Annotated in this window: 178 protein-coding genes, 2 pseudogenes, 1 CRISPR repeat array and 2 riboswitches (1 of these 183 cut by a window edge); of the genes and pseudogenes, 99 read left to right on the top strand and 81 right to left on the bottom strand. The window is 48.9% G+C overall.

The window, feature by feature from the left end; genetic code table 11:
* A protein-coding gene (locus G451_RS0108520) for a catalase (protein WP_027183922.1) crosses the window boundary here: on the bottom strand, window positions 1-1,479 show its 5' portion. Its footprint begins 33 nt before the window's first position; 1,479 of the gene's 1,512 nt are visible here — the first part of the coding sequence; its start codon is at window positions 1,477-1,479; its stop codon lies beyond the left edge, outside the window.
* 265 nt (window positions 1,480-1,744) lie between these two features.
* On the bottom strand, window positions 1,745-2,188 hold the full coding sequence (locus tag G451_RS0108515; protein WP_027183921.1) for a Fur family transcriptional regulator: 444 nt from the start codon (window positions 2,186-2,188) through the stop codon (window positions 1,745-1,747).
* A gap of 165 nt (window positions 2,189-2,353) precedes the next feature.
* On the opposite strand from G451_RS0108515, the gene G451_RS0108510 reads away from it, so the two are divergent.
* Entirely contained in the window at window positions 2,354-3,088 is a 735-nt protein-coding gene (locus G451_RS0108510; protein WP_027183920.1) for a class I SAM-dependent methyltransferase, read from the top strand.
* Between the two features lie 52 nt (window positions 3,089-3,140).
* Complete coding sequence (locus tag G451_RS0108505) at window positions 3,141-4,826, top strand: glutamine--tRNA ligase/YqeY domain fusion protein (RefSeq protein WP_027183919.1); 1,686 nt, start codon at window positions 3,141-3,143, stop codon at window positions 4,824-4,826.
* A 168-nt stretch (window positions 4,827-4,994) separates the two neighbouring features.
* On the opposite strand, the gene G451_RS0108500 is transcribed toward G451_RS0108505, so the two are convergent.
* From G451_RS0108500 to G451_RS0108490, 3 genes are all read right to left on the bottom strand, one after another.
* Complete coding sequence (locus G451_RS0108500; protein WP_027183918.1) at window positions 4,995-5,408, bottom strand: hypothetical protein; 414 nt, start codon at window positions 5,406-5,408, stop codon at window positions 4,995-4,997.
* Between the two features lie 83 nt (window positions 5,409-5,491).
* Window positions 5,492-6,094 (bottom strand): DUF445 domain-containing protein, encoded by a 603-nt coding sequence (locus tag G451_RS0108495; RefSeq protein ID WP_245587792.1) that lies wholly within the window; start codon window positions 6,092-6,094, stop codon window positions 5,492-5,494.
* 95 nt (window positions 6,095-6,189) lie between these two features.
* On the bottom strand, window positions 6,190-6,960 hold the full coding sequence (locus tag G451_RS0108490; RefSeq protein ID WP_027183916.1) for a DUF362 domain-containing protein: 771 nt from the start codon (window positions 6,958-6,960) through the stop codon (window positions 6,190-6,192).
* Window positions 6,961-7,241: 281 nt separating this feature from the next.
* Here G451_RS0108490 and G451_RS0108485 point away from each other — a divergent pair, with 281 nt between their 5' ends.
* Entirely contained in the window at window positions 7,242-8,426 is a 1,185-nt protein-coding gene (locus tag G451_RS0108485; RefSeq protein ID WP_027183915.1) for a glycosyltransferase family 9 protein, read from the top strand.
* Window positions 8,423-9,826, top strand: a complete 1,404-nt coding sequence (locus tag G451_RS0108480; protein ID WP_027183914.1) for a B12-binding domain-containing radical SAM protein — start codon at window positions 8,423-8,425, stop codon at window positions 9,824-9,826. Before G451_RS0108485 ends, G451_RS0108480 begins: the two co-directional genes overlap by 4 nt.
* Window positions 9,827-9,859: 33 nt before the next feature.
* Here the strand turns inward: G451_RS0108480 and G451_RS0108475 are convergent, their stop codons facing one another.
* Window positions 9,860-12,868, bottom strand: a complete 3,009-nt coding sequence (locus G451_RS0108475; RefSeq protein WP_027183913.1) for a DUF294 nucleotidyltransferase-like domain-containing protein — start codon at window positions 12,866-12,868, stop codon at window positions 9,860-9,862.
* Between the two features lie 518 nt (window positions 12,869-13,386).
* On the opposite strand from G451_RS0108475, the gene G451_RS0108470 reads away from it, so the two are divergent.
* The 4 genes from G451_RS0108470 (at window position 13,387) to G451_RS0108455 (ending at window position 17,677) form a co-directional block, all read left to right on the top strand.
* Entirely contained in the window at window positions 13,387-14,232 is an 846-nt protein-coding gene (locus G451_RS0108470) for a metallophosphoesterase family protein (protein WP_027183912.1), read from the top strand.
* A 71-nt stretch (window positions 14,233-14,303) separates the two neighbouring features.
* Window positions 14,304-14,996 carry a sodium/substrate symporter small subunit gene (locus G451_RS0108465; RefSeq protein ID WP_027183911.1) on the top strand — a complete coding sequence of 231 codons (693 nt, stop codon included), beginning with the start codon at window positions 14,304-14,306 and terminating at the stop codon, window positions 14,994-14,996.
* Between the two features lie 9 nt (window positions 14,997-15,005).
* Entirely contained in the window at window positions 15,006-16,691 is a 1,686-nt protein-coding gene (locus tag G451_RS0108460; RefSeq protein WP_051261300.1) for a VC_2705 family sodium/solute symporter, read from the top strand.
* Window positions 16,692-16,903: 212 nt separating this feature from the next.
* Window positions 16,904-17,677 carry a hypothetical protein gene (locus tag G451_RS0108455; RefSeq protein WP_027183909.1) on the top strand — a complete coding sequence of 258 codons (774 nt, stop codon included), beginning with the start codon at window positions 16,904-16,906 and terminating at the stop codon, window positions 17,675-17,677.
* Window positions 17,678-17,876: 199 nt separating this feature from the next.
* Here G451_RS0108455 and G451_RS0108450 read toward each other — a convergent pair whose 3' ends face one another.
* Window positions 17,877-18,758, bottom strand: a complete 882-nt coding sequence (locus G451_RS0108450) for a hypothetical protein (protein WP_027183908.1) — start codon at window positions 18,756-18,758, stop codon at window positions 17,877-17,879.
* Between the two features lie 169 nt (window positions 18,759-18,927).
* A pseudogene (locus tag G451_RS33615) lies at window positions 18,928-19,843 on the bottom strand (IS1595 family transposase).
* A gap of 536 nt (window positions 19,844-20,379) precedes the next feature.
* Between G451_RS33615 and G451_RS0108430 the strand changes: the two are divergent.
* Window positions 20,380-21,153, top strand: a complete 774-nt coding sequence (locus tag G451_RS0108430; RefSeq protein WP_027183905.1) for a DUF4198 domain-containing protein — start codon at window positions 20,380-20,382, stop codon at window positions 21,151-21,153.
* Window positions 21,154-22,178: 1,025 nt separating this feature from the next.
* Here G451_RS0108430 and G451_RS0108420 read toward each other — a convergent pair.
* From G451_RS0108420 to G451_RS0108400, 5 genes are all read right to left on the bottom strand, one after another.
* Window positions 22,179-22,898: an ABC transporter ATP-binding protein gene (locus G451_RS0108420; protein ID WP_027183904.1), complete on the bottom strand. Its 720-nt coding sequence runs from the start codon at window positions 22,896-22,898 to the stop codon at window positions 22,179-22,181.
* 5 nt (window positions 22,899-22,903) lie between these two features.
* Window positions 22,904-24,130, bottom strand: a complete 1,227-nt coding sequence (gene livM, locus G451_RS0108415; protein WP_027183903.1) for a high-affinity branched-chain amino acid ABC transporter permease LivM — start codon at window positions 24,128-24,130, stop codon at window positions 22,904-22,906.
* The gene (locus G451_RS0108410; protein ID WP_027183902.1) at window positions 24,114-25,031 is read right to left on the bottom strand and encodes a branched-chain amino acid ABC transporter permease; all 918 of its coding nucleotides are present in this window, start codon (window positions 25,029-25,031) and stop codon (window positions 24,114-24,116) included. Before G451_RS0108410 ends, livM begins: the two co-directional genes overlap by 17 nt.
* 184 nt (window positions 25,032-25,215) lie before the next feature.
* Entirely contained in the window at window positions 25,216-26,328 is a 1,113-nt protein-coding gene (locus G451_RS0108405) for a branched-chain amino acid ABC transporter substrate-binding protein (protein ID WP_425387486.1), read from the bottom strand.
* A 145-nt stretch (window positions 26,329-26,473) separates the two neighbouring features.
* The gene (locus G451_RS0108400) at window positions 26,474-27,253 is read right to left on the bottom strand and encodes an ABC transporter ATP-binding protein (protein WP_027183900.1); all 780 of its coding nucleotides are present in this window, start codon (window positions 27,251-27,253) and stop codon (window positions 26,474-26,476) included.
* Window positions 27,254-27,482: 229 nt separating this feature from the next.
* On the opposite strand from G451_RS0108400, the gene G451_RS0108390 reads away from it, so the two are divergent.
* A complete protein-coding gene (locus G451_RS0108390) occupies window positions 27,483-28,025 on the top strand; it encodes a hypothetical protein (RefSeq protein WP_027183899.1) in 543 nt (180 codons plus the stop codon).
* Between the two features lie 90 nt (window positions 28,026-28,115).
* The gene (locus G451_RS0108385; RefSeq protein ID WP_027183898.1) at window positions 28,116-28,391 is read left to right on the top strand and encodes a hypothetical protein; all 276 of its coding nucleotides are present in this window, start codon (window positions 28,116-28,118) and stop codon (window positions 28,389-28,391) included.
* 92 nt (window positions 28,392-28,483) lie between these two features.
* Here the strand turns inward: G451_RS0108385 and G451_RS0108380 are convergent, their stop codons facing one another.
* The 3 genes from G451_RS0108380 to G451_RS0108370 form a co-directional block, all read right to left on the bottom strand.
* Window positions 28,484-29,431 (bottom strand): lysophospholipid acyltransferase family protein, encoded by a 948-nt coding sequence (locus G451_RS0108380; RefSeq protein ID WP_027183897.1) that lies wholly within the window; start codon window positions 29,429-29,431, stop codon window positions 28,484-28,486.
* A gap of 93 nt (window positions 29,432-29,524) precedes the next feature.
* Window positions 29,525-31,135, bottom strand: a complete 1,611-nt coding sequence (locus G451_RS0108375) for an alkaline phosphatase family protein (RefSeq protein WP_027183896.1) — start codon at window positions 31,133-31,135, stop codon at window positions 29,525-29,527.
* A 205-nt stretch (window positions 31,136-31,340) separates the two neighbouring features.
* Window positions 31,341-32,216 carry a hypothetical protein gene (locus G451_RS0108370; protein WP_156921557.1) on the bottom strand — a complete coding sequence of 292 codons (876 nt, stop codon included), beginning with the start codon at window positions 32,214-32,216 and terminating at the stop codon, window positions 31,341-31,343.
* Between the two features lie 456 nt (window positions 32,217-32,672).
* Between G451_RS0108370 and G451_RS0108360 the strand changes: the two genes are divergently transcribed.
* Window positions 32,673-33,692 carry a glycosyltransferase gene (locus tag G451_RS0108360; RefSeq protein ID WP_027183893.1) on the top strand — a complete coding sequence of 340 codons (1,020 nt, stop codon included), beginning with the start codon at window positions 32,673-32,675 and terminating at the stop codon, window positions 33,690-33,692.
* A 32-nt stretch (window positions 33,693-33,724) separates the two neighbouring features.
* Here G451_RS0108360 and G451_RS28410 read toward each other — a convergent pair whose 3' ends face one another.
* The 7 genes from G451_RS28410 to G451_RS0108325 form a co-directional block, all read right to left on the bottom strand.
* On the bottom strand, window positions 33,725-35,869 hold the full coding sequence (locus G451_RS28410) for a hybrid sensor histidine kinase/response regulator (protein WP_034641360.1): 2,145 nt from the start codon (window positions 35,867-35,869) through the stop codon (window positions 33,725-33,727).
* Window positions 35,866-37,761: a tetratricopeptide repeat protein gene (locus G451_RS0108350; protein ID WP_084448456.1), complete on the bottom strand. Its 1,896-nt coding sequence runs from the start codon at window positions 37,759-37,761 to the stop codon at window positions 35,866-35,868. The genes G451_RS28410 and G451_RS0108350 overlap by 4 nt, the downstream gene beginning before the upstream one ends.
* Before the next feature lie 85 nt (window positions 37,762-37,846).
* Window positions 37,847-38,794, bottom strand: coding sequence for a type II secretion system F family protein (locus tag G451_RS0108345; protein WP_034641359.1), 948 nt, complete (start codon window positions 38,792-38,794; stop codon window positions 37,847-37,849).
* 4 nt (window positions 38,795-38,798) lie between these two features.
* Window positions 38,799-39,779: a type II secretion system F family protein gene (locus G451_RS0108340; protein WP_051261299.1), complete on the bottom strand. Its 981-nt coding sequence runs from the start codon at window positions 39,777-39,779 to the stop codon at window positions 38,799-38,801.
* Between the two features lie 12 nt (window positions 39,780-39,791).
* On the bottom strand, window positions 39,792-41,192 hold the full coding sequence (locus G451_RS28405; protein WP_051261298.1) for a TadA family conjugal transfer-associated ATPase: 1,401 nt from the start codon (window positions 41,190-41,192) through the stop codon (window positions 39,792-39,794).
* A 146-nt stretch (window positions 41,193-41,338) separates the two neighbouring features.
* Window positions 41,339-42,511, bottom strand: coding sequence for a CpaE/TadZ family protein (locus G451_RS0108330; RefSeq protein ID WP_027183889.1), 1,173 nt, complete (start codon window positions 42,509-42,511; stop codon window positions 41,339-41,341).
* A gap of 20 nt (window positions 42,512-42,531) precedes the next feature.
* Window positions 42,532-42,945, bottom strand: a complete 414-nt coding sequence (locus G451_RS0108325) for a hypothetical protein (protein WP_027183888.1) — start codon at window positions 42,943-42,945, stop codon at window positions 42,532-42,534.
* Between the two features lie 411 nt (window positions 42,946-43,356).
* Between G451_RS0108325 and G451_RS0108320 the strand changes: the two genes are divergently transcribed.
* Together G451_RS0108320 and G451_RS28400 are read left to right on the top strand one after the other, a co-directional pair.
* Window positions 43,357-43,869 (top strand): hypothetical protein, encoded by a 513-nt coding sequence (locus tag G451_RS0108320; protein ID WP_156921556.1) that lies wholly within the window; start codon window positions 43,357-43,359, stop codon window positions 43,867-43,869.
* Window positions 43,870-43,944: 75 nt separating this feature from the next.
* Entirely contained in the window at window positions 43,945-45,189 is a 1,245-nt protein-coding gene (locus tag G451_RS28400) for an AAA family ATPase (protein ID WP_051261297.1), read from the top strand.
* On the opposite strand, the gene G451_RS0108310 is transcribed toward G451_RS28400, so the two are convergent.
* Window positions 45,146-46,195, bottom strand: a complete 1,050-nt coding sequence (locus G451_RS0108310) for a BMP family ABC transporter substrate-binding protein (RefSeq protein ID WP_027183886.1) — start codon at window positions 46,193-46,195, stop codon at window positions 45,146-45,148. The two genes, G451_RS28400 and G451_RS0108310, sit on opposite strands and share 44 nt — an antisense overlap.
* A 1,553-nt stretch (window positions 46,196-47,748) precedes the next feature.
* A riboswitch (cobalamin riboswitch) is annotated at window positions 47,749-47,939 on the top strand.
* Between the two features lie 226 nt (window positions 47,940-48,165).
* On the opposite strand from G451_RS0108310, the gene G451_RS0108295 reads away from it, so the two are divergent.
* The 10 genes from G451_RS0108295 to G451_RS34070 all read left to right on the top strand — a co-directional run bounded on the left by G451_RS0108295 (window position 48,166) and on the right by G451_RS34070 (window position 58,444).
* Window positions 48,166-49,203 carry a FecCD family ABC transporter permease gene (locus G451_RS0108295; protein ID WP_051261296.1) on the top strand — a complete coding sequence of 346 codons (1,038 nt, stop codon included), beginning with the start codon at window positions 48,166-48,168 and terminating at the stop codon, window positions 49,201-49,203.
* Complete coding sequence (locus G451_RS28390; RefSeq protein WP_051261295.1) at window positions 49,200-50,030, top strand: ABC transporter ATP-binding protein; 831 nt, start codon at window positions 49,200-49,202, stop codon at window positions 50,028-50,030. Before G451_RS0108295 ends, G451_RS28390 begins: the two co-directional genes overlap by 4 nt.
* On the top strand, window positions 49,993-50,865 hold the full coding sequence (locus G451_RS0108285; RefSeq protein ID WP_027183883.1) for an ABC transporter substrate-binding protein: 873 nt from the start codon (window positions 49,993-49,995) through the stop codon (window positions 50,863-50,865). The genes G451_RS28390 and G451_RS0108285 overlap by 38 nt, the downstream gene beginning before the upstream one ends.
* Window positions 50,862-51,575, top strand: coding sequence for a precorrin-2 C(20)-methyltransferase (cobI, locus tag G451_RS0108280; RefSeq protein ID WP_027183882.1), 714 nt, complete (start codon window positions 50,862-50,864; stop codon window positions 51,573-51,575). Before G451_RS0108285 ends, cobI begins: the two co-directional genes overlap by 4 nt.
* 65 nt (window positions 51,576-51,640) lie before the next feature.
* A complete protein-coding gene (gene relB, locus G451_RS0108275; RefSeq protein WP_027183881.1) occupies window positions 51,641-51,868 on the top strand; it encodes a type II toxin-antitoxin system RelB family antitoxin in 228 nt (75 codons plus the stop codon).
* A complete protein-coding gene (locus G451_RS0108270; protein ID WP_027183880.1) occupies window positions 51,852-52,124 on the top strand; it encodes a type II toxin-antitoxin system RelE family toxin in 273 nt (90 codons plus the stop codon). The genes relB and G451_RS0108270 overlap by 17 nt, the downstream gene beginning before the upstream one ends.
* A 403-nt stretch (window positions 52,125-52,527) precedes the next feature.
* Window positions 52,528-53,229, top strand: coding sequence for a class I SAM-dependent methyltransferase (locus tag G451_RS32515; protein ID WP_027183879.1), 702 nt, complete (start codon window positions 52,528-52,530; stop codon window positions 53,227-53,229).
* A gap of 130 nt (window positions 53,230-53,359) precedes the next feature.
* Window positions 53,360-54,595 (top strand): glycosyltransferase family 4 protein, encoded by a 1,236-nt coding sequence (locus G451_RS0108260; RefSeq protein ID WP_034641355.1) that lies wholly within the window; start codon window positions 53,360-53,362, stop codon window positions 54,593-54,595.
* Window positions 54,596-54,990: 395 nt separating this feature from the next.
* Window positions 54,991-56,901: an asparagine synthase (glutamine-hydrolyzing) gene (gene asnB, locus G451_RS0108255; RefSeq protein WP_027183877.1), complete on the top strand. Its 1,911-nt coding sequence runs from the start codon at window positions 54,991-54,993 to the stop codon at window positions 56,899-56,901.
* A 408-nt stretch (window positions 56,902-57,309) separates the two neighbouring features.
* A CRISPR array of direct repeats spans window positions 57,310-58,258; the repeat unit is 32 nt; unit sequence GTCGCACCCCACGCGGGTGCGTGGATTGAAAC.
* A gap of 6 nt (window positions 58,259-58,264) precedes the next feature.
* Entirely contained in the window at window positions 58,265-58,444 is a 180-nt protein-coding gene (locus G451_RS34070; protein ID WP_027183876.1) for a hypothetical protein, read from the top strand.
* Between the two features lie 85 nt (window positions 58,445-58,529).
* Here G451_RS34070 and G451_RS32510 read toward each other — a convergent pair whose 3' ends face one another.
* Window positions 58,530-59,432, bottom strand: coding sequence for an energy transducer TonB (locus G451_RS32510; RefSeq protein ID WP_169727847.1), 903 nt, complete (start codon window positions 59,430-59,432; stop codon window positions 58,530-58,532).
* 92 nt (window positions 59,433-59,524) lie between these two features.
* Window positions 59,525-59,729: riboswitch (cobalamin riboswitch) on the top strand.
* 111 nt (window positions 59,730-59,840) lie between these two features.
* Between G451_RS32510 and G451_RS0108235 the strand changes: the two genes are divergently transcribed.
* The 7 genes and pseudogenes from G451_RS0108235 to G451_RS32495 form a co-directional block, all read left to right on the top strand.
* Window positions 59,841-61,841, top strand: a complete 2,001-nt coding sequence (locus G451_RS0108235) for a TonB-dependent receptor plug domain-containing protein (RefSeq protein ID WP_027183874.1) — start codon at window positions 59,841-59,843, stop codon at window positions 61,839-61,841.
* Window positions 61,825-62,541 (top strand): adenosylcobinamide amidohydrolase, encoded by a 717-nt coding sequence (locus tag G451_RS32505; RefSeq protein WP_169727846.1) that lies wholly within the window; start codon window positions 61,825-61,827, stop codon window positions 62,539-62,541. Before G451_RS0108235 ends, G451_RS32505 begins: the two co-directional genes overlap by 17 nt.
* Window positions 62,542-62,544: 3 nt before the next feature.
* Window positions 62,545-63,453, top strand: a complete 909-nt coding sequence (locus G451_RS0108225; RefSeq protein ID WP_051261293.1) for an ABC transporter substrate-binding protein — start codon at window positions 62,545-62,547, stop codon at window positions 63,451-63,453.
* A 44-nt stretch (window positions 63,454-63,497) separates the two neighbouring features.
* Complete coding sequence (locus tag G451_RS0108220; protein WP_156921555.1) at window positions 63,498-64,460, top strand: FecCD family ABC transporter permease; 963 nt, start codon at window positions 63,498-63,500, stop codon at window positions 64,458-64,460.
* Complete coding sequence (locus G451_RS28370) at window positions 64,457-65,251, top strand: ABC transporter ATP-binding protein (RefSeq protein ID WP_034641350.1); 795 nt, start codon at window positions 64,457-64,459, stop codon at window positions 65,249-65,251. The genes G451_RS0108220 and G451_RS28370 overlap by 4 nt, the downstream gene beginning before the upstream one ends.
* Before the next feature lie 414 nt (window positions 65,252-65,665).
* Window positions 65,666-66,031: a hypothetical protein gene (locus tag G451_RS34550; RefSeq protein WP_169727845.1), complete on the top strand. Its 366-nt coding sequence runs from the start codon at window positions 65,666-65,668 to the stop codon at window positions 66,029-66,031.
* A pseudogene (locus G451_RS32495) lies at window positions 65,998-66,204 on the top strand (transposase); the annotation flags it as partial. The gene G451_RS34550 and the pseudogene G451_RS32495, both read left to right, overlap by 34 nt.
* A 724-nt stretch (window positions 66,205-66,928) precedes the next feature.
* On the opposite strand, the gene G451_RS0108195 reads toward G451_RS32495, so the two are convergent.
* The gene (locus tag G451_RS0108195; RefSeq protein ID WP_027183867.1) at window positions 66,929-67,609 is read right to left on the bottom strand and encodes a DUF1295 domain-containing protein; all 681 of its coding nucleotides are present in this window, start codon (window positions 67,607-67,609) and stop codon (window positions 66,929-66,931) included.
* A gap of 91 nt (window positions 67,610-67,700) precedes the next feature.
* On the bottom strand, window positions 67,701-68,009 hold the full coding sequence (locus G451_RS0108190; protein WP_281171554.1) for a DUF2269 family protein: 309 nt from the start codon (window positions 68,007-68,009) through the stop codon (window positions 67,701-67,703).
* Window positions 68,010-68,279: 270 nt separating this feature from the next.
* Between G451_RS0108190 and G451_RS0108185 the strand changes: the two genes are divergently transcribed.
* On the top strand, window positions 68,280-68,756 hold the full coding sequence (locus G451_RS0108185; protein WP_027183865.1) for a TetR/AcrR family transcriptional regulator: 477 nt from the start codon (window positions 68,280-68,282) through the stop codon (window positions 68,754-68,756).
* Window positions 68,757-69,092: 336 nt separating this feature from the next.
* Here G451_RS0108185 and pyk read toward each other — a convergent pair whose 3' ends face one another.
* Window positions 69,093-70,514, bottom strand: coding sequence for a pyruvate kinase (pyk, locus tag G451_RS0108180; protein WP_027183864.1), 1,422 nt, complete (start codon window positions 70,512-70,514; stop codon window positions 69,093-69,095).
* A 185-nt stretch (window positions 70,515-70,699) separates the two neighbouring features.
* Here pyk and G451_RS0108175 point away from each other — a divergent pair, with 185 nt between their 5' ends.
* From G451_RS0108175 to G451_RS0108145, 6 genes are all read left to right on the top strand, one after another.
* Window positions 70,700-71,866 carry a pyridoxal-phosphate-dependent aminotransferase family protein gene (locus G451_RS0108175; RefSeq protein WP_027183863.1) on the top strand — a complete coding sequence of 389 codons (1,167 nt, stop codon included), beginning with the start codon at window positions 70,700-70,702 and terminating at the stop codon, window positions 71,864-71,866.
* Between the two features lie 145 nt (window positions 71,867-72,011).
* A complete protein-coding gene (locus G451_RS0108170; RefSeq protein ID WP_084448450.1) occupies window positions 72,012-72,347 on the top strand; it encodes a DUF1844 domain-containing protein in 336 nt (111 codons plus the stop codon).
* A 19-nt stretch (window positions 72,348-72,366) separates the two neighbouring features.
* Window positions 72,367-73,419, top strand: a complete 1,053-nt coding sequence (gene argC, locus G451_RS0108165; protein WP_027183861.1) for an N-acetyl-gamma-glutamyl-phosphate reductase — start codon at window positions 72,367-72,369, stop codon at window positions 73,417-73,419.
* A gap of 248 nt (window positions 73,420-73,667) precedes the next feature.
* The gene (locus G451_RS0108160; RefSeq protein ID WP_027183860.1) at window positions 73,668-73,913 is read left to right on the top strand and encodes a hypothetical protein; all 246 of its coding nucleotides are present in this window, start codon (window positions 73,668-73,670) and stop codon (window positions 73,911-73,913) included.
* Window positions 73,914-74,246: 333 nt separating this feature from the next.
* Entirely contained in the window at window positions 74,247-77,444 is a 3,198-nt protein-coding gene (locus G451_RS32490; protein ID WP_051261291.1) for a PAS domain S-box protein, read from the top strand.
* Window positions 77,445-77,464: 20 nt separating this feature from the next.
* Window positions 77,465-78,664 carry a response regulator gene (locus G451_RS0108145; RefSeq protein WP_027183859.1) on the top strand — a complete coding sequence of 400 codons (1,200 nt, stop codon included), beginning with the start codon at window positions 77,465-77,467 and terminating at the stop codon, window positions 78,662-78,664.
* A 24-nt stretch (window positions 78,665-78,688) separates the two neighbouring features.
* Here G451_RS0108145 and G451_RS0108140 read toward each other — a convergent pair whose 3' ends face one another.
* The 3 genes from G451_RS0108140 to G451_RS0108130 form a co-directional block, all read right to left on the bottom strand.
* Window positions 78,689-80,935: a spermidine synthase gene (locus G451_RS0108140; RefSeq protein ID WP_027183858.1), complete on the bottom strand. Its 2,247-nt coding sequence runs from the start codon at window positions 80,933-80,935 to the stop codon at window positions 78,689-78,691.
* Between the two features lie 29 nt (window positions 80,936-80,964).
* Complete coding sequence (locus G451_RS32485; protein WP_051261290.1) at window positions 80,965-82,161, bottom strand: PAS domain-containing sensor histidine kinase; 1,197 nt, start codon at window positions 82,159-82,161, stop codon at window positions 80,965-80,967.
* Window positions 82,162-82,233: 72 nt separating this feature from the next.
* Window positions 82,234-83,340, bottom strand: a complete 1,107-nt coding sequence (locus tag G451_RS0108130) for a homocitrate synthase/isopropylmalate synthase family protein (RefSeq protein WP_027183857.1) — start codon at window positions 83,338-83,340, stop codon at window positions 82,234-82,236.
* 314 nt (window positions 83,341-83,654) lie between these two features.
* Here G451_RS0108130 and nifH point away from each other — a divergent pair, with 314 nt between their 5' ends.
* The 6 genes from nifH (at window position 83,655) to G451_RS0108100 (ending at window position 88,843) form a co-directional block, all read left to right on the top strand.
* A complete protein-coding gene (gene nifH, locus G451_RS0108125; protein ID WP_027183856.1) occupies window positions 83,655-84,479 on the top strand; it encodes a nitrogenase iron protein in 825 nt (274 codons plus the stop codon).
* 48 nt (window positions 84,480-84,527) lie between these two features.
* Window positions 84,528-84,875 carry a P-II family nitrogen regulator gene (locus G451_RS0108120; protein ID WP_027183855.1) on the top strand — a complete coding sequence of 116 codons (348 nt, stop codon included), beginning with the start codon at window positions 84,528-84,530 and terminating at the stop codon, window positions 84,873-84,875.
* 2 nt (window positions 84,876-84,877) lie between these two features.
* Window positions 84,878-85,255 carry a P-II family nitrogen regulator gene (locus G451_RS0108115; RefSeq protein ID WP_027183854.1) on the top strand — a complete coding sequence of 126 codons (378 nt, stop codon included), beginning with the start codon at window positions 84,878-84,880 and terminating at the stop codon, window positions 85,253-85,255.
* 98 nt (window positions 85,256-85,353) lie between these two features.
* The gene (gene nifD / locus G451_RS0108110; protein ID WP_051261289.1) at window positions 85,354-86,991 is read left to right on the top strand and encodes a nitrogenase molybdenum-iron protein alpha chain; all 1,638 of its coding nucleotides are present in this window, start codon (window positions 85,354-85,356) and stop codon (window positions 86,989-86,991) included.
* A gap of 30 nt (window positions 86,992-87,021) precedes the next feature.
* Window positions 87,022-88,404, top strand: coding sequence for a nitrogenase molybdenum-iron protein subunit beta (gene nifK / locus G451_RS0108105; protein WP_027183852.1), 1,383 nt, complete (start codon window positions 87,022-87,024; stop codon window positions 88,402-88,404).
* Between the two features lie 136 nt (window positions 88,405-88,540).
* Window positions 88,541-88,843 carry a (2Fe-2S) ferredoxin domain-containing protein gene (locus G451_RS0108100; protein WP_027183851.1) on the top strand — a complete coding sequence of 101 codons (303 nt, stop codon included), beginning with the start codon at window positions 88,541-88,543 and terminating at the stop codon, window positions 88,841-88,843.
* Window positions 88,844-88,943: 100 nt separating this feature from the next.
* Here G451_RS0108100 and G451_RS32480 read toward each other — a convergent pair whose 3' ends face one another.
* A complete protein-coding gene (locus G451_RS32480) occupies window positions 88,944-92,675 on the bottom strand; it encodes an ABC transporter substrate-binding protein (RefSeq protein WP_051261288.1) in 3,732 nt (1,243 codons plus the stop codon).
* Between the two features lie 272 nt (window positions 92,676-92,947).
* On the opposite strand from G451_RS32480, the gene G451_RS0108090 reads away from it, so the two are divergent.
* The 4 genes from G451_RS0108090 to G451_RS32475 are packed head-to-tail and all read left to right on the top strand — an operon-like array spanning window position 92,948 to window position 94,955.
* Window positions 92,948-93,508 carry an RNA polymerase sigma factor gene (locus tag G451_RS0108090; protein ID WP_027183850.1) on the top strand — a complete coding sequence of 187 codons (561 nt, stop codon included), beginning with the start codon at window positions 92,948-92,950 and terminating at the stop codon, window positions 93,506-93,508.
* Complete coding sequence (locus G451_RS0108085) at window positions 93,505-93,858, top strand: hypothetical protein (protein WP_027183849.1); 354 nt, start codon at window positions 93,505-93,507, stop codon at window positions 93,856-93,858. The genes G451_RS0108090 and G451_RS0108085 overlap by 4 nt, the downstream gene beginning before the upstream one ends.
* Window positions 93,806-94,102 carry a hypothetical protein gene (locus tag G451_RS0108080; RefSeq protein ID WP_156921554.1) on the top strand — a complete coding sequence of 99 codons (297 nt, stop codon included), beginning with the start codon at window positions 93,806-93,808 and terminating at the stop codon, window positions 94,100-94,102. Before G451_RS0108085 ends, G451_RS0108080 begins: the two co-directional genes overlap by 53 nt.
* Window positions 94,086-94,955 (top strand): DUF3106 domain-containing protein, encoded by an 870-nt coding sequence (locus tag G451_RS32475; protein WP_051261287.1) that lies wholly within the window; start codon window positions 94,086-94,088, stop codon window positions 94,953-94,955. Before G451_RS0108080 ends, G451_RS32475 begins: the two co-directional genes overlap by 17 nt.
* A 10-nt stretch (window positions 94,956-94,965) precedes the next feature.
* Here G451_RS32475 and G451_RS0108070 read toward each other — a convergent pair whose 3' ends face one another.
* From G451_RS0108070 to G451_RS0108050, 4 genes are all read right to left on the bottom strand, one after another.
* Window positions 94,966-97,896, bottom strand: a complete 2,931-nt coding sequence (locus G451_RS0108070) for a hybrid sensor histidine kinase/response regulator (protein WP_027183847.1) — start codon at window positions 97,894-97,896, stop codon at window positions 94,966-94,968.
* 2 nt (window positions 97,897-97,898) lie between these two features.
* Window positions 97,899-100,694, bottom strand: a complete 2,796-nt coding sequence (locus G451_RS0108065) for a PAS domain-containing hybrid sensor histidine kinase/response regulator (protein WP_169727843.1) — start codon at window positions 100,692-100,694, stop codon at window positions 97,899-97,901.
* 386 nt (window positions 100,695-101,080) lie between these two features.
* Window positions 101,081-101,989: a hypothetical protein gene (locus G451_RS0108060; RefSeq protein ID WP_027183845.1), complete on the bottom strand. Its 909-nt coding sequence runs from the start codon at window positions 101,987-101,989 to the stop codon at window positions 101,081-101,083.
* A gap of 479 nt (window positions 101,990-102,468) precedes the next feature.
* Window positions 102,469-102,885 carry a hypothetical protein gene (locus tag G451_RS0108050; RefSeq protein ID WP_027183843.1) on the bottom strand — a complete coding sequence of 139 codons (417 nt, stop codon included), beginning with the start codon at window positions 102,883-102,885 and terminating at the stop codon, window positions 102,469-102,471.
* Window positions 102,886-103,098: 213 nt separating this feature from the next.
* Between G451_RS0108050 and G451_RS0108040 the strand changes: the two genes are divergently transcribed.
* From G451_RS0108040 to nhaA, 7 genes are all read left to right on the top strand, one after another.
* On the top strand, window positions 103,099-104,133 hold the full coding sequence (locus tag G451_RS0108040; RefSeq protein WP_027183842.1) for an ABC transporter substrate-binding protein: 1,035 nt from the start codon (window positions 103,099-103,101) through the stop codon (window positions 104,131-104,133).
* Window positions 104,134-104,891: 758 nt separating this feature from the next.
* Window positions 104,892-106,259, top strand: a complete 1,368-nt coding sequence (locus tag G451_RS32470; RefSeq protein ID WP_051261286.1) for a diguanylate cyclase — start codon at window positions 104,892-104,894, stop codon at window positions 106,257-106,259.
* A 177-nt stretch (window positions 106,260-106,436) separates the two neighbouring features.
* A complete protein-coding gene (locus G451_RS28335; protein ID WP_169727842.1) occupies window positions 106,437-107,528 on the top strand; it encodes an EAL and HDOD domain-containing protein in 1,092 nt (363 codons plus the stop codon).
* Window positions 107,529-107,711: 183 nt separating this feature from the next.
* Window positions 107,712-110,405, top strand: a complete 2,694-nt coding sequence (locus G451_RS32465) for a type VI secretion system Vgr family protein (protein ID WP_027183841.1) — start codon at window positions 107,712-107,714, stop codon at window positions 110,403-110,405.
* 18 nt (window positions 110,406-110,423) lie between these two features.
* The gene (locus G451_RS0108020) at window positions 110,424-113,108 is read left to right on the top strand and encodes a DUF2169 family type VI secretion system accessory protein (protein ID WP_027183840.1); all 2,685 of its coding nucleotides are present in this window, start codon (window positions 110,424-110,426) and stop codon (window positions 113,106-113,108) included.
* A 1-nt stretch (window position 113,109) separates the two neighbouring features.
* A complete protein-coding gene (locus G451_RS0108015) occupies window positions 113,110-114,165 on the top strand; it encodes a pentapeptide repeat-containing protein (RefSeq protein ID WP_027183839.1) in 1,056 nt (351 codons plus the stop codon).
* A 48-nt stretch (window positions 114,166-114,213) separates the two neighbouring features.
* On the top strand, window positions 114,214-115,545 hold the full coding sequence (nhaA, locus tag G451_RS0108010; RefSeq protein WP_051261285.1) for a Na+/H+ antiporter NhaA: 1,332 nt from the start codon (window positions 114,214-114,216) through the stop codon (window positions 115,543-115,545).
* Between the two features lie 73 nt (window positions 115,546-115,618).
* On the opposite strand, the gene G451_RS0108005 is transcribed toward nhaA, so the two are convergent.
* From G451_RS0108005 to G451_RS0107995, 3 genes are all read right to left on the bottom strand, one after another.
* Window positions 115,619-116,587, bottom strand: a complete 969-nt coding sequence (locus G451_RS0108005) for an SH3 domain-containing protein (RefSeq protein WP_027183837.1) — start codon at window positions 116,585-116,587, stop codon at window positions 115,619-115,621.
* An 80-nt stretch (window positions 116,588-116,667) separates the two neighbouring features.
* On the bottom strand, window positions 116,668-119,085 hold the full coding sequence (locus G451_RS28325) for a GGDEF domain-containing protein (protein ID WP_051261284.1): 2,418 nt from the start codon (window positions 119,083-119,085) through the stop codon (window positions 116,668-116,670).
* Window positions 119,086-119,266: 181 nt separating this feature from the next.
* Complete coding sequence (locus tag G451_RS0107995; RefSeq protein WP_027183836.1) at window positions 119,267-121,111, bottom strand: ATP-binding protein; 1,845 nt, start codon at window positions 121,109-121,111, stop codon at window positions 119,267-119,269.
* A gap of 669 nt (window positions 121,112-121,780) precedes the next feature.
* Between G451_RS0107995 and G451_RS0107990 the strand changes: the two genes are divergently transcribed.
* Window positions 121,781-123,733 carry a sensor domain-containing diguanylate cyclase gene (locus G451_RS0107990; protein ID WP_027183835.1) on the top strand — a complete coding sequence of 651 codons (1,953 nt, stop codon included), beginning with the start codon at window positions 121,781-121,783 and terminating at the stop codon, window positions 123,731-123,733.
* Between the two features lie 94 nt (window positions 123,734-123,827).
* On the opposite strand, the gene G451_RS0107985 is transcribed toward G451_RS0107990, so the two are convergent.
* The 5 genes from G451_RS0107985 to G451_RS28310 form a co-directional block, all read right to left on the bottom strand.
* The gene (locus tag G451_RS0107985) at window positions 123,828-125,630 is read right to left on the bottom strand and encodes a cation:proton antiporter (RefSeq protein WP_169727841.1); all 1,803 of its coding nucleotides are present in this window, start codon (window positions 125,628-125,630) and stop codon (window positions 123,828-123,830) included.
* 957 nt (window positions 125,631-126,587) lie between these two features.
* Window positions 126,588-127,148, bottom strand: a complete 561-nt coding sequence (locus tag G451_RS0107975) for an HDIG domain-containing metalloprotein (protein ID WP_027183833.1) — start codon at window positions 127,146-127,148, stop codon at window positions 126,588-126,590.
* Window positions 127,149-127,150: 2 nt separating this feature from the next.
* The gene (locus G451_RS28320; RefSeq protein WP_051261283.1) at window positions 127,151-128,071 is read right to left on the bottom strand and encodes a cation diffusion facilitator family transporter; all 921 of its coding nucleotides are present in this window, start codon (window positions 128,069-128,071) and stop codon (window positions 127,151-127,153) included.
* A gap of 73 nt (window positions 128,072-128,144) precedes the next feature.
* Complete coding sequence (locus G451_RS32460; RefSeq protein ID WP_051261282.1) at window positions 128,145-130,424, bottom strand: PocR ligand-binding domain-containing protein; 2,280 nt, start codon at window positions 130,422-130,424, stop codon at window positions 128,145-128,147.
* Between the two features lie 379 nt (window positions 130,425-130,803).
* Window positions 130,804-133,752, bottom strand: a complete 2,949-nt coding sequence (locus G451_RS28310; protein ID WP_034641344.1) for a DEAD/DEAH box helicase — start codon at window positions 133,750-133,752, stop codon at window positions 130,804-130,806.
* Between the two features lie 370 nt (window positions 133,753-134,122).
* On the opposite strand from G451_RS28310, the gene G451_RS0107950 reads away from it, so the two are divergent.
* On the top strand, window positions 134,123-135,394 hold the full coding sequence (locus G451_RS0107950) for a hypothetical protein (protein WP_027183832.1): 1,272 nt from the start codon (window positions 134,123-134,125) through the stop codon (window positions 135,392-135,394).
* A gap of 104 nt (window positions 135,395-135,498) precedes the next feature.
* Here the strand turns inward: G451_RS0107950 and gyrA are convergent, their stop codons facing one another.
* The 6 genes from gyrA to G451_RS28300 form a co-directional block, all read right to left on the bottom strand.
* On the bottom strand, window positions 135,499-137,931 hold the full coding sequence (gene gyrA, locus G451_RS0107945) for a DNA gyrase subunit A (protein ID WP_027183831.1): 2,433 nt from the start codon (window positions 137,929-137,931) through the stop codon (window positions 135,499-135,501).
* Between the two features lie 99 nt (window positions 137,932-138,030).
* Window positions 138,031-140,424, bottom strand: coding sequence for a DNA topoisomerase (ATP-hydrolyzing) subunit B (gene gyrB, locus G451_RS0107940; RefSeq protein WP_027183830.1), 2,394 nt, complete (start codon window positions 140,422-140,424; stop codon window positions 138,031-138,033).
* Window positions 140,425-141,585 carry a DNA polymerase III subunit beta gene (gene dnaN, locus G451_RS0107935; RefSeq protein ID WP_027183829.1) on the bottom strand — a complete coding sequence of 387 codons (1,161 nt, stop codon included), beginning with the start codon at window positions 141,583-141,585 and terminating at the stop codon, window positions 140,425-140,427.
* 276 nt (window positions 141,586-141,861) lie between these two features.
* The gene (locus tag G451_RS0107930) at window positions 141,862-143,133 is read right to left on the bottom strand and encodes a TRAP transporter large permease (RefSeq protein WP_027183828.1); all 1,272 of its coding nucleotides are present in this window, start codon (window positions 143,131-143,133) and stop codon (window positions 141,862-141,864) included.
* Window positions 143,130-143,687, bottom strand: a complete 558-nt coding sequence (locus G451_RS28305; protein ID WP_051261281.1) for a TRAP transporter small permease — start codon at window positions 143,685-143,687, stop codon at window positions 143,130-143,132. Before G451_RS28305 ends, G451_RS0107930 begins: the two co-directional genes overlap by 4 nt.
* Before the next feature lie 7 nt (window positions 143,688-143,694).
* Complete coding sequence (locus G451_RS28300; RefSeq protein ID WP_034641342.1) at window positions 143,695-144,699, bottom strand: TRAP transporter substrate-binding protein; 1,005 nt, start codon at window positions 144,697-144,699, stop codon at window positions 143,695-143,697.
* Window positions 144,700-145,060: 361 nt separating this feature from the next.
* On the opposite strand from G451_RS28300, the gene G451_RS0107915 reads away from it, so the two are divergent.
* A complete protein-coding gene (locus tag G451_RS0107915; protein WP_027183827.1) occupies window positions 145,061-146,620 on the top strand; it encodes a DUF2235 domain-containing protein in 1,560 nt (519 codons plus the stop codon).
* 279 nt (window positions 146,621-146,899) lie between these two features.
* Here the strand turns inward: G451_RS0107915 and G451_RS0107910 are convergent, their stop codons facing one another.
* Window positions 146,900-147,226 carry a hypothetical protein gene (locus tag G451_RS0107910; RefSeq protein WP_027183826.1) on the bottom strand — a complete coding sequence of 109 codons (327 nt, stop codon included), beginning with the start codon at window positions 147,224-147,226 and terminating at the stop codon, window positions 146,900-146,902.
* Window positions 147,227-147,508: 282 nt separating this feature from the next.
* Here G451_RS0107910 and asnB (G451_RS0107905) point away from each other — a divergent pair, with 282 nt between their 5' ends.
* Genes asnB (G451_RS0107905) through G451_RS0107895 form a run of 3 tightly spaced genes read left to right on the top strand, consistent with a single transcriptional unit; the run spans window position 147,509 to window position 151,058 of the window.
* Window positions 147,509-149,413, top strand: a complete 1,905-nt coding sequence (gene asnB, locus G451_RS0107905) for an asparagine synthase (glutamine-hydrolyzing) (protein WP_027183825.1) — start codon at window positions 147,509-147,511, stop codon at window positions 149,411-149,413.
* A 17-nt stretch (window positions 149,414-149,430) separates the two neighbouring features.
* Window positions 149,431-150,486, top strand: coding sequence for a threonine aldolase family protein (locus tag G451_RS0107900; protein WP_027183824.1), 1,056 nt, complete (start codon window positions 149,431-149,433; stop codon window positions 150,484-150,486).
* 23 nt (window positions 150,487-150,509) lie between these two features.
* On the top strand, window positions 150,510-151,058 hold the full coding sequence (locus G451_RS0107895) for a type III secretion system chaperone family protein (protein WP_027183823.1): 549 nt from the start codon (window positions 150,510-150,512) through the stop codon (window positions 151,056-151,058).
* A 201-nt stretch (window positions 151,059-151,259) separates the two neighbouring features.
* On the opposite strand, the gene G451_RS0107890 is transcribed toward G451_RS0107895, so the two are convergent.
* The 8 genes from G451_RS0107890 to G451_RS0107855 all read right to left on the bottom strand — a co-directional run bounded on the left by G451_RS0107890 (window position 151,260) and on the right by G451_RS0107855 (window position 160,728).
* Complete coding sequence (locus G451_RS0107890) at window positions 151,260-151,625, bottom strand: response regulator (protein ID WP_027183822.1); 366 nt, start codon at window positions 151,623-151,625, stop codon at window positions 151,260-151,262.
* 99 nt (window positions 151,626-151,724) lie between these two features.
* On the bottom strand, window positions 151,725-154,334 hold the full coding sequence (locus G451_RS28295) for a PAS domain-containing hybrid sensor histidine kinase/response regulator (RefSeq protein ID WP_051261280.1): 2,610 nt from the start codon (window positions 154,332-154,334) through the stop codon (window positions 151,725-151,727).
* 89 nt (window positions 154,335-154,423) lie between these two features.
* A complete protein-coding gene (locus G451_RS0107880) occupies window positions 154,424-155,650 on the bottom strand; it encodes a YuxH family protein (RefSeq protein ID WP_156921553.1) in 1,227 nt (408 codons plus the stop codon).
* 10 nt (window positions 155,651-155,660) lie between these two features.
* Window positions 155,661-157,331, bottom strand: a complete 1,671-nt coding sequence (locus G451_RS0107875) for a PAS domain-containing protein (protein ID WP_027183820.1) — start codon at window positions 157,329-157,331, stop codon at window positions 155,661-155,663.
* 196 nt (window positions 157,332-157,527) lie between these two features.
* Window positions 157,528-159,474 (bottom strand): molybdopterin-containing oxidoreductase family protein, encoded by a 1,947-nt coding sequence (locus G451_RS0107870; protein WP_027183819.1) that lies wholly within the window; start codon window positions 159,472-159,474, stop codon window positions 157,528-157,530.
* The gene (locus G451_RS0107865) at window positions 159,471-159,881 is read right to left on the bottom strand and encodes a VOC family protein (RefSeq protein WP_034641340.1); all 411 of its coding nucleotides are present in this window, start codon (window positions 159,879-159,881) and stop codon (window positions 159,471-159,473) included. Before G451_RS0107865 ends, G451_RS0107870 begins: the two co-directional genes overlap by 4 nt.
* Window positions 159,882-159,923: 42 nt before the next feature.
* Window positions 159,924-160,301 (bottom strand): fluoride efflux transporter CrcB, encoded by a 378-nt coding sequence (crcB, locus tag G451_RS0107860; protein WP_027183817.1) that lies wholly within the window; start codon window positions 160,299-160,301, stop codon window positions 159,924-159,926.
* Window positions 160,302-160,434: 133 nt separating this feature from the next.
* Window positions 160,435-160,728, bottom strand: coding sequence for a hypothetical protein (locus G451_RS0107855; protein ID WP_027183816.1), 294 nt, complete (start codon window positions 160,726-160,728; stop codon window positions 160,435-160,437).
* Between the two features lie 226 nt (window positions 160,729-160,954).
* On the opposite strand from G451_RS0107855, the gene G451_RS0107850 reads away from it, so the two are divergent.
* Window positions 160,955-161,272, top strand: a complete 318-nt coding sequence (locus tag G451_RS0107850; protein WP_027183815.1) for a hypothetical protein — start codon at window positions 160,955-160,957, stop codon at window positions 161,270-161,272.
* A gap of 66 nt (window positions 161,273-161,338) precedes the next feature.
* Here the strand turns inward: G451_RS0107850 and G451_RS0107845 are convergent, their stop codons facing one another.
* Complete coding sequence (locus G451_RS0107845) at window positions 161,339-162,319, bottom strand: DMT family transporter (RefSeq protein ID WP_084448445.1); 981 nt, start codon at window positions 162,317-162,319, stop codon at window positions 161,339-161,341.
* Between the two features lie 365 nt (window positions 162,320-162,684).
* Here G451_RS0107845 and G451_RS0107835 point away from each other — a divergent pair, with 365 nt between their 5' ends.
* Window positions 162,685-164,787 (top strand): response regulator, encoded by a 2,103-nt coding sequence (locus G451_RS0107835; RefSeq protein ID WP_027183812.1) that lies wholly within the window; start codon window positions 162,685-162,687, stop codon window positions 164,785-164,787.
* A gap of 45 nt (window positions 164,788-164,832) precedes the next feature.
* Complete coding sequence (locus tag G451_RS0107830; protein ID WP_027183811.1) at window positions 164,833-166,014, top strand: HD domain-containing phosphohydrolase; 1,182 nt, start codon at window positions 164,833-164,835, stop codon at window positions 166,012-166,014.
* Window positions 166,015-166,066: 52 nt separating this feature from the next.
* Here the strand turns inward: G451_RS0107830 and G451_RS32455 are convergent, their stop codons facing one another.
* Window positions 166,067-167,497 carry a PAS domain-containing sensor histidine kinase gene (locus G451_RS32455; RefSeq protein WP_051261279.1) on the bottom strand — a complete coding sequence of 477 codons (1,431 nt, stop codon included), beginning with the start codon at window positions 167,495-167,497 and terminating at the stop codon, window positions 166,067-166,069.
* Window positions 167,498-167,894: 397 nt separating this feature from the next.
* Here G451_RS32455 and G451_RS0107820 point away from each other — a divergent pair, with 397 nt between their 5' ends.
* Entirely contained in the window at window positions 167,895-169,634 is a 1,740-nt protein-coding gene (locus tag G451_RS0107820; protein ID WP_027183810.1) for a phosphoenolpyruvate carboxykinase (ATP), read from the top strand.
* Between the two features lie 50 nt (window positions 169,635-169,684).
* Here the strand turns inward: G451_RS0107820 and G451_RS32450 are convergent, their stop codons facing one another.
* Entirely contained in the window at window positions 169,685-172,348 is a 2,664-nt protein-coding gene (locus tag G451_RS32450) for a diguanylate cyclase (RefSeq protein WP_027183809.1), read from the bottom strand.
* A gap of 191 nt (window positions 172,349-172,539) precedes the next feature.
* Window positions 172,540-173,220 carry a Mut7-C ubiquitin/RNAse domain-containing protein gene (locus G451_RS28280; RefSeq protein WP_245587791.1) on the bottom strand — a complete coding sequence of 227 codons (681 nt, stop codon included), beginning with the start codon at window positions 173,218-173,220 and terminating at the stop codon, window positions 172,540-172,542.
* A gap of 335 nt (window positions 173,221-173,555) precedes the next feature.
* Between G451_RS28280 and G451_RS0107805 the strand changes: the two genes are divergently transcribed.
* From G451_RS0107805 to G451_RS0107765, 8 genes are all read left to right on the top strand, one after another.
* The gene (locus G451_RS0107805; protein ID WP_027183808.1) at window positions 173,556-174,089 is read left to right on the top strand and encodes a hypothetical protein; all 534 of its coding nucleotides are present in this window, start codon (window positions 173,556-173,558) and stop codon (window positions 174,087-174,089) included.
* Between the two features lie 10 nt (window positions 174,090-174,099).
* Window positions 174,100-175,323 (top strand): bifunctional phosphopantothenoylcysteine decarboxylase/phosphopantothenate--cysteine ligase CoaBC, encoded by a 1,224-nt coding sequence (gene coaBC, locus G451_RS0107800; RefSeq protein ID WP_027183807.1) that lies wholly within the window; start codon window positions 174,100-174,102, stop codon window positions 175,321-175,323.
* Window positions 175,305-176,141, top strand: a complete 837-nt coding sequence (locus G451_RS0107795) for a hypothetical protein (RefSeq protein WP_027183806.1) — start codon at window positions 175,305-175,307, stop codon at window positions 176,139-176,141. Before coaBC ends, G451_RS0107795 begins: the two co-directional genes overlap by 19 nt.
* Window positions 176,142-176,213: 72 nt before the next feature.
* Window positions 176,214-177,644, top strand: coding sequence for an NfeD family protein (locus G451_RS28275; protein WP_245587790.1), 1,431 nt, complete (start codon window positions 176,214-176,216; stop codon window positions 177,642-177,644).
* A gap of 25 nt (window positions 177,645-177,669) precedes the next feature.
* Window positions 177,670-178,428 carry a slipin family protein gene (locus G451_RS0107785; RefSeq protein ID WP_034641337.1) on the top strand — a complete coding sequence of 253 codons (759 nt, stop codon included), beginning with the start codon at window positions 177,670-177,672 and terminating at the stop codon, window positions 178,426-178,428.
* A 219-nt stretch (window positions 178,429-178,647) separates the two neighbouring features.
* Complete coding sequence (locus tag G451_RS0107775; RefSeq protein ID WP_027183803.1) at window positions 178,648-179,655, top strand: NAD-dependent epimerase; 1,008 nt, start codon at window positions 178,648-178,650, stop codon at window positions 179,653-179,655.
* A 215-nt stretch (window positions 179,656-179,870) separates the two neighbouring features.
* Window positions 179,871-180,161, top strand: coding sequence for a GAK system XXXCH domain-containing protein (locus tag G451_RS0107770; protein WP_027183802.1), 291 nt, complete (start codon window positions 179,871-179,873; stop codon window positions 180,159-180,161).
* Window positions 180,162-180,407: 246 nt separating this feature from the next.
* Entirely contained in the window at window positions 180,408-181,202 is a 795-nt protein-coding gene (locus tag G451_RS0107765) for a ParA family protein (protein ID WP_027183801.1), read from the top strand.
* Between the two features lie 130 nt (window positions 181,203-181,332).
* Here the strand turns inward: G451_RS0107765 and G451_RS0107760 are convergent, their stop codons facing one another.
* Window positions 181,333-181,761 (bottom strand): hypothetical protein, encoded by a 429-nt coding sequence (locus tag G451_RS0107760; RefSeq protein WP_027183800.1) that lies wholly within the window; start codon window positions 181,759-181,761, stop codon window positions 181,333-181,335.
* 156 nt (window positions 181,762-181,917) lie between these two features.
* Here G451_RS0107760 and G451_RS28270 point away from each other — a divergent pair, with 156 nt between their 5' ends.
* The 10 genes from G451_RS28270 (at window position 181,918) to G451_RS0107710 (ending at window position 194,076) form a co-directional block, all read left to right on the top strand.
* Window positions 181,918-183,120: a ParB/RepB/Spo0J family partition protein gene (locus G451_RS28270; RefSeq protein WP_084448442.1), complete on the top strand. Its 1,203-nt coding sequence runs from the start codon at window positions 181,918-181,920 to the stop codon at window positions 183,118-183,120.
* 32 nt (window positions 183,121-183,152) lie between these two features.
* On the top strand, window positions 183,153-184,202 hold the full coding sequence (gene rfaE1 / locus G451_RS28265) for a D-glycero-beta-D-manno-heptose-7-phosphate kinase (protein ID WP_051261278.1): 1,050 nt from the start codon (window positions 183,153-183,155) through the stop codon (window positions 184,200-184,202).
* A 28-nt stretch (window positions 184,203-184,230) separates the two neighbouring features.
* Window positions 184,231-184,560: an STAS domain-containing protein gene (locus G451_RS0107745; RefSeq protein ID WP_027183799.1), complete on the top strand. Its 330-nt coding sequence runs from the start codon at window positions 184,231-184,233 to the stop codon at window positions 184,558-184,560.
* A gap of 3 nt (window positions 184,561-184,563) precedes the next feature.
* Window positions 184,564-185,331 (top strand): ABC transporter permease, encoded by a 768-nt coding sequence (locus tag G451_RS0107740; protein ID WP_027183798.1) that lies wholly within the window; start codon window positions 184,564-184,566, stop codon window positions 185,329-185,331.
* Between the two features lie 71 nt (window positions 185,332-185,402).
* Window positions 185,403-186,200: an ABC transporter ATP-binding protein gene (locus G451_RS0107735; protein ID WP_051261277.1), complete on the top strand. Its 798-nt coding sequence runs from the start codon at window positions 185,403-185,405 to the stop codon at window positions 186,198-186,200.
* Window positions 186,201-186,309: 109 nt separating this feature from the next.
* Window positions 186,310-187,206 carry an MlaD family protein gene (locus G451_RS0107730; protein ID WP_027183796.1) on the top strand — a complete coding sequence of 299 codons (897 nt, stop codon included), beginning with the start codon at window positions 186,310-186,312 and terminating at the stop codon, window positions 187,204-187,206.
* Between the two features lie 22 nt (window positions 187,207-187,228).
* Window positions 187,229-187,834: an ABC-type transport auxiliary lipoprotein family protein gene (locus tag G451_RS0107725; protein WP_027183795.1), complete on the top strand. Its 606-nt coding sequence runs from the start codon at window positions 187,229-187,231 to the stop codon at window positions 187,832-187,834.
* Window positions 187,835-188,130: 296 nt separating this feature from the next.
* The gene (locus G451_RS0107720; RefSeq protein ID WP_027183794.1) at window positions 188,131-188,514 is read left to right on the top strand and encodes a DnaJ family domain-containing protein; all 384 of its coding nucleotides are present in this window, start codon (window positions 188,131-188,133) and stop codon (window positions 188,512-188,514) included.
* Between the two features lie 223 nt (window positions 188,515-188,737).
* Window positions 188,738-192,436 (top strand): PAS domain S-box protein, encoded by a 3,699-nt coding sequence (locus tag G451_RS32445; protein WP_051261276.1) that lies wholly within the window; start codon window positions 188,738-188,740, stop codon window positions 192,434-192,436.
* A 179-nt stretch (window positions 192,437-192,615) separates the two neighbouring features.
* Entirely contained in the window at window positions 192,616-194,076 is a 1,461-nt protein-coding gene (locus G451_RS0107710; RefSeq protein WP_169727840.1) for a hypothetical protein, read from the top strand.
* Here G451_RS0107710 and G451_RS0107705 read toward each other — a convergent pair whose 3' ends face one another.
* The gene (locus G451_RS0107705; protein ID WP_156921551.1) at window positions 194,077-194,460 is read right to left on the bottom strand and encodes a hypothetical protein; all 384 of its coding nucleotides are present in this window, start codon (window positions 194,458-194,460) and stop codon (window positions 194,077-194,079) included.
* A gap of 150 nt (window positions 194,461-194,610) precedes the next feature.
* Here G451_RS0107705 and G451_RS0107700 point away from each other — a divergent pair, with 150 nt between their 5' ends.
* The 15 genes from G451_RS0107700 to fliQ all read left to right on the top strand — a co-directional run bounded on the left by G451_RS0107700 (window position 194,611) and on the right by fliQ (window position 211,139).
* On the top strand, window positions 194,611-195,129 hold the full coding sequence (locus G451_RS0107700; RefSeq protein ID WP_027183791.1) for a chemotaxis protein CheW: 519 nt from the start codon (window positions 194,611-194,613) through the stop codon (window positions 195,127-195,129).
* Window positions 195,126-196,604, top strand: a complete 1,479-nt coding sequence (locus tag G451_RS0107695; RefSeq protein ID WP_027183790.1) for a CheR family methyltransferase — start codon at window positions 195,126-195,128, stop codon at window positions 196,602-196,604. Before G451_RS0107700 ends, G451_RS0107695 begins: the two co-directional genes overlap by 4 nt.
* Before the next feature lie 18 nt (window positions 196,605-196,622).
* On the top strand, window positions 196,623-197,177 hold the full coding sequence (locus G451_RS0107690; protein WP_027183789.1) for a chemotaxis protein CheW: 555 nt from the start codon (window positions 196,623-196,625) through the stop codon (window positions 197,175-197,177).
* A gap of 151 nt (window positions 197,178-197,328) precedes the next feature.
* The gene (locus tag G451_RS0107685) at window positions 197,329-199,080 is read left to right on the top strand and encodes a methyl-accepting chemotaxis protein (RefSeq protein WP_034641334.1); all 1,752 of its coding nucleotides are present in this window, start codon (window positions 197,329-197,331) and stop codon (window positions 199,078-199,080) included.
* 12 nt (window positions 199,081-199,092) lie between these two features.
* Entirely contained in the window at window positions 199,093-201,516 is a 2,424-nt protein-coding gene (locus tag G451_RS0107680; protein WP_027183787.1) for a hybrid sensor histidine kinase/response regulator, read from the top strand.
* Between the two features lie 49 nt (window positions 201,517-201,565).
* Entirely contained in the window at window positions 201,566-202,597 is a 1,032-nt protein-coding gene (gene cheB, locus G451_RS0107675; RefSeq protein WP_027183786.1) for a chemotaxis-specific protein-glutamate methyltransferase CheB, read from the top strand.
* A gap of 22 nt (window positions 202,598-202,619) precedes the next feature.
* On the top strand, window positions 202,620-205,418 hold the full coding sequence (locus tag G451_RS32440) for a response regulator (protein WP_051261275.1): 2,799 nt from the start codon (window positions 202,620-202,622) through the stop codon (window positions 205,416-205,418).
* Between the two features lie 141 nt (window positions 205,419-205,559).
* On the top strand, window positions 205,560-205,934 hold the full coding sequence (locus G451_RS0107665; protein WP_027183785.1) for a CBS domain-containing protein: 375 nt from the start codon (window positions 205,560-205,562) through the stop codon (window positions 205,932-205,934).
* A 205-nt stretch (window positions 205,935-206,139) separates the two neighbouring features.
* A complete protein-coding gene (gene era / locus G451_RS0107660; protein ID WP_027183784.1) occupies window positions 206,140-207,063 on the top strand; it encodes a GTPase Era in 924 nt (307 codons plus the stop codon).
* A gap of 441 nt (window positions 207,064-207,504) precedes the next feature.
* Complete coding sequence (locus tag G451_RS0107650; protein ID WP_027183782.1) at window positions 207,505-208,197, top strand: YggS family pyridoxal phosphate-dependent enzyme; 693 nt, start codon at window positions 207,505-207,507, stop codon at window positions 208,195-208,197.
* A gap of 57 nt (window positions 208,198-208,254) precedes the next feature.
* A complete protein-coding gene (locus G451_RS0107645; RefSeq protein WP_027183781.1) occupies window positions 208,255-208,752 on the top strand; it encodes a flagellar basal body-associated FliL family protein in 498 nt (165 codons plus the stop codon).
* Between the two features lie 173 nt (window positions 208,753-208,925).
* Window positions 208,926-209,525, top strand: a complete 600-nt coding sequence (gene fliN, locus G451_RS0107640; RefSeq protein WP_027183780.1) for a flagellar motor switch protein FliN — start codon at window positions 208,926-208,928, stop codon at window positions 209,523-209,525.
* Window positions 209,518-209,901 (top strand): flagellar biosynthetic protein FliO, encoded by a 384-nt coding sequence (gene fliO / locus G451_RS0107635; protein WP_051261274.1) that lies wholly within the window; start codon window positions 209,518-209,520, stop codon window positions 209,899-209,901. Before fliN ends, fliO begins: the two co-directional genes overlap by 8 nt.
* Entirely contained in the window at window positions 209,837-210,676 is an 840-nt protein-coding gene (gene fliP, locus G451_RS0107630) for a flagellar type III secretion system pore protein FliP (protein ID WP_084448440.1), read from the top strand. The genes fliO and fliP overlap by 65 nt, the downstream gene beginning before the upstream one ends.
* 193 nt (window positions 210,677-210,869) lie before the next feature.
* A complete protein-coding gene (fliQ, locus tag G451_RS0107620) occupies window positions 210,870-211,139 on the top strand; it encodes a flagellar biosynthesis protein FliQ (protein ID WP_027183776.1) in 270 nt (89 codons plus the stop codon).
* Between the two features lie 2 nt (window positions 211,140-211,141).
* Here fliQ and G451_RS0107615 read toward each other — a convergent pair whose 3' ends face one another.
* The 9 genes from G451_RS0107615 to G451_RS0107570 form a co-directional block, all read right to left on the bottom strand.
* Window positions 211,142-212,536, bottom strand: a complete 1,395-nt coding sequence (locus G451_RS0107615) for an MATE family efflux transporter (protein ID WP_027183775.1) — start codon at window positions 212,534-212,536, stop codon at window positions 211,142-211,144.
* Between the two features lie 157 nt (window positions 212,537-212,693).
* Window positions 212,694-213,503, bottom strand: coding sequence for a sugar phosphate isomerase/epimerase family protein (locus G451_RS28250; RefSeq protein ID WP_034641330.1), 810 nt, complete (start codon window positions 213,501-213,503; stop codon window positions 212,694-212,696).
* Between the two features lie 269 nt (window positions 213,504-213,772).
* The gene (locus G451_RS28245; protein WP_051261273.1) at window positions 213,773-215,611 is read right to left on the bottom strand and encodes a M99 family carboxypeptidase catalytic domain-containing protein; all 1,839 of its coding nucleotides are present in this window, start codon (window positions 215,609-215,611) and stop codon (window positions 213,773-213,775) included.
* Complete coding sequence (locus G451_RS32435) at window positions 215,577-216,185, bottom strand: hypothetical protein (RefSeq protein ID WP_156921550.1); 609 nt, start codon at window positions 216,183-216,185, stop codon at window positions 215,577-215,579. The genes G451_RS28245 and G451_RS32435 overlap by 35 nt, the downstream gene beginning before the upstream one ends.
* Before the next feature lie 171 nt (window positions 216,186-216,356).
* Window positions 216,357-218,090: a L,D-transpeptidase Cds6 family protein gene (locus tag G451_RS32430; protein WP_051261271.1), complete on the bottom strand. Its 1,734-nt coding sequence runs from the start codon at window positions 218,088-218,090 to the stop codon at window positions 216,357-216,359.
* Window positions 218,091-218,126: 36 nt separating this feature from the next.
* Complete coding sequence (gene pyrE / locus G451_RS0107590) at window positions 218,127-218,678, bottom strand: orotate phosphoribosyltransferase (RefSeq protein WP_034641327.1); 552 nt, start codon at window positions 218,676-218,678, stop codon at window positions 218,127-218,129.
* Window positions 218,679-218,740: 62 nt separating this feature from the next.
* The gene (gene purB, locus G451_RS0107585; RefSeq protein ID WP_027183773.1) at window positions 218,741-220,051 is read right to left on the bottom strand and encodes an adenylosuccinate lyase; all 1,311 of its coding nucleotides are present in this window, start codon (window positions 220,049-220,051) and stop codon (window positions 218,741-218,743) included.
* A 118-nt stretch (window positions 220,052-220,169) separates the two neighbouring features.
* Entirely contained in the window at window positions 220,170-220,502 is a 333-nt protein-coding gene (locus G451_RS0107580; protein WP_027183772.1) for an FmdB family zinc ribbon protein, read from the bottom strand.
* Between the two features lie 437 nt (window positions 220,503-220,939).
* Window positions 220,940-222,112 (bottom strand): homocysteine biosynthesis protein, encoded by a 1,173-nt coding sequence (locus G451_RS0107570; protein WP_027183771.1) that lies wholly within the window; start codon window positions 222,110-222,112, stop codon window positions 220,940-220,942.
* Between the two features lie 222 nt (window positions 222,113-222,334).
* Between G451_RS0107570 and G451_RS0107565 the strand changes: the two genes are divergently transcribed.
* Window positions 222,335-223,642, top strand: a complete 1,308-nt coding sequence (locus G451_RS0107565; protein WP_169727839.1) for a helix-turn-helix domain-containing protein — start codon at window positions 222,335-222,337, stop codon at window positions 223,640-223,642.
* Window positions 223,643-223,763: 121 nt separating this feature from the next.
* On the opposite strand, the gene G451_RS0107560 is transcribed toward G451_RS0107565, so the two are convergent.
* The 7 genes from G451_RS0107560 to G451_RS0107535 form a co-directional block, all read right to left on the bottom strand.
* Window positions 223,764-225,185, bottom strand: coding sequence for a B12-binding domain-containing radical SAM protein (locus tag G451_RS0107560; protein ID WP_027183769.1), 1,422 nt, complete (start codon window positions 225,183-225,185; stop codon window positions 223,764-223,766).
* Between the two features lie 132 nt (window positions 225,186-225,317).
* The gene (locus G451_RS0107555) at window positions 225,318-226,223 is read right to left on the bottom strand and encodes a glycosyltransferase family 2 protein (protein ID WP_027183768.1); all 906 of its coding nucleotides are present in this window, start codon (window positions 226,221-226,223) and stop codon (window positions 225,318-225,320) included.
* A 115-nt stretch (window positions 226,224-226,338) separates the two neighbouring features.
* Window positions 226,339-226,707 carry a WbqC family protein gene (locus G451_RS0107550; RefSeq protein WP_027183767.1) on the bottom strand — a complete coding sequence of 123 codons (369 nt, stop codon included), beginning with the start codon at window positions 226,705-226,707 and terminating at the stop codon, window positions 226,339-226,341.
* Entirely contained in the window at window positions 226,698-226,895 is a 198-nt protein-coding gene (locus tag G451_RS33605) for a WbqC family protein (protein WP_084448439.1), read from the bottom strand. The genes G451_RS0107550 and G451_RS33605 overlap by 10 nt, the downstream gene beginning before the upstream one ends.
* Window positions 226,888-227,874, bottom strand: a complete 987-nt coding sequence (locus G451_RS0107545) for a hypothetical protein (protein ID WP_027183766.1) — start codon at window positions 227,872-227,874, stop codon at window positions 226,888-226,890. The genes G451_RS33605 and G451_RS0107545 overlap by 8 nt, the downstream gene beginning before the upstream one ends.
* Window positions 227,874-228,539, bottom strand: coding sequence for an acetyltransferase (locus G451_RS28230; protein ID WP_034641367.1), 666 nt, complete (start codon window positions 228,537-228,539; stop codon window positions 227,874-227,876). Before G451_RS28230 ends, G451_RS0107545 begins: the two co-directional genes overlap by 1 nt.
* A gap of 275 nt (window positions 228,540-228,814) precedes the next feature.
* Window positions 228,815-229,531 carry a class I SAM-dependent methyltransferase gene (locus tag G451_RS0107535; RefSeq protein WP_027183765.1) on the bottom strand — a complete coding sequence of 239 codons (717 nt, stop codon included), beginning with the start codon at window positions 229,529-229,531 and terminating at the stop codon, window positions 228,815-228,817.
* Between the last annotated feature and the right edge of the window lie 1,155 nt (window positions 229,532-230,686).

Raw genomic sequence — 230,686 nt, 5'->3', positions numbered from 1 at the left:
TGTCATCGCGGCCAGCTTTTCAATATCGGCAACATCAAGACCAAGTCCCTTGGCAACGGCGGTACCATAATCCGGGTGCGCCTTATAGAAAATGGCGCATTGACGACGTTGAATCCGCTTTTGCGCATTACCGAGATGCCCAACAATATTGGATACGAGATTGGCGCGATCCTGATCGGTCATGACTTTGGAGAACAAATCCCCTGCTTGAACAAAGTCGTCATTCGGGAAGCTGAATTCAAATCGACCGGCTTCGCCGTCCAGCATGAAATGCGGTTCATTGGCGTCGGCGTTTGGGTCTGGCCCTTCAAAAGAATTCGGCCAATAATTCGGACCGCTACCGCCGCCGTCATCTACACGCATCGCACCGTCACGCTGATAGTTGCGTACGGGTGCATTTTGGGACTGGTTCACCGGAATAAGATGATAGTTCGGTCCAAGGCGATGAATATGCGTGTCACGATAGGAGAACAACCGTGCCTGCAGCATCTTGTCCGGCGATGCTGCAATACCGGGAACAAGCATACTCGGACAAAATGCAGCCTGTTCGACCTCGGCAAAATAATTCACCGGGTTGCGGTTAAGAACCATTTTCCCCACCGTGATGGACGGCACTTCGGAATGGGGCCATACCTTGGTAATATCGAAGATATCCCATTTGAAGTCTTTAGCCTGCTCAGGAGTGAGAATCTGCATTTCCAAGGTCCAGGACGGATACTCACCGCGTTCAATAGCCTCGTAGAGGTCACGCGTAGCATGATCCGGATCCTTGCTGCACATGGCATCGGCTTCGGGACCAGTCAGATTCTTAATGCCTTGGTCGGTCTTGAAATGATACTGCACCCAAACATATTCACCCTTCTCATTGTACCATTTGTACGTGTGGCTGGAATACCCGTTCATATGACGATAGGTCGCCGGGGTGCCGCGGTCGGAAAACAGAATGGTCACCTGATGAATGGACTCCGGTGTCAACGACAGGAAATCCCAAAACATATCGGCATCTTTGCAGTTCGTCGCCGGATTCCGTTTTTGTGTGTGAATGAAATCCGGGAACTTCAAGGGGTCGCGAATAAAGAAGACCGGCGTGTTATTGCCTACCATATCGTAGTTGCCGTCTTCGGTGTAAAACTTCACGGCAAAACCGCGCGGATCGCGTGCCGCGTCAGCGGAGCCCTTTTCTCCACCGACGGTGGAAAACCGCGCAAACACATCGGTTTTCTTACCCACTTCGGATAAGAATTTTGCTTTGCTGTATTGCGTCACATCGGCTGTCACTTCAAAATACCCGTACGCACCGGCACCTTTGGCGTGGACAACCCGTTCGGGAATGCGTTCACGTTCAAAATGAACAAGTTTTTCAAAGAGGTGCATGTCCTGCATTAAAACGGGGCCACGAGGCCCTGCAGTCATGGAGTTAAGGTCATTGCCGACGGGAGCGCCAAACGCGCTCGTCATCGTAGTTTTCTTCTTTGACATGGCTAGACTCCTTGTGTTTGAGTTCCAGCCGGCCGAGTGAGGGGCGTCCCGAGACGTGTTAGCGCGCGAGCTCCGGGGCGTTTCCTCCGGCTCTAAGCGACCGGCTTTCCTATTCTTGAACTTCATGCCTTTGGACTCTTCCTGTACCACCTCCTTTCGCTTTTGTTCAATATGTTTTCAGCTTTTTACACCGTTTTTTGAAAACATTTCTCTTTGGATAATCATTCTCCAAAGAGAACAAGATTCCTTCTTATGACAAAAAAAATTACGACCGGCAAGCCGGACATACACCGTAAAAATCAAGACGCTGTGTTGTTATGAAAAAACCAGTTTGTTTGGCAACTTGCGCATTCAGCCCTTCGACATCAACATCTTCGAAGTCCATAATGGCTCCGCATTTAAGGCAGATGACATGAGGATGAGGATATGGTTTGGCTCCATCGTAGCGGTTGTCTTGGTCACTGAAGCCAAGTTCCAAGATTTCTCCTTCGTCTTTCAAAAGTTGAATCGTTTTGTAGACCGTGGCCAAACTCGTCATGGGAAAATCTTTGAGTATGGCCTGATGCACGTGCTCAGCCGAAGGATGTCCTTCACTAACAGCAAGAACTCGTAATATAGCCATGCGTTGTGGGGTCAGACGACGTCCATGCGCAGCAAGGCGATCGAGAATGTGTCGTAATCGTTGTTCTGCAACATCTTCAAGCGGCATGCGTGCGTTATCCTGGTCTTCTCAATTAATAAACGGAATCCTATACATAATGACTATCCCAAACTTGATGAAATTGGTCAAGTTTGAAGAACTTGTTGATGATGCAACATGATGGCTTCTCATTTTGTCGCTGAAGCGTTACCATCCGTCGCACAGGAGGAACCCATGGCAGACGTCAGCGAACATTACAAATCGGTCCTGGCAGCCCATTATAGTTGGATGATGGGCGGATTGGAAATGGGTATACGCCACAACGAAGCATTTTTTCGTCAACACGGTTTAACGGGTCCGGTCGGTTCAAGAGCCGTGGATCTGGGGTGTGGCTCGGGATTTCAAGCTTTAGCCCTTGCATGCCTTGGTTACAATGTCATCGGCGTAGACACCTCGGAAACGTTGCTCGAAGAAATGCAGGCCCATGCCAGGCATCTGACCGTCACGGCCAAGCAGCATGATTTGACCCGATTTCGCGAAGTGTGTCCAGATCCGGCCTCGCTCATTGTGTGTATGGGCGATACGTTGACGCATTTACCGACTTTGGAGAGCGTCGACACGTTATTTGCCGATATTATGAAAACGCTGGAACCGCATGGTCGCATGGTGCTCACGTTTCGAAATCAAAAAGAGCCGTTGACCGGCCTTGACCGTATCATCCCTGTCCGTTCAGACGCATCAACGCTGTTCACCTGCTTTCTCGAATATGAAGCAGAGCGCATTCGGGTGACCGATGTCATCTATACACGCGAAGATCAGGCCTGGGCAATACACAAAGGATTTTATTACAAGCTGCGCCTTGATCTCGACCTGGTGACCGATAAAGCCACTTCTGCCGGTTTTGAAATTACGGAAAAAAGCGTAACCAACGGTCTCGTTTGCATCATTGCAACCAAGCCCAGCCGTTGACGCGGATGGACGGCAAGGCTAGTGTCTCCATCATTTTTTCGAGGGGATTGCCATGACAACTGAAAATACATCTGCTCCGAATTTTATTCGCACCATCATCGAAGCCGACATCGCCGCCGGCAAGAACGACGGCCGCGTGGGAACCCGATTCCCACCTGAACCAAACGGCTATCTCCATATTGGCCACGCCAAATCTATTTGCCTCAATTTCGGCCTGGCCCGTGACTTCGGCGGAACGTGCAACCTCCGTTTCGACGATACCAACCCCACCAAGGAAGAAGTCGAGTACGTCGATTCCATTCAGGAAGATGTTCGATGGATGGGCTTTGATTGGGGAGAAAACCGGTTCTACGCATCCAACTACTTCGAACGACTTCATGCATTGGCCGTCCGTCTCATTGAAGAGGGTAAAGCCTATGTGGATAGTCTGAGCGCCGAAGAAATTCGTCAGTACCGTGGTACGCTGACCGAGCCAGGAAAAAACAGCCCGTATCGTGACCGCTCCGTGGAAGAAAATCTTGATCTCTTCACGCGTATGAAAAATGGAGAGTTCGAAGACGGCACCCATGTGTTGCGAGCCAAAATCGATATGACAGCCCCCAATATGGTTATGCGTGACCCCACGTTGTACCGCATCCGGAAGGCCCATCACCACAAGACAGGCGATACCTGGTGTATTTATCCTATGTATGACTACACCCATTGCCTGTCTGACGCGTTCGAATGCATTACGCATTCCATCTGCACTTTGGAGTTCGAAAACAACCGAGAACTCTACGACTGGGTGCTCGACCAGTTCCCAGACCTTCCCTGTCGTCCCCGGCAGTATGAGTTCGCGCGCCTCAATCTGAGCTATACTGTGTTGTCCAAACGCAAGCTCATTCAGCTTGTAGAAGAAAAGCTCGTATCCGGCTGGACCGATCCGCGGATGCCGACATTGAGTGGATTTCGACGCCGAGGCTACACGCCGGAAGCGATCCGCGACTTTTGTGAACGCATCGGTGTCGCCCGCGCCGACAACATGGTTGATATCGCCCTGCTCGAACACTGTCTTCGTGAAGACCTGAATAACCGGGCTCCACGCGTTATGGCCGTGCAGGATCCGGTCAAAGTCGTGGTGATGAACTATCCCGAAGGCGAAGTTGAATGGATAGACTTCCCGTATCACCCGGAAGATGAATCCATGGGATCGCGCCAGGTACCATTCTCGCGTGAATTCTACATTGAGCGCGCTGATTTTATGGAAAATCCGCCTAAAAAGTACTTCCGCCTGTCTCCAGGCAAAGAAGTACGGTTACGTTATGCCTATTACATCACCTGCGTGGATGTCATCAAAGACAGTGATGGCACCGTGACGGAGATCCATGTGGAATACGATCCGAAAACCAAAGGCGGCTGGTCCGAAGACGGTCGTAAGGTCAAAGGAACATTGCACTGGGTGTCGGCACAACACGCCATCGATGCCGAAGTACGGCTCTATGACCGATTGTTCACCAAAGAAAATCCCAACGACATGGAAGAGGGCAAGACCTTCAAGGATGCGCTCAATCCCGATTCGTTGACCGTCATCACTGCCAAAGTCGAACCGAGCCTGAAAACGGCAGAGGTTGGGACACATTGGCAATTTGAACGACTTGGATACTACTGTATCGATCCCGACAGCACCCCGGAAAAACCGGTATTCAACCGTGCTGTCGGCCTGCGTGATAGCTGGGCCAAAAAGGCAAAGAAAGGTTAAACGCAAGCATCGCTTCAACACCAAAGCAGCCGGCAATCGTGGACACGATTGCCGGCTGCTTTGGTGTTAGGATACCAGTTCGATGATTTGTTCAATATTCTCTTTTCACAGCCAAGAAAAAAGCGACCTCAAAGGTCGCTTCTTATTCGAAAAAAAGAACGTTCTCGTTTACTTCACTTTACTGCGTGCATCCTTGAGAATCTTATTCACATTCTTGCCCGAGGCTTTCAAAACAGAAATACGGAAGACATCGTCCAATGGAATGCTGGAGTTGTTTTTGTCTTTGTAAATCGCGTCCATGTTTTGCACAAGCTCATGGGGCGGAACAGCAAAATAGGCGGAAAAACATTGCTGAAATTTTTTCGAGGTTTCGGCAGTCAATTTCCCGGTCTGCCCCATAGCGGCATCGCCACACACGATGCGAACACCGGTGGCCACACCCGCGATGTACGACTTCTTTTCTTCAGCATTAAATTTGTTCCACACCCCGGCAAAATTCTTGGATTGGCATATCCCTGCTGTTGGCAGTAAAACAACAACGCACACTAATATTGCCAAAGCGGACAGGCTGCGTATTTTCATCGTTTGACTCCTCGTGGTTTTACCGGTCGCAAAACGCTTCCCGGAATTTGTCCTCATACGGAACATCACTCACTACCGTCAACTCAGCCCACCAACATTAAAAACAATGCCTGAAAAAGTCCGATGGCAAAACCGAGAACGCCACCAACAATTTCAATAAATTTGAATTCTTTCTGCATGATGGAGAACAAAATCGTTTCCAACTTGTCCGTAGAGAATTGTTCCACTTTTTCCCGGACAAGAGCCTTCACATCAAACCGATTTTCCAAATCGTGTGAGGCTTGCTCAAGAATTTCCGGAATGAGTTTTTCCAACTCGGGAATAAGTTTGGTTTTAATCTTGGCAAGCATTTCCTCATTGAGAAACATTGACGCCATAGGAATTGCTTTGACAAGATTCTCTCGCAACATCCGGTCAAGATACTCGCCAACAATGCCGTCGAACTGCTTGGCAACCTCGGGATCGCGGAGCAATTCCGTAACATCGGCAGCGCTGACAAGCTCATTCTCGACAAGATCACCGAGCTTTTCCGCCAACGCCGCTTGTCGTTTGGGAAAAATCCCTTGGACGACAAACGGTCCGATTTTCGTCGCAACCTTTGGATGAAACAACATTTTCACCGCGAGATAGTTGGTAAACCATCCAATGGCGGCGCATAAAACAGGGGAAAACAAAAAAAGCCACATACGCATATCTCCTCATCGATGAAGTCCGAGGGCTGTATAGCCCGCTGTAAAAAAGTCCGCAATCCCCACTGTCTGTGCGAAACGGGCCTTGGCTTTCAAAGCGTTGGTTGGATGTGGGAAATATGATCGGCGCGGAGTCCCAAGAGTTCAGCGGCGCGAATATCCACAGCTGAGGCATCTGTTCCGGCGAGTATTGCATTGGGCGAGGGATCACACCGTCGGCCACCAAGGTGATAGTCAGCAAGGCCAATCGAGGCATCAAGGACACTCAAATGCGGCGTCACATACTGGTTTAAATCACGAATGGACTGCTGCATATTGCCATGAAAGATCGCTTTTTTCCATACCCCGTGGACACCGGCATAATGCTTTGGAGGCGCGAATCCGAGCATATTCTTAAGCGTCCCTGTTATTTCGGCCAAAGAATGAGCTTTCAGCACAGGAAGTGAGAGAATAAAATGGGTAAACGCAACCCGAGGTAAATGCATTTGGGGAAAGACCGGACAATCGGGTATGATTCTCGTCTCAAGCTCCGCTTCATTCAGATCGACAAGCTCTACCCCCAACTTTCGGGCAAGCGTGTCATACCCCAGCGCGGCAAAGACCTCAGACGTATTTTTATATGCATCGCCACATCCTTCAGCGATAATGATCTCAGCCTGTGGAGCATGCTTCTGAACATAGCGGACCACGGCTTCGGTATGTGCCGGATGTGTTGTCACGGGGTGAGGCGAGTCATTGACGAGATTGGGTTTAACCAGCACATAACGCTGTCGTGCCAGTGTTGTGGCCGCATCAACAGCATCAAGTGCTTCGGGAACAGATGTTTCGTAGTCGCGAAATGGAATTTCAATGCATGGTTTCATGACTCCGAAAAATAGGATTGAAAAATGACCTTGGCAAGCGTCATCCATCCAGGAATTGTTGTCGAGAGCGCGCTCGATCTCATCAAAATGCACAAAAGCATGTCAAGAAGATCAGCATCAAACTATGTTCCGCCATCTTCAATGGAATCCCAACAGTTATTTCTATTGAAAATATTTTTGTTCGACTTCACAGCGTGTTTTCAGCTATTCAGCCCGCTGACCTTGCTTGATGTCGTAAAATCCAGCACATTGCGGGCAAAGGAGTACTATAAGGAGTGTCTGTGTATAAATTTGTTCGCCCTCGCACTCGGGCTCTTATGTTTTGTATCGATCTCGTAGGCTGTATTCTTTGGGGCGTATGGCGCCTGATTCAACCGTGGACGTGGTTTGCTGATCGTTCCGTCCCTGACAGTCCAAAACGTATTCTCCTCATCCGCGCCGACTATATTGGAGACGTTTTACTCATTACCCACACATTGCCTGCAATTCGCGCACGCTTCCCTCATGCCGAGATAACCTGTCTTGTTTCGCCGGGTGGTGCTGCATTTATAGAAACCAATCCTCATGTCGACCGCGTGCTTACCTACAGCCCTCCGTGGTTTTTCAAAAAGAAACGACGCGATGCCATTCGCGAATATTGGAATATCTTCACTACGCTTCGTCGACTTCGGTTCGACCTGGCCGCGGATTTCCGCGGAGACCTCCGCAATATTGCTCTGTTCATGGTTGCGCCGGGTATCCCTCGCCGGGTCAGCTTTGCTGCATCCGGTGGTTATTATTTGCTGACAACCATTGTTCCCTTTGCCCATGGATTGCGCGAAGCCGCCTATCATACGCAGGTCGCTCAAGCCCTTGGCGCACAGGTTCCGGATGATGCCGTTCCCGAAGTCTATCCAACCACGGCCGACGAGACGGCCGCACAGGCATTTCTCGACCGGCACGGCCTTGATACGTCCGCGCCCTGCGTGGTTATTCATCCCGGAGCACGGAAAGCCGTCCGATTGTGGCCAGCCGAACGGTATGCCGCCGTTGCTCGTGCCCTTATCGAACGCGCCGGTGCGCGTATCATCCTTATCGGTGCACCGGCCGAACGGCCACTCATCGACGCGGTCAACGCCCACCTGGACAATCAAGCGACAATTGCAACGGGTGAAATCAACACCTTGCGCGAACTCGCCGTTCTGTTCAAAGCTTGCCAGCTCTATATTGGGGTCAGCTCCGGCCCTTCACACCTCGCCGGCGCCGTCGGGCTCGATTCGGTTCTGCTCTTCGGCCCGGAAACTCCCGCTCAATGGGAGCCTCTTGGGAATCGCCATACCATTCTTCAACATCGTTTTCCGTGTTGTCCATGTACGCAAACCGATTGTCCGCATCTCCCGCATCATTGTATCGACGCCATTACCGTTGACGAAGTCGTCACCGCCGCGCTGTCGTTTCTCGATCAACCGCAACAGGGTCGCTCATGAAAATTCTGCTTCTTCAATCACCGCTTGGTGTGGATAGCCGAGATTGTTACCCGGTCTATCCCCTTGGTATTGCCTATATCGCCACGGCACTGGCCGCATCCGGACATGATGTCCAGGCGATGGACCCCAATGTTTTGTCCGATCCGTATGCCGACATCGCGTCGCGCATCGATACGTTTGCGCCTGATATCATCGGTTTATCGCTCCGCAACATCGACAACCAGGCCCGCTTGCACCTCTATTATTTTTACAAACATTTCAAAGAAATGGCGACATTTCTAACAGAGCGGAAGAAAGACGCATTGCTTGTTGCGGGAGGCGCCGGATTTTCCATGTTCGGCAAACGCATCATGGAACAAAATCCGGGTATCGATTTGGGATTACATCTGGAAGCCGAAGAGAGCTTCCCGGAAGTCTTGACAAATCTCGGGCGCCCGCAGGATGTGAAAGGCGTCTATTACCGAGAAAACGGAGGCGTACACTTTTCAGGTGATCGTCCCATGCCCGATTTCGGCGCACTTCCCATCCCGCGCCGCGACTTCCTCGACATGACGCCCTATCTCGGGTTTGAACAAACCATCGGTGTTCAGACCAAACGCGGATGCCGGTTGCGGTGCGCCTACTGCAATTATCCCTTTCTCAACGGGCGCCAGTGGCGTCTGCGCACCCCTGAGCACATCTGTGACGAATTGGAATATCTCAAACGTGATTTCAACGTTAAAACCATCGTCTTTGCAGACTCCGTGGTCAATGTGCCATACGACTATTCTACAGCCATCCTCGAAGAAATGGTCCGGCGCGACATCGGTATGAAATGGAGTGCCTATACGCACATTAAAGGGATAACCAAAGAGTATCTTCAGCTCATGAAGCGATCAGGATGCACTGGCGTCTGTTATTCACCCGACGGTATTTCCGAAGCTGCGCTCAAAGGATTGCAAAAAGACATTACTCCGGCGGATATCGAAAACGCCTATAATCTCGCCGTAAATGAACCCACGCTGGCGGATATGGATTTTACGTTCTGTTTCTTCATTAATCCTCCTGGTGAAACACTCGCGGGATTACTCCAAACGATTGCATTCTATTTTAAGGCCAAGAAAACACTCCGCAAACGAGGTGGCGGAGCATTTATGAATTGGCTGCGGATCGAACCACATACCGCACTCTACGATTTAGCACTCCGTGAAGGTGTCATCACCCCACAGACCGATATGCTGCCCGAGCATACCGAGGGATTGCGCGACTCCATCTACGTCAACCCGGCAACGCAAAAATACGATCTGTTGCCCATAGCCATTTTAAAAGCAGTGCCGTTGGCGAAAGCCATTGTGAAAAAGGTGCTCGGCAAAAAAGATGCTCCAACGTGTCCTGTAGATACGACTCCAACACAACATTGAGGAGAAGTGAACACGCTACTTTCAATTGCGCCGTTACATCAATCCCGTGAAGTCGAGACCCAGCTTTTTTTGTAATGCACCGACTTGACGAAAGATTTCTTTGAGCATGGTTCGCTCCAGGTTCGTCAACACGGCCGGGTCGATAAAGTTGTTCGGCGTCAGCCCCTGACGCATGGCTCGTGCCTGGTGCGTCAAGCGTAGCCCCATGAGTGTCGTGTATGCGTCTGCGATTTCGTTATAATCTTGTGTGTTGAGCGCGCCGGCTTCATGAATCCCTTTGAGCCGTTGCATAGTGTTGGCACTTCGGATTCTGTGTTTGAGCGCATAAATTCGAGCAAAATCGACAATCGGCGTCATGGCTTTTTTGATGTTGAACGCATTGGCATGTTCTCCCGTCGATTCCCGCAAAAACTGTCCGAAGAACCCCAATGGCGGACGTGTCAGCAAACAGTTTTTTGCAAGCAGATTGAAAAAAACCGCTTTCCCGTCAAGCATGCTGTCGAGATGCGTTGAAAATGCCTCAATCAATCGCGCGTCACCGTAGGTTGCGCGGAAATCAAAAAAGATCTTCGTTCGCAACAGAGCTTCGGGGTCAGCATCATATACCCATGCAGAAAATTGTTTTTTCCATGAGGAAAGCGGCCCCCGCCATTGCGCATTTTTCGCCATGATACCGCCTGTACACAACGCATATCCCGCGTCGTGCAAATCGTCACACACCATCCCCCCCAGCGACTCAAAATAGGCTGCCGCTTCGGATGGAACGCTATCCTCCCAGACCAATGCGTTGTCCTGGTCGGTTTTCAGAGTTTGTTCAAGACGCCCCTGGCTTCCCATGGAAAAGAAGCAAAAATTTCCCGGCGGAGGACCTAAACGTTGTACTGCCAGTTCCGTAAGTTTGTGCGCAACGGCATCAGACACTGTTGCAAAAATGCGTGAGGCAAGGCGAGGGTCAGCACCATTCTCCACCATGGTTTGGACAAGAAGAGGCAAGGCGGCTCTGGCCTGAACCACATCATCCACCGTATCGGCATGACGCAATCGCCACAGAAGCATGGAAACCGAATCGGTTTGTTTAGAAAGGAGTTCTCCAGCCTCAACGATACGCGGCGCCTGATCGTCATCGGAAACGGTCTGTGTCACCACGAGGTGATGGACTGCGTTGTTACGCAGAGCAACAAGTGCTTCTGCCGCCATGGCGGTCGGAGCAATTTCGAGGACAGGTGTATTCATGATACGCGAAAGCGAGACACTCGGCTCCCAATCGACAGCCGCACCTTGTATGGCAATATCGCGTTCGGTGACAATACCTTCAATGCCGCCAGCTGTTCCCACAAGCACGGCACTGGCGCGAGAGTCTTCCATTGCCTTGGCAGCGTGTTGCATGGAGGCATTCGGCGAGAGCAGTGGCGCCGGCCGCGCCAGGCTTGCAATGGGTTGCGTCAGATATTCTCCTGCCGATTGAAGTTCAGCCACAAGCTGCTTCATCGCGGTTTCCGCTTGTACTTTTCTCGTCACATCCTGAAGAATACCATCAATATACATGGGGAAACCACGGGCGTCCCTCACCACCGTGGCCATAAGATTCACAATGCGTTCACGAGATCGAGTCGATGACGCCTCACCAGCGACATCAAGTTGTGGTGTTTTGACGCGCATTTCAACAGTATCGCCTTGGGACAGAATGCTATTCACAATGGACCCAGTCCGCACGACTGGAACCAAGAGACTGTCCATTTCCAAAGCAATCACATCATCAGCATTTTCCAAACCAAGGAGACGAGCGGCTTCATCGTTCGCTTCGAGAAAACGACCTTTACGTCCAGCGGATGCACGAAAAACTCCGACAGCGGCAACTCCAGCCAAGAAATCAAACCGCCGTCGCCCAGCTTCAAACCGTTCGGCAAGTTCCTTGTGTTGTCGCATATCTTTCACAATCACAGACACACCGCTGACGCCCTCCGGCGTTTCCATGCGAGAACAGATCAAGGCTGCGTCAACGGGAGAACCGTCTTTTGCGACAAGCACCGCCTCAAATTGTCCGGGGGTATCAAAGCCTGCGACAAAATCATTAAAGTAAGAAAAACCTAAATTGATATCATCGGTTTCATCGTCACTCTCCACGTCGTTTGATTCGTCGGGTGCGGCGTGGGCGAAGAGTTGATCGAATTCCAATGCAGACAATTCGTGAAGGGAATATCCGAGAAGACGTTGAAGCGTCTGGTTGGCATAACTGATGTGCTGACGCCCCAGCTTGTCGCTGAAGACAAGCATGACGCCCTCGGTGGTGGACTCCAGAAGTGTTTTGTAGCGTTCGCGTGACTGTTTCAATCCCAAAGCAAAATGCTCACGCTGTCTGGCGATACGGAGTGAGCGCACCGTGATAAACGCGAGAATGGCCACGATAACCACCGTGATGCCCAAACAAATAAGCGCTAAACGCCGTGTCAGCCCCCGTACCTCGTCGCGTACATCATCGACATAAACCCCTGTCCCAATCACCCAATCCCATGGTTTGAACAATTCTACGTACGACAACTTGGGCGTAACGCGCGAGGCATCGTCTTTCCATTGCCACAGATAATCAGCATACCCTCGACCTTGATCCAGAGCTTTTCGCGTCATGTCCACAAAAAGCCGATTGCCGTTCCCATCAGTGAATTGTTTGAGGTCCTGGCCTTCCAGGTTGGGCAAGTAGGGGTGCATGATCATGCGCGGAGAAGAATCGGTAATCCAAAAATAATCTTTGCCTTCAGGGCCATAGCGCAGATGACGCACAGCTTCCCGCGCCTGTGCCATGGCTTCTCCCGTGTGCAATTCTCCGCGCGTCACTTTTTTCGCATATTCTGCCACGAGACTGACGACTGTTTGCGTCAGCTCGCTGATCAAACCGCGTCGCTCTTCCATGAGGGCATCTTCAAGCTGCGGCATAACAACAAAAAATAAAACGCCAGCCAATAGATTCGCCGCAATGAGCGCAGGGAGAATAATCTCGACAAACACAAGGCGAATGGGTTTTTCCGATCGACGAATTCGAGACACGATCCAACCTCCCTGTCTTCACCATTGCAATATGAGCGTGTGTGTAGTCGTTTGCGACACTTGCTTGCTGTATCATGCCAAATCATGCTTTTGAGGCAAATAGGTCACGCTTTGCCCCTGACGATGTTTTTGCCGCTCTTTCCCCCGAGCAAATCATTAAGCGAATGTCACAACGTATTCGTCAAAATAGAGCTCTTTGCCACGTTCATCGCAAAACACCATGGTATTACTGTATTATTTATTGATTGGTCAATCAAGTTAAAGTTGTATTTCGTAATTTTCATACAATGAGATCAACATCAAATGTAGTAAAAAACATTTAACTTGCAAAAATGAAAGTCGAAATGTACATATTGAGAACTGGTCATTATTATAAACCAGATTGATGCAAATTTAAACCGCATTGCTCTATTCAGAAAAATAAATGACCGTGAATACATGCATCATGATATACTATATGCATATATTCCTACTTTTAGGTCTTTTTTCAAGAAAAAACGGAGCAAGGGAGACGCGTTGTGCATGCAGTGCCAACCGTAAATCCTGGCATGACGCTTTTGTTGGGAGATGTTCACGGTGATTTTGATATTGTCAATCGGCACATATACCACGCAAAAAAATCAGGAATTTGCGTCAAACAAGTTGTTCAATTTGGGGATCTTGGGGCGTCACACCATGCATTTTTAACGTACTTTAAACGCCGTTCACAACAGTTTGCAATTCCTTTTTTCTTTATTGACGGAAACCATGAAGATTTTTTCTTTCTTGGATCTATCAACAGACGTTTCGGTGAATACGTGACGTATCTCGAACGAGGCAGTGTTCATCAATTTGGATGGTACAATGCATTGTGCCTTGGTGGGTCTGCTTATATGGATCCCATCAATACTCCCCCAGCGGCTGTTATTCAGCGTGCGGATATAGATCGAAGTCTCGCGCACGATCCCGACACTATCGATATTATTTTTAGTCATGACAGTCCCCAAGAAGCGGGGGTGTCCGGTCGCAAGGAATTCAAACAGTACGGCCAAACCGGTTTTTCACGAGGGGGCGAACTTCTTGAACGCTATCGCCCCAAACTCTGGGTGTTTGCCCATCATCATCAGTATTATGAATGTATGGTTGGTGATACCCGGTTCGTTGGTCTCGATCTCGCCGCCCGGGGATATGTCCTGCTCGGGGCGGGGTATTATATCAAACGTGTGCGCCACATTGCCGGCGCGCTTCCAGATCGAGATGCTATCTATTGTGATCGTCCCGGCCGCTCGCATCCCCTGGAAGGAGCGCTCGCAGAGCATGTCGCGCGCAAACTTTCCCAGTGGGCAGCTCGGGCACTTCCCCGCCGGCGGAAAGATGAAGGTTAAGTCGTGTCCCTTCACCGTAAACCAGGTCGTACAACCGTATTGCGGCCGCAACAACTGGGGGATTGTTTCACATGTCTGGAAGCTACGAAGTCAACCTCTTCAAGCCATTGCCAGGATATCCGACTGTCAATTCACGGATTATTCTGTCGTTGGTTGCCATTTGGGCCATTGCCGTGTTCGGTTTTCACATTCTTCTTCGTGTCATAGAAAAGCCCGTCCCTGAAGACGTCTATATCGGCTATTCATCCGCTTGGCCTGACTATACAGCCGGCAACGCCAGTCCGGAACAACGCCAAGCTCTGGCGGCAGCTTATCTGACCGTGTTCGGGAAATATGTAGAGATGCGCGCTGATCCAACATTGCGCGCCGCAATGACCCAACTCGTCTGGGAGAGCCTCCCCGAAGACCAGCGTAACGGACTCAATGCAGCTATTGAAACCATGACAACCAGCCGCACTGGTGGCGAAGAAATTGCTCAAGTGCTTGGTATCACCAATCCACTCCTGATACGGGTCATCCCGTTTTCGATGGCCACATTCGAGACCGATGCCCCAACAGCCGACCTTACATCTATTCCGGCGGTCATGGACAAATACCTTATCCATTATCGCTCCGTATTGACCGACACGAGTTTCTTGGGGTTCCCGTTTCACTACTTCTACACCGCCGTTTTTCTCCTCGTGCTCTTTGTGCTCATGTGTCTGTTCTATTGTGTGGTGATTGAAAAAGTGAACGAAAAATACGGCATTGAAGCCGACGAGTAGGGGGATTTCATGAAACGCTTCAATTTATTGCTGTGCTCTTTGCTTGTCTGCCTGTTCAGCGTCCCTGGTCTGGCACAGGCAGCATCCAACGCCTTGCAGCTCGAAGGCGGATTTAAACTCGGTCCGGCCATTTTGATGATTATCATCATTTGCCTCTTCATTGCCGTCGGACTCATGAACCGAGCAAGTGACACCTCCGACTATTATGCGGCTGGCCGCTCCATTTCCCGCGTTGGTTCAGGCATGGCCATTGCTTCCAACTGGATGAGCGCAGCGTCCTTCCTCGGTATGGCTGCCATTATGTATGGATCGGGCTATGACGGATTGGCATACGTTGTGGGATGGACCGGAGGCTACGTCTTACTTCTTGTCCTCATGGCGTCCCAAATCAGGCGATTCGGTAAATATACAGCGCCGGACTTTATCGGCGACCGTTATTATTCCACCACATTACGGGCATCAACGGCTATCCTCGGTATCTTTGTATCGTTCTGTTATTGCGTGGGGCAGTTCGGCGGTATCGGACTGATGTTCAAATGGATTTTGGGCGTCGATTATAACTGGGCCGTCATCATTGGCTCCAGTGTCGTCCTCATCTATACGCTCATTTCCGGAATGCTCGGCGTCACCAAAAACATGCAGATTCAATATGTCATCATTATCATCAGCTTCATCATTCCCGAAGTCATTCTGACCTACAAGTTTGATTACTTCTGGCTCGTTCCCCAAATTGGGTATGGACAAGTCGTGACGGATATTGTCAACGGCATCCCCGTCGGAGACATGGCCAATGTCTTCAACCAACCATACGCTATACTGCCCAGTCCGGAGTTTGCCATGCCATGGGATCCCTCCACGGGTAAAACCTTCTTTCAGTGGATGGCGCTGACCTTCTCGCTCATGGTAGGAACGGCCGGCTTGCCGCACGTCATTTCCCGATTCTATGTCGTGCCCAAAGCCAATGATGCGCGCTGGTCTGTGGTTTGGGGATTGTTTTTCATCTGCTTGTTATATTGGAGTGCGCCGCTGTATTCCGCATTCGGGAAAGTCTTTTCTTCAGCTCCCGGTCTTGGCAAACTGTCCAAGGATGCTATCGTCGTCTATACGGCACAACTTGGCGACGTGAATCCGCTCGTCGTCGGATTCCTGGCTGCAGGCGCTGTTTCAGCGGGTTTTTCCACGGTCTCTGGGCTTCTGGTTGCCGGAGCCTCTGCCTTCTCGCATGACCTCTATCATAAGGTCATCAACCCTCAAGCGTCGGCTGCTACGCAAATGCTGATGGCACGTATCGGTACCATCCTCATGGCCGTCGGCGTTGCGCTTGTTGCCATGCTCAAGCTCGGCCTCATCGCTCAGCTCGTGGCCGTCGCGTTCTCATTGGCGGGTTGCACCATCTTCCCACTCTTCTTTCTCGGTATCTGGTGGAGCCGATCCAACCGAGAAGGCGCCATGGCCGGTCTGGCGACGGGTGTTATCATCTCGCTTATCGCCATTACCTACTTTGTCGCCGACAAATTCGGGGCCAATCTCCCCATGGGTGATTTCATCGGCTATTGGCTCAATCCTTGGTATTTTGCTTGGATCGGTGCGCCCCTGGCGATTCTCGTCAATGTGCTCGTATCCAAAATGTTCAAAGATACTCCTGACGACATCAAACGGTTCCTGGCCGTTCAGGTGCACGGAGCACGAGGCTAGCAATTCGGGGAGGAGCGCCGCAACGCTCCTCCCTTCCTCAAACTTGCTTTGCGAAATGGCACAAAAGACGTATGTTCTCTCTGCAATTGTACAGATGAATAATGTCTCTCATAGCCTGTAAGACGTTTCGTACACCGCCGGAGACATCGCGCAGTGCAACACAACACTCCTGCGCTCGACCACCACATATTCACCGATAATGGATTTTCTACATGTCTCTTTTCACAATGACGAAAGGTACAAAGCGGCTTCTTTTTGCTATGTTGGCCGTCAGCGTGCTCTATATTGGTGGAATGGCCTTATATTACGATTATCAAAACAGTGCCGCCGATCCACGGGTTGCTTCTGCCCGTATCGATATGAAGAACTATCAAACAAACCTGTCTGAAAAGAACTGGTCCGGGGCACTGGATGCGCTCGACAGTGCGGAAGCCATCTATGCGAACGTCCCGGCGTATCAGAAGAGCTTTGAACGTGGGGTACTCGAAAATGATAAAGCCGCCGTGTATTTGCTGACGATGGAAAATCATTTGCTCACAATGGAGACACCCGAACTCGACGACAAAGGTCGTTGGCTCTTGGAACAAGCAGAGTTCCACGCGCAAAACGCAAAGAAAATCTATACCAAATGGCTGAAAAACTTTGGGACGGTCTCAGGAACAACGCTCCGAACCGATCTGGAACCCTATTTTACCGACAACGATTTTCCCAACGCCGACGCAGAACGTATACGGGAGCGCCGCCTTCAAGAGCTTATCGATGCGCAAACAGAGACGCCTCGACGCCTCTCCGTCACCCTGACCAACCTCGGCATCATCGCACGCTATAACGGAAACGGCGCCCAGGCCGCGTCACTCTACCAAGAGGCACTTGAATACTGGCCAGACAATGAAACTGCGAAAGCAAACCTGGCTCGACTTCGCGGAGAAGATCACGAAGGACGCTCGGCGCTGGAAAAGTTGTTTCCGCCGAAACGATTGCAGTAAGGAACCAATCAAAGCGTAGGTAAACAACCAATTAACAATCCACTTGATGCCGTCAAACATCAGCCAATGCCTTTAGATGACTTGCCCCGTTGTTCGTAGAGCGACTAACACAACCTCGCTAATCTTCTTAATGATTCTTCTTCTTGCTCTTTGTTCCTCGGCTTGCCGAGTCATTACTTTGAGGTTTTGTTAGTTGCTCTTAGTATACGTTAATATCAAAGCGTACCTCCTCTTGTGAGGATTTCTTTATTCTCAGCCAGTCTTCAACAGAAATCGGTTTTTTTGGAGTAATCGAGAGAGAAATTGTCGCCGGATTATTGATAAACTTCCTCACCTGCGCAAGAGCTTCACTCCTCACCTCATCAGACATATTGAAAAATATACTTCCCTCCTTGGACGTGTCTATGAGGTTGAATATATCATCTCTAACTTTTTCTTCTGAAATGCCTTTTGCTATTGCCTGATACTCGACATATTTATTAAATGCAGAGTCGTCCCTGTACGAAAGTACACTACTATATACAAGAAAATGATTATATTCTTTCAATGCGTTATGACTATCGTTCCCCATGTCGACATTTCCTAGATGTAAACTATAACTCAATGCCCCGATATCATCGGCCCCAAGACTCAACCGCTCGATAACTAAATCTTTTTCTTTCTTATTATATGTATACGAGAGGTCAATATACAACTTTATTGGATGGGAGTAACCAAGTTCTTGTATTTGGGCAGCAATACTTCCCGGTTTACTGTTGTTAAGGCGAAGGCCAGCTAAGTGCATATCCATATGAGATGGGAAGTCTGAAGTTGTATCAATATCATAGATGACGAGATTCTTCACATAAAGCGTAGAATTATTCTTTAAATAGCGAATTTCGAGGTTTTTAAATGTCATTTTCGACGAAAGCAAAGAATATGATGCTGTTTCATAATTAATATCGACATAATTTGCCATTTTTCCAAATAAATAATTCATCTGCTTTTCAATCTGAAAGCCCATGAAAATTTGTATACAGAGAAAAATAATGACTCCGATAAGCAGAATACCAGACGGTATCCAAATTTTTTTGCCGTACATTGTTTCATCCTTTGATAAATGAAAAATAGTTTATTATTTACTCTGAACGTTTTACTGAGTGAATAAGCTGCTATGGGATATAGGATTCACATGAAATTGAAAACTTTAAAAGTGCAGAACGATTCTTATTTATGAAATTCCATGCAGAAAGAATGGTGTGCAAATGAGGCTATGCCATTAGCTCCGAAAGTCCCACCGGCTTTACTTTGGAGCAGGCCATAAGCAAGCGATCAAATCCTTGGTCACGCCACCAACGTCGATTGAGCTGGTAACAGTATTCATTCAGGTATTTTTGCAAGTGTTTCTTTTGCACACCGTGTTATGTTCCGAGAATAAACGCTTTTGCATTGGAAACAACGATGTTGATCCACTTCAAAAAGGCAAAATTGGATTCTTCATTTACGGGTATACAACTTCTGAAATGTGTTCATGACCAATCTTCTGCGCAACTTTATACGCAGGGAAGTCGTCAGTTTCGATGATTTGCGAATGAGCGATATTGTTTTTCAAAGAGTCTTGATGGTTTCACTATCAACATGACTGACCACGTTCATTTTCGCAAATGTAAAAACATCATTCTTGATCGCAGCCATAACAAGAACAGGACCTTAGAAGTTCCACGGCCTCGTTTATCGCCACCTTTACTGAGGCCTCCTTTAAAATAAACATCGTCAACTTGGATAAGACCTGCAAGCTGGTAGTGCGAATCACGAGCAGCCATGGCCAAGCGAATTCTATGCAGCATTCCCCAAGCTGTTTTATATGTAACACCAACTTTATACGAAATATCGAGGGCAGAAATACCACGTTTATCTGGTGCATAAGGAAGATCGTCCAGAACCATTTGAGGAGCGGCGTCCTTGTCTTATGCATTACAGTCCCTGCTGTGAGTGACGCTCGATATTTACATTTTTTACATTGGAATAATGCACGCTTGGGGAGATCATAAAACTGAGTATGTCCGCATTTCGGGCATTCAAACCATGAGGCCAACGAAATGAATATAACTTTTGCTCACAGGCAGCATCGTCTGGATATCTTTTTTGAAAATCAAAGAAACTCATGCTTTCATGCTGTTTGGGCATAACAGGTCTCCACTTCGAAGATTATTTAATAAAGCCCCCTCTTCGGACCTAAAGGAATAGCCACATTTTAAAATATAAATATCTTTATCTATGATTGAGGGAGGGAAGAGAAAGGGCATGGCTTCGTGTGTTCCAAAACGCGATATCCGTGTTTTGAGTAGCGATAAAGTTTTATTACAAGAGTTTATTTGAATCTATTATATTGTTTTGTAAGGGAAAAAATAAAAAATGATCACATCTTTCTTGTAATAATCTTGACAAAAATTTCGTTTGTTGGGAGTAGTGTCGCCTATAACTTGATAATGAATTTCATAATCAAGTTGTTTGGGCTTCTGATCTTTGTTGCGCAACGAAGATGAAAAAGTGGCAATGCTTCCCGCTGAAAAAAGACGATTTGGAAAGTGGGAAGAGCAGATTGAAAATCTGCTGATTTTCGGACGCAGTATTGTGTAAATGGTCTTTCTTTTGAGGGTATTATGAATAAAAGGGAGTCTGTGACAGAAACTCAACGCCTCAGGATACGAAAGGAGAAGAATGTGGCTCGGACGATAGCGACTGCATTTGTATTGTGTTTGACTTTGGGAGTGTCCTCCGCCTTTGCACATGATTTTTGGGTCAATGCTGAAACTGCAAAGGATCAAGTCATCAAAGTTGATATAGGATATGGTCATGATTTTCCCAATCCGGAATCCATTCCGGAAAAGCGAGTGCATCTTTTTGAAGCTCCTACTTTCGTAACTCCGGCAGGAGAAGTTGCTCTTAAACAATCCGGGGAAAATTATGCCTATCAGGGGATGTTTGACGCGAAACCGGGAAGTTATCTGGCGCTAGGTACATATCGTCCCACGTTTTGGTCCAAAGGCCCTCGTGGTTGGGCCATGGAAGATCGTACACAAATGAAAGACGCTGAATTGTGCGAGCATGTCAGTATGTATGCAAAGAATATTCTGAATGTTGGCGATAGTTCGGAGAATACTTTCATTGGAAAGCCCGTGGGACAAGGCTTGGAAATTATTCCGTTGGTCAACCCGGCTACGGTGAAACCCGGTGGAAAATTTCCCATTCAAATTTTGGTAAATGGGAAGCCTGCTAAAACCGTTGAAGTGACGGCAACATTTGGAGGATTTTCAGATAAAGAAAGCAAGGCATTTTATGGACATACCGGTCTTGATGGAAAAATCGACATTATTCCCCTCAAAGCAGGGTATTGGATGGTAGAAGCGGAATATAAGGAGAAATACAAGGATGAGTCGGTTTGCGACGACACCTATCTTTTATCGACCTTGACATTTTCAATTTCTGAAAAATAGTTTCAACGGGTTGTACGTAGCGATAGAGAGTTGAGAGACATTCGTTTCGACTGCGTGTCATAAAAAGGCCCCGTGTACGCCAATTACACGGGGCCAACATGCGGGAGTGCGCGTGAGAGCTCGGTTTATGGAGATGGATGATCCGCAATCAATGAATCAACCTTGCTCACTATGAAAAGCAATGTCGTGAGAGATATTGGCAATATGCCGGGGGGCTATGCCCTTAACTTCATACAAAGCAGAGAAGGCGCAAACGTCAGTTCGCCATTTCAACTTTTTGCCATATCAAGATGCGATGCTATGTATACTCATACTATCTTTCAGACTCTTCTCACACTCCATCCAGTACTATCAGCCTACTGCAACAGTTTTCTATATAAAGTATTTTCTTGATTTGTACTCTTGAAACCACCTCTCCACAAAGTAATCCTTCATGAACTCTACAAAATAGAAACAAAAAATCAGGATTTTCCCGATTGTTTCAACAATAAAATACGCTATATTGTTTAACAATTCTTATAATTATTGTAATCGAGATTATCCATATGTCTGAGATTCTTTTTTCCGCCCTGGCTGCTCTTTTCTCCCTTATTGTTATCTTTTTCTCCATTACTCGGCATCGACGTCTCTTCAATATAGTCAATAACTTTGATTTTTTGGCAAAGAAAAATGACGAATGCGCCCGATACAACACATTAAGACAGTAACACTCTCTACATGACGTGCAATTTAAGCACAAAACACCAACAGCATATGTTTCGAATCATCATGCACGTCGCATAGGATCCATTTTACGACACAAACTCCAAACTATAATTTCCTTTACAAATTCATTTAGACCTATCGGATAAATGTACACCAATATCAAAAACAACAAACGCCCCAAAGCGATGAGCCATGGGGCGTTTGTTGTTAATATAAGAGCTGTGTTTAACTATGCATCATACTTATTAGAACACTTTAGATCGGCGTTGCACTCATACGTCTCTGTTGCTTTTTCTTTCTGCCCCTGAGACAAAATGTGACTAATCCCCAAGATATGCTTTACGAATTTCAGGGTTAGCAAGCAGAGATTTTGCGTCATCTTCGAGCATAACAGAGCCGGTTTCGAGGACGTAACCTCGATTGGAAAGCTGCAAGGCGATGTTGGCGTTTTGTTCCACGAGAAGGATGGTCACACCGCTTTCACGGTTAATAGTCCGAATAATTTTGAAAATATGCTGACAAATCAACGGCGCGAGACCAAGGGAAGGTTCATCGAGTAAAAGCACTTTCGGCCGGCCCATGAGTGCGCGGCCAATGGCAAGCATTTGCTGTTCTCCACCGGAAAGGGTACCGCCGGGTTGCTTGCGGCGTTCTTTGAGTTTGGGGAACAGGTGGTAGACCATCTCCATATCTTGCTTGATAGCGGCCTGATCTTTACGGAAGAACGCACCCATATCGAGATTTTCCGTCACCGACAGGCGAGGGAAAATTCGTCGTCCTTCGGGAACCTGGCAGAGCCCTTGTGATGGAAGTAGATCCGCATTTGTCGATGTAATCGATTTTCCCTGGTAACGAACATCGCCGGATGAAACTTTGACGATGCCGCAAATCGCCATCAGCGTCGTACTCTTTCCGGCGCCATTGGCACCAATGATACTGACTATCTCACCTTGGCGAACCGTGAGAGAAATGCCCCTAAGCGCCTGAATCCGGCCATAATGGGCCGTAACATTATCGAGTTCGAGAATGATTTCGCTCACAGGGCTTACTCCTCTTCTTCGCTACGTTTACCCATACGCTTGGCTGGAATGAGACCAGCCGGACGGATGAGCATCATGAGTGTCATGGCGCCGCCGAAGGCAAGCATGCGGTACAGTTCAAAATCACGGAAGAGTTCCGGAAGAGCAATGAGCGCCAACGCGCCAAGAATAATACCGGGAATAGATCCCATTCCGCCGAGCACAACCATGGCCAAAACAAGTGCCGATTCAAGAAACGTGAATGATTCCGGCGAGACAAACCGCATCCGGGCCGCGAAAAAGGCACCCGCCAGTCCACCAAAAACCGCCCCCATCGCATAGGCCAACAGCTTGAAGCGAAACGTATCGACGCCCATGAGTTCGGCTGCGGTTTCATCCTCACGGATGGCCTCCCAGGCCCGTCCCACACGAGAAAAGTTGAGTCGATGAACGGCAATAATCGTGAACACGGCCAACCCAAGCACGATATAATATACCATCCCGAGCTTTTTCATGTAGAGATGTTCGAAGGTAAATGATCCATCGACAATCTCAGGCAAGTAAATACCCGGTGCCTTAATCCCGAGAATCCCGTTGGGGCCATTGGTCAGGCTCATCCAGTTGTTGAGAATAATACGGATGATTTCGCCGAACCCAAGCGTCACAATGGCGAGGTAGTCACCGCGCATGCGCAGGGTGGGATAGCCGATGATGCAACCAGCCATCGCCGCAAAAATGGCGGCCAACGGCAGACAAAGCCAGAAGGACAAGCCGTAGTGAATCGACATCAGCGCGTAGGTATAGGCGCCGACTCCATAAAATGCGATGTAACCTAAATCGAGAAGGCCGGCCAAACCGACAACGATATTGAGCCCAAGCCCGAGACAGACATAAATCAGAACGTTGACCATAACGTCCTGCGCGTAGCGTCCCGTATAAAAAGGGTAGGCGATCGCCAGAGCGAGAAGCGGCAAAAAAATCATCCACTTCGGCGTCCGTGAATAGGTCGCGTTCAGGTTCTCGCGTACAGATTCGATGGGACCATGAAGAAAGCGAAAAGCGCCCATTGTTTTGAGCGTAAAGAGCACCATGCAGATGGTTCCGACCACTGCCACACGAATCCACACAGGAAAGGCGGCCGTGAAATCAAGGGTACCGTCGGCTTTAATGCCGAGAAGCGGCCAGAGCAGCACATAGAACCAGACCAGGGCCAGACCAAAAAAAATCCAATGTTTTTTAGACGCGTGTGTCATCGACATTCTCTCCCATGATACCGGTGGGCATGAAGTACAAAACCAGAATGAGGATGATGAACGCGAACACATCCTTGTATTCCCCACCATAGGGGATGTACGCGGCAGCGAGAATTTCGACCATACCGATGATGAGTCCGCCGATCATGGCTCCGGTCATGTTGCCGATACCACCGAGAACAGCAGCGGCAAAAGCCTTGATGCCGGGAACAAACCCCATATCGTAGCGTACCGACCCGTAATACAGTCCGACCATGATACCGGCAGCAGCGGCTAGAGCCGCGCCAATAGCAAAGGTGGTGGCGATAACCCGGTTGGAGTTGATGCCGACCAACGCGGACATGACCTTATCCTGAGCGGTCGCACGCATGGCTTTGCCGATACGGGTTTTGAATACGAGAAGATTGAGTCCGATGAGCAAAGAGGTTGTCAGGGTCAGAATAAGAATCTGCATCAGACTGATATGGACGTTCCCAAAATCAATACCGCCCTGTGTGAACCCGGTGGGGTAGGCTTTGTCGTAAACGCCTTGGGTGAGCATGAGACCGTTTTGCAGAAAAATAGACATGCCGAGCGCAGACAGCAGAACGGCCAAGCGTGAACTTCCTCGTAAAGGACGGTAGGCGATACGTTCCACAGCAATGGCAAGAATGGCGCAGTACCCCATGGAGAGGACCAGGGCGATGCCAAGGCCAAGCCAGGGATGCGTTTCCATAAGGCCATGGGACGCGAGATAACTCAATAAAATGACGCCCATATAGCCGCCGGCCGCAAAAATTTCACCGTGAGCGAAGTTGATGAGCTGAATAATGCCGTACACCATGGTGTAGCCAAGAGCTACCAGGGCGTACACCCCGCCGAGGGTGAGGCCGTTTACAAATTGTTGCAGAAAATAATCCATGCTGTACTCGAGTGGTGAGACGTGAAAGAAGTCTGGGAGTCAGACGATAATCCGGGCCTGTCCTCACGCCGACTTTCGTCGTATGTTCGGCTCGAAGAACCGATCGCATGGTGGCCCGTTGCCGGCGTGAAACGGCCGAGAGGAAATTCCCCCCGGCCGGAACAGACAACGTAACGTTCGGAAGCTAGAACAATTTCTTGGTGGTAGGATCCCAGAAATTGACGAACTTGCCGTCTTTCACAACCTGAATGACGTAGTTGGAACCTGAATCACCATTTTCCATGAACTTGATGTTCTTGGAAGCGCCAGCAGTATCCATCTTCATGATTTCCGCTTTCACCTTCGCCGGATCAGTCGAATCGGCGGCTTTGATGGCCGAAAGCAAGGTCATGGCGGCGTCATACGCATAGGCGGAATAGGCACCGGGCTTGCCGTATTTGGAGTAGGCTTCGAGGAAGGTCTTGTAAGCGGGCTTTTCCGTATCGATAAAACCAAATGTCAGGTATGCACCTTCAGCAGCGTCTTTGGCGATTTCCATCAACTGCGGGTGGTAGACAGCATCCTGGGCAACGATAGCGGCATCAACACCAATACGCTTGGCCTGAATGAGCATGAGTGCGCCGGACGAAGAGTTCTGCAGGCTCATGTACAGCACATCGGGGTTGAGGTCTTTGATTTTGGTGAGAACGGCCGAGAAATCTTTATCACCCTGGTTGACGTGGTCATGACCAAGGACTTTCAAGCCGGAGTCAGGAGCGAGCTTTTCAACATTGTCGGCCAAGCCCTGTGAATAGGTGGTCTTGTCGTCGACGATGAAGACGGTCTTCGCTTTGAGGTAATCTTTCATAAAGGCAACGGCGACAACGCTCTGGTCGTCGTCACGGCCGCACATGCGGAACATGTACGGAAGGCCGCGTTCGGTGACTTTTTCGTTGGTCGAAGCCGGCGTGATCATCGGAATGTCTTCTTCGGCCAGAACTTCAGAAGCGGGGATGGTGGAGCTAGAGCAATACGCGCCGATAACACCGACAACACCTTCGTTGATCAGCTTGTTGGCAGAGGCAACGGCCTGTTTGGGGTCACACGCCGTATCCTGGGCCAATAATTCGATCTTGTCGTAGCCGGGAATGCCGCCCTGCTTTTCAATAACGCTGATCGCTGCACGCGCGCCATTGGCAATATCGTTGCCGTCAGCGGCGTAGGAGCCAGTCAGCGGGCTCATGGAGCCAATTTTCAACGTTTTGGCCATGCCCATCGAGGCAAAAGCCAAACTCAAGGCCAACACGGCCGTTACCATACGAAACATGCTTTTTCTCATATCAGCCTCCGTATTGAGTTACTTCCGCTGACAGCTCGCCAGCGGGAAATGTATGATCAGATCAATAAAGAAGAACCGGCTCATATTCCGGTCCATAAGATAGAAACATGTGAAACCGCTCTGCTCAGACGACAAGCGTCTCGTCGAGGTCTTGCCCGAGGTATGCTTGAATCACTTTAGGATCGCACTGCACTTCTTCGGGACGGCCCTGACAAATGAGCTCACCATGGTCGAGGACGACAACGCGGTCACTGATATTCATGACCACACTCATGTCATGCTCGACAAGCAGAACATTGACACCGGTTTCAGCAATGCGCCGAATGGTTTGCATCAACTCTTTGCTTTCAGACGGATTGAGCCCGGCTGCGGGTTCATCGAGTAGTAACGTTTTCGGTTCAGAGCCAAGTGCTCGTGCAATTTCCAAACGACGCTGCAACCCGTAGGGCAAATTCTTGGCGGTAACGTCGGCATGATCGGCCATACCGACAAATTCCAGCGCTTTCATGGCTCGATCGTGAATGTCACGTTCTTCATCTCGTTGCGATGCAAGCCGAAGCACAGCCCCAAAGACACCAGTTGAAGACCGGCAATGTCGGGCAACCATGACATTTTCGACGGCCGTCATGGCCGTGAACAAACGGATATTTTGAAATGTGCGGGCGATACCCGCTTCGAGGATATGATGAGGTCGACGACCGGTCAGTTGGCTGCCATCGTAGAGGACACGCCCGGACGACACTTTGTACACACCGGTAATCACGTTAAAAATTGTTGTTTTCCCGGCACCGTTGGGACCGATAAGGCTCAGGATCTCACCGGAATGCAGGTCAAACGTTACATCGGTCAGGGCCATCAGCCCGCCAAAACGAACACAAACGTCTTGCAAACTCAAATGTGCCATAGGGCGGATTTCTAGCATAGAACCCCATGCAACACAAAGTATTCTTTAACTGGAAGTATTCGCTTTTTGCCAAAATCCGCAATACCTATCCCATCAAAAAATACCTTAATAAAAATTGGAGGAAACATGGCGCACACATCAAATATCGTGTAATGCAGCATCAAATGGATTGCCTCCTGCTCCAAATATTTTGAGGCGCATTTCCAATTCGAAGAAAAGGAGTATGTTCATGAGATCTCTGTTTATTCTGGTCGCGTTGTCGCTCGTATTTTCCGTGTCGTCACCGGCCATGGCCAAAAGCCACTTCATTGGCACATGGTACGCGCAAGGTCGCAGCTACGAAATCCGTTATGATCAAAACCGATGCCCTGACCAAACGTTTGCTGTTACCGATAATCGCGGCCGCCAGACCTGTGCGACATTGGTTGGCAATAAAGAAATCCTGATCCCGGAATGGAATGACTTACGCGGCGCGTTGTCCGATCATGGTCGTGTCATCAAATGGTCTAACGGCGTTTCATGGGAACGGGAATCCAAACCCAAGCCGCCCATGCCCGGCCCCGATTCCGGAGATCATTGCAAGCAAGCGTATGAAAATTGTTCTCAAATTTGTACAACCCAATTCCCCGAACCATCGCTCAACATGCAATGTATGACGAATTGCAATACAGGGTTCGCCATGTGCCAACAACAGCGCCGGCAAGGAGCCGGTCCTCCTCCTCTTCCTGGAGCGAACGGACCAGGAAATCCTCCTGCACCGATGACGAATTGAAGAAACTGATGTATATTGTTTTCTGGTAGCGCATCTGTGTTCGTCAGCCCTGGCGTCATTGCGTCTAACCCATTGTATTTGGAGGATATTATGCGCAGAAAATGGATTATTGGTGTTCTGTTTCTGGCGGTCTGTGCTTTAAGTGCCCCGGCATCGGCTTCAGCCGAATGCATGACCGCGTACCGCAATTGCATGTATATGTGCGCCCAGCAATTCCCTGAGGCGTCACTTCGCAGCAAATGCAACGTCAATTGCCAAAACGGCTATGCATTATGCCAGTCGCAAAGCAACAAACCCGGCCCCGGTCCTGGCCCGAAACCCAAACCGGGCGCCAACCCCAAGATAAAAGCGACTGTGACGCCGTAAAAAAATCGTAAAATAGTCTCGCGAAAAAACGCGGTCGAGAGCATGTCTCTCGGCCGCGTTTTCAAATTTCATCGGGCGAAAGAACCATCAATTCAACCAGTTCCCTCACGCTGCCCAATAATCGATCCCACTTCGTCGACGGGATATTTTTGGGTGGTGTAGAGGAAGCGGGCGTAGTGGTCGGGGTGGGCGGTGACCATCTCGGAAAATCGTTTGGCAAACGTGTTCAAGGCGTCTTCTACCGCGTTGTCTCCATCGAGAGAGATGGGTGGATCGAGGTGAATCACATGTCGATTGTCAACACCGCGTACGGCGAATTCCGGAATAAGGGCTGCGCCTGTGCGTTTGGCTAACGATACCGGCCCACGCGACAGCGCCATGGTTCCATTCAAAAAGGGTACGACAAGCCGATCCGTGCCAATGACCCCGTCCAAGGCAACAACAACAATTTCATTGTTTTTCAATGCTTTGAACAGCTCTTTATGGACAGTCTTCTCATTGACGTAAATAAAATTCACCGGCAACGACTGTTCACACTCCAATTCACGCTGCATGATGGCGTTATGCGCATGGGATTCACCTTCACGGACAAACACCTTGGGATTGGCCGCGATTTGGTGAACGGTATAGCCATTATAGGCCAAGGCCGGCAAAATAATCTTCCATGAACCGAAGTGCGCAAGGCAAATAACCGCCCCCTTGCCGCGGGCCAAAGCAGCGTCGAGATGCTCCTTACCGGAAAAAGTGACCATCGCGTTGATGCGCTGTTGATCCATCGCGGGAAAGGTCCAGATTTCAAGCAAATCCTTGCGGAAATTCCGCATGGCCGTCACCAGAATTTCATCGAGTTGCTGCGGGCTCAGATCGGGCAACAGCGTTTTGAGCTGATCTTTGATGACGAGCCCCTTTTCACCGATGAACACTCGGCCTAAGGCATCACCAAGTCCCCACAGAACAGGGAGTGGTAGACGCGGCAAAAGCCGGCCCATGGTTTTGAGAAATACGGATTTGGCAACTTCACTGGCAATGGGATTCGGCATGATGATAAAAGGGGTTAAGGTTGCACCACAGTATTCTCGACGCAGAGGAGAAGTAATCCTATCGGCTCAGTTCTCCTCTACGTCGAGATCACATTACAGATAGCCCAAACTCTTCAGGCGATCTTCGATTTCTTTCTTTTCTTCGCTGGAATAACCTGCATCGCCGCCATCCACGAAATTCAGAGCGTCGGAGAATCGAAGTGGTAACGAACGAACGGACTCATCATCGAGTATTTCCGTCAGCACGGCACCATCGATATTTTGCGGCACAGGCACTCCAAGCAAATGACAGGCTGTTCCCATAACATCGACAATGCTGAACGGCCCCAGTTCACCTGGTTGAATATGAGCGCCATAGGCCATAAAGATACCATCCGGCTCATGATTCCCTCCCGGACCGTCGACATGCGTCAACACCGGACCGGGCTCCAAGTATCCGTAATCCGACAGCAACATCTGTTCATTGACGTACCCCGGCTGAAACTCAGGAATAACATGCGGTGCAGCATCGGCATAGGGACCAATGTAAGCATCGCGTGCCGTCTTCACCGTCATGAAAACCGGCTTTCCCGTATCTGGATCAATTAATTCGGCCAGTGCATCACGAATTTCATCGGCCAAGGCACGAGCTTCATCCGTCTTGACCACGTCGGGGTTGAGAAAAACACTCGGTGCCGAACCAAAGCTAAAGGCCTTGGTTTTCGAAAAATCGACATTGACGAGCACCGGGGTGTCATCAAGGCTTTCCCGAATCCCCGTACGATTCCCGCCGGTTATGGACGCCAGGCGTGATGCAATTTTGGACAAGAGTCCTTTCTTCTTGGGTAACTCTTCAGTCGGCATATCTTTGAGCACAAGATAGCCTTTCTCCATCAACCATTTGTTCATGGAAAAACTTTTCCGCACACGAACAAAGCCATGATCGGAAACAACAAGTAGCGTGTCGTCCGGGTCAAGCCGTTGCATCACCTCTCCGATGATGGAGTCGGCATGAACATATCCTGCGGTAACCGGATCGGTTTTGGGATTTGCCCCCCGAGTCGCATAATGATCAAAATCGCGCATGGCGAGATGTTGTGCCCGGTCCAGGCTCGTAAAGACGCTCATGATAAAATCAGTATTATGTTCATCCACCAAAGTAAAAGTTACTTTAGCGCGAGCAGCTTCGATACGGGTCGCGGCTTCGATAAATTTTGTCGGCTTCTTATGGTGCTCACGGGTGACGGCAAGTTCAATGCCGTAATTCGGAGCAATGCTCAACAGCCGCTCTTTAAACTCTGGAGGAGACGTCATATTGGCGTTCATGTCCGGGGCATCCATCCCCGAAACAACAATGCCGTCGATGGGATCGGGAGGGTAGGACATAGGAACATTAATTGCCGCAGCAGTTTTGCCATGACGACTGAGGTAACGCCACAGCGGCTCAACTTTCCGATCGGCCCCGCTCGTGAATCGCATGCTCGAGCCATCTTCTTTCGCCTCGCGTCGCACAAAATCGAAAATGCCGTGCTTTCCCGGTCCGGCTCCGGTGATCATGCTTGTCCAGGCCACAGGACTCAATGAAGGCAAAGAGCTTTCCAAGACCCCGATTGCCCCATTTTGCATGATCGTATCCAAATTGGGCAAGAGCCCTTGACCGGCAAGAGGCCGGATGACTTTAAACGTGGCTCCGTCGAGCCCGATAATAATGACGCGCTTGGCCATGAAACCCTCGCTCCTTCGTCTGTTCACGCCGCTTCGGTGACTCCGATAGACCGAACCGGGAATACAATAATTGTCCCGAGACCTTTCTTGTGACAAATCCAAGGACTGTTTTCAAACATTTCCACTCAGTTGAAACCTCATTGTTGCTCTATAAGGACATCGACCTGCGAGAGGATACGGTGCGTACATCCCTGACGCTTAGACGTTAGGGGGCTGTGGAAGATTGTTTGGCTGCGTCGAATATACGGTTCAGGACCGACGGCATATTCGTTGCCCCACCAATATTGAGTTGAATCGTACGGTCGTATTCATCGTCAAAAGTAAAAAAAGCAATGCGTTTTACCGTCTTGCTTTTGTGTTGCTGAAAGAAATCCAAATACCGATTCACTTCATCCAAGACTCGTGCCTCGACAAGAAGCTGTGGTTGACCGTGTTCAACGTTACTCTTTGCATCAAACTCCAGGAACCCATTATTTGAACTTTCTCCAATCAACATAATTTCAGAAAATGTGGCGCCTGTCTCCTTTTGCGCATCAAGCAACGCCAAAGTTGCTTCTATACGACACTGAAACAGTGCATTGAGTGTATTGAAATCAGAGGCTCTGTCTTTTGGGTCCTGAGTTATCGGTCCATCACGAAAAAATGAAAGCTGCGATCGTACTTGCCGGAGAGTTTTTCCTTCGAAAGGATGACAGGCCGCCGCCCCGGAAAGATGAGCGAGAGTATCGAGCGCGTTATCGTAGAGGCCATCAAAAAGGACCGTTGACACATAGAAATCGAACGCAACGACATCGAAGCCTTTTGGGATGCCTCCATCCGTATACATATTGCCGGCACTGTCATAGGTCGTCAGCCGAGAATTCGTGAAAATGTTTATCCATGCTTTTTCGCTTTCGGTCGGAGCGTGTACGGTTCTCTGATAAGAGTTATCGGCGTCTTCCACAAAGCGCTTGGCAGCGCGATCGACGTCTTCAGCAAATTCAGCATTGAACATTGCGCCAGCAAACAGCACCCCAATACGAACGTCATCAAGACCTTGCTGGTCGAGTTCGGCAAGGTACAAAAGCTTGAGAAAGCTCACGACGAGGAAAGATACGCCGAATTTTATTATGTGCAAGTGGTTCAAATGATTTGGTACGGGAGACGCACTTGCTGTCTCCATATTGTCGGAAAAGCGATTCCGGATTGGCAAGCTTTGCGATCAACGAACCAAAATCGAGTGTAGGTTTCAAATCACTTCATGCCGCCACGGTCAATTCAGCGTTCAACTTGTCAAAGGTTTCCATCGAAAACCAATACATTGACATCGTGTCCTCGTTATTTCCAGGTACAGTGGGATATGAAGAAAAAAAGGAAGCATCTTCTCACAACAATACGAGTTCCCGTGCACAGGCGTTCAATCATTGAATTGTATTTGCCGAACGGCGCATTTTTCAGGAGAATCGCTCCGGGAAATTGCACGAGAAAAACTCCACAGGATACCGTTCATCATGAGAAGAGCACATGAGGAGAGACATTTTACGACTCGACCAACGCTATGATTGATGTCTCTGTTGTTATACCTGTTCGAAACAGTGCCACGAGCTTGAAACATGCCGTTTCCAGTGTACTTCATCAAACCGGCGTGTCTTTCGAAATTGTGATCGTCGATGATGGCTCAAACGATCAGGGCGCCACTCGTGCGGAGATTGAGACACTGGCACATGACACCCCATGCATCAAACCGATCTGGCGTTCTCACGAAGGCATCTCCAGTGCTCTCAATGCGGGTATCGCAGCCTCGTCAGGCCGGTTCATCGCTCGCATGGATGCCGACGACATCTCTTTGCCCGGTCGGTTACATCTTCAGTCCCAGTATCTGAACTGCCATCCTGATATCGGCCTTGTCGGCTGCCATGTCGCGTTCGGCGGTGACAAGACTGTCCATGCCGGATATGCCGCCCATGTCGATTGGACGAATCGTATCGTCACGCCACACGATATTCGCCTCGCCCTCTTCCGTGAATCACCGTTACCGCATCCATCCGTTATGTTCCGGAAAGCGCTTGTCGACCGTTTCGGTGGATACAGGCACGGCGATTTTCCGGAGGATTATGAACTGTGGTTACGTTGGAGCGAAGCGGGTGTCTCCATGGCCAAAGTAGAGGAGACACTCTTGGTCTGGAATGATCCTCCTGACCGGTTATCACGCTCTTGCCCTCGGTATGCTCCGGAACGGTTTTACACTGTGAAAGCGGCCTGCCTCGCCAGATGGTTGCGTCATAACAATCGGCATCACCCCACAATTTTTGTGTGGGGAGCCGGGAAAGCGTCACGTGCTCGCGCCGAAATGCTTGTTCACTACGGCATCACCATTCAGGCCTACATTGATATTGATGACAAAAAAATCGGCAATATCGTTCAAGGACGACCGGTCGTAGGAAAAGACGCAATCCCTGCTCCCAAAGAGGGATTCATCGTTTCATTCGTCGGGTCTCGGGGAGGTGGCGAGCTCGTTCAGGAATGGTTGTGCCGGCATGGCGCGATTCCAGGTCGACATTTCATTCTGGCTTCGTAGATTCCTTTCCCATAACGTAACAGAGTCAACGGCTAGGACTTTGCGGATTCCTTTGGCGGGCCGATATGACGAGCCACAGCCGCGGCAAGGTCTTTTTTCAACACCGGCTTGAGAAGGCTTTCCGCAATAAGACGTTTTCCCTCATTGTCTTCTGCATCAACTGTGCTGCTGAACCCCGTGAGAAGAATAATGGGAATAGAGAGCTTGAGGCTTGCAACCTTCTGCGCCAGGTCCATGCCGTTCATTCCCGGCATATTGTGATCGGTGATAATCAGATCGATTTCTTTCGGAGTCTGGCTCAACGAAAAAAGAGCTTCTTCGGCTCGTGTAAAAGAGCGCACGTCATAGCCCAAACTACGCAGCATGGACGCCGTGACCTCAAGAAGAATATCTTCATCGTCAACAAGCACAATGACGCCATTTCCCTGTTCAGCTTCGATCGCCTGGTCGTCAACTCCAGAAGAAGCAATTGTGGCAGTTGGAATAAGCACTGTAAATGTGGCCCCCTGGCCAGGACTGCTCGAGACCGACACGGCCCCTCGATATTTCCGAACAATCCCATGGACAACGGACAATCCCATTCCCGTGCCTTCGCCCGGTTTTTTGGTGGTAAAAAAGGGATCAAAAATACGTTCACGCACTGTGGGAAGAATGCCTTCTCCAGTATCACTCGCCTGAATACGTAGATACAATCCTGGTTTCAGATCGGGCAAGGCTTCAACATCGGCGTCGCCAAGGGCGATATTATCCACAGAGATATTCAGCTTTCCACCAGATTTACGCATGGCAAATGCGGCATTCGTACACAGATTCATAATAATCTGCTGGATTTGGATGGGGTCGGCAACCACAAGGTCCGATGTTGTCGTAAACCGCTCATTGATTTCAATTGTCCCAGGCAACGTGGCACGCAGCAGCTTCATGGTCTCTTTAATCAATGGAGTCACATTAAGGGTGGTCAACGATTCTTCTGTTTGCCGAGAAAAGGTGAGGATCTGTCGAACAAGATCACGGGCCCGTGTACTGGCATCAAATATGTGGCGCAGCTTGGAATATAATGGGTGCTGTTCGTCTACCACGCCTAAACTCATTTCGGTAAAGCCCATGATGATACCGAGAATATTGTTGAAGTCATGGGCAATTCCTCCAGCCAATGTGCCAATCGCTTCCATTTTCTGGGCTTGTCGCAGTTTCGCTTCAAGCTGCTTGCGACGAGTAATGTCGTGTGCCACGAGAACAATATGGGCGTCACCATTTGCAACCTCGTGTTCCGTTGCCATGGAAGAAATGGTGACAATAAATTGGCCGCCAAGCCGAGGAATATCAAGCTCCGTCGAGCCATATCCTTCCCGGAGGAGTTCCATTACCGCCGCCGAGGGACGGCTTGTGTCGTCATCAAGTAATGTGGGAAGAGACTCCCCGACAAGTTCGCGTGGATGGCGGTGAAATCGGCCAGCCATGGCCATATTGAGCCGTTTAACCGTCGCGTTGTTATCGAGAATGACAATAAGATCCTGCACGGAATCAAACGTGCTTTCCCATTGTTTTTTCGCAGCCACAATCAGATCGGCATCACGCTTGCGCTCAATAATCTCGTTTTTGAGTAAGTCGTTCGTCCGAGCAAGTTCCTGCGTTCGCTCTTCAACAAGTGCTTCAAGCCTGGACTGGAGATCGATAAATCCGCGTTCAGCCTGCCATTTTGCGGTCAGTGATGCGACAAACTGGCTGATTTCCCGAGCATCGAACGGTTTATTGAGATAGAGGAGTTTATCGGCCGGTGGAGCTTTTTGACTGATAACCGTGGGATCGACATCGGAATAGGCCGAAACAATAACAATCTGAATAAGCGGATCGATTTTTCGAATATGCTCGGCAGCCCACACGCCATCGCGCCCTGGAGGCATGCGTACGTCAAGAAAAGCAACGGCAAAAGGACGATTTTGCTTCACCGCCTCTTCCACGGCCAAAACGGCTTCCTCACCTGTCGACACCGTCACGAGTTCAGAGTCGACGGTCGCTTTCGGTGCCTCTCCGAACAACGCCGCCGTAATATCATCGCTAATCAAATCGCGTTGTGTTGCGCCAGGTGTGATGAGATCGCAGTATAATTCAAGAATGCGCGGTTCATCGTCGGCAGCAAGAATGCGTACCGGGATTTCCGGTTGTGAATCTGTCATGATTTGGAGCTTCGTGTCAGCCGAATTTCGGTTCCATCACTCAGAGGATGTAAAGATAAGCTGGGCGGTGTAGCCCCTACAGACGGACCAAAATCAAAAACAACCCGCAATTTATCCGGATGCGCCCACATACGTACGGCTTTCACAAGTCCCCCGGTTGCTTTAAGCTTAATTTTTGGGGGTTTGGTGTATACTCCGTCAAAATCGACAACCATGCCGACCGGATCATTATTATCAAAGGCTCTCGCTTCCCCAAGGGGCTGTGCCGTCATCAGGCGTAAGACAAATACATCCGGAGTATCGACAATCGTATAATCGGTAATTGCAATGGGGCCTCCCGATGGCGTTGAGGACGTTGTCTTCACAGCCATCGCCGATCCGGCATCGGTTGATGTCGACCCTGTTGCCAGAGCAGTTTGTACAAGCTTTTGCGCCGTTGCGGGGGTCGAAGAAGCCTGTGGATCAAGAGGCTCATTCCGATCCGGTGTCGGTGTTGTTGGCGCGGGTTTCACGGGCTCTTTTGTCGGCTCGGGTGTTGCCGGTTCAGGAAGTGGCTCGGGCAAATTCTCTGCAGGCGAAGGGGTCTCGCTCGCCGGTTCAAGGGGAGTGGATTTGATTTTTGGAGGAGCCAGTGCAGCCATCTCTTTGGCTTTCGTGGTTGTGCCGGCTTCAGCAATTTTTTCTGGAGCAGACTTTGTGTCCGACGACGGAGCATTGGACAACGGCATGGGACGCACAGCCGCGACCGGCAAGCGCCCAGTCGAGGGACCACTTGTTTTTTCGACACTCGTTCCCTTTTTCACGGCTGCCGCAAAAGTAGACGTCTTTGAGTCCGAGGGAGCCGGCAATACACCGGAGGAGGCATAGTCTTGCGACTTCGACATATCAGCCTCAGAAGCGTCTGCGACAGCGTTTCCCGCTGGCAGACCCTTTTCGTCCAACGGGACACGTTCTTTCAACAGAAAAGTCTCATGGCCGGCCTTTGCAATGTGCTCGCCAGACACGTCTGCTTCGGCTTGATCAAGCGGTGTTCCCGTTGTTTGCTCGATATCGATTTCGGCGCCTTCCACCGCAATAGAACCGGGATCGAGTTCACGCGCTTTACTGAAATATTCCGCCGCTTCGGTCGTTTTGCCGGCTTCCTGATAGCACATGGCAATATTGTTATAGGCACCGGCTTTCGGTCCGGCTTGTTCAAATGCAGACAACGCCCGATCGAATCGACCGAGTTTGCATAACGACAGACCAAGATTGTTCCACGTCCGCCCATTTTCTTTCAAAGAGAGGGACTGCACAAACGCCTTTGCCGCCTCTTCGTACTTGTCGAGTTTAAGATAACTGATACCGATATTGTTGAAGACATCCGGAGACCCTCCAGACAAACGCATAGCGGCCTGGAATTCTTCTAAAGCTGCCTGCGGCATATTGCGATTGTTGAGCAACACCCCAAGCAAATTGTGTGACTCCACTAACTTGGGATTTTCTTCCAGAGCCTTGCGCAAATAAATTTCCGATTGCTCTGCTTTGCCCAAACCAAACGCTGCAAATCCAGACGCTTGATAGGCCCTGGCTCGGTATTTTTCATCGCCTTCAGCCGCTTCTTGAAAAAGTTCCAAGGCAACGGGAAGCTTTTTGAGCATCATCATGGCCATGCCACTTTTATAAGCGATGCGGTATTCTGGAGCTCCTTCGTGACGAGCACGCTCATAAAATACCACAGCCTGTTCGGCTTGGCCCTCGCGATAGAGCTTATCGCCCTGGCTTTCGAGCATCTCCGCTTGGGTCTTTTCAGGGAGCAGCTCGTCCAGCGTTTTCTGTTTGTTTTTGACGCAACCCAAAGGTAACGCCATTATAGCGCCAAGAAGAACGATTATACTGATATGACGTAGCATGGTTAATCACCGGCAATATATCATGGTGTTGTGCAGAGTGCAGTTACGAAAAAAACGATCCTGTCCCTGACGAAAACGTTGTTGTTTATTGTCCGACAACATTGAATACCTTCATCAGTCGAATAACCGCCGGTCCCATAATGACAATAAAGAGTGGCGGCAGAATGAAGAAAATCAAGGGGAAGAGGAGTTTAACCGGCAGCTTGGCGGCCTGTTCCTCGGCCCGCTGAAATCGTTTGGTTCGCATGGTATCGGCGTAAACACGCAGTGTCAGGGCTACGCTCGTCCCGAAGATATCGGCTTGAATAAGCAAAGCGACCAGAGAATTGACGTCATCAATGCCGATACGTTCGGCTAAATTTTTGAGGGCTTCACGCCGAGCCTTCCCGGCGCGCAGCTCCAGGCTGAGCATTTTGAGTTCGTCGCTGAGTTCCTGACATTTGGCCCGCATTTCCATGCCGACCCGGTCAATGGCAGCATCAAGCCCCATCCCTGCTTCGACGCAAACAACAAGCAGGTCAAGGGCATCGGGCAAACCGCGCGAAATATTGTCCTTGCGCACACTGATTCGCCAATTCAACCATACTCCGGGCAAGTACAGGAAGAGGAGCGTCACGGCAAGAGTAACAATAGCCACCACTTCATAGCTCACATTTCCCATAAAAATGAGCATGGTGACAAGGCAGGCCGTCATACCGAAAAGTGCCAACCCAATCTTAAACCCCCAAAAAACGGCCACGGCATTCTTGCTGCGAAAACCAGCATGCATCAAATCGCTTTCAGCCTTGCCGAGATCTTTTTTCTTCTTGGGTTTGACCGATTCCCCAAGCCGGGCGAACAGCAGCATGAAAGACTTGTGCAGCCATGATGCCGACGTTTCTTTCCGATTTATATCAATGTGCTCCGACACCTCGCGCAATCGATTGCGCATGGAGTCACGTTGTTTTTGTTCTTCAAAAATACCCAGCAACGCGTACACCGCCAAGAGCACGGCAATACATACAAGTCCGGCAATAAGAAGCGGTGAAGCCATACATTTACACCTTGATATTGATCATCTTCTTGATGACGACAATGCCCATAAACATGAGAGAACCTGCCATATAGAGCATGACCTTCCCCAGCCACTCCCCTTGCAACGTGGCGAGATAGTCGGGATTGAGCAGATTGATGGCAAATGCCACACCAAAAGGAAGGAGAACCAAAACTATCGCCGACAATTTCCCTTCCGCAGCCAAGGCATCGACGCGACCACGCAACTTGAAACGCTCTCGGATCGTATGCGCGATGCTTTCAATGACCTCAGAAAGGTTACCCCCTGTTTCACTTTGTATTTTGACGGAAATGACGAAAAAGGTCAGGTCTGGGCTATCCACGCGCTGTTCCAAGTTATCCAACGCTTCCTGCGGATTGGCGCCAATATTGATTTCTTCCAACGTACGGCCGAATTCCGTCTTAATGGGGTCATCGAATTCTTTACCCACCATGGCCATGCCACTGGTAAAGGTGTGACCGGCACGAAGAGCCCGAGCCACAAGGTCCAAGGCTTCGGGAAGTTGTTTCTCAAACCGATTCGCCCGTGATTTCTTTTTTCGGCGGAGCCAGAAAAACGGCATCAACACACCGCCCAATCCGGCGACAGGCGGCACAAGGGCGCTATCCGAAAATCCGAGTCCAAAAAGATAGCTCGTCACCCCGAGAAGCAAAGACAGCAGAATGAAGACGCCGAGCGGTGTCTTCATATCGGCTTGTTCCATGCTTTTTTCCAGTTCCTTACTCCAGTGGAGACGCGAAAGCACAACATCAAACCAGGGGATGGCACTGTGTTGCTGTTTTTTCGTGATATCGATTTCGGTCTCTTGGATATGTTCGCCGCGGACCGTCGCCAATCGGTTTTGAAACGCCTTGGCTTCCTTTTGGGTAATGCGGCGCATGACCAGCGAAAACACGGCAAAAAGCAGATAAAACAAGGCCGAAAAAACGGCTATGGCAACGAGAAGGGAAATAAAGGGCTTCATGACACCATCCCCCTATACTTCCATAATGACACCCGGATTAAAGACGTCGTCCGGGACCGTGACGCCTTTGGAGATAAATTTTGAGTAGAATTTCGGACGAATGCCTCGGGAAACAAAAACCCCTTTGACTTTATTCTCTGCCGACAGGCCATGCTGTTCGAAGGCGAAAATCTCCTGCATGGTGATGATTTCTCCTTCCATGCCGGTAATTTCTTGAAAGCTGATGAGCTTACGCGAACCATCGGACAAACGCGCAATTTGAATAATGACATCGATGGCGGAAGAAACATACCGCTTCAGCGATTCCGAAGAGATATTCAAGCCGGTCATCGCGACCATGGTTTCCAAACGCATCAAGGCGTCACGCGGGGTGTTGGCGTGAATGGTGGCCAAAGACCCGTCGTGTCCTGTGTTCATGGCTTGTAACATGTCCAGGGCTTCACCACCGCGAACTTCGCCGATTATAACACGGTCGGGGCGCATACGCAGACAGTTTTTGACGAGGTCACGCTGTGTAATTTCGCCTTTCCCTTCAATATTGGGCGGCCGTGTTTCCAAACGTACGACATGCTCCTGCTTGAGCTGAAGTTCGGCCGCGTCTTCTACCGTGACAATACGTTCGTCCGACGGGATAAACCGTGACAAACAATTGAGCATAGTGGTCTTCCCGGAACCGGTCCCCCCGGAAATGAGAATATTGAGCCGGCATTGCACACACCCGCGAAGCACTTCGGCAATTTCCTGCGTCAATGCTTTATAATTGACAAGGTCGGGGATTTCCAAAGGGTCACGTGAAAATTTACGAATAGACAATGCCGGACCATCAATTGCCAACGGAGAAATAATAGCATTGACGCGAGAACCGTCCGCCAAACGAGCATCTACCATGGGCGAAGATTCATCGACGCGCCGCCCTACACGGGACACGATGCGATCAATGATCTTTTTTAAATGTGTATTGTCTTTAAAACGCGAGTCTGTGAGCTGAAGCTTTCCTTTGCGTTCCACCCAAATCTGGCGATAGGAATTCACCATGATATCGCTCACGCTTGGGTCTTTGAGAAACGGTTCGAGCGGCCCAAGACCGAGCATTTCATCTTGAATTTCCGCGACAAGTTTATCACGCTCGAATTGGTTAAGCGGCATCTGCGCAAATTCTTCACGCAAAAGGCGCTCCACCAATTTTCCGATTTCGCCCTTCAACGCGTCTTCTTCCAACGTGTCGAGCAATGACAGATCAATGAGATCAATCAATCTGTCATGTATTTTGGTCTTTATTTCGTAATACGTATCAACTTCAACTTGTCGACTTTCGGATTTTGATTTGGACTTGGATTTGCTTTCGCCGGTAGATTTTTCCGATCGATCAAGCCGTTTTGGAGCAGTGAAACTTGGGCGGGCAGGGAATCCCATATCGTCTCCTTGTGGCGATATCGGCCTAAGAGCAACCTTGTGGCTCCCGTTTTGGCCGATTGTCCCAGGCGAACCGTATACCCGAGACGTTAGATACAATGCAGCATCGGGTGGACTCGACGCCTTCCGTTCCACCCGTTACGATGTCATGATTTCTTCAAAGGAAACAACTTGCTCAATCCAAACAAACCGAGTCCTTTTTTCTTCTTTTCTTTTTGAGGCAACAGCTCTCTGGCCAGGCCTTCCACACTCTTGGTGACCGGCTGCTTGGGTGCATTAACAAACAATGTTTGCCCTTGGTTGATGGCATCAAGCGTCGCTTTGTAATCATTAGGAATTTGCCAAAAACTCTTCTTTTCCATGGTTTCTTCCATATCGGCGACGGTCAGGTCGCAGTCGGCAAGATACCGGTTCACGACGATATGAATTTTTTCTTCCCAATTCATATCCGGCTGTCGGAAATGTTCCAAAAATCGTTTGACATTGGCAAGGCAGGTCAAATTCTGCACCGATGTGAGAAGAATGGTATCTGAAACTTCCATAACCTTCAGCGTCACTTCGTCAAGATACATTCCGAGATCAATGACAATGACATCAAAAAGTCCACGCATCATTTCAAGGATACTGGCAATGTTTTCCGGTGTTGCTGATTGAAGGTCTTCGAGCTGACTTGGTGGGGGAAGAACGTACAATCCAGAAGGATGTCTCGTGAGCACGCTCATGAGGTACGTTGCATCGAGTCGGGAAATATTGCTCACAACCTCGCCCCAGTGGAATTTGGGTTTGAGGTCAAGAAACAACTCGACTTCACCATACGGCAAATTCATGTCGATAAGAACAACCGACGACACCTCATCTATGCGTCCAAAAGAATCTGCTAAATTGACCGCCAGCGTGGTCGTGCCCACACCGCCTTTGGCACCAATCACATTGATCAGCATGCCTTGCTTGGATTGGACATGCTCTTTGAGCTTTTCACGACGTTCCTTAAATCTCCACAGCGCCAGACGCAGTTCTTCTTCATCGGGAGGATCTTTGAAAAACTCCCGGACGCCGGCGCGCATGGCGGCAAGCAAGACATCGTTATCCATCTTTTCGGAAATGAAAAAGACATCGATGTCCGGATGACTCTCCATCAGGGAACGCACCTGCTCCAAGTCAGCACCAATATCTTCGGATGCTTCCATAATGAATAACGACGTCGCATCCGGACCTCCTCCGAGGACTTCGATATCCCCGACGTCGGCAATGACGCGTTCGACAATTTCACGAGTGGCAGGGTCGACGATATCAAGAATGACGGCAATCTGATCACGCATGGGTCTCATCCGGTGCTGTGTTATCCGGCAAACATGCCGGCAAGTTTCGGGTACAAAAAGGTATACATGAGCAGAAGCAAAATCGCCATGATGACAAATCGCAGGATAAGCCGGGAAAAAAAGCGGAATACCGTCCCCAGAATGCTCACTTGCGGAACATCGCCGCGTGCTCGTTTGCCTGACACGATTCCTTCGGAGCGCAAAAGCGCATACGTGCCATACAGAGAGAACGTGATAATGACGAGGCTTATAACAGCATGCGGCGTGGAAAGCACTTCACGCACGGCGTCAAAGGCTTCGGTCAACCATGTCATTGCCTTTTCCATGACATCGCTGTCCAACGCGTTCCCCCCGGGAACACCTCCCGGAGCGACGTCCTGCACCGTATCACGAAGATCATTGAGCGAACGGGTAATTTCGTTGGATAAAGGCATGCCGGCTCTTCCTTGATCGTGCTGCCGATGCAACACATGTGCTCTGTATCTGTCTATGACACTACGACGTGAACGCAACCGAAACAAGTCTTAAGCGTCGTGGAAGTTGACCGTATCGATTCTTGTGCAGCCGAAATGATATCGAATACAAAAAATATGCCTGTAATATGACACCGACTCCTGCCAACTGTAAACGGTATGGTTTATGCTTTACACCGTATATTGAGTCATTCTGTGTTCATCGCGTGACAAGGACCTTCCTTGGTCTTATACAGGAAAGTATAGGTGATGAATCGATATCAAATACGGAAATGGACCGCGACGACGACCACGGGGTCTTCCACGAATCGTGTTCTCGTATTCCACAGCTTGTGGACAGGCGGCGTCCGGCGATGCACAAGGACGGCTCCCATGGAGAAAAAGATGACGTTTTGGATGCGGCGACGATCCGATCTTTCCGGCCCAAGTGCACAAGGTGCACCCGATGTTATGGCTGAACTCCTCAACCCGTCGCAGGATGAGACCTTCGACAGGGAAAATGAGCTCCAGGACGTGATTCGACGTCACGCCGAAGCCATTGCACCTCAACAACGTCCCAGTTCGCTCACTGGTCGAACTCCCAAAACACTTCATCCGGTCCCCAAAACAGCACAGAAGAAGCAAGCCAGTAAACGAAAAAAGGCAACCAAAAAGAAATCTACCGTTTACCTGACTGCGCAAAACGCTCGGGGACTTGATGACGCCAAGAAAGAATTACGCCGAATATGTCCTCATCAACACAAGGGATGCATTTCCAAATCCACCATTGTGGACGAAGCCCTGGCCTTGGTGCTTGAAGAATTAGCCGTCAAAGGGTCGGAAAGTGCTTTAGCCAAATCGCTGGCTTTAAAAAAGAAGCGAAAAAACGATCCGGAAGCATCGTAGAATATATTTTGAGACATTGCGCCATGCCGGACACTGCCGGTTCGGCACGAACACAGACGCAAGGAGCGGCACCACATGCTCAAGACTACGGACACCAGTGACATCCAAATGGCCCCGAATGCCAGGGGGCAGTCCGGGGACGACAACAAGGTTATCGTCATTTGCCCCCATTGCAAAAAACGCCATATCATTGAAGCATCTAAAATTCCGCAAAAACCGACATCGGCCATTTGCAAGAATTGCCATCGCCGGTTCCCGCTCCGCGTGAGCGAAACCACCGACGCCGCAACACCACCAGTCGCAACGTCCGTCCCGCCCATGGCGCGTCGTCCTGGTGTTTTTCCTAAGCCGACAACGTCTCCACCTGCCCCGCAGGCCAAAGCCGACGTTGACCCGACGCCCCAGTCTCCGGAGGAGCCTGTTTTCCGTATGCCTCGCGAGTCGCTTGTCCCGGACGACGGCGAACCGACTTCCTCCGCTCCGACCACAAGCCGCGAAGCACGTTCATACTGGACGCGTAAAATCGGCATTATCATCAGTAAAGGCGGTGTCGGCAAAACCACGACCGCTGTCAACCTGGCCGCGGCAATGGCCCGCATCGGCCACAATACATTGCTTATCGATACCGATACACAAGGACAGTCCGCGTATGCACTCGGCATCAAGCCCAAATATGGTTTGGCAGAACTGCTTGCCGACGGGGCCGACCCGAACTCCGTCCTGACCCAAGCCCGCGATAACCTTTGGCTTCTGGCCGGAGGAAAATCCCTGGCCGGGGTCAAACGAATTATCGATCGAAAAGATTTCGGTGGCGAGATGACATTAAAAGAGTCCCTTGCCCCTTATGATGGCCGTTTCAAGTTTGTCATTGTTGACTCGTCTCCGGGATGGGATCCCCTGACGGTCAACGTGCTCTTTTATGTCCACGAGGTGCTCACCCCGGTCTCCCTGGAAGTCATGTCGCTGCAAGGGCTATCCGAGTTCCTGAAATCGCTCTCAGCCATTTCACGATATAATAAGGATGTCGCCCTCAAGTATATTCTTCCGACATTCATGGATCGACGTGTTCGGCATCCGTATGAACTCTACAAAGAGCTCGTCAAAGTATATCCCGAATACTTGTGCGATCCCATTCGATATAACGTAAAGTTGTCCGAAGCACCGGCCAGAGGCCAAAGCATCTTTGAATATGCTCCCGGTTCACCCGGAGCGGAAGACTATGAACGTTTGGCATGGCATATCATCAATGCAGGGATGGACATGCAAGACAACGATGTCACGGAGCCACCGTTGCAGCGGTCACGGCCGACGGCACGTTGATGACCCCCTGCTTGATTTTCAGGGCAAACATCTTGAGTTGACGCAATTCAAGTTCGGAGAACAGAGGCCATGTATACGTCATGGGCGTTATGGAGACACCATTTTCTTTGAGCCCTAAACTTATATCCACATTGGACAACGTTCCATCACGTGCACTGGCAATAGTGTGGAGGATTGCTATATCCAAGCGTTTCATGACACTTGTCAGCACTAAGCCAGGAGCAACGAAATCCTGATCTGAATCCACACCAATGACAAAACGGTTGTGGCTTTTAGCTGATTGAAAGACACCGGCATTGGCAGCAGAGGCCACGGCGAAGATGACATCACAGCCATCCGCATACATGTCATCGGCCATGGCATGCGCTTCTGGAATGGCTATAAAAGGGATAATCTCCGGATATTGTGTTCCAATAAAGCGTATATCCAGTTGGATATCATGCCGAATCTTCTTTGCGCCGGCTTCAAATCCAAGGATGAAATCATTGATGACTGGAGCATCAAGTGCACCAAGAACTCCGACCTTACCGGATTGCGTCCCCCATGCTGCAACAGCTCCAGCAAGATAGGACGCCTCGTTCTGCCGGAACGTGACTGAACTCACATTATGGAGATATGTTTTCGCGGAGCAATCCAGCAAAACAAAACGCACATCATCATGAAGCCGTGCAACGTCGTCCACGGCATCAATCATGCGAAATCCTCCTCCAGCAATGATAAGATTGGCACCGCGGGCGATAACGCGTTCCATAGCTGCTGCGCACGTAGCGGGAGACTCGGGGGTCTCCTCCAGGAAAGGAACACCATAGAGCGTACGGGCTAAAAAAACACCGCCTTCCTGCATGAGATTGAAAGCACTGTTCTTCTTACTCCCAACGCCTCTCACCAACCCAATGACAAGGTTTTGTGTCTCCACTGGAGGCGCTTCAGATATACGTATTTCCTGAGCAGAACTGTTGGCACACAGCACAGCAAGGAAAATAAGGGAACAGAGCAGTCGTTTCATACTGATACGCTTAAATAGGAAGAGTTTGAGGGTGGAAATACCTGACTTATGTGGCATCTATGGGGAGACATCCCAAATGCATCCATGGCGACCTTTTTGGAATCGTACACGACAAAAATGACAGAAAGACGAAGGAGGAAATACATAACAATGAGACAAAGGGGAGGATGGATAATTCAATAAAAAGAAACAGCTTTCGTCGCTATAAAAATTATTCATGACGAAAAACGGACAAACTCGTGGGGCTCATGTGAGTATTTTGGGGAAACAACCCCCACACTTTTGTGTTGACTACCCATCGCATCGTATAAAAATATACGTTAAGCGACATCGCCTCTCAGTGCAACATAAACGCACGTATACCAACAAACCGTACTATTATCATAGGGAAGAGATACTCTCTCTACCAATAGAACACAGCCGCCACACGTACACCAGAGACCACAAATTATGTTGGATATTTCACAATAATTTTTCAACAAAGCGTTTCAAGTTCTCTCTTCAAACTCATAGTGAAAGTATTTCTAATAAAAATTGTTATTGTCTCCCAGGCTCTAACGTCGCCCCGTCACAACTCCATGTCCTGAGAGTCAAGAATCGATGTCAGAAAATACGAGACTGCCATACCATCACAAATCAGCACGGACGGAGAAAAGGGAGGACCGACTGGAACAATGAAAAACAGAGAATAAACGGATTGGAGTGAAAAAGCGACAAAAGAAGTAAGACAGTTACAACACCATAGCGCGATACTGGAGCAATTAAAATTCGTTCACATGCCTTCAAGCCAATAATCCTGGCAAGACAGATACATGGACATGGCGATCAACCATTCTGATGTCTCGTAACGTAAAACTCCAGGAGACGCCATGTCCATTCACCGTATAAAATGAAGTACTGTGCTCAAATCGATATCCGTTCTATTTCTTAGAATCACCTTGATCGAGAACCATGCGGTTCACCATGCCGCATTTGGGGCACCCTTTTCCAGGAGATTCTTCATCACAGGCGGAACAGTATATCGTAAAACATCCAATACATCTATAAAGAACGTCATTCGGTATTTCTTTTCCACAGTTAGGACATATACCGTTGTAGTTTGCCATTATTCATCTCTCCTTATTTACGTCTCTCGTTGAGTCTTTCATTGGCATTCAAACGATGTACGACATAGGATGCAAAATGATTTATGAATGGCACCCTTGCGCGAACATCTACGTTCATGCAGCCATAATCCTCTATTCTTCGAAACATATTACGCAGGGGAGTGCCCAAGAGGCCGTGGAGGTAATACGTGCTCAAGAGGGGGCTTATACATCATTGCATTTCCGAGATATCCTTGAAAGATGATCCCCTACACCCAAAAGCGCTGCCTGTATACGCCCATCTCCATCGTCTATCCTCAGAAAAACAATATTTTACATATATTTTGAGCAATTAGATTGTCACTCTCTCTCTTCGTTGCGTGTCAGACAAAATGAAGACCAATATATCAACGTGCAATTGAGCAATTCGGTCAAGCCCCCAACCTTGACAGCCCCCCAGGCACCGCATACATGGAGCCCATTCAGGGTGGCCCGATATCTGGGCAGAATAGGGAATCCCGTGCGAATCGGGAGCGGACCCGCCGCCGTGAGTTTCGCGTAGTTTGCGCAACCGCACTTTCATTGATGCCACTGAGATGATCGGGAAGGCGAATTTGCGGGAAATGAGCCGGAAGACCTGCCTTGAATGATTGTTGGCGTCGGCAACGAGGAATCTTGCCGGGCGCATGCATGCGGAGACGAAATACGGACGTCCCGAGAATCGATACATATCGGTCCGGGACGTTTTTTCATAGACGCACCATCCTGCCCGCACTTTTGCCCCTTGTTTTGCTATGCGACCTGGCTATGATCCATCGTGGTCTATTCGCGTGTTATCCACTCTTTTCCAAATGCCCTGCAATTCATGAATTCGGGGCCACTATCATGCCCATACGACACGTTGCCCTTTTCACCTGTTTCAGCGTCCTTTCGATCGCGTCCTTGCTTGCGGCCTGTACGCTGGGGCCAATGCCTGTACCCCTCGATCAGACGCTTGCCGTGCTCTGGTCGGGCATTTGGCCATTCTCCACTGGTGTCGTTGGAGATGACACCATTCGCACGGTAATTCTGGATATCCGGTTAAGCCGGGTACTGCTGTCGTTTCTTGTCGGCTCGGGCCTGGCTGTCTGCGGGGCGGCATTTCAGGGCGTGTTGCGGAATCCCCTTGCCGATCCCTTCACGCTGGGGGTGTCGAGCGGCGCGGCGTTCGGCGCATCGCTTGCGATGAGTCTCGGCATGGCTGGATCGACCGCCGTGTTCGGGATGACCGGCTTGCCTGTGGCCGGTTTGGCCGGAGCGTTGGCGGCGCTGTTTGCCGTCATGGCGCTGGCGAGATCGGCAGGTGGATTTCGTCGAGAAACCCTTGTGTTGTCCGGCATTGTCGTCGCCACGTTTCTGGCGGCACTGATTGCCCTCGTCAAAGCGCTGGATGAAGACGCGGTTGGCGCTATTGTCTTTTGGATTATGGGAAGCTTCCAAGGCCGCGGTTTTATGCATGTGTGGCTCTATCTCCCGTATGGCATTGTCGGAACGGCCATTTTGTTATTTTACAGCCGCGAACTCGACATGTTGAGCTTGGGCGATATCCAGGCCGAACAGCTCGGTGTAGCCGCAAAGAGAACGCGACTCATTGTCTTAACAGCCGGCAGCCTCATGGCAGGGGCGGCTGTAGCCGTTTCCGGTGTTATTGGATTTGTCGGCCTGGTGGTGCCTCACCTGGTACGTCGAATGGTCGGGGCAAGCCATCCTCGCTTGCTCATGGCATCGGCCTTTGCCGGAGGATTGCTGCTGCTGTGGTCCGATGTCATCGCGCGCCTCATCCTTCCCGGCGGTGAAGAATTGCCGGTGGGCGTTGTCACAGCTCTGGTCGGGGGGCCATTCTTCTGCCTTGTCTTGCGTCAAAGCCGACGGGAGCATGCATGATCGAAGCGCACGACCTCGACTGCGGTCACGGTTGCACCACCATCCTCCAGCATGTCTCGTTGCAGATTCAAGCAGGGGAGATGGTTGGCGTGCTCGGTCCGAATGGATCAGGGAAAACGACATTGCTGCTTACACTTTGCGGTGTCTTGCCACCACTTCGCGGAACGGTCCACGTGGATGGACACAATCTTGCCGGAATGTCTTCAAAACGTCGGGCAGCGAAAAGCGCCAGCGTTCCGCAGCGGCTCGATGCCGTGTTTGATATGGATGTGACAAGCCTCGTCCTCATGGGACGATATCCCTATCTTTCTTTACTCGGCAACTATGGTCCGGACGATGTCCGAGCCGCCGAAACCGCCATGCAGGAAACCGGAGCATGGCCCTTACGACATAAAAACGCCCGAGCACTCTCGGGAGGCGAACTCCAACGTGTGTTGATTGCCCGAGCATTAGCCCAAAGTACGGGAGCACTGTTTCTCGATGAAGCCTCGTCCGGTCTTGATATTGGTCGCAAAATTGAGATTCATGACCTGCTTCTTGCCAAAAGCCGAGGCGGCATGGCGATTGTTTCAGCCATCCATGATTTGAATCTTGCCGCCCAATATTGTTCCCGACTTATTTTTCTCCAACACGGCCGCATCATTCTCGATGGACCGACAACTGACGTCTTCACGCAAGACAATCTCAGACAAATCTATGAAACACCACTTACGGTCTTTCCCCATCCCGTCACGGGCGCCCCGCAATGCTTACCGATTCCCGGTTCTCATCGCACTGTGTCTGAGCCAGATGATGTTATGCACCCAGGCTGCGACGGTCTGGGCTGAACCGATTGTTTTCACCGACGACCTCGGTCGCAACGTCCAGCTTGAGGCCCCGGCAAAACGGATCATCGCGTTATACGGCGCCTTCAACGAGATCCTTGCAGCCATGGGACTGGAAGACCGCATTGTCGGCCGCACCAAAGCCGATTTGCTGCCGCCATCCATTGTGGACAAACCGTCCATAGGAACGCACATGCGCCCGAATGTTGAATTAGTGGTCGGTCTTCGGCCCGATCTTGTTCTCCAAATGGGCGGCCGTAAAGACGCGAGCCTGCCTGTTGAACAACTTCAGGAACTCGGCCTGACGACCGCGTTTTTCAATGTGACCGACTTTCCTTCACTCATGCGCGTTATCACCATACTCGGAGAAGCCACCGGCCAACCTGATGCCGCATCCCGGCTTGTGGATTCCATGCAACACCGGCTTGATGCCGTGAAGACCCGTATCCCGAACGGCACTCGCCCGAGTGTCTTTTTCGAAGTGCGGGAAAACACGCTGTTGGCCGCGGGAACGACGTCCATGGTCAACGCGATTATCGACGCGGCCGGCGGTCAAAACGCTGTTACCGTCAACAAGAAACTCGTTCGCACCAGTGAAGAAGAACTGCTGCGCCTCGACCCCGATGTGTATTTGTACCAAGAAGGTGCCATGAACCAGTCACCGACACCTCCCACCGACCGGCCTCGTTATGGCGGTCTGCATGCCGTACAGTCCAATCGAACGTATCGAGTCGATGAACAGGAATTTTCTCGACCCGGTCCGCGTAATATCGATGCGGTCGAACGTCTTGCCACCTGGCTCTATCCTGAAACCTCGTCTGCGGAGACCGCACAATGAATACTTCCGGTAAACTCTACGGCGTCGGCGTCGGCCCGGGTGATCCCGAGTTGCTGACCCTCAAAGCCGTTCGCATCCTTGGGCAATCCGATGTTGTTTTTGCAGCATCCTCGACAAAAAATGACTATTCCACAGCTCTCGATATTGCCCGTCCCCATTTGAAAGAGGGCACGCCGGTTCAACATCTGCCGTTCCCCATGACCCGTGATGCCACAGCGTTGCGTGCAGCCTGGGAGGCCAATGCCACCCTGGTGGCCGACGAACTCCGTACGGGAAAAACCGGTGTGTTTCTCACACTGGGAGACCCTTCGCTGTACAGCACCTTCGGCTATCTCCGTCGTACCTTGGCGCAAACGGCGCCGGATCTGACCACCGAAACGATTCCCGGCATCACGTCGTTTCAAGCTGCTGCAGCAAAATCGGGGCGCTGTCTGGCCGAATCCGGAGAAAGTCTCGTCGTCCTCTCCGGCGTGTGTGACCAAACATCTCTTGAAGAAAAATTAGCGCACCATGAGAACGCCGTTATCCTCAAGGCATATCGCAATTTCGAAGCCATACGTCACACCGTGGAACTCACCGGCACCAAAAATCGCGCTCTGTTTGCCACGCGTATGGGACTTGAAGGAGAGACAATATACGACAACATTGATGAAGCTCCGGAAAACCCACATTATTTTTCTCTGGTGTTGATCACCAATGATGTGCCGTAGAGGAATCCTTTGCCATTGACCGAAGGTCAATGACTGAATACATGTATCGCATGGAGGACATGACCATGCCGACTTCCATCAGATTACCGGAAGAGATTGAGCAGCGACTGACCCACCTGGCGCAAGCAACCGGGAGGACGAAAGCATTTTATATTCGTGAGGCCGTCTTAGAGCACTTGGACGATCTTGAGGATATGTATCTTGCCGAGCAACGGCTTGAGGATTTGAGGGCGGGAAGGAGCCGAACATTTACGCTGGATGAAGTGGAGCGAGAACTTGGCTTGGCGGATTGAGTTTGAAGAGGCAGCGAAGAAGGAACTGTCCCAGTTGGATCGGTCAACGCAATCTCGAATCATAAAATATTTGCGAGAACGGATAGCTCCAAGTGAGAGTCCTCGTGACTTTGGAGAAGCGTTGCGGGGGAATTTATCAGGGCTGTGGAAGTATCGCGTTGGTGAATATCGACTTGTTGTCGAGATTCAAGACGAAGAAATTTGTGTTCTCGTTGTGCGTGTTGGGCATCGACGAAAAGAGTATCGTGGGCATTGAAGTTTTTTGCCTTTATTTGTGTTGCTCCTGTTCTGTGTAGGGTGGGCATGGGGCAATCTCCAAAAGGCCTATTTGCCCTCGGGTGAGTTGGTATAGCAGAAAGGTAAGGGCTTCCTGCCTATACCATTTAGAAGATTATTTAGAATAAAAATTTATCAATTATTTTCATGCTGTTAACACTATTTTTTTAAATGGTGTTAAAAAAACAGTAATAGCTCCGTATTCTAGGTGAGGTGCGTCTTGTGGAGAGGATATTCGGATTGGGAAAATCAACGTTCGCGGAAGAAATTGAAAAGTTCAATTAAAAGTTGGGGGAAACTCCAGCGTAGACAAAACGATTATAAAAAAGGAAGAACTGGCTTGCAGAATTTCTTAGCAACAGAGCCCAGTTCCGGAGACGAATATGCAATTTAGCCAGACAATGTCCCAGTCCGCCTATGTGAACAACGTCATTCAAATACACCGGCCACAGGTCTATCTTGAAATCGGCGTTGCCACGGGTCGTACACTGTTTTCTCCTCCCTTTCCTCCGTTGAGCATCGGTGTTGATCCGGCATTCTCCTCCACGGTTCCACAGACCGAACAGGGAACGATCATGGTCTTCAAGATGACCAGCGATGAGATGTTCGACAAAGGGATTATCGACGAAACCCTATCCGGTCGACATATTGATCTTGCCTTTATCGACGGCATGCATCTGTGCGAATATGTCATGCGCGATTTCATCAATACAGTCGCACGATGCCGCAAAGGCAGTCTCATTCTTATCCACGACATGTTCCCCAAAAGTATTGAACATGCGAGCCGAGAACGTACACAAGATGTCTGGACCGGCGACGTCTACCGGTTCGGCGTGGCGCTTATGCGCTATAATCCCGGTTTTCCGATTGCCTTTATTGGAGACACCGCCGGCACAGGCATGGCACTTGTCCGCGTGGTCGACCCCACGCTTCGTTTTGCCGTTACGCCGGAAGAAATGACACAATTCATGCTCTCTCTCCCTCCTCAACAGGGGGTACCCATCTTGCGCAAACATGCCCTCAGCGTAAAATCCAAGACGCATATTTTGTTTTTGGCAAACCAGCTCAAAGCACGTCGAGTATAATTCGATTTCGATCGTCGATGTCTTCCTGACATGTTCTGCGGCCGCGGTTTTGACAACACGCGGCCGCTCGACTATTTCCATGCGACGTTCAAACGATAGATCCCTGTTATTGACCAACAAGCGAGGCGATGTGCGTTATCCCAAGACCGCCTATGTGCCGCTCTGGTTTCCGTTACCGTCGGAAACCTTTATTTTTCGTGAATTTCTCAATCTGCGCGCACTCGGCATGGATATGGCCGGATACTCCATTTACGGACCAGCCAGAAAACGGCTCTCCCCACAAATGCGTGAACTCCAACCCGAAGTTCGGACGTTGGGAATTCGTGCAACAGGCGAAATTCTCTCCAATCTTTTGTATTGGAAAAAACGTGACCCGAAAACGACCGCCCACCTGTGGAAAACGGTTCCGTTTCGCCGGTGGTCCTACCTGGAGGCGGCCGGAGAGAATATGTGGTGCTTTGCCGCTGGCTTCACCTTGGCGCGGTATTACGAAGAGGATGGCATTGAGCATATCCATTCGCCGTGGGCCAACGGACCGGCTACAGCCGCCTGGGTCGCATCGACCTTGACCGGTATCCCGTTTTCGTTTTCCGCCAGAGCAGGGGATATCTTTCCGCCCGATGGTGCCTTGGCGGAAAAGATGCGTGCCGCTCGGTTTATTCGCGTCAACAACGCCGCCAACATTGCCCATTTAAGCGAGATTGCGCCGGATTGCCGCGACAAAATTCACCTTGTGTACAACAGCCTCACCCTGTCCAAACAGGAACCGGCTCGCCTGGAGATGAAACCGCCGTACAAGCTCCTTGCTCTCGGCCGTTTTGCCCGGACCAAAGGCTATGATTACCTGCTCATGGCCTGCAAAAATCTCAAGGAACGCGGGTTTCCGTTCAAGCTCACGCTGGCCGGCTCCGGATTTCAGGAACCCAAGCTCAAACGCTTGTGGAAATCACTCGATCTCACCGATGTCGTGGAGTTTCCCGGCTACGTCACCCATGACAAGGTGACGCAACTCATGATTGACCACGACGTGTTCATTATGCCGAGCATCATTCACAAGACCGGAGACCGAGACGGGATTCCCAATGTCATCATGGAAGCGTTATCCCACCGTCTGCCCGTCATTGCCACGGCCATCAGCGGAATTCCAGAAGTCATCGAAAACAACGTGACCGGCCTGCTGCGTCCGGAAAAAAATCCGGCCGCTCTTGCCGAAGCGATTCGCGCCATGTGCGCCGATCCTGTTCGAGCCAAAGCCATGGCCGAAGCCGGTCAGGAGCGGGTACTGGCGATGTTCGATACAGCCACGAACACAAAACAATTGGCCACGCTCTACGCCGATCAGATATTCGGCACATCCTCACAGTAGTGATTGCCGGAAGGATTGTGTTGTATAAAAACAAAGCCTCCGGCTGGTTAAGAAACTTTTAACGGTTTCATGTGGTTACGTTCCTTCGTGAAACTGACGAAAACCCAAAAAAGGTCCACCCCGTGAAAGTTTTTGGGAAAAGGGGTGGGGTTTGGGGAGGGGAAAGAACCCTTTTTTCAAAAAGGGTTTTTCCCCTCCCCAACCGCCGGAGGCTTCTCCCCCCTCTTCTTTTGCGGAGCAAAGGACAAAACCATATTTGAAAAAAGTTTCTTAAAAATCTTCAAAAACTTCTAACGGGTTAAGCGTGAGGAGAGGGTGCAAACTGTTTATTCCAAACGATTCATTTCAATATAAACGGTGAATGCGCTCGAACCGCTTTCCACGGAGCCTCAGTCATGTGCGGCATTGCCGGATTCGTTTACACGACGACCGATCATATCCCCCCGGAGAATGTCCGGCGCGACACCCTTGTCACCATGACCGATGCGATTATGCACCGCGGTCCGGATGGCGACGGCCAGATCATCAACGGCCCGGCCGCACTCGGGCACCGACGGCTCTCCATCATCGACCTGGCTGGCGGCAGTCAGCCCCTGACCGATACACACGGTCGGGCGGTCGTGACGTTTAACGGAGAGATATACAACTTCCAGGAAATCCGGACGCAACTCCTTGCGCGTGGACATACTTTCGCGACAAACTCCGATACGGAAGTGCTCGTCGCCGCGTATCTGGAATACGGTCCTGCCTGCCTTAATTTGTTCGAAGGTATGTTTGCGTTTGCCATTTGGGATACAACGAAAAAAACACTCTTTGCGGCACGGGATCGGTTCGGCAAAAAACCGCTGTTTTACACGTTGCAACATGGCCTGTTTGCTTTTGCCTCGGAACTCACTGCACTGCGAAAACACCCCGACTTGCGGTTTCATGTCACGAAAGAGGCTCTGGCCCGCTTTTTATCGTATCTCTATGTACCGACCCCCCAATCCATTTTTAAGGACGTGTTCAAGCTCAAAGCCGGGCATTATCTCACGCTCGAAAATGGGCAAATCAACACACAATGTTACTGGGACCTACCTGGACCTCTAGATCGTATTGATGCGAGTGAAGAGGAAATCTGCAGCGAGTTGCGTCGTCTCGGTCAACAGGCCGTTTCCCGGCGGCTCGTTTCGGATGTTCCCCTGGGGGTCTTTCTCAGCGGCGGCGTGGATTCATCCACCGTGGCCGCGCTCATGGCGCAGATCAGTGACAAGGTGAAAACGTTTTCCATTGGGTTTTCGGAAAAATCGTATGACGAATCCCAGTTCGCCCAACTCGTCGCCGATAAATACAAGACCGACCACCACGTCAAAATTCTCTCTGCCGCCGACTGCGGGAGTCTCTTACCAGAGATCGTCAGTCGCTTCGATGAGCCCATGGCCGACCCCTCCATCGTGCCGACCTATTTACTTTCCAAAGTCACGCGAGAACGCGTCACCGTCGCGCTCGGCGGTGACGGTGCTGATGAACTGTTTGCCGGGTACGAACATTTCATCGGCTTCAATCTCATCGGCAAATATCTCGCCTTACCCGCTGTTCTGCGTCACAAGTTCATTGAACCGCTGGCCCGGCGTTTGCCGATGTCGACGGGCTATGTCAATCCACGACTCGTGGCCGAAGAAATCATGGCCGGCGCGGCCGTCCCTCGCTGGCTCTGTATCCAAACATGGCTCTCGGCGCTGTCTCCGGATATGCAAATGCAACTCTGGAACTCCCCGGATCGAACATTGCTTGATCCCAACAATCTTTTTGCCTCAACTCGCGCTCTTTTTGACGCCAGTCCTTCGGATATCCCTTTAGCCAAAGCATTTTATGCCTACGCCAAGCAGTATTTGCTGGATTATATCCTCGTCAAAGTGGACCGATGCTCCATGATGCATTCGCTGGAGGTACGTGCCCCGTTCCTCGATCGCGACTTTGCCGAATTCGTTGCCCGCCTGCCATTACGTCTCAAGCTCAAGGGAACGAAGCGCAAATACATCATGAAAAAAGCTTTCGGCGACTTGTTGCCTGACGGTATTGCCAATCGGCAAAAGAGAGGATTTCTCATTCCGTCGGCACTCTGGCTCAAAACAAACTTACGACCCGATCTGGAACGGCTCCTCGGCAAAAAGCACCTCAACGACCAGGGCCTATTCAATCCAGCCTATGCTCAAACCCTCATGGATGAACATTTCTCAGATATCCGCGACCATCGCATGCCGCTGTGGACCATGCTCGTGCTCCAACTCTGGCTTGAAGCCAATGCCGGTGATATTGTAGAATAGGCGCGTGGATCAAGAAAATGCCGAGTGTATGAGCAAAACTTGAAATTTCGTGAAGTGTTGCGTTACATTATTTCAAGAAATACTACGGCAAAGTAAGCTTCGGGCTTACGGTTGCCAAACGGAGTAGCGTTCAAGGATTGTCAACACAATTTCGGGACGGCTATCCGCTTTACTGTCCCGTGGACGCGAAATACTCCCGATATTGCCGATAAGCATTGATTGAGTCATACTTTCCGCGAATGCCAAGCAATCCTCTTTTCCCAGGACGATTCGCGGATAAATATGTTCTTTGATATCGAATCATTACGACGAACTTTCATCGCATAGTTAACTTTTTGCCACACAAAAGAGCAGATTCGCGGAAAGTGATGCCGCAACACGCATCCCGCAAGGCCTCCCGAGGTGGCGGTCGCACCCCACGCGGGTGCGTGGATTGAAACACCCCCTCATCCGCAATCACCGGCAACATGTTCGGTCGCACCCCACGCGGGTGCGTGGATTGAAACTCTTTCGGGAGGGTTGTTGCCCTCCCGTCTTTGGTCGCACCCCACGCGGGTGCGTGGATTGAAACAACGCGGTCATCACGATATACCACGAAGCCGGTTGTCGCACCCCACGCGGGTGCGTGGATTGAAACTTGTGAACCCAATATATGTCTTTTTTTTGCCTCGTCGCACCCCACGCGGGTGCGTGGATTGAAACAATAATCTAGCTTATTAGTCGAACGACAGCAAAAGTCGCACCCCACGCGGGTGCGTGGATTGAAACTACAGAAGAAGCTGAAAATCAATGATGGAGAGTGTCGCACCCCACGCGGGTGCGTGGATTGAAACTATCTCATCTGCTTTATTTTTTCTTATTTCTCTGTCGCACCCCACGCGGGTGCGTGGATTGAAACCGGCGTGACGCCGCGCCGAGAGGCGACATGCTCCGTCGCACCCCACGCGGGTGCGTGGATTGAAACTGACATTACAGTATATTTTTTTCGTATCTCTCAAGTCGCACCCCACGCGGGTGCGTGGATTGAAACACTATCATAAAGCACTGCTGCGCGCCTAACCCCGTCGCACCCCACGCGGGTGCGTGGATTGAAACTGACATTACAGTATATTTTTTTCGTATCTCTCAAGTCGCACCCCACGCGGGTGCGTGGATTGAAACACTATCATAAAGCACTGCTGCGCGCCTAACCCCGTCGCACCCCACGCGGGTGCGTGGATTGAAACACTACCTGTTGGCACGGCCATCTCACCCACGCCGTCGCACCCCACGCGGGTGCGTGGATTGAAACATTTTCTGGAAAGCATCGTTGAGCAACACGACATGTCGCACCCCACGCGGGTGCGTGGATTAAAACGGGAACGTGGCGTCGGCGCTCTGGTTCAAGACAAACTTGCGCCCCGATCTGGAACGGCTCCTCGGCAAAAAACATCTGGAAGCCCAAAAATTGTTCGATCCGACGTATGCCCCCCCCCTCATGGATGAACATTTCTCGGATATTCGCGACCATCGCATGCCGCTGTGGACGATGCTCGTCCTTTAGTTGTGGCTTGAAGTCAATGCCGGAGATATTGTCGAATACTGAGAGAATCTCGCCGATAGAGGAACAAAACGTTTCACCACCAGATCTAACGCAGTTGAAAAACAATCGGCAATCGTAATTCGACTGCCACGGGTCGTCCATTTTGAAAGGCTGGGCGAAATTTCCAACGTATGATTGCATGCAGAGCGCTATGATCGAAAATCCCTTGGGGCTTCGCCGTGATGACCCGCGCATTCTCCACTGTGCCGGTGGGTGTGACCGTAAAGGCGACTATAACCTTGCCTTCTATGCGTCGTTTCTTCGCTTTCGCAGGGTAATCGGGAGTTACTCTTTTCAGCACGTGTGCTCCCGAGTGTCCTGAACCATTCCCAGCCGTTGAACCAACCGAGTGACCATTTCCCAAAGCCAGGGTATGGCTTTTTACCGCCTGACCAGCAGGACCGGAACCTGACGAGCCAGCACTTCCAACACTTGTATTGTTGGAAGAGAGGGCATTCAGGCTTTGACGAGGTACGGATTTCACAGTCGCGTTGTTTGCTTGTGTAGACTTCTTTCGCGTGGCGCGCATTGGGCGTTGTGAAACCGCTTTCTTTGGCTTGATCTTCTGTGTTTTTTTACTGAAATTATTCTTTTTTACTTTTGAAATTGGCTTGTTCTTCACTCGCAAGGATGCCGCTGTTTTCAGGGAAGGCGTTGCGGAGGGAAGAGGGGTGACTCTTGATACTTCTGTACGCGTCGTATTCTGTTGCGGCGTTGTCTCTGTATCGATGTGCGAAGGATGCGAATCCGATGAACCGTAAGAAAAGCCCGTGCCATCCTCGTTACGGGGTATTCCCGCACCACCAGGCACTAGAGAGATATCTATTATCGGATTCAAAACCAATGCGCCTGTGTCAGAAGTCTTGTTGTACAGGAGAAGAAACCCGATGCCGGAATGAAGGACCAGACTCAAGGTAATGGCTATGGCTAGCAACGTTTTCTTCGTCAAGGGATGTCTCGGCATGGTCGCATTGGTTTCGGTAAATCAGGTATTGTATTCATTTTGACAGGTTTATCATCATGTTATAAAGCCCTTTGGGAAATATATCTATTTTCGTAGGTCCTCAATTTTTTTGAGGGTAAATGGGAAGTCCGGTGTGAAACCGGCGCTGGCCCGCAACCGTGAGAAGGGACGAAAACCGCACGTTGCCACTGTTTCACCCTATACATATGGGGAAGGAATGGGAAGGCGTGGTGAGTAGAATGATCTTCGAGCCGGGAGACCAGCCTACGAAAGGTCTGTTGTAGGCTTCGAGGCCAAGCCGAAAACATAGGTGACTGTCTCCATTGTGGAGTCAGAAGAATCCTTTTTTCCCTCGGAGCCTCCTTGCATTGTAACTTTGCAGGAGGTTTTTTTATGCGTTTGTTTTCTGTTGCGCTTATTGCGCTCTTGGTGCTTCCCGTACTTAGTTTTGCCGCGGAACGCGGCGATACCCCCCAAACATTACCAGAAATGGTCGTCACGGGCATTTCGGAACCAGCTCCCAAGAAGGAGCTTCCGGTGCATGTCCAAGTCATCGACCGAGATGAAATCGATCATCTTGGCGTGGACACGTTAGATGAACTCATTACCAAACAGATACCCGGAACAGCCATAAAATATCCAGGAGCATATACAAGTATGCGGGTACGCGGATTTGAGACGTATAAATCCCCTGGAGCCAATATAGACGCGAAAACGCTCGTTTTAGTCGACGGTAATCCATTGGGCTCCGGTAACCTTTCCATTATCCCCTTGGACAACGTAGAGCGGGTAGAAGTGATGCGTGGTCCAGGCTCCGTACTGTACGGAGCTTCAGCAATGGGTGGCGTTATCAATATCATCACCAAACGCGGCAAGGGTGATGTATCCGGCAAAGTTTCCATGGAGTATGGAAGCTTCAACCATGTACAGCCTCGGGGATCAATCCAGGGGAGCGTGGCAGACGGGGCTATTGGATATTCTCTGGCTGGTCGCGTCACGTCCGATGAGCAATACGACATGGGAGATGGTGATAGGTACGATAACACGGCCTATCATGACGGTGCAGCATCCGGGACGTTAACGATTTCTCCATCCGAGAATCATACCTTCCACATTTTAGGAAACTATTTCAACGCGTGGAACGTGGGTAACCCAGGCCCCACGTACTCGCCGACCCGCGTCGCGAACATTGATGACACAATGAAATATCTTTCCATGGTGTACGAGGGCGAAGCACCATCGTGGGATGTAAACTGGCGTCTCGCAGCCTGGGGCGGGGAACATTACTATGCAGATAATGATACGCCCTATTATCAAAAATCAGAAATAGTCACCGATCAATTCGGTTTTGACGGTCGGATAACGGTTCCCACCTTCTCCTTCGGTCGCTTCACACTGGGCGGCAGGTGGATGTCCATTTATGAAAAACGAGACGGTGACGGCGTGTACGCCCCGAACAGTTCCTATGACAGTTGGTCCATTTACGGCGAAGAAAAGATCACCGTCGGAGATTTCACCTTTATTGGTGGAGCTCGTTTTGATCAGTACTTCTTGGGCATACACAGTAATGACCTTATCTCCGACGTATCTTCCCAAAATAAAACGATGGAACACATCAGCTGGCGGGCTGGGGTAAACTGGCAAACAACCGATTGGCTTGCGTTACGTCTTTCCGCCGGTTCGGCTTTCACTCCACCGGACGCGTATAAATTTTCAGGGCGCTACCAAATGGGGACCGTTTCCTATGTTGGCAACGCCGGTCTGAAGCCCGAGCAATCCACTACGTTTGAGGGTGGCTTTAATATTGATTATAAAGGCTTACAACTCGATGGAACGCTTTTTCACACCCTGTATTACGACGCCATTACCTCCACCTCTGTTCCAGGATCTTCCCCCTGGCAAACATGGACCAACTCTGATGGTTGGCGCCTCACAGGGGTAGAGGGATTTCTCAGTTACACCCACCCCTTCGAAATTAAAGATCACACGCTTTCCGTTACGCCATATATCAACGGAATTTGGTATCTTGAACGCCGAGAAGAAGATACGTCTATCGAGCAAGCACGAGGTACAGATACGATTCTCAACCTCTCTGAATATAGTTTTACACCAGGATTACAGCTTGATTTTGACTCCTTGGTGAGCCTGGACGTCAACGGACAATGGCAAGGTCCTCAAAAAGTCGTTGAATGGAATTATTCTTCTCCCCGATACGGTCGAGCCAAAGATAAAGACCCGTTCTTCATCTTGAACGCCAGACTCACCGTGAACCCGCTTGATTGTCTGTCAGCCTACGTCAAGGTCGATAATATCACGGATGAGCAATACAGTTATGTCGACGGATACCCCATGCCGGGAAGGACATTCGCCGTTGGTCTTGAATACACCTTTTAATACGGCATGCTCTGTCGCTCTCCCTGCATTGCAAGGGATGCGATTTCAACGCACGCCCGACCATGTTATGCTGGAACTCCCGGCAACATGGCGGGCGTGCGGCTCTGCGCCTTTGGGGGGCGGTATGACTCGTGCGCGTTCGTGCTGCATACTTAAGGTGAAGGAAAGTCCTTACCTCCCACCGACGGCCTACGAACCTCCGGAAAAAACGCTGGCAACCTATTGCCGAAAACACGGGTGGAAAGAACCTTTCATCGGCATGATGACCGCCGCATCCATGAAATCCTGCCGCATTGCTACCAGTAACCGAAATGGCATCACCCTCGTTCTCGTCCTCACGTCGGGCCTATCCAATGCCCGGCGGGCTGGCGACAAGGCTGATTTTCACCCAACTGCGGAAGCAACGCTTCCATGTGGGACCATTAACATCATTGCGGCCACCAACGCGAATCTTACCGACGCTGCTATGATAGAGGCCATTATGATCACAACGGAAGCGAAAGCCGCTGTATTGGAAAAGCTGGCGGTAAAAAGTCCTGTCAGTGGACTGATCGCAACAGGGACAGGCACAGATAGTGTTGCCATTGCTTGTGGTGAAGGTCCTCCGCTGCGTTGGTGCGGTAAACATGTTCCCTTCGGGGAAATGCTTGCCAAAACCGTCATTGAAGCGCTTGAAATGTCGTTGATGTGGAGAACATAAGAAATGATGCACATCAAAGCGATTATTCTTTCATGTTGCGCAATATTCCTTGCTCTCGGGCTCGCTGTAGCCCAAGAAAACCAAAATGTTATCGATCAGACTGGCGCCGAGATCACAATCCCCCAAAATCCACAACGAGTCATTTGTTTAGCTCCAAGTGTGACGGAAATTGTTTACGCCCTTGGACGAAGTGATGTCGTGAAGGGAGCCACCGTTTACAGCAATTATCCTGAAGCAGCCAAAGAACTGCCGCGGGTTGGAACGTATATTCGGCCTGATGTGGAACGAATCGTCGCCTTGGAACCCGATCTGTGTTTAGGCATAGTCGAAATGACGCCACCGGAAGTCATCGAACGTCTCAAATCATTCAATCTTCCTGTTGTTCTTGTGAAGAGTAACACATTGAATGCAGTTTTGAGCTCCATTACGACGCTTGGAAATGTGCTTGGTGCCTCAGATCGGGCTGCCGCGTTAGTTTTCACTCTCCAAGAAACGATGGACCGGATGAAGACAACCTACTCCAACAGTCCCAAACCCAAAGTGCTGTATCAAATCGGGAACACCCCCATGTACACAGCATGTCGCGATACATTTATCAACGAACTCATCGAGATCGCTGGAGGTCATAACGTTTGTTTATCCATAAAGGGCTACCCTCAGTTGACCAGAGAACAGGCTGTCGTCTTCATGCCTGAGGTCATCCTCATTCCCACAATGGGTCAAGGGGAGTTCGAAGCAGCAAAGGAGCAATGGCAGAGCTGGCCGGAGGTTCCGGCTGTGCGTGACGACAGAATTTATATTCTGGATTCCGACCTCTTCGATCGACCAGGCCCACGCATTGCGCAAGGCATACAGCAACTTGCCAAAATGATTCATACCCAATCTCCCCGTGCGGGGAAGGCTTCACAGTGATCTTGTCAAACGCGGGCCTGCTTCGTCGGATAGGAGTCATCTGCTTGCCCCTGGTCTGCCTGTTGGTCATAGGCTTCGTGGCAGGAATTATGGCTGGGTCAAGCGACATATCTCCTCTCCGCTTTGTGCAGACACTGCTCGGTTATGGTCAGTCCGATCCCATTGCCCACGCTATTCTGTTGAAACTTCGACTTCCTCGAACACTCCTCGCCGCTTTGGCTGGCGGAGCGCTTTCGTTAAGTGGTCTTGTTTTTCAGGCGGTGCTGCGCAATCCATTAGCTGATCCCTATATTCTTGGGGTCTCTGGAGGCGCTGCGTTGGGGGGAATCAGCGGGATGCTGCTTGGTCTTCCCGTCTTTTGGGGAGCGGGACCACTTGCGTTTACCGGGGCGTTAGCCGCATTCGGGGCTTCAGTAGCCCTCTCCCGAAAACAAGGAAGCATTTCTTCGTCCTCACTCATTTTATCCGGGGTCATGGTCAATACGTTTTGTTCTGCGATAATATTGTTCTTCATTGCTATAGCCCAGGATCATACGCTGCGAACAACGCTCTTATGGCTTATGGGAGACACTTCAGCAGCAGACTTAGACTCAGCATACAGCTTAGGATTCTGGGTGTTGCCGGTTGCAGTGATTCCAATATTGTTATCTCACAAAATGAATCTTCTCCTTCTTGGCCGCGAAGCAGCACGAAATCTTGGCGTAAGGATTCGTCTCGTTACGGGATTGTTGCTTTTCTCCAGTGTCGTCATGACCTCTGCAGTGGTGAGCCAAACCGGTTTACTTGGATTTGTGGGATTGGTCTGTCCGCATATCATGCGCCTTATCGTTGGGTACGATCATAGAGTTCTTGTTCCTGGAGCCGTTCTCTTCGGTGCAACATTTCTCGTCTTTTGTGATGTAGGAGCACGCCTTCTTTCACAACAAGGCGTTATGCCTGTGGGCGTTTTGACTTCTCTCGTTGGCGCACCCGCATTTTTCTATTTGCTCAGACGGAGTGGACCATGATTCCCGTCTACAAACTCAACGAAACGACAATTTACATCCATGGCAAACGCGTCCTTGGCCCTCTTGATCTGACGATTCAAGAGGGAGATTTTTGTATCATTGTGGGCCCGAATGGATCGGGAAAAACAACCTTATTGCGAGCTTTGGTGGGTCACCTTCGCGGTTACTCCGGCACGATTCAACTCTTCGGAGACGAGTTGGCCGGAATACCCCCAGCCAAACTGGCATGTACGGTTTCACACCTGCCCCAGTTTCCGATAACAGATATCCCGTTCAGTGTAGAAATGGTCGTCCAGCTCGGTCGAGCACCACGATTGGGCCTCTTCGGCATTGAGCAAAAGCAAGATAGTGATGCCGTTGAATGGGCAATGGAAATGACGAACGTTGCGCATTTGCGGCAACGGCGACTCTCCACCCTGAGCGGTGGAGAGTTGAGCCGGACATTGTTAGCCCAAGCCTTGTGCCGTCTCCCCAAAGTCTTACTTCTCGACGAACCCACGGCAAGCCTGGACCCTGGACATCAAATGAGCATCATGAACATGCTGGAATGCATGCGTACACGCCACAAAATGACGATTATCATGATATCTCATGACTTGAATATCGCATCCACCTATGGACAATCTCTCGTCCTCCTTAAAAATGGAACCTGTATCGCGACAGGATCTCCCAATGCTGTGTTGACGACGAACATGCTCTCCGCCGTATACGATTGGGATATACTTGTTGATATGAACCCCTTTACTCAAAAACCGAGGGTTTCTTGTTTACCCGGTCCGAAACGGCCTTGATGGCGGTATGGAGCAATGACTTGGATGATCGCCTTTTTTAACGAGGAGCATGGACACACATAAGAGCACAACGGATTTGGAAGCTGCAGGTGATCTGGAGGAAGTACATGGAACATGAAATGACAAAAGATAACCATCTGAAATTTCATGTATTGTTGCATCAAATCTCTCAAGGCGCACTATACTGCCGTAAGGCTCGGACTTGCGATTTTCAAACAGATGACTGTACACATGGATAGCAATGAAACAACGGAACAGCTGTCAGCGTTAGAGTCGCGTGCACACGAAACGCTCCCGATAGAGCCGATATGCATTGGTCGCGACCTCCAATCCGCGAATGCCAAGCAATCCTCTTTTCCCAGGAAGATTCGCGGAAAATGATGGCGCAACCCGCATCACACAAGGCCTCCCGAGGTGGCAGTCGCACCCCACGCGGGTGCGTGGATTGAAACCCTGCAGATGCTCCATCGAACGCGCGACCGGCTCATTACGCAACGCAAGGGACTGATTAATCATATTCGCGGCCTCTTGGCCGAATACGGAGTTGTCATTCCTGTCGGCGCCTTTCGGTTCCGCAAAAACATCCGTAATGCCGTCGAGGATGCACCAATATCCCCATTGGCATCAGAGAACTTCGATGCGCTCATAGCCGAATTTCAAGCCCTGGATGCCGTATCACTGCGATCGACCGAAAGCTTGCTGCGATCTGCCGGAAGGATGAACGGTGCAGGCGCCTGTCAACACGTCCCGGAGTGGGTCCGGTGGTTGCCACCGCTCTGATTGCCGCCATCGATGTTGGTCGCCACTTCGCATTTGGCCGGGCGCTCGCGGCATGGATCGGGTTTGTCCCGCGACAATACACGACGGGTGGTAAACCACGGCTTGGCGGAATAGATAAGCGCGGAAATCATTACTTGCGCCATCAGCTCATACACGGCGCACGATCCGTCCTGATCAGAATCAGCCCAGCGCAACGATCAGCGCTGACAATGGGCGCAAGACCTGCTCACACGTGCGGGCCACAACAAAACTCTCGTGGCAATGGCCAATAAGACCGCGCGGATTGCCTGGGCAATCTTGCGCAACGGAGAAAACGACAAGGCGGCTTAGCATCCAAGAGAGACCGCAAAGGTCTTGGATGTGCACAGAATGTGAGGTGAGAGAACGATGGTGTAACGGCAAGGGCCGCCAGTTCACAGCCTGCAAGGAGCGATGGCTATGAAAGGCCGGTCATCTTGAAAGGCACTGAGACGAGCGGATCCCATCGTGGCCGGAAGCCGAAGCGATTCAATCAAAGGTCGGATAGATTCACGCATCCAATGCCGTCAGTACGATCATGAAAAACACCTTGCGCGAGGGGCGTCCATAGATTCGTTCCTTCGTCACCACGACGAAGCCCAAATCCTGCTTACATCACAACCTCAAATCTGTGCCTTTGGCGCTGACGGGGACAGCGCCGGCTCAGGCCTTCGACGAAAGCCGCCCGCCTGACACGCCCATAAAGTTCCACGCCCTTCATCCCCGCCCTCTGCCAAAGGCGAGAAGGTGAACACTGGCGGAATTTTGCTCCGGCCAATAGCCGGATCATCCGGCCGCTTCAAGTGGGGGATTTTTGCACCGGCGTTCTCAACCGTGTGAAGGAACGATCTTGGCCATGCTTTTTTCGTTCGTCTCAAATCAGTAGATGAAGGGAATGAATTTCGCCGTTCTTTTCGCATAAGCCTTGAACTCGTCACCATAGCGGTCAGCCAAATAGGCATCGAGCGGCGGAATATGGTAGAAGACGAACATCGTCGCCATCAGCAAGGGGATCGAAAGAGCCCAGGGTGAGGCCGCGAACAAGACCCATCCGGTGAACAGCACGGTATCGCCGAAATAGTTGATATGCATGGACCAGGCGAACAGCCCGCCCGTGTAACAGCGCCCTTTCGAGGATGGCAGCTTCTTCCAGGCGCGACGCTGAAGTTCCGACCCGGTGTTGAGATATGACCCCGTCAGAAGCAGCGCGGCCCCGACCCAGTCCCAGGTTCCGAACGGCGTGGCCGTGCCCGAGAGGACCCCGGCGCCCAACAGAAGGATCCCGAGTTCGAAGATCGCCATGAAGGCGCTCAGCCCCAGCGCCTCGGAGATCGCCACCTTGCGCTGCATCAGCACGAACAGCGTCACCATATGCCGCAGCCAGTAGAGCACAGCACATCCCGCCAGAACCTTGGCGCGGGCGGGGTCGGCCCAGTCGAATCCGCCAAAGGCCAACCAGAGGGCGATCAGGACAATGACGCCATGCAGTATGGCAAAGGTCAGCTTGGCTCCCAGAGAGCGCTCATGTCCGCGGTCGACTCCGCCATGTTGCGATGTCATGAATTGATCCTTTCGTGTGGTGCAGGTGTGCTGGCGGATTCCAGCCAATTCCTGTTTGCGTCGGTCAAGTTGCGCCGCAGGTTGGGGACCGTCAGAAGGGCTTGAAAACCATCAGGAAAAGTGTCACCACGCTCAGGAAAAACGCAGCGGTTCCGATGGGTGAGGCCTTTCTCTGCAGGAAGGTTGCGTCGTTGTCGGGCAAGGCGGGTTCAGCGCGTTGCGATGCGTTTATCGCGATCTCAAGCAGTCGCCGCTCGGTCTTCTCCCCCACGATAAAGGCGAGGATCAGAAGCAGGCTGAAAGCGATCGAGAGCATCAGCCAGCCGGTTGACCATCCGTATCCGATGTCGTGCATCATCCACAGGCCCGAGGTCGGCAGGACCAACAACGCTGAGCCCAGCAGTAGCCAGTTTTGATCCTCACCACCACCCTTAAAAGCGCCACCCTTAAAAGCGCCACCGCCTCGACAGGGCCAAGACCCGCGCTCGAAAGTGGATCAGCCCATTTTCACGGTCGGCCCAACCACCAGGATCGCGGCGAGTATGTAAACCAGTTTCAGAGCGAGGACAGGGTGGTAGCTACCTTATTTAGTCCACTTGGTCTATAATCAAGCTGTAGACCTTCACTGCAAGGCCTGTCAATGAATAATCGACCAATTGGATAAAAACAGATGCCCAAAATTGTTGATCACGAGGCTTACAGACAGAATCTTGCGCAACGGGCCGCCGCGTATTTCTCGGCCCACGGCTATTCCGGGACCGGCATGCGTAAAATTGCCGATCATCTGGGCGTGTCCAAAAGTGCGCTATATCACTACTTCCCGAGCAAGGAAGCACTGTTCCTCGCATGCACAAGACAGATCATGTCCGGGTTGGATACGGGACTCGTTGATCCCGGCCTATCCGAAGAGGAAAACCTGTGCCGCCTGATGGATGTCATGCGCGGGAATTTCGCCTCGGAGATGGCGCTGGTCTTTGACTATTTGCGTGGCAAGTCCCGGGCTGAAATAGCGCAAGACGAGGCCATGCAAGTGGCAATGGACAGCTATCGCATGCTGGTTAGGAAAATTGTCGGGCCAGAGCGCCTCGAAGAAACGCTGGCCCGACTGCTCGGCACCTTGTTGCTGGAATACTTTTCGGGAAAGTAAGGACCGAGTATTCCACAAAGACCGCTTGCCCATGTCGGATCGAGTGATTCCGCTGCCCACAGTTCGTGAATGACGCAGAACTTATCACAATGGGTTCAAAGCCGTCATTGCTTCGAATTACCGCCTGCGATGTCTTCAGACGGGTCCGTTGCATTAACTTGGCATGCGCACGTCGCACCCCACGCGGGTGCGTGGATTGAGACGCATCCCACAAAGATCATGGAGAAGATGCAACGCGGTTTGGCTATTTGTGTCGGTGGGAGCAATGGTAAAAGAAAGCCGAGAAAAAATCGTTATGAAGCGGGAAGGGGAGAGCCCCTTCCCGTTTTTTATGCGTTATTTGTAATACAATTTGATATTGTTCGTTCCGGGATTGGCATTCCCGGGAGATGGCTGTCCTGCTGTCAGGACGATGGGATCGCCTTTTTTGAATGCATCCGAATTTTCCACAAAATCCTCAACGCGTTGCATATGACTTTCCCCCACCGGTTCGATGGTGAACGGAATAACACCCCATGCAAAATTGAGGGCACGTTTCACTTTATCGTCAGGCGTCAGCGCAAAGACCGGTTCAATCGGACGGCGAGACGACACGAAACGGGCCGTTGATCCCGATCCCGTATGGCAGACAATGGCCGGACTGTTCGCATTGCGGGCTAAGAGACACGCGGCATAGGCCAAATATTTGGGAACATTATGTTCACGCGTCGGTTCATACGGTGTGGGAATGCGTTCAAGGTAATAAGGGATTGTGTCGGAAATAATTTCGCCCATGGTGCGTACCGTTTCCACGGGGTATTGTCCCACGGCGGTTTCTTCGGAAAGCATCACGCAATCAGCACCGTCCATGATCGCGTTGGCCACGTCGGTGGCTTCTGCTCGCGTAGGAATGGGATTTTTCACCATGGACAACAACATTTGTGTCGCCACAATAGCTGGTTTCTGTGCATGTCGGCAGGCGCGAATGATTTTTTTCTGAATCACCGGCAATGCCGTCAGCTTGCACTCAAGACCGAGATCACCACGAGCCACCATGATAATATCCGCGATTTCAAGAATTTCCTCAATGCGATCGACAGCGTTTTGCCGCTCAAGCTTGGCAACGATCGGCACCCATGTGCCGTGTTTCTTGATTTCGTCACGCAGCATGGCAACGTCTTCGGGCCCCTGCACAAACGAAATGGCAAACGCATCAATACCGATATCAAGCCCTTCATGAAGGTCTTTGATGTCTTTATCGGTGAGAGCGGGCATGGGATGGTGTTTCCCCGGAAAACTGATGCCCTTGTTCGACGTCAGAATACCGGCATTGATGGCTTTCATCGAATACAGCGAATCGGGTACCAGTTCCTCATCCACGGTAAATTGTAACAACCCATCGGAAAGATTGACAGGCATGCCGGGCTTGAGACCGGATAACAGCTCGGGAATGTCCAGGCTAATGAACACCCGATCATCGTCTTCTGGTTTGCTGCCGGGAAGGCCGAGCAACAATACCTCTTCTCGGCTGACTTGCACCGGAGAGCCTTGTACTTCGCCAATGCGAATTTTCGGGCCGCACAAATCGCCCAGAGCTGTCAAGGAAATGCCCAGTTCGGATTCGATACGACGAATAATACCAATAATCGGCTCAAACACGGTCGCATTGGAGTGAGAAAAATTCAGACGAAAAATACGTACGCCTTCCTTCGCCATATTCTTCATCGTTTCATAATTCATGGAAGCCGGGCCAAGTGTGGCGACTATTTTTACATTCATGGCGTTGTCCTGGGGGCTTGATTGTTGCCTGATGAAATGTCTACCTGCGAACTGTGTACACAAGCTGACGACAAATGTGTATCGCTTTGAAGACATTGCGGTAGATATTTTTACCGCTTCCTCCTACAATCCTTCTCACCCCGAAACACCACCTCGGCAATCACGCACATATCTCGGAGATTCACATGTTGACAAAACCTCGACTCCTCACCCCTGGACCAACGCCTCTTCCCGAAGAGGTGCGCCTGGCAATGGCACAGGACATGGTTCACCACCGCAAACCGCCCTTCAAAGCGCTTTTAGCCGATGTTCAAGAAGGGCTACGATATTTATTTCAGACCAAGAATCCGGTCATGTCCTTAACCGCCTCAGGTACCGGAGCCATGACCGCTGCCATTTACTCTCTGTTTCATCCCGGCGAAACCGTTTTATGTATTGAAGCGGGAAAATTCGGTGAACGCTGGGCTGAAATTGGACAAGCCGCTGGGCTGGAAACACAAATTCTCAAGGTGGAGTGGGGCAAGGCCGTCGCCGTCAGCGACATTGAAGCCGCCCTGGACGCCAATCCTGATATCCGCGGAGTATTGGTCCAGGCATCGGAAACTTCAACGGGTGTGCTGCATCCTATCAAAGATATCGCCGCGCTCACTTCACGCCGCGACGTGTTGGCCGTTGTCGACGGCATATCGGCTGTCGGCATTTCTCCCTGTCCCATGGATGCCTGGAACATCGACTGTTTGCTCACCGGGTCGCAAAAAGGGCTTATGTTGCCGCCCGGCCTGGCATTTGTCGCGCTGTCCGATCGCGCACTTGCCCGCGCCAAAGATGTGGACTGTCGAAACTTTTATTTCAACCTCATTGGCGAATACAATAAAACACTAGAGCACCAGACGCTCTTTACGCCGGCCATTAACCTGCTTGTCGGGTTGGCTGAATCGCTCCGGTTATTTCGCTCATTTGGCTTGGAAAATGTGTACCGCAAACAATGGGCGCTGACCTGCATGACGCGCGAAGCCGTCGCGGCCATGCGTCTCGACCATCTTGCCGAGACTGATTATACGTGGGGACTGACGTCGGTCATGCTGCCACCCGGCATTGATGCCGGAGAGCTGCTGAAAATTGCCGCTGCCGATTACGGTGTCATTATGGCTGGAGGCCAGGGACACCTCAAGAAGAACATCGTTCGCGTCGGACACATGGGGCATGTCGATTACGCCGATGTCACCGCGGGCATTTTCGCATTGCGTCGCGCATTCGAACGGCTCGGTGGCTATATCGGAAGCGCCAACCCTCTGGAAGTCGGCCTTGCCGCCTACGAACAAGCTTTGGAGGATGGTCCTCCGGCATTATAAAACGGCATCGGACTTTGATCACTCCTCGTCCGCCGGAAACGAGAACCTTCCGGCGGGCGCTTGTCAAATCCAGTGAATGTCTTATTGAATGAACACAGCCGATTGGCACGGCCATGTTTTTATGAGCACGAGAAGGAGGACGCTTATGCAACAACCCCATGACACCCCGTCAAGCACAGGTAATACAAAAGACTGCGATTGTGGTTCCGGCCTGCACGACAACGGTGGTCAATGCCTGCCCGAAGTTAACCTGAGCCATTTTGTCCTTTCACTTGGAATGACCGCAATGTTTCATCTCGGCGAAATGCCTGACCCACAGACCGGTTCCGTTATCACCGACCTCGGCCTAGCCAAGCACACCATTGATACGCTGTCTATGCTCAAGGAAAAAACAGAAGGCAATCGCACCCCCGAGGAAACAAAACAGTTGGAAAACCTCCTGTTTGAACTCCGCATGCTGTACGTCAAAAAATCCAACTAATTTTCGGAGGCGATTCGCAATGTCCAAAATTCCCGTCGGGCTGGTGGGTGTCACCGGCTATACCGGTATGGAGTTGGCTCGTCTGCTTGCGGTCCACCCGCATTTCGAGTTGGTTCGCGCCACCTCCCGTTCCGAAGCCGGTAAATCGCTGGGTGAACTGTATCCGTTCCTTGCCGGTTTCCCCATTGCTGACATTATCGTCAGTCAACCTGATGCGGACGACCTTGGGTCGGCCTGTCAAATCGTCTTTCTGGCTGTGCCGCACTGTACGGCCATGCGGTACGCCAAATCCCTGCTCGATAAAGGGCTGAAAGTCGTCGATCTCTCCGCCGACTTCCGACTCAAAGACCAGGCAACCTATGAATCCTGGTATGCCACGAAGCATGAATTTCCGGAACTGCTGCAGACCGCGGTCTATGGTCTGCCCGAACGGTATGCGGATGACATCGCCAAAGCCAGTCTTGTGGCCAACCCAGGATGTTATCCCACATCGATCATTCTCGGTTTAGCACCGGCCCTGGAAAATGGCTTGATTTCCACCGGCGACATTATCGCCGATTCCAAATCCGGCGCCTCGGGAGCCGGACGCAAAGCGAGTGTGGGCACACTATTTTGTGAAGTCCACGACAGTTTCCGGGCATACAATCTCGGGAAGCATCGCCATACCCCTGAAATTGAACAAGAATTGTCAGTTGCAGCCAATACCGCTCTGACGGTGTCATTCAATCCACATCTGCTGCCTATTGACCGTGGCATTCTTTCAACCATCTATACAAAAATGATGACCGAAAGCTCCACCGAATCGATTTACGCGCTCTACACCGCAGCATATAAAGACAAGCCATGGGTACGCGTACTTCCTCCGGGACGTCTTCCGGAAACACGCAACGTGCGCGGAACCATGTTCTGCGATATCGGCCTGACGCTTGATCCGCGAACCAAACGATTGATCATCACGTCCACCATCGACAATTTATGCCGCGGTGCGTCCGGTCAGGCGCTGGCCAACGCCAATCTCATGGCTGGATTCGACATCACTGCAGGGTTAAATCTGGCGCCCTTGATGCCATAAGACTGTACAAAGACTTGCGGGTTGCGGAGGGGGCCACCTCCTCCCGTCCCATTATCAACAATACCGGACGATTTGATTTCGTCCTCAATCCCTCTGTGATTCTCGATCACATGGTATCGGAATTAATTGCAAAACAGCCCGTTTCGTCACAGCACACACTGTACCTTGACGCGCAAAACAGCGTACCTATGTTAGGGCCAAATCATTCCAATATTCCGCCGTTGACGGCGGTTCTCAAAGGAGAAGTCATGCTCGAAGAACGCTATTGCCCCCACTGCAAATGTCAGCTCGAACCCTGGATTGCACCGCCAGAATCCGGTTGGGGTGAAATTCTGGTATGCAATAATAATGAATGTTCTTTTTTTAAGAATTCCTCAGATACCATCCTTTATAAGGATGAGGACAAACCTTTTGGTTGCCGATACGCTGAAAACCCCGACAATGGTTACAAATCCTTCAATCTGCTTGCTTGGGCAGGCCCGGGATGCCGTTAATCGCATAATATCGATGCCAGCGGCCGGTTTTCCGGTCGCTGAATTGCACACATCGCTGTCATGTTCCATGCCGTGATAAGGACATGACATGTGTACGTTAAGCCCGAAAGGGCTTTTTTATTTTTTTTAAAAAAATGTGTATTTTGTGCGCCTCCACACTGAGAAATGCTCATGCATTCATCAGCCTTGTACGTTATATTTGTTTTTTTCCTTTTTCTACGCAAAATTTTGTATTAAAATTAAATATGAGATGTCCGGTTTTTAAGAGGAAACGCCCAGACCTTGTGCGGTCATGAGTTCCTCCTCAACACGATTGATGTCCAGGGAGAAGCAATGAGCATCCGGACGAAGATGTTGGCATTTTTACTTCCACTGGTAACGCTTTTCATTACCGGATTTGGTTTTTGGGCAACGCAAACAGCAAACAGCGGAATTCAAGCAAGCCTCCAAAGCCATTTGTATACAGCGCTTGATGGCTATATCGCCACATCCATCGAACCCAAGCATGCTTTTCTTCTTGAGTCCGGTCTGGATCAGGTACAACCATTCGTCAAACAATACCAAGAAGATGCCGCGGCACAATCCAGCGAAGTGCCATTGCCCGAAGCCGGGCGTATTCTTATTTTCACCCAAGACGGACACCTTGTTTTCGACAGTTTGGGCCGCCCCAACGATGAAGTTAAAGCAGCATGGGACAGTGAAATTCCTGCTATCATAGACAACTACGGCCAGCATCAACTCAAAGAACATGATGTCAACGACACACTTCATATCTATACGGCCAGACAATTCCTCCCCTGGAAGTGGGTGATCATCGCAACAGTCCCCAAAGATATCTTCTTTAAAATTCCGGAACGTATCTACCACATGACACTGACATTCACCGTGGTCTGTGTGTTGTGTGTCACAATACTGATCGTTTTATTTTTCCGACGCGTTATTTTACGTCCCACCGATATCCTCATGCGCGCCGCTCGCGATATCGCGGAACGGCGCAAGCGAGAGCCCATTCCGCTCAAGTCGAACGACGAGCTTGGACGGCTGGCACGCATCATGGAGTCGCTCTGGAAAGACATCAAAGACAACGAGACAGAACTGGCGCAATGGCAGAAAAGCATGGAAGAACGCGTCATGGACCGAACTCGGGAGCTTTCACGCAAAACTGAGGAACTTGAACGCGAAATCGTTGAACGGGTCCAGCTTGAAAAATATTTGAGTGAAAGTGAAAAACTCTATCGCGACCTTTTTGAACTCGGTCTTATCGGCATGGCGGTTACCGACCCTGTGGATAAACAGTGGATTGAAGTCAATGACCGACTATGCGAAATGCTCGGCTATAGCCCAGAAGAGCTCAAGTCCATGAGTTGGACCGACATCACCCATCCTGAAGACCTAGAAAACGATATTAAGCTCTTCGAACGCCTACTTGCTGGCCGTCTCGACGGATATGTCGTAGAAAAACGTTTTGTCAAAAAAGATGGTTCTATCATTTTTACAACCATGACCATGCGTTCAGATAGAAATGGCATGAATGGGATACGACATATCTATGTGCTGATTCATGATATTACGGACCGGGTCTTGGCAGAGAAGCATCTTGCTCAAAATCAGATTGTCCTCAAAAATGTCTTTGACGCCGCCGAAATGGGAATTTGTGTCTTAAACGATAAACTTATCATTCTCGAAGCGAATGAGACATTCTTTGCCCTCTTCAACCTATCTCGTGACACCATCGGCACGGCATTGTCGGCCCTGGCGATCGATCAAAGCTTGGATAATATCATGCATGTTGCCTCTGTCGCCCTCAACCAGGACGATGTTGTTGCCGGGGAAGCCGCAATACAGACGAAGGAAAAAGCCGCGCGACGTCTGGAACTGCGTGGATATCCGCTCAAAGAAACGGGCGGTGACGCCGCAGTAGCACTTATGGTGCGTGATATCACAGCCCAGAAAGATGTCGAGGCAGCCCTCGCCGAACGTTTGACCTTCATTCAAACACTCATGGACGCTATTCCCAGTCCAATCTTCTACAAAGATGCGCGTGGCGTTTTCCAGGGATGCAACGCCGCCTTTGAACGCTTTTTCAACATCCCAAGTAGTAAAGTTGTCGGACGAACTATCTTCGATTTGGCTCCGGCCGACTTGGCTCAAGAATACCATGAACATGATCGTGCGTTACTGCATGAAGGTGGAATCCAGGTATATGAATCCAAAGTTCAACGACCGGATGGCACCAGAACCGATGTCATTTTCACAAAATCCAAGTATAGCAATCCGTTGGGAGAACAAAGTGGTATCATCGGCGTCATTGTCGAAATCGAAGAACGCAAACGGATGGAAGAAGCACTCCGAGAAAGTGAGCATCTTCTTTCCATCATTCTCGACGGCATCAAAGCCGCTTTTGTCATTATCGACTCGACATCGGGTCTTGTTCTCCAAGCAAATGACGTTGCTGCCGAAATTTTAGGCAAACCGCGGTCCAGCATAGAAAACCAATATATGAACGAAGCCATGGCTGGCTATGGGCACCTGGGCAACACAACTTGCCAGGAAGGAACAACATGTTTGGATAAGGAAACCACCTTTACCCGGCCAGATGGTGAAATTATTCCCATTCGTCGGTCATGTTTCCCCGTAACAGTCGCTGGCCAAGACTGTACTGCGGAAATTTTTTTCGATGTGACAGAACGTAAAGCCCTGGAACGTCAGCTTGCCTACGCCCAGAAACTCGAATCCATTGGACAGCTGGCGGCCGGCATCGCGCATGAAATTAACACGCCTACCCAGTTTATCGGAGACAACATCCGCTTTCTCGACCGGGCACACTCGACTTTGTCCAGCCTGCTCGACACACTTCTAGCGTTCGTCGAAAAAACAGCTCCGTTCGAAGCATTGCAGACAGATCGAGCAGACATCGAACAGGCCACAAAAAAAGCGAAACTCAAGTTTTTGCGTCAGGAAATTCCTTTAGCACTCTCCCAATCTCGTGAGGGAGTTGGACGTGTCGCGGCTATTGTCGCTGGCATGAGAAAATTCTCCCATCCCGGAACCGACGAGATGCAGCCCGTTGATGTCAATGCTGCAGTTGAAAATACGGTACTCATTGCCAAAAATGAATGGAAATACGTTGCTGATGTGGTCACGAACCTTGATCCAGACTTGCCTCTGGTGACCTGCCTCGCTGGCGATTTCAACCAAGTGGTGCTCAACTTACTCGTCAATGCCGCCCAAGCCGTGGGCGATGTTGTCAAGAATGGTGAGAAAGGCACCATCACAATCAGTACGTCATCCAAAGATGAATTTATGGTCATGACGGTTTCCGATAGCGGAGTCGGCATTCCGGAAGAGAACCGGGACAAAATTTTCAATCCGTTCTTTACCACGAAGGACGTTGGGAAAGGTACAGGACAGGGATTGGCGATTATTCAAAATATAGTCGTCAAAAAGCATGAAGGACGTATTGATTTCACGTCTGAAGAAGGAAACGGAACGACCTTCATCGTGATGCTTCCATTCGCCGGTAAACGTTGATCGCAAACCAAGGAGCGACCATGAAAAGCATTCTTCTCGTCGATGATGAACCATTGGTTCTCTCCGGCATTCGACGATCCTTGTTTGGCTTGCTTGACGATATCGATATATTGACAGCCGGAAGCGGTGCCGAAGCGCTTGATATCCTGGCTCAAGAAAATGTGGACGTCATTATTACCGACATGCGCATGCCCGGTATGGATGGCGGTGAACTCTTGATCCATGTTAAGGAACTCTATCCTCAAACTGTACGCATTATCCTCTCAGGATATACAGACAAACAATATATAATGCGTACAGTCGGACCAGCCCACCGTTTTTTGGCAAAGCCCTGTTCCGATGACGAGCTTCTCTCTACGTTGAATCAAGCAACGGCTCTCCGAGAACTCCTCAAAGACAAAACTCTACAGAATATTGTTCATAAAACAGATACATTACCGACACCACCTGAACTCTATACACAAATTATTGCCGAAGCCAGCCGAGACGATGCCGACTTAGGTCGCATTGCTAAAATTGTCAGTCAGGACATGGCGATGACCGCAAGCTTACTCAAGCTTGTGAATTCGGCCTTTTTCGGCTTTCCTCGTTCCGTTGTCACCCCCAAGGAAGCTGTCACACTCCTTGGGGTCGATGTTATTCAAGGACTGGTCTTAACGGCTCACTTCATCAAAGAATTCAATACAACCCAATTTCCATTTTTCAATCCCAGTGACCTGGAAACGCACTGCCTCATGACGGCCCGTCTCGCCAGGCTCATTTACGAACGCCATAATAACGATTCCGTCTTGATACAAATGTCCTTCTTAGCTGGAATGTTGCACGACATTGGCAAACTTATCCTTGCAACCGCCATACCTGATGAATATGCGAAAGTCATTTCGGCAAGTCGAGAAAACAACCGGGCATTGCTTTCCATGGAATATGAGCTGCTTGGTTTTTCACACGCTCATGTCGGTGGCTATCTCCTCGGATTATGGGGTTTACCCGGCCAAGTTGTCGATGCCGTTGCCTTTCACCATGAACCCGATTCTACCGAGACGTCCTTCACCCCAACGTTGGCCGTTCATATTGCCAATGTCTTTGATCATGAACTGCGGGTTGTCCATGCCGAATATGCCACGCCGATCTTCAACGACAATGCACTCGCCCGCGCAGGTGTCGCCCCAAATATAGATGCTGACCGGGAAGCATGTCTCAGCTTGTTGCCTGAAGAGTGACGAGTGTTTTTCGACTGACTCTTTCTAACGAAAGCGCATCACCCCGAGAATATTAGAATAATCGTCTGTCCAGAGACGTTTTTTATGGTCAACAGGCAAACGATGCCACTGAGGATTCTCAGCCAACGCGGTAATATCAGCTTGCTCATGCGCCATCACCGCCCATGTGGAACGAAGCTTCAAGTCTTCATCAAGTTCCCGCGTAACTGGCTTATCTTGATAGAGACCGAAAAGACCGGCTTGGTCAGCGAGATTGCCAAGTACAGGGCGCAAATCGAGAAATTGATTGCTGATATGAAATACGACAATGCCGTGTACTTTCGTTTTTTTCAGGTACAACTCCAGAGCTTCTTTGGTGATGAGATGGACCGGTATTGAATCCGAACTGAACGCATCGAGAACGAGCATATCGAAGGAATGGTCAGGACTGTCGGCCAAGGTGAGTCGAGCATCGCCGAGTTTGATATCAACTTGAGGACCGCAATCGGATAGGAAATGGAAATACGCCGTATTCTGCGCCATACGTACAACGGCCGGATTAATTTCAAAAAAAGTCAATTGTTGTTCGGGTTCAAGATAACTGACAAGTGAACCGATACCGAGGCCAATGGCCGCAATAGTATCATGCCGAGGCTGTGCATTGAACGCCGCAAAAACTTCGGCGAGTGGCCCTTGGCGATGGTAGTAACTTAGCGGCTCACACCGTCGCTCTTTATCCTGCGGCGCAATGCGTTCGGCGCCATGCAATGTGGAACCATCATATAATGTATAATATGCCGGCCTGGTTTCTCCCGGTCGGGCCTGTGCAATCACGCTGAGTTCTCCAAAAAAATTCCGCTCTTCATGCACAACATCTAATTGACCGGACGCAATCGCCATGCCCGCGAGAAAAATGCCGGCGACTCCCAACCCAAAACGAACAGGTCGATTTCGAAATGCAAAAACAACAAGTGCTCCAACGCCATTGATAATTTTCCCCGCAATCACAGCAGGTTCTGTATCAGAAAAAACAACGTGTGAACCGAAAAGCAGGATGCCAACAGCTATGACGAAAAGAACAGGAGCCAAGACATCAATCAAACGTTGGCGGGTGGCATCACCGGACGTATCTACCGTAGGTCGCAAAAAGCACGCTGCAACCAACATCAGCGGATACTCGGCAAGCGTATCAAACACCACGGGAGCAATAAGAGCATTGAAAATTCCGCCGAGTACCCCTCCGATCGACATGACAAGATAAAACTCAGTCAGTCTCGAAGCGTGGGGCCGCAGTCGAGCCAATTCTTGGTGACATACCATGGTGGTCACAAAGAAAGCGATAATGTGTACGGGAAACAGCCACCAGGTTGTGATGAATCCTTGAAAGTAAATGAGTGCAAGCGGCAGCAGAAGAAATGGCTGAAGAAGAACCATAAACCGCGGACTGATCAAGGACTTCTTGGCAAAAACAAGAACAAACGTGAGCAAATAGAGCGTAAGTGGGACAATCCACAGCAACGGGACGGCGGCGATATCTGTCGTGATATAGTTCGTCACCCCAAGCAAAAGGCTTGAAGGGACAAAAGAAAGCGCAAGCCAATGCAAACGCCTCCCCGTACTGACAGCTTCGTCCAAAGCATGGCGTTTTTGACGTGCAGCATCAAGGAGTTCTCCGGTCGTATCATGCCCACCTTGAGACAACGCCCGATGCAGAATAAACACACATCCCGTAATACATCCTGCCAAAACCATGAAACCGGCAGACCACAACCGTGTTTGCTCACTCAGCGTAAAAAACGGTTCCATGAATACGGGATAACCGAGAAGGGCAATCATACTGCCCAAATTGCTCGCGCCATACAAAAAATACGGATCATGGCTATCGACATGGCCGGTAGCCGAAAACCACCGTTGCAGCATAGGAGCCGTGGACGAAACAAGAAAAAAAGGAATCCCGACCGACATCGTCATGAGCCCGAACAACCAGGGTATAAAATACCCTTCGGACGGAGGGGAGGAAAAGCTTTCGGAGAGGCCAATCGGCATCGTCGCCATGGCAATGGCAAGAAGAAAAAGGTGAACGACCGATTGCCGTGCTGGACCGAAAACATTGAGCGAAACATGCGCGTACACATACCCGAGCAGCAATGCAGCCTGATAAAATACCATACAGGTATTCCAGACCGCAGGCGTGCCGCCAAGCAACGGCAAGACCAGTTTGCCAAACATGGGCTGGATAAAAAAAAGCAAAAAGGCGCTGACAAACATCGTCAGGGAAAAAAAGACTGCCACGTTGCCTCCCTCATCAAAAAATTCCTACCCTATGTTCCATTCGTTTCTCTCTCGGTATGATCAAACTTGAAACGCGTCCCTGTCTCATGACGAGGCAACCGCAAACGAAAGGTCGTACCGGAAGAACCTGAATCCATAGAGAGTTGGCCTCGAAGTTGCCCGGCCAAATTCGTTATAAGAATGAAGCCCATGGTGGTTGCCGTATAAATATCCATACCTTCAGGCATTCCATTCCCCGAATCCGCAACACAAAGCACCAATGTATCGCCTTCTGCAACAAACGAGACATACACACGTCCAGTTGCTTTTCCTCTGAAGGCGTGGCGCGCTGCATTGGTAACAAGCTCGTTGACCAACAATCCAAGCGGGACAGCCTGATCAATACTTAAAACAATATCCTCGAGATCGAGTTCATATTCGATCGATCGACCCAGACTATGAGCGGCCAGACTCTTGGGAACCAATTTCTCGAGATAGGTACGAAACCCAATTTGCGACAAATCTTTCGCCTGATACAATTCTTCGTGGACCAAGGCGATGCTCCTGATTCGACTTTGTGCGGCGGCCAATGTGGTACTGTCGCGACCATTATCCATCGTACCTTGTTGAATTTGAAGAAGACTCGCAACAAGTTGCAAGTTGTTTTTAACGCGGTGTGTGACCTCACGCATCAAGCTCTCTTTTTCACGAAGAGCCGAGCGCAATGCGTCTTCCTGCTGTTTGAATGCCGTGATGTTGTGGGCATGCTCTACCACCAATTCCACTTCACCGGCATCATTGAACATAGGATAGGCATAAATATCAAAGGATTGCCCGGTGATAGGACTCGTTTTTTCTACACACACCGGTTGTCCGGTATGGAACGCCGTTAAAACATGACACTCCTCACACGGACGTTCACGCCCCATAAAAATGATATAGCATGGAGCCCCAACAACGTCGGGAGGGGCTTCTTTTGAGGCGTCCCCCCGAAAATTTGTCAGAACAATACGCCAATGACGATCAAGCACAATAAGACTATCTCGAATGGAACAAAAAACACTCTGCAAAAGCTCTTGTGACTGTTTAAGCGCTGTTTGCATTTCTTGGGTGTCCCCCCCCGATTCAACAGCGGTACCACACAACATCTTCATGCTACAGAGTTCATGCTCCAAGATTGCAATTTTTTGCTTCAGCTGAGCATTCTCGGAGGCAAGTATCCCCTCGTTGCTTTTTTCTTTCGTCATACGTTCCTTGCCTTCCTCTCTCGTTCACACCATGACGCATCCCAACATATCAAACGAAAACAACAATAATGCTTAACGATGCCCAAAGGAGTCGGCCAAATCAAGAATTTCCTCATCGTGCAGTGGACGGCCAAGCTCTCGTGAACGCTTGCGGACAACTTCGGTTATATCATTGATCATCTCAGCTGGAACAGGTCGCCCGAGCGCTGCAAAGACGGCTGAGACAGCGGCTCGGCCACTTTTCTTGCCTAAAGCCGTCTGCCGGACGAGCCCAACGGTATCCGGGGAAAATGGTTCATAAAGGCTCGGATCTTTAAAAACGCCATGGACATGGAGACCAGATTCACAAGCGAACAACATGTTTCCCACAACCGGTTTATTCGGGGGCAGGGGATGGCCCGTTGCCTGCGCCACAAGCTGGCAAAGGCCAGGAAGCACGCTCACATCATACTTTTCACCAAGTTGCATGGCGGCATAGGCGCCGACTTCTTCCAAAGCGGCGATACCGGCTCGCTCTCCAAGACCAAGTACGGACACATCGGCAAAATCGGCTCCAGCCACCAAAGCAGCGACAGCATTTGCCGTCGCCATACCGAAATCGTTGTGGCAATGGACCGCGATCAACATTCCGGTCTCTTGCTGGAAATCCGTGACCATTGCTCCCATAGCCAACGGATGCAGAATCCCAACCGTGTCGGACAACCGAATTCGGGTCGCACCGGCGGCTTTCGCACAATGTGCCACAGAAATGGCAAAACTCCTCTCGGCGCGTGAAACATCCTCCAGGCCCACGGAAATAGCGGCATCTGTATGCGTTTTCGCAAAACGTACATTTTTGTCGACCATAGCCAGAAGGCGTTCTCGATCAAGATGGAGTCGCTTTTCAATATGCTCATCGGAAACAGGAACACCTATATTGAGTTGATCACAACTGGTTTCCGCGGCTTCGGCAAGCATGTCTCCACGGCACGGAGACCACAGGCTCAGCCGTGTTTTCCCCGATATGGAACGAATGGAACGAATAAGATCACGTAGCCCAGAATGACGCCCTATCACGCCACATTCAATCTCTTCCACCCCGAAAACAAGAAGGTTCTTAACAATGTCGCTTTTCAATCGCGAATCGAGATACAGCCCAAAACGCTGCTCTCCTTCGCGTAAAGTGGAATCAATAAGCATGACATCTCCATTATTATCTATAGAATTTCAGCCTATTAACATGAAGAATCGTGTCCAGGTCAATCTTTGTGATGATGTCTTCGAATGACTATGAAAGGTCACACGCATCAAAACTGTAAGCTTTTAACATACAAAATTGTACAGCCATGTCTTCATTTCCTCTATGTACAGTGACTTTTCTTTCTATGGCTTATTTCAGAAAACCATTGCCAGACAAGGACTCACAGGCATTTTTCCTCATTTTGTCATTTTTGGCACGAAGGTTGCCTATAGCTTAAACATACGGCAACCACCCTTTTACGGAGGAATTATACATGCGAAAGATAGCTATTTACGGCAAAGGCGGCATCGGCAAATCCACCACCACACAAAATACCGTCGCTGGTCTTGCCGAAATGGACAAGAAGGTCATGGTCGTTGGTTGTGACCCGAAAGCTGACTCCACCCGTCTTTTGCTCGGCGGCCTCAACCAGAGCACGGTTCTTGAAACTCTGCGTGAAGAGGGTGAAGACGTCGAACTCGAGGATATCCTTCTCGAAGGTTTCAAAGGCACTGTTTGCACAGAATCTGGCGGCCCTGAACCGGGTGTTGGCTGCGCCGGCCGCGGTATCATCACCGCCATTAACTTGCTCGAACAGCTTGGTGCCTACAAAGAAGAGAAGAATCTCGAATATGTTTTCTACGACGTTTTGGGCGACGTTGTCTGCGGCGGTTTCGCCATGCCCATGCGTGAAGGGAAAGCCCAGGAAATTTACATCGTTGTTTCCGGCGAAATGATGGCCATGTACGCAGCCAACAACATCTGCAAAGGTATCGTGAAATACGCTGATGCCGGCGGTATTCGCCTTGGTGGCCTTATCTGTAACAGCCGTAAGGTCGACAACGAAGCTGAAATGATCCAGGAACTCGCCAAACAGCTTGGCACGCAGATGATTCACTTCGTACCCCGTGACAATCAGGTTCAGCGTGCTGAAATCAACCGTAAAACAGTTATCGATTTCTCGCCCGAACATAACCAGGCTGACGAATATCGCGCTCTGGCTGGCAAAATCGAAAAGAACGACATGTTCGTCATTCCCAATCCCTTGGAAATCGAACAGCTGGAAAAACTGCTTATCGACTTCGGTATCGCTAACTAAGAGCCCGACAACACACAACACACAACGAAATCAACGGGAGTTACGTATATGCTTATCATGGTCCGCGCCATTGTCCGTCCTGAAAAAGTCGATGCAGTTTTGGCTTCGCTTCTGGACGCCGGGTTTCCTGCTGTCACCAAATTCTCTGTAGCCGGCCGCGGTAAACAACGCGGGATCAAAATCGGCGAAGTTACCTACGACGAAATTCCCAAAGTGCTTCTTATGAGCACTGTTGACGATAAAGATAAAGATTTCGTCATCAAAACTATCATGGAAGCAGCCCGCTCCGGAACAGAAGGCGCCTTTGGCGACGGTAAAATTTTCATCACTCCTGTTGAAGAAATGTATACCATCAGCTCGGGAGTCAAGGAAACCGGCAGCGCCGAGGAGGCCTAGTCATGAAAGAGATCATGGCCGTTGTGCGAATGAACATGATGAACCAGACCAAGGCCGCTTTGACAAGCGCCGGCGTCTCTTCCTTCTTCGCCCGTGAAGCGACTGGCCGCGGCATCGGCCTGGTCAATCGCCAGCTCCTGAAGGGAGCCCAAGAGGGATATGAAGAAGCAGCCGAACTTCTCGGTGAAAAAGGACGTCTGTACCCGAAACGTGTCGTCTCCGTTATCGTAGAAGACGAAAAAGTACCTGCTGTTATCGAAGCGATCATTGAAGCGAACAAAACCGGCAAGCCAGGAGATGGCAAGATCTTCGTCATGCCCTGCGCCGATGCCGTGCGTGTCCGCACTGGCGAATCCGGCACTGCCTCCATTGCCGACTAGATCGAACTCCTTTGGGCAACCCGATGTACATTCGAACGCGGGTTGTCCGAAAGGAAACCGTGACGCACACCAGCACGAACGAAGAGGAAGTTAGCACCATGCCCACCAAGACCGAAGAATATATGAAAAAGGATCCCACCGACTTCAAGGAAGAGATCCTTAAGAAATATCCGCCCAAAGTGGCAAGAAAGCGGGCCAAATCCATCGTTATTTCCAAAGGGAAAGAAAGTGATGGCCTTGAAATTCAGGCCAACGTTCGTACCATTCCCGGTATCATCACCATGCGTGGCTGCACGTATGCCGGTTGTAAGGGCGTTATTCTGGGTCCCACCCGTGACATCGTAAACATCACCCATGGCCCTGTCGGCTGCGGTTTTTACTCCTGGCTGACTCGCCGTAACCAGACGAGTGCCCCGAACCCTGAAGATCATAATTTCATGCCCTACTGCTTCACCACGGACATGCAGGATAGTGAAATTATCTTTGGTGGTGAGAAAAAGCTCATGGCCGCCATTTTGGAAGCCTACGAGATCATGAAACCCAAAGCGATCGCTTTGTTTTCCACATGTCCTGTCGGCCTCATCGGTGACGACGTCCACGCTGTTGCCCGCGAAGCCAAAGAAAAATTGGGCATCAATGTTTTCGGGTTCTCTTGTGAAGGCTACAAAGGTGTTTCCCAGTCTGCTGGTCACCACATTGCCAACAACGCCATCTTCACCAACGTTGTCGGTACCGACGACAACGGTAAAGAGGGCAAGTACAAAATCAACCTGCTCGGCGAATACAACATCGGCGGTGACGCGTTCGTTATCGAAGATCTGCTGGATCGTTGCGGTATCACGTTGGTGTCGACCTTTTCGGGTAACTCGACGTACGACCAGTTCGCCACCTGCCATACGGCAGACCTGAACGCCATCATGTGCCACCGCTCCATCAACTATGTTGCGGAAATGATGGAAACAAAATTTGGTATTCCCTGGATCAAGGTCAACTTCATCGGTGCAGAAGCCACTGCCAAGTCGTTGCGTAAGATCGCCAAGTACTTTGGTGACCAGGAACTCATCGACAAAGTAGAAGCCGTGATCGCCGAAGAAATGCCGGCCGTCAAAGCCGCTCAAGATGATGTCCGTTCACGCACGGAAGGCAAAACTGCCATGCTGTTCGTTGGTGGTTCCCGCGCTCACCACTATCAGGAACTGTTTGCTGAAATCGGCATGACAAGCATCGCCGCCGGGTATGAATTTGCTCACCGCGACGACTATGAAGGCCGTGAAGTGTTGCCCACCATTAAAGTGGACGCTGATAGCCGGAACATCGAAGAAATCGAAGTCGAACAGGATCCGACTCGCTTCAAACCGCGGAAAACCCCGGAAGAACTCGAAAAGCTTGCTGCCGAAGGATTTGAATTCAAAGATTACGACGGCATGATTCCGGAGATGAAGCCCAAGACCCTCGTCATGGACGACATCAACCAGTACGAAGCTGATAAGCTTCTCGAGTACTACAAACCCGATATCTTCTGTGCCGGTATTAAGGAAAAGTACAGCGCTCAGAAAATGGGTATCCCCATGAAGCAGCTGCATAGCTACGACTACCACGGTCCTTATGCCGCCTTCAAGGGAGCGATCAATTTCTACTATGAAATCGACCGCATGGTCAGTGCCAAAGTCTGGGATCTCGTTAAAGCCCCCTGGGAAAAGAGCCCCGAACTGGCCGCTGCCTACAACTGGGAATAATTTGCGCATCCATTGAGAAAGGGAAGAGCCATGCTTTTAAGACACACCCCCAAAGAGATAAAAGAGCGCAAAGCGCTCGTCATTAATCCGGCCAAGACCTGCCAGCCCATCGGCGCCATGTACGCGGCCCTGGGCATCCATGGATGCCTGCCTCACTCCCACGGTTCACAGGGCTGCTGTGCATACCACAGAAGTTCCTTGACCCGGCACTACAAGGACCCCATTGCTGCTGCAACGAGTTCCTTTACTGAAGGCGCCTCGGTCTTCGGTGGACAGGCCAACTTGGTCCAGGCCATTGACAACATGTTCACGGTCTATGACCCGGAAATCATTGCGGTCCACACCACCTGTTTGTCTGAAACCATCGGTGACGACGTCGCTCAGATCGCAGACAAGGCCAAACAGGACGGCAAAGTTCCTGAAGGCAAAAAGATCATTTATTGCCACACTCCGAGCTATGTCGGCTCCCATGTAACGGGTTTCTCCAACATGGTTCTCGGTATGGTCAAAGGCCTGGCCGAAAAGACGGGGAAAAAGAACGGCAAAGTCAACGTTATTCCCGGCTATGTTGAACCGTCGGACATGGAAGAAATCAAACGCTTGTCCGCGATGGTCGGTGTAAAGACCATCATGTTCCCCGACACCTCCGGTGTTGTGAACAGCCCCATGACCGGCAAATATAATATGTATCCTGATGGCGGCACCAAAATTGCCGACCTGAAGTCCTCTGGCGACAGCCTGGCTACGATTGCCTTGGGCGAATGGTCTTCGGCCGACGGTGCCAAGTACCTCGATGCCACCTACAAAGTGCCTTGCCAGGTACTCGATCTGCCCATTGGTGTAACCGCTACCGACAACTTCATCGATGCCCTGCGCAAAGCCGCCGGCGTCAACGTTCCGGACTCGGTTACCAAAGAACGCGGTGTCCTCGTCGATGCGATGTGTGACTACCAGCAGTACTTCCACCAGAAGAAGGTGGCCCTGGTTGGTGATCCTGATCAGCTCATCCCGCTGACGCAGTTCTGCATCAACTTGGGCATGTATCCCAAACACATCGTAACAGGTACCCCTGGTAATAAGTTCCGGAAACGCATGGAAGAAATGTTCGCTGAAGCGGACTTGCCCTATACGCCCAACGTAGCGGTGCCCGGCGACATGTTCCTGCTGCACCAGTGGATCAAAAACGAGCCTGTGGATCTCATCATCGGCAACACGTACTGCAAGTACATCGCCCGTGACGAAGACATTCCGATGGTACGCCATGGCTTCCCCATCCTCGACCGCTTCGGGCATTCCGTGTTCCCCTCGGTCGGTTACAAGGGTGCCATGCGGCTCATGGAACAGATGCTTAATGCCATGCTCGATAAGCGTGACCGGGAATCCTCGGAAGAAGCCTTCGAACTGGTATACTAATTCATACGAACCCAACGCACAGCACATATCCCGAGACCGGAACCTTCAAACCCCATTGTGCCGCGAATCGCCCCCACGATTCGCGGCACAATACGGGCCTAACCCGAGTACATACTCAGCACGCGGAGATTGACCCATGGAAAAACCGGAATACCACATCCTCGTCTGTAATTCTTTCCGCGCCAAAGGTGACCCCAAAGGCGTTTGCAATAAAAAAGCTGCTGATCTCATGCCCTATCTCGATGAAGAAATTCTCGATCGCGGCTTGGATGCTCTCGTCACCAGCACAGGTTGCCTGAAGCAATGTGAAGACGGCCCTGTTATGGTTGTCTATCCCCAAGGGTATTGGTACGGCAAAGTCGAATCCGAAGAAATCGTGGATGAAATCCTCGACGCTCTCGAAGACGGCGAGCCGTGCGAAAAATACCTCCTTACGTAGGCGCCTCCAAAACGCGACCAGCGCGCCTCCTTCCAAGGCCGGGCTTCACGCCCGGCCTGTTTTTTGGGTCAGCCCCCCACGTAAAACAAGACCGAACAGGCTACTGATCTATAGAAGCGAATATGCTCGTAATGGCTTTGCGTAATTGATCAAACAGATCAGGAAGTTCTGTGTGGTTGTTGTTCTTTGATGCCTTCTCCAAAGCATGAGACAAACTGCGACAGGTCTCGGCGCCGATAACGGCACATGTACTTTTTAATGCATGCGCATTAATGGATATATTTTCCAGAGTTCCTGTTGCTAACGCAGCTTCAATTGCGCCTATACGTGTTTGCATTTCTTTGAGGGAAGCGTGAAAAATACGTTCAAACTCATCCTCATCAATGCCAAGCCGTGCAGCGGCTTCACTTTTGTCGAGCAAAACAGCGTCGGTTTGTTCAATGTGCTTGGAGTCATCTTCGATAAACCCGTCATTGCCATTTGATAACAATTTGGAAAGCAATCTGGTGAGATGTTCAAAATTAATCGGCTTGCCCATATGCCCATCCATCCCGACATCCCGACATTGTTCCTTGATATTCGTCGTCACATGGGCGGTCATGGCCACAATAGGAATATCCGTATTACGTACACGGAGTTCTCCAAACCCACCTTGACGGATATATTTCGTCGCGGTCAATCCATCCATCTCCGGCATTTCAATATCCATGAGCACCGCATCAAAGGAAGTCTTCGACAAGGCTTTGATGGCTTCAAGGCCATTTTCCGCAACGGTCAATTTATGGCCGAGAAGGGCAAGATGGGCTTTGGCAACCTTGACGTTGATGGGGTTGTCTTCAACAATCAAGAGATGAAAATGCATTTGGTTCTCAGCATCTTCGGGCGCACACTCCAAAAGTTGCGAGGCAAATTTGTTCGCATCTCCAGGTTCGAATGGAAGAGTCACATGGAAGGTACTTCCTTCTCCAACCGTCGATTCCACCCCAATATGACCATGCATAAGTTCAACAAGCTGCTTCGAAATGGACAGTCCGAGACCGGTTCCCCCATATTTCCTCGTCGTTGAATCGTCAGCTTGTTTAAAGCTCTCAAAAATTGAGCCTTTAATGTCGTCTCCAATCCCAACGCCTGTATCGCTCACGGAAAAGTGAATACCTAGAGAACCGACGAACTCTCCGGAGTCAGGCTCAGCGCGTACCTCAATACGCCCATGTTCCGTAAATTTCACGGCATTGCCCATCAGGTTGACAAGGATCTGGCGGAGTCGACCTGGATCACCACACAACAACGTCGGCGTATCCGGATGTATTGTAATATTAAATGCCAAGCCTTTTTTGCCTGCCTCAAGTGAAATCGTTTTGTGCACCGATGCCAATAAACTGGTAAGATCGAAATCAATCTGTTCGAGCTCCATCTTCCGTGCTTCAATCTTGGAGAAATCAAGAATGTCGCTGATGATACCGAGGAGATGATCGGCTGAATCTCGTATTGTTTCGACATAATCTTTTTGGGAAGTATCGAGACAAGATCTCGCAAGCAAATCGGTCAAACCGACAATGGCATTAAGCGGAGTTCGTATTTCATGACTCATGCTGGCAAGAAAATTACTTTTGGCGCAGTTGGCCAAAACAGCATCTTCCTTGGCCTGACGCAAATCTTCTGTCACTTGATGACGCAATATCCCCATTGATATTTGGTCAGCGACGGCATTCATAAAGGCCACGTCTTTATGGGAAAAATATTCAGAACTCTCATAACTCTTGAGCCAAAGCAGGCCAATAATTCGATCCCCAGCTTTGAGTGGTACACTGAGCCAAAATTCAGGTGTAGTACCGGGCGGAGACATGCCCGTTAAATGCATCACCGCTTTGGTAAAAAGAAGAGGTTCTGTCGAACGAAGTACTGTAATCAAAGCATCTCTCGATTCAATGATATCATGTTTGCTTGCCTGAAGGCTATGCGAAATGTGTTCTATAGGTGCAGGAGGGGCATCAAGTTCATCAACAAAATACAAGAATTCGAGCTGGTCGGTGGCGTGATTCAAGACACCCAAAGCGATATTTTTCGCGGGAAGTGCCTGTTGCAAAACGTCGTGAACTCCAGACATAAGTGTATGAACGTCCTGATTCGCGCTGGCTCCCACAACATTGGCAATTTTGTACAGGACTGATGTCACCTTGTTGCTTTCGCGAAGAGCTTCTTCGAAACGTTTCCGTTCGGTTATTTCACGACCGATGATAATAAGTCCTTTTTTCTCTCCATCATGAGAGTACAAAGGTACCCGAATCACGTCGAATACGGCCTTGCCATCATCCCCTACAGGCAACGTCACTTCTGCCCGAATGAGCCGTTTCCATGACCACGCCTGCTCATCATCTTGTCGTGACTCATTAAACACCGCTGTAAACGTTGGAATCATTTTAGCAAGTTCACCATCGGTCTTCCCCTGATACATGTCGACCGACAAGCCAAAGAGACGTAATGCGGCTTCGTTGGCCAACAACCACCGCCCGTCCTCATCTTTGAGACACACAAAGTCGGGAATAGTATTGATAAGCGTCCGGAGACGCTCTTCACTTTCCAGAAGTTGTTGGCCAGTGCGCTTGCGTTCGATAATTTCGGCAGACATATCATGATTCAGACGATTGAGTTCTTCTGTCCGCTGTTTCACCGCAGCTTTAAGACGATGATTAAACAAATAAAGCCAGATCAAAACAGCAGCGACTCCGGCAAGAGCCCCCCCCAATGCCCTTAAAGCCAAATTGAGTCGGCGACTTTCACTGGATTCTGCATCAAACAGAAAACCGGAAATAACCTGCTTCGGCGACGCCATACCAAGAGCAGCATAGGTATTCGCCATATATTGCCAGCGACCGGCGTTTATATGACCAAGCTGAATAAGATTCGGCATGACCAATTCTCGAAGTGCTTTCGCCTCAAAGACGAGATGTTCACGGCTCTTTGAACTTCGATAGACATCAAGCAGTAAATCAATCACCTCCTGTTCGTGAGCAAAGGCATACTCCCAACCTTTCAACGACGCTTCGAGGAATCGCTTTGTCATTTCCGTTTCGTCTTGCGCCTGGACTTTGGAAGTAAATAAACAGTCGCCATAAAAATCAACACCATACGAACTCGGTCGCATAAGCGAATAGGAGACACCTTGCTTCTCAAGTAAGTACGGCGTGTTCGTACTATAGGAAGCCATCGCATCGACATGATGATCGATCAGTTCTGTCACGTCCCATGTCGTTGTGATTAAACGAAAATCTTTAGCGGTAATCCCTTCATTCGACAGCATCGCCCAAATGTCGGCTTCGCCAGATTGAGACAACATAAGCTTTTTCCCCACGAGATCATGAGGAGTGGAAAGATAACTTTCACTCAAAGAAATCAATGCTGAGGGAGAATGCTGGAAAATGGCGGCCAATACCACCACAGGAGAACCTTCAAGATAGCGTAACAACAATTCAGGACCGGCGACACCGAAATCAGCCCGGCCACTTGTCACTTCTTCAATAGGATCAATGCCGGGACCGCCTTCTTTGATAACAAGGTCAATACCAACATCTTGATAATATCCGTGTTCCTTGGCGGCATAATATCCAGCAAATTGAAATTGATGGAGCCACTTCAGTTGGAGGGTAAATCGATCGAGTTCCTCATTCTGTCCTGCATTCGCTTGGAGCGGAGCGACAACGATCCATCCCCCCAAGAAAAGCGCTGCAATCCCCAACCAAAATTTCTTTTTGCTTGTTCGGTGCGATGATCTTCGGGCCCGTCTTCCTGCCGACCAAATTTCAAGCATGCTGAAAATGGATCTGTCTTGCATTACGCCTTCTTTAGATCATTACATTCTCTCATTGCATACATGTCGATTATCGTTCGATATCGTCATAATTTGTTTAATAATTCGTTTTTTATTCATCCCGTGTCAACGGATTCCCACATAGGACGTTCTACTTTAACGACATCCACATGAACATTCGAGGATATAATGTCCTCGTTTGAAATATTACGCCGAAACAGGAAGACTCGAAAAGAAGTTTTTATACATGAAAAAAAAGACTTCATTGGCAACTCAAATCAAGGCACTATTGTCAGATGAAAGGAAGTGCTGACACAAAACAACTCGACATGTTTTTACGAAGCGTCGAACGTCGAGCGTATTACATGGCTGTTACAGCCGTAAGCAATCCTCAGGATGCTCTTGATCTCGTACAAGACGCAATGACTCGATTTGTTGCGAAATACAGTAATAAGCCGGAAGAAGAGCGCAAACCACTGTTTTACCGTACGCTCACAAACGCAATCACGGATTTTCACAGGCGCAAAAATGTCCGAAATCGCGTTCTCTCCGCTATAAGCTGGCTTGGCCTAAACGATAATGAAGACACCGGTCCCGACCCGATATCGCTTTTGCCTGACCCCGGAACGAGAAGCATGGAAGACATTCTTGGCGATACTCGATTCCGAGATGATGTGAACGTTGCACTGAAAAAACTTCCCCTTCGTCAACAGCAGGCGTTTTTATTACGTGCCGTGGAAGAACTCAGTGTGGCCGACACGGCCCAAGCCATGGGAGTCAGCGCCGGATCAGTAAAAACACATTATTTCAGAGCCCTTGCCGCCTTGCGGGACCATTTACAAGGATACCAACCATGAGCGAAGAAAATACATTGCTCTCCAAAGTAACCAGTGAGATCCATGCATCAATCGAAGATCTTCCGGATGATACGGTTTATGGGTTGGCTCGCGCCCGAGCTGTCGCTCTTGAAAAGCATGCCGAACGAATGTGCAAAAGACCATTGCTTTTCCCCGTGACCAGTGCCATTGCCATTGCCATTGCTGCGGTGGTCATTGGTATCGGTCTGAGCCGTTTTGACATGAACGGATCGAATACTGTAGCGATCTTAGACAGCGACGTTGGTGTGCTAGGCGCAAATCAACCCTTGGAGCTGTATGAAAACCTTGAATTTTATACGTGGTTGGCTTCAACCGGTCAGGAAGGGTAAATGGCCGATTTTCATCATCCTTGTTTTCGTGTTTTTTGCCACACCGGTGTGGGCAGACGAAGAACCGGAACGCAACGAAACGGGACAGACAATAGACCAAACATTGACCACGGCTGTAACCCCTCCCAGGGGGCTCCTCGAATATTTAGGTGAGTTCAAAATTGAAGATGGTGGCTTCGTAGACCCCATAATATTCGATGAGCTGCTTGCGTCAGAGGAAAAACGTCATGAAGATGAAAAGTAACATCATAATTTGCTTCGCATGGGTGCTCTTGCTTAGCTGTCTCTTTCCGGATTTCGCTTTTGCCGGCACAGCATGGTCGGATCTCAACGAAGGTCAACAACGTGTGCTCACACCGTATGCCGATGTATGGAACAACCTCCCTGCCGACCAGCAGGATATTCTGGCGAAGGGAGCAAACCAGTGGGCCACAATGCCACCAGAAGAACGTCAGCGCATCCTGGGTCGCTACAACGCCTGGCAGGAACTGAGCCCAGAACGGCGGGACCAGATTCGACGTAATTTCACTGCGTTTCAGACCATGCCGCAAGAAGAGCGACAACGCATTCTTTCGATATATAAGCAATTCCAAAATCTGCCAGAGAATAAGCGACGTGAACTCTTACGACGTTACAAACAATGGCAACGACAACGCGCACGGAGACCGCCTTCTCCTCCGTTAGGACTTAACCGACCGGAAGCGCAAGTGCCAGCCGGAAGCAATCCGTCGCCCAGCAATTCGCTCACTGAAACGGGCCTCCCACCGGCCGAAACAGCAACCGAGCCGCCCCCACAGGATGACGCTTCAAACAACTTCTCTCTCACTCCGAGCCAGTCCGTTCCGGCGTCGCAACAGAGCCCAACAAACCACGCACCGAGTGGAACAGAACCTGACAGTCGTGGCATGGGAGGAATGGGAGGAGGAAAAAATGGCCACTCAACAGGAGGGAAGGATAGCGGAGGAAATAGTGGTCATGGCGACGGACATGGAGGAGGAGATAGCGATCACGATGGCGGCCACGGCGGTGGACGTAGTGGGGGCGGTGGCCCTGGTGCAGATGCAAGCACTTCCATGACCAGCGCCTCCTTGATGTAAAGATGAAACGTTAGCTTGAAGATGCACGCGAAGAAGACTCCGCAGAATTGTTCAGAAATTGTTTCAGAACGGAGGCAAATGCTTTGCGCGAAACAGGTTTACTCAAATGAGCATCAAAAAGATGTTGAGCTCCATGCATCGCCATAGGATTCATATCATAGGCCGCCATAACGACGAGTGGCGTTGCTGATCGTCGAGTGCGTTCTTCTTCGTCACGTATAATTCGCGCCGCTTCAAAGCCATCTATCTTCGGCATTTCCCAATCCATCAGAATAAGATCATACTGATTTCTTGCTGCCAAGGCTATTGCCTCTTCGCCGGAAGAGGCCGTATCCATCATAATTCGAGATCCTTCCAAGTATTGGCCCAGAACTGTATGACCGAATGCATAGTCATCAACGGCTAAAATTCGTCCGCTTAGACTGGCAAGATCTTGACTCACCGTATCCGTACGTTCATCGAGAGCCGCACTCGACGCAAGAGGTAAACTGACATGAACCTGCGTACCTTTGCCCTCTTCACTCTCGATCGTCACATTACCATTCATTAGAAACACAAGCTTGCGTACCAGTGTCAAGCCAACCCCAGGGCTATCGACACTGGAAAACGCAGAGGGATCGGCCTGGGTGAAATAATCAAGTATCCGTTTTTTCTGATTTTCAGGGATTCCCGGCCCGGTATCGGTAATCCTGATGTGCACCGTGGACGTGCGTGAAGATTCCTCAAGAAGCAATTCAACACTGCCACGGACAGTAAACTTAAAAGCATTGTCGAGCAAAATAACAAGAACTTTCCGTATATTTTCAGGGTCCCCCACGCGCATGTTGTTCAACAGGCCCGTCACAATAAATCGTGCTTCAATGCCTTTTTTACGCGCTTTTTCCGCAAAACTCCCCAGAGCCGAACGCGCCACATCTTGAATATCAATAATTTCTTTCTTCAACATGATTTTCCCCGCTTCAAGACGGGAGTAATCGAGCAGCTCATCCACAAGTTGTACAAGCATTTGCGCGGATTCACGCATTAAGCTCAGTGTCCACGACTGCTTTGGAGAAAGAGATGTATCATACAAGATATCCACCCCACCCAACAACGCATTCAGCGGAGTGCGCAACTCGTGACTGAGTGAAGCCAGGAACATGGTTTTTGTCTGGGATGCTGCTTCAATCCGTGCCAGTTCTTTCTGAATATCACGACGTTGATTCCGCTGGGCTGCGTCATAAATAACTCCTTCAATAACAGGCTGACCATCATCGCCTGCAGTCAGACGTGCAGCCCGAATAATTGGAAGAGATTCCCCATCGCGATGTCGAAATACCCCATCTATATCATCAGCTTGTCCACGTGCAACGAGGGCTACCAAAAATTTCTGTCGCTCTTCCGGATCCAGATAGAGCTCTTTCATATTCTCGACGTTCTGGAGAAACGAAGGGATGTCCTCATAGCCGACGAGTTTGACCAAAGCTGGATTAACATCCAGAATTTCTCCATCCATTGTTGATCGAAACATTCCCACAGGAAGTTCTTCAAAAATGCGTTGATATTCTCTTTGTGTTCGATCAAGAAGCTCGCGATCAGCTTCGAGTGTTGTGGCTAACTGACATATTGCAGCAGAAAGTCGACCAAGCTCATCGTGAGATGTTACGGCTGGAACAGATGGAACTTCTCCCTGTTTTATCCGAGAGATATCACTCAAGATAGCACTCAATGGTTTTTCAAAATAACGATGAATGAACTTTAAAAAAATCCATAATAATCCGATCAAAAGTAAACCAATCACAAGCGGAACAACCCAGGAAAGCCAGAAGCGAATACGATAAAATTCTGTTTCTAATCCAGTGAGCGGCGCAAGGGCTGTTTCTTGAAGCATTGTACTGCCTAGCACCCAATCGGTTGTGTAAAGATGTGTAAATGCCGTAATATATTTCGATGTTTTGAAATCAAGACGAAGAATTCCCGATGAGCGCACCAACATCTCTCTGCCTGCCTGCCGTACAGCTTCATCCGAAGCATACAGCATAGATGGTCCCATTTCTTCACGAGAATGTTTCTCGTCAACAGAGACAACGGGCAATTCCCATTCGCGTGCGAGCCATTCCGGTAGCAAAATGATCGTTCCGTTTTTGTCCAACAGGAAATCTTCCATAGGGACTCCGGGAGCGCTATGATTGACGTGGGTCATGACCTCATTAATCTTGATATCAATACCTACGACTCCCATGAAACGTTCATTTGATTGCATGACAGGAACGACAACGGATACCACAGAACCATGTCCGACCGGGTCAAAATACACGGATGTCCAGCGAGCGCGCCCTTGAGGATTCTGCGAAGGGCTTGCGTAGAGATAATATGAGGACTTGCGATAATCGATTTGTGAAGGAGAACGTAAATGAGAGACCGCATCGCTTTGAGGATAATACAGTGCAGTCCCGCTCTCTCCAATAAACCATACGGCACAGACACCGACATTGGTTTTTTTTGCATTTTCGAAAAGATCTGCCTGTTGCATCATCACCGCAAGTTCACGACGAGTTGCGGCATTCATAATGGAGCCACCCCAATACAATGCAGTTATTCTATCATCTTGAATACTGGAATATATGCCATTTTGTGCTTGCTGAATAAGATGAGGAAATGTCGCCACCGACATTGTCCCGTCTTCGACGCGAGTAAGATCTTCTGCAATTTTTCGCGCCAAGAATACGCTTGAACGTTCAATGCGTCCCAATACTGCATTATATGCACGCGATTTGCTTTTTGTTACCCGTAAAAAATGCTTCGATGCCTGCTCGTTCATTTGCTTGTGCAGCAAAGGAGCAGACTCTTTCTTGAATTCATTAAACAAAAATATAAATAGCAGAGCCAGAGAGACACATGTCAGAACAAAAAGCCCCGCCACAAGGAAAAAAAAAGTTTGTTTAATGCGTGTCGATTTCATATTCACGCATCCGGCCTCTCATCGCGACTTTTGTGCATGCCATTCAGTATTTTTGCTGACAATTCTTTTTCAATAATAGCAAGAAGATGCTCTCGAGCCATGGGTTTAGTCAAAAATCCATTTAATCCGACCCGTACACTTTCATAACGATACGTATCGTACGGATGAGCAGTAAGTGCATAGATTGGAACAGGAGGTAAGCCGCTTTGCTTTTCGACCTCCCGAATACACGCTGCCGCTGCAAATCCATCCATACCCGGCATTTCAATATCCATAAGAATAAGATCATACTGTTTTTCTTTCGTTGCCTCGACGGCTTCATCGCCAGTTTCAGCCATATCGAGCGACAAACCTGTATCTTCCAAATAAAGTTCCACCAAATTACGACCAAGAATAAAATCATCGACGATTAATACTGTACCAGAATACATTTTTGTATCCTGAACAGATAATGAAGTTTCCTCTACGACCTGGTCGGCCAAAGGCAAAGGAACATGGATGGTAAAAATCGCCCCAGAACCTTTTTTGCTCTCAAGATTAATTTTCCCCCCCATAAGGCGAACCAATCTGTTGGTTATAGCCAGGCCAAGACCGGCCCCCCCAAAACGGCGGGTCGTCGAAGAGTCGGTCTGGGTAAAATCTTCAAAAATATATTTATGATCTTGGGGAGCAATACCTGGTCCTGTGTCTTGCACTGAGAGTGCTACGCCATGAATTATTTCGTCATTGTATACAGTAATACGTACCTGTCCCGATTCTGTAAACTTCAAAGCGTTCGCCACGATGTTGGTGAACGCTTGTTTGAGTTTGCGCTCATCGCCAAGGCGGTAGGCCGGCAAATCAGGATCAATCTCAACAGAAAAACTAAGAGCTTTGGATTGTGCTTTAGCCTCGAACATCTGAGCGGTTTCCTGAACGAGACGGTGAAGGTCAAACGGTGCGGTATCCAGGTCCATTTCATTTTTTTCGAGTTGTGACAAATCGACTAAATCGTTCATAATATTGGTAAGAATGCTCCCTGACGAACGCATTATCGTTACAATATCCTCTTGATGTTCGCCGAGACCAGTATTCTCCAGCACATCTAAACTCCCAAGAAGAGAGTGGAGTGGTGTTCTAATTTCATGACTCATTGTTGCTAAAAACGATGATCTGGCTTGGTTGATCACTTCAGCTTTGGCTAAGTCAGCCTCAATGCGTTCTCGTTGTTTTTGTAGGCTTATATCTTCAAACATCCCTTCCATAACGCCCTGACCGTTGACATCCAACTGCAGAAGACGTCCTGTAATACGAACTGCAACCAGGTCATACTTCCCTTTGATGGTCAGATCCACATTCTCGATGCGACCGTTTGTTATAAGTGTTTGGCGAAGCTTGCGGACCATCTCGACATCATGAAGCCTGTCCAACATGGAAACTCGGTCTTGGAGGCATTCCGCGATATCGGTATACCCAAGAATTTGCGCGCCAGTTTGGTTGACGGTTAGAAGCGTCCCGTCCAATCCAGCCTGGAAGATACCGACAGGAGAATTTTCGATACTATCCCGATATTTTTTACGAGCAAGGTGAAGCCGATCGCGCTCCACATCAAGTGCTTCAGACATAAAATCAATTTCTCTCGCCAAAGTCCCCATCTCATTTCGCGACGACACAACGGGTCCGAAAGAACGGCGTCCGGCTTCAATCGCTGCAACCGCATCAATAATCGCATGTAAAGGGCGCACAAAAAAACGACGAAAAAAGAAAAGACACAGCACCAGCAAAACAAGGAGGAGACCAAAAACAGCCAGAGCGGCCAATCGAAAGAATCGCGTGTTTACTTGGGTTAACTCAGAACGAAAAAAGTCAACAACAGAATTGGCGCTCTGTTTTTCCAATACTTCACCATAAATCCAGCCCGTCGAAGGAAGTATGGTAGTAACCATGAACAAGGCTCCGCCTGGTGCAGACAATTCCTGATAATGCAATGATGTGAAGCGCATGGAGTCAACGGCTTCACGTATGTCTGGATTATCGGCCATGGCCAGCGATCCACTATGCATTATTCCTTCAACCGACTCCTCTGTCGACATCGCCAAACCTAACCGCTGAGCGAGATTTTTCGTCATGAAAAGGATGGAGCCCTGATTATCAAGAAGAAATCGTTGATCCGGCTCGGCCGATGGAGAATCGGATTGTTCATTCAGGCCATGCATTATGGAATCTATGCTGATATCCAAACCAGCAGAACCGTAGTATCCATGTGCTCCATAGATCGGCAAGCACACGGCATACGAAGGAGAATTCGTGGCAGGGTCCCGAGAGACCTTGGTCCAAACGACCGACTTTTTCGGATCATTGTCAGGAGTGACCGCAGAATACCGAATGTTTGTACGAATATCTTGTGCGTCTTCACGGGAGATTCGAGTTTGAAAAAAAGAGTCGGGAAAAGAGCGCATAAAACCATCTTGCATGATGATCCAAGCAGCCTGGACAGTGTTAGACTGAGCAACTGCACCTTCAAGTAAACTATCCACGACGGATGTGGCATGTATTGTTCGCAAGCGCGTTGCATCCAAACGAGATTTTTCCCAGACCAGCACCGACACAGAAGACGATGTTTCACCAGTCAAAAAATCATCACGCGGAGACTGCGTAAGTGAAACAGGAGGCACTGCAAGGAAAGGAGAAGATGCAGCATCAAGTGACATTGCTGTTTTCATGGCAAGAAATTGTACACTTTCTTCAGCGGAGGAAAATAACGTTTCACAATTTTGTGCCGTCAGTTGCGTCAACTCTTCAAGAGTATGTCTGTTCATCGTCATGTTGTCATGTTCGAGAACATCGGACAAGCGGTCGAATATCTGATTGAACAATATGTAAAAAAATAACGAAAGGACAAGGCATCCAACGAGAAATAATCCGGATGCAATACATGTAAATTTTACTTTAATATTCAACGACATTTGGTTTTGACCGCTGGATTGTTATTTAAAGCCGTTGGTAATTGTAAAAAAATACAAAGCAAAGACAGTGCTATCACACAATACAATGAGATCCCGTGAGGCCTTGGCATGTCGGAGAAGAAAGACGTGAACACGTTGAAAATGACAGTATACTAATATCCTAAGCCAAGAGAATCCTCAAGGAATAGCTCCAATTTTCTCTCTCTTATATGACGTTGTACGACTGGCCAATAAAATTTCTACTGTGAAAACATTTCTGGAATCATCAAAAATGAACTGAGAAAGAAGCACACCGCCCCAAGCAATGTCCCTCCATTGGATAGCGCTGCCAGGTTAGCACTCTCCAGCCCTGGCCAGGAAAATGCCATTGCAGAGCCTACAAAAAAGAATACACATCCGATAAAATTAATAAAAACAACCCACCACGAAATATCCCGTGGCAATATGGCCCACAAACGATGCACCACTTCAATAACGGACAAATATCCCGACACAAGAAAAAGAACGGAGCCAATCATGGACGGGCCCCACAGAAACATATCAACTTCTTGCCATGTGAGTCCGGAAACAAGAGCAAAAAAACAATCAACATTAAAACATAATGCACCGACAAACTGGCTTGCTGTCGCTAAGAAAGGAAGGTGCCGCGGTTCCCAGGCAAAAAAACGAAAACGTGGGTTATGTGTGTGTGTCCCGCGTACGAAAAATTCAGCACCACGTTCACTATTGATAGCCTCGACAAATTGGAGATAACTGGCCAAAGAAAAAAAGATCGACCCAACCGCATAGACCTGATTGATGGCTGTAACGTTAAACGATGCCCAATCATAGAATGGTGCCAACGCCATACCGGCCCCGGCAATGAAACAACTTGATCCGATAATAAATGTAACCGCCACCCACCATGTTAAGCGGTCGGGGGCCCACCAATGAAGCCACGCATCGAGCGCTCTGACGAAAGGTGCGGGATCGTAAAGTGGCCCGCGTTGTTTCCGGTCTCGGCGAGAGGTTTCAAGGGCTCTGACACCGGAGGCGTGTTCATGTTCAACCCGTGTAACAAACCCGGCTGGTCCTCGTCGAGAGACCTCACGCCAATCATGTTGCGCCTTTCTAACGTCAGAAACATCGGTACGAAAAATTTGCGTCATATATCTCAAAATAGTTGTCCCGCCACGCAACCGGGCTTGTCACACGAGAATCAACCGTCGTGGCTATGAAGCTCCAGAGCTGAAATTGCTACGGCAATATTGAATACAAGTACGCCGGGCAATGTTTTTGGAGTATGAACAGGCAAAATTTATTCTATCATTCTGCTGATAGACGTTTTGGCATCCAGCAAGACACGCGTCAAGCGACGAAGACGAAGCCGGCATACTTAAGAATGCCGAATAGGGGGCACACACGGCCTGTGTGTCACAATTATTGAACTTGTCATCTCCTTGCATCGTACAACGAAAACGAAACGTTGTAAGCGACATGGTACTGGTTGTCGCACAACCAGCCAGCACTCCCAAAAGGATCGTCACAACGATCACTGTGAATTTTATTTTGGATTTCATAGAAGTACTCTTCGCTCTATTCTGTAGTTGGAGTCTACTCTGTATCGATAGAGACCAGAAGTCGACTTTTAATTTCCAGTGCCACATCCACTAAAAGTATTTTGGCATGCCGACATACAGGAACTCATCGCATACGTATTGCCTGTATTGCTCGGATCAGTTTTACACCGAGCTTGACACGCGGCTAAGCTCTTTCGGCATTGTCCTGGTGTTTCTCTCACCGGAGATTGCCCCCCAACGCCTTTGGGGCCGGAAGAAGGCGTAGGGGAATAGTTTTGCCCTTTTTCCATGGTAAGAACGGCTGCGCAGACCAAGTTGCAAGAAAAGCACTGGGCATTGCAGTCTGAACTCGGATTCGACGAGGTTGATTCAATTGAGCAAACAACGTGGCCACCGGGACGAACACATTGAAAGGTTGCCGCCTGAACATTCAACGCTAAGGTCAAAAAAAACACGAGGCATCCACCAGAAATAAACCACTTCATTTTGCACCTCCTGCGAAAAGGTCGAGAGTTAGCCTAGGGTATCGACGAATTTAACAACCACGTCAAGTCTCGTGGAAAGCGAGAACGTGAAGATAGAATGTACTCCCTTTCAACCCAGGAAGCATTCGACGTACTCTATTTTTTGATATAACAAGGTGAATAATTGCCGTTGCGTATTTCTCCCAAAAACCATGTGTCACCCGGTGAAACAGCATGATACGTTTTGCTCCTCTCCTTGCGCTCATTTCTTTTTTATTTTTTCAAACATGTCAGGCTGTTCTTGCATCCCAAGGGGAAAAGCACCGACGCATTGTTGTTCTGGAAACCATGCCCACTCCTGCAATTCAAGAGTACAGTCGATGGTTCACCTGGGAAATGCAAAACCTCGGATATTCATTGGAGACATCGGAGTTTGTCATTCTCAACGCACAAGGCAGCCGAAAAAATGCCGAGGCCCTGTTGCGTCAATATCTACAACAAGCGCATCCAGATATTGTCGTGGCCATCGCGACACTGGCCGCCCAAGCAGCCCAAGCGGTTTTACCATCCCAAATTCCGCTTGTTTTTGCTCTTGTGACAGACCCAGTCGGCGTAGGCCTCGTTCCCGCCATTGGTCAGGCATCGGGAACCAACATCACTGGACGATCATATAGTGTAGATAAGAAAGTGAAATTTAATATTGCTTCAAGACTAGCACGTCAGGTCGTAGATAATAGACCAGTCCGATTTGGCTATATTGCAAGTGACTATCCGTCTGCGCAAAAGGACTTTGCCGAACTCAACAAAGCGGCCACCTCCTCAAAAAACATCCAATTTATTGCTTCTTTCTTCCCATATCGCGCAATGCCTGAAGGCACTACAACAATGCTCGACGAGGTCGAAAAACGCGCACAATCTCTCTCCAGTCAAATTGACTTTTGGTGGGAGCCGACGACGCCCTTGGCCGAATTGAATATGTATACCAGAATGCTTCAAAAGAGAGGTGAAAAGCCCGTGTTATGTGGGGGCACCGTCAATGCAGTTAAACGCGGCGCGCTGTTCTGCATGCAACCTGACTTTCAAGCCGGAGGACGAGAAACAGCTGTTCTTGTCAATTCCATCCTCTCTGGACAGGACGTCAGAACAATTCCGGTTGTTCAAGCTACCGAGTATACATTTGCTATCAACCTGACAACCGCCCTTCAACTTGGCATTGTGATCCCGTCATCATTGTTGCAATTGGCAGGAAAAAATCATATTTTTCGTTAATACGTCTTTCGAATCAGGCTTTTCCCTTATCCCCTTTGTTTTAAATATCCGCAGTGCACAACATAACCATCCAGTACACTGCCAGATTGACCTGTACCTCCAGGGGGCTTGGGCGATACTCATCAACAGATACCATTACGCCTATCTCATGATGTATAACAAATATACATAGCAAACAGTGGAGTCGTTTTAAGGGACAACCAGAAGAACACGAGTCAAAACAAAAACCGAAACACCAGCAACATTTTTTATTTTTACACACGTGGCGTCGATATAAAAACACTGAATTTATATTGTATTTTTGTCATTCTACCTGAGAATATACAGTTTCAACTCTCAACATAAATTCCGGAAAGAATAGTATTTTTTGCGTTTTGCATATTTCAATTTATTATTGTACTATTTTAACCATATTAAATGCAACATCTTACAAAACAAAACATTTCAATAATCTATCAAATCAACAAACAAAAATGAAAAAACGATATCATCATCGTAACATCATGCAATTTCGTTATCACTATCGATACAACATATAATTTACTATTCGTTGTCTATGCATAATTCCACATGAAAAAGAGGTTAATATACCTGGTACCGAGTTGGTCATAATCCTCAAAAGAGCACTGACAATACGCGTGCACGTCATCGCGCACTCTCCTCAAGACAAGAAAGCACCTTTACAATTTTCGCTAAACAAGCAATGACACATCTATGAGAACAACGCCCTGTATCAGCACGCTTGCACGGGGGCATGTATGAAAATTGTTTCCCCCTCAAGCTCCCATTTCCTCCTCGTTGAAGACAATGCACTTGATGCGATGGCTCTTTGCGAAGCCGTACAGAAAAAGACGCCTGATTGTACGATCACTGTTGTGAAACGAGGAGAAGAAGCACTATCTGCTCTCCTTAAAGATATACGATCATTTTCCTTGATTATTGTTGGCAGCAATATTCCGGACATGAGCGGACAAGAACTCTGCCATACCCTCATTCAGCATGATATTGGCCAACCGATCGTCATGCTGACGGAAGGGGAGTCAAAGCACCTTGACGACGAAGCATTAGAGCTCGGCATCGTCGGCTCTTTCGCCAAGGATGGCCAATACGATTATCTCGATTTGCTCCCTTTCTTTTTGGATGATATCATCAAGCGTTTTGCCAAAGAACAAGCATTGAAAGCCGAAGAAGAAGCGCGGCGAACAGCCGAAGCACGATACAAAGCCGTTGTCGAGGATCATACTGATGCCATTTGTCGATTTGACCCCGATGGACACATAACATTTTTTAATGAGGCTTGCCGCCAGTTTCTCCAAGACGAACGTCATGCATGTGTTATCAACTTTTTTGAGGCCATACCGCTCTTCAACCAGACCTCGTTTGCACAAGCAACAGCCGACATCACCACAGAGTCTCCCACAGCCACAATGGAGCTCGAAATCCCTCAAAAAAATCGATCGTCGTGGTTTCAATGGAAAATTCGCGGTCTCTTCGATAGCGATAATACTATCCGAGAATATCAAGCGACGGGCCGAGATGTCACCGATCTCAAAAATACCCATAACAAGCAACTTATCTTGAATGAGCTATTGGCGAAACAAAACGCCAAACTCAAAGAACTGGCGTTAACCGACCAGCTGACCGGTGTGGCCAATCGCCGCAATCTTTATTCATTTGCAGAGGAGCAATGGAGTCGAGCTGTTCGAAAAAATGAAGAATTCAGCATCGCATTGCTTGATATCGATCATTTCAAAAACATTAATGATACCTACGGACACTTGACCGGTGATAAGGTCCTTTCTCTTCTTGGAGGCCTTTTACGTGATAATATCCGTGATTACGACCGGGTAGGCCGATGGGGGGGCGAAGAGTTCATGATTGTATTGCCTGGGACGGCGTTTCATGATTCGCTTGTCTTTGCGGAACGCATTCGACAGATCGTAGCAGACCAAGAGCTCACCATTGACGATGGACAAAAAATATCGTTCACTATAAGCCTCGGTGTTGCCGGCCGGTTACCTCAAGGTATTTCACGGCTTGAAAAACTGTTTCAACTGGCCGATGAAGCGTTATATGAAGCAAAGCAGCGCGGTCGCAATCGTGTATGTGCTTATTCTTTACAGTAAACGACTCGATGGCATCCTTCTATGGCAAAAACAGACTCATCAATGACATATGAAAATGTCTTCATAGCCAGGCAACCTATATTTAACTCGGACCTCCTTATTTGGGGGTACGAACTTTTGTATAGGCGTGATGCGGCTGCCAATAACGCAGTTTTTACGGATGGCCTTGAGGCGACAATGAGCGTCATGGCAGCATTTTCACTGTGCCCGGACGCGGATTTCCAAACGGCCTTTAGTGCGGTGCATTTATCTGGCGATGGCTTGACGGAGCACATCACCTTTGCCTTACCTCCTCAAGCAACCGTCGTTGTTATTGATGAAGAAATCGGTGCCGATCCAGAACGTGTAGCGCTGGTGAGCGAACTCAAATCGGCCGGGTATACGATTGCCGTCTGCAACTACCAGGCACAAATCAGCCTGCTCCATTTGTATCGAATGGCTGACATTATCGTTATCGACGTTAAAGATCTTCCCCGACACACACTGTCGAGCCTTGTTGCGCCCTTACAAAAGCTCAACGTGCAGCTTTGGGCGCGCAAAATCGAAGACTATGAAACACTCGGTATTGTCCAGGAACTCGGTTTTTCCTATTTTCAAGGATTCTTCTTTAAGAAACCCAAAACGCTCAAAGGCCGTAAAATCTCTGCCAGTGAGGCCGCCCGTCTTCGCATTCTCCAAATTCTTGAGCACAACGAACCGGACTTTGAAGAGATGACGACAGCCATCGAAGCCGATGTCTCGATGAGTTATCGGTTTCTTGCCTATCTCAATTCTCCGGGCTTTGGACTCACTCAAAAAATTTCTTCCATTAAGCATGCAATCTTGCTTGTCGGCTGGCAACGGGTGCGGAGTTGGTTGCGTTTGGTGTTACTCACGGACATTACGCCTCCCGACAAAACACAGGAGCTGTCTGTTCTGGCGGCTCAGCGAGCCCGATTCCTCGAACGCTTGGCCGAGTCGTCCGGCTTTCCGAAAATCGCGGAAAACGTGTTTTCGCTAGGTCTGTTTTCGTTGCTCGACACCATGCTTGAAAATTCCATGGAATCGATTCTTGCCAAAATTCCATTAAACGACGACATCAAAATCGCCCTTATTGAACACCGTGGCCGCTTTGCCCCTTGGCTGCATCTTACCCTTTCTATGGAACAAACGGATTGGTCTCGCCTCGACCAACTCATCGAAGACCTCAATCTTGATCCCGCAACCGTCATTTCCTGCTATCAGGAAGCGCTTGACTGGACGGCCAACTTCTTCAACGCAACGCGTTGAGACTTCCACAACCTCCCATCTCTTCTTCCTGCAGTCGGCGTGCTTGTCTGCAGTTTCTTATGAATCACCCGAATCAACGATTGCTTTGATTCCCTTTTTTATCATACACTTCAGCCATTATTAATGCGTTCTTTTCATTGTCTCAATACAGACGTTTCATTTTGTTCAATTGACGGAGGGGATATGAACCAGGAACAGATGGCGACGTTTACTGTGGAAGGCCAAGCGCCCAACACCTTTGAGGTTGTCGACTTTTCAGGAACAGACGCTATCTCTACGCCGTATCGGTTCACCATAACCCTCCTCTCACGCGATCCCGATTTCAAACCATCGAATATGACGAAGAAAGGTGCAAAATTAACGTTCACCGTCGGACAAAGTCAGAACTCGTACTCCGGCATCGTTTTCGAATTCAAATATTTACGAACCGTCGATACAGTTTCCTTTTTTCGAGCAATTCTCACGCCACGCATGACATTACTGACGCTCATGGAGCACAACCAGATTTTTCTGCAAATGACGCTCCCTGATATTTTGAAGCAGGTTTTCAAAGACGCCAACCTGATGCATTACGAGATCCGGACATATACTCAATATCCCTCCATGGACTATGTCTGCCAGTACAATGAGACGAACTTTGATTTCATTTCACGTTGGATGGAAAGCCGGGGACTCTATTATTATTTTGAGGAAGGCGATTCGGGTGAAGTGCTCATTATTACGGATTCCAAAACTGCCCATACATCTATCCCAGGGGAAAATTTCCGGTACAGCCCAAAATCCGGACTTCTCCCAACCGACCCCGTTTCCGATGTATTTACATTTGTCTCTCATGAACAGGTCGTTCCCAACCAGGTTGTTCTCAAGGATTACAACTATCTCAAACCCACATTGGAACTCACAGCCAAAGCAACGGTATCGGAAGACGGAGCCGGCATCCGCTATCACTACGGGGACAACTACCAAACCCTGGAAGAAGGTAATGCCCTGGCCAAAATTCGATCGGAAGCCCTCTTGTGTGAAGGGACGACGTACCATGGAGAGTCAGGCTGCCTCATGTTTCGCGCCGGAGGCCTGTTCACCCTCAAAATGCACCCATATTCCACGTTCAATACCGCCTATCTCCTGACATCGATTACGCACAGTGGCCGCAACACGGCGTATCTCAATACGGGCATTCCCAAACATGGCCAAACTGATGTGGCGACCAAAGAAAAACAGGCTTACCGGAATACATTTTCCGCTGTTGATTCCCAACTCCAATATCGGCCACCGCTCCGTACCGAGCGCGCCAAATTCCATGGTGTCATCAATGCCTTTGTTGATGGTTCAGGCAGTGGTGAGTACGCGACGGTCGATGAAATGGGACGATATAAAGTCAAGTTGCCCTTCGACCTCGCTGGCAAACCCAATATGGAGGCCTCATGGTGGTTCCGGCTTGCTGAGCCATATAGCGGAGCAGGCTATGGAATACATTTTCCGCTACTCAAAGATACCGAAGTGTTGCTGACCTTCATTGACGGTAACCCCGACCGGCCCGTCATCTCCTCCGCCGTCTACAATGGCGATTTGACCAACCCCATTTCCAACAAAAACCAAGCACTCAACGTCATCCGAACGAAAGGTCGCAATCAGATCGTGATGGGGGACAAGAAGGGAAATGAGTTTATGGGCTTATGGTCTCCCTATCATAACAGCGGCATTGCGATCGGTTCGATAAAACCGGGCGGTGGAGGCAGTGTCTCCGTCCAAACGGCCGGAGATTATGAAACTGCTGTTGTCGGAGCGGAGAACAAGTTTATCTGGGGCGGTTCCAATGAAATCGTGGCAGGCGTTGAGTCCAAAATTACGGCGGGATCGACAGCGGAAATCGGATTCGGTCTCAGTACCGACATTTTTGTCGGGGGCAAATTGGAATACATGAAAGGCCCCGGCTTGGCGGTTGGCGATGAAATGGTTGAAATGCACGGCGAACGTGCTGTGAATGGCATCGAGGAACTCACGCTCAAAGCGGGAATTCCCAACTCAAAAGCGGTGCTGTCAGGACTCAATACATCCTGGCATGCCATTATTGCCGCATTTACCACCGTTGCGGCCAATATCGGAATAACTGCGGCGTCACTCAAAGGCGGGGATGATGGTGACGAGGCCGATAACGCACAGGAATTCTTTTCGCAACTCGGCAATGCCATGAAAGATAATAAGGCCGTCACCTCTGTGGTACCCCTTGAAATTGTCGGCAGTCTCGTGGGAGCGTTCATCGGACTCAACAAAACAAACAAGAAAATTGAAGATGCATTCGCCGATAATGCCGTGTCGACAATTGAAATGAAGGAGGGAGGCATAGAAATCGGCGTAAAGTCAGCGATACAGGGAACAGAAAAAATCGAATTGAAGGTGTCGAACAAAGCCCCGGCGACACCGTTCAGCTCAGAACTGGACATGACTACGAACACCACGAAGCTCAATGTCGTACACAGCGCTGATTCGACTTCAACATTTGAAATAAACGATGCCGTTTCTCTGAATACAAGTGGTCCCACTATCACCATCTCCAAGACCACCGGGGGAAGTCTTACATTGAACGAGAACGGTGGTGTCTTTGAAAAGGCAGACAACGGTCAAGTCTCTATAAATAACGACTCTGTTACTGTTGAGAAACCCCAATTAGGTAAACTCTCGCTCACCGGTGCATCATCCTCCTTGGAACACGGAGAAACGGGCGGAGGGCTTACATTATCAAAAACTGAGGCTTCTCTTTTGGGGCCTGGTGCAAGCTGCAAGGTATCAGTGACTCGTAGTAACATAAAACTGGAGACAATGAGTCATGCTGGCAGCATCACAATTGATTCCGCAGGAAGAATTTCTTTAGGATAACTCAGACCCATTACTCCTATGAAAACCATCGCCCCTCCCGACATCTACCTTTCTTGGCGAGTTCTCGGCTTCCGCAAGGAATTTTTGCTTCTTCTCACTGCTCTGGGAACCTACGATCTCGACGATCCGGACTCCTTGCTTCCCGAGAGGACGGCCTGGGAAATTTTTACGCAGTGCCGGAAAAACAAATTCAGCGAAGAGGGCATCCCGAAACTCTACGGGGAAGTGTTGCTGGCCGGCTCATGTCATCAGCCCGAAGGCAAGGCCGCTCCCACATGCACCGTCTCTCTCCGCCTCGGCCCCATCTCAAAACAACTGCTTGTTCTCGGAGATCGTCAATGGGTACGCCAGGGCGATGTCTACCGCCATCTCGGCGAACCCAAGCCTTTTGTCTCCATGCCGTTGGATTGGGAACGCGCCTTTGGTGGACCGGGCTTCGATGGAAATATCAAGGGAACCGGCATGACTGAGGTCTTAACGGATGATGGCCGTAAAGTCGTTATCATGCCCAACGTCGAATACCCGGATCAACTTATCGTTTCCCCAAAAGATTGCCCGACTCCCGCCAGTTTCGAGAGTCACCGAGATGTCCGCGTCCTTGATCCCAAACGTCATGGCACCTATGATGACCGTTGGCTCGTCGAAGACTGGCCCAACGTCGCTTCAGACTCGGATTTAACGGTGCTTAACTGGGCGATGTCCGACCAAATCTTGAACGGTGTCTATTTCACCGGCGACGAAACCATTGAGTTGACCAATCTTCATCCCACAGAGTCTGTGATCCACTCACGCTTACCCGGTCAACGCGTCCGTTTTTTCCTGCGCCGAACACACATGGCTCAAACCGTTATCGATAACCGATTGGCGTCGCTTGATACCGTGTGGTTATTTCCGGAAATCAAGAAGGCCGTTGTGGCGTGGAGAAGCGTCGTCTCCGTTTCGGATGAAGACGCCAGCCTGGTCTCACATCTTGTTGTTTTGAACGAACGACTTTCCGAGGAATCCAAAAACTCCGAAGCGTACGAACAGCTTGTCAAAACGATGATCGCCGACAGCGAGCGCCAGATCGTGCCGCGGACTCCCGAACCTCCACAGCCCATTGAAGCTGAAACGGAAGAGAAACAGTCTGAAGCTCCCGCAATGCCCATAGAAGAGCCTGAAGCGGCAATTTCTCCAGAGGAAACTATCGAAGAACCGTCTCTTCCTGCGGGTATGGCCGACGTATTGCGTGAAGCCGAAGAAGAAACCGCGCGTTTGACCCGTGAAATTGAAACGCATCTCAAAAATGCCGGTCTCGATAGCTCAGCATTGACAGCCGACATTCCTCCTCCCATGCCTGATCCCGAAATGCAGACACCGGAAGAAGCAATAAAGCAGGTAGAAACGGCATGTGCCCAAGCACGGGAGCATCTCGATAGCGTTATGGCGAAAATCGGTATGCACGCAGTCGATGGGCCGGAAGATTTCTCCTCATTCAGCACGTCTTCTACAGAAGGCTCCAGTCCCGAAGAAATTCTGGCAGCCATGGCGGCATTGGGAACCGACGAAAGTGCTTTGCGGGAACTCCGTGACGCGTTTGCCAAAGGCGAAGCAGAGGCCAAGGCACTTTTTGAACAATTCCCTCATACGTCGGACGAAGAGCCCCAAAGCGAATCCCCCCCAGAAGCGAGCGAATCGACTCCGCCTCCACCGGAACCGGCTGATACGCCGCTCACTGCCGATGATGTCAAAAGACTTCACGAGGAAGGACAATCCTTGGCCGGCTTGGACCTCACGGGATTGGATTTATCGCACTGTGATCTTTCCGGTGCCGATTTGACCGGTGCGATTCTGGAGCGTGCCATTCTCCGCGAGGCCATACTGTCCCATGCCAAACTCGATGACGCGTTCTTCGCTGGCGCGTGCCTGGATGGTGCAAATCTCACCGAGGCCAGTCTCACGGGAATTCAAGGAGATAGCCTTTCCGCGCAAGCCGCCAACTTTACCGGAGCGAATTGTAAAGACGCCGACCTCAACGCGGCCAAACTCGGGCAAGCAGTCTTGACGTCAGCCAACCTGCAATATGCTCGTCTCACGAAGACCGACCTGACTCAAGCTGATTTGACCGGTGTACGAGCTGACTTTGCCCGTTTCTCTGAATGCACAGCTCCCCGGGCCAACTTCACTCAAGCGCATCTTGTTCAAGCAGATTTCACCGCCGCCCAACTCGATGAGGCTGATTTTACGAAAGTCCACGCACCCAAGATTGATTTGAGCCAGGCCAATGGGGTTGAGGTCAATTTCAGTCAGGCACTGCTCGTGCAATCACGATCAGTCGGCGACACCAAATTTCCGAAAGCACGTTTTGAATCAGCGAATCTGAATGAAGCAAACTGGATGGCGACCGACTTTACGCAGGCCTGTTTCGACAACGCCACCATGGTCAAAACCATGTGCAATGCCTGCATCTTTCAAGAGGCCACGCTGCTCAAGACCATTGCCAAACGCGGCCGGTTCGACAAATGCGATTTCACTCGAGCCGATATGCGCGGCATCAACTTGTATTGCGGGAGCGCTCGATTTGCGCGGTTCGGGTATACCGACATCCGACGTGCCAACCTTTATTCAGCCGATGTCTACAAAGCGCTGTTCCATAAAACACAATTGGAAGAAACCAATATCAGACGCACGCTGCTTGGTATTGGAGCTGTGAAGGTGATATGACATGGATAAGACAGAATTCGAAGCGCTCCTTGGTCCGGGCCGTCTCATCGAAGGACTGGTTGCTACGGACGCCGACTTGGCCGGCATTGTTGCGCAAGGCACCGTCTTTCACGCACCCAACCTGAGCGGAGCCGATTTGGGCGGCGCGTGTTTTACCGGATGTGTCTTTCACGATGCCGATTTTACCGGCGCCAATCTCACCGGAGTCGATTTCACGAATGCCTTCATTCGTGGAGGGCAGTTTGCCAATGCCCGTTTGGACCACGCTAATCTGACTCGCGCCGATCTCGGTAATACGAATCTGAGCCATGCCAGTCTTGAATCCGTCCTTGCAGATTCAACGCGCTTCGATCATGCGGAGTTACGACATGCCAATTTGCTCAACGCCAGATTTCTGTCAGCAGTATTTGAAAAATCCTTCCTTGCCGACGCTATTATGAGCAAGACCGATTTTTATCGCACAGAATTCCATCACATTGATTTTTCCGATGTCATCTTCACCGACATCACCTTCAGCAAAGCACTCTTCAACGACTGTAATCTACAACACGCCGTCTTCAATACGTGCGATCTGCAGCTCTCCATATGGGAAAGCTCATCGTGTCAGGAAGTTACTTTTTCCCGATGCCTGCTCAAACAAGCCATGTGGACCGGCTGCAAAATGGACAAAGCCAAGCTGGAACAAGTTGATGCCGTTTCCAGCCTTTTTATGCGGTGTCAGGCAGATGGAGGCCATTTTCAGGGAGATTTCACCACAGCGACATTTCAAGAAACACAGTTACGGCAGGCGCATTTCACAAATTCAATTTGTCGGCAAACACGTTTCCCCAAATCCGTGTTATTCAACGCCGATTTCACTGGTGCTGATTTAACTTATACAGACTTTTCCTATGCTGATATTTCTGCCGCCAATATGCAAGGGGCCAAACTCAAACGCATACGAGTTCACCTCACAACACGAGATGCCACCCGTTGGAATCTGTCCGACCAAGCCGAACTCATACCAACGGACCAAGAACGTGCCGCAGCCGAAGCATGGGTCGCCGGAATGATATAAAGAGTCTATGCCATTAACGATGCATGAGAAATTCATACCAGAAAAATCATGAACAAGATTGGCAAAAAGCAAACGCCAGACCCCGATATTGTTGACCAACTTCTGACGCCATTCATAAACTTCTTCAGGGTTGAAACATCAGGCGGCGTCATCACATTCATCTGTGCATGCATTGCTATTATGTGGATCAACTCTCCATGGAGTGCATCCTACACGTCGTTTTTTCATAGTGATCTTTCAATTTCCTTTGCCGAATACAGTCTATCCAAACCACTTCTTTCTTGGGTTAACGACGGTCTCATGACCATCTTCTTTTTTATGGTCGGCCTTGAAATCAAACGATCAATTCTTGTGGGTGAGCTTGATTCATTGCAGAAAGCGAGCCTGCCTCTTGCCGCGGCATTCGGAGGAATGATCATACCCGCAATAATCTATAGTATCTTCAATGTTGGCATGGACTCGTCTGGAGGATGGGGAATCCCCATGGCCACAGATATTGGCTTTGCTTTGGGAATTTTGGCTTTGCTTGGCAACAGAGTGCCACCGAATCTCAAAGTTTTTCTCACGGCGGTCGCCATTGTGGATGATATTGGTGCCGTGCTTGTCATCAAAATTTTTTATACTTCCCAGGTCTCTTTGATATTTTTGGGGTTGGCTGGTGTCTGCTTCTTTATTCTACTCTTCCTCAATGCAGCTCGGGTACGCCGCCCCTTACCTTATATGCTCTTCGCCTGTGCCATGTGGTTCTTTTTTCTTAATACCGGGGTTCATCCTTCTGTAGCTGGGGTTTTGTCGGCTATGACAGTTCCAGCCCGCTCAAAAAATAATGCTGCACACTTCCTCAACGCTTCCAAATCATATTTACAATTTTATGAAAAAGCTTTTGTTCCTGGAACGTCCCAACTCACCAACCAAGACCAGCTCTCTGCATTGAATTCTTTGGAAAATGCCTGTTATGCTGCCGAAACGCCGTTACAACGGCTCGAATACAATCTCCACCCCTGGGTTGCTTTTTTTATCATTCCGATATTCGCTTTATCCAATGCTGGAGTAACGATGCCTGCCTCCATAGGATCCACACTCCTTGAACCGGTTTCCCTCGGAATTATTCTCGGGCTCGTCGTAGGAAAACCCCTTGGGATCACGCTTGCATCTTTAGCTATTATTCGATGTGGTACAACCTCTCTCCCAACTGGATTGACGATTCGCCACCTTATTGGGGGAGGATGTCTTGCTGGTATTGGTTTTAGTATATCGTTTTTAAAAGCTTTTTTGGCATTTCCTGAAGGTTCTGTTTTTTTGGAACACGCTAAATTGGCCATTCTCGTTGCCTCCATCATCGCCAGTGGACTTGGTGCCGCTATCCTGGCCCAAAAATAACTTCGTATAAAAGAAAAGGAGAGAAAACAGATAGTTCTGTTTTCTCTCCTTTAAAAGTCTTAACCCAAACGCATTATTGCGGACAGGTTATCGTCTGGTACATTCTGTTGTTATTTTGTGTGGAGTACGTAAAACATCGTGTCGGTTTGTACCCGTTGTCCGTAAAAGTATACACGGTGCTTTCGCCGGTATCGTGAGTACCGTTTGTTACTTCAATATCACGCCAAGTGTTCGTCGTGTGCGTCAATGCCCGAATACTCGTTCCCTGAGCACGAAGCAGAGGGAGGAAATCTCCTCCTTTTTCCGAATAAACAAAGAGCGCATTCTTCCCGTCCTGCGTAAAGAAGGGCTCTCCGCCAACAATAAGTACCCCGGATTGCGGCCCAAGCGATTCCGTTTCCAGCTTGAGTGCTGCACGAATGGCATCAAGCGGCTCATACAGCCGTTCATCCGCCATGACGCGAGCCGTTAAACGGTGCTCCCAATTCATATCGGGATGCGGCGGTTCCGTAATTGCCGGCGTAGCTGAAATGACAGGGGAGCTCTCGACCGGAAGAGATGGTGACTCCGTTTGAGGCGTCTCATCGACCGGAGCTTGAGGTGTTTGTTCCGGCATGCTTTCCGGTGAGGTGTCGACAGACGGCGCCGACGTGCTGTCTGATGCTGTCTCGGTCGGCGTCGGGCTGGGTGTTGCCTCCGTCGTCTGGAGACCATTTGCCGATGGTGTGGCCGAAGAAGCAGCGCCTTCCTCTTGCAGGTACTCAAACCACGCATACCCGTCTTCACCGTTCTGCAATGGAATTTTGAGAAATCCGGTGATAACGCCACGTACGGGAACACGTTGACCTGCCTTCAATGTTCCAATAGCCGGGAACTGGGTTCCCGGACCGCTTCGTAACGTCACGGCCTGGACAACAACATAGACCCGCTGAGGGTCAAAATCTCCGGTCGGATAGGTTGAGGCCTGAAGAGGGACGGCCGACAGTGCCGCGACAAGGCAGAGAGCGGCAAAAAAGGCACCGACCTTGTGCGTTATGATCATAGAATACTCCTGATGGTTCAAAAACACAAAAAGGGACATTACCATTTGGCCCGGCTTTGACTCCCGGACCATGTGGGGTCTTATATCAATTCCCTTTTTTTTGAAACGTCAACCAAAGGAGTAATGATTTCTCGTGCATCCTGGAGAGTATTCGAATCAACACAACAGCCGATAGGGCTTCGCCGATCGCGGACATACACATTACCGGGTTTGGACTTGGCGTATTTTTTCATTTCGGCTGAACGATGCGCAATATGATCCAAGGAGCACGCACCGTGACAATCTACAATGGCCATGGAAGCGGAAACCAAGTCGAACTCTCGTGTATTCCCTGTTCGGTCTTTACTGACAATATATCCGCGCTTCCGATCGTCCTCAGTATAATATCCCGGAGCAATCCGTTTGAAACAACGTGTGACGGCCTTACAAATACGCTCGGCATTCTCCGGTTTGCATATAAGCACAAAATCATCGCCACCGACATGACCGACAAACGCTGACTCCTCTCCGTGACGTTTCGCTGCCCACACCAATATTTTTGCCATCAACAATAAAATCGCATCGCCTTCCTTAAAACCATAAATATCATTATAGGCTTTGAAATTATCGAGATCGATATAAATGAAACTGGACGGCATCCCCGATGTTGCGCGACGTTCAATCTCCCTTTCAATGGTAATATTGCCAGGAAGACCGGAAAGGGGATTGGCACCTTTCGCCATTTCAACCTGGAGATGCGCCAGAGAATCAAGCATACGCTGCACTGAGGCCAACCCCAAAAAGGCACCATCTTCTACAACAACGACGTGGTCATATATCTTATAGCTATCACGTGCCATTGCCGCTTTGGCAACGTCTTCCACCGGCAATGCCGCATCAACTATGAGTGGGCTTGTATCCATAATACGCGTGACTTCGCGCATTGAATATAACGAGACGCCGTAGCGCGTACTCAACACCCTGTCCATGTGGTGCGACATAAGCAATCCTACGGGGGTGACTTTATCAAGCACGGCCAACGAGATAATAGATTCGTCTTCCTCAAAAATCTCCTTCACTTTGCCGACGGTCGTCTTGGTGCTCACAAATTGGTTGTGATCAACCAGTTCACGGATCGACTGTGAGCGCACAGGAAAACTGGAAATCTTGCGCTGTCCCAACGCAATGCGTGAAATAACCTCCGGAGAGAGGTTCGGTTTTGGCGAGTCGGGTCTTTGCAGAAAATAACCTTGCCCATAATGCGCTCCCATCTGAATAAGACAGGAAAGCTCGCTTTCTGTCTCGATGCCTTCCGTAATAATTTTACAACCGATTTTATCGGAAAAGGCGAGAAATGTTTCCAAAAGCGCTCGTTTGACTGGATTGGAGTCGATTCCGCGTATGAGGGACATGTCAACTTTGATAAAATCAGGCCGAATTTCCGCAATACTCCATAGCCCGGAATAGCCGGCTCCGACATCGTCCACGGCGACTTGATAGCCTTCATTACGGTAATGCTCGAGTGTACGATGAAACAGATTGAAATCTTTTGTACTATGCCGTTCTGTAATCTCAAACACCACGTCCTGAGGACGCATCCGGTATTTTTCCAGGAGTTCTTTCGTTTGTCCCGGAGAAAACCCAGGATCAGTCAAAGTACGCGGATGAATGTTCACAAAGAGGCGTTGACCTGGGTCATGTTGTCCGAATTGTCGAAACGCCGATTCTCGGCAGACACGCTCTAGCCGAAATACCGAACCGACATCTTCTGCAAAATTAAAAAGCATGAGCGGGGAAACAAAGTGGCCATCTGCAGGGCCGCGGCTCAACGCTTCCCACGCGAATATATTGCCGTGCTTCAAATCAACGATAGGTTGATACACACTTTTAATGCGCGGTGTATTCAGAATGGCCTGAAATTCGCGCAATAATTGCAATTTACTCGGATCAAAACCTTCTTGAGCCATACGACGGGCATCACAATATGCTTCATAAAAAAGATGATGAAAGCGTGCAGGATCACTTTTTGGGGGAATGCTGGAGAACCCGACTCGAATGGCCGGATTTTGTCCGACAAGATCAATAATAACAGAACGTAAGCCAGCACGAAGGCTGAGTCCCATGGCATAGGCAATATCACTGATACGATCCAGATGATTATTGGCATGTGCCGTATCCGTGAAATTAACGAGATATGCCCCAGGTTCAATGCGTTCTCCCATTGCGAGGCTGGCACGTCCCAGATGCGCTTTGACGATTTCAGCGAGATTCTTTTCTGCTTCCTCATCAATGGTATCTGCGATCTCTGTCCCATATAAACTGGCCATGGATGCAAAACCTTCCACCATGAGCAGAATAACACCTACTTCCCGGCCAACCTGGATATGAGGGCGAAAATGATTACGCTCCGGATTTTGCGGTGTATGAGGACAGAAATGAGTTTCTTCATTCCGCGGTTTAATGCCTGCCGTACGCAGACCGATGATGTTCTTGAGCAATTCCAGAGCGTGACGGGTCATAATATCTCTTACACCCTTGCGCAGTGCGCGCGGCGAATGTGAACTCGGCAGGAGGATTACTTACTCTCTTTGGAAAAGATGAGCTTTGACCATTAACGTGACAACCTCGTGACGTTTTTATGGAGAAATACAATGTGATCTCGTGATCATATCGTACGAGGAAGGGACAAAAAGCAAAGCGTTATGAGGCAAATTTCTCAATTGCTTGTATTGTTGAATACGCTTCGGGGAAACGGATACGAAATATTGCCCCGCCGTTTGAACCGTTTTGTACAGAAATAGTTCCCTTATGATCTTCTATAATGCGTTTAGAAACACACAAACCAAGACCAGTACCATGCTCTTTGGTTGTATTAAACGGTACAAACACACTTTCAAGCATTCCGGGAGCAATTCCCGGCCCGTTGTCGCTCACGGTTACTACCGTCGAATTTTCTTCAGTCTGTGCGTCAATAGCAATCTCTCCCGGCCCTGATAATGCTTCGGCTGAATTTTTCACGAGATTGAGAAGAACCTGCTGGCATTGCGCCTCATCATACGCAACGAGTAGTGGCGTTTGGGGAACATGCGCCGTAATGGAAATACCTTGCTCCGATAAACTCGACGACATAAGATCAAGGGTCTTATTGATCACCTCTTTAAAATCACCGACAACGAGTTTGGCTGGATTGGGTCGAGTAAAATCACGTACTTCAACAAGCAATGATTCCAAACGTTTGGCTTCATCGACAATAATTGCCAATTTTTTTCCATTCGAATCCTCACGATCAAATTTCAACTGTCGCATCACCTGTTGCGCAAAGCCCCCCATAAGCATCAGTGGATTCTTGATTTCATGAGACAAATGTGCAGCAGCTTCCCCTATGGCAGCGAAACGTTCCGTACGCAATAATTCTTCTTGAGCTTCAATCAGATCATTCAAACTTTTGCTCAATTTATCATGAGCAATTCGAAGCTCGTTGGTTCGTTCGTCCACCTTGAGGTTCAACTGGCGAGACCAACGTAACGAAAACACGAGCAAGACTGCGAGCACACCAAAAACAACAAGCTGAAAAACGAGAACGATAATCCATTCTCGCGTTATTATCGTCCCAATGAGGCTCTGGACCTCTTTCTCCGGCGCCGTTACAGCCACAGACCAGAATAATCCTGGATTCTGACGACTCAATAATGCCGGGCAATACGCTAAAAGTCGTCGTGATACCGGATTCGCTGGATTTCCAAGGTCATAATCGTACCATGTCACGCCCTTTCCGGCTGTCATCATTTCATTTTGGACAATGCGCTGTAAGCGAATTGAATGTCTCCAATGCTCTTTAGACATCATTAAACGAAGAATATTCTTCCCCACAAGTTCTTGTTGTGCACTTCCCAAAATATAGCCCGACTCGTCGATGACCCAAGAATGACTCGTTCTTCCAGGCTCTGCCGATTGTGAATACCGGTGCACAAGCGCCACTGGGTCTATGACAAAAAATAAAGCTCCTGCGTTAAGTCGTGTCTCTCCCTTTTCGACAACCGAAATCGGGGTCGCCAACATCATCAACAAACGATTTTTGAAACGTCCTGTCTTGGCCTGAAAGACATGTGAAAGATAGATTGAATCACCGGTATTCTGTCTGGAAGCCCATCCGGCAATAGCATCGGTCTCAAGTCCAAATGGAGCAACAAGCGGAGCACCGGTAGCATAGGCTTTCACAGACTTATCCGGTAAAACACGCCCCATAGCGACCACATCCGCGTCGTTGACGATGTCGAAAATCATGTTGATTCCCACGGGTGACTCCGCCGCGTTTCCAGGAAGCCCCCGCCATCCCCTCGAAAGCGCTGTAATGCTTTTGATGAGAAACGTCATATGATCCTGAAGATCACCGGCAATGCGTTCGGCCATATCGAGCTGTTGCTTATTGAATTGCTCTGTAACAACACTCTGAATCTCTACTTTTGCCCGATATCCTAAATGCGCGACAACTCCCGAGAGTGCCAGCAGAACAAAAACCAGGATGATGGCATACTTTTTCTCCACTACGTGCTCCTGGAAAATCGTTTTCAAGCAAAATTCAATAAAAAAATAGAATTTATTTCTAGCGCGTTTTGTGAACAAGACCAAGTCTTCACGACACTGTCATAATATTTTCTTGCAGTTTCCCATAGCGTATTCGTGGCTACATCGTACAGTATAGAAAAAATACACCTGCACCGTCTCATGACGCCGCCCCGTCCCACACATGTCCAAAGGCAGCAGGCTGGATTTAGTATAAATAAACAAATACTATTCTTTAAATTATTTTATATTTATAAAAACAATTAAGAAAAACAAATTGTAAAATCATCCCGCAGCCAATGACAATCTTTCCTGCTTTCAATGAACTCATTCTATAGCTACATTTTTCCCATCAATTTGGTGACATAAAAGAGGCCTCTCTCATACTCCGGAGATGTTCAGGAAGTTTCTTGAAAAAAGTTGACAAAACTACTCTTTGAGTCTTCTGTAGGATAATATTCTCAACCTTCAATTCTCGCATCTTTCTAAGGAATACCCCATACAATAAAGAATACGATAGAACACAATACAAACAGGAAACAACCACCTTGACGAAAGAGACCTCCGTTCTTTTATAAGTCACTATCCATATTTAAATTCTATGATGAGTTATTACGTATGAATTCTATTTTTTGAAAAGGAAGTTTTTCAATGGACTCTTCATCAACACAAAATGCACCGCATCGCCTCAGTCGGCAAATACTCAGTAAAGTCCTTCTTTTTGGAATGGTGATTGTCTCTATTGCAACTATCATTTGCTATTATCAAGTATTTAATCAAAGTAAAAACAACCGACTCACCTACCTCCGTCAATACATGGAAGAACGTAGCCAACAAGAGAATCAGATATTTAATGCAGCTCGAAAGCACTTGGACTTTTTTCGTGAAGAATTCCTGAATATATATTTATCGGACATATCATTTACAGAAGAAGATTTTGGGAAACTCTACTTTGTCGATAAAGATGGCGCGACGCGCATGAAGCGATCATTTTTTGACGAGAAGTTCGATACCGTGTTTGGTCGACAGTGGGGACTCTCAAGTTTTATCGGCAACAACCAACGTGTTGATTCGGAGGACTTTCAACGGCGCATTCTTATTTCATATATTCTCGTCAACCGATATGGTCCCGCATGGAGATCGGAAGGCGTCCTCCACGTAACGTTTCCTGAAAATGCCATTGTTACCTTTTACCCCGATGACCCGTGGGGCCTCAATGCCAAACCGGATTTACCTATGAATGAACTTGGGACGATCAAGGCGACGTTGCAGTCAACCAATCCTGAGCGCAAATCCATCTGGACGGGACTCTACTACGATGAAACCGCCGAGCAATGGACCATTACCTATGAAGTCCCTGTCGACTACAACGGAAGGCACCTCATCAACCCCAGTATGGATGTCCTATTGAAGTCCATCATGAACAGGCTCGATGCAAACCCCCCTGAAGGAGCGTATAATTTCATCGTCAGTGACGACGGATTTCTCATCGCCCACCCTGGCGCTTTGAACAATGAACTCAAGTTAAAAGGGCAGCTCTCATTAGATAAAATAAATAATCAAGATATTATCCGTATGTACAAACTCATTCATGACAACAATACAACATCACAAAGTGAAGTAACAATTATTGATGATACAATAGGAAAAAGCTATCTCCTCACCTCATTTCTGCCTGGACCTGATTGGTGGCTTACCATGGTCTATCCAAAAGAACTGATCGAGGAAGAAGCACACCACACATCATACATTGTGCTAGCCCTTGGATTTTCTTTATTCGTCTTATACTATATTGCTGTATATTATGTTATCTCAAAGCATGTTCACAACCCGCTCCAACGCCTTCAAAATGCGGTCTCCCACGTTGCACATGGTGAATACAAGGAAGTGAATCAAAATCCAGTATTACTTCCATTGGAAGAAAAGAATGAAATTGGACAATTGGCCAATGCATTTTTGAACATGTCGCGAGAAATATACGAGGTGAATTCCAACCTTCAAACAATCGTCGAAAATCGTACGAAGGAACTTGAGAACGCGAACTCCAAACTCAGAGATTTGAGCCTCCTGGATGGTTTAACCGGCATTCATAACCGACGTTCCTTCGACCGCGACCTCGCCAAAGTCTTCACGCAGGCAAGACATGGCGCCGAGTCGTTTTCGCTGTTACTTGCCGACGTCGATTCGTTCAAAGCATACAACGATATCTATGGACATACGGCTGGAGATGATGTCTTACGCACAATTTCGGAGGTCATCGGCAAAAATATTCGTGAAAACGACCGCGTGTACCGGTATGGAGGAGAGGAGTTGGCTGTTATCTTCAACAATTCCAGTATAGAATCCGTCAGAACCACTGGAGCTCGTATCATCGCAGCGATAGAAAGACTCGATATTCCACACACGGGGAGTAACCACGGTGTTGTCACGCTCAGCGCAGGCATTGTGGACTATACGTCGTCTTTTGAAAATTCGACCGCTATGGTGCGTGCCGCTGATGACTGTCTCTACATCGCAAAATCACAAGGAAAAAATTGTCTTCGCACACGTGAAGACCAAAACGACGAAAAGACTCCGCCTTCTCCAACGACAGAAGATCGCTGAAATACCACGATGGTACGCAAGTGTTCGTGGAAAAACTTTTTCTGACGAAGGTTGGGCGCTTCCGTCGTCCAACCCTCGTCATCAGCACGAATATTTAATAAATAATGCCCGTTGCGACGCTCTCTTCATTTCTCACCAGACAGAACAATTCACCGGTTTCCGGCAATGGTCTGGCAGCTTCAATCAAACACACGCCACCGTCTTCCTTGAAGTTGAGCAGGGCAATCACGCGTCCCTGTTCATAGGCTCGTGTTTCTTTGATTGTACTGGCTGGTAACGTTTCAAACACAGCACGCTTTTTACGAATGTCGGTAAGAATCTTGGTGAGTGGCATACGTTCCGTGAACGCCGCTCGAACAGGGAAGAGCGGTTCGGTTGTGATGACTTCCTCAGACTCGGCTCCGGAGACGGCATACACATTCTCATCACCGAGAAAATGCGATGCACGTTTACAGATGAGTTGGTTGAGTGCGTCATGGTGCGTGCATGCAACAAGCCGTCGAAACCCCTCGGATAAGGCCTGTTCATACACATCGTCATTCAACGCATCGGTACACACACTGGAGTAGTTCTCCTGGTTGAGGAAGGTGCATTTGTCTTTACTTGTATCCAGAAAAATTACCGGAACGCGCGGTCCAGCCACTTCGGCCATGGCCGTCGACAACTCGTTCGCACCGACGAACACAATCCCACTTCGTGCCAACGACGACTTTACGCCGAGTAATTTGGCCAACGGCTTGGCACAAAGCGTCGCAAAGGTTCCCGAAAAGAAGATGCAAAAATAGGTGGCCGTCGCAAGCAATGCCGTGTCCTCACTCCGATCGGGAAGGGTGAGTGCCACCAGCGAAGCGGCCGCCATGGCGACAATGCCACGTGGCCCCATCAGCCCCACATACAGGCGTTCTTTTAAATTCATTTCACTACCCAATAACGCCAGGTTGACGGCAATCGGGCGAACAATAAATGCCAAAGCAACACCCGTCAGCAAAATAGACGGCCAGCGCCCGGCCACATCAAGGGGATTGACCGACGCCGATAACAACACAAACAGTGTGCTGATAAACAAAACCGCTAATTGTTCTTTAAATTCTTTAACGGCCTGGAGATGAGGCCCTTTTTCATAGGAAAGATAAAAACCCATCATTGCCGCAGCTAAAGGGCCGGACGCCATTTTAAGAGAGTTGGCTTCCAAGAACACCGCCATGACCGCCGCAAACGCGATTGTACCGACCAATCCTCGAATTTTCAGACCCGTTGCCCAGGGCAAGAGAAAACGATTGAGAAGAAAGCCCGACGCAATACCAACACTGGCTCCGGCCAACATGGTGCCGAGAAACGTCGTTGCCAGATTTTCGACATCGAAAAGATTTTTCAGGGCAACAAACTGAAGAACAAGCGCTCCCAACAACACGCCGATGACGTCACCCCAAATCGATTCCCAATGCAACAAGACTTCAAGACGATGCTGTAGATTCACGGACTGAAGCAGGGGGGCAATGACCGTCGGTCCAGTCACAACCATGATGACCCCGAAAATGATCGACACTTCCAAAGACAAACCAAGTACCTTGTATCCTAAGAACGTCCCACCGATGGCCGTTAATGGCAAAGCAATGAAAATGATGCGTCCAATTGTCGTCGGAGTCTTACGGAAGCCGCTTGTCGACAGCGATAACCCGCCCTCAAATAAAATAATGGCAACGGCAATCTCGACAAGGGCGGACAGTCCCGTCCCCATGGAATCGACATGAAGATAATGAAACCCCATGGGACCAAAAAGCGCACCGGCCAGAAGGTAAAATAATATCGCCGGCAATCGAAGCCGTCTCGCCAATGTATAACATGTTACCCCCAGCACGACAGCCAGGGTAATCGTGTCCATAATGCCATGTTCCATAATTTCGTGATTCCTTTTCGCGGGGTCGCTGAAATATATTGTGAGAATATCGATATTTCGTAAAAAAATTCTGAATAATGCGAACTCAAACCGTATAAAAAAGCTCGCCATTCTCGTTTTGTTTATGATATTGGTACGATATAACTTCAGGCAAAAACTTTGCAACCATCTTTCCCGAAAACACGACCAAAGGAAAGAGAAGACCATACCTGGAGGATGTTATGCGATGCTTTTTTTCATTTTGGTTCGCGGTCGCTCTTGTGCTGGTTGGCCTTGGCTATGGAGTTCTCGGCCTGGCTGCCTTGGGATAACGCTTGGAGCATGTAATTTCCAAGCAAAACATTTCTGCTGAACCTTCCCCAATGGGGAGGAAGCACCGGACATACACCTTGTCCGCAAAGCATTCTGTGCGGTTCCAAATCCGAAAAAGCGTGCAGATGCTTATGCAATTTTTCGACACGTTTCATGAAGGGTGCACCCCGAACGTTCGAAACACCTCACCATGCAATCGCAATCCCGTGGCATGGCGCGGCACTTTGTCTGACGCTCCATCTCGACAATACAGACGTCTTGTCCACTCCATACTCCTCACGTTCTATCAAAACCATTCATTGCCATCCCCATTACTGATTTTTTGACGCATTATGCGCACCCATCACGCATCCCAAAAGGGAGTGATTCGTCTTAGTAATACTTCCTTACATTCTTTCTTGCTCGATAGTTTAGAAGCTTGACTATACATTCAATGCTCTCGGTCTTACCGACTTTGAGAAGACGTATTTGCTTCTCTTTCAGCACCCGTTATAAGGACAAAAGACAACGCGTGTTTCACCAAAATTGAGATCGCTCGGCCGCTTTTCAGCGGCCGAGCGATCTCAATTTTGTCAAAACGATTATCTTGTGTGTCTTCTCAGGTAAACCAGGTGCGAGGTATGCGAGGAAACGTAAAAACTGAAACTATTCCGCTGAGAGACCGACTTCACCGGCAATGGGTGTTATCGCGCTGATTGCCAATGTCAAAAATTCTCCCGTATCGATGCCGAGCTTCTCGCACTCCAAAATATTTGCTCGGGAAACCGACGCGGCAAAGGATTTGTCCTTCATTTTCTTTTTGAGACTTTTCGCCTTCATGCCGTCCATACGTGTCGGACGAACGAGGGCTGCCGCATTAATCAGACCGGTAACGGTCTCCCCGCATCGCAATGCAAAATCAAAATTCGATTGCGCAGGAACACCGGTCATTTCCGCATTATGAGCTTTGATGGCGGTAATGGCTTCATCAGGCAATTTACCCGCAAGCATCTCGGCCGCATCAAGGCCATGACGCTCTGGATTCTCTTTTGTTTGCGGATAATCAAGATCGTGCAACAGGCCGGTAATAGACCACAGGGCGGTATCTTGTCTCAATTTCTCCGCCAAAGCCGCCATAACGACTTCGGTTTGCCGGGCATGTGCCAGCATGTGCGGCTCGGGATTGTTAGAAAGCAAGAGTTCCCATGCGTCTTCACGAGAAAGCATGTTTACCTCGTTTCGTGGTGGTTGAATGTGGGACACAGCACGCCACAATCTTCGTCTTCATGACATGCTGCTTCAAATTGAATCATGACGTGATCGATATCAAATTCGTCATGCAAGACATGATCGATTTCTTTACGCAGTCGGACTGTTTTGGACAAGGGTTGATCCTCAATGATGACGTGTCCCATAAATGAAATCGACTCCGTACCCAAGCTCCAGACATGTAAGTGGTGCGTGTTGAGAATACCGGGAATCGATTCCAGCCGATCTTTTATCTCCATTAACTCCACACCACGAGGTGTGCCTTCCAAAACAATGTGCGTTGCTTCGACAAGAATTCCCCAAGAACTTTTCACAATGAAAATGACGATGAGCAGCGACAACAACGGATCCAGCCAGGGGACATCTGCGAAAAGCAGCACAATACCGCACAGCAAAACCGCCACGGATGTGAGCAAATCCCCCATCATGTGAACGAACGCCCCACGAATATTGATATTATTGGCAGAATCTCGATACAACAACCACGCGGCCAAGCCGTTACCGATAATCCCCACCAACGCGAGAACAATGACCATGCCCCCCGATACCGGCTCAGGATGAAGGAATCGGGAATATGATTCCATAACAAGAAAAACAGCAGCACCGAACAGAATACCGGTATTTACAATGGCGGCCAGAATCTCCACACGCCGTAGCCCGAAACTATAGCGCAAGGACGGGCCTTTTTGACTGGTCTTATGCGCAATATATGCGATGATCAGGCCGGTACAATCACTGAAATTATGTATTGCATCCGAAACAACGGCCATACTGCCGGCTGCCAACCCTCCAAAAAGCTGAACCACTGGAATGATGAGATTGACAACAATCGAGAGCAGAAGACGGTGCTGCGAACCACTTGACGTGACGTGCTGATGCATAAGGCAAACTCCAAAAACACAGAAGACACTCTGAGAACGATCTCTTTCCGCATTCCTCACTTTCGAGATATCATCACGCGAGGGAAGACGCTACATACAGCACTTGGTCAATAAGCTTCATGAGCTTTTCCATATCAACAGGCTTGGAGATATATTCATCCATACCTGCTTCAAGAAATTTTTCTCTGTCTCCGCTCATCGCATACGCAGTCATCGCGATAATCGGAATTGTAGCCTTACTTGCCAACTCTGGAGCATGCCGAATAGTACGCGTCACGGTGACGCCATCCAAAACAGGCATCTGGATATCCATGAGAATAATATCGTAGTCGTTTTGCGTGAGCAAATCGAGTACTTCCCGGCCATCTCTGGCCGTATCGACCACATACCCATGATTGATCAACGTTTCCGATGCCGCAATAAGCGTCACTTCGTCGTCTTCGGCAAAGAGAATACGCGCTTTTTTCTCTACTGATGGAGAACCATCGTGGTCTTCCACCACCAGCGGTAATGTTGTCGAATGGGCGACCATCAACGGCATGGAGAGGTACATCACCGTGCCCGGACCGGTATTATCGATAGCGAGTTCTCCCCCCATGAGTCGAACGAGTTTACGCACAATAGATAAGCCGAGCCCGGCTCCCTGAAAGCGTCTTGAGTATGCCCCTTCGACTTGCACAAACGGTTCGAAGACGGCTTTGAGCACATCGTCGGCAATGCCAACACCCGTATCCGAAACGATAAACAACAGTTTAACGAGAAGAGGAGTGTTGCACAGGAGACGATGAATCGTAATGCGAACGGCCCCTTGTGCGGTGAACTTAAGGGCATTTCCGACAAGATTGAAAAGAATCTGCCGTAAACGGATTTCATCCCCAACAAGATTCGTCGGGACATCGGCGTCAATAGACCACGTGAGTTCGAGTCCTTTTTCGTCGGCCAAGCGGGTGAAAAGATCTTGAATAGACCTCATAAACACTTCAAGGTTGAAGGAGCCATTGACGATCTGAATTTTCCCGGCTTCAATGCGTGACAAATCAAGGATGTCCGAAAGTAATCGTGTCAGGCGTTCTGAAGACTGAATTGCCGCCGACACGTAACCTTGCTGCTTGGACGTCAAATCTGTAGAACAAAGCAATTGGAGCATACCGAGCACCCCATTGAGAGGCGTACGGATTTCATGACTCATATTAGCTAAAAATTCTGATTTGGCAATGTTGGCGGCTTCCGCCTTATCCTTCATCTCGATGAGCTGCTTTTCGGTACGTTTACGCTCGGAAATGAAACGTGCCTGCAGCATGTTTTGATAGGCCATGCTCGAAAGTTGATTGGCCAAAGTGTATAACGCTTCGGCTACCTCTTCAAAACGTTCCTTCGTCATGGCAGGAACTTCGTTGAACGCTTCGATAAATTCCGTCTCATCCGTTCCAATTTTTCGCGCATATTCACGCATGGCTTCTTCGGTTTGCGTCGTATCGCGCACCAGGCCAATAAGCCAATTCGCAATATGTCTCCCGCCGATGGAAATGCCCGCTCCGGCATCCCACAGCCCGCCACTCGTGCAGGGCTGAATGGTAGGTCCAGTACTGGATATCCGACCAAGCGCCATATCGGATTTATAGCAGTTGGCAATACCGATATCAGTCTCACGACTGATATCGCGACAGAGCCGACAAAGATTGCTCGGTTTAGTTATTGGAGTACCATCTGGCTTGATAATCAGCGAAGAAACACCGGTTGCTCTGGCGAATTCATCTTGAAGCCGTTGAATATCATCGAGATTGAATAAGTCATCAAATGTAATCTCACCAAGATCATCCAACGGTTGCGTCAAGGCAATCAGGCGTTTCTCCAACGCCTCTTCAACCCGTTTACGATCGGTAATATCACGAGCAATACCTAAAACACCAATGGTTGTGCCCTCAGCATCGCGCATCGGTGTTTTTATGGTTTCAAAAAGTCCATGATATCCGTTATCGGCGAATGTCAGCCACTCTTCATTGCTGGACGGCCCTCCAGCCGCAATGGCTTTCCGGTCATGTTCGCGAAAAAAATCTGCACGTTGTGTATCGACAAAATCATAGTCTGTCTTACCAATAATCTCATCGGCTTGGACACCCAAAAAACGTTCAAACGTCGGATTGCATCCCAGAAACACCCCGTCCATGTCTTTGAGCCATACAAGATCTGGAATGGTTTCAACAAGATTGCGAAACCATATCGCCGACCCATCAATTGTTGCACTATGGTTAGAAGTAAGGACGTTGTTTTGTTGTTCTAAAAACGCAATACGGGCATGAGCTCGGGATAATTCCTTCTGAAGTTCTTGCCTGACTCGGTCACAATCTTCCATAATCGCTCTCAACAATATAAATAACGCATATGAACGAAGGATCCTGCTATGTCACTCTCTGTATTATGCATTTAATAATAAATCGTCAATCAATCGCTTCATTAAGATGAAAGAAGACTTCATACTTCACATAACACAATCTGTCTAAAATACAAACCAAAAGAATTCATACTTTCGCTGCCTTATAAATGAAGGAGATACGATGGATATTGTACACAGCATTCCTATGGTATCAGGGGTTGCCATTGGAGGCTTCTTTTTTCTGATCCTTGTTCGTTTTATCAAAAAAGGCTGCCCGCCCTGACTGGCCATGTATGGCGCCGTTGGCGTCGGAGCGGTGGTCTACTGGCTGGCACAATGGATGATACGATAAATGAGATTACCAGCCTGTTGGGACACGAACGATTTTTTTCGTCTTATTGGTAAAGAGCACATGACCGTGCTCTTTACCATATAAATACAAGTCGCGAGTGAGGCGAACGTCTTCTGTACAATACTTGGCAATATCTTCAAGGTTGCCTTCTTTCCACCATTGAAGCGCCTGCAGACCATCGGCACTTTTCGGAACGCCGAACGTTGCTTGAGCAAGGTTATCAAGCGAAACACGATATCCAAGGCGATTTTTAATGGCATCAAGCAGGTCCAACGTCGGTATGGACTTGGCGGAGAATCGAGTAATGCCCCCAAGAACTCGATAGTCAAAGCGAAGCACATTGAAGCCAATAACCAGATCAAGAGATTGCATGCGTTCTATCAGCGCAGGAACAGCGTCTTCCTCATAGCGATCGAAGCGATCGTGTTCACTATCGTATAAAACCGCCACCGAGACTCCCATTTTGGAGGCTTTTCCCCATCCGCCAACCTCTTCGGCCGAGCGTCGGGTTTCAACGTCCAGGACACCGTAGCGCTTGGGTACAATGATATTGGCCATTCCATGCTCCTTAAGTTCAGCGGACAACGTCGAGGTGGCTCCCAACAATACGGAAGTCGCGTCTTGTGCTGGGCGAACGTCCTGTTCGGGGCCATTGGCTGGCGATATATCGACCGTTACCGCTTCCGGTTCACATGTTTGTTCGTCAAGTAATCGCAGGATACATTCTGCCGCGGCTTTATCAATAGGTCGGTTTCCTGATCCGCATTTCGGCGAGTGAACACAGGATGGACACCCGGTCTCACATTCACACCCTGCAATGGCAGCCAATGTCCCGCGCATAACGTCTTCCGCTTTCGCAAACGCCTGTCGGGTCAGCCCAACACCACCGGGGACACCGTCATACACAAAAACTGCAGCCCGGCCGAGCTGCGGATGAAGTTCCGTGGAGATTCCTCCGAGATCATTACGATCCGTCATGACGACAAGAGGTAAAAACCCGATCACCGCATGCTCAACCGCATGAATACCACCGCGAAAATGGTAGAGTTGCCGATCAACTTCGTCTTGGACGGCACGGGGGACAGCAAACCAAAAACCTTCCGTCTCGAAGACAAACGGCGGGAGGTCGAGCGGGACAATGGTCATCAGGCGATTGCCACGCGTCTGGCGTTTTTCATAGCCCGTCACATGTTCAGTAACACGAAGTCTCCCGCGAAAAACACGCATGCCAAATGCACACGCTTCGTCGTCAACACTGAGGATTTCGGTTTCTTTATTGCCTCGCACCCGCGTGAAATAATCGACGCGTTGCCGGACAACCGTCACCGTCCCTTCGGCTAGATTAAGATCATCCACAAGGAGTACCTGTCCACGATGCAGATACACCGCACCGGGATGCGTCTCCCGACACGCCCGATATTCGTCGATCTCGCCGATGGTAGTGCGCCGGTCCCCATCCTGTAATTCAATGACAAACCGTTTTCCTGCACCACGCAGACCGACATCTCGATGTGGCGCGGTACGCGCGCTATAGATGGTGTCTCCCTCGGCGTTGCGCAACAATCGTCCTTGGAGTTCCAATTGTGATGCGGTCTTCCCGGTTTCGCCTTGAAGATAGGCTTCTCCATCGCTCAAAGGAAGTTCTGCGGCAGCGCATTCGATGTGACGGCCAGCGATGACGGGATTGTCCGGATTAATAACGGCAGATTCGGCAGGTCGATCAAATAGTTCTTGAGGATGATGGACGAAATACTGATCCAACGCGTCCTCGCCCGCAACCAGGATTACAGCACTGTCTCGTTGACTTCGGCCAACCCGGCCGCCGCGCTGAAAGGTTGCCATGATGGAACCGGGGTAGCCCACCATAATACAAAGGTCGAGTTCCCCGATATCAATGCCGAGTTCCAAGGCACTTGTTGAAATAACGGCCAACAACTCACCCAATGCCATTTTCGCTTCAATCTCTCGCCGTTCTTCCGGAAGAAACCCCGACCGATAGGCACTAATCCGCGAGGCATAATCGCCAGCTTTCTCAGCCACCCACATGGCGAGCAGTTCGGTCATTTTACGCGATTGCGTATAGACAATGGTGCGAAGTTCTCGTGCCAACGCCGCACGAAGTAGCGTAATCGCGGCGGATGATGCACTGTCGAGCGGATCGAGAAATACATAATGGCGCCGACCAGCCGGAGCACCACTCTCCAAAATGGGCTCACACTCCAAGCCGGTCAAATTTCGGGTCAACTCTTCAGGATTTCCAATGGTTGCCGAACAAAAAATATACGTCGGTTGCGCGCCGAAGCGGCCGCATACCCGGTGCATACGCCGAAAGACATGTGCCATATTCGATCCCATGACGCCTCGATACGTATGGACTTCGTCCACGACAACATGGGTCAGCCCGCCGAATAAACCCGCCCAACTTTGATGATGTGGCAACAGCGAGAGATGCACCATTTCCGGGTTGGTCATGAGAATGTGCGGTGGGTCCTTACGCAGTTTCTTGCGCTCGTTAGCCGAGGTATCCCCATCATAAATGGCAGCTCTGGGCCGTGCCGAAGCCGGCAAACCATTGAGCAACGTGTTGACCACCCGTAGCTGGTCCTGCGCAAGCGCTTTCAAGGGAAAAAGATAGAGCGCGCGACTTCCTCGGTCGCGTAGAATCTGATCAAGAACGGGAAGCGTGTATGTTAGCGTTTTCCCACTCGCCGTGGGCGTCGCCGCAACGATATTTTTTCCTGCCCGGACAAGATCGGCAGCCCGAGCCTGGTGTGCATAGAGCTGAGAGATGCCACGTTGTTCCAAAAGCTCTCGAACGACCGTTGGCCATGGCCGTACCGGTTCGCCAAAGACCGCATCATGACCTTCGACCACACGATGCTCAGTCACAACTGCCGACAATCGCTCGGCGGCCTTGAGTGCCTCAATATATTCGTTGACGTCGCGTTGCTTCATGTCTTGGTAATAAGGGCAAGAATCTTCCCTCGTCAGGCTGGCCTATACTGAATAGGTACAGGATGCAAACAACGGTGAGCATTCCCGGATCAAGCGGGGGAGACGAGAAGATATCATGCTGTTCATTGCAATATTTCGAATCGATGTGAAAATAGACGCCGTGGACCGCAAAGCGTTTCCAGTCCACACTCTTGCCACAAACTCCGCTTCTTTATGGAAAAACAACAATCCATGCTCAGCACCTTCATATGAACATGATGCTCACTACCAACCTCAGCTGGAGCCGCCTTTTTCTAGACAAAAAAAGTATGATTACTATACAATATAGTATTCATTTCCTTACCAGCAATATTTAACAAAGGATCGTGGTATGAGCGTATACAATATCACACGAGACACTCGTTTCAAAAAAACTTTTATTATAACAATAGTGTCGAGTATCCTTTTCCTTTGCGCGCATCCCGCGCAGGCCCAGGATAAATATGTTCTCCTTGCCTGGAACGACCTTGGAATGCACTGTTATAACCATGATTTTCAGGACTTAGCAGTACTCCCACCGTATAACACACTCTGGGCTCAACTCATCAAAGTCGGCAATCCTCCTCAAATTATCACGTCTGGTGTCACCCTCCATTACGCATTCCCGGACAATACAACCTCCGTCACGAAATCCAATTTTTGGGATTACGCCCTCCAGCTCTTCGGTGTTTCGCTGCCAGCCGATATCGGGCTGACGGGGAAGGGCTTGTCCGGGACATTCGACTTGCAGAACGATCACTTTGTTGCGGAAGGTATTCCACTGACAGAATTTAGCGATTCCGCACCCAATACGCGTGCCCCCTATCAGCTTGCCGTTGTGACGGCGAATGACTCGGTATCGGGAAAAGAACTCGCCACGATAACGGTCGTTGCACCCGTTTCCACAGAAATGCGGTGTGATTCATGCCACGCGGACAACGGCCAAGAAGACATCGCTACAGGGCGTGTGGAAACAAACATTCTCACATTGCATGATAAAGAAAATAGCGACGAATACCCTGCAGGTCATACGACGCCCTTAATGAACCGCCGGCCGGTGCTCTGTGCGGAATGTCATAGTTCAAACGCATTGGGAAAGCCTGGGGTCGCCGGATTGCCCAGCCTGTCCCGGGCCATGCATGACAAGCACGCTGGAAAGGTGCCGAACACCCTCGCCGGATGTTACAGTTGCCATCCCGGCCCACAAACCCAATGCCTGCGTGATGTCATGACGCAAGAAAGTGGTTTTGACTGTATACGCTGCCACGGTGGAATGGACTCCGTCGCGAGTAATTCTTCACCATGGAATGTTGAACCACGATGTGACAGTAGTAATTGCCATGGTTCAAACTATACACAAAACAATGCACTGTATCGATATTCCACAGGACACGGAGCAATATACTGCGCGGGATGCCATGACAGCCCCCACGCGATTGCACTCAGCCGAGAACCAAACGATGCAATCAAATTTATTGCCTGGCAAGGCCATTCGGGAACGCTCGAAGAATGTATGACCTGTCATGCAAGCGCGCCATCAGGCAATGGACCGCACGGAATGCAATACAGCGCACCCTCACCGATGGGATTTTTATACCTGCTGCTCATGGAGCCAAGTCATTAATTCGCGGAAGAGAGAGGTTCGACAACGTCGATAGAGGTGGAAACGTCGTATAAAATCGGGGATACGGAACAATCACAGTGTTCCGTATCCCCGATTTATTAATTTTATTCTTCGTCGTCATCAATAATGGCTGCATCAAGCAAATCAAACCCGATGACGGCATCGTCATCGCCGAATCTGACCAATGTGACGCCTTGCGTCGAGCGGCCCGAAGTTCTGATTTCGTTGACGGCCAATCGAATAATCTTGTTCGCCGATGTGAGCAGCATGATTTCATCGTTGCTTCCAACCATGACCGATCCAACGACCTTTCCCGTCTTGGGCGTCACACGCATGTTGATAACGCCGCGTCCGCCGCGAGTCTGAACTCGATAGTTGCCAACTTCCGTACGTTTCCCCAAACCGCGCTCGGAAACGGTCAACAGCTGATCTCGTCCTGAATTGGCAACAACAACGCCTGCAGCCACACTGTCACCGCCACGAAGTGCAATACCGCGAACACCGGCGGCAGCACGCCCCATCGGGCGAACATCGCTCATTTGGAAACGAATCGAATGTCCATGTTCGGTGGCAAGAATCGCTTCCTGGTCCTGTGTGACTTCACGGACCACCAAAAGCTCATCCTCGTCTTTCAGGGTACATGCCTTGATGCCTGTACTGCGCACATTCTTAAAGAGTTCCGTATGCGTCAGTTTGACCATGCCCTTTTTGGTCACAAAGAAGAAATAACGATCCGGCTCGAAGTCGCGCAAGGTAAGGGCCGTGGCGACATACTCGTCCTTTTCCATCGGGAGCAGATTGGCAATATGCGCGCCCTTGGCCGTGCGGCTTCCTTCAGGAATCTGATGCACTTTAATCTGGTGCATACGTCCCTGATTGGTGAAGAGCAGCAGAAACTTGTGGTTTGTTGCCGCGCAAAACGCCTGGACCGAATCGTCCACCGAGGTGGATACACCGGCAATGCCTTTACCACCGCGTTTTTGCTGGTGATAGTTGTCCATACGTGTGCGCTTCACATAGCCGCGACGCGACAACGTAATGACGACATCATCATCGGGAATCAAGTCTTCAATATCGATCCCTTCGAGATCCTGCAAAATGGCGGTACGGCGCGGCGTGGTGTATTTTTCCTTGAGCTCGGTCAGTTCGTCGCGAATAACTCCGCGCAGCACTTGCGGATTCTCCAAAATGCTCTTGAAGTATTCGATCTTCATGAGCAATTCCCGATATTCTTCGAGAAGTTTTTCCCGCTCCAGGTTGGTCAATCGCTGCAAGCGCATATCGAGAATGGCTTGAGATTGACGTTCGGATAACTCAAACCGCGCCATCAATGCTTCTTTTGCTTCAAGCGGCGTTTTGGACGCACGGATTAAGGCAACAACTTCATCAATGAAATCGAGCGCGATACGCAAACCTTCCAAAATGTGGGCACGCTCTTCCGCTTTCCGCAAATTGAAACGAGTACGGCGAAGAATGACTTCACGTCGGTGGTCAAGGAAGTAGACCAGAATACTTTTGAGATTCAGCAGCTCGGGGCGGTTATGCGCAACGGCCAGCATATTGATACCGAACGAGGTCTCAAGCGGCGTAAATTTATACAGTGCGTTGATGACGATTTCGGCAATGCTGCCCTTTTTGAGATCCAAGACAATCCGAATTCCGTTTCGATCGGATTCGTCACGCAGATCGGACACGCCTTCAATTTTGCGATCGTTGATCAGCGCAGCAATCTTTTCAACCAGGCTCGACTTATTCAACGCATAAGGTATTTCCGTAATAATAATGGATTCATACCCTTTTTTGCGTTCTTCAACGGTTGCGGTACCACGAATTTTAATGGAGCCACGCCCTGTCCGATAAGCCTCGATCAACCCCTTGCCCCCATAAATGGACGCCCCTGTCGGGAAGTCCGGGCCTTTGACATAGGCCATGAGGTCATCGACGGAACATTCCGGCGTATCGAGAAGATGCAACAGACCGTCACAGAGTTCGCCCAAATTATGTGGCGGAATGTTCGTAGCCATGCCAACGGCAATCCCCGAACTGCCATTGAGGAGCAGGTTCGGTGCCTTAGTGGGCAAAACCGATGGTTCTTGGAGTGTATTGTCGTAGTTAGGCCGAAAATCGACGGTTTCTTTATCAATATCGGCTAAAAATTCACCGGCAAGGCGTGACATGCGCACTTCGGTGTAACGCATGGCTGCGGCGGCGTCCCCGTCAATGGAACCGAAGTTACCCTGGCCATCAATCAGCGGGTCGCGCATGGAAAATTCCTGGGCCATACGCACCAGGGCATCATAGACAGCCGAGTCGCCATGCGGGTGATATTTACCGATAACGTCACCGACCACACGAGCCGACTTCTTATACGCGCGATTGTAGGAGTTTCCTAATTCGTGCTGAGCGAACATGATGCGCCGGTGGACGGGTTTCAACCCGTCGCGCACATCCGGAATCGCCCGGCCGATGATGACGCTCAAAGAATATTCCAAGTAGGATTTCTTGAGCTCTTCCTCAATGGAGATTTTATCGATCATATCATACGCCTTTCGCAGTCATGCGCCAAACGCGCCCTTCACACCAAGCATAATACCAGCCGGTCGGAAGAACGCGTCGTACAGACATGCCGCTCGGTGTTAAATATCGAGTTCCTGGACGTTCAAGGCATTCCGTTCGATGAATTCCCGACGGGGCTCGACCTTGTCGCCCATGAGATCGGAGAAAATATCGTCGGCTTCGGTGAAGTCTTCGATGCGAACCTGAAGGAACGTGCGTTTTTCCGGGTCCATCGTGGTTTCCCAAAGCTGACCTGCATTCATTTCCCCGAGACCTTTGTAGCGCTGAATATTGATGCCGCGGTGGGCTTCCTCGTAGACAGTGGTGAGCAACGCTTCCAGGCCCTCTACAGGTTTTTCTTCATCTTTTTTGACAAGAGCAAAGTCGAAACCACCACACATCGATTTGATTTCAGCCATGGTCTCAAACGGTTGGCGATAGAGGCGTGAATTGAAGAACTCCACAGCAAGACGCGTCTTCAAATTGTTTTTATTCACAAAAACAACATAGTACCGATGTTCGTCTTCGTCTTCTTCTGTTTCAATGAAGACTGTGTATTCATTCTCGGCCAACGCATTTTGGAGCGTAGCCGGCGCCTCTTCAGCAAAATCCGACGGGGTGATACGTGTATCCATATCAAGAAGAATGGAAAACAGTTCCTCCGGAATACCCATGTTCTCAGCTTCTGCTTTTTTCGTCTTCACAAACTCGATTTTTTTAAGCAGTGCCGTCAATTCTGCTCCGGAAAACTCGGTACCGGATGGTGCTTTGATGATGGCTTCGGTTTCAATCCGGCTCAACAGGAAGGAAGACAGTTCTGCCTCGTCTTTGATGAAACGCTCAAAATTCGATTTGTGCGCACGAAACAATGGCGGTTGAGCAATATAGAGATACCCGCTTTCAATGAGGCTGCGATATTGCCGATAAAAGAACGTCAGGAGCAGGGTGCGAATATGCGCCCCGTCCACGTCGGCGTCAGTCATAATGACAATTTTATGATAACGCAGTTTCGTGAGGTCGACTTCGTCGCCTTCCATGAATCCCGGCCCCATAGCGGTGATGAGCGCGCGGATTTCCTTGTTACCAAGCATTTTGTCGATACGGGTTTTCTCGACATTGAGAATCTTACCCCGGAGCGGCAAAATAGCTTGATATTTTGGATTTCGGCCCTGTTTGGCCGAACCGCCCGCCGAGTCACCTTCCACGATGAAAAGTTCGGATTCCTCGGGTTTTTTGCTTTGGCAATCGGCAAGTTTTCCCGGCAAGGAATGATCGGACAATGCCCCCTTGCGTCGAACAAGGTCTTTGGCTTTGCGCGCTGCTTCACGGGCATGCGCGGCATCGACGGCCTTTTCCACGATGGATTTGGCATCTTTGGGGTTTTCCTCAAAGTATGTCGTCAAAGCTTCGAAGACGACTTTCGACACCGGGCCAGCTACTTCGCTGTTGCCGAGCTTGGTTTTCGTTTGGCCTTCAAACTGCGGATTCGGCAACTTCACGCTGACCACCGCAGTCAGGCCTTCACGAACATCATCCCCGGTTAATTTCTGTTTCAGCTTTTTGGGAAGATCAGCTTTCTCGACATATCCGTTGATGCTGCGTGTCAGGGCCGTCTTAAAACCAGCAAGGTGCGTACCGCCTTCTTTCGTGCGGATATTGTTGGCAAATGTCAGTGTCTCTTCTTTATAGCTCGTATTGTATTGTAGCGCGAATTCGACCGCGATACCGTCCTGCGTCATCTGATTGGCGATGATATCATGAATAGTTGATTCGCCTTTATTGAGATCTTTGACGAAGCTGGCGATACCACCATCAAACTTGAAGACTTCGTGCTGCCCACTCCGTTCATCCCGGAAATCGATTTCCAAACCGGCATTCAGGTAGGCAAGTTCTTCAAAACGCTTACGAAGCACGTCACAAGAGAACTGAACCGTTTCAAAAATCTCTTCATCCGGACGGAAACGGACTGTTGTCCCGGTGAGCTGTGCTGTCCCGGTATTTTCCAACTTGGTGACGGGGATACCGCGTTCATAGCGTTGCACATAGGATTGCCCAGCACGTTTGACCGTGACTTCGAGATATTCAGACAAGGCATTGACGACGGAAACGCCGACCCCGTGCAGCCCACCAGAAACTTTGTAGGTTTCGTTATCGAACTTGCCCCCAGCGTGCAGCACCGTCATGACGACTTCGACAGCCGGTCGCTTTTCTTTGGGGTGCATATCGACAGGGATGCCGCGACCATTGTCGACAATGGTTACGGAGTTATCGAGATGGATGATGACCCGCACGCGCGTACAGTAGCCGGCCATGGCTTCATCGATGGCATTGTCGACAACTTCGTAGACAAGATGGTGCAAACCGCGGGCATCGGTCGATCCAATATACATGGCCGGCCGCTTCCGAACAGCAGACAATCCCTCAAGAACTGTAATCGATTCAGCAGTATATTCGTGTTTCTGGGTCGGGCCCATTTAGTTTTCCTCTTCCTCGTAATACGTGTCTTCCACAACCTTCATTGGCATAATGATGATGAGATAATCGGGGTCTTCTTCGCCTGTTATGCCACACGGTCCTTCAGCGCCGCTCAACACAAAACGCACTTTCTGCGAGACGAAGTGATTAAGAATTTCAATGAGGTCACTGGTTGGAAACGCAACGCGTTTGAGATTGCCCGTAAAGACACATTCCAATGCTTCATTGGCCGCACCGGCCTCTTGTCCCTGACTGGTCAACACGATCTGGTTGGATGATTCGAAATCAAAGAAGGTACACCGTTCGCTATCCGTATTAAAGATGCGAATACGATCCAATGCGTCGATGAGTTCGGCTCGATCGACTTCCAATGAATCGGCTCCGTCTTCAGTGACCTTCGCCGTAAAATGCCGATAGTCGGGAAACTGATAGTACGACAACGGCAAGCTAAAGGATTCACGATTGTCCGCCGTGCGCACAAACAACCGTTTGTCGCCGATGGACAGTTCAATTTCGTCATCAGTCAACCATTTCTTGAGTTCAGTCACATACTTGCGTTGAATCAAGATACCTTCTTGCGGTAAAATCGCATGGATGTCGTCGTTGACGAACGAGAACAGACCAAACTGATGGCCATTCAACGCGCACACTTCGACACGAGTTGAATCAGTACTAGGTTTCATGAACATGCAGGACATCGCTTCCATGGTGTCCTGGTCGCTGACGCAGAAGCCGACTTTGTCGATAAGGTCGGACAAGAAATCACCGGACCATAGCACGGCCTCGCCAGCAGGAAATTCTGAAAAAGCTTGGAACCAACTCGTTTCACTGGTGGGCAGGGTATAGCGTCTGCGACCTTGAGAAACGAGCAGGTTGCCTGTTTCAGGGTCGATTTTCAGCGTAATGTCACCGGGCGGGAGTTTCCGGACGAGATCGTTAAACGACCGGCCCTGAACTCCGGCCAGACCAGGCTCGGTGATTTGAGCAGGGTAGGCCCCGGTAAATTCAATGCTGGAGTCGGTGGAAAGAATGCGCAGGGAATCCCCTTCGGCTTCAAGCCACAGAGTGCGCAAAAACGCCGCGCCGGCTTTGGCCGGAATGATACTCGAAGATTTTTGTAAGCCTTCGATAATCTCGTTGCGAATGACTTTCAGGAACATGAAGAGCCCCTCGGCTTGATTATGTGTAGAAAACGTCAATTTCATGAAAATCGGGCGGTGAAACCGCCCGCGTAGAAGCGTATCCTTATAATACACTTCGTTCCGATTTGAAAGGACTCAAAATATCAAATAAAATAGACTAATTACATAGACATCAATCATATCGACAACGACTGGCATCTCACTCGCCCAAACGACCGTCATATTGCTCTTAAGAAAAAGAGCCTGTCCCCTTTTGAGAAGAGGTAGGAAATGATACGAAAAATCACAACCGTCCTAAAAAAATCCAGGCAGCCACGTCGTCAGTGGTGGCCAAAACGAAATTAATGCGAGGTCGATAAGCAAAGCGGCAAGAAATGGCAGCACAGCCCGGCTCACCCGAACAATGGACGCGCCGCTGAGTCCCGAAGAGACAACCAGACAGATACCAAGCGGAGGTGTCAGCATACCAATGGCCAAGTTGACCACAACGATGGCACCAAGTTGAACGACATCAATCCCAAGCGTCGGCAAGAGTGGCATGACGACTGGAACAAAGAGGAGCAGGGCAGCCGTGGTTTCGAGAATCGTACCGGCCACCAGCAAGACGGCATTGAGCAACACGAGCAGTAACACCGGATTATCGGTGACGGACAAGAGCGCCCCAGCCACGGCCGTCGGTGCCTGATCCAAGGCAAGCAGCCAGGAAAAAACGGTAGCCTGGGCGATGATGAACATAATTACCCCGGACATCACCGCGGACTCCAACGCGCGGCGCCAAATTTCGGGCAGACGCAATTCACGATAGACGACCACCCCGACAAAAAGCGCATACGCCACGGCTACAGCCGCCGATTCAGTTGCCGTAAACACGCCCCCCAAAATTCCGCCAAGAATCAAGACAGGAGCCCCCAAGGCCCAAAGCGACGGCCCTATAACCCGAACCAGGCGTGCCAACGAGAACGGGGAGCGCGAAATATGCAATGATCGACCAGTCACGATGGCAGCAACAGCAATAAGACTGGCCCCCATGAGAAGGCCGGGGAGAAGTCCGGCGGCAAAAAGTTTTCCAATGGAGGCGCCGGTCAGCACTCCGAAAATAATCATGGGAATACTCGGTGGAATAATGACGCCGATAGATCCACCGGCGGCTTGCACAGCCCCGGAAAAGGGAGCGGGATATCCTCGACTGGACATGGCTGGAATGAGAATAGCGCCGACCGCTGCCGTATCTGCGGCCGCCGATCCGGAAATACCCGCAAAAAACATGGCCGAAACAATGGAGACCGCAGCCAATCCACCGGGAAGCCAGCCGACCAGTGCATCAGCCAAATCCACAATACGCCGTGACAATCCGCCCGCTTCCATCAGTGATCCTGCGAGGAGAAACAGAGGGACAGCCATCAATGGAAACGAATCTGCACCGCCATACATTCGCTGAACCGCCACCATGGGGCTGACACCGCCGGGAAGAAAAAAAGCCAGGCAGGACGCCGCTCCAATGGCCACGGCAATAGGGGTACCCAACGCGATGAGTACGAGTAAAACGATAACGAGGAGCAGGCTCATGTGCCTCCCGAGATCGTATTCGGCCTGCCGTCATCGGATTGGCCGACGATATCCGTCATGAAAAAGGCGAGACCGTGGAGAAACAAAATGATTCCACTGATGGGTACAATCACAAATGGCACTTGTTTGGAGACACCAAGGCTCGTGGTTTGTTGAAATTTGAGAAAAGTAAAAAAGGCGAATCCATACCGGATCATGATATAAAAAAGCCCAAGTCCGGCGAGGTGACCGATCATATTGGCAGTTCGCACCGAAACCCCACCCCACCGACCGGGCAAGCACGACAATACTCCGGCAACGTCAATCCGGGCATGGGCGGAACGCTTATAGGCTGCGCACGCGCCAAGAAACGTGACCCAGACAAGCAGACAACGTCCAAGTTCTTCAGACCAAAACAAAGAATGATTCAAGAGATACCGGCTGACCACCTGGCTAAAAATAACCGCGGCCATGCTCAGAGCGAGGCCAGCGACAACGATATCGACCAGCCGGCCACACATATCACTTCCCCAAACAAGTCCTTTTTGGAGAGCTTGCAACGCAGACAAAACCATGCGGCTCCTATTGCGGCTCTGCCGTTGCCGTAAGAAATTCGTCGAGCAAGGCGGCTGTTTTGGGGTTCGCCGTATAGATATCCATGGATTTCAGAGCTTCGGCCCGCTTGCGAAACGAGGCTTTATCCGGATGCTCGACAACCTCCATGCCGTGAGCTTTCAATGATTCCAAAAATTTTACTTCGTTGTCGCGGTTCCATTTGCGCTGTTCCACGGCGGCTTCGCGCATACATGTCCTAATGAGATCCTGTTGCTCTGTGGACAACGACGAAAACCATTCCAGATTGGCAATATCGATATGGGCGGAGTAAACATGTCCAGTCAGCGTCAGGTGCTTCTGCACTTCATAAAGCTTGTAGAGGTCAATGACGCTCAGCGGATTTTCCTGACCATCGATGGTGCCTTGTTGGAGTTCAGTGTAGATGGGCCACGCCATAGGCGTGGGGTTGGCGCCAAGTGTACGCCACAACATCTGATGAACCTTGGATTCCATCACACGAATCTTGAGGCCGGATACATCGTCGACCGTGTTGACAGGGTGTTTGCTGTTGGTGAGATGCCGAAACCCGTTCTCGGAAAACGCCAACCCTTTGAACCCGGCCTGAGCAAGCGAATCGAGAACTTTTTGTCCAAGAGGACCATCGAGAATCCGCGAGACTTCATCGTAGTCATGAAAGAGAAACGGAAAGGCGACCACATTGACTTCAGGCACAAACACATCGAAGGGGCCTAACGTAATGATGCCCATCTGAATGGCATTCATCTGAATCTGCTGGAGAATTTCAGTCTCATTGCCCAAGCTGGCACTATGGTAAATGGTCACCCCGATATCACCATTGGACCGCTCTTCAATACATTTTTTGAAGAGTTCCGCAGCAATATACTGCGCCGTCCCCGGCGTCGTCACGATGCCAAGTTTGATATCCAGCGACGCCGCTCGACACACCGTAGCGCCAAACATCCCGGACAACACTCCTACAACCACCAACACCCCTACAACAATTCGCCGCATACGACCTCTTCCCCCGATAAAAAATGAAAGACAGCAAGACGTTTTAAGGCATCCACAGCGCTTTGACAACGCATCGCCCAGGTCTGAAATAGTCACAAAATTAAAAAGGGGAAACCCCATGCCAACGCAAAACGGGCCGATGTTATGCAAGAAATGTATATTTAAAAGCGAGATATATATGGGATGGGTTACGTATAATTTTATCTCGATGCGTATTGAGGCGATACATCTTCGGTTAAATTGATTTTTATCGTTGTCACATGGTTTGTTTTGATAGATGAATTGTTTGTAACGTAGGATGCATGGGAGGAAATGGCCTGACAATGTACAGTCTTGGAAAAGACCACCAAGGAGAAGAGCGATGAAGCGATTGATCGTTTGCTGTGATGGAACTTGGAATAAACCGGAACAGGAAGAGAATGGCATTCCCGCACCGACGAATGTGTTCAAGCTCTACAACGCGGTTGCAGACCAAGGGCCCGATGCAACGAGGCAATTGAAATACTACCACCCCGGTGTTGGCAGTGGAAGGAGTCTCTTTGATCGGATTGCTGGCGGCGCAATCGGCTTCGGCATGAGCCGGAACATTTGCAGCGCATACCACTGGTTGGCGACCAATTATGAAGGGGGTGATGAAATTTACCTTTTCGGTTTCAGTCGTGGAGCCTTTACCGTCCGAAGTCTGGCCGGATTTATCGGAATGGGACTTCTCGACTTACGCGGTATAAAATCGCCAGAAGCATGGAGGCGTGTACATACTGGATATGATGTCGGGTATCGGGCCGACAAGGAAGAAAAACGACAACCAGAAGTGTGGGCAGAATCCGATTGGGCTTTCTTTAACAATTCCGAACCGACTCCGATTCACTTTCTCGGAGTTTGGGATACGGTTGGCGCTTTAGGCATTCCTGATGAATTGGGGCTTCTCAATCTCCTCGACAATTGTAAAAAATGGCGCTTTCACGACACCAATATCAGCAGTCACATCAAAAACGCCTGTCATGCAATGGCCATTGATGAAGTTCGTTCCTGTTTTACCGTAACCCATTGGGCAAACGTCAAAGAGAACAAGAACGTCAAGGAAGTCTGGTTTCCCGGTTCTCATTCCGACGTGGGCGGCGGATATGCAAACGGCGATCTTTCCAATGGGGCGCTTCTTTGGATGATGGAAGAAAGCGCCAGCAAAGGATTGCTTTTTCGTCCCGGTCTCCAGAAAACGATCCGGGCGAATCCGTTGGGGATGATGCACAATTCATATAAGGGAAGTATTGCAAAGCTCCGTTCTCGCCCTCGAAACATTCCGGCCATGACCAATGAACACCAAGACAAATTCCATCAGAGCGCCTTTCAACGGCAAAACATCTCTCCCATTAGCTACCCCGCATACCATCCCACGGTAATTTTACATCGCAATGAAAACGTCAATATCGATGTTTTTGCAGATACCCACTGGAACGCCACCAATGTCTATCTGGAAGCCGGAAAGTCCTACTGTTTCTCTGCTTCCGGCACATGGCAAGACAGCAAGGATGACTGTGACTGGTATGGCACGCAGAACAACACGATCACCAGCGGTGATATTGTACGTGCGGTCGCCTCGTTATGGGGAGTTGTCGAATCCGCCGTGAAGAAACTTATCAAGAATGAATCAATGGATTTTTTAATGACAAAACGAGTAGAGGATATGCCATGGTTTGTCATGGTCGGCGCCATCGCGAACGATGGCGAATCGAACACGACGAACAAGGGCGTTCATAACGACGGGAGTCCGGTCCCACATCAATATGTCAACCTCACCAAGCATGAGGATACTCCCTTGACAATAACGCGCCCGGGCTATCTCTATTGTTTTCCAAATGATGTTTGGAGCTTTTATGGAAACAATAAAGGAAGTATCCAATTGACGATTACATGTGTGTGAAGCGTGGCCTTTGACTCATGGGCTCTCGATATATATGCGATGAACCGGCATCATGCGGGAGCGTTCATGGTGTGACGCTCCCACATCGCTTTTGTTTTTTTAAAGAGAGACTGCCGTTTTGCATACGTCATGTATGCATTTATGCCGCCGTCATTGCGATTATATTTTTTCTAGAGCATTTTTTGATAAAAAAAATCAATGCCCCCGGCGGTACAAGTGCAATATTTGCCTGGTCCCTCATATGCTTTATACAGCCTACTCATTCACTCAAAGAACAGCTTATTGTAACCGAATGGAATCCACCTCGATAAGTTCACCGTCTTGGTTCAGTTCTCCCTCAAGGATGACGGTTTTTCCTTTCCAGTTATCGATATCGATGGTCTCGAAAACATCATTCGGGGTGTTCAGATCGCCGAAGCCTTCTGTTCCGTCCGCTGACGCGCTGAGATAGTAGTCATATCCGTTCGCCGTGGTGATGGAGCATCCCCACATGCCTTGGCCGATATCGCATCCATTAAATGTTCCCGTTATCGTGACCGCGCCGGCCACGCCCGCATAAACGGCAACACATGTCATGGCAACGAGGAAAGTACGAATGAATTTCATAACTTATCTCCTTATTAATGATAATATTTTCTAGAATTGCAGCAAGCTGTAGCATATGACGATCGAAGAACGAAGAAAAAGAATATACGTTCCGTTTTTTTCGAATTCCCCTTTTTGTCATCACCACAATGAACACATTGTAACATATTTTACCGTTTCTCTATTTCTCCTTGTGTTGCCAGGTCCATGGGGCTTCCTGTAAGGGAAATACACAACGTGCATAATGAGCAGAGCAGGGACGTTGTTCGTGAAACTCCAATCAGGCTGGGAGGCGTTTCTTTCATGTGTGGTATATGTGGCATTGTGACCGATCGCGGTCCCAAAGCGCTGGCTCCTGTGTATGCTATGCGCGACGCCATGGCTCATCGCGGGCCCGATGGGTCAAGCGTTGTTGAACGCATTGATGTTCGCGGGACCGGGGCTGCCTTAGGGCATCGTCGGCTGGCTGTTATTGACCTTGTCACCGGTGACCAGCCCATGACCAACGAAGATCGATCGATCTGGATCGTCTTCAACGGGGAAATCTACAACTTTCAGGAGTTGCGCCAGGATCTCGAACGATGCGGGCATAGGTTCACCTCAACATCGGATACCGAAACCATTCTGCATCTCTATGAACAAGAGGGTGTGGATTGTGTTCACAAACTCCGGGGAATGTTTGCCTTCGCTATCTGGGACGAACGTGAAAAACGACTGTTCGCCGCTCGTGATCCATTTGGAAAAAAACCCTTCCATTATGCCCTGGCACATAGCGACTTTGTCTTTTCCTCGGAAATAAAGGGCCTGCTCGCTCACCCCGATATCGACCGCCGCCTCAACCTCGAAGCCATTTATCATTATTTGAGCCTGCAATATGTCCCCGACGATATGAGTGCATTTGCCGGGGTTCGAAAACTTCCTGCCGGCTGCCGACTCATGGTCCAGTCGAATACCGTGACTGTCGAGCAGTATTACAATCCGTCATTCGAACCCAAGTTGACCGGAAAACAAGATGCTCTCATTGAGCAACTCCGTGAAGTTATCACCGATGCCGTAGGGGTACGTCTGGTCAGTGATGTGCCACTTGGTGCACACCTCTCCGGCGGTATCGACTCCAGTATTGTCACGGCACTCATGGCGGAACTCGGCTCCGGTCCGGTCCGCACCTTTTCTATCGGTTTTCGTGAAGAGCGTTTTTCGGAACTCGATCGAGCTCGACATATTGCCAATCGATTCGGCACCGATCACCGTGAATTTATTGTTGACCGACAAGACCTCTTTTCACGGATTGACCATTTACCGCGGGTTTTCGATGAGCCTCTGGCTGACCCATCGGCGATTGCCTGCCTCGTCCTTGCTGAAGAAACTCGCCGCCATGTCACTGTTGCTCTCAATGGTGATGGTGGCGACGAGATGTTTGCTGGCTACCAACGGTATCGGCTTGATCCCTGGGCGAATATCTATACAAAAATGCCGCGCTGGCTGACTCAACGACTTGTCCCCTGGCTTGTTTCACGTTTACCCGAGCGTGCCGATGTCCCCATTGAGCAGAACTATTCCGCCGGTCTCAAGCGCCTAGCGCAGGCCGCTGCCGGAGACCGACGCGCCAGTCTGTTACGTTGGGGGTCGTATTTTTCGGAAACAGATAAACTCCGGCTCTTCCAATCCGAAGCGCTACAACAAACCGGTTTTCCCCCGACCTCAACGCTGTTGTCCGATCTCTTCGATGCTGCCGAAGCCAGCACGTTTCTCGACAAAACGTTGGCTGTCGATCAGCGCTCGTATCTTCCCGGCGACCTTCTCGTGAAATCCGATCGTACAGCGATGGCGCATTCCCTTGAAGGACGCTCTCCGTTACTCGATATCCGCGTGGCCGAGTTTGCTTCTCGGCTACCAGTGCAGTATAAAACCACTCGATTTGCCGGCAAAATTTTGCTGCGAAAAGCATTCGCCCACCTTTTGCCCAAACACATTGTCAACGCGGGCAAGCAGGGCTTTGGTCTCCCCGTCGGGTTATGGCTTCGGACAAGCCTCTATGCAGAAACCAAAAATCGGCTTCTCGACGGAACATTTTCTCGCCAATTTTTCCATACCTCGGAAATAGAACGCCTGCTTGAAGAACATAAATCCGGTCTCGTCGATCACGGCAAGCGATTGTATGCGCTTTTGTGCCTTGAAATGTGGTACAATACCTACTTTGAATCATAATCAGGAAAAATTACTGCATGCCACACCATAGAACTGTTAGCTTCGCCAGTGACAATGTCTCCGGAGCGCATCCTGCTGTCCTTGCTGCATTGCAAACAGCCAATACCGACCACGTCGCTCCATATGGCAACGATCCCCTGACAAAACGTGCTGAAGCCGCGTTTTGTGAACTCTTCGGCTGCAAAGTTGAAGTTTTTTTCGTGTTCACCGGAACAGCGGCCAATGTTCTGTCGCTGTCGAGCCTGCTCTGGCCTCATCAAGCTGTCATCTGTTCCGAACAAGCCCATATCAATGTCGATGAATGCGGAGCACCAGAACGCTTCGGTGGAATGAAGCTGCTGACGTTGCCTTCATCCGATGGTCGTATTACGCCTGAGGGCATAACGCATTATCTTGGTCAGGTCGGCAATGAGCACCGTGTTCAGCCCAAAGTGGTGTCCATCACGCAGGCAACGGAATGTGGTGTCGTTCTCACCCCGAGTGAAATCAGCGCCATTGGCCACGTATGTCAGGCGCACAACCTGCACCTCCACATGGACGGTGCCCGATTTGCCAATGCCGTCGCCAGCCTTGGCGTATCTCCCGCCTCCATTACCGTTGAGGCCGGAGTGGATGTCCTTTCCTTTGGTGGAACCAAAAACGGTCTGCTGTTTGGCGAGGCTGTTGTCTTCTTTAACACGGAACTCGCTCGCCATTTTAAATATATTCGCAAACAAGGCATGCAGCTTGCGTCCAAAAATCGCTTTCTTGCCGCCCAATTCCTCGCGTTGCTCGAAAATGATCTTTGGCTTGAAAATGCCCGTCATTCCAATGCAATGGCAGCCTTATTAGCTACACTCGCAGCCGATATTCCTGGCGTTCGCATTACGCAAACTCCACAAGCCAATGCGGTCTTCGCCGTCATTCCTCCTGACGTTACCACCGCGCTTTCCGCTGAATTTCCATTTTATGTTTGGGATGCTGACACCCACGAGGTGCGTTGGATGACTTCATTCGATACGACCGAAGACGACGTACGCCGTTTCACACGACGTCTGGCCACGCTTATGGCCGACCAAGCCGCGAACCCGTAACGCCATCAAGAAAGGATGCCGCCATGAAAGCCCCCTGGTTGCAACAGCTTTGCGATTTTCTCACAGAACAAAACGTGTCTTTCTATGACCAGTCGGCCGACGAAAACTGTCCGGCAGATCGACTGTATGTGCATCTCGACATGGATGACCACAAACGTGAATACACCCTTCAAATTGCTTCTCTCGGCAACACCGCAGGCGATCATGGCCTTGCCGTCGAAGCAGACAAACCCCGTTCCATTCAGTTTATCCTTATGGCACCCTTTGTCGTCGACACCCCCCATATTGCAGAAACCGGCCTGTACCTGCTTATGGTCAACCGTCTTCTGCCCTTAGGAGCGTTTGGTCTGATCGAGGATGAAGGCTTCATCTATTTCAACTATTCCTTGCTTACCAATGACGCTTCGATCAACACAGCACTGTGCTTTGAAATTATTTCGGCAATTGGATTTTTTATCAACGCCACGCGCCAAATAACCGAACTCGTTGCCTGCGGAGACATTAGCCACCACGAAGCCGTTCAACAGCTTGAACAAGCCGGATTTGAATTTCCGTCTGTCATGAACGAATAATCACCGCGTTAAAACAATTCACGAGTCATCATCGGGGAAGAACAACAATGCTCCCCGATGATGTAGTGTTAAAACACAATGTATACGAATTCGGTTCCATATCGAATACAGAAGTACAACGAAAAGGAACATCGACAAGAAAATACCGCGTGGACGAGCTTGAAGGCGAACAAGAGGGGGGAGGGGAGTCAGGATCGATAATCAACCATCGAGATCGGCTAAAATGGCTAAAACTTCCTTCCGTTCAACGGGTTTGAGAATTGCCCGGGTTGCGCCGAGATTTTTTGCCCAGTTCAATGGTTCAAACGAAGTGAATGCACTCCCTCCGGTCATTGCAACGACAGGGAGGTTCTTTTGAAGAACTAATAGTTCTTTAAGAGTCTCAAGACCTTCTTTTTCAGGCATGAAAATATCAAGAAAAACGAGGTCAACCGGTTGACGTTTATAAACTGCCAGCGCTTCTTCACCGTTTTCTGCTGTCACCGCATCATGTCCAGCGTCAAGAACAATACTCGTCAAAATTTCACGCGACGTCATGTCATCGTCAACAATCAGAACTCTGCTCATAGAAATGACGTCTCCTGTTTAACACTTTCATCAAAAAGCCAAAATACGTTTTCTTCTACTCAGTATCCAACATTATTGCAATGAAAAATCCCTCTTTGCTCACCTCTCATTATGGCTCAGCATATCGATACTTGAAAACAATGAAGTAGTGTTCTCCGTCAATTGCTGTACCGCACGATGTATTGTTCCATCATCTCCCGTTTTGAGTGCAGCTTGAAAATCGAGAGCAGCTTTCCGGGCTAAGCGAGCTGAAATATTTCCAGATGCCCCACCGAATCGATGGGCGAGTTGCATGGCTTTGGTCTCATCCCTACTCTCTACCGCTTGCGTTATCTCCCCGATAAGATTCCGAAAATCTTCCCGATAGCGAAGAAGGATCGTTTTGTATAATTCACGTTTTCCACCAAGGCGCTCCATTGCTTCATCCAAGTCTATACCTTCAAGTTCTTCAAGCCGGTCGGAATCAAGCTGTTGTGAAAGGGATGTCTGAGCAGCCATGTTATGCTCCTTTTGAGCAGCCGATTGCATGTGTGCAGCCGGACTCCAGTCTCCCTGCTTCGTTGGGATATGTCGAGCCAATATGGCCAACATCTCGGTCTGATCAATCGGTTTTGCGATATAATCATCCATTCCAGCAGCAAGACATCGTTCTCGATCACCCATCATGGCATGTGCGGTCATAGCAATAATGGGCGTATTTTCGAGCTCTGGGAGGGTACGAAGACGTGTCGTCGCTTCAAAACCATCCATGCCGGGCATTTGAATATCCATCAAAATAACATCATATGTTGCTTGAGACACCGCTTCAAGCGCAGCTCGACCATGCTCGGCATCCTCGACAACGAGGTGTGCGCCTTCCAAGACTTCTCTCGCCACGAGCCGGTTCGTTGGATTATCCTCAACAAGCAGAATACGACTTCCCGGTTGGGGTAAAGCTCGATGCTGTCCAGGACGTTTACGACGTGAGGGCCGCGCACCGACCGCATCGAGAATACACTGGTACAGCCGTGAACGCGTCAACGGTTTGATGAGAATGGAACGTATCCCAAGAGCCTCGGCACGATCGAACTCTTTTTCGTCATTATACGCCGTCATCAAGACCGTGGGGGGAATATACATTCCACGCCGATTGGCTTCTTCAATAAAATCCAGACCGAACATGCCAGGGAGGCGTTGGTCAAGAAACAGAAATCCCGGAGGCTCGACACGTGATGACTCCAAGGCTTCCAGTGCCTGCTCGGCATGCTCAAATGCCTCCGCCTGCATCCCAAGAGACAGCAACAAATTCATTAATACCAGCCGGCTTCCCGGACTGTCTTCAATGATGATGGCGCGTTTCTGTGCGATATCGTCGGGAACACGGAGTGCCATACTTTTGTCGGCATGTCGTTTCTCAAACCATGCCGTAAACGTAAAGGTTGTTCCCGATCCGACTTCGCTCGACACATCAATATCGCCGCCAAAATACCCAATCAATTTTTTACTGATAGCCAGCCCCAGCCCGGTTCCACCATACATACGGGACGTAGAGCCATCGGCCTGCGAAAAGGGAACGAACAAATTCTCGATCACATCTTGGGGCATGCCAATCCCAGTATCTTTAATCGTGAAGACCGCTTTGATACGCGTTGTCGTTTCGCGATGAACATGCAGCCCGATGTATACTTCTCCCGTATGGGTGAACTTAAACGCATTGGAAACAAGATTGATGAGCACTTGGCGTAATCGATAGGGATCACCGGCCAGAACTTCAGGTGTATCGCGTGAAACATCAATAACCAGTTCAACGGCGGTTGCCGCGACTTTATCACGATACATGTCGGCAACATCGTCAAGGAGTTCCCGTGGTTTGAATTCAATATGTTCCAGATCGAGCTTGTCGGCTTCAATTTTTGAGAAATCAAGAATATCATTAATGACTCTAAGCAGCGATTTGCTGGAAGAGCGCATAATTTCAATATATTCACGCTGCCGATTGTTCAATTCGGTCTCAAGAACTACCTCGGACAGGGCAATAACAGCATTGAGCGGAGTACGAATTTCATGACTCATATTGGCAAGAAATTCGCCTTTGGCCTTATTGGCCATTTCAGCAGCAGCTTTCGCTTCCTGAAGCTGACAGTTCGTTTTGAGTAAAGAATCGTATGCCGATTGCAAATCAAGATTGCGGCTCTGCACTTCGCGAGCCAGCTCACGAGCATAAGCGCGAAGACTTTCCGATTTCTTGCGTTGAACACTATAATCACTCAAGAAGCCATTATAGCGAATAGGCCGCCCCTGTTCATCATACGTTGCCGCCGCATTAATATACACCCACGTAATGGAACCGTCGGCTCGTTTGAACTGAGCTTCAAACTGCGTAAGTCGGCCTCCATTCTCAAAAATACGATTAACTTTTTCACGTGCCATGGCGTTGGCGTACATATCCTGCCCAACATCCATTACTTTGGATTTCATTTCTTCTATAGAAGCATACCCGAGAATAGACGCTACTTCCGGGTTAGCCATCAATAATTTTCCACCTGGAGTTGTTCGGAATATGCCAAGAGGTGCCTGTGCAAAAAGATCGTCATATTCCTTTGCCATACGTTCAAGACAAACTTGAGAGTGAGTAAGTCGACGTTGGATTCGATCTTTCGCATAGAGTTGATACAACAAGAGTATCAAAAGTACCAAGGCAACGGCACTTACCAGAATAAGGAGATTCATTATATTGATAACCGTGACAATGTTAATAATAGAGCATCTTCAATAGCACAGCTAGAAAGGAAAGCAAGGTGGAGGAAGGTACAAAGCGGTCATCGGGAAAGGTTGAAAACTCCCTGAGCCCATGCAACAGATTTTATACGGCACAACGATACGAGATTGGCGGGAAGCCCTAATGCGGCCGACGCTTGGTCGACACGTTCGAAATCGCCTTGCTCGTCCATAACAACGAGGCCTAACCAATGAAAAAGCCCATTGTCATGACCACGTAACGCATCGGCCAAAGGTGTATCGACAGGAAGTGAACCGACAAGAGAGTCCATAGAATCATCGAGTTGGGTATCAAGAAGAGAAAAAAGACCGAGAAGAAACAATGTATTGGCTAAATCGCGCTGTCCACTTTCAAGTGCGGCGAGCTCCAAAGTCTTGGCACGAACCGCAGCTTGATAGGCAAGGTTGCGCAGAGTATCAGGCGGAGAAACATCTGTCACGACCATAAGGCGTAACCAACTCCTCACACTCTGCCAGCCGGCTACGCGTATAGCATGTTTAATGCTCGTCACGGCTGAAACCGTCGAGAAACAAACGGCGTGAATACATGCCAACAGACGATAACTAATCGACGGTTCAGCCTCTACCAACACCGTCAATGCATCAATATCGGGCTCATTCAGTTCGATTTCTTTGAGAAGACGCATACGCAACGATGCGGAAGAGGAAAAGCGAGGCTTAGCGTACCGGACCGGCTCAGAGAAAAAAAATCCTTGAAAAAGCGTACATCCCAAAGACTTGGCCGCCTTGAACAGTGCCCGATTTGAAATATACTTTCCAAGTATTGAAACGTGATGGCGCTGTGCCATGGCAACAAGGCGCTGTGCTTCGTTTGACGACATTGTACTGACATCAAACTCCACCATATCAACACGTTGGGCAATCGAGGCAGAAAATTGTTTGACCGAATCAACAGAAAGAGAAACGTTGTATCCTTGGCGTTTTGCCACATCGATAGCGCGTAGCATTCCATCCATATCATCAAGAGCGGTGAGTCCGATCACCACTCGCCGCGGAGACAGACACAAACAAAAATCTTCGGTAATCGTCCAGGGCGTAAAATTGACGAGAGCTAATCCTTCGAAGCTTCCACCACCCAGATTCATCGCTGCATGGGAAAGCACATCCAAAGTTGCCTGATCTGCATCTTCAATAAAGGCGACATAGGCGTCGGGTGAGTTTCTATAGAGAAACTCACTTCCCCAAACCATTCCCTTTTCATCCACAATCGGCAACGTGGCCCAGGACACGACCCTGTTGTGCATCACGGTACGCCTCTCATATATCGCCTCCTTGCATGGATACAGTTTCAGCCTTTGCTTCACACGCGGCCTGCATACGAGGCAATCGAATCCGAAATATGGTTTTTGTTGCGCTGTCGGTATCAATATCCACTTCGCCACGATGTGCTTCAACAGTCAGGCGCATGGAATACAAGGAAAAATCAATATCTGCTTGCGCTTCAAACCACTTGTCATCGTGCAAAAATGTTTCGCATATTACAGTGGGAGCAGAGTTCTCGTACTGCACTTCGATCATGGCGCAATCCCCCTGGAAAAGTGATATCAACACCGCTTGTCCAGGATCAGATGCATGCAGCGCATTTTTGACCACATTTGACAACATACTGTAAAGCATAGATTTTTCGCCAAGCATAAGCAGCGAATCATCCGTTGTCATTTCATGCCCATCAAAGTACACAGCAAGTGTACACTGCCGCTGTACGGCCTGCCGTTGCACGTTGACCACCACGCGCCGTGCAAGCCAAGCGATATCCACGGGTTCGCGATCAATCAAAAAATGCTCAGGACCATCACCAGCCATAACAAGAAACACATTCGCCAAATCGAATACGTGTAAGGCCGTGTCCTGTACCGTGGCGATCCGATCAAGCTGTTCTTTGGTCAAATTTTCTTCACTTAAAAACATGTCGGAAACGGAGATCATTGCACCGAAGGGAGACTTGAGACTGTGTCTAGCCAATTGACCAATTTCCTCACGCATGATTTCATGACGCTTGCGTTCAGTTATATCGTCAATGATCCAGATGATCCCTTGTGAAAGATCGGTGGAAGAAACGGCTCTTCCGGAGAGTGCACACCACACCGTGGTCTTATTTCGGCGGAGCAAGGGGTATTCGATGTTGAATAAATCCTGATGTTCAAGCATGGAAACATACTTTTCTCCGAACTCAAGAAAATGTTCCGGAGACACATGGACGACACTCACCGACTGACCTTGCAACTCTTCCGGGCTAAAACCAAATATTTCCGCTCCCCGTGCGTTGATTCTTTCAATAAACCGGCCGCCCTTGAGCAACACGACACCAACCAGACTATTGTCGAATACGGCCTGAAGTTCATCAAGTGCCATGCGTAATTCTTGCTCGGTCCGCTTCAATGGCGTCACATCGAAAACCATTCCCAGTATGCCCCGGACCACACCACTTTTTGTTCGCAAGGCGGCTTTATGGAAAACAACATCGTGTTTCTTCCCATCACTGAACAACACCTGGCTCTCATAGGATTGCCGCATTTCTTCACCACAAAAGAGCCTATGATCCATATCTTTATACGTTTTGGCAAGATCCGATGGGGCAACATCTTTGACGCCGAAACCAAGTACGTTCTTCCGGCTTTGACCAAGCATGTCAGCAAAAGCTTGATTGATTTTTGTATATAGCCCATCAGCATTCTTGAAAAAAATCGGTACAGGCACTTCATCAAGCGCGCTATCAAAGAACGTCCGGTTCATTCTGTATGACGCAACAATTCGACGGCGTTTCTTTCGCTCTTTCTCCAACTCATATTCAAGTCGTCGAATATGTCGCCGAAGCCGAGTCTGTGTAGACCACAACGCATAGGACAGGAGACCCAGTATGCCCATCCCGAAGACGATGGCCACAACATCGGGAATAAAAAATCCGGCGACGGTTTGAGTATCCCACATGAGTCGGAACCCCCTGACATTGGGAAATCGACTCCTACGCTGACAGGCAGTTCACCTTTCCCCAAACGAATACCCGGTAGAAGCGCGCCCCATCAACCACGAATGCGTATCCTGTCTTTACACCATCATTCCATGCTATCTCATCTGAATATTCAGATTGATTCTTTTCAAAGTAAAATTCAATATAAAATCGTTCTTAATCCCCCATGGGTTTCACAGAAACAGTACAATCATAATAGGGCGTTCCTTCGCCCACGTCACTTGCGCCATCACGTGTAAGGAGGTTGACGCCGTGTCCCGCTTTAATCCAGCCCCCTCGGGGTATAATGACCACATCGCGTCGTTGTCCCTTCACAGACTTACATTGTGCCTGCAACCGTCCGTACGGACTACAGACTTCAACCGCATCGCCATCCGACACCCCCAGACGTTGAACTTCTTCATACGCCATGGAGATTTCAGGGAGACCGACGTGTGAAGCCATCGTGCGTTCGGAACACAAGAACTTTGCTCCACCAACACTGAGAAGACGATACGGATACGATTCCGTTTCGTTGGGAACCTCTTCCACGAACTCTGTCATGAAGCGAAATTTGCCGGAAGGCGTCGGAAAAATCTTGTCTGCATACGGAACAAACGGAGCATCGGGAATACGAATCGGACCGGCCTCAATGTCGGCCAGTGTCACGCCTTTATCGAAAAGCGGACGCAAGATTCGCGTGAGCCAGCGTTCTTCCGTATCAATCAATTCGGAGCCAAATTCGAATCGGCTGGCCAAATCCATAAAGATGTCGAACTGGGAGCGGCATTCTCCAACAGGTTCGATCGCCTTATTGACCGGCCCGACATAATTGTGTCCATATCCGGCAACCACATCGCGCTCTTCCAAAAAAGTTGCGCATGGCAAAACGAGATCAGCCAGTTCCGATGTGTCATCAAGAAATTGCGCCATGGATACCACAAACGGCGTTTTTTCGAATGCACGTCGTGTCAATTTGGCCTGTGGTGCCATGCAGACCGGGTTGGCAGCGCTCACGACAATCATTTCAATACCGGGATCTTTCGCTTCTAAAATTGATCGGCCTATGCTTGGCATAGAGAGTTTGCGCCGCGGCTCGGCAAGATCTTCTCCCCATATGGCCGGGTCATACGGCCCGTACTCTTCAAACCCCTGACTGACACCACCTCCGGCAATGCCGATATTCCCCGTCATGGCTGAAAGTGCATCAATGGCCCGAATGGACTGGTGCGCTGTCTTGCGACGATGCAAACCCCATCCTAAGAGTATGGCTGCCGGGGCACCGTTGGTCATAGCTGAGGCCAAACGGTCTACATCATCCAATAAGACACCGGCCCGATAGGCCATATCGTCAACTGTATAGCGTTTGACAAGAGACGAAAACTCTTTAAACCCCTCACCATATTCGGAGATAAAACGATCATTGACCAAACCTCGTTCCATCACGCGTCCAGCTGCTGCCATGGCCAGCCACACATCGCCACCGGGACGAACAGCAATATGTCCACCAAAGACCCGAGCCGTCGCACTTGGAGTCGGATCAACAACAAGAAGCGTTTTTCCCTGCTTTTTGAGATCACGTAATACCCAGAGCAGGCTGTGCTGAGTCACAACAGGATTTCGTCCCCACAAAATCACGCTTTGGGCATTCAAATGATCAAGGGGATCGTGAGAAATCCTTTCTCCAAAATCAAGGTTCTGCGAGGCTTGTCCTGTACCGCCACACAGGCTACCGGAAAGTGTCGTCACTCCGCCGAACAGATTGAAGAAACGGGCATTCAGCAACTTGAGTGCTGTCCGTTCTCCATATCCCATGTAATACAGGACCGCTTCCGGACCATGTTTTTCTCGTGTTGCCAACAACTTGTCAGCCATTTCATCAAGCGCATCACTCCAGCCGACACGTTCGAATCCAGCTCGTGTCCGGCGCAGGGGAGTCACAACCCGTTCGGGATCGTACACTCGATCGACATATGCTCGAGCTTTCGCGCAAACGCCCCCTCGGCCTAAAGGAAAATCCGGATTCACACCAAGACCGGTCAAGCGACCGGCATCGACGGTTGCACTCAATCCACAGCATCCGGGACAGTCACGTGTACATGTCGTGACGACTTTCGTTGTCATGTACCAGCTCCTTCCTGCGGATAGTGGCGCAGCTCCACCACATTTCCTTCAGGATCATGAAAATATACAGACTCTCCCATTCCGCGTGCACCAAATCGTTTCGCCGGCCCTGTGATGATCTCGACACCGTATGCCTTGAGTCGTTTCAGCATCCCGGTCCACATGGTCGATTCAATGGCGAAACAAAAATGATTAAGACGCTCGCCAGGCGCTATGCCTTCGGAGCTGTGTTCATCGAATGGGAAAAAATCAAGAATCGAAGAGCGTCCAATCCGTACAGACGGGAATGGCACATCGCCGCGCTCATATTCCGTCACACGCATCGGGGTGAGGCCGAGAACATCGACATAAAATGCGACGAGTCGAAGGGGGTCGGACGCATTCACGGCGATATGGTCAAGTTCCATAACCACCTCCTCAACGACAATAGGATCAGTCTATAGCATAAATTAAATGATACGGCCCGCAGCAAGTCCCAAAAGCAATGCGGCAAAACCGGCGAATGATTGTCCGAAAAAATTCAGGCCAGCACGAAGAAGTTCCTGATCTCGAAGCAATTGATTCGTTTCGAAAATAAAGGTGGAAAATGTGGTAAAAGCTCCCATGAAGCCCGTCAAAATAATGATTCGCGTTTCTGGTCGAATCATATAGCGATCTTCGGCCAACGACCAGACGAGACCAAACAGAAAGCATCCCATCGTATTCGCTGCGGCCGTTCCCCATGGGAAATTCCGCCCCATGAAGGAATGGACCACAGAACCGATTCCATATCGAGACAACGCACCAAGGCTGCCAGCCAGACCAATAAGCACTATCTTTTGTATCACGTCGCTTCTCCCTGCGTCCGACCGAACTCTTCGGACGGGTTTGTTGCGACAGTATTCCCCTTTGCACCGAACTGCAAATGACCACGCTCACCAAGCAACGCTCCGTCTTTTCTCAGGGGACACGTCTCTATGTTTAAAAATCGGCCGCAATGAGAACAAGAACGACATAAAACGCTGCTGCAGAGAACAAGAAACGATTACACCGACGCAAAAATACTGACCGCTTCTTTAAAAGAAACGCTTCCATTTCACTCCGATCGGAAGAACCATCGTCCATATGCGGTAATTTGGAAAGGTAACAATTCATATAGTTCGTTTCGGACAACAACAGCAAATACATGCGCGGCCGAAAATAATAGAAATAATACACAATAAACACAGCGGCATAGAGCACAAATAAAATCATAACCCAAGAAAGGCTCACCATACTCGTCTCCTTGATTACTTTCCTATCTCACCAGCAATAGGCTCTCTCGAAACACTCAACTCACTAACTTGAAAGCTGGTCTCGGGCAAGCCAAGTCTCAAGTATACCACGTTCTCTCACGCCTGATTGACCGTTCTTTTTCCTTCCAGTTGACCTTCAGCCAAAAAGTACTATTATACATTTTTGCAAATACTCATTCAAAACAACCTGTTTCAGTGAGGTTCCCGTGCAGGACAACGACCCCCGTTTTCGTAAAATAGGTGACATGATGGAAAAGCTTGGACTGGGCATTACCCATGCCCACGAAGATATGCTGTTTATCATGCACAATCACTTTCTCTTTCAACTTGGCGACGATATCGATGGCCCGGCCATAGCATATCTCAATATTGAGAACACTCCTGAAGAAAACGATGCATTCCTCGCCGCCTTGGCCGATGAAGCCGAAAAAGTCGAGCTCAAAATGGAAAATGGCGGCCTCTATCGCATCAAAGAAGCCGGCAAAGGAAACAACCTGGAACTTGAATTCAATCCGTCCAAATAAATGACGGTCCCCCGGTTCCCGAAGGAAAAGAAAGATACGGTCCATCCGTATCACGAAGAAATGCAATCAACGATTGCTATTTTCGTCTTTTCCTTCGGTTGCCGATTTTCTCTTCCCACCATTTCCATCGCGCACACCATCCCATACGGTGAGTAACACACTCCCTAATATAAGACCGGCTCCAACATATCCCGTATAATCAAAATGTTCCCCGAACCAAAAGTACGCGACGACGGAGGCAACAACTGGTTCCATCGTTGCAACGACTGATGCTCTGGTGGCTTCAAGATGCTTCAAGCCGGCGTAATAGACCGAATACGCTCCATAGGTAGACACAAATGCAATACCGATGCAGGCGATGAAAGATTCGGGATTGGGAATGGAAAACGAACAAAACGGCGCTAAAGCAAGAGCTCCAACAGGCATGGCATACGCAAGAAGTGTCGGAGTTTTGTAACGGCTAAGAAATTTTTTCCCAAAAATATAATATAACGCATACGAAAATCCCGACAATAAACCGAAAACAATGGCGGCTGTCGTAAACGTCAACGACGCATGTCCAAAGAGGTTCGGTCCAAAACTGACCAACGCGACTCCGACAATCGTTGTCGCAACTGCAGCTATTTTCAAAACCGTCATGCGCTCTTTCAGAACGCAATACGACAACAACGCGACCCAGGCCGGAGCTGTATACAATAAGACTGAAGCCAGAGCTGCACCACCTTCACGCACTGCCACGACATAAAATCCGAACAAACCGGCGATCCCGCAAATGCCAAAAGCAAATATGATGGGAATATCCGCCTTATAAATACGAACTTCCTTGATGACACAGGCGTGAACGGCATACATGACGAAAGCGAGTGTCGTACGCCAAAATCCGACGTCCACTGTTCCCATGCCTTGTGAAAAGGCATACTTGGATAACGGTCCTATTAGCCCCCACATAATTGCAGCCAAGAAGACATAACAATACGCGAGGGCGATTTGACGGCTCTCAGTCCGAGGGGCGTTTGTGATACGACTTGGAACAGCACTTTCGCTCATGGTGTTTCTCCAGAAACATTGTTTTCAGCCCTTATACAGCCTGCTGCGAAGGGACTGTCTCTGCCATAATCTGAACGAGCTCACAATACTGAATAATTCGAAAGGGAATAAGGAAGGAAATTCAGTTCTCTTCTTGCAGAAAACATACAGGGAGCGTAATCAGAACCTGTGTTTTGTTATTTCTTCAATTCGATATGCTAACTTTGCATGGCATATGAGGTGGAGACAAACAATATCATGGAGATTAGAATTTGCACAAACATTGCTCACTGGCTCTACAGGCGAGGGATATCCAGGGGATGCGAAGAAAAAGAACGGCTTCGCGTACTCAAAATACGAAGCAAACAGTTCCATAGGGTATTTCTATGGATGAGCAAGTAACGATCCTCATTGTGGACGATGATGAAACGAATCTCTTCCTTCTCGCTGCCATGGCTCGTCGTGTTCCCGGCGTCCACGTGCTTATGGCTCAATCCGGCTTGGAGGCATTGTCTATCCTGAAAGAACATGATTGTGCGTTGGTTTTGCTTGATGTCATGATGCCGGGAATGGACGGATTTGAGACAGCAGAACATATCCGAACGGGAGAGCGCAACCAAGATGTTCCTCTTATTTTTGTTACTGCCGTCAATACATCTGAGCGCCATGTATTTAAAGGATATGAGACTGGGGCAGTTGATTACCTGTTCAAACCCGTCGTGACAGAAACACTCTGTGCTAAAATCCGCATTTTTGTTGAACTTTACCAAAAGCGTCTCGCTCTTACCCGCGCCCTTGAAGCCTCGCGGCAACAAACGACCTATACAGACGCATTGCTTGAAGCTGCCCGAATGGTTTTGCATTCAGTGGATTTTCCCACCGCGGCACGTAAAATTTTTGATTTGTGTCGCAATCTCATTGGCGCAACGTCCGGTTTCGTTGGACTGATGTCTGCTTCGGGCGAAGAAAACGAAATTCTATTTTTCGAAAACGGTGAACAGCAATGTGATGTCGACCCAACGTTGCCATTTCCCATCCGCGGCCTCCGTGCACATGCCTATACCCAATTGCGCGCCACATATGAAAATAATTATGAACAGAGCCAGTGGGCATCAGAATTACCTGCAGGGCATATTGCCCTCAACAATGTTCTGTTCGCTCCGCTCCTCTTTAACAATATGCCTGTTGGCATCATCGGGTTAGCCAACAAACCCGATGATTTTACTGACAAAGACGCGGGCTTAACAACGGCTTTTGGCGATTTTATCGCGATGTCTCTCCGCAATTCAGAGTTACTTGAGTCGCTCCGTACGAGTAAGAGAGATCTTTCTCGCGCTGAAGCCGCAGCGCATCTCGGCAGTTTTGTTGTGGACCCGAGTACGCAGCAAACCCTATGGAGTGATGGACTGTTTTCGCTTTTCGGCCTTGAAGCCGGCGATGTTGACATGAGTGTCAACGGCTTAATCAACTTGATCGACGATCCGTATAAAGATTCAGTACGCCGACTTTTTGAAATAGCACGAGAAAAAGGAGTCGGTGGGCAAGCGGAATTTTCCATACAGTTCGATTCCGATCAGCTCCGCCATTTTGTGCTGATAATAGATGTCGAAAGCACTTCCTCCGGATCACGCATCATCGTCACCTGTCAGGATATCACCGAACGAAAATCCATGGAGCGCAGCCTGGTTGCCTCGCAAAAACTTGATGCTGTCGGCCACCTGGCAGGAGGCGTGGCCCACGAAATCAACACGCCTATTCAGTATGTTTTCAACAATATCAACTTTCTCCAACGCTCGTTCACGCAACTTGTCGACTATATCAATCAACCACAAAATATGGCACAAGATGACAAACCACGCGCTTTGCAACAAGCAATGACAGAAATCCCTTCCGCTTTGAACGATATTCGTGACGGCATGACCCGTGTATCAACCATTGTTACGGCCTTACAGCAATTGACCCCAAAAAAACGCGACGTGCGACGACCAGTCGATATCAACGACCTCATTCGCAATATCATCACGTTGTCAGAAGGGACATGGCGAGAACACACACAGGTGGAATTAGAATTGGAAGAGAATATCCCTGAAGTCATCTGTTCATCACCTGAAATAAGCCAAGCCATTCTCAACATTTTCATCAACGCGGTCCAGGCTGTATCCGGCATGCATGACGTCCAATCAGGCTGTATCCGTGTTTGCACTCGAAAAAACCGTGAACGCGTGGAAATACATGTCATGGACAATGGGCCCGGTATTCCTCCTGAGGCAGCAGATTTTATATTCAATCCATTCTTTACAACGAAAGATGTTGGAGTCGGCGTCGGCCAGGGATTATCACTGGCATATAATATAATTCAAAGTCATAATGGCACGATTGACTTTACCACTGATCTTCATACTGGGACGAATTTCATCATCTCTCTTCCTCTTATAGAGGGACAGGAGCAAAACGAGCAAGACGTCGCTCACAAAAAAGAGAATGATTGACCAGTATTCCAATTGCCATATTGATCTTTTGATTGCGAGGATATGATGAACAAATCCATCCTTTTTGTAGACGATGACCCACTTATTTTGTCCTCATTTCGGCGGAGTTTGTCCGATGAATATACCATTGAAACCGCCGATGGTCCTGAAGCGGCCTTGGCAATTCTCCGCAAAAAACGATTTGCCGTTGTGGTCTCGGATCTCAAAATGCCTGGTATGGATGGCATTACGTTCCTCGAAAAAGTTTATCGTTTGAGCAAAGAGACAACACGTATCATCCTCACCGGGTTCGCCGATCTCGAAGTAGCCATCAATGCCGTCAACAGAGGGCATATCTTTCGTTTTCTCGTGAAGCCCTGTCAGGACCAAGATCTCCGAAACGCTCTCAATTCTGGGTTGGAACAGCATCGTCTTATCGTCTCGGAACGCGTTCTTCTTGAACGTACACTCAAAGGCGCTATCGAAGTCCTTACGGAAACCCTGTCTTTGGTGAATCCCGAAGCCTTCGGTCGCTCAATGAGAATCCGTCGTTTCGTCCATGTTATTGCCAGCCAAATGTTTACAAGCGGTCTCTGGCAATATGAAATTGCGGCAATGCTCTCGCAAATCGGCTGCGTCCTTCTTCCTGGTCAAGCCATTGAAAAGATTGCTCTGGGGCAAGTATTGAGCCCATCTGAACGACAACTCTATGATATGGTTCCTGAGATCGGCCGTGGTCTCGTACGCCATATCCCCCGGTTAGGCACGATCGGACGCATGATTGCATACCAACGTAAAAATTTCGATGGAAGCGGTATCCCCATTGATGATGTCGCGGGTGAAGATATTCCACTTGGGGCACGCATTCTGCGGGTTGCCATTGACTTTGAAGAAGAGATGAGCAAACGGCATGACAACTGGGGGACATCCTTTCTTGCTTTGGAAGATACAGACAATAAATACGATCCCCAAGTTCTCTACTTCCTGGAATGCGCTTTGGGCGTAGAAGCCAGATTCACCAAAGAACAATTACCTGTTGGAGAACTACGGCCAGGCATGATTCTCAATCATGACATTATGTCGAATTCCGGTGTTCTTCTGGCCCGTAAAAGCCTTGAGGTCAGCAAGATCATGCTCGCACGGCTGAGCAACTTCAAAAAACAAGGTGGTCTGATCGAACCTATTGAAGTCCTCATTCCTATTCCAGTCATTCCCACAGCACAGCAAGCCGGGGACGAAGACGACTGATTGTGCCTTACGATCACGCGATGTCGATTGGAGAAGCAGAGGAGAGCATCGTTTATGCCACTTCGAGTGGAAGAGAAACAATAAACGTCGCCCCATGACCGAATTCTGACTCAACCCAGATAGCCCCACCATAATGCTCTATTATCTGGCGGCAAATCGCTAACCCCAGTCCAGTACTTTGCGACCGAACCATATCCGAGGAACGCGTTTGGCTCTGATAAAATGGTTCAAATACACGCTCAAGTTCATCATGCTTAATGCCTGTCCCACTATCCTGAACCCGAACTTCCGCCATATTTTCCTGACGTACGACCGACACACAAATCTCCCCAGGCCCTGAAAATTTTCGTGCATTGGAAAGAAGATTGAGAAATACTTGACGAATACGGTCTGAATCAGCCTGAATAACCAGTTCGTGCGGATACATGGCGGAGAATTTTACCCGAGACCGATCATCTCCTTCCTCAAACACCGTCAGAATTGCTGCGCGCATTTCCTCTACGACATTGACATCTTGAAACTTCCAGTCATTCCTTCCTGATTCGATCTTGGTTAAATCTAATAAATCATTAACCAATCTTGTCAGGCGTTTGCCTTCACTCTCAATAAGCAGAACGTTCTCAAGCAATGTTTCAGCGCGTTGACGTAAGACTGGATCACCTTCAACAAGTGGAAGAAAATATCTACGGAATCGTTTGACCACAATACTTGCAAACCCCAACACCGATGTGAGTGGCGTACGAAGCTCATGTGACGCCGAGGATAAGAATTCACTTTTCCGCTTATCGAGAGCTTGAAGCCGAGTGTTCAGTCGTTGAAGCTCGACAGTACGTTTTTCCACTTCCCGTTCCAATTCTTCCTTGGATCGGCGCATAGCTTCTTCCGCCTGCTTGCGCAAAGTAATATCATGCGCAGAGGCGTGGAGGAGTTGATCCCCCTTGAGCCATATCGGTACCAAGGTCACTTCTGCAAAAAATGTCGTGCCATCATACCGCTTGCACTGCCATTCAAAGCGGCAGACACCTTCTCTATAAGCTGTCGCATTGTATTCGGCTGCCGCCTCAAAAGAAAGCCGCCCATCAGGTTGATATTCCGGAGCAAAATCGCCAGGATTGGAATTCATAAACTGCTCTTTACTTTGAACCCTAAATTCCCTGAGCGTTGCTTTATTACATTCGACAAATCTTCCATCTTGAATAAGTGATATTGGCCCGGAAGATCCTTCAAACAATGCTCGAAATGTCTTCTCGCTTTCCCGCAGAATTGCATCCTGCCGGTCACGCTTCTGCTCATAACGAGACAGTAATATCCATAACATCGCTGATGTTGTTAGAATGAAAAACCAGCCTTTGAGAGTACTGACAAATACCAACATTTCAGTTGTTGGAAAAAAGAGTGCCGCCAACTTATCGGAGAAAAGAATCCATAGTGCACCGAACAGCGCATATAATCCTACAATTTTTTTGATTTTAAGAGTAATCATTTCTGTTCCGGCGCGTGTTACAAAAGTTCAATATAGAACCAAACTCTCTCGCAATAAATTTGATCAAGTCATAACAAATTTATTGGCATTACCATTTCAAACCTGTCAATGTTTATCCACTTTTTTTCTTTCAGGCACTGCTTTCTTCCGTAATAAATATTAAAATGAATTCAATTATTATTATTCATTGAAAAATATCCAAAGTATACGTTAGATACTGACGGCATCACGTTTTTGTTTCTATAATCCTGCGAAACTCGTCTGACACCTTTTCGTCAGCTTTCAAGGAATAATCAAGAACTCAACACCTACGCCCAATACTGATCGGGCTACCGTTTTCTCTACACAAACCGCCTCAGTCAGAAAACAGCGCCAATGTCCAAAGGAGATCGTCACAATGGCAAGCCAATCCAGTTATGAATATTATAAGAACGCTATCCCGACCATGCCGCCGTTGCGAGCTATGGCGGAAACTCTGCTTTGCGATCCTCGCATACGCACCGTCGATGCAGCAGAAGCCTATCGTCTCGCGCAGAATCAATCCGATGTCATGATGACGGATATGCCCATCTACCCACCGGCTGCTAAACGTCTCGGTCTTCCTGAGGGTGCTCGTGTCCCCAATAATTGTCATGGTCGGGTTGTCGGCAGAACAGCCAAGGCTATACGGTATTACAATAGGCTGTCCGGGGCCGAACAGCGCAAAGTTCTCGGTGACGTGCGTGAAGCGGTTTTCGAGATGCGACCTCGTCCACTCATCAAAGCAGAAGCTATCATCGGGCTTGATCGAGACCTCATGATCAAAGCAAGCTTCATCACCACCGAAGACGATGCCGTCAACGTTTTCAACTGGCTCGTCAATTTCACACCATATCAAGAGTTGGCCCAAATCTACGAATCCAGCCCCAAGCTCCCCATCCAGGATATCATCGTCGTGGCGGACAATGCCTGGGATTTGGACGATGAATACTATCACAAGCAGGGGCAACGTATGCTTGCTCTTGTCGACGAGCAGGCCAATGTTATCTTCAACTTCGGCATGCGGTATTTCGGAGAACGAAAGAAGGGGACGCTGACCTTGGCCTGGACTTCCGGTATGCGTCTGAATATGGCCGCATGTCATGGTGGCATCAAAGAACTCGACTTCAGCTCCTGTTCTGACCCCGCAGCCCAAAAAGCTGGAAAGCGTTCCATCGCATTCTTCGGTCTTTCGGGAACCGGAAAATCTTCACACACAAATGCAAGCGACAATGCCGGCACATTGCCCGAAGGGTTCAACAAAGTTGTCCTTCATGACGATGCATTTCAAATTGACTGTAAAAACAAGGTGTGCCGTGTATGGGAACCCACGCTGTTTGATAAAACCGATTCCCGCTCGCTGGATCATCCGGACTGGCCGTATGTCATTTCCGTCATGAACCACGCCATCCTCGAAGTCGAAGGGAAAAAGCTCCCCCTTGGTCACGACTTGCGTAATCCCAATGGACGCGCTCTACTTGATCGGGATCTTCTTGGGACGTCAGTGAATCGATGCGATTTTCCTCACATCATGGTTTGGCTTATGAAGGACACCTGTCTGCCGCCTATCCTCAAATTCTCTAAACGATCTCTTGCCGTGGCCATGGGGGCTTCCCTTATGACCAAACGCAACATGGCCGAAAACGTTTCCGAAGAGGAATTACAACAACTCGTCTTTGTTCCGTATGCCAACCCATTTCGCGTCTATGAGCTTTGGAAAGACGTTGAGGCTTTTCTGAATGTTTTCGAACATGGGGCCACAGGATACTGCTTTAATTCCGTCGGATTCTGGAAATCTTCTGATACCGAGCTGACATCAATTCCCCTTCAGACATCACTGACATTACAAACGGCGATCTTGCTCGATCAGCTTGAGTGGGAGGACTGGGATATCATTCAGGGTGCACAGTTGCCGACGAAAGAATCCATTGAAGCAATTCTTCCTGGATATTACGATCGCTATAATCCAGCCGATGTGCAGAATAAAGCAACCTACATTGCCACACTCAACGACCGATTCAAGCAGCGTCGGACATTCCTTCAAAATTCCGATCTTCACGAAAAACCAACCCTGCTGGCGAAACTCATTCACACTCTCAAACTGAAAGATAACCTCTAAGACATTGATCGTTTCAGGAGGAGTGGAAGAAAAGAAAAGCCAAAAACAACTTACTCGTTTTCAATCTCGGGATAGACAACACGGTCTCGGCCTGAGGATTTGGCTTTAAGAAGAAGATCATCAGCATAGAGCACAACATTATCCAAATCGTGGCCGTGTTGCGGAAACACGGCCACTCCAACCGAAACCGTGATTGGACCCAAGTTTGTATCCTTATATTGAAACGAAAGATTCTTGATTTGTCGGCGTAAACTCTCGGCACGCAGAATAATATCTTCCAAATCGATTTCGGGCAGTAGAATAAGAAACTCTTCCCCCCCGTAGCGGAAGGCCGTGTCCTCTTCTCGAATATTATCGTTAATGAACCCTCCGACTTGCTTCAGGATGTAATCCCCGGCGTCATGTCCGTAGGTATCATTAAAGAGTTTGAACTTATCGATATCCATGAAAATGACACCAATTGTACGCTGATGTCGTTTAGCGCGCTGACCTTCCCGGTCAATGACCTCTTTGAGGTAGCGTCTATTGTACAAATTCGTCAGGGGGTCTCGCACATTTTGCTGCAAAAGTTTTTCACGGAGCAAAATATTGGCTATCGCCAGTGCAATGTGGTCAGCGACGTCGACAGCAAGTTCATGAGTGGACCGATGTTCGTGTTCATCACGCAACGCTGTTTTCAGACTGCGTACTTGAAAAACCCCGTGCGTCATATTGTAGCCTCGCAGAGGGATACAAAATACGATTTCCTCTGGACGAGAAAAATTTTCGCAGAGGTGTTTTTTTTCAAATCGAAGACCGATTGCATCGTGCTGAGTCAATGCTCGACAGCTCTTGACGTCAATCAACGGTTCCTCCGAAGGAGTATCGCCAAACTCGTGAATATTGACGAGTTGTTCTCCCCCCTCAACACGTAAATAGAGGGCACCGGAATTTTCGGGGAATAACGCAGCAAGCCCGTCTTGCAGTACGCTACAGAGATCGGCCATGTTCGCGCAGGCCTGAAGCTGAGCACTCATCGTATTGAGCCGGGCAACCAGTTCATTACGATGCTCAAGTATTTTAACGAGAGCGGCAAGCTGTGATGTTCGTTCGGCAACGCGCACCTCAAGATCCTTCTTTGCCTGGTGAAGCGCCTTATAGGCAGCGATTCTATCCGTCACGTTTTCAATATGCCCCTCAACCCCACAAAATTGATTTGTATCGTCCTTGACGGGAAGGGCAGAAATGCGCCCCCAGAGTGTCGGTCCATTACGTGTTTGGAGTAACACTTCAAATCCGGTGACGGCGTGTCCTTCGCGAAGGCAACTCAAAAAGGCATCGGCATGCTGTTCATGCGTAAAGCTTTGTAGAAATAATCGATAAGGGCTTCTCAAGAATTGCGAAATGTCATCATACCCGAACATATGCGCCATGGCAGGGTTTGCCTCGACAAGAAGGCCTTGCTCATCCAGCCGAAATACCCCTTCAAGTGTTTTTTCTATAAATCGGCTCAATCGGCATTGTGCTATTGAAATTTCGTCAAAACTTGATTTCAGGTTATGACGCATGGTTTCAAAGGATTGTGCCAACAAACCCACTTCATCATGCCCCGTACAATTTATGGGGCTCTCGAAATCACCGCCGGCAAGTCGAGTCGCAGCGTCTGCCAACTCCGTAATCGGGGCGATCATTCGTTGAAGCAACCCCCTGACGATCAACACAAGAACGATCAGTATCACCATGGAAAGAGCAAAAACAATCCCAATGGAACGCCAAATGAGTTTTTGGAAGAATACATCCGGTATCGTGACACCAAGCATAACGGCATCATGATCAGCTCCCAGAGGAATCATGCTAAAGACATGATATGTTCCAGATGCATGACCTTCCACCACTCCACGATCATTACGAAACGCATCTTGCGCAGCCAGAGCTATCGCATTGAGATCGACTGTGGCAAAGGCCTTAGATGTACGGAACGTCTTATTGCCTTTCGAGTCGGCAAGAAGCATGCCTATGCCATGATCGAATATCATCGATCGCAACCAGGCTGCATTCAAATATTGCACAAAGGTAATCTCAGCATGCTTGGATGTCTTCATTTCCGACTCTACAGAAAAAATCAGGGATTTCCGATACACCAATGCAAGTTCAGACTCTCCCCATACAAGAGAAAACCCTGGAGTGGACTGCTGAATCGCGTGCACAAGTCGATCAGGAGGCAATATCCGTTCGTAACGAATGACGTCTTGAAGGGCAGGGGAGGTGGAATCAAAGTGTTGCCCCCAAAAACCGTTTTCTGTCTGAATCCCGAAGAGTCCACGAGAAAGGAATATTTGGATGTGATCATCGAGAACAATAGCCACGGATTCAATACCGGAATGCTCGGTAAGACTCAAAAAATGACTGAGTGCGGCTTCTTTTTGTGATGTTTTGGACTGGAGACCGAGCATTGCCCAGTCATAGAGTTCACGGAGAAAATCTTCCTGACGTAATCCCAAGAGGACGTGGCCGCGGAACCCCTCGACCGAGAGTTCCAGCCGATTTTCAGCAACGCGAAGTATCTGGTGCAACTCGGAAAAGGCAAGTGTATTTCCAAAGTGGTTCATCACCAAAGAGAACGTCGCGCTACTGAACACAGCGAACAAAACGAGTGCAATCGTAATACAAACGATCAACTTGGACTTAAACCCGACTTGTTCGAAAATACCAGAGCAGAATTGGCGTATCTTCAAAACATATATCCGAAAACAACGAACACTGCCCGATGAATCGCCAACACACTGGTTTGCGGGTATCTATGGGAGAAAGACCGGGAATCCGATCAACGCATAATTTCCGCCAAGAAATGAGAATCGGGCATACAAAACACATTGAAAAGAAATTGTTGTGTTTGCGGCTCCAATACGTCAATCACATGATTTCGTCACGTATTTTTTATAAAAAAGGATTCCGTGCCTTTTGTTCTTTCAATCAGCCCATATCGCTGCAAGCGTTCCAGCATAGCGTCAAAGTGCGATCCCGGCCAATAGAGTGCGTCACACCTCGGACACAGAGAAAAATCATTATAGTAGCGCTTTGTTTTAGGTAAGAGTCGATGGATTACATGTGATTTCGTCGTTCTTTCGAGAAGGGCATTGCACCGAAGACACCGACTGAACAACGCCCACGGTGGGGTCAGACCATATGCACGAACGGTTTCCCCAAGTTGATCCCAAGGATCATTGGCTCGTAGTAGGCGTCCATGGATGACAGCCGATCGTTTGAGTAATCCTCGATCACGTGTGAGAACAATACGAGACTCCTGGAATGATATTTCTGCTAAAGCTGCATCATCGTGTTCAAAAGAGTAACTTGTATCAAAGCCGAGCATACGCAATAGCCCGGCCAGTCGTCCCACATTTGCATCTACAACAAAACGCACAGGACCACGGAGGGCAGGGCGAAGCCGAGTCGATTTTTCTACGTGAATCGGAAAAACGGCTGGTGTAGCAACAATACGATCATGAGGAACGACAATATGATTGAAACCCACAGGCTGCAGGTTAGCAAGCAACCCGAAGACCTCCGTATGCGGAACACCGTAGGACTCCATGACATCTTTCACTGAGGCTCGCCGAGTCACATGAAACGATACTTCAAATGAAGGTGCTCTGACGAGTGGGCAAGTTCCCCATAAAAAATGAGTTGAGCAGTGTGCATTAAGAATAAATAATTGAATTCTTGCCCAATCAGGGCGTTGTAAAGGGTTTTGCTTCATGGCCGCGTCATGCTAGAGTCGCGACAGAATGACGTGACTCTCCAGCATATACCATCAATACAACCAAATGTGCAAAAACTAACGGCTGCTGACGGCCTTACGCGTGTAAAATTCACGTTCCGGCCTTGCCTTTGTTGAATTGGACCTATTTTCGCTGCTAGTCCCCAACCTGGGAGAAATTCATGCGTTTTTTGACGTCCTGTCTTGCCATAACTCTTGCTGCTAGTTTGTGTGGCTGCGCTATGTCGAATCCGTCGGCAGTTGATACACCGACGGAAAATACTCAAACCACCGAAAGTGAAAACAATGACGGAGGCATTTACTTTGCCGATTTCACGGATATTCCCATTCCCAAAGAAATGAGTGTCGATCACCAGAAATCGCTCGTCATCGGAACACTTTCACGACAAACCGGCGTGCTCGTTTTGACCGGTCGAGTCAATGCACCGTCCTTGTACCGTTTTTACTACGACACCATGCCTGGTCAGGGATTTACGCTGCGCGGCTTTTTCAAACACGCCAAGAGCCTGATGATTTTTGAGAAACAGGGCAAGGACGTTATTATTCTTGTAGATGAAGGCACCATTAGCACCACGGCGGAAATTTGGGTTGTCCTTCGCTCAGACACCAATGACACCCCTCTGCAATCTTCGTCTATTCCCAAGGCCATACCGCAAAACTCGTATTCCACGTCTAATGGCAATTCTACCTATTAATAAGGATCATATGAGCGACAACCATCTTACCTTTACCGGATTTCTCGGAAAACGCATCCATATCGGGATTTGTGGTTCGGTCGCCGCTTGTGCGGTTCCCTCGCTCCTGCGCCGGCTTCTCGAAACAGAAGCCGGTGTCGGTGCCACACTGACCGCATCCGGTGAACGTTTTCTGCCAGCACTGACACTTCGCGCCCTTGGGGCCGATCCTGTCTATACAACGCTTTTCGATCACGAAGACGCGGTGTTCGGTCACCTCGCACCGGGCGAATCAGCAGATTGCCTGCTCATTGCTCCTGCAACAGCCAATATTTTGGCCAAAATGGCACATGGCTTGGCCGACGATATGCTTTCCACACAGGCTTTATCTTTTAACCGGTCAATCGTCGTCGCTCCGGCAATGAACCCTCGCATGTGGGATGCTCCTGCAACCCAAGCCAATTGGCAGACATTGCGTGATCGCGGTGTTATTGGGGTAGACCCGGAAGTAGGGCGCGTAGCATGCGGTGATACGGGTCAAGGCAGGCTTGCCGATAGCCGACGTATCCTTATGGCCGTATTACGAGCCATGGCCCCAAAATATCTTGAAGGAAAAAAGATATTTCTCACGTTGGGGCCGACACGTGAATATTTCGATCCGGTCCGATTCTGGTCCAATCCCTCCTCGGGCACCATGGGAGGCGCCCTTGCCGTGGCGGCCTGGATGCTTGGAGCACACGTGACCGTCGCTAGTGGGCCGGTTGATATGTGGCTGCCTGATGGCATTACAGTTCATAAGACACCGACGGCTCAGGCGATGTACGAAGCTGCAATGGACACGTGGCCAGCCATGGATATGGCATGTCTTTGTGCGGCTGTCGCAGATTTTTCGCCAGTTGCGCATGGGGCATCCAAGTTCAAAAAAGAATCGGCATCTGCAGACAATGGTTTGACGGTGCACTTCAACCGAACCAAAGATATTTTACAAAGCCTGGGGGATTCCAAAAAAACGCATCAAAAACTGATCGGCTTTTGCGCAGAGACGGATGATCTTGAAAAACAGGCTGAAGGGAAGCTCCGCAGAAAACATTGCGACCTCATTGTGGGCAATGATATTACGCGGCCTGATGCCGGATTTGGTGTTGCAACAAATCGTGTGTTTGTCCTTGATGCGAAAGGTCGCGCCGAAACGTGGCCCACACTCGCGAAAACAGAGGTTGCCTGGAGAATTTGGGAATGGATCGCCCACCTTTAACCATGCCTGAACATGTCCGCGTCTGGCGCTTGGCCGGCGTGCGAAGTCTCTTTGTTTCTGAAGAAACACGACGAGCCTTTCAGGCTCATCGGAAAGCGGCGGCAGCCCAGGCAGGGCAGAGCGGTCCAGTGCCCTTACGACGTCCCGATCAACAACACGCCCAATCAGCTCCCCCGGAATACGCCCCACCACAACAACGTCTGACGTCAACACGTCCAGCGCCGCCGTCACAACCTTCAGAAGCAACACTGCAGGAGACAGTCCGACGGCCTTCCCCAGTGCAAACACCTGAAAGCCAGTCCAGAACAACGCCGCCGCATCCTTCTCCTTCCACTGAAACGACAGCGGCGCAAACTACACCAATTTCAAACACCACGGAAAACACGGTGTGGGATCGCTATACAGCATTGTTGCCGGAGCGGCCTCGCGTCATTTGGACCTATTGGGAACTCGGTCTTGATCTCCTCGGCAAGGGTGATCCGAGACGAGGAGCTTTATGGCGCAATCTGCGATCCATGGTTCAATGGCCACCCGGATTTCTCGGATTCTGGCCGCTGAGTGCTCTGCAAGGAGGAACGCTCGAAGCAGCGCCACAGAAATTTCTCTCTGGAATCGAATCCATCAACCCCCGCTATATTCTCGTTTTTGGAAAAGCTGGTTTTCATGCACTTTTTCCTCATGACCACTTTACATTGGGAGCGAAACCGGCGCATGGTCGAATTCTCCAAATTCTTCCCGATCCGGAAGAGCTTATAGCCGATGAAGGTGTTGCCATGTCACGCACCGTCCATCTGCTGCGCGCTATTCACTCGGGATAAACGCACGCCATGCTTTGACAAGACCTTCTCATACCAGTCTTTCAGATAAACGGCGTGCCAAGCGAGGCCAGCATGCCATGTGAGCATACGACACCAGATAGGTTTTCGTTCCGCATCTCCATACGGGTGATGTCCTTTTTCATTATCCTCTCCACACTTTTGCTTTCTGTCTCGGCCAGAGCGGCACCGGCTGAAGCTCCTCATGACATCGCAACATCTGAAAAACCTCGAACAACAGTAGACACATTTCACGTGCTTGAATGTGCGATCGATGCAGCAATTACTCCGGCGCAGGTCGATCTGTTGGAGAAGGTTTTTCTTTTAGCCAAAGAGCGCCACGCCGACATGATTCTTCTCCGCCTCGACACTCCTGGTGGATTGGCATCATCCATGCGGGATATGGTCAAACAAATCCTGAATGCCTCAGTCCCCGTTGCTGTTTGGGTCGGTCCCGCCGGTGCACAAGCTGCTTCGGCCGGTGTGTTTCTCGTTGCAGCGGCCGACATTGCAGCCATGAGCCCGCAAACGACTTTAGGATCTGCATCGCCGGTGACATCTTCCGGAGAAGATATCAGCGAAACCATGGCAAAAAAAATTCAGAATGATTTTACAAGCCTGCTTCGTGGTATGGCCAAGCATCGCGGACGTAATGTTGAGTGGTATGTTTCATCCGTCACCAAAAGCGAAAATGTTACAGCCTCGGAAGCCGTTATGGAACGTATTGTCGATCTCTTGGCGATATCGGAAACGGATTTAATGAATCAACTTGGACGCCGAGGAGTACCTATCAACAATACCATGGTCACTTTCGATGAGAACGCCTGGACCATCGAACACGTTGATCCAGGATTTCGTTACCGTGTGTTGTCGTGGTTGCTCGACCCACAAATAGCCTATTTTCTTTTACTTGGCGGCATGGCTGGATTATTTTTTGAATTGGCTACGCCTGGTGCGGTTCTTCCCGGTGTAATCGGAGGTTTGTGTCTTGTGCTTGGTCTGTATTCCATGTCCATCTTGCCAACTTCGGCCGCGGGACTCCTGCTTATTGTCTTTGCAGTTGTGCTTTTCATTCTGGAGCTCTTCATAACAAGTTTCGGCCTCCTGAGCTTGGCAGGACTCATCGGATTATTTCTCGGCTCTTTACTCCTCTTCCGAACAGGGGAGGGGATGTCAACGATTCCTTTATCAACCATCATTGTTACAGTCAGCGGCATGGCCATTATACTTCTTTCCATAGCCACTCTCGCTGCTCGAGCGTTCAGGCGAAAACCACAACTCGGGACAGAAGGCCTCATTGGGGCTCGGGCTGAAATTCGAAAAATTGACGGAGATTCAGGGAAAGTCTTTGTTGCCGGAGAATTGTGGAAAGCGCACTTCCTTAAGACGTCGGATCTCACCAACGGAAGTTATGTCCGTGTCGTTCGCGTCAACGGGCTTGTACTTGATGTCGAACCGGCGACCGATACAAACTCAATCACGTTGCAGCACGCCGAACACCCTTAACGCCCTCGAGGCAGAGGAACTCGTCATGATGACATTTGCTCCACTGTTTATTGTTATTCTTATTCTGCTTTTTGTTTCTCTCAAAGTCCTCAACGAATACGAGCGCGCCGTTGTTTTCAGATTGGGGCGTATTATCGAAGCCAAGGGACCGGGCCTGATTTTTTTAATCCCCATCATTGATCGTATGACCCGGGTATCGTTACGCGTTGTGACCATGGATGTGCCAAATCAAGATGTCATTACCAAAGACAACGTCAGCATCAAAGTCAATGCTGTAGTCTACTTTCGAGTCATCGATCCAAGCAAAGCTATTCTGACGGTGGAAGATTACATGTATGCCACCTCACAACTCGCCCAAACAACCTTACGTAGTGTTTGCGGTGGCGTTGAACTTGATGAAATTTTATCCCACCGCGAAGAAGTCAACGAGCAAATCCAGACGATTCTCGATCTCCACACGGACCCTTGGGGAGTAAAAGTCAGTAATGTTGAGGTCAAATACATTGACTTACCACAAGATATGCAACGCGCCATGGCCAGACAAGCCGAGGCGGAACGTGAGCGGAGAGCGAAAGTGATCGGTGCGGAAGGGGAGTACCAAGCGGCTGCCAAACTGGCAGATGCTGCTGAAATCATCAGCCGCCATCCTGAAGCATTGCAATTGCGATATCTACAAACCATGAAAGAAATGGCTGCGGAAACATCATCTTCGACCATTCTTCCCATCCCACTTGACCTTTTTCGGGGAGTGCTCAATGGCGTGAAGGAAACAACCGGTAAATAAACCACGGATGAGCATTGCACATTTCAACTCTATGACCTGTATTGTGAGATGGTCACAGAGAAGCATATTGTTTTCAGAAGCTGGCTTGTTCAGAGTTTGGAATTGTCCAAAGAAGAAAGGCGAAGGGAAAACGGTCTTATTATATATGCTTTTCTTGGCATTGACCCATACGACGTCTTTCCTTATGCAAACACTTCACATTGAGTAAAGGACAATATCATGAGTATTCTCGTTACCGGAGCGGCCGGCTTTATTGGATATCATGTTTCATCCAGGCTTCTTGCTGATGGACAAGACGTTGTAGGGCTCGATAACTTCAACGACTATTACGACCCAAGTTTAAAAAAAGCGAGGGCAGAGCGACTGCGCTCACATAGCGGTTTTCGTCTTGTAGAAGCCGACATGACCTCTATGGAAGCCGTATCAAATCTTTTCGACATGCATGGCGTCGACAACGTGATACACTTGGCTGCACAGCCTGGTGTCCGATACAGTCTTGAAAATCCACAAGCCTACATTGATGCGAACATAATCGGTTTTTTCAATATTTTGGAAAATGCAAAACGATGTGCAGTGAAGCACTTCACATATGCTTCATCAAGTTCGGTATACGGTTTGAACACCTCCATGCCATTTAGCGTGCATGACAATGTGGATCACCCTATTAGTCTTTACGCAGCAACCAAAAAGTCAAATGAGTTGATTGCCCATACATACAGCCATCTGTACAGACTCCCGTGTACCGGTTTACGTTTTTTTACCGTGTATGGCCCGTGGGGGAGACCAGATATGGCGTTGTTTCTTTTTACCCGCGCTATTTTGGAAAACAAACCCATCACTGTATTCAATAACGGCAAAATGCGTCGTGACTTCACATATATTGATGACATTGTTGAAGGCATCATTCGTGTTCTTGCTCAACCGGCGCAACCGAACCCGAATTGGGACGCCAGTCATCCCGATCCAAGTACAAGTCCTGCACCTTACCGGCTGTATAATATTGGAAATCACAACACAGTTGAACTCGGACATTTTATCGAAGTCATTGAATCATGCCTCGGCATGAAGGCTCAAAAAAATTATTTGCCAATACAACCGGGGGATGTGGAAGCCACCTATGCAAATGTGGATGCCCTCATTGAGAATGTCGGTTTTTCTCCGTCCACTCCTTTGGAAAAAGGCATTCAAGCATTTGTTGATTGGTACAGAGATTACTACGGTGTGTAAGTGCAATCACGTGTTCGCGATACATTTTCTACCTTGTTTAGGAGGGGGGAGGAGGGGAGCATAGAGCCAAAAATAAAATTATGACGAAAATGCAGTAAAGAATGATATGATATGACTCTTACCTGCATAAAAGAGTTGACACATTTTCCGCGGTTTTTTTACAAGAGATCAACATTTCAAACTCGAATACAAGGAAGCCATCCAGGATTGTTGCAATGAATTTCACGGCCCTGAAACAAAATTTGCAAGAGGCATACGACGCCATCGTCGCAAAAATTAACGACAACCAATTGCCGGAAGTTGCAGAGGTAAACACTTTCGTTCGCCTAACAACACAGATGCACATGACGGCAGACGAAGGCTGGGTTGACCAGGCCGAAGATTTCGCCCACCTTGCCACGGAATTTCTTCAAGCTGTTAAGAAAGGGCAACTTGAAGATGCTGTCATGCTGATCGAATCATTGAATGAAGCACAAACATACTGCCATCGCACATTCAAAGATTAAGAACGTTTTTTCCACTCAAGCGCAATGTTTCACGTGAAACATTGCGCTTTTTTTTGCTCTACTCACATTTTCTTTATGATATATTCGCTTTTTCTAAAAAATCCCTTGCACGCATACTCACTTTGAGTGAATATAAGGCTTGTTGAGACTAGTTCATTCAAGGTGACTGCAACGGTGCAGTTTTCACACTGAACATTTATTAATAACCCGTTGTGAGTAGAGAAGAGACGAGGAAGAGGGGGTTTCATGACCAGAATCATCATTGTCGCCAACCAAAAAGGCGGCGTCGGAAAAACAACCACGGCGGTCAATCTTGGAGCTGCCTTGGCTGTCATGGAAAAGCGTACCCTTATTATAGACTGTGACCCTCAAGCGAATGCGTCCAGTGGTTTAGGTATTTATGGCGATGTCATCAGGGAAACCTTGTATAATGTAATGTATGACGCGAATCGTGCCCATCTGGCAATTCACGAAACGGAATTACCCTATTTACATGTATTACCATCAAGTCCAGATCTTGTCGCGGCTGATATTGAATTGGTAGATAAACCGGGAAGAGAGTACTTCTTACGCAGTATAACTGAGACAGTGGCAAAAGAGTATGATTTCGTCTTGCTCGATTGTCCTCCTTCTCTTGGATTAGTTACATTGAATGCACTTTGTGCAGGTACTGAACTTCTTGTTCCTCTTCAATGTGAATACTATGCCTTGGAAGGAATCGCTCAACTTCTCCGTACATTTGAAGCAGTCAAAGAAAATTTCAACCCTCGACTTGATCTACTTGGTGTTGTTTTGACCATGTATGATGGACGAAATAAACTCAATCGTCATGTAAAACGAGAAGTGTGGAAATGCTTTCCTCGCCACCATTTCATGACATTGATTCCACGAAACATTAGACTCTCCGAGGCTCCTAGCTTTGGACGGCCTGCTATTACTCACGATATCAAATCCAAAGGGTCTGAAGCCTATTTGTCTCTTGCCAAAGAAGTGGTTTCGCGCGAGCCCAAAGTTGTTGATGGTTTTATGGCGTGCGCCTGATTGTGTTTCACGTGAAACACAAAAGGGGAGCCGAGCTCCCCTTTTTTATACATAATAAACCTACATGGCGGTGGTCATATATACGCAACAGTTCAATCGTATTGTTGCACCCAATTGTCCATATTGACCTCTATGAAGTCTTTCGTGGCGTGCACTCCACCGCAACGTGTTTCTTGAAATGCTTTTTGGCAACACTGGCATTACACTTCATACAAGTGAAACAAAGGAGACCACCAAGGTTGGCATTCCGCAATCTGAATTTTCGCGGCTCGTCTTCAAGCCAGTTTTCTGTTTGTTGACCACATTGATCGCAGTGAACGTCATACGGCAATTCATAAGCAAAATCCCAATACTCTTTGAATTGCTCAAAATTCTTCATCGGTTCGGGTACTTCTTCCACTGTTTCAGGAGATTTTCCTGTCAATGTGGCAAGAGCAGCATCGAAAATAGGATTGGCCTCTTTCTCAATCGCCATCCATAACTCCGGTGAAATGACAATACCAAGAAGTTTTTGCTTCTCATCGTAGAGAGGTTGAAAATGATTCTTTTGATCGGCCATGGCATCTCCTTTTGACCGTTGAAATAGGTACCACGTTTCGCGTGGATATGGTCCTTTTCTTTTCGAGAGTCAAAGGGTAATGTTACGACACATCTTGTCAAGTTACGAGATATATGACGCGCATATACTGCGCATGGAATGTGAAGGAGAAAAAACATGGCAGGTGTTTCCAAAGGACTGGGACGTGGATTGGATGCATTATTGGGAAGTTCTTCCGCCCGGCAAACCAATGACACCGTACGAGTAGCCCCTTTAGGTCATATCCGGCCCAACCCCAACCAACCGCGCCGTGAGTTTTCCAAAGAGGCGTTGCATGATTTGTCCGAGTCGATTCGCGAACAAGGCGTACTCCAACCTGTTCTCGTCAGGGAAGTACGGGGTGCTCATCCGGTTCGATATGAAATCGTCGCTGGGGAGCGGCGTTGGCGAGCGAGTCAAATGGCTGGGCTCGAAGAAATCCCTATTGTTGTACGCAATGTTACCGACGAACAAAGTCTCGCTCTTGCGTTGATTGAAAACCTGCAACGCGAAGATCTCAATCCCATGGAAGAAGCTATGGGCTTACAAGAACTCATCAGCCGTTTTTCTTTGAGCCAAGAAGAACTGTCCAAAAAAATCGGGAAGAGTCGGTCAGCGATTGCCAACACGATTCGTTTGCTCCAGCTTCCTGACGCAATCAAAGAAGATGTCGCATCAGCACGATTATCAGCTGGTCATGCCCGATCGCTATTATCGGTAGAGGATACGACGGTCAGAGAAGCAATTTGGGCATTCATTCGCAAAGAAAATATGTCGGTACGGCAAGTCGAAAAAATCGTTTCCAACTGGAACAAAAAACAGGAACTTCCGCCGGAAGTTGCCGCCAGCTTGCAGAATGAAACCGTGACGGCTCCGGTGAAACCATCGCGTCCTGCACCTGATGTTCGATTGCGCGTGACAGCAAAAACACTCCAGTCAGGTTTTGGTGTTCCGGTTTCATTCCGTGGAACTGCTGATAAAGGAAGCATCACCATAAGCTACAAAAGCGCTGAAGAGCTCATGACTGTGCTCAGCAAATGGGGATATGAACTACAGCAAGCCGAAGAGGGGAGTTCTGATGAATCCCTTGATGATGCAGAGACGAATGTCCTCGAGCCGCATGAGGCCAACGATGCAAACGCCTCAGAAACATCAGAGATGCTCATAGATGAATCTCTTGAAGAGCCATCCGATGCAAATGCTTCTGAAGCTTCGTCGGATACACTGACCTTGGAAAACGATACGCACGCATCTGACGAGAACGATACCCAGGCGTTAGCACAACCTATTCCGGATTCTACGACACAACCAACGGAAGAAGGCTTTGCATCAGCCTTATAGATTCGACGCGTCACCACTGAGGATACCTCCCCATGCAAAAACTTGATGCCGAAAGCCTGCGCACTTCACTCGATGCGATGAGAGGAAAAACCATCCTTGTCCTTGGCGATGTCATGCTGGATCAGTATGTCTTCGGCGATGTGGAACGGATTTCTCCTGAAGCGCCGGTTCCCGTGGTGAACGTTCGTGATGAACGATTTATGCTGGGGGGAGCGGGGAATGTCGCCAAGAACATACAATCTCTTGGTGGCACCCCCCTGCTCGTATCTGTATGTGGAGATGACGAAGCAGGGCGCTCACTCACGGCATTGCTTCATGATAATGCCATAGAATGTGCCTGCCAGACGTCCCCCTATCGACCAACAACGATCAAAACACGTATCCTTGCACAAAATCAGCAAGTTGTTCGTGTCGATCGAGAGTCTCGGGAACAACTTGATGCCGAAACCAATACCCGTCTCACGCAATCAATGCTTGAAGCGGTTTCACGTTGCGACGGCATCATTGTCTCCGATTATGGCAAAGGCTTGGTGACTCCGGCACTTATGTCGGCCTTGCGTTCCGCTGTTGCTCAACGTACACCCAAACCATATATTCTTACTGATCCCAAACCCGTTAATGCCGACTGTTATGAAGAGGTGGATATTATCACACCGAACGCCAAGGAAACAGCGGCATTATCTGGTGTGACACCTCGGGAAAAGCAAGATATTGTTCGTGCGGGACTTGCGCTTTTCAAACGGTTCCGCAACAAACATTTACTTATGACATTGGGTGGTATGGGCATGGCGCTTTTTATTGCCCCAGATACCATTTATCACATTCCGGCGGTCGCCAGAAAAGTCTATGATGTCACTGGAGCTGGCGATACTGTCATTGCGACCATGTCATTGGCTTTAGCCGGAGGCTTGGATTTGTTGACCGCAAGTTACATTGCCAACCTGGCTGCCGGTATCGTTGTTGGGCAAGTGGGGACAGCGACAGTCGCTCCGCACGACTTGTTCAAAGCCGTCGAAGAATTTCCAGAAGCAACCGTTGCGTCCTGGCTTGTTCCCAATATGACGCATCGAACACTGTCATGATATAACGCAAAAGCATGGTGAAACCACTATGTCGGATCACGACAATCAGAATGGACAAGAATTTTGGACGTGGGAAGAATATCCTGAAGAGAATCGTGTTATCATCGGTGGGGAAGTTGATTTCTCCGTAAGTCCACAAGTCCGAGAAAAGTTACATGATTTTTTGAACCGGACACACGGCGATATTGTGCTTGATCTGGCTCCACTCCAATACATAGACAGCTCCGGCTTGGCTGTACTCATTGAATTGCGCAATAAATTAAAAGATAAAAATCGCACAATCCAAATTACCGAAGTATCCCCTCAAGTTGAAAAAATATTCAGCTTAACTCAGATAGGCAGTATTTTCGGGTTATAGCGCATGTTTTCCGAGCGCTTACATCGCGAATTCGAAACGCTGACATGGCTCATCCTGAGTTTGTCGCAATGCTGTTTTTCAATCTTTCAATCCAGCAAGGTGTATTTACGTAAACAAACGTGGAGTCATCTTGCCTGGATTGGAACGGACTCTCTCCCCATTGTCAGCATTATTGCATCTTGCACCGGTATCATCCTGGCATTACAGGCCGCTATTCAGCTCGAACGTTTTGGCGCTCTCAGTTATGTAGCCAATCTTGTCGGTGTAACCATCATCATGGAGCTCGGTCCGTTATTGACCGCGATTATCTTGACCGGTCGCGCAGGAGCCGCGTTCACCGCTGAAATAGCAACCATGAGCATCTCAGATGAAGTCGATGCTCTTAACGTTATGGGTATCGATGTTGTCCGATATCTCGTCTGGCCGAAATTCATAGCCATGCTCATCATGACACCACTGTTGACAGCATGGGCCGATTTCATCGGAATATTTTCAGGCGGAGCATTTAGTGCAATCGTTCTTGGACTCAGTCCGCAGGCCTATTTTGAACAAACGGCTACTTTTCTTAAGTTGACCGACTTTTTTTCCGGGATAGTAAAAAGCCTCGGTTTTTCCGCCACCATCACTCTTGTCGGATGCTGGCAAGGATTTCTCGCAAGAGAAGGAGCCTCCGATGTTGGAAAACGAACGACCAAGGCTGTTGTCCAAGCCATATTCCTCATAATTGTTTTGGACCTGTTTTTCACTTGGCTGTCATATCTCATACGATAATTTTTGAAATATATTAGACGGCCATTTACAAATGTTTCATGTGAAAAAATAATGGATCACGCGGCGTTGTTATGTCAGAGCCCATTGCTTCACCGACGCCTTCCAGGCGCCTCACTATTCCCGATATTACCCTCGAACATATCACTGTCGGATATGGTGATCGAATTATTCTCAACGATATTAGTGCTACGTTGCCGGCCGGAAAAGTGTCCGTCATTCTTGGCGGATCAGGAGGTGGAAAATCCACCATGCTCAAATCCATTTTGGGATTGCTTCCTCCTAAGTCAGGACATGTCATTGTCGGCGAAACAGATATCTACAATGCGAGTCCTCCAGCTCTTCGCAGGTATAAACAAGGCATGGGAGTCCTTTTTCAAGATGGGGCGTTGCTCGGTTCGTTGACACTTGGAGAGAACGTTGCTCTCCCACTGCGTGAGCACTCTGAACTCAATGATAATGAAATTGAAATCGTCGTCCGCATGAAATTGAGTTTAGTCGGTTTGGAAAAATTTATTGATTTCTTTCCAAGTCAACTTTCGGGTGGGATGCGTAAACGCGCTGGATTGGCACGGGCAATGGTGCTCGATCCACGCGTCCTCCTTTGCGATGAGCCTACCTCCGGTCTCGACCCCATAACCGCAGCAGAGCTTGATGCACTCATTCTCAATCTCAATGATGCCTTCGGGTTGACAACCGTCGTTGTCACCCATGACCTGGACAGTCTGCACACCATTGCTGACCATGTCGTGATGCTGAATAAGGGAAAAAAAATTTTTGAGGGTTCCAAAGAAAATATGGTGAAGAGTGACGATCCATTTCTCAAACAATTTCTTGCGCGAGAAGCATCGCCACGCGACACGACGTCATAAAAAGCACACGTTTCAAATTGTAAAACACAAATGATACATTGCGTTAAACAAAACGCTGCATCATGCACAGACCAGATATTCATCGGATTGATTTCAAGAAGGAGAACGTATGCAGACACAATCAAGCAAAAAAATGTATGTCAAAGCGTGGATTATGCTTGGACTTGGTATCGCTGTGTTGTCTGCATTTATTGTCGTACTCGGTGGATTACGCTTTTGGGAAACGCTGACTCCGTATTCTATTTATTTCAAATCGGTCAAAGATCTTACGCCAGGGCAACCCGTCAAATATGGAGGCCTGTCCGTTGGACGCATTGAATCCATTGTTGTCGACCCTGCAAATCCTGGACGATTACGCGTTGATATTGGCATCAAAGAACGGTTTCCACTCTATCAAGGAACGGTAGCCAGCATCTCCCAAAAAGGCCTTGTTGGCGATTATTATATCTACCTTGAGCTCCGTGGTCATGCCGGAGAAAAACTTACCAAAGATGCCGTTATCCCAGCCGAAGAATCTATCAGTATGCAGCAGCTCGCTGCGGAAGTCGGACAGCTTTTTGAAGAACTGAAACCCAAGCTTGTCAATATCGCGCAGGGAATCGAAAGCCTTGTCGAGAGCCTCAATACAGCAGATCTCAATACAACGCTGGCCAATGCTCCGAAATTGATAGATGAAGCTACCCAGACAGTGGTGTCAGTGCGTCAAGATTTTTCCAACTTGGTTTTACGTGCAAATACACTGGGTGATCGCGTTGACGGAAGCCTTGATATAATGGACAACTCCGTTGTCGAACTAAAAAATGACGTCAAAAAAACCTTGGCCTCACTCCGTACACAGCTCGATAATGCTGGAAAATTAGTGAACTCCCTCGACGAAAGTGTTGCCTTTGATCAGGAGCAAGTGGAGACAATTTTATTGAATGTCGAAAAAGCGACACGAGATCTAAAATTTCTTATGCAACGTCTTCGTGAGCGTCCTTGGGAAATTATCATTGCCCCCAAATAAACGAACGATACACGAGCCAGGTATGACACGACTCTTTCTTGCTATTCTCTTTTCCATTCTGACAACGGGCTGCTTTGGTCAACCCGGAGTGCAACAATTCCTTCGTATCGAAGCCGTCAAATCACCATGTATCCAGACGCGCACCGCACACGATACCATGATTGCCGTAAAGCCTTTCGCCGTGTTTGATTATCTCGACCGTTTAGCTGTCTTAGTTGGTGAACATGGCGTTTATACACCGAGTTTGGAATGGTATTGGGAAGGGTCGCCCAGCGAAATGATTACGGGTGCACTGGTTGCCGCACTCAATTGTCAACCTGGATTTTTTGCCAGAACTCCTTATTCACCGAGCATGCCACACGATCTTGTTCTTTCGGGACGTGTAGAATCGTTCGCTGTTCATACCGAAGCAAGCCTGTTTTTTCAGGTTCGATTTCACTACGACGTATATACAAAGCGCGGGACGACATGGTTGATGGCAGACGACGTCGATGTACGCGTTCCCGTTCGTGCCCTTAATCCGGTAGATATCGCCGAATCTGCACGACAAGCCCTAAACAAAGCGACAACAAATGCAGCAAACTCTTTCGCGCATGCAATGACACAGGAAATATCAGACGATTTGTAATTGTAACAAAATCATGTATGTCAACCTTGAAATAATTATCCCGATCCATAGAATGTATCTACCACGTACCAGTTCTTTTTATTATAGAATTCGTGACAATACTGATGAATTTTCCGCTGTCTTGTTTTTTCAGATGCCGCTCGATTATTTTAATTTCTCGTATATCCCCCTCATTCTACAATGCTTTTACGTAATGTAACCGTGTTGTCTCTTTTTTTTAATAGAAGTCCCCTTGCCGTAACAAAAATCAAAGTATAATTTTCCTGGAAATACTGCGTTCAGATATGTGGGGATGTATGTTGAAAGCTTTTGCCGACATTGCTGAAGAACGTATCCGCCAATCCATGGAGAATGGGGACTTCTATAATCTTGAAGGGCAAGGCAAACCGTTGAGCTACGACGATGACTCTATGGTTCCTGAAGATTTGCGCATGGCGTATAAAATACTGAAAAACTCTGGACACGCACCGCCGGAAATCCAGGAAGAAAAAGAAATCATAACCATGATGGACTTGTTGTCGAACTGCCAAGACGAACGAGAACGATATCGCCAAATCCAAAAATTAAACATCATGATCACACAGTTCAATATTCGTTATGGCCGTGCGGTCAATTTTGAAAAAGACCAAGTGTATTATGAGAAAATCATTCAAAAAGTCCCCATCATAAAACATCGCTGAGTTCAAGATACCTAATCGGTCGACGGTGTAATATCTTTCCCTTTTGCCGCATGATGTTTCATGAACTGCCATTTCGATTCCAAACTCAATTGCTCGTTGCGATCGAGTTCTCAACACAACACGATGAAGATCTGGCAAAGAGGGAGAGAAGAGTGAGCACAATTCACGACATTGATGCGTCATTGCCGGTATCGCAACCCTGCAAAACGATTTTGTCCCTGATATGAAAGTCAATACACAGCAATCAGATATTTCTTCGTTTGAAACACTCATTTCTCACGAAGATCGACTCCATCTCACGTCGTCATTACAAGAATGCGTTCTCATCCTCGACGCAAACGGAACATGCTGCCGTTTCAATGAACCATTTCTCTATCTGACTGGCTACTCACGGAATGAGATTGTTGGAAAATCCCTTCTTGATTTTGTCCATTCTGATGAAAAATACAGTGTACAAGTCGCCTTGAAGCAGGTTGCTCAAAGCACAGGTCCAGTCGATTTTCTTCACCGTTTTATTGGAAGAAATGGCGTAAATTGGATTACCTGGAGAGGAGGGAGCCTCAATCATAACGGAAACATCATTGCCGTCGGGCGCGCTTTTTCTCCAAAATCTTCGCCCGATGTGTTTCTGGAGCTGATGAAAAACAGCTCCATAGGGGTGTTCAAAACGTCTGTCGGTGGGCAATTTTTGGAAATCAATACAGCGTTTGCCAATATGCTCCAGTATGACACTCCACAACAAGTCTTCGATGAAGTCAAAGACATCAGTGCATGCTATGTTGGCCCTCTTCCACGACAAGAAATTCTCCGCCGGTTGGAACGTGACGGTCTCATACAAAATGTGGAGATAGAATTTCGTCGACGAAACGGCTCCACCGCATGGTTAGCGCTTACGATTACTTCCGTCACCGATCCAAAAGGAAATATAGATCATTTTCGCGGACTCGTTATCGATATTTCCGCCAAAAACAGAATTGAAGACGAGTATTATCTGCTCTTGCTGACATTTGAAAATACCCGCGCTCCCATAATGCTCCTTCGCCCGGATAAAACGTTCCAATATGTCAATACAGCGGCAACCCAGACATACGGATATGATCGAAGATGGTTTCTCGATACAAGTATTGACGATATCGACATTGGGACACTGTCGCAGTGGTGGGATTCGATCTGGAAGCAACTCAAGAAAAAACGCCATAAGACGCTGGAAAGCATTCACACGACACGAATGGAATACGTCTTTCCCGTCGAACTTCATCTGAATCTCTTCTCCTTTAAAGGCGAGGACTATATTTCCATTGCCGTCGATGACATCACCGAACGTCATGCGCATCGGCGTATGCTTGAATCTTACCAAGATCATTTGCAGGAAGAAGTCGATAAACGTACGGAGGAATTGCAGCGCGCCAATGATCAGCTCAAAAAAGAAATCGAGCAACGCCGATTGGCACAATTGGAACTTCAGCGGGAAGTGGCTTTTAAATCCGCCATTGCTGAGATTTCAGATGTTATTTTCAGCAGCCGCTTTATTTTGGATGATCTTATTGATGTTGTCCTCAATACGTGCCTGAAACTGACGGGATCTTCATTTGGTTTCGTGGCAAAAACCGACGGTGAAGACGGTACACTTATTGGCCATACCATTTCACCCGCCACGAAAGGGTTGTGTACGTTATCACAACGCAGCATATGTTTATCCGTCCAGGAGCCCGACGTCGCAACACACCCTATTTGGGGTTCCGCTATGGTCGAACACAAAACATATGCCCAGGAGCATCCTTTAGATCATCCAGATGTGAGCGGTTTACCAAAAGGCCATGTACCGATCGATCGTATTCTCATTGCTCCGGCGACTGTGGCAGGCAAGTTATTGGGATTGGTCGCCCTCGCCAATGCACCGTCGCCATATTCGGAAAATGATATCCACATTGTTCGTCAGCTCACCGGGATGTTCGCTTTTGCCGTGGAACGGCATCAAGCTGAAGAAGCATTGCGAAAAAATGAAGAACGTTACCGCATTCTCTACGAGCAATCGGTGGAAGGTATCGTCATAACGAATAAAAATTTTATCATCACCGACGCCAATGAACGAGCAAAACGCATTCTTGGAATCGATCTGGCAAATGAATCTCATTGCGATGGAAGAGAACTCTTTCTTCAGCCTCTGGAAAACAAAGATAATTTTACAATAGACGCCGTTCTTGTCGGTGTTCCCGCGCGTTTCGAGATCGACTATTGTCGACCAGATGGAAGGCATCGACCTATCGCTTTAAGCGTTAAACGCATCAGCACCGATGAAATTCAGATCCTTATTCTCGATATTGAACAGAGAAAAAAAATAGAAGACGAACTCATCAGAGCCAGGGACGCTGCAGAACAAGCCAATAAAGCCAAAAGCGATTTTCTTGCCAGAATGAGTCATGAAATCCGTACGCCTATGAACGCCATTGTCGGGTTAACAGACTTGGTGTTGCATATGGATATTGACGAAACCGTCCGCGACTATCTCCTCAATGTACGTGACTCCTCTGATCATTTACTTCTTATTATTAATGATGTTCTCGACCTTTCCAAAATCGAGGCCAATAAGCTTGTTCTCGATATCGAAGACTTCGACGTTCGGGAAATGATCCATTCCGCACTGAAACCTCTTGAGTTTCAAGCATGTAAAAAGGATATCCAATTCACTGTCGTTATCGACGAGAATGTTCCGAAATATGTTTTAGGCGATGCACACCGAATTCGACAAATTCTGGTCAATCTTGCTGGCAATGCCGTTAAATTCACGCATGTCGGCTCTGTTGATATTTTTGTCAGAGCAACCAACATTCACAGCGATTCCGTTCAATTACAATTCCAAATCAGTGATACGGGAATCGGCATCTCCCTCTTAGAACAACAATCCATCTTCGATACCTTTGGACAGGCTTGTTGCACACACGAACGAAGTGCAGGTGGTACAGGTTTGGGACTCAGCATCAGTAAACACCTTGCAGAAATGATGGGCGGAACCATTTTGGTCACAAGCCGTCCGTGGATTGGCTCCACCTTTACCTTCGATGCCTGTTTTCCCATGGGTTGCGAACCAAGTTCAGAGCAACGATCTCCACTGAAATCGCGTGTTCTTTTTAATGATGCCGTTCCCAAAAAAATCTTGATTATAGACGATAACAAGGTCAATTTGAAAGTCGGTCAGGCATTAATCACCAGACTCGGCCACACCGCAGATACAGCAAGTTCGGGATTCGAAGGCTTACATAAACTGTCTTGCTCGCATTACGATCTTGTCCTTATGGATCTTGAAATGCCGGAAATGGACGGGCTGAACGCCACGCATCGCATACGGCGCGGTGACGTTGGTGAAAAGCTCAAAAACATTCCCATTGTTGCCATGACAGCCCATGCCTTTTCAAGCTATAGAGATCAATGTCTGAGTGCTGGTATGAATGACTTTCTCGCGAAACCTGTCGAATACATGGAACTTGCGCATATGTTGGGAGAAATCCCCAAAGGTACGCCAATAACTCAATCGAAATCGCTCTTGCCTGCACAGGAAGATGCTTTATCTGATTACAATGCCGCGCTTTCCAGGTTAGGCGACGATAAAGATCTCTATAATGATATTCGAGAAGCCTTCCTTATAGACATCAAGGAAAAACGGCCACAATTCGAAAGTGCATTTTCCGAACTTGATTGGGATGTCCTGACACGGTTGGCCCATTCCACAAAAGGCAATTGTGCATCGCTTGGTGCCGAACTGTGCAGACAAGCCGCACTCGATTTGGAAAGAACAGCCCGACAACGTGAAACAGAAAATATCAACGCATTTTATGATCAATTCAAAAAGCGACTCGACGAAGCGGAAACTGCTTTTTTAAAGCAGATTGAGCAAGAAAACAGAGCACCTGACAGCACCGAATAACGCGAGAAAGAAACGAGGCTAGAGTGATCTTTGGCTTCAATATTCAATGCTCGCAAGTTTGATCTTATCCGTAACAATATGGAGTGCTCGCATTCCGGGACACATCACCAATGCAGTATAGCCTCAAATACGTCCCAATCCCAGACTTCCGCCGATACCAACATATCAAACGTGTTTGTATGGCACTCGTCATGACCATTTTCATTGGCTGTATGTTGCCAGACAAAATCATTGCTGCTTCCCCATTTGGAGTTCATCAAGCATCGGTCAACAAATCAGAGTACGAGCATAACGGATACAGTGATGCACAGGAAGCGAGAGTCGGTTGGACTCGTCCCGGTCTCTATGCATTTTGGAGTCTCGTCCAAGTCTCCTTGGAGAATCCTGTTTTCAATTTCCAGGCGCTTGATGCCGAATATGGAGCAATTCCTGACTCCATGTCAGTCATTGCCAATATTGCACCGGACGGAAACTCCTTCTCGCAGTGGACTGAAACGGACTCGTGGCTGCCGGTGGATCAGGAGGCATATTCTCGTTTTGTCTCGGCCGTTGTCGAACGATATGATGGAGACGGCATTGATGATGCACCGGATGTTGTCGCCAAGATTAAAAATTGGCAGGTGGCCAATGAACCGGGATTGCCGCAAAATGTCCGTGCTGATTACGATAAATTGCTTACCATCACGTATGAGGCCATAAAGCAGGCGTGTGCGGAGTGTAATGTCGCCATTGGTGGCGTTACAGGCGACCCATTTAATTACATCCATACATTCGATACGTATTACGTCCCCATTTTACAAAAACTGGAAGGGAAGCCCTTCGATCTGTTCGATATACATTGGTATGGTAATGCAATTGGTGACTATCGCTTTCTTGACCGTCGCACAGGTGAAGATATCGTGACGGCAATTCGGACCACTCTTGATGAGCTTGGCCTTTTGGAAGGTACGGGCTTCATCATCACCGAAATGGGAAGTTATTCCGGCGATCCCGAGGAACCATTCTATGATTTCCAATCCGAGCGACAGCAAGCTGCCGATTATGCCAAACGCATAATCACTGCAGCGAGCCGCGGCTTCGATACTGTCCTTCTTGCCTGGGGCTTAATGGAAGGTTTTCTAGGAAATGATACATATTTCGACCACACCGGCCTCATCTATGATGGTTTAGGAAGCGACGATCTTGGATTAGGGGCGAAAAAGCTGAGTTATTACACGTTACACAATGTCAATACGCTACTTGAGAATATCGATATGACATCGGTGACGGCTGCCACATTCCCTAATACTCCCGATTCGATCCGTACCTACCAAGCTCATATTGAGGAAAAAACCGTTTATGTCATTTGGTGGGACGATGCCTTAGAACCTGAGCTCGAACATCAAACCCTGCTATTGGATGGATTGGCCAATGGAAATGCCGTTATCACCCACTTGGTTCCCGATACCGAGACCGGTCTAGAAGTGACCCAAGAGACATTATTGCCCGTTACCACGGAATCCATCTCCACAGGGAAACTGGAACTTACCCTGAAGCCAAATGATCCCATTATTGTACACCTCACGACAAATTCAATAACACAAAATACCTCATTGCTCCCTATATTGCACTTCATTCTTGATTCTGTTTCAGTGCAATGATCAGTGTTTTTCATCTCGTTTAGAACGGATCCCCCCAAGCCAATATCCTGCAAGCAGACAGACGCCCCCAAGAATTCCGTCGGTCGTCATATTGATCATTCGGAGCAATACCAGAACGACAAGAAGAAAGATGACAAAAACAACTCCGAAAACACGGAGTACATTTTCAATATTGTTGGTTCGTAATCCAAAAACAAGAAAAGCCAGTACAAAGAGACAGAACGCAATCGCGCTTACCATGCTGGTCGTCATGGTCCACCACGCAACGTCATAGATGGATGTAGCCTGCTCAATAACCGGTTGTGTCATATCGTCAAGAAGCGACATCGCCAAAGCAGTTCCTCCCCATGCGCACACCAAGAAACAGCTTATCACGATACGCACCACATTCCTCCAGATTCCCCCGACCGATTTCGGTACGGCAAAACAGTTTTCTTTGTTCCCCAAAAACGGTAATGGCAACAAAACACAGCGTGAAAGACGGAACAAAGGCTTGTGGCAGAGCCTGAACCGTGAAACCACGGTGCGGCCATTATGAACACAGCTGAAACCTATCTTTTCTTTGTCGTGCGGGATCGAATCCTTGCTCTCCCACTTGCTTCGGTCCGGCGAGTACACCAAGCTGTGGCAACAACACCATTACCTGATGCTCCACAAACAGTTTTAGGCGTTGTTAATGTCCATGGACGAATGATCGCTCTCGTCGATCCAGGTGTGCATCTTGGTTTTGATCCCTCACCGATTCGGACTTCTCAGGCTTTTCTTGAAATTCAAGCAGAATATGGCCCAGTTCTCGTCCTTGCAGACACGGTACTTGATGTAGATTTCCTTCAAAGCGAAAATGTCATCGCGGCCGAAGATCTTATTCCAGGATATCACGATGTCGTTTCCGTGTCTTCTTTTCGAGATATCACCGTATTTGTCAGCGACCCCGATTCTTTCCTGACGGAAGACGAACGCGCAGCCGTTGCCGATGCCATTATCGAATCACCTTTCGAGGCTTCTCGCTCCGAAGAGATCGAAGACCGCGACGATATGTCGGATTCGCTATGAGCACTGCCGCTTCCCAATATGGCAACACGGTCTCCCCCCAACTGTTGCAGACCTTCACGGAATATATTGCCAACGAGCTTGGATTGTCTTTTCTCGATGAGCGGGAACGAGAACTTATCCGTGGTCTCAGCGCGGCTGCATCCACCTTCGGGTTTGATCGAACCGACGATTTCATCACATGGTATCTCAGAACACGTGACACCCCCGAACGTATTGAAATGCTCGCTTCCCATTTGACCAATGGAGAAACGTATTTTTTTCGTGAGTCTCGCGCACTGAATGCCGTTGCCCAATTGTTGAAAACGAGCCCCGTCTCCGACACCATCCGCCTCTGGAGTGCTGGCTGTTCCAGTGGTGAAGAAGCCTATTCGCTGGCCATCACAGCGCATACCATTATCAAGGAGCGCGGTGGTCCCAAGGTGTCTATTCTGGCAACAGATATCAATCCACTTTCCCTGCAAGCTGCCCGTAAAAGAGTTTATCGAAAATGGTCCTTTCGCGGGACTCCGGAATGGGTGACATCAAAATATTTTACGTCCCAATCCGATGATTCACGACGACTCCGCCAAGACATTGCATCAATGGTTCAATTCGCAAGACTCAACCTTGCGCTTGATCCGTATCCTTCTTCGAACCCGAATACATCGAATATTGATGTCATTTTTTGCCGCAATGTCCTTATGTATTTTGTCGAATCAGTCCGCAACGAAGTGATCAAACGATTCCACGCATGTCTTACAAACCGTGGATTTCTCGCATTAAGCGCTTCTGAAGGAACACTTGCGACCTCATCGGGGTTGTTCTTTGCCAAAGCAGCAGCGCAAACCATGGTTTATGTCAAAACCCAGGCGCTTCCCGAAACACCTGTTTTCCTTCCAACCAAAACCATTTCTTCTATTGCTTGCGTCAAAAAGGCTTCTCTTCCTCAAAAACCTTCCCCAATACTTCCCAGTCCCATTGCACCGGTTTCGCACCACGAAAACATTAAGCAGCTCACCAAACACGCACGAGAGGCCTTTACTGCGAAGCGGTACCCAGAAGTCCGCAGAATTTTGGAAGAAGACCTCAAACCGCACAAGGATTTGGACGGTCAGTTTCTGGGATTATTGGCCCAAGCTTGTGCCAACATGAGGGATCTCGATGCGGCTGAGCACTGGGGAGAACTCGCTGTGAAGCGTGATAAGCTCTCGCCGTATCTTCGCTTTCTTTTGGCGAGCATTCAGATGGAACACAATAAATTCGACGACGCCAAAGCCAATTTGAAAAAGGCGCTCTATATCGATTCAAATTTCATTTTGGCATTATTCGAATTAGGGAATTTGTACCGACAAGAAAAACAATTTGATAAAGCGGATAAAGCCTACCACAATGCGCAGCTTCTTCTCCGCCAACTCGAACCAGATGCCCTTGTTCCTTGTGGAGAAGGATTAAGTGCCGCCGGACTTCTCCATATGATAGATAAGATTCCTCGGTAAGAATCCATGGAAAAACGGATGAAAGAACAACAGAACCTTGAGCTTTCTCGACCTAACGAGAGTGCCGTGCTCAATGCTCGAGCCAATAAACTGGCTCAAGAACATGCTCCTCCGACACAACCATCCGGTCATACTTTGAGTATTCTTGAAGTTGGTATTGGCAAAGAGCGCTACGGTATTGAAACGAATTACATTAAGGAAGTGCATTCTGTAGCCGGACTCACGCCTATTCCATGTACACCGGATTTCATCCTCGGGGTGGTCAGTATACGCGGTCGTGTTTGCTCGGTTATGGATGTCCGTCGTCTGTTCGGTATTCCATCCGGTTTGCTCACCGATGCTGATAGGATTGTTTTGCTCCAACACAATGATATGGAAACGAGTATACTGGCCTCATCGGTTGGCATGGTCAATTCCATCCAAACCGATATCCTGTCGCCATGGAAACCCCCTGGAGACGCATCCATGGTTCGTTTTGTCAGGGGGCTCTCACCAGATGGTCTCCTTGTTCTTTCTACCGAAACCTTGCTTACAGATGAGTATATCCTGATCAATGATGAGGTCGTTCTGTAATGCGCGTTGCAAACATACTTCTCCGAGCAAATCCCGGTAGATAATGCTTTGTGCTCATACGATAACAAGCCAACTCAATACAATAATTTTGCTGTCGTAGTACATCACTGCAGCGATAAACCGAAGATATAGGCGAATTACGGAGGAAACCATGTTCAACCATCTCAAGATCGGCATCAAAATCGCCTTGGGCTTCGCGCTGGTGCTCATCGTTCTGATTGTTGTCAGCACCATTGAAATTGTCGGACTCGACAACCTCCACAGAGATGTCGATGGTGTTGTCACCCGTTCCAGAATTGCGATGAATATCAAGGAAATGGAAATCAACCATTTAGATTGGGTTCTCTCGATTAGCCGTGGAATCATCAGCAATGAAATCACAAACCTTAATGTCGAGTCAGATCCTAAAGAATGCGCGTTTGGCAAGTGGTTCTATGGTGACGGAAAACGTGTTTTGGAGGAAGCTGTCCCCAGTACAGCCGCTGACCTCTCAGCCATTGAGCGATATCACAATGAAATTCATCATACATTCGATATATTAAAGGGGTATTACGAGAACAACACTCAAGAGATCGCCCATAATCTTGCCTCGACACTCTATATTGAAAAGCTCTTCCCGAGCCTTATTGCCTTTCGGACGCTCTTGAACAATATCGATGAAAAAGTCAGGTCAAAATCATTTCAATCCGAAGATCACCTGAAACAAGATACCGCATCAAAACGCAACTTAGTGATCATGCTGTCGATTCTTGCCATCTTGGTGGCGACCGGTGCAGGCATTGTTATCAGTCGACGCATTACTCAGCCCTTACATCGATTGCTTGAATCGGCCAATAGCATTGCGACTGGTGATCTCAATATTCATTTACCCGACGTCAACAGCAAAGACGAAATGGGCGACCTGGCACGAGCGTTTTTCCATATGGCGGCCTCACTCAACAGCCATGCCGAACATTTAACTGCCATCGCCAACGGGGACCTGTCCAACGAAGTCATTCCGCTTTCAGACAAAGATACCATGGGCAATGCGCTGTCTTCCATGGTGCAAGCACTTCGTAAAATGACAGGCCAGATGACCGATGCCGCCCATGTGTTGACGACGTCCATCAGCCAAATCAGCGCTTCATCGACGCAATTATCCACCAGTTCTGCAGAGACGGCCACAGCCGTCAGCGAAATTTCAGCCACCGTCGAAGAAGTAAAACAAACGACCCGCCTGTCCATGGATAAAGCCAAAACGGTTGCAGAAGTGGCCGCTGAAGCCGCCAAAAGCTCGCAATCCGGAAGTGAAGCCACCGAACAGCTCAATGCCGAAATGGACACCATCAAAGGGAAAATGGAGTATGTCGCCCAACATATTGTACGCTTGTCGGAGAAAAGCCAGGATATTGCTCACATCATTGCTGTGGTGAACGATTTAGCCGACCAATCCAATATTTTAGCGGTCAATGCAGCCATTGAAGCAGCCAAAGCCGGCGAGGAAGGACGCGGTTTTTCCGTTGTAGCCCAAGAAATCAGGAGCCTTGCCGAGCAATCAAAACAGGCAACGGATCAGGTTCGATCTATTTTGGCCGATATTCAAAAAGCAACATCCGCCGCAGTTATGGCGACGGAGCAGGGCAGTAATGCCGTGGAATCCGGAGTCCATCGAACGGAAAATGCTGCGACAGCTATTCAACAGTTAGCGGATACAATCTCACAGGCAGCAATGGCCGCAACCCAGATTTCCGCTTCAAGCCAAGAGGAATTTGCCGGTATGGATCAGGTTGCCCTGGCCATGGATAATATCAGCCAAGCCACAAGCCAAAACACAGAAAGTGCACGACAGCTCGAAAATTCAGCCATGAGTCTCCAAGACCTGGGGATTCAACTGCAGGAGCTTGTCTCCCGATACAAACTCTAGGAGTGCGCTCTCGTGGCTTTTGACAATCCGGAATTTCTCGCCAAGCTTCGTAAGGCGTTCAAACATGAAGCCGTCGAAAGACTTGCCAATTTAGGAAAGACGCTCATCTCGCTCGAAGAAGGACGAGATGAAACCAAGCGCGATCACCTCCTCGAATTGGCCTATCGCGAAACCCACAGTCTCAAAGGGGCTGCGCGAGCTGTCGGGGGCTTCGATATTGAAGTCTTGAGTCATGCGATGGAAACCGTCTTCTCCGGTATGATCAAAAACGATCAGTCTCCGGATGAGAGTCAATTCGACCTTCTCCACCAAGCCGTGGACATGCTTCGTTGGTTTATTAACAACCCCACGGAAGAAGACGGTCCAAGTCCTGAGGCCGTACGATTGGCCGGATTACTTAACAATTCGGAAACCGATACTCCTGAAGGCCATCTCTTTGACGACATTTTGACCCCAATGTCCGAAGCTGAGCTCGATAAAAACACTTTGGCTCCGCCTCCAACGACTTCCGTCTCTACTGCCCCTCTACCGGAAGAATCTCACGATACCACCGAGCCAGCAAGACCGCCCGACGAAAAGAGAATTTCGGATAAACCGCATTCCGATGCCGCTCCATCGTCAGACCGTTCTCCCTCTTCTGAACCTGCATCGAACCAAACATCCTCAACGCGTATACCTTCATCACCTGCCAAGGGTATGGGGTTCGACACGGTCCGGGTTCCATCGAGCCGGCTTGAAGATGTCCTCTTGCGCGGAGAGGAAATGCTGTGGCTCAAGGGAGCGTTGGGAGAAACCGCGCGTCGGCTCACGACAATCAAAAAAGAAATGGCTGGACTCAAATTAGCCTTTGACTCTTTGGATGCCAATCCGCGTGCAGGAAGTGCTGTCCGTCACGCTCTTGAACATACCGATGATGTCCGCCGACACCTTGATTTTGTTGAGGCTGAAATCGGTTCACTCACCCAATCAGCCGTAAAAAATGCCCGTTCCATGACAGTCATGCTTGACGAGCTCCTTGATGAAACGCGGCGTATTTTGCTTGAACCATTTTCCACTTTGTTCGACATGCTGCCCGTTATCGCTCGGGATATTGCCCGAGAACAGGGCAAGAAATGTCGCCTCACCCTCATTGGATCACAGGTTGAAATCGACCGACGCATTCTGGATGAATTACGAGACGTCTTTGTTCATATTATTCGAAATGCTGTCGACCATGGACTGGAAAAACCTGAAAAGCGTCTTGCCCATGGAAAAACTGATGCTGGCAGAATTCAGATTCGTGTCATGCGATCATTAGGAGGAAAAACGCAGATTGAAGTATCTGATGACGGCATTGGTCTTGACGCGGATGCCGTGACATCCAAGGCTATTTCACTCGATGTCATTTCTGTCGACGCCGCACGTGAAATATCCCTACAAGAAAAATTAAATCTCATTTTTCATTCTGGCCTCACGACAAGTCCTCTTATTACGGATATATCAGGGCGTGGCCTTGGGCTTGCCATTGCCAAAGACAAAGTAGAGCGCATGGGTGGCTCCATTGGTGTCTCTTCTTTCCCCGGAAAAGGCACAACATTCGATATCACATTGCCTTCGGCGCTTTCTTCCTATCCGGGAATTGTCATTATGGCTGGAGGACGGCATTTTGTCATACCCAAGGGGGGAGTCGAGCACGTCATCCGCATTACACCTGATGACATCATCCATGCTTTGGCGAGAGAAGGTATTGTCCACGAAGGCGTCACTATACCAGTACGCAGACTCCAAACGATTCTTGGATTGCCTGAATCCGAACTGCTGCAATCCCAACATCTGCCTGTACTCATTATGACGGCATCGGGCCGAAGAGCAGCCATCATTGTCGATAAAATCCATGAAGAACGTGAAGTCATGGCCAAACAACTCGGTCCGCAACTCCGACGGGTCCGCCATGTTGCCGCCGTGACCACATTAGCCGGGGGGCTGCTTGCGCCGATTCTTCATGTGCCCGATATGATCGCTACCGCATCCAAAACATCACAAGCGAATCAGGTCGACAAGCGCCATCAGCCAATGCGAGAAGCATCGGGAAGACAATCCACCGTTCTCGTTGCGGAAGACTCCATAACATCGCGCATGTTGTTGAAAAATATTCTTGAAGCGGCCGGATACGTCGTGAAAACGGCTATTGACGGTGTGGAAGCTTTTCTAGCATTGCGCGAAACTGCACCGGATATTGTTATAACCGATGTCCAGATGCCGGGCATGGATGGTTTTGAATTGACTGCGCGAATCCGAGCCGATGCAGCGTTCGCCAATCTCCCGGTAGTTCTTGTGACTTCATTGGAAAGTCGAGAAGACAAAGAACGTGGCATTGATGCCGGAGCCGATGCCTATATTGTGAAAAGCGGCTTTGACCAAAAAAATCTGTTGGACGTAATTGAACGGCTCCTATAGCCTGACGACACCTTACCGACACCAACCCTTAAGGATGCGTCGAACGACTATGATTCGTGTTCTTATCGTTGACGACTCCCATTCGGTTTGCGTCTTCATGCGTCATGTTCTCGAATCTGACGGCACCATGGAAGTGGTGGGTATAGCAGAAGATGGCAGGCAAGCCGTAGAGATGACAAACCGGCTCAAACCCGATGTCATTACCATGGATATCACCATGCCGGTTTTAAATGGTATTGAAGCCACGCGGGAAATCATGGCGACACGGCCCACGCCAATTGTCATCGTGAGCAGTGATTGGTCACCGAGTGAAACCGCCAAGACATTCCAGGCCATGGATGCCGGAGCCTTGACCCTGCTGCGAAAACCCGGTCTTGGTCGCGGTAACGATGAAGCCTGTTATGAATTGATTAAAACCGTCAAGCTCATGTCGGAAATCAAAGTGGTACGCCGAGTACGCCGGCGTTTATCCCAGGATGAGTCAACTCCGAGTGTCTCGGCCCATCCCAAAATTTCTCGACGCATTGAATGTGTTGCCATTGGTGCTTCAACGGGTGGCCCTCAGGCATTAAGCAAAATTCTTTCGGTGCTCCCGAAATCATTTCCCGTTCCGATTCTTCTCGTTCAGCACATGTCTCCGGGGTTTATCAACGGTATGGTGCAATGGCTTGGCAGTATAACGACACTCCCCGTTGTTGCTGCGAAAGATTCGCTTCGACTGGAGCCCGGCGTGATTTATGTCGCGCCGGATGGAGTACACATGGGTGTCACCCCGGGACCGCGTATTCATTTATCAACGACACCGGTGCAAAATGGACTCAGGCCGTCGGTTTCCTATATGTTTGCATCCGTTGGCAGAGTCTTTTCCAAAAAAGCCGCGGCTGTGCTTTTGACAGGAATGGGGCGTGACGGCGCTGTAGAAATGAAAAAATTACGCGATCTCGGCGCCCTGACCATCGCGCAGGACAAGGCATCGTCCACAGTGCACGGCATGCCTGGAACGGCCATAGCCTTGGGGGGAGCTGAGCGTATTCTCCCTCTCGACGCTATAGGCCCGGAACTTGTTACCAGTGTCGGGTAAACCGGTAGGAAAACAGTCCGATATGCCCGAGCAATCATCATCTACCAGTATCCTCGTTGTGGAAGACAGCTTAACTCAAGCGCTCATGCTGGAAGAGACCTTGAGTAGTCGAGGATTTGTCGTGAACCTTGCTCGTGATGGCGAAGAAGCCTTGTTCACACTTCGGAATCAACAGTGTGACATTGTCATTTCCGATGTCATCATGCCAGGAATGGACGGATTTGAGCTCTGTCGTACCATTCGAAACGATAACGACTTGAGTTCCATTCCGGTCATTCTCCTCACCAGTCTCTCCGATCCGGAAGATATTGTTCGCGGTTTGGCGAGCGGTGCAAGCAGCTTTGTGACAAAACCTTTCGATGAGGCATTTCTTTTCTCTCGTATTGAATATTTGTTGGAAAACAGAAGTACAAATCGACCGGAAGACAATGAAGAAATGGAAATCGTTTTGCGCGGCGAATCGCGTACGATTTATTCAAACAAAAAAAATATGGTCGATCTTCTTCTTGGAACCTACGAACATACATTGCTCCAAAGCCAGGAACTCGACCGATCTTTACAACGAAACCGAGAACGCGAAGCCTTGTTGCGTGGGGTTCTGGCTTCTCTCTCGGCGCATATAACGGTTGTCGATTCCAATGCTCGCGTGATTGCCACCAACGATGCATGGGATCATTTCCCATTACCTGAAAAGACGATTCCCAAAGAAATGCGTCTTGAGTATGTACGCCAGACCCTCCTTCCACAAAATTTAGCCGGGGCTGGCCTGCTTTCCATTCTGCAAAAGAAAAAAAATAAATTTGAAATCGAATATCCCTTTGTTTCCAGCCGAGGCCGCATTTGGTTTCAAGTCGTCGTCACGCCATTACCTGACGATATTGGTGGGGCCGTCATATCCCATGTGAACATAACAGGTCGAAAGCGAGCTGAAGAAGCGTTGCTTCACACCCAGGCTGGACTGGCAAAAGCCCAGGAACTCGCCAAAATGGGGAACTTTGAACTTGATCTCCATACGCACACCATGTCGTGGTCGGATCAAGTTTATCATTTATTTGGCACCAATCAACTTTCACTCCATCCCACACGCGACGTCTTTATTCGCTTTTTCTCCAAAAACGAACGCCCCCGGCTTATATCCTGGATCGACGATATTGTTTCAGGAAAAATCGCTGCAGATGAAGAATTTTCCTTGAACCGGGAACGTATCGTGCGCATTCAAGCCGAGGTCGAGCGGGATGCCGATGGAACACCATTTCGTTTGCTCGGGATCATGCAAGACGTGACGGATAAGCGGCGTCTCATTAAACAACTTATCGAAGCCAAGGAAGCTGCCGAACAGGCCAGTCAGGTCAAAGCCGAATTTCTTGCTAATATGAGTCATGAAATTCGTACGCCGTTGAACGGTGTTATCGGCATGACCGAACTTGCGTTGATGACCGATCTTTCCGCAGAACAAAACGAATACCTGACTATGGTGAAAAACTCAGCCGAATCGTTGCTTGGCATCATCAATGATATTCTCGATTTCACCAAGATCGAAGCCGGCAAATTACAACTCACTGAAAATGATGTCGACATTGGCCGCCTTCTGACCGATGCCCTCAAGCCGCTCATGATTACAGCCAAAGGCAAAGGGCTCGAATTTTACTGTCAGGTTGGCGATACCGTCCCGACATGCATACGCACCGATCCGGTGCGACTCCGCCAAATTCTCATCAATCTTGTCGGCAATGCCGTTAAATTTACGGAAACCGGATCTATAACCATTCATGTCGAATATCATACACACAAAGAATACGGCCTTGTCTTCACCGTTGCCGACACAGGGATAGGTATTCCCGATGAAAAAATCAGCACCATTTTCGAGAGCTTTACGCAACTCGACGGTTCTTTGACGCGCCGGCACGAAGGAACGGGACTCGGACTGGCCATCTGCAAACAGCTCGTTGAACTGATGGGAGGAGGGATTTCAGTTTCAAGCGATCTGCAAAACGGAACGAAATTTACCTTCTCGTTACCAACGAAGACACTCAAAACGGATGCAACTGTCTGTCCACCACCACAACCCGAACCACAACCCCCCCTTCCTCAATTGCGTATTCTTCTGGCTGAAGACAATCAGGTAAATCTCCGCTTCGCCACCGTACTCCTCGAAAAACAGGGGCATGAGGTGACGACTGCCGTCAATGGCCAAGAGGCTCTTGATGCCTTGGCTACATCACATTTCGATATTGTTCTTATGGATGTGCAAATGCCGGTGCTCGATGGTGAAGAAGCAACTCGGCGGATTCGACGTGGCGAGGACGGTATTAATCCGGCTATTCCTATCATCGCGCTGACGGCACATGCCATGAGTGGCGATAAAGAACGTTTTTTACGTGCCGGTATGGACGGATATGTTCAAAAGCCGTTGGATTCTTCAACCCTTTTCAAAGTCATTGCCAACATCCTCAACGCAACGCCCTCCACGGCGTCGGAACTCGATTTGAATGCGCTTAAAGCGGCCTTGGGAAACAATACTGATCAGATGTACATTTTACTCAAATTATTTGAAGAAATGGCTCCATCACTGTTACAATCCATAACTGACGCCATTGAAGATAATGATATGGATATGTTGGTAGAAACGAGTCATAGCCTCAAAGGTGCTGCCGGCAATATTCGCGCATATACGTTGTATGAACAAGCGAGCCAGTTGGAACAGGCTGCTCGAGAAAACAAAACCACAAATTTTCACAAACTCATTGATACGATGAAACATACGCTTGGTGCCGTAAACAGGATCATTTCCAACACGATCCCTCACCACGCCAACGTATGAAATTCCATCTTCTTCTTTTTTCAAAAAAAATCACCCAGAAGAACTCCTTGACAAGAGACACCAAGATTGAACAAGAAAATACAAGGCCGGCGCCATACGGTATAGCCGAATTATGATCTCCACTGCTTAGAAGGAGTAAGAATGCAGCGTGTCAAACATCTCATGTCCACAGCAATTGTGAGCATCGCGCCAGACGATAATATGGAAAAAGCCCGTAAAATTTTCAGTTCCGGGTCCATTCGCCATCTTCCTGTTGTGGAAGACCGAACTCGACTTATTGGACTGGTGACCCAAAGGGATGTTCTTGCAGCAGCGCATCAGTCAAATGACACAACTATTGCAGAGATCATGCAAACCAATGTCAAAACCGTAACGTCAGATGAACCACTACGTACAGCCGCAGCGCTCATGCTCGAACACAAATATGGATGTATGCCGGTCGTCGATAAAGGCAAACTGACTGGCATCATTACGGAGTCCGATTTTCTCAAACTTGCCATTTTCCCAGTGGGATAATGGACGTATATTTTTTCAAAAGACATACGAGTGTCATAGTATACCGAGTCGGTAACAGTCTTGCCGGTCTCCGGTATATTCTGTTTGTCTGCAAGGCTCCTGTTTCTCGTCAATAATTCAGTTTAGCACTTGCCAACCTCGTTTGTTTACGCAAAATATTTCCACCACCAAACTTCACTGACATCACACTCTAAGGAGACCCCCCATGCATTTCGGATATGTGGCGTTGCTTGGTCCACCCAATGCAGGCAAGTCGACTCTGCTCAATCAAATTCTTGGACAAAAAGTTTCCATCGTCACACCCAAACCTCAAACAACTCGAAATCGCATCAGCGGCATTCTGTCTGATGAACATGGACAAATCGTCTTTTTAGATACTCCGGGAGTCCATGCTGCCCGAGGAACCCTCAATCGATTTCTTGTCGAAGCAGCATGGCAGGCGCTTTCAGCTTCCGATATGGCTGTCACCCTGCTTGATGTTTCCAAAATGGTGCATAATCCCGATGCAATAGCTGAAAACAATCGATTACTCTCCAAAGTCGCCGATGCTGGTCTTCCTATGGTGCTGGCATTGAACAAAGTCGATATGGTTTCAGACAAAGCGCTTCTTCTGCCTGTTATGGAGAATGCGGCCCAGATCATGCCTGATGTGGAAATCTATCCGATTTCGGCACTAACAGGAAATGGGGTGGACAAACTCCTTCAGGCGGTTTGGCAACGCTTGCCCGAAGGCAGTCCGATGTATGACGAAGACCAGATTTCAACGGCACCGCTTCGCTTTCTTGCTGCAGAAATCATCCGAGAAAAACTCTTCCTCGAACTTCGACAGGAATTGCCCTATCAAACGGCGGTTGCCATTGAAGAATTCGACGAATCAGATCCCAAACGTGCCTATATCAATGCCGTTATCCATGTCGCCAAGTCGAATCACAAGGGTATCGTTATTGGAAAAGGCGGCGCTACACTCAAGAAAATTGGTACGGAATCTCGCCAGGAAATTGCCGAACTCATTGGAATGCCAGTCCATCTTGAACTGTGGGTCCGGGTCAGTCCACGTTGGACAGACAATCCGCGCGCAGTACTTGAGCTGCTTGGCGAATCCGATTTAGAAATGAGCATGGACTCATAAACAAATTTTCTTCAACAGAAGAGGAGAGAGAAGAAACACCGTTTGTTCAAACTGTTTCTTCTCTCACATGGTTTTTCTCGTCGTAGAGTTCAACGCATGAATGCCGATGTGAAGTATTCAAGCCTTCGACAAAAACACAATATTGAGATTATAGCGCCACTATACTATTTTTCCCGAAAACTTTGTCATGGTGCTTACCACGCATCTTTCGAGTCAATTATTAAAACACGATATCTTTTTGCTGATGTTCCTATGTTTTTTCCACGTACAATACACGATACCGCTTTTCCTCAAACCACTTCCCGAGCACCTTCATTTCTCTTTCAAACCGGAGTATCCTTTGTCTTCGACATGAAGACATCCCGCGAAAAAATTTGAAGAAAAGAGGTGAGCCTCCCCTGGGGCAACGGGGGCAAAACCGATCACAAAGGATACCATGATATGAAAACGTCACTCACCCAACGGCTTGCCAGCGTACACGAACGGATTCAGAACGCCGCATTGGCGTGCGGTCGTGCTCCTGAAACAGTCCGTCTCGTGGCGATTTCCAAATTCCATCCGATTTCCGCTGTACGCGAAGTGTACGATGCCGGGCAGGTCGATTTTGGAGAATCATATATTCAAGAAGCACTGGCCAAACAAGATGAATCGACCGACCTTGCCATTGCATGGCATTTTGTGGGAAAACTCCAGAAAAATAAGGCAAAATTCGCCGTGGGTCGCTTTGCTCTTATTCATGCAGTGGATTCGTTGGAGCTGGCGACAACATTGGAGCGCAGAGCATCGGAACACATTGTGCAAGACATCCTTATTCAGGTGAATCTTGCCCGGGAACCACAAAAATCCGGCGTCATGGAGGAGAAACTTGATGCACTCGTCGAGGGTATTCTCGAACTTCACCAGGTCCGATTGCAAGGATTTATGGTCATGCCGCCGTTTTCCGATGATCCGGAAACGTCACGGCCATTTTTTCGACGCCTTTTTGAAACGCGTGAGCGTATTGGACGAGAGTTCGGCATTAATCTGCCGCACCTGTCCATGGGGATGAGCGGGGATCTCGAAGTCGCCGTGGAAGAGGGCGCAACTCTCGTCCGTGTTGGAACCGATATTTTCGGACCACGGCCGGTCGTCTAATCATCCGTCTTTTTTCAGACACAAACTTTCGGTAAGTATTCCGTAAAAGGAGTCGAAATGGCTGAAGAGAAAAAAAAATCCGGCTTTCTGAAATGGGTTATCCTCGTTCTGCTCCTGCTTATTTTAGGTGGTGGGGGATATTTCGCCTACCTCAAATTTTTTCTTGAACCACAACAGCAAAAAGCTGAAGAAGCTCAAAAAGCTGAAGAAGCTCAAAAAGCCAGCCAAAGCAAAGGGGCTGGCATCGGTATTGATGGCAAACTCGTTGAAGTTCCAGAATTTGTGGTCAACTTGGCAGATCGTAGCGGCCGTCGGTATCTCAAATTCAAAATGGATGTGGAAGTCACCGATGCCGCTGTGGCACAAGATGTTGTAAACAACATGGCCAAAATCCGCGACGCCGTCATTTTATTGTTGTCGAGTAAAGAAAGCGACGAGTTGACAAGTATCGAGGGAAAAATCGGATTACGGAAAGATATCGCGGGCCGCATCAACCAAGTACTTGGTGGTCCAAAAGTTGCACGCGTATATTTTACTGATTTTGTTATCCAATAGTTATACAGCTCTTCACTCGATTCCTGTAAAACGGTGTCGTAGTGACAGATTTTTTTGGGTAACTCGACGATACACTTGACAAGGCGCGTTTTCACTTATTGAATACACCCGCCAATCGCGCAAACCGTGCCAATTTTTTGGCTCAATCCCGACTTGCGCGTAAAGGGGAGAATATGACCCCAGACGATATCGATCAGGATCAGCTGGCAGCAGAATGGGCTGCAGCGCTCGACGACACGGATGACGACGCAGGTCCGGATCTCTCTGCCTTTGATACTGATTTCAGTGAAGAAAGCAGTGGCGGAGGAGATGCCGGCGAAGCATCCGGAGGAGCAGGAGGAGCAGGAGGAGCAGGAGATGACGCACTCGCTGCGGAATGGGCTGCTGCTCTGGCCTCGGAAGAAGAAGAAGCCATTAAGAAAGAAAAAGAGCAAGACCGCCTTGCCAAAAAAAGTCACCCGGCTGATTTCAAAGATTTGACGAATGAATCAAAAGCGCCGCGTGATGAATACCGTCGGGATCTTGATTTTATTCTCGACATCCCTCTTGATGTCTCGGCTGAACTTGGCCGGACAAAGTTGCTCATTAACGAATTACTCCAACTGGGGCAGGGTTCGGTTATTGAACTCAACAAGCTCGCTGGCGAACCCTTGGAAATTTACGTTAACGGGAAGTTGGTCGCTCGTGGCGAAGCCGTTGTTATCAACGAAAAATTTGGTGTTCGCTTGACCGATATCATCAGCCCCATTGAACGGGTCAAACAGCTTGGCTGAACCGGCAACCAGCCTGACCGAAGCCGCTAAAACGGTCACGCCCAAGGTACTGTCGTTCTCCACACTCATGGAGATGACGATTGCCTTGCTTGCTATTTTGCTCGTCATTTTTCTGGCTTGGCAACTGCTTAAAATCATCGGACCCAAGATGGGATTGCAGATCGCCAACAAAACGGGGTTGCTCTCGTTTCAAGGGCATCTCCCGCTTGGACCAAAACGCAGTATCGTGGTGGTCCGATACCAAGATAAACACCTCGTGCTCGGCGTAACCGAACACAGCATCAACCTCCTCACACAAACGGATGCCAGACATGACGAGGATAACGCCGCTTCTTCCACTCCCGCAGCCTCTGGCGGCGATACGACGACTCCCTAAACAGGCCAGCCCGTCTTTTTCCGCCCGTTGCATCGTCCTCTCCATCCTTCTTGGATGTATCGGACTCTTTTTGGTCGCACCGGCCTTTGCACAGGATTCCCCAGCGCTCAATTTGAGCTTGTCAGCAGGACAGAGCGAGCCAGAACAAGTTTCCATCCTTCTTGAACTTTTGTTCATGTTCACGGTTCTGTCTTTAGCCCCTGCCATCGTCCTCACCGTGACAAGTTTCACGCGCATCATCATTGTCTTTTCATTCGTACGCCAAGCCATGGGAACAGCGCAAATGCCCCCCAACCAGATTTTAGCCAGCCTGGCTATTTTCATGACGGTGGTCATCATGTTTCCCGTTGGTAAAGCGATCAACGATACTGCACTCCAACCGTATCTTAATGAAGAAATTGGTTTCCAAGTCGCTTTGGATAGAGCTCAGATTCCCTTACGGGAATTTCTCTTCAAACATACTCGAGAAAAAGATCTCTCCATATTCTATACCATCACCAAAATGGAGCGCCCACAAACGAAAGAAGAAGTCCCGACGGTCATGCTAGCGGCCGCTTTTATGATTAGTGAACTCAAAACCGGGTTCACCATAGGATTTCTCATCTATGTGCCATTCCTCATTCTCGACATGGTTATTGCCAGTATTCTTTTGTCGATGGGGATGATGATGCTTCCACCAGCCATGGTATCTATGCCTTTTAAATTGCTGTTATTTGTCATGGTCGATGGGTGGGCATTACTCACCACTTCGCTCGTGGAGAGTTTCAATGTGTGACGTCCGGGAATGATGTCGACACAATAAATATGCAATATGGCCCAATGGCCGTGTTGACCGGAAATCTCCAGGGTTTTATAGAATATAAGAGTGTTGAATTGCGTTTGAAGAGAAAGGGCATGCACGCGACACATGCCCAGTATCTACGCGGAGAAAATTTCGTCTTCTCCATCATACCATAGGCAGGTGATCCATGAGTCCAGATTTTGTTATCGGATTTGCACGGCAAGGTATTGAAACCGCTCTCATGATGGCACTTCCTATGCTATTGGTCGGCTTAGCAGTTGGGGTTTTCGTCAGTATTCTTCAAGCCGCTACCCAAATTCAGGAAATGACACTGACCTTTGTGCCGAAAATCGTGAGTATGTTCATCGCGCTTATCATCGCTTTTCCCTGGATTATGGATAAAATGATCTCTTATACGAGGGATTTAATCCTCAATATTCCAAACTACATACGATAACATCACGCAATGACGCTCTTTTTTATCCACGCGCCGTTCTTGTAGCGGAGAAAGAAAACCGTCGCCAGCAGCATGACGAAAAAGGTTAAGATGATCCAGGCACTATAAATAGTGATGTGGAACACAACGATACCGACATACGATGGTATCGCCAACCCGAGTGACGCACATATCCCGATCGCTTTCATAACAAATGAAACGTCACCAGCCCCCTTCAGCACTCCCAGATAGACCATCGTTAATCCGTCGAACAACGTAAAAAAGACAAGAAATCGCAACAGGATCACTCCCATATTTGCAATGGGAGCAAATGTTTCGGGAGTCATTCCCGTTGTTCGAAACAAATTCAGCAAGGTATAGGGGAAGACAAGAAAAATCGTCCCGATAATCGATATATAAATAAGATTGAGGGCAATAGCGCTATTGGCCGTTACTTTAGCGTAAACTGCTTCTTTTTTCCCCACAGCCTGCCCCGTTAATACACACACGGCAATATGCATCCCGACCAAGGGTAAAAAAATTAAGGAATGTAAAGAAAAGACAATGTTTGTTGCAGCGAGTTCAACTTCACCCAATCGCCCGACAAGCAACGTGAAACACGTTATCGCCATGACATCGAGGAAAAATTGCATGCCGCTTGGAAAACCGAACCGGAGAAATCGAAGAAATAAATCCGGTTGGAATTTCCATTGACTCCGCATGCCGAATTCGCGTTCATTATTGTTTCGAAAAAGCAGCCAAAGATAAAGACAGACCATAACCAACCAGCCTGTTGCTGTGGCCAGACCAGCACCGGCAATGCCGAGTTCAGGCACGACCGCAACATCACCGACCTTCAATCCGTTGATGAGAATGTAATCCAGCGGAATATTGATTCCAGCGCCAATCATATTGACGATCATGACGACACGCGTCAGTCCGCGTCCCGAATACAATCCCGACATCACGACACTGGCGATGAGTAAACCGGCATTGACGGCAAGAATACGGTAATAGACAATCTCCAACGCAATGATATCCGGTGGATGTCCGGCTGCTTCGAAAATCAATCGTCCCGGAATGGCCAAAAGGGCCAGGACAACAGCCGCCCCCACACAAAAATAGAGTCCTTGCCAGACTGATGCTCCAGCCATGCGTGCGTTTCCCGATCCCATGTATTGGGCCACAAAAACACTCACATACTCCGCAACGCCCATGAAAAACGCAATAAACGTGAAGATGGTAATAAATGCGGGCATGGAGGCAGATAACGATTCGATCGAATACCACCCTAAAAATAATCTATCCGTGAAGCTCATGATAGAGGCAGACATCATGGACAAGATGAGTGGTAAACTCACACGTAAAACTTCTCGGCTCCCATACGGACGGTGCCACCAATGTTGTAGAAATCGCATAAAATACCGCCTTTCGGGTATTTATAAAAATATTGATTCATAGCCTGCTTCGAATTGAAGAACGACAACAGACCGCCTTCAATAGGCCATTTTTTTGGAGTTCTCGTGAAGTGAAGAGGCGAAGAGGTCTATCACCGTCCAGACGAACGGTAAAGCCTCAGGAGCAGCGTGCTGAAGACCACATCTGACATTCCGCAAAATCAAGAGACAGTTCTAGATCTGCGCTTGAATGTGGTTCAAACGTTACGGTTGGGTGGATATTCTGATGATTCAGGTTGGCGAGGAGTTCATCAAAGGGAATATTGCCCTTGCCCGGACCAAGGTGAAGATCATACGACCCGTCGTTATCGTGCAGGTGGATATGCCGTATCCGCGGAGCTAACACCCCAATCCATTGATCCAGATCATTTTTATTCACGCCCCCAGCAAAACTGAACCAGTGACCGATATCAAAACACAATCCGACACGATCATCGTACTGTGCTAATTGATCGACCAATTGAAGCACACGTTGCGGTTCTTTTTCATGTGTATTTTCGAGATAAAGCGGTGGATGATTTGGCCATGACGCAAGAACATCTCGCCATGTCGATACGGAACGATCACACCATATATCATACACTTTACGATAGAGATTGAAGTCAAATGCAGCATGCGCAATGAGATGCTCTGGTTCATATATTCGGGCTGCATCTAAAGCAGTCTGAAGTCTCTTTGCCGTCGCTTCCCGTACGAAATGATCAACACTCCCTGGCTGCAAATCGTGGAAGGGGAGGTGGATACCAATCGACAATCCTGCCGACTTCACCCGTTCTGCGATCATCTCGTGATCTCGAGGCTCGACACTATCAAGCGTCAGCGCATCAAAACCAATTTCAGGAGCTATCTTCCGCTCAATAAACTCGTCCAGCCGTCCCGGTTCATTCAGGATGGCGCGCAACGGTAAATTGACAAAATAACGGTTCATGAAGACACGCCTCCGGGAATGAACATCAATGTATACCACCACGTATTGATTTGATTTTTTATCAAGAGCACTCCGCTGAGTCAACGTGGTCTCTTCATTGTGAACAGAGGGAATCGTTCAAATTGTGACGATCAAACAAAACGTCTGGATATATAGGGAGAAAAAATTTGGAACACCCCCCATCCATTGCACTTCGATCATGTGCTCATCTCATAGCACAAATTGCATTGCAGATAAGGGGCATATCTCGATAAACCGCCCAAATTCCCTCACTGCACAAACGACTTCAAATAATTGAAAAACGAGTCTGTCGCTTTTTGTTCTTCCGTGGAGTGTTCAACGAGTTGGACGTTGTTTTTTGGGGAGAAGATGGGGTCGGCGGGGGTACCGGTGACGGTCATGCTGCCAATGGGAGCGAAGGTGGATTCGAGGCGTAGGATAATGGGTTTGGTTTCCCCATTGGCGATAACGAGAGGGTAGCCCGGTCGCATGGGAAAAATGTCGGCAAACACCATGACTTTTTCATTAGGTGCATTTCCGACAATTTCTTCCAGAACATATGTTCCGGCTTGCAAAAATCGGTTGTCATCCGGTGATAAGGGGAGGTCAACGAGATTGGCCTTGGGGCCGGAGAGGCGCAGTGCCAGGATTTCGTGTTGCTCAATGCTAATAAAAAACTTGGCCGGTTTACTGTTTGGCGTTTCACGTACCACTTCGCATACAACCGATCCCGGTGTGGATTGAACAAAAAACTTGCTTCGAAACGCATCGGGATCCAGAACGATTTCCTCACCGGCATCCTGTCCATCGTTGCGACCTGAAGAAGCAACAAACCCTTTGAAATTCAATATTTCTTCTCGGTTAGACCCAACGATTCCTTCGAGAATAACGCGATCGCCGACAGCAGTATGCAATGTGCCATTCTCAGCGATGGTTTTAAATTCGTTATTATGCCACACCCCAAAAACCGTTCCACCGTGGTTCGTGTGGTTTGAAGACGTTTTTTTCCAATTGAGATTGGTTTGTCCCAAACTCACGCCATCGACACGCACATCCAAGGTCGAAAAGGGGGAAAGTGGCATACGTGGCGTTTCAGCCAAGTTGATTCCTGGACGATCAGACGCAAACACACCGAGAATAGGCATAGGTGAGGTCGAGGCAGTCGCCGGTCGCCATGAAATGCGAAGCGGAGTCCCTGTAGAAAGCGTCAGTTTTGACGTTTGCGGCTTGATAAGGGCCCCATTCACCAACAATTGAATCTTGTCCTTTGGGTAGGTGGCAAAATCATTATCAGTGATATCAGGTAATTGAACATCCACTCCGAAATGGTGCAAAATTACAGTCGTGGCCATGAGTTGATGACGCACTTTCCAATCGAGATCGGAAATATCTTTGCTCACCTCAATAGCCAAAGCCGGGATTTCCCGATCTTTGAGTGCATGGTACGTCAACGATTTCCGTTGTTCGAGATAAGCAGAATGATTTGAAAAGGTCTTGGTATTGAAGAGTTCGAACTGCCATTTTGCCGGTTTGACATGTTGATTGATATCTTTCAGACAATTTTCAACGAAGTCGGCGAGAAAAATACGATTTTTATACACGTTCGTGTCGATAATGACAGACTGTCCATACCGATACGGATTGCGCCGAGCGTCAACATGTGTGGGACTGTAAAACCCTGATCCCTCATGAAGATGGATGAGTGCGTCGCTTTTCGAGACAAGATAGCGAATAACCCGCGCCAATCGATCTTCATAGAATTGGTTGTAGTCTTTATCAAAACGACGATTCAAGTCGACATTCACCTGACGTTTGCGAACGTGAATCGAAGGAGGATTTGCGCGGGGGATAATAAGCAAGTTGCCTTTCTTCACCGTGGCATTCGTCAAAATTTCCGATGTGACAAATCCCGACGCTTCATCTCCCTGAATCCCCCCTTGGACCATGACGGTCGGTCCCGGTTCGGTCCCGCGAAGCCACGTCACGGCGAGAGGGTACTGCGTCCCCTGAAAAAAAACGTATTTTTCAGCAAAGACCGGGCATGCTGCCATTCCCAAAAGGAAGACAGCGAGGCTAACGCATAAGCTTTGCAATCGGGTATATTTCACTGAAAATTTTCTTTCCTGCTGAAGTATTGACGACAAGACGGATGCCGTACACTTCGGCGAATGAGAGTTCTTGTGGCAACTGTGCGGTCACATTGACTTGTTTATAACGCTGTATGGAAAAATCCATTTCTTTTTTTGATGCCTTAATACCATGGACTGTACTGTCTTTGCCTATAGCAAAAAGAACGAGATCACCGGAAAGGGTTTTTTCAGGCTTTAAATTCGTCAATTCAAAGCCGATATTCAGGATCTCATCCTTCTCTGTTTTCTTTAAATTAAAATCGTTGACTCCAATGACACCTTCATCTTCAGACTGGAGAATCTTTGTTAAATCAATTTTAGGACACTCAACTTCGGGTTCTTTCTTTGATTCTTCAGAATTCTCAGCTGTTTTATCATCTTTTCCTGGAACATCCACAATTAGTGAAACAGCGTCAGGATTGAATGACCCAAGCAACGTTTGCAGCTCTGTTGGATCATCTGATTTGAGAATATTCTCGATATTTTCAAGCCGCTCTATTTTGACTTTTGCTTCAACAAGTTCTTCAGCAAGAACTGTTTTTTGACTTTCCAAAGAAGAACTTTCCTTCCAGAATTTATATCCAGCGTACGTCCCGCCAGCTCCGGCCAAAAGAAGGAGAATAAGTCCGTAAATGGTAAATCGAATGAGGAAGGGACTGATACGCAACCGTTTGACACTTGAATCGTCACGCATCACCAAAACACTGAATTTGCCTTTACCCATCTACATTCTCTCAAATGTTTCCCTGACAATACGCCAGGATCCATTAATCGGTTTAAAAAAGAGCTCTTTCCTGCCTTTCCGCGCCGAGACGCCTACACCTGCATATTCTTGAACAAACGATGCGACACACCCGGAATCCGTTTCGGTGACTCGCAACTCAGTGACATCAACCAAAGTTGGAGGTTTGCTTTCCCACAACCTGGTTTTCTGTCTTTTGATCGCGTTTTTTCCTCGGCGACGTCCTTGCCTGGCATCATCACTGTAATACGAAAGGTATGTATTGATATCAGCAGATTGCCAAGCCTTGCTCCACCCATTGACGATATCGACAACGGCAACAATATCGAGTTTCTTTTTCGCCGGTTTCGACTGCTTTGGAACCGGCTTGACCGGGGGCGTCGTTTTTTCATTACTCGCCAATTGCGTCGTTTTCTTGTCGTGTTGTTCAACAGGTTTCGCTTTGGATTCAGGATGATCCGATTTTGCGTGTTGGGGCTTCGGCTTCGGTTTCGTCGTATTATGATCAACCGTGACGGTTGACGGGAGACGTTGAGTTTCAGCTAGCTGCGATGCTGCTGGAGTCTCCGGAGCTGATGAAACCGTATTTTGCGCAACCACAAGAGGCGTTGGTTTCGGGGCGGTCGATTGCACTCCCGATTCAACGTGCTTCTTCGCTTGCGGTTTCGTTGTATTTTCGGCAACAAGCCGCGCTTCCGATTGTTGCGCTTTTACAGATGAAGATGGCGTGCCGAGTTGGCGCGAACTGGCATCCGATGCCAGGTTGTCTTCCAAAGAAGCAAGAACCGTTCGATCAAGCGGAAGTTGTTCGAACTCCATCCCTACAATCTTGAATTCTCCGATATCATCTTTTTGCCAGTACAAACGTTTGATCCCGGCCGACGTGAAGGTCGGAGAACGATAAATTTGTCTGAATGTCGTAACCCAATAATCCGGACCGGGCAGGGCAGCGACATGGTCAATATGGACTTTAATCCAGGGCAATCGACTGAAAAGTTTGCGTTTATGATTTTCAAATCGCGCAAACGACTCGCCTTGCGCTATAGCAAATTTCTTTTTGTCATGCAGTTCAAAAAAATCTTCCGACTGATTTTGCCACGCTTGAGCCCATTGCCGTGTTTTTTCAATAACATCCTTGGCTTCGGGATTAATCTTAGATGGTCCTTTAGACCATGTAACCCGTTCCCCGATAAAAACCGGCATGCGAAAATGAATGGACGCATCAAGATCACGGATATCCGGTGTATTCAGAGCAATACAGCCTTTGGTTTCACGTGGCGTCACATCGTGACCGCGTCCATGAATCCAAATACCGTGTCCGGATTTTCCTTTTATAATATCAATGGGATTAGGGAAGTTAAGAGGAAACGCGAGGTCGCCATACAAATCGTAATCCAACCCTCCATTCAGCCGAGATTTGACAAAATATACACCTTCAGGAGTTTTTAAGTCTCCTTCGCGATATTTGTCACCCATGACTTGCCCAGTTGCACAAGGGATTTTGGCAAGATTTTTCAGCGGACTTTTCTGTTCAAACAAATAAAAAGTCTGTGCCGATTTATCCACCACAAGAAATTGAGATGGACCATGAGGCTCGGCTTGCAGATTCATATGCCAGCCAGCTCTGGCGAATCCGGGACACGCCAGGAATAGGAAAACGACGACAACACAGGCGATTGCCGGGGTATATACCCGCCTTTCGTTTACGAACGCCACGTTGGGCTCCTCCTCATTCCCTGCGGTCTGAAACTCTTAGCTCCGTGCGAACTCAAGTAGCTGAGCACGAGTAAAAATCGCCCGAAGCGCGAAACCTGCGTCGGCCAAGTTTTCCCGTCCTCCTTCCTCTCTGTCAAGAACAGTCAATATTTCGGTAACAACGAGCCCGGCGTCACGCACTCGTTCGATAACTTTAACGAGCGTCCCACCGGTTGTGACAACATCTTCCAGCAGGGCGACTTTGTCACCTTTGGAAAAGTTTCCCATGCCTTCAAGATATTGGTTGGTTCCGTGACCTTTGGATTGCTTTCGAACAATAAATGCAGGAAGTGGCTTTTTCTGCGTCGCCGATACAACAGAAACAGCAGTGACAAGCGGGTCGGCACCAAGCGTCATTCCTCCAACCCCGACAACATCAAGGGGTTCGAGCATTTCATAAAAGAGGTTGCCGATGAGATAGGCTCCACGTGGATGGAGCGCTGTTTGTTTGCAATCGAAATAATAATCGCTTTTGCGTCCCGAAGTCAGAGTGACTTCTCCTTCGATATAGGACTTTTCGACAAGAAGTCGCGCCAACTCGGCTTTCATGCGTATATCTCCTCATTTCCTGATCGGAATCGTTGTTGTAGCATCGTCGTTATCCATACTGCTTATGAGGACGGCTTGTAGGTGTCGAAAACGCGATTCACAATAAAATCTTCATGAATAAGATAGGCCTGATTATCAAACAGTGCATCGAGTTCGGAAGCAGGCAAATGCGATGTGATTTCCGCATCGTTGCGTACAAGTTCGGGGAATGAGGTTTTCCCTTCCCAGGAACGCATGGCCACAGCCTGCACCATTTCATAGGCCTTCTGTCTGGGGAGACCGGTCTTGATGAGGGCTGTCAGTACTTTTTGCGAGAAATAGAGGCCATACGATGCGTCAAGATTACGGTCCATGTAATCCGGTTTAATAACGAGACGTTCAAGCACCCCGCATAACCGGTGAAGGGCATAATCCATCAGGCAGGTGGAATCGGGCATGATGACACGTTCCACTGAAGAATGGCTGATGTCACGTTCATGCCACAACGCCATATTTTCCATAGCGGCCAGCGAATTCGTGCGAATAAGGCGGGATAACCCGGTCAGATTTTCAGCGGAAATCGGATTTTTCTTGTGCGGCATGGCCGACGATCCTTTTTGCCCCTTACGGAATCCCTCTTCCGCCTCCAGAACTTCGGTTCGTTGTAAGTGGCGCAATTCCACACACAGACGTTCAATGCCGCCAGCTGCAACAGCCAGTGCCGTAAAAAAACGGGCATGGCGATCGCGCTGAATGATTTGAGTACTGATGGGATCGACATCAAGGCCGAGATATTCACAGGTAAGTGCTTCAATCCGCGGATCGACCATAGCATAGGTGCCTACAGCCCCGGAAATTTTCCCAACACTCACACCCTGATGAGCCAGTGCAAACCATTCACGATGTCGTGTAAATTCAGCGAAATAACCGGCCATTTTTAAACCAAAACTTGTTGGTTCGGCATGAACACCATGTGTGCGTCCCATGCACAAGCGACCGGCATGTGTTTTGACAAGATTTTCAAGAACGCCGAGCAGTCTGTCGAATCCCGCAAGAATAATGTCACCAGCTCGCTTCAACAGCACCCCGTTGGCTGTATCCACAATATCCGATGACGTACACCCTTTATGAATAAACCGAGATGCCGGACCGACTTTCTCTTCAACAGCCGTTAAAAATGCAATAACATCATGGCGGGTAACTTCTTCAATTTCGAGAATACGGTCTACATCGAAATCCGCTTTCTCAAGAATCGTCGCCAATTCGGCGTCGGGCAGTTCTCCCAACGTATTCCATGCTTTACATACGGCAAGCTCAACTTCGAGCCAGACTCTAAACTTGTTTTCCAACGTCCAGAGTTGGGCCATCTCCTTGCGAGTGTAGCGTTCTATCATGCGGCGTTTGGCCTTTTTGCTTGTAAAAAGGCCCGGCGAACCTGTCGGGCCTTTTGATGAATCAAAGAAAAAAAGTTCAGGTCAGGCGCCGCGCGCCACTTCCCGAGTTGATGCGCCGTTAGCTGCTGGCGCTTGTGGATGATGACGCGCAGCCGGCACAAGCTGGAGCGGCGGGTTTCGTCTCCGCAGGCTTCGCACTGCTTCCGTTTCCATTGCCGTTTCCATTGCCGTTATCATCGGATTTGGGCTTATTTTCAGGAACAATATTCTTTTTGTCTGCGTAATCTGTCACATACCAACCGCCACCTTTGAGCACGAAAGAGGTGTTCGAAATCAGGCGGTCGGAGCTGTTTCCACAGACAGGACAAGGGACTTCACGTTCTTTGAAATCTTTTTGCCATTCTTCAAAAATTTGGGCGCATTCACGGCACCGGTATTCATATATGGGCATAGAGCGACACTCCTTCGCTGGAAAGAAAAACTCGACCGATTTGTCTTTCTCAGGTATACTGAAAATTTTTGATGCACCAAGTCTCTATCAACGGTCGGAGTCAAACCAATAATCAGCACATCTTTTATTGTCAAATAGGTGAATAACGAAATCACGCCAGAAACGGGAATCTTGAAAAGAACCGCAGAGAAATGCGGAAGATATGCTCAAAAAAAGTTTGGGGTACAAGTTTGTTACTTGCACCCCAACTGGCTGAAATAGAAACTATTTCTGAGCCTTTGCTTGCTTGATGCGCTCTTTGATGCGTTCTGCACGGCGTTTGCGGCGACGATCAAGTTCTTTTTTGCGCTCAATCTTTTTATGGCTTCCCATAATTGATCTCCCTTTCAGTATATCAAAAAAGAGTTATGTATACATTTCTTCCGCAATTGTCCAGTTTACAGCGATACGATGGTTTCCTGCGGTTCGGTTAGCAAAAATTCACCTTTTTCGATCCAGCTCTTGAGCGTATCGGCAATTTCCAACGACATCGAGTAGCTCGTCAGGGGAACCGTTTGAACTTTTTTGCCGCTCACGATGATTTCACCGGATTTGAGTTCGGCCAGACTTACTCTCCCCAAAACACGATTAATGCCGTTGGGATAATCATGGCCGTAATCTTTAATCGGCATGCTGATGTCCTCATCGGAGCAGCCTGTTGTCCAGGCGAGTTCCTCATTGAGGATCGGGATGGGAATTCCCAGACCAACACAAAGGGAACATCCGTAGCCGGCGATGCTGAGCCCGCGTATATACCGGGCGTTCATCGTTTTCATGTCACCCTTGACCATGATCGTTCCGGAGGGATTTTCCGGGATACCGCGTTCATTGCGGCGTGGTTTTTCCACGTGTTGCGTACCGGCTCCCAAGACGTAGCCGACGCCTCCTCCAAGGAATATCTTCGTCCCGAGACCGATGGTTCGAAAATAGGGATCGTTGAAGAGCGGACTTAACTGACCGGCCGTCGCATAATTGGCGTTCTTGCAATTCGGCTTGAGCGGCCCCATGTAGGTATAGACAATCCGACTGGTCAAATTGACGGCACAATTATAGTTTTGGTAGCCGTTGCGCGGATTCAGCAACATGGCCTGAGGCAGGTCGGCCAGGGTAACATTTTTTTCAAGATACTTTCGAGGATAGCAGTCCGTGCCATAGGCTTCGCAACGCAAGTGAATCGACTTGCCGCGAATGAGGTCTTCAATGACATGGCCACCGCCATATTTAAATGCACCAGGATACACTTTGTTCAATGGATCGTCATGAGCAGGCTCAGTGGCTCCTACGTAGGCGTCTACGGCTGCTAACCCACAATGAGCAGGTACACCGCCAATCCACATGGACGAGACCTTCATCGTGGGCGGTTCCTGTCCGATATTGAACAACATCCCCGAAGAGCACATGGCGGAAAATGTACCTGTAGTCACGACATCGACTTCTTTGGCCGCGGCCACTTTGCCCATTTTGCGCACGGCTTCAACCATTTCCTCAGCATTAAGGACGACGGCTTCGCCTTTTTGAATGCGCTCGTTAATCTCACGTATCGTTTTATTCACTTGATATGTCTGCGCCATAGAGACTTCCTTACCGGATCAGCCGGTGCCAAGCGGAAAACTTCCGCAGGTTTGCCGGGCCCGTGTTGTCTTCATGTGGAAAAAGGCTGACAGCTTCATCCATTTTTGAAAAAAAAGCAATTTCGACGACTAGACGACATCTTGGCGAGCATACACTTTTGCCGTAGTTTCTCCCCGTCGAATACCTTCATATTCCAACCCTAACCCCCTGTGCATTATATCGTGAAAGAACATCTGCGTAAATTTCTCAAACAATCCATCTCGCAACACGAACTGGAAAGTTGGTTTGATCCTCTCGATATTTACCTTGAGGACGACAGCACCCTTGTTGTCCAGTTTCCACACCCACACTTTGAACATTGGTTCAATGCCGGTCCACGCAATCGATTTGAAAACCAAGCGCGTGAAATTCTCGGACCAGGCTTTACCATTCGATACGGATTCGTCGGCCATGACTTTCCATCATCGCGTGCGTCTTCCCCCCCTAAAGCGGCATCGATTGATTTTCCCTTTGGCCATCGATTTACCTTCGAATCGTTTTATTCCAATGACAAGAACGCTTTTCCTTTGGCATCGGCTTTACAAGTGGCACAATCGACCGATGCCCGGTTTAATCCTCTTGTTATCTGCGGTCAGGGTGCAAGTGGAAAAACACATCTCCTTCGCGCCATAGCCAATGTCATCAGTAAACGGGTTCCAGCCTCGTCAATGTTTGTCGGTACCGTCCTGGATCTGAATGAAATCATTATCAATTTAAACAATAATTCATCTCGTATCCGACGGCACTTTGCCGATACAAGTCATATCTTCGTCGATGAAATGGAGCGCTTGGTTGATTTTCCCGATGTTCAGACTGAACTTATCACGTTGTTCAATTTGTTCCGTGACGCAGGCAAACAAATGGTCTTTTCTTGCCTGGGAAAAGTTGCCGGCTATGACTTTCTTGATCCTGCATTGAAATCACGTCTCGAGTGGGGACTTATTGTCTTCCTCAAAAACCCGGATCTTGATGTTCGGTTACGGTATATTCAAGCCGACCTCAAAACACGACGTATTCGTTTAACCAAAGATCAAATGTTGACATTGGCGAGACAGTTTACGGATTTTCGTTTGCTTCAAGGCATTTTGACCAAAATTGCGGCATTCGCCGAGTTCGTGAAAAAAGACATTGATGAGGCCGATTTTCGCCAAATTTTAAGTCATACTGAGCAAACGCCGAAACCGCGGGTTGAAGCAGCGGATATTATTGCTGTCACTGCTCGACATTTCAATGTGAGTGAAGCTGAGCTGCTCGGCAATAAGCGAAACAAACAGATTGCGATGGCCAGGCAAGTGGCCATGACCTTAAGTCGCGAGATTCTTGGTTTGTCGTATCCGGTTCTCGGTCAACTTTTTGGTGGAAAGGATCATAGCACTGTACTGTATTCCATCAGAAAGATTAAAAAAATTGAGCAGGAGAGCAAGGAAATGAAAAACTTGTTGAATTCTTTGTCGCTTGCATGCCAGTCAAAAGACCAAAAAACAACATAGTTGGAACTGCCGTTTCATCGGCAGCAATGAGTATCAACGTTCCGCTTACCCTCCGCAAATAAACGCTTGCGAATACTTTATCCGTTGCGTCAAATCAAAGGAGGGCCTCTTTGAAAGAGGTCTAACGCGAGCCTCTTGCTTCGTGACGCACACGGTCACTATAAAGAAAATACTGATTAAATACGGCACGATACCGCCGCAGTTCGTCCATGCTCAACCCTGGCGGCTTAATGAAAAACCTCATTTCTGAACGTTGCGCAAACAGCACTTCGCCATTCCACGTTTGATTGTCATCAATAAGCAGCGTGCCGTTCTGCTTGGCCCGAGCAAAGATCTTAGTCCCCGGATATGGCGACAGGTTAGCGGTGTTATTTATATCAAGCTGAAGCCTTTCCATCATGGCGATGCTTTCATCCAAAGTGGATGGAGTATCCTCTTCAAACCCCATAATAAAAAAACCAATCGTAAAAAGGTCATATTTCTTAAACAAGCGAACAGCGTTGATGATAGTCTCGTCGCTCAAATTTTTATTGATAACTGTGTTTCGTATGTAGCTACTGCCACTTTCTATCGGTATAGATACACTGATTCCACCTGCTTTCTTGTACGCTTTGACAATGTCTTCATCGACCGCATTCAGATAGAAGCCTGAAACTGCAGACAACTGAATGTCCAGGCCACGCTTGGAGATGTCATTACAGATGGCGATAAATCGATCTTTGTTCAGAATGGAATTCTCATCAAGTATAGCAAAATAATTTTGCCCAAACTCTCGTGTCAGAATTTCAATCTCGTCCACGACCTTGTCGGGAGACTTCTCACGATATCCTCTTCCTGTCATAATATGTCCCATACAAAATGAACAATTAAAGGGACAACTTCTTGAGGTAAAAAGAGGAGTAAGCGTTTTGATGGTATGATTTTTAGGATTGTACCAACGAGAAAGGTCTCTGTGGTAATCGGTAAAATCCAATAAGTCATAGGCTGGTAGCGGCAGTGCATCCAGATCGTCAATATATGAGGTTCTGGGATGCACCACCAGCGCGCCATCAGCGTTTCTATATGCGAGAGATTGGACGCCCTGCAGCGCATATCTATCGCCCGAAGCGATAGCGTTAGCCAACGCTACGGTTTGGGTTTCTCCCTCGCCGAGCACGATATAGTCGACCTCCGGACAGTGCTCAAAAATTTCACGATAATACCATGTCGGGTGAATTCCCCCTAGGCAAATGGGTATATCCGGTGCTTCAACGTGTATGTCGTAAATCAGTCTCCTGACCTGTGGAAAGTTCATGCTGGTCAGACAGTTGATGCCCACATATCCTGGATCAAGTTCGCGTATACTCGCGCAGAGAAGGGCACGACGGTAGTCTTCGGGCTCTATGCCCTCCGGAATCTTGACTGTGGCTAAATCAAGAAGAGTGGGGACGTGGCCTGCTTCACGAAGCACTGCAGCAAGTTGCAATAAACCGATGGGCAAGGCGCAGGGCGATAGCTTCGCAGAATCCATATCAATGGGAGGAGCTACGAGAAGGACATTCATTATAAAAATCCTTTCATTTATTGCAATTCTCTGATTGAAAGACCAGTGATTACTCCAACTTACCTTTCAGCATGTTACCATGTGAAACGACAATAATGCCAGCAATTGCTTGCATTTACCTGTAGTTTTACATCAGGAACGCCTTCGCGGAAAATCGAATGCAAACTCTCCAGAAGCAATCACTTGGCGCCCGACCAGTTGTTGTGCAAATTCCGGTGTCATGAACTGCCTTAACCACTCGGCTTCCACAGCCGCAAAGCCCTGCTTGTAGATATTGGCGAGACGAGTCCAATGCCAGCCGAGATGAGGATTTCTGTCTGTCGGTGCTTTATTGAACAACGCCGAAATTCCACGAAGTTTAATTTCAAACCGGTCAAGCGTGGTGAAGGCGATTTGCGCAACAATGATGTTGTTCGAAGTCACCCTCGGCTTGATCCCTCCCTGAACTCGATCAACAACATTGTGCCCCCCTATATCAAAATCAAACATTTCGCTCGCTTGCATACAGCATTTATGAGCTATCAATGCCAGTACCCAGGGAATTTCTTCGAGTTTTGCGCTATCGGTTGGAGGAATAAATACTGGAAACAAGGCTAAAGGGAGGTTTTGTAACGTCATAGTTGATGAAATATCTGTCTGCTCTGCTGCTGCAGGCGTTGGCCAAACGATATTATACCGTTTGACCGCAATTACTCCTCTCCCTCCATCTTTGGCAATAGCTTCTTTGAGCGTTCCGTGTTGTACAAACCAACGTTCATCTGAATCAATTCGAAGAATCCAGTCTGCATCATATTTTTGTCGTGCCAAGTTGATGGAGGGCTGAAACAAGGACAGAGGGTCATCGAAAATCAATGGAATATGTACAACCGTGATATCGTCATGCTCCCGCTCCAAGGTTTGCAGAAGCTCCGGCGTGTTGTCTTCCGAATACAAATGACAGATGATAAAGGCGTCTACGCCCAAATTTCTGTGATGCTCAATGCATCCAACCAAATCATGCGCCGAATTGCCAGCAATCACTTGGGCAACAAGTTTCATTTGCACCTCAAATTTAGCATTGTATACCTATGATATCCTTTGCCCATGCAGATCCCTGTCCAATCAATCGTAAAGTGTTCACTGTAATCGGCATGAATTAACCTGGGATCTTGAGTCATGAGCGCCATTCTCCCTGATATTGGAGAAGGAATCGAAGCTTTATCCCCATCCGTTCGAATGCCTGAGGAGTATAAAGTCTCCGTCCTCCTGGAGCATTGAGGTATTCGGTTCCTTGTAACGCCTTGACTATGGCGATGATCCTATCCTGACCGCGAACATCTGTAGGAATGTTCAAAGTCGATGCCCGCATAATTTCCGGTTTGAAATTCCATAGGTCCGCCACGAGATAAGGGCCGGTCTCCGAGTCTAACCAACGGTACCGCTGCAAACGTATATTAAAGGTGGATCGTGCGTCGGCGGCAAAGGCAAGGTCGCAGATGGTAGTTTCGTGAAGCTGTCGGGCCAAGGGTAGGATCATTCCCATTCAGTCCCCCCCGCAGGTGTCGGAACCTCCGTGCGATGCACTCGACTGCGTTGATTGAACTGCACACAGTCGGGAATAACAAAACAATCGCCGCCAGCCAGAAGGCCGAAATAACCGGCATAAGGGAAAAAATAAGGCTGCATAACGGCGATGCGGCGACGAGGGGTATAGCTGCACGATTTAGTCATGAGGGGGCGCTACTGGGACTTTGTTCTGTTTGTCGAGCGGTACTTCCACTGCGTACCCAAAACCTGTGCGGCCAAACTCATTGCCAGTATAAAACATAACGCGCGTGTTACGGAACGGCACAACGCAACAGTAGGCTTGCATCCAACTGTCCCAGTCCTCAGGCTCTGGCGCAGGAACAAAGTTCACCGGCCTCACTGTAGCGGGCTGTATTATATTATTGTCTAATGACGCACGATACAGATGATACGCTTCCCCAGAGTGCGGCTCGCGAAATCGATTCGTTCCGCGAGCGCTGAAAAACAGTTCCGGCTGTCCTGAGGTATCAATGTATGGCCGCACGGCTGTACACATTCCATATTCTCTCAGCGCGTTGACGGTCCACTGTACGCCGTCTGGAGAATGAGCACGCCTCAAATTATATTGAGGATTGAGATGTCCCTCGTACGACGTCCAGCGTGTACCGCAAGAATACCACATCTCGAAACTCTTGGCATGCCGCACAACCATGGGAATTAACGCGAGAGCGGCACCTTCCGGCCCGGCCGCTAGTACCGGAGTCTCACTGACTTTTTGAAAAGACATGCCACCATCCTCGCTCATAGCGAGCCCAATGGCATCCTCGAAGGGCAAATCTTGACGCAGGCGCATTCCAGTATACCACATCAGAATGCGGTCATCCACTGCGATAACTGAACTCGGCATCAATCCTGCGCTGTCGAATGCTCCCTCCCGACCACGCTCCAACCCAGGGCATTCGTGAACGGCCAGAATTCTCATATCGTTTGATGGATCGATGTCCACGCATAGAGCACCGGCTTGTCCCCACTCGTTAAACACGGAAAACCAGAGACGCCAACAGGAGTCATTGAATGGTAGACAAACAGGGAGTCCGGCACGATTTGTTCTCAATGCGTGAAATTCTGAAGGGCCGATGATGCGTCGCTTACGGCACCAAACCGTGGTCGTTTCGTCGAACATCAAAGTAATCTCTTCATCCTCTGGCTTGAATACGGCGCAATGCGGGATTGTGGCATATGAGGCACCACACTCTCCGACGGAAGATTTTTGAGGATGTGGGTACCGAAACCAACAAAACTTCGTGCGCCGATGCGCACGCCGTAATCAATGAGAGCACCGCCACAAATAAAAGACCCTTCTCCAATGGATACGTTGCTCGAAACACCAATAACTGAAGTAAGAAAACAATGGTCTTCAATGCTCGTATGATGTCCGATGTGGTTGTTGCTCCAGATTATGACGTTGTTTCCGACGGTGACAAACGGCTGTAATGTGTTTCCTTCCAATATAAAGCAATTGTCGCCAATTGATTGCGCGTAATTCTTGCATTCAGGATGGATAAAAGATGTAAATGTATAGCCTCGCCCCAACCCCTCTAAGTAGCGCGTTTGCCGAAATTCATTGAGCCTGCGAAAACTGAGTGGTCCAAGCAATTGTACCTGATTTTGAGGAAAATGGCGCTCCAGCTCCTCCCATGGAACCAGAGGTCTCCCCGCGAAAGTGTTTGCAGTGCAATAGGCCGCATCTACGGTAAAGGCGACGATCCGATCTGGGCCATGCATATCGATATACACACGAGCCACATCCGCTATCTGTCCCGCACCAAAGACGACTATATCAGCCATTTTGTCCTCACTCGCATGTTTGGACGCCTGTCTCTGCTCCAAACAGACCGCATCTACACGCACAAGATTTCTTGCTCCAACAGATCGGGAGCGTGGAATCCCGATGAGATCCCCCCCCAGACGTACAGCTCTGCCAAGCCAACGGCGCTATCATATTCGCCGGTCCCGCAGTTTTTTTGGTTTTATTTATCATATGATAAATAACAATTCAATTTAGCATCAACATAACACAATAGAACGGTATACATAAATATGCTTTTAAATTTTATGTACCGTCAAGAACTACTAGAATGACTCATTAGTAAAGTAGATGCCTCTGGCTTTATGGCATATGCCATAAACTCATAGAGACCATAATCGGCTCGAAAACCAATAAAGCGCCCTGCTAATCCGTGAAGATAGCGTGCAAGCTCATCGTAGGATACATGAAAGAGATCGTCGCGCTCCCAATCGACAATCTTTGACATGACATTGAAGATGATACCACGCCGGACCCTAGGCCATATTTTTTCAAGAATTGTTGTCATGAACATCCACATTATTGCATAGTTCGCAGTATTCTTAACAGTAAAGAGTCCATTGGCAAAAACAAAATCGCAATTTATGGATTTCAATTCATTTTCTAAGCAATTCAATGGATCAAGATGCAAAAATCTCACGTCGCTAAACTTTTGTCTTGCATATCTCAAAGCTTTATCTGAAGCATCAACACCTATATAGGAAATTCCTGGAATAGATTCTTGTAATATATAACTATAAAATTCTCCAGTTCCGCATCCAAGGTCACAAACAGTTACATCGTTTCCTCCACTGAATTGCAAAATAAGCTCACACCCAATACGAAATCTCAATGTACGGTCTGTTTCACTCGGCCACGCTGCACCCAGCGCAGTATCTCCGTATACTTTTAGATAGGAATCATAGAATGATACCAACTCTTTTGATAAGGCGGCTGCATCATAGTCAACTTGAGGAGTATTTAATGAATACATTCGTAATAACCTTAATACATAAACAATAGCGATGTCTACTATTTCAAAAACAACTACCTTCCATATATTTATATATTCAAAATAAAACAAAACATACCAATTTACTTTTAAAATTTTGTCTCAATGGTTGAATATCCCAATTCTATTTAGATAACTTTCAGCACGGATAACCATTTACAAAATTCTTTCTAACTACCGTCAAATTTATTTCTCGGTCTTCAAAAATTTTATTGCATTTTTCGTCCATCAAGCAGGGCTTGCGAATTTCAGAAGACGGACTTCTGTCAACGCTCTTTCGCCTCTCAAATCCATTTCTTTGATTAAACCAGATCCATTGGTACCGTTCATACTCATTTCATTATTTTCATCATAATAAAAATAATGAAATGAGTATGATATGATAGTTATGAATAATCTGTTAAAAGATATGTCACTTTTATGTTGATCATTTTGGAAAAAACGTTTTTTTTGTCGGCCAATGATCGTTTGTTCCTCCTTCGTTTCTTGTGTTGTCAATGATTTTATATTTTATATCAATACAATACGTCCAAAAGGAACAAACCAACACCCCTAACAAATCTAATAAAGATTTTAATTCATTATTATCCTCTTATTCCTTTCCCACCTCTGAATTTCAGATGAATGCGAATCGCACCAAAAAGCACGTCATCATGCCCAGACAGTGAATTCAGGAATTGAAAGAAGACAAAATGTCTCAAGATGAAATTATGGCGATCACGGAGAGGACGATTGCTCAACATGAAGCTACTGAGCGAGTTAAAAGCCTTGATGTCTGTGAGGAGAAATCATGTCTGGAATGCAGATGTATACCCAAATGGTATTGGCTTTATAAAAATAATAAATTCAAAGAGATAGTATAGTTATGAATAACCTGTTGAAGATTTCTGTTTCTTCCATGTTCGAAAGAGCTGACAGGAGGACGAAAAGACAAGAGATGTGCGTTTGTTGGTGTTCTGTTCGAATTTATATCAATTTTTTTCATTTAAAAATTCAATAGTTACACTTAAAAAGAACATAACGACAGACTATAATAATCATAACAAATTTATACTTTCTTATTTTATTTACTTTCTTCTTCTCAAACCACCGTTGAATTTTCTTGAATCCTGAACTGAACCTGAAAAAAAAGTGGTT

The organism is Desulfovibrio inopinatus DSM 10711 (assembly GCF_000429305.1).
In the GTDB taxonomy this organism is placed as follows: Bacteria; Desulfobacterota; Desulfovibrionia; order Desulfovibrionales; family Desulfovibrionaceae; genus Alteridesulfovibrio; species Alteridesulfovibrio inopinatus.
The sequence above is the reverse complement of the archived record's forward strand: the minus strand, read 5'-3'. Positions and strand labels throughout refer to the sequence as shown.

Excerpts from the sequence above, each read along its gene's own strand:
- G451_RS0107685 (WP_034641334.1), top strand. The coding sequence starts at position 197,329 with ATGTTCAACCATCTCAAGATCGGCATCAAAATCGCCTTGGGCTTCGCG.
- cobI (WP_027183882.1), top strand. The coding sequence starts at position 50,862 with ATGAATACTTCCGGTAAACTCTACGGCGTCGGCGTCGGCCCGGGTGAT.
- G451_RS33605 (WP_084448439.1), bottom strand. The coding sequence starts at position 226,895 with ATGACTAAATCGTGCAGCTATACCCCTCGTCGCCGCATCGCCGTTATG.
- G451_RS0108040 (WP_027183842.1), top strand. The coding sequence starts at position 103,099 with ATGATACGTTTTGCTCCTCTCCTTGCGCTCATTTCTTTTTTATTTTTT.
- G451_RS0108345 (WP_034641359.1), bottom strand. The coding sequence starts at position 38,794 with ATGGCTTCACCGCTTCTTATTGCCGGACTTGTATGTATTGCCGTGCTC.
- G451_RS28400 (WP_051261297.1), top strand. The coding sequence starts at position 43,945 with ATGCTCAAGACTACGGACACCAGTGACATCCAAATGGCCCCGAATGCC.
- G451_RS0108325 (WP_027183888.1), bottom strand. The coding sequence starts at position 42,945 with ATGCCTTTATCCAACGAAATTACCCGTTCGCTCAATGATCTTCGTGAT.
- G451_RS0108320 (WP_156921556.1), top strand. The coding sequence starts at position 43,357 with ATGGAGAAAAAGATGACGTTTTGGATGCGGCGACGATCCGATCTTTCC.
- G451_RS0107805 (WP_027183808.1), top strand. The coding sequence starts at position 173,556 with ATGCGTTTTTTGACGTCCTGTCTTGCCATAACTCTTGCTGCTAGTTTG.
- G451_RS0108175 (WP_027183863.1), top strand. The coding sequence starts at position 70,700 with ATGTTGACAAAACCTCGACTCCTCACCCCTGGACCAACGCCTCTTCCC.
- G451_RS0107765 (WP_027183801.1), top strand. The coding sequence starts at position 180,408 with ATGACCAGAATCATCATTGTCGCCAACCAAAAAGGCGGCGTCGGAAAA.
- nifH (WP_027183856.1), top strand. The coding sequence starts at position 83,655 with ATGCGAAAGATAGCTATTTACGGCAAAGGCGGCATCGGCAAATCCACC.
- G451_RS0107830 (WP_027183811.1), top strand. The coding sequence starts at position 164,833 with ATGAACAAATCCATCCTTTTTGTAGACGATGACCCACTTATTTTGTCC.
- G451_RS0108400 (WP_027183900.1), bottom strand. The coding sequence starts at position 27,253 with ATGGCACATTTGAGTTTGCAAGACGTTTGTGTTCGTTTTGGCGGGCTG.
- livM (WP_027183903.1), bottom strand. The coding sequence starts at position 24,130 with ATGACACACGCGTCTAAAAAACATTGGATTTTTTTTGGTCTGGCCCTG.
- G451_RS0108070 (WP_027183847.1), bottom strand. The coding sequence starts at position 97,896 with ATGAAATCGACACGCATTAAACAAACTTTTTTTTTCCTTGTGGCGGGG.
- dnaN (WP_027183829.1), bottom strand. The coding sequence starts at position 141,585 with ATGTTCCTGAAAGTCATTCGCAACGAGATTATCGAAGGCTTACAAAAA.
- G451_RS0108455 (WP_027183909.1), top strand. The coding sequence starts at position 16,904 with ATGTCTCTTTTCACAATGACGAAAGGTACAAAGCGGCTTCTTTTTGCT.
- G451_RS0108170 (WP_084448450.1), top strand. The coding sequence starts at position 72,012 with ATGCAACAACCCCATGACACCCCGTCAAGCACAGGTAATACAAAAGAC.
- G451_RS32460 (WP_051261282.1), bottom strand. The coding sequence starts at position 130,424 with ATGGAAGATTGTGACCGAGTCAGGCAAGAACTTCAGAAGGAATTATCC.
- G451_RS0108500 (WP_027183918.1), bottom strand. The coding sequence starts at position 5,408 with ATGAAAATACGCAGCCTGTCCGCTTTGGCAATATTAGTGTGCGTTGTT.
- G451_RS0107580 (WP_027183772.1), bottom strand. The coding sequence starts at position 220,502 with ATGCCCATATATGAATACCGGTGCCGTGAATGCGCCCAAATTTTTGAA.
- G451_RS32455 (WP_051261279.1), bottom strand. The coding sequence starts at position 167,497 with ATGATTACTCTTAAAATCAAAAAAATTGTAGGATTATATGCGCTGTTC.
- G451_RS0107545 (WP_027183766.1), bottom strand. The coding sequence starts at position 227,874 with ATGTTCGACGAAACGACCACGGTTTGGTGCCGTAAGCGACGCATCATC.
- nhaA (WP_051261285.1), top strand. The coding sequence starts at position 114,214 with ATGAACAAGATTGGCAAAAAGCAAACGCCAGACCCCGATATTGTTGAC.
- G451_RS28390 (WP_051261295.1), top strand. The coding sequence starts at position 49,200 with ATGATCGAAGCGCACGACCTCGACTGCGGTCACGGTTGCACCACCATC.
- fliQ (WP_027183776.1), top strand. The coding sequence starts at position 210,870 with ATGAGTCCAGATTTTGTTATCGGATTTGCACGGCAAGGTATTGAAACC.
- G451_RS0107615 (WP_027183775.1), bottom strand. The coding sequence starts at position 212,536 with ATGCGATTTCTACAACATTGGTGGCACCGTCCGTATGGGAGCCGAGAA.
- G451_RS0108060 (WP_027183845.1), bottom strand. The coding sequence starts at position 101,989 with ATGACGCAAATTTTTCGTACCGATGTTTCTGACGTTAGAAAGGCGCAA.
- G451_RS0108490 (WP_027183916.1), bottom strand. The coding sequence starts at position 6,960 with ATGAAACCATGCATTGAAATTCCATTTCGCGACTACGAAACATCTGTT.
- gyrB (WP_027183830.1), bottom strand. The coding sequence starts at position 140,424 with ATGGGCCCGACCCAGAAACACGAATATACTGCTGAATCGATTACAGTT.
- G451_RS0107775 (WP_027183803.1), top strand. The coding sequence starts at position 178,648 with ATGAGTATTCTCGTTACCGGAGCGGCCGGCTTTATTGGATATCATGTT.
- G451_RS0108515 (WP_027183921.1), bottom strand. The coding sequence starts at position 2,188 with ATGCCGCTTGAAGATGTTGCAGAACAACGATTACGACACATTCTCGAT.
- G451_RS0108085 (WP_027183849.1), top strand. The coding sequence starts at position 93,505 with ATGAGCGAAGAAAATACATTGCTCTCCAAAGTAACCAGTGAGATCCAT.
- G451_RS0108120 (WP_027183855.1), top strand. The coding sequence starts at position 84,528 with ATGCTTATCATGGTCCGCGCCATTGTCCGTCCTGAAAAAGTCGATGCA.
- G451_RS0107550 (WP_027183767.1), bottom strand. The coding sequence starts at position 226,707 with ATGGGAATGATCCTACCCTTGGCCCGACAGCTTCACGAAACTACCATC.
- era (WP_027183784.1), top strand. The coding sequence starts at position 206,140 with ATGCATTTCGGATATGTGGCGTTGCTTGGTCCACCCAATGCAGGCAAG.
- G451_RS0107785 (WP_034641337.1), top strand. The coding sequence starts at position 177,670 with ATGATGACATTTGCTCCACTGTTTATTGTTATTCTTATTCTGCTTTTT.
- rfaE1 (WP_051261278.1), top strand. The coding sequence starts at position 183,153 with ATGCAAAAACTTGATGCCGAAAGCCTGCGCACTTCACTCGATGCGATG.
- G451_RS28310 (WP_034641344.1), bottom strand. The coding sequence starts at position 133,752 with ATGAAGCAACGCGACGTCAACGAATATATTGAGGCACTCAAGGCCGCC.
- pyrE (WP_034641327.1), bottom strand. The coding sequence starts at position 218,678 with ATGAAAGCCGAGTTGGCGCGACTTCTTGTCGAAAAGTCCTATATCGAA.
- G451_RS0108050 (WP_027183843.1), bottom strand. The coding sequence starts at position 102,885 with ATGAAGTGGTTTATTTCTGGTGGATGCCTCGTGTTTTTTTTGACCTTA.
- G451_RS32515 (WP_027183879.1), top strand. The coding sequence starts at position 52,528 with ATGCAATTTAGCCAGACAATGTCCCAGTCCGCCTATGTGAACAACGTC.
- G451_RS0107865 (WP_034641340.1), bottom strand. The coding sequence starts at position 159,881 with ATGGAACTTGACCATATCGCCGTGAATGCGTCCGACCCCCTTCGACTC.
- G451_RS0108340 (WP_051261299.1), bottom strand. The coding sequence starts at position 39,779 with ATGAAGCCCTTTATTTCCCTTCTCGTTGCCATAGCCGTTTTTTCGGCC.
- G451_RS0108390 (WP_027183899.1), top strand. The coding sequence starts at position 27,483 with ATGAGATCTCTGTTTATTCTGGTCGCGTTGTCGCTCGTATTTTCCGTG.
- G451_RS0108375 (WP_027183896.1), bottom strand. The coding sequence starts at position 31,135 with ATGGCCAAGCGCGTCATTATTATCGGGCTCGACGGAGCCACGTTTAAA.
- G451_RS0107645 (WP_027183781.1), top strand. The coding sequence starts at position 208,255 with ATGGCTGAAGAGAAAAAAAAATCCGGCTTTCTGAAATGGGTTATCCTC.
- fliP (WP_084448440.1), top strand. The coding sequence starts at position 209,837 with ATGACGAGGATAACGCCGCTTCTTCCACTCCCGCAGCCTCTGGCGGCG.
- G451_RS0107650 (WP_027183782.1), top strand. The coding sequence starts at position 207,505 with ATGAAAACGTCACTCACCCAACGGCTTGCCAGCGTACACGAACGGATT.
- G451_RS0107875 (WP_027183820.1), bottom strand. The coding sequence starts at position 157,331 with ATGTGGGATACTCAAACCGTCGCCGGATTTTTTATTCCCGATGTTGTG.
- G451_RS0107710 (WP_169727840.1), top strand. The coding sequence starts at position 192,616 with ATGGCACTCGTCATGACCATTTTCATTGGCTGTATGTTGCCAGACAAA.
- G451_RS28410 (WP_034641360.1), bottom strand. The coding sequence starts at position 35,869 with ATGACAGATTCACAACCGGAAATCCCGGTACGCATTCTTGCTGCCGAC.
- G451_RS0108100 (WP_027183851.1), top strand. The coding sequence starts at position 88,541 with ATGGAAAAACCGGAATACCACATCCTCGTCTGTAATTCTTTCCGCGCC.
- relB (WP_027183881.1), top strand. The coding sequence starts at position 51,641 with ATGCCGACTTCCATCAGATTACCGGAAGAGATTGAGCAGCGACTGACC.
- G451_RS28305 (WP_051261281.1), bottom strand. The coding sequence starts at position 143,687 with ATGGTTTTGTCTGCGTTGCAAGCTCTCCAAAAAGGACTTGTTTGGGGA.
- G451_RS0108450 (WP_027183908.1), bottom strand. The coding sequence starts at position 18,758 with ATGTACGGCAAAAAAATTTGGATACCGTCTGGTATTCTGCTTATCGGA.
- G451_RS0107985 (WP_169727841.1), bottom strand. The coding sequence starts at position 125,630 with ATGGAACATGGCATTATGGACACGATTACCCTGGCTGTCGTGCTGGGG.
- G451_RS0107730 (WP_027183796.1), top strand. The coding sequence starts at position 186,310 with ATGCAGACACAATCAAGCAAAAAAATGTATGTCAAAGCGTGGATTATG.
- G451_RS28230 (WP_034641367.1), bottom strand. The coding sequence starts at position 228,539 with ATGGCTGATATAGTCGTCTTTGGTGCGGGACAGATAGCGGATGTGGCT.
- purB (WP_027183773.1), bottom strand. The coding sequence starts at position 220,051 with ATGATAGAACGCTACACTCGCAAGGAGATGGCCCAACTCTGGACGTTG.
- G451_RS28300 (WP_034641342.1), bottom strand. The coding sequence starts at position 144,699 with ATGCGGCGAATTGTTGTAGGGGTGTTGGTGGTTGTAGGAGTGTTGTCC.
- G451_RS0108505 (WP_027183919.1), top strand. The coding sequence starts at position 3,141 with ATGACAACTGAAAATACATCTGCTCCGAATTTTATTCGCACCATCATC.
- G451_RS28270 (WP_084448442.1), top strand. The coding sequence starts at position 181,918 with ATGGCAGGTGTTTCCAAAGGACTGGGACGTGGATTGGATGCATTATTG.
- G451_RS0107740 (WP_027183798.1), top strand. The coding sequence starts at position 184,564 with ATGTTTTCCGAGCGCTTACATCGCGAATTCGAAACGCTGACATGGCTC.
- nifK (WP_027183852.1), top strand. The coding sequence starts at position 87,022 with ATGCTTTTAAGACACACCCCCAAAGAGATAAAAGAGCGCAAAGCGCTC.
- G451_RS0107900 (WP_027183824.1), top strand. The coding sequence starts at position 149,431 with ATGCCACACCATAGAACTGTTAGCTTCGCCAGTGACAATGTCTCCGGA.
- G451_RS0107930 (WP_027183828.1), bottom strand. The coding sequence starts at position 143,133 with ATGAGCCTGCTCCTCGTTATCGTTTTACTCGTACTCATCGCGTTGGGT.
- G451_RS28275 (WP_245587790.1), top strand. The coding sequence starts at position 176,214 with ATGCCATGTGAGCATACGACACCAGATAGGTTTTCGTTCCGCATCTCC.
- G451_RS0107555 (WP_027183768.1), bottom strand. The coding sequence starts at position 226,223 with ATGAAACTTGTTGCCCAAGTGATTGCTGGCAATTCGGCGCATGATTTG.
- G451_RS0108405 (WP_425387486.1), bottom strand. The coding sequence starts at position 26,328 with ATGGTAACGGCCGTGTTGGCCTTGAGTTTGGCTTTTGCCTCGATGGGC.
- G451_RS32470 (WP_051261286.1), top strand. The coding sequence starts at position 104,892 with ATGAAAATTGTTTCCCCCTCAAGCTCCCATTTCCTCCTCGTTGAAGAC.
- asnB (WP_027183877.1), top strand. The coding sequence starts at position 54,991 with ATGTGCGGCATTGCCGGATTCGTTTACACGACGACCGATCATATCCCC.
- G451_RS28325 (WP_051261284.1), bottom strand. The coding sequence starts at position 119,085 with ATGACCCGTCACGCTCTGGAATTGCTCAAGAACATCATCGGTCTGCGT.
- G451_RS0108080 (WP_156921554.1), top strand. The coding sequence starts at position 93,806 with ATGAAAACCTTGAATTTTATACGTGGTTGGCTTCAACCGGTCAGGAAG.
- G451_RS0108020 (WP_027183840.1), top strand. The coding sequence starts at position 110,424 with ATGAAAACCATCGCCCCTCCCGACATCTACCTTTCTTGGCGAGTTCTC.
- G451_RS0107845 (WP_084448445.1), bottom strand. The coding sequence starts at position 162,319 with ATGAGCGAAAGTGCTGTTCCAAGTCGTATCACAAACGCCCCTCGGACT.
- G451_RS28405 (WP_051261298.1), bottom strand. The coding sequence starts at position 41,192 with ATGGGATTCCCTGCCCGCCCAAGTTTCACTGCTCCAAAACGGCTTGAT.
- cheB (WP_027183786.1), top strand. The coding sequence starts at position 201,566 with ATGATTCGTGTTCTTATCGTTGACGACTCCCATTCGGTTTGCGTCTTC.
- G451_RS0108410 (WP_027183902.1), bottom strand. The coding sequence starts at position 25,031 with ATGGATTATTTTCTGCAACAATTTGTAAACGGCCTCACCCTCGGCGGG.
- fliN (WP_027183780.1), top strand. The coding sequence starts at position 208,926 with ATGACCCCAGACGATATCGATCAGGATCAGCTGGCAGCAGAATGGGCT.
- G451_RS32490 (WP_051261291.1), top strand. The coding sequence starts at position 74,247 with ATGAGCATCCGGACGAAGATGTTGGCATTTTTACTTCCACTGGTAACG.
- G451_RS0107695 (WP_027183790.1), top strand. The coding sequence starts at position 195,126 with ATGAGCACTGCCGCTTCCCAATATGGCAACACGGTCTCCCCCCAACTG.
- G451_RS32480 (WP_051261288.1), bottom strand. The coding sequence starts at position 92,675 with ATGCAAGACAGATCCATTTTCAGCATGCTTGAAATTTGGTCGGCAGGA.
- G451_RS0107535 (WP_027183765.1), bottom strand. The coding sequence starts at position 229,531 with ATGTATTCATTAAATACTCCTCAAGTTGACTATGATGCAGCCGCCTTA.
- G451_RS0108380 (WP_027183897.1), bottom strand. The coding sequence starts at position 29,431 with ATGCCGAATCCCATTGCCAGTGAAGTTGCCAAATCCGTATTTCTCAAA.
- nifD (WP_051261289.1), top strand. The coding sequence starts at position 85,354 with ATGCCCACCAAGACCGAAGAATATATGAAAAAGGATCCCACCGACTTC.
- G451_RS0107745 (WP_027183799.1), top strand. The coding sequence starts at position 184,231 with ATGTCGGATCACGACAATCAGAATGGACAAGAATTTTGGACGTGGGAA.
- G451_RS0107725 (WP_027183795.1), top strand. The coding sequence starts at position 187,229 with ATGACACGACTCTTTCTTGCTATTCTCTTTTCCATTCTGACAACGGGC.
- G451_RS0108090 (WP_027183850.1), top strand. The coding sequence starts at position 92,948 with ATGAAAGGAAGTGCTGACACAAAACAACTCGACATGTTTTTACGAAGC.
- G451_RS0108115 (WP_027183854.1), top strand. The coding sequence starts at position 84,878 with ATGAAAGAGATCATGGCCGTTGTGCGAATGAACATGATGAACCAGACC.
- G451_RS28370 (WP_034641350.1), top strand. The coding sequence starts at position 64,457 with ATGATTCCCGTCTACAAACTCAACGAAACGACAATTTACATCCATGGC.
- G451_RS0108310 (WP_027183886.1), bottom strand. The coding sequence starts at position 46,195 with ATGAAACGACTGCTCTGTTCCCTTATTTTCCTTGCTGTGCTGTGTGCC.
- G451_RS0107770 (WP_027183802.1), top strand. The coding sequence starts at position 179,871 with ATGAATTTCACGGCCCTGAAACAAAATTTGCAAGAGGCATACGACGCC.
- G451_RS0107915 (WP_027183827.1), top strand. The coding sequence starts at position 145,061 with ATGAAGCGATTGATCGTTTGCTGTGATGGAACTTGGAATAAACCGGAA.
- G451_RS0108465 (WP_027183911.1), top strand. The coding sequence starts at position 14,304 with ATGTCTGGAAGCTACGAAGTCAACCTCTTCAAGCCATTGCCAGGATAT.
- G451_RS0107570 (WP_027183771.1), bottom strand. The coding sequence starts at position 222,112 with ATGGCGCAGACATATCAAGTGAATAAAACGATACGTGAGATTAACGAG.
- G451_RS0108225 (WP_051261293.1), top strand. The coding sequence starts at position 62,545 with ATGATGCACATCAAAGCGATTATTCTTTCATGTTGCGCAATATTCCTT.
- G451_RS0107895 (WP_027183823.1), top strand. The coding sequence starts at position 150,510 with ATGAAAGCCCCCTGGTTGCAACAGCTTTGCGATTTTCTCACAGAACAA.
- G451_RS0107760 (WP_027183800.1), bottom strand. The coding sequence starts at position 181,761 with ATGGCCGATCAAAAGAATCATTTTCAACCTCTCTACGATGAGAAGCAA.
- G451_RS0107990 (WP_027183835.1), top strand. The coding sequence starts at position 121,781 with ATGGACTCTTCATCAACACAAAATGCACCGCATCGCCTCAGTCGGCAA.
- G451_RS0107720 (WP_027183794.1), top strand. The coding sequence starts at position 188,131 with ATGTTGAAAGCTTTTGCCGACATTGCTGAAGAACGTATCCGCCAATCC.
- G451_RS0108330 (WP_027183889.1), bottom strand. The coding sequence starts at position 42,511 with ATGCGTGATCAGATTGCCGTCATTCTTGATATCGTCGACCCTGCCACT.
- G451_RS0108350 (WP_084448456.1), bottom strand. The coding sequence starts at position 37,761 with ATGCTACGTCATATCAGTATAATCGTTCTTCTTGGCGCTATAATGGCG.
- G451_RS0107835 (WP_027183812.1), top strand. The coding sequence starts at position 162,685 with ATGGATGAGCAAGTAACGATCCTCATTGTGGACGATGATGAAACGAAT.
- G451_RS32445 (WP_051261276.1), top strand. The coding sequence starts at position 188,738 with ATGAAAGTCAATACACAGCAATCAGATATTTCTTCGTTTGAAACACTC.
- G451_RS0108145 (WP_027183859.1), top strand. The coding sequence starts at position 77,465 with ATGAAAAGCATTCTTCTCGTCGATGATGAACCATTGGTTCTCTCCGGC.
- G451_RS0107795 (WP_027183806.1), top strand. The coding sequence starts at position 175,305 with ATGGATCGCCCACCTTTAACCATGCCTGAACATGTCCGCGTCTGGCGC.
- G451_RS0108460 (WP_051261300.1), top strand. The coding sequence starts at position 15,006 with ATGAAACGCTTCAATTTATTGCTGTGCTCTTTGCTTGTCTGCCTGTTC.
- G451_RS0107950 (WP_027183832.1), top strand. The coding sequence starts at position 134,123 with ATGAGCGTATACAATATCACACGAGACACTCGTTTCAAAAAAACTTTT.
- G451_RS0107560 (WP_027183769.1), bottom strand. The coding sequence starts at position 225,185 with ATGAATGTCCTTCTCGTAGCTCCTCCCATTGATATGGATTCTGCGAAG.
- G451_RS0107870 (WP_027183819.1), bottom strand. The coding sequence starts at position 159,474 with ATGACAACGAAAGTCGTCACGACATGTACACGTGACTGTCCCGGATGC.
- G451_RS0108385 (WP_027183898.1), top strand. The coding sequence starts at position 28,116 with ATGCGCAGAAAATGGATTATTGGTGTTCTGTTTCTGGCGGTCTGTGCT.
- G451_RS0107820 (WP_027183810.1), top strand. The coding sequence starts at position 167,895 with ATGGCAAGCCAATCCAGTTATGAATATTATAAGAACGCTATCCCGACC.
- argC (WP_027183861.1), top strand. The coding sequence starts at position 72,367 with ATGTCCAAAATTCCCGTCGGGCTGGTGGGTGTCACCGGCTATACCGGT.
- G451_RS0108360 (WP_027183893.1), top strand. The coding sequence starts at position 32,673 with ATGATTGATGTCTCTGTTGTTATACCTGTTCGAAACAGTGCCACGAGC.
- G451_RS32475 (WP_051261287.1), top strand. The coding sequence starts at position 94,086 with ATGAAGATGAAAAGTAACATCATAATTTGCTTCGCATGGGTGCTCTTG.
- G451_RS0108130 (WP_027183857.1), bottom strand. The coding sequence starts at position 83,340 with ATGCTTATTGATTCCACTTTACGCGAAGGAGAGCAGCGTTTTGGGCTG.
- G451_RS0108185 (WP_027183865.1), top strand. The coding sequence starts at position 68,280 with ATGCCCAAAATTGTTGATCACGAGGCTTACAGACAGAATCTTGCGCAA.
- asnB (WP_027183825.1), top strand. The coding sequence starts at position 147,509 with ATGTGTGGTATATGTGGCATTGTGACCGATCGCGGTCCCAAAGCGCTG.
- G451_RS0108480 (WP_027183914.1), top strand. The coding sequence starts at position 8,423 with ATGAAAATTCTGCTTCTTCAATCACCGCTTGGTGTGGATAGCCGAGAT.
- coaBC (WP_027183807.1), top strand. The coding sequence starts at position 174,100 with ATGAGCGACAACCATCTTACCTTTACCGGATTTCTCGGAAAACGCATC.
- G451_RS32485 (WP_051261290.1), bottom strand. The coding sequence starts at position 82,161 with ATGACGAAAGAAAAAAGCAACGAGGGGATACTTGCCTCCGAGAATGCT.
- G451_RS0107690 (WP_027183789.1), top strand. The coding sequence starts at position 196,623 with ATGAAAGAACAACAGAACCTTGAGCTTTCTCGACCTAACGAGAGTGCC.
- G451_RS28295 (WP_051261280.1), bottom strand. The coding sequence starts at position 154,334 with ATGAATCTCCTTATTCTGGTAAGTGCCGTTGCCTTGGTACTTTTGATA.
- G451_RS0108015 (WP_027183839.1), top strand. The coding sequence starts at position 113,110 with ATGGATAAGACAGAATTCGAAGCGCTCCTTGGTCCGGGCCGTCTCATC.
- G451_RS0107890 (WP_027183822.1), bottom strand. The coding sequence starts at position 151,625 with ATGAGCAGAGTTCTGATTGTTGACGATGACATGACGTCGCGTGAAATT.
- G451_RS0107910 (WP_027183826.1), bottom strand. The coding sequence starts at position 147,226 with ATGAAATTCATTCGTACTTTCCTCGTTGCCATGACATGTGTTGCCGTT.
- G451_RS0108195 (WP_027183867.1), bottom strand. The coding sequence starts at position 67,609 with ATGACATCGCAACATGGCGGAGTCGACCGCGGACATGAGCGCTCTCTG.
- gyrA (WP_027183831.1), bottom strand. The coding sequence starts at position 137,931 with ATGATCGATAAAATCTCCATTGAGGAAGAGCTCAAGAAATCCTACTTG.
- G451_RS0107665 (WP_027183785.1), top strand. The coding sequence starts at position 205,560 with ATGCAGCGTGTCAAACATCTCATGTCCACAGCAATTGTGAGCATCGCG.
- G451_RS0108065 (WP_169727843.1), bottom strand. The coding sequence starts at position 100,694 with ATGAACAGACATACTCTTGAAGAGTTGACGCAACTGACGGCACAAAAT.
- G451_RS28320 (WP_051261283.1), bottom strand. The coding sequence starts at position 128,071 with ATGCATCAGCACGTCACGTCAAGTGGTTCGCAGCACCGTCTTCTGCTC.
- G451_RS0107975 (WP_027183833.1), bottom strand. The coding sequence starts at position 127,148 with ATGCTTTCTCGTGAAGACGCATGGGAACTCTTGCTTTCTAACAATCCC.
- pyk (WP_027183864.1), bottom strand. The coding sequence starts at position 70,514 with ATGAATGTAAAAATAGTCGCCACACTTGGCCCGGCTTCCATGAATTAT.
- G451_RS0108510 (WP_027183920.1), top strand. The coding sequence starts at position 2,354 with ATGGCAGACGTCAGCGAACATTACAAATCGGTCCTGGCAGCCCATTAT.
- G451_RS0108285 (WP_027183883.1), top strand. The coding sequence starts at position 49,993 with ATGATGTTATGCACCCAGGCTGCGACGGTCTGGGCTGAACCGATTGTT.
- G451_RS28335 (WP_169727842.1), top strand. The coding sequence starts at position 106,437 with ATGAGCGTCATGGCAGCATTTTCACTGTGCCCGGACGCGGATTTCCAA.
- G451_RS32440 (WP_051261275.1), top strand. The coding sequence starts at position 202,620 with ATGCCCGAGCAATCATCATCTACCAGTATCCTCGTTGTGGAAGACAGC.
- G451_RS0107700 (WP_027183791.1), top strand. The coding sequence starts at position 194,611 with ATGAACACAGCTGAAACCTATCTTTTCTTTGTCGTGCGGGATCGAATC.
- G451_RS0108005 (WP_027183837.1), bottom strand. The coding sequence starts at position 116,587 with ATGATCATAACGCACAAGGTCGGTGCCTTTTTTGCCGCTCTCTGCCTT.
- G451_RS0108160 (WP_027183860.1), top strand. The coding sequence starts at position 73,668 with ATGCTCGAAGAACGCTATTGCCCCCACTGCAAATGTCAGCTCGAACCC.
- G451_RS32465 (WP_027183841.1), top strand. The coding sequence starts at position 107,712 with ATGAACCAGGAACAGATGGCGACGTTTACTGTGGAAGGCCAAGCGCCC.
- G451_RS0108495 (WP_245587792.1), bottom strand. The coding sequence starts at position 6,094 with ATGTGGCTTTTTTTGTTTTCCCCTGTTTTATGCGCCGCCATTGGATGG.
- G451_RS0107855 (WP_027183816.1), bottom strand. The coding sequence starts at position 160,728 with ATGGTGAGCCTTTCTTGGGTTATGATTTTATTTGTGCTCTATGCCGCT.
- G451_RS28250 (WP_034641330.1), bottom strand. The coding sequence starts at position 213,503 with ATGAACCGTTATTTTGTCAATTTACCGTTGCGCGCCATCCTGAATGAA.
- G451_RS0107735 (WP_051261277.1), top strand. The coding sequence starts at position 185,403 with ATGTCAGAGCCCATTGCTTCACCGACGCCTTCCAGGCGCCTCACTATT.
- G451_RS0108235 (WP_027183874.1), top strand. The coding sequence starts at position 59,841 with ATGCGTTTGTTTTCTGTTGCGCTTATTGCGCTCTTGGTGCTTCCCGTA.
- G451_RS0108295 (WP_051261296.1), top strand. The coding sequence starts at position 48,166 with ATGCCCATACGACACGTTGCCCTTTTCACCTGTTTCAGCGTCCTTTCG.